Below are 230,686 nucleotides of genomic sequence, written 5' to 3'. Positions count from 1 at the left end.
CCGGCGAAGCCGAACTGCCGGTCACTTTCGGCGGCGTCACCTTCGTGCCCGGCCACTACCTCTACGCCGACGAAGACGGCGTCATCGTCTCCGCCAGCGCGCTGCTGTAAACGCCGACGGGCGGCAGCCCTCCGGCCCCGCCCGCCAACTGGCCGCGCGGCGCCCGACAGCGGGCGCCCCGGCCTGCCCAACAACGCTCAGCCGCCCGCAGCCATCTTGCACTCGGCAGCAAAGCGGTCGGCATGCGCCTTGATGACCACGCCCACGGTCTTGTTGGTGGTCTGGCCCTGCGCATTCTTCGCCACCGCCCGCATGTAGATGTCCTGGACCGGATACTGGTTGGTGTTGAAGCGGAAGCTGCCGCGCACCGACTGGAAGTCCGCCGCTCGCAGCGCCTTGCGGAAGGCCGCCTTGTCCTCGATCTTGCCGCCGACCTTCTTGACCGCGCTGTCGATCAGCATCGCGGTGTCGTAGGCCTGCGCCGCGTACATCGTCGGGATGCGGCCGTAGGTCTTGATGTAGTCGGCGACGAAGCGCTTGTTGGCCGCGTTGTCGAGGTCGGCGGCCCACTGCGAGGCGTTGTAGAGCCCGGTGATCGACTCACCCACCGCCTTGATGGTGTCCTCGTCGGCAGAGAAGCCCGGCGCCAGCAGCGGGATGGTCTTGCTGAGGCCCGCGCCGTCGAACTGCTTGATGAAGTTCACGCCCATGCCGCCCGGCAGGAAGAAGAACACCGCATCCGGCTTTGCGACGCGGATGGTGGCGAGTTCCGCGGCGTAGTCGAGCTGGCCGAGCTTGGTGTAGATCTCCTCGACGATCTCGCCCTTGTAGAGATGCTTGAAGCCTTCCAGCGACTCGCGCCCGCCGGGATAGTTGGGCGCGATCATTGCCACCTTCTTGTAGCCCATGTCGCTGGCGAACTTGCCCATCGCCGCCGGGATGTCCTCGTTCTGCCAGGCGAGCGCGAAGAAGTTCGGGTCGCACTTGTCGGCGGCGTAGTCGCGCGGGCCGGTGTTGGTCGACAGATACACCGTGTCGGCCTGCAGGATACTCGGCAGCACCGGCAGCACCACGTTGGAGAACACCCCGCCGGTCACCAGATCCACCTTGTCGCGCTTCAGAAAGCGCTCCACCGTCTGGCGGCCGGTCTGCGGATTCTGCTGGTCGTCGACCACCTCCATCTTCACCGGCAGGCCGCCGAACTTGTCGCCGGAATGCTTGAGCGCCAGCAGGAAGCCGTCGCGCACCTCGGTGCCGAGCGCCGCGCCCGGGCCGGACAGCGTGGTCATGAAGCCGATCCTGATCTCGTCGGCGGCGTGCGCCGGGGCGCACAGCAGGCCAAGCGCCAGCAGGGCGGCGGCGGTACGGGTGAGCGTGCCTTTCATCGTGAATCTCCGTAAGGGGTTGGGGATGCGAAACGGCGGTTGGAAGCGGGCACGGCCGCGCACCTCGTGGGATGCGCGGTCCGTGCGGGAGGAAGGACCGGATGCACGGGCTCAGACGCCCATGTAGCGGTGCCACAGACTGCGGTCGGCAGCCAGTTCGGACGACGGCCCCGACCACACGACGCGGCCGCGTTCGAGGATCAGGTGGCGATCGGCAAGGCCGACCAGGCGATCGACGTACTTGTCGACCACCAGCGTCGTCTGCCCCTCGGCCTTCAACTGCGCGAGGCAGCGCCAGATCTCGTCGCGGATCACCGGCGCCAGGCCCTCGGTGGCCTCATCGAGGATCAGCAGCCGCGGGTTGGTCGATAGCGCACGGCCGATCGCCAGCATCTGCTGCTCGCCGCCGGAAAGCTGGTTGCCGAGGTTGTCGGCGCGCTCCTTCAGGCGCGGAAACAGCGCGTAGATGCGCTCCAGCGTCCAGCCGTCGCGCTGGTCGTTGCGGTTGTCGGCGAAGGCCACCAGATGCTCGCGCACGCTCAGGTTGGGAAAGCAGTGGCGGCCTTCCGGCACGATCGCCACACCCATGCGCGCGATCGCGTCCGGCCGCATGCCGGCGATCGACTTGCCGAGAAAGCGGATGTCGCCGCGGCTGGGCGCGAGCGTGCCGACGATGCTCTTGATCGTGGTGCTCTTGCCCATGCCGTTGCGGCCGAGCAGGCCGATGACCTCGCCCGGACGGATCTCGAAATCCAGCCCGAACAGCACCTGGCTGGCACCGTAGCCCGCCTGCAGGCCACTACAGGAAAGCAGCGCTTCGTGTTTCATGCCACCGCCTCCGAGCCGAGATAAACCGCCTGCACTTCAGGATGCGACTTGATCTGCTCGGCCGTGCCGCTGGCCAGCACCTTGCCGTACACCAGCACCGAGACACGGTCGGCGAGCCGGAACACCGCATCCATGTCGTGCTCGATCAGCAGGATCGCCATGTCGCGCCGCAGTTGCTGGATCAGCTCGACCATGCGCGCCGACTCGTCCGGCCCCATGCCGGCCATCGGCTCGTCGAGCAACAGCAGCTTGGGGTCGGCCGCCAGCGCCAGTGCCACGTCGAGCTGGCGCTGGGCGCCGTGCGGCAGGCTGCCGGCGATGCGGTCCAGCTCACCGCCGAGGCCGACGCGTGCCGCCAGCGCCGCGGCGCGCTCCGTGAGTTCCGCCTCGCCATCGCGGCGGCCGAGCGGCACAAAGCTGTTGCCGCGGTGCGACTGCACCGCCAGCATCAGGTTGCTGCGCACGCTCGCGCCCTTGAACAGGTTGGTGACCTGGAAGCAGCGCGACAGCCCGGCGCGCACCCGCTTGTGCGGCGGCATGCGGGTGAGGTCGACGCCGTCCAGCACGATGCTGCCGCCATCGGCCGGCAACATGCCGGAAATGAGATTGACCAGCGTGCTCTTGCCGGCGCCGTTGGGGCCGATCAGCGCATGTACCTCGTTGGGCGCAACCTCGATCGAAACCTCGTCGGTGGCGCGCAACCGGCCGAACTGCTTGACCAGACCGCGGGTGGAGAAAAGCGTCATGCCGACCTCCGCAGCAGATGGAAGAAGCCGACGCGGGCGGCGCCGGTGCCTGCAGCACGGCAGCGGCACAGCGCGCCGAGGCCATCCGGCGCAAACAGGATGATCGCGATCAGCAGCGCGCCGAGCGGCCAGTGCCAGTACTCGGTGCTCATGCGCAGCACCTCTTCCAGCGACACCCACACCGCCGCGCCGATCACCCCGCCCCAGCGATGCCCCAGCCCGCCGAGCACCACGATGACGATCAATACCGCCGACTGCGACCAGTGCATCGAGGACGGACTGATGAAGCTGTTCTGCGTCACCATCAGCGCGCCGCCCAGCCCCGCCACCGCCGCGGCGATGACGAAGGCCTGCAGCTTGAGCAGGAACACCGGATAGCCCAGCGCCAGCATGCGCGACTCGTTGTCGCGCACGCCGATCAGCGCCTGGCCGAAACGCGAGCCGATGGCGTGGTGGAAGAACAGGAAGCACAGCGCGCACACCGCCAGCACCACCCAGTACAGCGTGGCGTCATCGTCGGCGTTCAGCCCGAAGCCGAGCAGCGGGCGCGCCATCAGGTTGTAGCCGTCGTCGCCGCCATAGGCGCGCAGCGACACCGCCAGGTAGTACAGCATCTGCGCGAAGGCGAGCGTGATCATGATGAAGTACACCCCGCGGGTGCGCAGTGAAACTGCGCCCACCAGCAGCGCGGCCACCGCCGCCGCCAGCATCGCTCCGCCCCACAGCGCCCAGGCGTTGGTGATGCCCGCCTCGGTCATCGCCACTAGCGCATAGGCACCGACACCGACGAAGCCGGCGTGGCCAAGCGCCACCATGCCGCCGTAGCCCATCAGGAAGTTGAGGCTGGTCGCGATCAGCATCACGATCAGCATGCGCATCACGAAACCGGTGTAGTAATCGAGGCCGAAGTGAGGCGCCAGCGCGGGAAAGACCGCCAGCGCCGCCAGCAGCAGGCCGGGCGCCAGCCAGGCGTTGTTATGGCTGTTCATCTTCACCCCCTCGCCGGGAACAGGCCGCGCGGCTTGAAGCACAGGATCGCCGCCATCAGCACGTACATCGCGATGCCGGCCAGCGCCGGGCCGACGTCCGCGGCCAGCGCTGGCGGCATCACCGCGCGCAGGGCCGGCGGCACGAAGGCGCGGCCGGCGGTATCGACCAGCCCGACCAGCAGCGCCGCGACGAAGGCGCCGCGCACCGAGCCGATGCCGCCGATCACGATCACCACCAGCGCCGGAATCAGGATCGCCTCGCCCATGCCGATCTGCACCGCGGTGAGCGGCCCCATCAGCGCGCCGGCCACCCCGGCAAGTGCCGCGCCGAGCACGAACACCACGGTGAACACCGATTGCACCCGCACGCCCATCAGCTCGGCCATCGGCCGGTCGGAAGCGCCGGCCCGCACCAGCATGCCGAGTCGGGTGTGGTTCACCACCACGTACAGCAGCAGCGCCGCGGCGACGCCGGCCGCGAGGATCAGCAGCCGGTAGGAGGGATAAGGCAGCTCCGCCATCAGCTGCACCGGGCCCGAGAGCGCCGCCGGCGTCGGCGCCATGATGGGCGCGGCGCCCCACAGCCACTTCACCAGGTCGTCGGCCAGCAGGATCACGCCGAAGGTGGCGACCACCTGGTTGAGGTGGTTGCGGCGGTAGAGCCGACGCATCAGCACGGTTTCCATCAGTGCGCCGATCGCCACCGTCACCACTACCGCCGCCAGTACCGCGGCGATGAAGGAGTGGCTGTGCTCATGCACCGTGGCGGCAATGTAGGCGCCGAACATGAACAGCGTGCCGTGGGCAAGGTTCATCGTGTCCATCACGCCGAACACCAGCGTCAGCCCCGCGGCGAGCAGGAACAGCATCAGGCCGTAGCCAATGCCGTTGATCAGCTGTTCGATGACGAAAGTGCTATCCATGGCCGCCTCCCGCGCGGCGCGGCCGCGGCCCGGGGGGCAATGACGTACAGGGCGCAGCGGGCCGGCCAGGCGCGGCCGCCGCGTCGAAGTCGATTGCTTTCAAGACTCGTTCTCCCGCGCACGCCGGGTGCGCCCAAGGGGTGAAGGTGGCCGGATCGAAGCGTCCGGCTTGAGGACGATTCTTCGGGAATTCCACGGCAGGGACTATCCGGAATAGGCAGGCCGCGAAACGGCTTTTGTCCGAATCAGGCAAGCCCGGGAGCGCCGGCAGGCCCGTTTGCGCGGCGCAGCAGAAGCCGGGCGGCGACCGCACCGGGCGCCGCGGACGCAGCGCCGGACGCGGATGCACCACGCCGCCAATGACATCCGCACACCTTCGGCGAGCGCCGGCCGCGGCCCGCGCGCTGCGGCGCCGCGACTGCCAGGGCGGAAACCCGCTGCAAATTGCGGACAAGGCTTGCCAATCGCGGCTATTGCCGCCGCGCCTGGCCGAATAAATTTTGCTCCGCCGGCACACCCCGTCGTCCGCCGGCCGTACCTACCGGAGCCCCCCGATGACCGCGCTTTCCATGCGAGTCGCACAGATCGACGCCCTCACCCCGCTGATCCGCAGGCTGATCCTGCGCACCGCGGACGGCAGCGCCATTCCCGCCTATACCGCCGGCGCCCACGTCGAACTCCACGTCCCCGGCGAGCGTCCGCTGCGCCGTGCCTACTCGCTGGTGACCCCGGCCGACGGCGGCGACCGCGTCGAGATCGCGGTGCAGCTGGAAGCCCAGGGCAGCGGCGGCTCGCGCTGGGTGCACAGCCTGAGCGAAGGCGAGACGATCACCGTGTCGCCGCCGAAAAACCTCTTCCCATTGGAAGAAGCCGCCGAGGAATACCTGCTGCTCGCCGGCGGCATCGGCATCACCCCCATCCTGTGCATGGCACGCACGCTCGCCGCCGCCGGCAAGCGCTACGCCCTGCACTACGCCGCCCGCGACCCCGAGCGCGCCGCCTATTGCGCCGAGGTCGAGGCGCTGGAACACGCCCGTTGCTGGTTCGACGGCGGCGATCCCGCCAGGGGCATGCCGCTGGCCGAGGTCATCGGCGCCCCGGCCGCCGGCCGCCATCTCTATGTGTGCGGCCCCAAGGGCTTCATCGCCGCGGTGCTCGACACCGGCCGCAAGCTCGGCTGGGCGGACGCCAACCTGCACTGCGAACTCTTCACCGGCGCGCTGGATGAAGCCGGCGACCGCCCTTTTACCGTGGAGCTCACCACCAGCGGCATCACGCTGGAAGTGCCGGTGGGCAAGACGGTGATGGACGTGATGGAGGAAGCCGGACTCGACCCGATGTTCGACTGCCGCCGGGGCGAATGCGGCATCTGCACCGCCAAGGTGGTGGCAGGCGAAGCCGACCACCGCGACATCTGCCTGTCGGCGCGCGAGCGCTCGGAAGGCGGTTTCTGTACCTGCGTTTCACGTGCCCGGTCCGAACGGCTGGTGCTCGAACTTTGACAACCCGAGGAGAGCAGCAATGACTCTGTCCAACGAAGCGCTCGCCGCCCTGGTGCGCGCCGACAGCGTGCACAAGCGCGTCTATACCGACCCCGAGATCTTCGCCCTGGAGATGGAACGCATCTACGGCCAGGCCTGGATCTACGTCGGCCACGAAAGCCAGGTGAAGAAGACCGGCGATTACCACACCACCCGCATCGGCGATCAGGACGTCATCATGGTCCGCGCCGCCGACGGCAAGGTGCACGTGGTGTACAACCGCTGCCCGCACAAGGGCGCCAAGGTGGTGGCCGAGGGCGACGGCTGTACCGGCAAGTTCTTCCGCTGCCCCTACCACGCGTGGACCTTCAAGCTGGACGGTTCGCATCTGTCGCTGCCGCTGAAGAACGGCCTGGAAGGCACCTGCTACGACCCCGCCAACCCCGACTTCTCGATGAAGGCGGTGGCCCGCGTCGACAGCTACCGCGGCTTCGTCTTCGCCAGCCAGTCGGCCGAAGGCCCGGACCTCAAGACCTTCCTCGGCGGCGTCGCCTCCTCCATCGACAACCTGTGCGAGCGCTCGCCGGTGGGCGAGGTGGAAGTGGCCGGCGGCACCTTCCGCGTCATGCAGAAATCGAACTGGAAGGTGTTCTACGAGAACCTGCACGACACCATGCACGCCCGCGTCACCCATGAATCCTCCTTCGTCGCCGCGCGCGAGGAAGCGGCGGCGCTGGGCGAGATGCCCTTCGAGCTGCTGATCATGGACGGCAACGGCGAGCCCTACGAGTTCTGGGAAAAGCTGGAGCTGCGCGCCTACCACAACGGCCACGGCTACATGGAAGGCATCTTCGACCCCACCGCCGCCACGCGCGACCCGGTCTCGCGCGACCACTTCGCGGTGCTTTCTGACGCCTACGGCGAAGACAAGGCCCGCCAGATCCTCGGCATGAACCGCCACAACACCATCATCTACGGCAGCGGCTCGCCACACACCGTGTTCCAGCAGTTCCGCGTGATCCGCCCGGTGAGCGTGGACCGCACCATGATCGAGATCCAGACCTTCCGCCTGAAGGGCGCGCCGGACGCGGTGTTCGACCGCGCGCTGACCTACGCCAACCTGATCAACTCGCCGTCCTCCAACGTCATGCCGGACGACGTCGAGGTGTACAAGCGCTGCCAGGAAGGCAACCAGACCCGCGGCGGCGACTGGGTGAGCCTGCACCGCTACCTCGGCACCGACCAGGAAACGCCGGACGGCATGGTGTCCACCAACGGCACCAGCGAACTGCCGATGCGCAACCAGTTCGCCGCCTGGAAGCAGTACATGCTGAACCCCGCCCCCACCCGCCAACGCCAAGCCCAGGAAAAGGAGGCCGACCGTGCAACTGCTTGATCGTACTTTCGACGTCTCCACCGTGCCGGTGTCCGGCGCCAGCCTGTCCGCCGAGGCCGTCCGCCGCGTGGAGCAGTTCCTCTTCCACGAAGCCCGCCTGCTGGACGAACGCCGCTTTGCCGAATGGCTGGCGCTGTGGACCGAGGACGGCCGCTACTGGGTGCCGCGCTTCCACGACCAGGCCAACCCCTTTGAGCAGATCTCACTGTTCTGGGAAGACAAGATGCTGCGCGAAGTGCGCGTCCGCCGCGTCGAGAACGCCCGCAACTGGTCGCAGCAGCCGCTCACCCGCAGCGCCCACCTGGTCGGCAACATCACCATCGAAGGCCTGGACGCTGCCGGCCACCTGATCGTGCGCTCCACGCTGCAACTCACCGAATGGCGCATCGACCAGCGCCAGCTCGCCGGCGCGGTGTTCCACAAGCTGGCGGCCACCGAGGACGGCGGCTGGAAGATCGTGCTGAAGCGGGTGAACCTGGTGAACTGCGACGACGTGTTCGCCAACCTGGAGGTGTTCATCTAGATGCGCGCGTCCGCACGGCCGCCCGAAGGAAAGCGCGCCCCTCCCCTGGGGAGGGTGGAGCAGGGGTTTCGCGGAGCCCCGCTCCGCGCCTGCGTAACGAGCCGGCTGTGCAAAGCCGACGCTCCGGCGCGCCTGGACGGGAGGGCAGAAAAATGACAACGCCGGTTGTCGTCGCCCTGCACTACCAGAACGACCAGCTGCACCCCGAGGGCCGCATCCGTGTGGGCCTCGCCGAGGACGACCCGGCGCGCGCCCGCCTGATCGCCGCCGCCGGGCGGCTGCTGGCGGGCGCCCGCGCACGCGGCTGGCCCATCATCCACGTGCGCATGGCCTTCCGCCCCGACTACGCCGACCTCGCCCGCAACACGCCGATCTTCCGAAAGACGGCGGAGATCGGCGCGGTGCGCGACGGCCACTGGGGTTCCGAATTCTTCGCCGAACTCGCGCCGCTGGACAGCCCGCGCGAGTTCGCCTTCAAGCACAACCGCATCAGCGCCTTCTACGGCACCGAGCTGGAAGCGCTGCTGCGGTTGCTGGACGCAAAGCAGCTGGTGATCGCCGGCATCGCCACCCACTCGGTGGTGGAGAGCACGGTGCGCGACGCCGCCGACCGCGGCTACGACGTCACCGTGGCGGCGGATGCCTGCGCCGCCGCCGGCGCCGCCCACGACAACGCGCTCGCCAGCATGCGGCTGATCGCCGAGGTCGGCGACGTCGACAGCGCCTTCGCCGCCCTCGCCCCCAAAGGACACGCATGAGCACAACCGAAACCCCGCGCCTGGCCGGCAAGGTCGCCATCGTCACCGGCGCCACCCAGGGCCTGGGCGCCGACATCGCCCGCGTGCTCGCCGGCTCGGGCGCCACCGTCTACATCGTCGGCCGCGGCCGTGACGCCGGCGAGGCGGTCGCCGCCGGCATCGGCAGCCCGGCCCGCTACCTGGAAGCCGACATCACCGACGACGACGCCATCGAGCGCTGCATCCGCACCGTGATCGACGACTGCGGCCGTCTGGATTTGCTGGTGAACAACGCCTGCAGCTACAACGACCGCGGCCTGGCTTCATCGCGGGCCGAATGGCTGGCGACGCTGAATGTGAACCTGGTGTCCGGCGCGATCTTCACGCAGAAGGCCGCCGAGGTGATGCGGCCCGGCGGCGTGGTGATCAACCTCGGCAGCACCGGCGGCAAGTTCGGCGCCGACGGTCGCGCGGTCTATCCCGCGTCCAAGGCGGCGATCATCCAGATCACCAAGAACTTCGCGGTCAGCCTGGCGCCGCTCGGCATCCGCGTGGTGTCGGTGTCGCCGGCGTGGACCTGGTCGCCGTCGGTGGAGAGCATGACCGGCGGCGACATCGCCAAGGCCGACGCGGTCGGCGCCCATTTCCATCCGCTGGGCCGCGTGGGCCGCGGCGAGGAGGTCGGGCGGGCGATCGCGTTCGCGGCGAGTGCGGATGCGTCGTGGATCACGGGGATCGACATTCCGGTGGATGGCGGGTTCTCCATCCTCGGGCCGGATCAGGGACGGTCGCCGCGGGAGTGGTTTGCGAGGTTGCAGCCGGAAGGGTGAGCTGGGGCACTAGGCCCGACAATCACCTCGTCGCGGCGGCGGCCGGTTTTGTCCCTCCCCCTTCAAGGGGGGCGGAGCCGGGGTTTCGGCAAGCATGCTTGCCGCCGGTGTAGCGGCGAGGCGAAGCCGAGACTCCCGGTTAGGAGGGGGATGGGGCTGGATTCGCGCGGGCAATACCCATCCCCACCCCAGCCCGGGAGTCTTCGCTTCGCTCCGCCGCTCCGGCGGCGCAGAGCAATGCTCTGCAAAACCCCGCCTACGCCCCCTTGAAGGGGAGGGAGCACATCACCCCAGCCCGGTAGCCGGTGCTGGGAGACACCGTCGTTCGGCCGGCGGCGAGCGATGCTCGCCGAAACCCCGCCCTCACCCCCTTGAAGGGGAGGGAGCAAGAGCCCCTACCCCTTCACCAACGCATTCGCCACATGAAACCCCGACGCCCCCGACAACCCCGGCCCCGGATGCGTCGAGGCACCGATGTGGTACAGCCCCTTCACCGGCGTGGCGTGGTTCTTCACCCCGCGCAGCGGCCGCCAGAACAGATACTGGTCGATCGCGCACTCGCCCGAGTACGGGTCACCACCCACCAGGTTGATGTTGAGCCGCTCCAGGTCTGCCGGCGAGATCACCTTGCGGCCGATGATGCTGGCTTTCAGATTCGGCACATGCGCGGCGATCCGTTCGATCGCGCGGTCGGCGTAGCGCTCACGCACGTCCTCCGTCCAGCTGCCGTCGGCGGGCGCGGCGATTTCGCCAGCGGCGTCGCCGCGCACGGTGCGCGGGCATTCCGGCAGCTGCACCCACATCACCCAGCCGCCGGCCGGCGCGCGTGAGGGATCGACCGCGCAGGGCTGGGCCACGCAGATGGTGCCTTCGGCCGGCAGCAGGCCGCGCTCGGCCTCATTCACCGCGCGGGACACGCCGTCCAGGCCGCTGGTCAGGTGCAGGTAGATCACCTCGCGCAGCTTGGGGTCGGCCCATTGCGGCGGCTCGGACAGCGCCAGGTGGATCTGCATGTTGCCCTTGCCGTAGCGGTACTGCGCGGCCTGGCTGCGCAGCGGTTCCGGACTATGGGCGGCGGGCAGCAGGCGGCCGTAGAGCTGGGTGGGGGTGACGTTGCAGATGACCTGCTTCGCCTCGAACACGCGGCCGTCGCCGGTGCGCACGCCGCGCGCCTTGCCGCCTTCGACCAGGATCTCGGCAACGTCGGCACCGGTTTCGAAGCGGCCCCCGGCGCCTTCGACCACCGCGCGGAAGGCATCCACGGTGCGTGCGTTGCCACCCTTCACCAGCGGCAGGCCGACGGCCTCCAGCGTGAACGCGATCACCTGCGCCATCAGCGCCGACATCGCACTTTCCGGCCCGAGGCCGGTGTGCAGCACCCAGGGCGCCAGCATCGCGCGCACCAGGTCGGACTTGAGCTGGGTCTCCATCCAGGCGCGGCAGCTTTGCATCGCGGGGCCGAAGAAGCCGACGGTGTCGTGCGTGCCCTGCTTCCACAAGCGGCCGAGCATGGTCTTGGCGACGCCGGCGCTCCACAGTTCGTTGCCGAGCAGCGCGAAGATCAGTTGCGCGTTCTGCTCGACGAAGGCCATGCCGGCGCCGTAGGCATCGCCGTCGCCGGGGGCGAGCGCGTTCATCATCGCGATGTTGGCGGCACGGTCGCGGCCAAGGATCAGCGAGCGGCCGTCGGGCAGCAGCACGCCGGTGGGAGTGGCGTTGTTGCCGTAATCCAAGCCGTTGGCGTGCAGCGCGTCCTTCAGTTCGGCGTAGCCGGGCGAGGTGACGAACAGCGGATGGGCGGTGGACATCGTGTCGTGCAGGTAGCCGGGCGCGGTGAGCTGCTCGCTGCGGATGCAGCCGCCAAGCACCGCCTCGCGCTCCAGCACCAGCACCTTCTTGCCGCGCCTGGACATGACGCCGGCGCACACCAGCGAGTTGATGCCGCTGCCGACGATGATTGCGTCGTAGCCGCTCATCGCGTGACTCCCGGCTGGCGCAGCGGGTTGGAGGCTAGGCAGGGCATGGCGTGCGCGGTCATGGCGACGGGCTCCGGAGCAGTAAGGGATGGCCCCAGCGTGCCGCCGCGCCACCACCCGCGCTAGCCGAAACCCGCAGTGCTGCTATCCGCTTTCGGCAGCACGCGGGGCGGTGTTCCAGGCCCGGCTCAGTGGCGCGCCGCGCCGGTGTCGCGCGGCAGTTCGCCGAAGCGTTCGCGGTAGTAGGCGGAGAAGCGGCCGAGGTGGCCGAAGCCGTATTCGAGCGCGACCTCGGTGACGCTGGCGAAGGGGTCGGCCAGCAGGCGTGCGCGCGCCGCATCCAGCCTTACATGCCGCAGCAGCACCATTGGCGCCACGCCACGGTAGCGGTGACACAGGATGTTGAGCGTGCGCGCACTGACGCCGGCCGCCTTGGCAAGGTCGGCGAGCGAAATCGGCGCGAACAGCCGGCTGCGCATGTAGTCCTCCACCGCGTCCAGCTTGCGCTCGGCCAGCCGCGACGATGCCGTCAACTCGATCACCGCCTCGGCCGGCCCCGCGTCGTCGTCCAGGTCGCGCCCGACGGCAGCAGGCTGATGCGCGAGCAGGAACAAGGCCACCGTCTGCTCGAACTGATTGAGCCAGCCGGGGTGCAGGCCGGCTTCGCCCGGCGCGGGCAGCAGGTTCAGCAGTTGCTGCACCAGCGCGCGCCACTGCAGGTTGAACCCGCGCTCGATCACGAAGGCAGGTTCCAGGCCGACGCCGCAATCACTCGCGTCGTCCGGGCAGCGGCTACGTATACAGGTATGGCAGGACACCTGTCGCAGCAGCTCGAACGGCACCTTCAGCAGCAGCTGCTCGCAGCCAGGCTGCCACACCAGACGGATCTGCCGGCGCGGCGCCACCACCGCGGCTTCGCCCTGCGCCACCGTGAGCCGCACCCCGTCGCATTCGATCTCCGCCGCACCACGAAGGGGCATCTGCACCAGCGCGAAGTCCTTGAACGGTTCGGGCCGCACCTCTACCTCGGCACCGTAGCGCAGCGCCAGCAGGCTCATGCGATTGACGTCGGCGCGGAACAGCGCGGTATCGACGCTGCCGCGCCGCCATTCCAGATCGTGCTCCGAAAGCTCCCGGCTGAGCTGGGCATGTGAAGTCACCGCCGAGCGGGACTGGAACACGCAGTTGCGATAGACCTTGGACAGGTCCAGGTTCGCCGAAGGATGCATGTGCGCCTCTCTGTGGCTACGCCCTTTCCGCGCGGCGGTTCTACCGCGAGGCAAAAGGTGCGCTTATTTATTTATAAGTAAAACTTACACTTCTATACCTTCCTTCCGCAATCGATTTAGCGACCCGGAAAGACCACGCCGCCTTTCCAAGCAAGCACCGCACCATCCACCTTTGGACCTATTCCAGGAACGCCGCCGGCCCCTGACCTGTGCGGCGCAACAGCCCGTACCCCACTTTTCGTTTCACAACGCTGATTTGCATTTTGTATCGTGGAACGACTTTTTCAAAACGATGATTTTACGGAAGAAAATTTTTTCTTATATCTTATATAAGACATATTGCTGCTACGCAGGATGGTCCCTATACTGCCCTTCAACCGACGCAGCTTTCTCCCTCGAAGCGATGTCGGCAGTGCAGTCGAAGGTCGCCGGGGCTCACCACCCGGCGACGCAGGTTGAAACCGAATAGCCACTTCTCAAAAGGACGCATCATGACCCTGACCCGCGAACAGCAAATCGCCGCCCTGGAAAAGGATTGGGCCGAAAACCCCCGTTGGAAAGGCATCAAGCGCGGCTACTCCGCCGCCGACGTGGTGCGCCTGCGTGGCTCCCTGCCGATCGAATACACGCTGGCCAAGCGCGGCGCGGAAACCCTGTGGGCCAAGGTCAACGGCGGCGCCAAGAAGGGCTATGTGAACGCCTTCGGCGCGATCACCGCCGGTCAGGCGATGCAGCAGGCCAAGGCCGGCCTCGAGGCCGTGTATCTGTCCGGCTGGCAGGTCGCCGCCGACGGCAACACCTCCGAAACCATGTACCCGGACCAGTCGCTGTACGCCTACGACTCGGTGCCGACCATGGTTCGCCGCATCAACAACACCTTCAAGCGCGCTGACGAAATCCAGTGGTCGCGTGGCATCGAGCCGGGCTCCAAGGAATTCATCGACTACTTCCTGCCCATCGTGGCGGACGCTGAAGCCGGTTTCGGCGGCGTGCTGAACGCCTTCGAACTGATGAAGAACATGATCGCCGCCGGCGCCGCCGGGGTGCACTTCGAAGACCAGCTGGCCGCCGTGAAGAAGTGTGGCCACATGGGCGGCAAGGTGCTGGTGCCGACCCAGGAAGCGATCGAGAAGCTGATCTCGGCCCGTTTCGCCGCCGACGTGATGGGTGTCTCCACCCTGATCCTGGCCCGTACCGACGCGGAAGCCGCCAACCTGATCACCTCCGACCACGACGCCAACGACAAGCCCTTCCTGACCGGCGAGCGCACGCAAGAAGGCTTCTACCGCGTCAAGAACGGTCTGGAACAGGCCATCTCCCGCGGTGTCGCCTACGCCCCGTACGCCGACCTGGTGTGGTGCGAAACCGGCACGCCGGACCTCGGCTTCGCCCGTGAATTCGCGCAGGCCGTGCATGCCGCCTGCCCGGGCAAGCTGCTGTCCTACAACTGCTCGCCGTCCTTCAACTGGAAGAAGAACCTCGACGACGCCACCATCGCCAAGTTCCAGGACGAGCTGTCCGCTCTGGGCTACAAGTACCAGTTCATCACCCTGGCCGGCATCCACGTCAATTGGTACAACACCTTCAAGTTCGCCCACGCCTACGCTCGTGGCGAAGGCATGAAGCACTACGTGGAAATGGTTCAGGAGCCGGAATTCGCCGCTCGCGAACAGGGCTACACCTTCGTGTCGCACCAGCAGGAAGTGGGCGCCGGCTACTTCGACGACGTCACCACCGTGATCCAGGGCGGTTCGTCCTCGGTGAAGGCGCTGACCGGTTCGACCGAAGAAGAGCAGTTCCACTAAGACACGCAGCACAACAATTTGCGGCAATTGGAGCGCCTCCCCGCGCTCCAGTCCTTTCGGCCCTCGCCTTCACTGGCGAGGGCTTTTTTGCGTCCGGCCGCCGGGTCGCAACAGTGCTGCCGCCCACGCAGCCGCATGGTCCGCACGCGCACTGGTCGGACCGGTTTGACCAGCCCACGTCCGCCCCGGATAATCCGTCGATCTCGCGGGAGAGCGAGGCCCTGCGCCCAGCGCGCCGGCCTCCGCCGAAGGCGCAAACTCCCATAATCGCTCAGGCACACCGAACCGCGAGAAACCGTTAGCCGTCTGGAGAGCGATCGGGCGCTGAACCCTCAGCGTCTGCGATCCACCGAAGGGGCAGGCGCCGCAAGGGCGCTGAAACTCTCAGGTAACAGGACAGGGGGAGAGGCATAACAGCGCAACAGGCTGCCGCAGCTGCGGCCGACCTGGCTGCGCCCGGCCTTTTCGAGGAAGCCCTGTCATGTGTTCATCCCTTTGCCGCCCGGTCGGCAGTTCCCGCCCATGTTCCCGCGCCGCCGCGCCCATCCTGCGGGGAGTGGCCTCATGCTGACCACCATCTACCTCATCGCGATCACCGCCGAAGCGATGTCCGGCGCGCTCGCCGCGGGCCGCCGCAGCATGGACATCTTCGGCGTCGCGGTCATCGCCTTCGTCACCGCGCTCGGCGGCGGCACCATCCGCGACATGATTCTCGGCCACTTCCCGATTGGCTGGACGCAACATCCGGAGTACGTCTATCTGGTGATCTCCGCCGGCCTGCTCACCACGCTGGTGGCGCGCTACATGCACCATCTGAAGACCGTGTTCCTGGTGCTCGACGCAATGGGCCTGATCGCCTTCTCGCTGATCGGCTGCGGCGTCGCGCTGGAGATGGGCTACGCCACGCCGGTGGTGATCATGTCCGGCATGATCACCGGCATCTTCGGCGGCATCCTGCGCGACGTGCTGTGCAACCAGGTGCCGGTGGTGTTCCGCCACGAGTTGTACGCCAGCGTGTCGCTCGCGGTGTGCGCGCTCTACCTCGCGCTGCACCACTTCGCCGTGCCCGAGCAGATCAACATCGCCGCGAGCTTCGCCGCCGGCCTCACGCTGCGGCTGCTGGCCATCTGGCGCGGCTGGCGGCTGCCGACGTTTTCGTACCGGGAGCGCTGGGAGTAAGGACCTGCGCCCTCTCCTCCGAGAGGGAGGAGCAAACCCCGTCCGCCTGCTATCCTTGCGCCCGATCCGAACCCGGCTGCACCAGGCACCACATGACGAGCAAGACCTACGACGAATCCTCCTTCCGCGTCCTCAAGGGACTGGAGCCGGTGCGCGAGCGCCCCGGCATGTACACCCGCACCGACTCGCCGGCGCACATCATCCAGGAGGTGATCGACAACGCCGCCGACGAGGCGCTCGGCGGCTTCGCGAAGAAGATCCACGTCACCCTGCACCTCGACGGCTCGGTCACCGTGGCCGACGACGGCCGCGGCATTCCGGTCGGCCTGCATCCCGAGGAAGGGGTGCCGGTGGTGGTGCTCGCCTACACCCGGCTGCACGCCGGCGGCAAGTTCGACAAGCGCGAAGGCAACGGCGCCTACGCCTTCTCCGGCGGCCTGCACGGCGTCGGTGTGGCGGTGACGAATGCGCTCTCCACCCGTGTCGAGGTCGAGGTCAAGCGCGACGGCAAGATCCACCGCATCGACTTCAGCGACGGCGGCGAGAACATCGGTGCGGTGCGCATCGAAGGCGATTGCGGCCGCCAGACCGGCACCCGGGTGCGGGTCTGGCCCGATCCGAAGTACTTCGAGGCGCCGCGCGTGCCGATGAACGAACTCGAACGCCTGCTGCGCAGCAAGGCCGTGCTGCTGTCCGGCGTGTCGGTCCGGCTGGATATCGAGCAGGCGGCCGGTCCGGCGCTGACCAAGACCTGGAGCTACCCGGAAGGCCTCGCCGGCTACCTCAAGGAGCTTGCCGGAGACGTCGAGCCCGTGGCGCCGATCTTCACCGCCGAAAAGTACGCCGGCAAGGACGACGCCAGCTTCGCCCCCGGCGAAGGCGCGGCCTGGGCGCTGGCCTGGTTCGAATCGGCGGTGCCGAGCGAATCCTATGTGAACCTGATTCCCACGGTGAATGGCGGCACCCACGAGTCCGGCCTGCGCGCCGGCGTGTTCGAGGCGGTGAAGTCCTTCATCGAGCACCACACGCTGCTGCCGCGCGGCGTCAAGCTGCAGCAGGAAGACGTCTGCGGCCGCATGAGCTTCCTGCTCTCGGCCCGCCTGCTCGATCCCCAGTTCCAGGGGCAGGTGAAGGAAAAACTCAACTCGCGCGAGGCGGTGAAGCTGGTTTCCACCCAGTTGCGCGACCCGTTCGAAATCTGGCTCAACAACCACGTCGAGGCCGGCAAGGCCATCGCCGAACTGTCGATCAAGCAGGCGCTGGCGCGGCAGAAGAACGCGCAGAAGGTCGAGAAGAAAAAGACCTCCGGCGTCGCGGTGCTGCCCGGCAAGCTGTCCGACTGCGAATCCGAGGACATCGCCGAGAACGAGCTCTTCCTGGTCGAGGGCGACTCCGCCGGCGGCTCCGCCAAGATGGCGCGCAACAAGGAGACCCAGGCCATCCTGCCGCTGCGCGGCAAGGTGCAGAACGCCTGGGAGATCGACCCCGACCGCCTGCTCGCCAACGCCGAGATCCACGACATCGCGGTGGCGCTCGGTGTCGATGCCCACCGCGCCGACAGCAGCCCGGACCTCTCCGGCCTGCGCTACGGCAAGATCGTCATCATGTCCGACGCCGACGTCGACGGCTCGCACATCCAGACCCTGCTGCTCACGCTGTTCTTCCGCCATTTCCCCAAACTCATCGAGAACGGCCACATCTACGTCGCGCAGCCGCCGCTGTACCGGGTGGACGTGCCGGCGCAGGGCAAGAAGCGCCCGGCGCGCCGCCTCTATGCGCTGGACGACGGCGAACTCGCAGCGATCCGCGACCGCCTCGCGCAGGAAGGCTTCAAGCCGGACGCGATCGAGATCGGCCGCTTCAAGGGCCTGGGCGAGATGAACCCCGACCAGCTGCGCGAAACCACCATGGACCCCGCCACCCGCCGCGTGCTGCCGGTGCAGGTGCGCGCGGAAGCCATCGAGCAGACGCTGAAGATGTTCACGCTGCTGATGGGCAAGGGCGAAGCGTCCGGCCGGCGCGCGTGGATGGAAGAAAAGGGCGATACCGTCGAAGCCGACGTCTGACCGGCGCGGTCACGCGCCGCCACAGGGCGGCGCTTGCCGGCGATCGGGCGCTTTCCTATAACGGCAGCAGCCCCTCGCCCTCGGCCGCCTGCCATGACGGACCCCACGCCGCTTTCCCCTCGTAGCCCGCGCGCGGTACTGATCGACCTCGCCGGCGTGCTCTACGTGGGGACCTCCGCCATCCCGGGCTCGGTGGCCGCGCTGCAGCGCCTGCGCGCGGCCGGCCTGCCGCTGCGCTTTCTGACCAACAGCACGCGCATGCCGCGCGAGCCGATCGCCGCCCGGTTGCGCGCGATGGGCTTCACGCTGCAGGCCGATGAAATCCAGACCGCCGCCCACGCCGCCCTCAACCTGGTGCGGCGCCGCGGGCTGCATCCGCGCTACCTGGTTCATCCCGACTTGCGCGACGAAGTCGGCCCCGACGCCGAGCGCCCCGACGCGGTGGTGATGGGCGACATGGGCCCCTTCCTCGATTACGCGCAGCTCAACGCCGCGTTCCGCCTGCTGATGGATGGCCATCCGCTGATCGCGATGGCGCGCAACCGCTACTTCATGGATGCGGACGGCCTGTCGCTGGACATGGGCGCCTTCGTGACCGGGCTGGAGTTCTGCAGCGGCACCCGCGCCGAGATCGTCGGCAAGCCGGCCCCGGGCTTCTTCCACGACGCAGTCGCCGAACTCGGCGTGAAACCGGAGGACACGGTGCTGATCGGCGATGACCTCCATGACGACGTCGGCGCCGCGCGCGCCGCCGGGCTGCGCGCGGTGCTGGTCCGCACCGGCAAGTTCCGGGCGGGTGACGACGCCCACCCGCAGGTGCGCCCCGATCTCGTCGCCGACGACTTCTCCGCCGCGGTGGACCACCTGCTCGCCCACGGCTGAAGCGGAACGCCAACCACGCTGCCCCGGCGGAATGCTCCTTGCTTTACCGGGCGGATCAGCTTTCCGGACTTTGCGCCATGGCCCGCCCCACGCCCAAGGAAAACCTCGTCGATTTCGGCCCGTTGCCGGCCCACGTCAATGCGCTGCTGCAGGAAGGCGTCGGCTGTCATCGCAGCGACCCGCCGCGCGCCCGCGCGCTGTTCCGCCACGCCATCGAGATTTCGCCCGGCGCCCTGCCCGCCTACCGCTGCCTGCTCAAGCTGCAGAACCAGCAGCGCGAGTTCGACGAGGCCCTGTCGGTGGCGATGGAGGGCCTGGCCGAAGCCGCGCATCAGGCGCGCGTCAACCAGGACTGGCGCGATTGGACGCTGGCCGAGGTGGGCGACGACAAGCGCCGCACCGTGCCGCAACGCTTCCTGCTGCTGTTCCTGAAGGCGATGGCCTTCATCGAACTGCGCCGCGGCAACAACGACATCTCGCGCAATCTCGTCGCCAAGCTCAAGGAACTCGACCCCGAGGACGGCTGCGGCCATTCGGTGATCTCCGCGATGCTCGACGACGTGGATGATGACGCCGAGACCGAAACCGACTGAGCTTCGCCGCTGATGCCACCGCTCCCGGCGCGGTGGCAAAGCCGACAAGCCCGGCATGCGCGTCGCATCTCCGACGGCATGCGGCCCTGCGTGCGCTCGCGGAACGGCGCGCGAACGGGGTAAGATCGGCGCCTTCCGCGCGCCCGCCGGCTCCCGCCGCGCCCGCGCGCCAGCCTCTGCAATCCGGTTCCGACTCCCCATGAGCAACGACACTCCCGACCTGTTCGGCGAAAACGCCGCCGCGCCTGCGGCGCCCGAGCCCGCCGCGGCGACCGCGGCGGCCGCAGCCGCCCCGCCCGCCGATACGCCTCCGCCCCCGCCCGCGCCGCCGGTGCTGATGCCCGGCAGCGACGGCGCACTGCCGCTCGACCTCTACGCCGAGCGCGCCTACCTCGCCTACGCGATGAGCGTGGTGAAGTCGCGCGCCCTGCCGCAGGTGGAAGACGGCATGAAGCCGGTGCAGCGCCGCATCCTCTACGCGATGAACGAGATGCGCCTCAACGCCACCGCCAAGCACGTGAAATCCGCGCGCGTGGTCGGCGACGTGATTGGCAAGTACCACCCGCATGGTGATTCCAGCGTGTACGACGCGATGGTGCGGGTGGCGCAGGACTTCTCGCTGCGCTATCCGCTAGTCGACGGCCAGGGCAACTTCGGCTCGCGCGACGGCGACTCCGCCGCAGCGATGCGTTACACCGAATGCCGGCTGACGCCGATCGCCGAACTGCTGCTGTCGGAGATCGACCGCGGCACGGTGGACTTCGTCCCCAACTACGACGGCGCCTTCGAAGAGCCGCAGCTGCTGCCCGCGCGCCTGCCCTTCGTGCTGCTGAACGGCGCCTCCGGCATCGCGGTCGGCATGGCCACCGAGATTCCGCCGCATAACCTGCGCGAAGTCGCCGAAGCGACCTGCCATCTGATCCGCCACCCCGAGGCCGGGCTGGACGACATCCTGCCGCTGCTGCCCGGCCCCGATTTCCCCGGCGGCGGCCAGCTGATCTCCTCGCCCGAGGCGATCCGCGACGCCTACGCAGGCGGCCGCGGCAGCCTGCGCATGCGCGCACGCTGGCGCATCGAGGAACTCGCCCGCGGCCAGTGGCGGGTAATCGTCGAGGAGCTGCCGCACGGCGTTTCCGCCGCGCAGGTGCTGTCCGAGATCGAAACCCTGACCAACCCGCAGCCGCGCGCCGGCAAGAAGGAAGTCAGTCAGGAACAGAAGCAGTTGAAGCAGCTGGTGCTCGGCGTGCTCGACACCGTGCGCGACGAATCCAGCGACAAGGCGCCGGTGCGCATCGTGCTGGAGCCCAAGTCCAGCCGCCAGAGCCGCGACGAGTTCATGGCGGTGCTGCTCGCCCACACCAGCCTCGAGACTTCCGTTTCGGTCAACATGACGATGATCGGCCGCGACGGCCGGCCGCAGCAGAAGAACCTGGTGCAGATCCTGCGCGAGTGGATCGACTTCCGCTACGTCACCGTCGAGCGCCGCACCCGCCATCGCCTGGACGAAGTCGATCGCCGCATCCACATCCTCGAAGGCCGCATGATCGCCTTCCTGCACATCGAGGACGTGATCCGCGTGATCCGCGAATCGGACGAACCCAAGCCGGCGCTGATCGCGGCCTTCGGGCTGTCCGACGTGCAGGCCGAGGACATCCTCGAAATCCGCCTGCGCCAGCTCGCCCGCCTCGAAGGCTTCAAGATCGAGAAGGAACTGAACGAGCTGAAGGAAGAGCGCGAAGGCCTGCAGCACGTGCTGGACAACCGCAGCGCGATGACGCGGCTGATCCTCAAGGAGATCGGCGAGGACACCAAGAAGTACGGCGACGACCGCCGCACGCTGATCGAGACCGTGGCGCCGATCGCCAGCGCCGAGATCAGCGTCGCCGACGAGCCGGTCACCGTGATCCTGTCCAAGAACGGCTGGATCCGCTCGCGCCAGGGCCACGGCCTGGATGCGGCGGCGATCAGCTACAAGGCCGGCGACTTCGCCTTCGCGCTGCTGGAAACGCGCACCACCTGGCCGCTGATCGTGATCGACACCCACGGCCGCGCCTACACCGTCAAGGTGTCCGACCTGCCGGGCGGGCGCGGCGACGGCGTTCCGCTCGCGACGCTGGTGGAATTCCAGGACGGCGGCAAGCCGGCCCAGGTGGTCAGCGACGAACCCGCCACCAACTGGTTCTTCGCCAATTCGGGCGGCTACGGCTTCCTGTGCTCGGTGGCCGACGCCACCAGCCGCCAGCGCGCCGGCAAGGCCTTCATGGCGCTGGAGAAAGGCGAGAAGGTGCTGGCGCCGGCCAAGGTGTTCGGCGAATGGATCGCCGCCGCCTCGGAGAACGGCCGCATCCTGGTCTTCCCGCGTGCCGAGATGAAGACCCAGAGCGGCGGCCGCGGCGTCATCGTGATGGCGCTGGACGAGGGCGAGGCGCTGTCGGCGGTGGCGGTGCCGGCGGACGACGCGGTGCTGACGATCGAGGGCGCCGGCCGCGGCGGCAAGACCACCACGGTGGAACTGAAGCCCGCCCAGCGCGAGGGCCTGCGCCATCGCCGCGCGCGCAAGGGCGCGCCGCTGACGCCGAAGGTGAAGCCGGAACGGATGCGCTGAGCGCGGCCAGAACGGCCGGATCGCCGCTTCAATAACAAAACGGCGCGGAGAACATCCCGCGCCGTTTTTTCTTGCCGCCCTGGCGGCGTTCAGGCCAAGCTCGTTGCCTCGCCTTGGAGTTCAGGCCCGCGCCTTCCAGAACTGCCACCAGCGCCGGCTCGTCATCGCCGCATGCGCTTCCACCATCCACTCCGGCCGCGAACCGTGGGCGATGAAGTAGGCGCCGAACTGCTTGTCGACATCGCAGATATGGCGGATCAGCCAAGTCCGCAGGAAGTGCAGCAGTTCGAAGGTGATCGACGCCTCGCCGCCATCGAGCTTGGCCTGCAGCGCGCGGATCTGGTCGATCAGCGCCTCGTGGTAGCTGCGGTGCGACTCGTAGTCGGGATAGTTCGATTCGCGCATCAGGCGTTCTTCGATGGCGAAATGGGTGCGGGTGTATTCCGCCAGTTCGTCGAGCGTGCGCCGCACCTGCTTGGACGCCTTGTGGCTGCGGATGGCGTCGTGCAACTGGTTGATCAGGGCGACGAGTTCAAGATGTTGCTCGTCGATGTCGGCGACGCCCACGTTGTAGTCGTCGTTCCATTCGAACAGTTCGGCCATGCGCTTCCCCACCATCCGTTGTCTTTGCGATGGCGCGAGTATGTAACCCGCCGCGCAGCGCGATCTTGACCACGGTCAACGGCGTTGTCCGCCCTATGCCGGAAGACCTACTGCGAGGGCGGCGCCTGGTCGGGCAGGATGGAACGGATGGGGTCGTCCGCGCCGATCCGTCCGGGCGCGGCCGGCGCCATTTCGCCCACCCGCGATTCGATCATGATCGTGACCCGGCGGTTGCGCGCCCGTCCCGCGTCGGTGTCGTTGCCGGCCACCGGGCGCTGGTCCGCGTAACCCGCGGCGGTGAGTCGTTCGGCGCGCACGCCGGACTCGATGAAAAGCCGCACCACCGACGACGCACGCACCGCCGACAGCTCCCAGTTGGACGGGAAGCGCAGATTGCTGATCGGAATGTTGTCGGTATGACCTTCGATAGTGATCGGAAACTCCGCTCCCGCCAGCACCTGCGCGACCGCCCGCAGCGCGGACACCGCGGGCGCACCGAGCGTGGCCTCGCCCGGGGCGAACAGGACGCTGGCGTTGATTTCCACCGCGATGCCGAAGGCGCCCTCGGAAATGCTGACCTGCCCGTCCTGCGTCAGCGGCGCCAGCACGCGCCGGATCTCCTCGGCCATATTGCGCATCCGCTGCGCGGTCTGCTGGCGCTTCGCCTCTTCCTCCGGCGAACGCGTGGAGGCGGCGGGCGCCGGGGCGGCCGGCGACATCACGCTGACCGGCGGCAGCACGATCTGCTGTCCGCTTTCGTTGATGTTGATGCTGCGAAAGGCCTGCACCAGGGAATCGGACAACACCCGGTACTTACCCTCATTGATCGACGACAGCGAATACATGACGACGAAGAAGGCGAACAGCAGCGTGATGAAGTCGGCATAGGACACGAGCCAGCGCTCGTGATTCTCGTGCTCGTCTTCAAGTTTGCGGCGGCGTGGCATCGGGGGCTCCGGGGCCGCGTCCCCGCCCGGCGGTCGGACGGGGCGACCGCCTCGCGGGTGCGGGTGGCGGCCAGGCGGCGTGCGGGTTCAGTTGGGGCATTCTACGGAAAAAGCGCGCCATCCTTTAGCGGCGCCGGCGCGCGCCGCTAGGGGTTTTCCCTCTAAAGGCCGCGTCCGCTCTGTCGTTACAGTGCAGACCACGCACCCCGACTGGATTCATCATGGACTTCATCTTCAACAGCGTGCGCAACAAGCTGCTGCTGATCTGCGGTGGCGGCACCGCGCTTGTGCTGCTCGCAGCCGGTGTGGGCCTTTTCCTGCAATACCGCAGCATCGACGACCTCACGAGCGGCCGGCTGGCGGAGCTTCAGCAACTGCGCGCCACCACGCTCGAGAGCAAGGTGGATTACTACGACCAGTTGCTGGCGTGGAAAAACACCCTGCTGCGGATCACCGACGCCGGTGCGCAGGAAGCGCACTGGAAAACCTTCCGCACGCTGGAACAGCAGGTGGAGGGCAAGGTCGCCGCGCTCAAGGGCGTGGACGCCGCGGAAGTACGCCAGCTCGCCGAACAGTTCAGCGCCGAACACCTTGCGCTCGGCGCGCACTACCAGCAGGCCCTGAACGACTACAAGGTCGATTTCAACATCTACGACCTTGAACAGAACGTGCGCGACAGCGACGCCGCTTCCGACGCGTTGCTCGACCGCCTGGTCGAAGCGATGGTGCGCCATATCGACAACCAGACCGACGCGATCCAGCGCAGCTCGCAGCGCGCGATCTCGCTCAGCGTGGCGCTGATGGCGGTGGCCTGCGCGCTCGCGTTCGGCATTTTCCTGTGGCTGCTGCGGCAGCAGGTCACGCGGCCGGCGGAAGAACTGGAAGCCAGCCTGCACCGGCTGGCGCGCGGCGACTTCAGCGCCCCGATCGTCGCCCACACGCGCGACGAGATCGGCCGCATCGCTACCAGCGCCGAATCCATCCGGCGCGACCTCGGCGCGCTCATCCAGCAGGTGGCACGCTCGATCCAGCAGGTGGATGACGCCGCGGGCGGCATGGCGCACGAAACCCGCGGCGTCGCCGACGCCACCGCCGGCACCGCCGATGTGGCGGCCTCGACCGCCGCGACGCTGGACGAGGTCACCGCCTCGATCCAGGCGATCAGCGACAACGCCGGCCGCGTCAGCGCGCTATCGCGTTCGGGCCGCGACGAGGCCCGCGCCGCCGAAGCGCGGCTGGCCGCGCTGGCCGCCTCGGTGGATGAATCGACCAGCGTGATGAACGCAGTCACCGAAACCGCCCGCGCCTTCATCCAGAACGCCGAGAAGATCACCGCGATGACCCAGCAGGTGCGCGAGATCGCCGACCAGACCAACCTGCTCGCGCTGAACGCCGCGATCGAGGCGGCGCGCGCCGGCGAACAGGGCCGCGGCTTCGCAGTGGTGGCGGACGAGGTGCGCAAGCTCGCCGAGAAGTCGGGCCATTCCGCGAGCGCGATCGACGCCATCACCTCCACGCTGGGCGAGCAGGCCCACGCGCTGGAACAGGCCTTGAACCACGGCCTGCAGGCGCTGGAATCCAGCCGCGACAGCATGGCCGGCACCTCCGCCGCGGTCGGCGCGGCGAGCCAGTCGTCCAGCCGCGCGGCCGAAGAGGTCGAACAGATCAGCCAGGCGGTACGCGAGCAAAGCGCAGCGAGCACGCAGATCGCGCAGCAGGTGGAGCGTATCGCTCAGATGGTGGAAGACAGCCACGGCGCCCTCGGTCGCATGGCGGACACCGCGGACCGGCTGCATCGGCTGGCCGACGAGCTGAAAGGGTCGATCGACAGCTTCCGGCTATAGGTGCAAGGCACCGCCCTGCTGCCGCGGGGCGGCCCCCAGGGGGCGAAGGTGGCGCGTCAGACCACGTAGCCCTGCATGCGGCTTTCGATGATGCGGGGGTTGTCGCCATTGGCGATGCCGACGAGGCCGTCGACGAACATTTCGCGCTGCGCCACCAGCGTGCCGATGTGGGCGAGCAGCTTCTTGGCGATCGGCAGGAAGATGAGGTTGGCGGAACCGACGCCGTAGATGGTGGCGACAAAGGCGACCGCGATGCCGGAGCCGAGCTTGGCGGGGTCGGAGAGGTTCTCCATCACATGGATGAGGCCCATCACCGCGCCCAGGATGCCGACCGTCGGCGCGTAGCCGCCGGCGCTTTCCCAGATTCGCGCACACTGGCGCAACTGCGCCTCCCACGCGCCGATTTCGACCTCCAGCACCTCACGCAGGCGGCCCGGCTCCACGCCATCGACCAGCATCTGCAAGCCCTTGCGCATGAAGGGGTCGGGCAGGCGCGGGATCTGCGCTTCGAGCGCGAGCAGACCCTCCTTGCGCGCGACATGGCTCCAGTTTGTGACCTGCTGGATCAACTGCGCGTGGCTCGTCGCCGGGGTGATGAACACCCACTTCGCCATCCGCATGCCCTCCTTGAAGACGCGCAGCGGGCTTTGCAGCATCACCGCGCCGAGGGTGCCGCCGATGACGATCAGGAAGGCGGTCGGCTGCAGCAGCGAGGCGATATGGCCGCCCTCCATCGCCTGGCCGATGAGGATCGCGGCGACACCGAGGGTGAGTCCGACGAGGCTGATGCTGTCCATGCGGGTTCAGTCCGGTTGGTGCCCGGCCGGAGAGACCGGACCGCCGGGCGGCAGGGCGTGGAAGGGCTCAGGCCTCCGGCGGCCGTTTGGGCGGGCGGCCGCGACGGGCACCGCCGCTGACCGGGGCGCGGGCGCCCATGACGCGGGCGCGCAGACGGGCCACCGCCTGGCTGTGGAGCTGGCACACGCGCGACTCCGTGACGCCCAGCACCTCGCCGATCTCGCGCAGGTTCAGTTCTTCTTCGTAGTACAGCGCCATCACCAGCTTCTCGCGCTCTGGCAGGTCGTCGATCGCGCGGATCAGGTTCGCGCGCATGTCGGCGTCCTCCAGCAGCTCGGCCGGGTTCGACTCGTGCGCGCCGAGGTGGCGGTCGAGGAAGTCCTCGCCCTCGCCATCGGTGAAATCCTCGAAATACACCAGCTGGTGACCGCGCGCGTCCTGCAGCATGCGCTGGTACTCAGGCAGCGGCACGCCGAGCGACTCGGCCAGCTCGGTTTCGCTCGGCGGGCGGCCATGCTGCTGTTCGAGCACGTGGATGGCCGATTCGATGCGCCGCATGTCGCGCCGCAGGCTGCGCGGCAGCCAGTCGTTCTCGCGCAGGCCGTCGAGCATGGCGCCGCGCACCCGCTGCACCGCGTAGGTTTCGAACTGGGCGCCCAGCCCTTCCTCGTAGCGGCCGATGGCGTCGAGCAGGCCCATCATGCCGTTCTGGATCAGATCCTCGACCTCCACGCTCGCCGGCAGCTTCGCCATCAACTGGAAAGCGATGCGCTTGACCAGCGGGGCGTAGGCTACAACGAGGTGATCCTTGTCGAGATTGCCCTCTGCGTCGTACATCCAGGTCGCCTGTATCTTCTTGCGCCGGGGCCGCTCGGGCTCGCCGTCGTCGCTATTGCGGGGAGGCCATTTTCCCGCAGCCCCGCCCCCATTTCCAGCCGGATAAGTGTATGGATGCATGTTCTCATGCTCCCGGGCTACGCGGCACCGCGAGCGCGCCGAGGCGGCGCAGGAAAGCCGCTTCCGCCTCGCGCGGCGAGGACTCCGCCACCGGCGCCTGCAGGCCGGCGGCGATGTCGTCGCGCTCGACTTCACCGACGAAGGCCAGCGGCACGCCGACGTGGCGGCGCACCAGCTTTTCCAGGCTGCCGAAGAACGCGCCGGCCTCGGTGCGGCTGCGCGCGCGGCACACGGCAACGTGCAAGGAACCCGCCCCGGCCGCCGCCAGTTGCTTGATCGCCTGGTAGGCCTCGGTCGCACCGCTCGCGCTGACCTCGGCCACCAGCAGGCGCCGCGGCGCGGCGTGGACGAAGGGCGAAGGGTCGGCCGCCGAAGCAGCGTGGATCAGCACGATGCCGGCGTGGCGGTGCAACACCCGCACCGCTTCCACCAGACAGGCTCGGCGCGCGTCGTCGAGCAGCGGCAGCGCCAGCGCGGCTGCCGCCGCGGGCACCCGGCCCATCAATCCAGGCACCGGCTGCAGCAGGTCGGCAAGCGTCATGCGGCCATCCAGCATCTGCAGCAGATCGCCGCCCGGCGGCAGGCCGAGCGCATCTGCCAGCGAATCTTCACCGGTGGCCTCGTCGAGCAGCAACACGCGTTCGGCCTGGCCGGCGATGCGGTGCGCGGCCCGTACCGCGTTGTAGCTGCGCTGACGGCCGGCGGCATACAGCGCCACCACGGTGGGCGGCGCGCGGCGGAACAGCCGGCGCAGCCCGGCCGCCTGGTCTTCGCGGGCGGGAATCATGATCAGGCTCCCGAACCGGCGGCGAGCATCAGGCCGGCTTCGTCGCCATTCATGCGCCACGGCGATTCGGCCGATTGCTCGCGCAGCGCGCGGTGCAGCAGGTAGGCGCGGTTGGGCAGGTGGAGGTCTTCGGGCACGCGCTGGCCGTTGGTGACGTAGAGCAGGTCGAGCTTGCGGCGCACCGCGACGTCGATCGCCGGCGCGAGCGAGGCCGCCTCATCCACCTTGGAGAAGATCACACCGGCGAGGTCAGGCCCGGCGTAGGCGCGCACCACGTCGTCGAGCGTGTCGCCACGGCAGGTGGCGTTGAGCAGCAGCAGGCGGCGCACTTCGCCGGCGCCGGTGAGCATCGCGGCCTGCTCGGCCACCATGCGGTCACGCTGGCTGACGCCCATGGTGTCGATCAGCACCATGTGCTTGTTGCGCAGTTCGGCCAGGGTCTGGCGCAGGTCGGCGGCGTCGCGCACCGAGAACACCGGCACGCCGAGGATGCGGCCGTAGATGCGCAACTGCTCCTGCGCGCCGATGCGGTAACCGTCGGTGGTGATCAGCGCGAGCTTGCTGGCGCCGTGGCGCACCACGCAACGCGCGGCGAGCTTGGCGGTGGTGGTGGTCTTGCCGACGCCGGTGGGGCCGACCAGCGCGAACACGCCGCCGCGGTCGATCAGGTCGTCGTCGGAAGCGCGGGCGCGCAGCGCGCGGTCGAGCTCGGCGCGCACGGCGGCACGCGCGGCTTGCGGGCTGTCGTCCTCGCCCACGGCTTCGGCCAGCTTGCGCGCGCTCGGCGCGGAGAAGCCGGCTTCGAGCAGTTCGCCCACCATCGCGGCGCGGGCCGGCGCCTGGCGGCGGGTTTCGCCCCACGCAAAACCGGCGAGCTGGCGTTCGATCATGCCGCGGATGCCGCTGAGTTCCGCCATCAGGCGGGCGTTGGTTTCCTGCAGTTCGCGCACGCGGCCGTCGTCGCGCACGGCCGCTTCGGGCGCCACCATGGGCGCTGCAGCCGCGGCAGCGGGGGCCGTAGCCGCCGGCTCTTCCACCGCGCGGCGCGGCGCCGGGGCGCTGCGGGGCTGCGGCTTTTCCTCGCGCAGCATGTAGTCCGCGGTTTCGATGCGCGGCGGGTTGAACGGGCGGATGACCTTGTCGCCCGGCTGGCGCACCGCGGGCGCGGCCGCATTGCGCGGAACGGCGCCGGCCGCGAGGGCGGACAGGCTGACGTGGAAATCGTCGTCGTCGAAGCGCGGAGCGGGACGCGCCGGCGCGCGGGGTTCGACCGGCTCGTCGCGACGGGCCGCCGCCTGCGGGTAGCCGGTCGGCGCGGCCGGCGGGTAGGCCGGCTGGCGCGGCGCAGCGGGCGCGGGACGCGCGCTGCGGGCGGCATTGTGCAAGGCACCGACCGCATCGGCCGGAAGCGCCAGGATCTCGACGCCGCCCTCGACCGCCCGATTGGACAGCACGATGGCATCGGCTCCGAGTTCCTCCTTCAACGCACGCAGGGCTTCGCGGGCGGTGGGGGCAAAGTAGCGCTTGACGTTCATGTCGATTCTCCGGACTACCGCGCTATACGCGCAGCTTTGTCAGGATTATCGCCAGCCGGCCCTACCCGCCATGGGGCGAATAAACCGGCTTTCCCCCGCTTATTCCACTCGCCGCATGCGTCGAGCGGCGCTGGGGGCGGGGGTCAGGCGGCGGCGCCGACCATGGCGGTGACGCGGATCGTGCGCGACTCCGGCACCTCGGCGTTGGAGATGACCTTGAGCGTGGGCACCGCGCGACGCAGGAAGCGCGACAGCAGCATGCGCAGCGGCGCCGGCACCAGCAGCACCGGCGGCAGGCCGATGTCTTCCTGGCGCTGGGCGATCTGCGCGGTCTGGCGCAGCAGGGTGTCGGCCAGCCCGGGTTCGATCGCACCGCCCTCGCCGCTCGCGCTCATTGCCTGCATCAGGATGCGTTCCAGGCTGGGCTCCAGCGCCATCACCTGAACCTCGGCAGTACCCGGGAACAGCCCCTGGATGATTGCGCGGCCGAGCGCCTCGCGGACCTTGCTGGTGAGCTCCACCGGGTCCTGGTTGCGCGGCGCGAACTCGGCGAGCACCTCGATGATGGTGCGCATGTCGCGGATGTTGACGCCTTCGTCCAGCAGATTCTGCAGCACCCGCTGCACCGCGGAGATCGGCAGCAGCTTGGGCACCAGGTCGTCGACCAGCTTGGGCGATTCCTTGCCGATGTGGTCGAGCAGCGCCTGGGTTTCCTGGCGGCCGAGCAGTTCCGCCGCGTGGTTGAGGATGAGGTGGTTGAGATGGGTGGCGACCACGGTGCTGGCATCGACCACCGTGTAGCCCAGCCCGTGGGCCTGCTCGCGACTGCCGGCGTCGATCCAGTAGGCCGGAAGCCCGAAGGCCGGATCCTTGGTTTCGCGTCCGCTCATCGGGCCGGACACGCGGCCGGGGTTGATTGCCAGGTACTGGCCCGGATAGGCCTCGCCGCTGCCGATTTCCACGCCTTTCAGCGCGATCCGGTAGGCATTGGGCTTGAGTTCCAGGTTGTCGCGGATATGGACCGGTGCCGACAGGAAGCCGACCTCCTGCGCGAACTTCTTGCGCAGGCCGCGGATACGCTTGAGCAGCTCGCCATCCTGGCCCTTGTCCACCATCGGGATCAGCCGGTAACCCACTTCCAGCCCGAGCACATCGACCGGCGCGACGTCGTTCCAGCTCGCCTCCTGCGCTTCGGCCTGCGGCGCGGCCGCGGCGGCCTGGGCAGCTGCCGCCTGCGTCTGCGCGACGCTCTCGGGCTCCATCAGCTTGCGGTTGCGTGACCAGGCCAGCCATCCCAACCCGGCGGCGAGCAGCAGGAACACGAAGTTCGGCATGCCGGGAATGAGGCCCAGCACGCCGATGATGCCGGCGGTGAGCGCGAGCACCTGCGGGTTGCTGAAGAGCTGGCCGATGACCAACCCGCCGATGTCGCCCTCGTCACCCACGCGCGACACCACCAAGCCCGCCGCCACCGAGATGATCAGCGCCGGGATCTGCGCCACGAGGCCGTCACCGATGGTCAGCAGCGTGTAGGTGTGGGCGGCGTCACCGGCGGCCATGTTGTGCTGGACCACACCGACGAACAGGCCACCGACGATGTTGATGACCAGGATCAGGATGCCGGCCACCGCATCGCCGCGCACGAACTTGGACGCACCGTCCATCGCGCCGTAGAAGTCGGCTTCCTGCGCGATCTCCTTGCGCCGCGCCTTGGCGGTCTTCTCGTCGATCAGGCCGGCATTGAGGTCGGCGTCGATCGCCATCTGCTTGCCCGGCATCGCATCCAGCGTGAAGCGCGCGCTCACTTCCGCGATCCGCCCGGCGCCCTTGGTGATGACGACGAAGTTGATGATGGTGAGGATGACGAACACCACGATGCCGACCGCGGTGTTGCCGCCCACCAGGAAGTGGCCGAAGGCCTCGATGACCTTGCCGGCCGCATCCGGCCCGCTGTGGCCGTGGAGCAGCACGATCCGGGTGGAGGCGACGTTCAGCGACAGCCGCAGCAGCGTGGTCACAAGCAGCACGGTGGGGAATACCGAGAAGTCCAGCGGCTTCTTCGAGTACATCGCCACCAGCATCACCATCACCGATACCGCAATGTTGAAGGTGAAGAAGACGTCGAGCAGGAACACCGGCAGCGGCAACACCATCATCGACAGGATCATGACGATGAGGATCGGAGCCGACAGCTGGCGCAGGTTGCTGACGGAGAAGAGTTCGCGCAGGTTCAGGGCGTTCATGGTTCAGGCGGCACTCAGGCCTCGTCCGGCGAGCCGGGGTCCATGCCCTCGGGCACCGGCAGTTCGGACGGCGTCGTGGGCGGCAGGCCGCCGCTTTCCATCCAGTGGTTGAGCTGATAGACGTAGGCCATCACTTCGGCCACCGCGGTGTACAGCGCGGCGGGGATGGCCTGTTCGAGTTCGCAGTGGGCGTACAGCGCGCGCGCCAGCGGCGGCGCCTCGAGCAGCGGCACGTCGTTTTCGCGGGCGATCTCGCGGATCTTCATCGCCAGCTCGCCCCGCCCCTTGGCGACCACGACCGGCGCGCCCATGCGCTCGGCGTCGTACTTCAGCGCCACCGAGAAGTGGGTCGGGTTGGTGACCACCACGTCCGCCTTGGGCACCGCAGCCATCATGCGTCCGCGTGCCATTTCGCGCTGCATGGCGCGGATGCGGCCCTTGAGCTGGGGGTCGCCGTCCTGTTCCTTGGCCTCGCGCTTGACCTCTTCCTTGGTCATGCGCAGGCGCTTGTGGTACTGCCACAGCTGGAAGGGCACATCCAGCAGCGCCAGCAGGCCGAGGCTGGCGGTGATCAGCAGCGCGGTGAACACCACGGTTTCGGCGAAGTCCGGCATGCCGACTTCGAGCGGCTCGACCATCAGGTCGAACAAGTGGTCCTTGTAGTACCACAGCACCGCCGCCCCCACGCCGCCGACCAGCAGCGCCTTCAGGATGGCTTTCACCATTTCGGCCAGGCCGTGCACCGAGAACATCCGCCCCAGGCCCTGGATCGGGTTCATGCGGCCGAAGTTGGGGCCAAGCGCCTTGGGCGCGAAGACCAGCCCGCCGAGCGCGACCGGCGACGCGACCGCGGCGACGAGCAGCGCCAGGAACAAGGGCATCAGGGTCAGCAGCGCGCCGCCCAGCAGGCTCTGCAGTTCGGCCAGTATCAAGGTGTGGTCGAACGCCATCTCGCGCTCGAAGGCGAAGGAGCGGCGGATCATGCCCAGCAGGCGCTGCGCCATCCATTCGCCCAGCAGCCACAGCGTGACCACGCCGGTCATCGTGACCAGGAAGGTCGACAGCTCGCGCGACTGCGGAACCTGCCCTTCTTCGCGGGCCTGCTCCAGCCGTCGCCCTGATGCTGGTTCTGTTTTCTCGAGATCGCTGTCTTCGGCCAAGGCCTGCTCCGCACCGCGGCCCCGGCGCAAACGCCGGGCGCAACATTACATGGGGCGATTATCGGCGCGCGGCCGCCAGTCCGAGCATTCGAAAAGACGGGACAAAGCGTCCCAATTCAAGGCGATGGCCTGCGCTCAGTAACCCGCCGGCAGGCGTTCCACGCCGCGGATCTGGTCGCCCGCGCGCAGGCCGCGCTCGCGGAACCAGCCCTGGTTCATTTCCAGCGCGAAACGCGCCGGACCGCGCGCGCAGTGGCTGTCCTCGGTCTGGGGCTGCATGTCCTCGATATTGAGGATGCGCCCCTGGCCGTCGAGAAAGGCCACCGACAGCGGCAGCAGCGTGTTCTTCATCCACATGCAGTGGCGCGCATCCTCGGTGAACACGAACACCATGCCTTGCTGCTGCGGCATCTCCTTGCGGTTCATCAGGCCGAGTTGCCGGCTTTGCGGGGTCGCCGCCACCTCGACCGGGATGCGGTACATGCCCGCGGACAACTCGGCAAGCGGCATCTCGGCGCGTGCGTGCGCGGCAGAGGCCGCTCCAAGAGCGAGGGCGAAAACGGCGCGCAGCAGCACGGCTCGGACGGACATGGCGGTAAGGTGACGAAGTGGAAAGTGCCCGATTCTAGCGCCTGCGCAGACCGCCCGGACGGGCCCCCGGCGACCGCGCCTCCGGCGCCGGCGGCAAGCGTGGTTCGACTTCGCGCCACGCCCCCGGCGCCAGCCCGTCGAGCCTCCACGGGCCGATCGCCACGCGCAGCAGGCGCAAGGTGGGAAAGCCGACCTTCGCGGTCATGCGCCGGACCTGGCGATTCTTGCCTTCGCGCAGCACGATCTCGACCCAGGATGTCGGCACCGACTTGCGGTAACGCACCGGCGGATCGCGCGGCCACAGCCAGTCGGGCTCGACAACGCGGCGCGCACTGCAGGGGCGGGTGCGGAAGTCGCCCAGATCCACGCCGGCGCGCAAGGCCGCGAGTGCGGCGTCGTCCGGCTCGCCCTCCACCTGCACCAGATAGGTCTTGGGCAGCTTGTGGCGAGGGTCGGCGATACGGGCCTGCAGCGCACCGTCGTCGGTGAGCAACAACAGGCCTTCGCTGTCGGTATCCAGCCGCCCGGCCGGATAGACCTCGGGGATCGGCACATGGTCCTTCAGCGTGGCGCGACCCGGTTCGCCGCTGAACTGACAGAGGACGCCGTAGGGCTTGTTCAGGAGGATGAGGCGGGACATCGGGATGAGCACGCGGGGGAACGGACGAGGGCCTCGGCCGCAGTGGCGGATGGGGTGGGATTCGAACCCACGGTGCACTCACATGCACGCTGGTTTTCAAGACCAGTGCATTAAACCGCTCTGCCACCCATCCGTTTCATTCTGACCGCCGCAGGGGCTGGCGCTCCGGCCAGGGCCCCCGCTGCGGCGCGGCGCCGCAGCTGCCGTAAGCGGCGGAGTATAGCATCGGCGCCGCGCTCGCCGCCCCGCTCAGGGGCGTTCGAACAGCGCAATCGACTCGACGTGGGAGGTCTGCGGAAACATGTTGGCGATGCCGGCACCGCGCAGCACGTAACCCTTCTCATGGACCAGCACCGCCGCATCGCGCGCGAGCGTCGCCGGATTGCAGGAAACATAGACGATGCGGGCCGGCTGCTGAGCCGGACCAACCGCCTTCACTACCGCGATCGCGCCTTCGCGCGGCGGATCGATCAGCAGCTTGTCGAGCGGGCCGAGCGCGGCCAGGCTGTCCTCGGTCGCGTCGAACAGGTTGGCGGCATGGAACTCGGTGCGCGAATCGAGGCCGTTGCGGCGCGCGTTCTCCAGCGCGCGCGCCACCAGGGCCTCGCTGCCCTCGACGCCGACCACGGTCGCGCCGCGGCGCGCGATCGGCAGGCTGAAGTTGCCGAGGCCGCAGAACAGGTCGGCAATCCGCTCACCGGGCGCCGGCTGCAGCAACTGCATCGCGCGTCGGATCAACAGGCGGTTGATATGGACATTCACTTGGGTGAAGTCGGTGGCGCGGAAGTCGAGGGCGACGTCGAATTCGGGCAGCGTGTAGGTCAGTCCGGGCCCGGACCGCGGGTGCAGCGGCACGATCGAATCCGGCCCCTCCGGCTGCAGCCAGACCTGCACGCCGTGGGTGTCGGCGAAACTGCGCAATTGCGCCTCGTCGGCCTTCTTCAGCGCCAGCAGGTTTCGAAACACCAGCACCGTGGTCGCCTCGCTCACCGCGACCTCGATCTGCGGCAGGCGGTCGGCGATCGACAAGCTTGCCACCAGCACTTTCAGCGCCGGCAGCAAGGCCGACACGTGCGCCGGCAACACCGGGCATACGCCGAGGTCGGCAATGTAGCTGGACCGCCGTTCGTGGAAGCCGATCAACACACCGCCCTTGGCCGGTACCAGCCGAACCCCGAGCCGGGCCCGATAGCGGTAGCCCCAGGCCGGCCCCTGGATGGCCGAATAGATGATCCCGGGCTTGACCTTGCCGATACGCCACAGCGCGTCTTCGAGTACCCGTTGCTTGGTTGCAGCCTGCGCAAGCGTATCCAGATGCTGCATCGAGCAGCCGCCACAGACGCCGAAATGAGGACAGCGGGGCGCGACACGCAGCGCGCTGCGGCGCACGATGCGGGTCGCCTCGGCCTGTTCGTAATTGGGTTTGCTGCGCAGGACGCGGTATTCCACGGTTTCGCCGGGCAGACCGCCCTCGATGAAGACCGCCTTTCCCTCCACACGGGCGATGCCGCGACCTTCGTGATCCAGCGATTCGATGACTGCTGTGGGCATCCGACATCCCGCCGCAAAAGCACGCGAGTTTACCGCTAACCGGCCGCAAGGCGCGCGCCCGCGCACGTGCCGCCCCCTTATAATCCGGCCGATGATCACCACGCTGCTCGGGGGCATGACGCCCCGCCAGTTCCTGCAGGAATACTGGCAAAAGAAACCCCTCCTCGTCCGTCAGGCCGTTCCCGGCTTCACCGGCGTACTCAGCCGCGAGGACATCTTCGATCTCGCCTGTGACCCCGACGTCGAATCCCGCCACATCCGCCTCCACGAGGGCAATTGGGAACTGAACCGGGGGCCTCAGACGCGCTCACGGCTGCGCGGCAAACGCTCGCCCTGGACCGTGCTGGTGCAGGGCATCAACCTGTGGTCGGAAGCCGCCGACGAACTGCTGCACGGCTTCAACTTCATCCCGCAGGCGCGGCTGGACGACCTCATGGTCAGCTATGCGGTCGACGGCGGCGGGGTGGGGCCGCACTTCGACAACTACGACGTGTTCCTGCTGCAGGGGCAGGGCCAGCGGCGCTGGCAGATCGCCGACCAGGACGACCGCAGCCTGGTCGAGGGCGCGCCGCTGCGCATCCTGCGCAACTTCGTCCCTGCCCACGACTGGATTCTCGAGCCCGGGGACATGCTCTACCTGCCGCCGCACTGGGCGCACAACGGCATCGCGGTCGGCGAGTGCACCACCTACTCGATCGGTTTCCGCTCGCCCACCGCGCAGGAACTGGGCGCCGAATTTCTCGGGTGGCTACAGGAGCGGGTCTGCCTCGACGGGCTCTACAGCGACCCGGACCTGACCGAGCAGGACAATTCCGCACTGATCGGCGACGCGATGATTGACCAGGTCCAGCGCATGATCGAAGGCATCCGCTGGTCGCGCGCGGACGTGGCGGCCTTTCTGGGTCACTACCTGACCGAACCGAAGCCCACCGTGTTCTTCGAACCACCCGAAGAGCCGATCCCGCTGAAGGCCTTCCGGCGCGCGCTCGGCGCCGGCGGTCTGCGGCTCGATGCACGCACGCTGCTGCTGCGCAGCCAGGGCAACTTCTTCCTCAACGGCGAAGCGGTGGATTCGGTGCCGGCATGGCAGCAGGCGCTGGACACGCTCGCGCATGCGCGGCGCCTGACCGGTTGCGCGGACTTGCCCGCTGCCCTGCAGGACCTTTTCTATGAATGGTACTGCGACGGTTTCGCCCACCCGATGTAGGGTCGGCCCGTTCGCTGCAGTGCGAGAAATCAGCAGGACAGCGGTCTGCCATACAGACCGAGAGCGCCGCGGACGGGCCCGCTTCCGAGAGCAGCAAACGGACCGGAAGGCAATGTTTGCTTACGGTGCAGCGCACCACAATCGTGCCGACGAACGTGCGTCGTGCTACCATTTGCACCGGATGCATGCTCTGTAGCGGTTCCGCTGCCCGTCATCCGACCCCGCTGTCCTCACCCCAATGAACAAGGAAAACAGAAAATGAAGCATTCTCTTCTCGTCGCCGCCCTCGTCGCTCTGGCCGTGTCCGCTTGCGGCAAGAAGGAAGAAACGGCTCCCGTGACCGCGCCCGCTCCGACTGCGCCTGCCGCGACCGCCCCCGCTGCTCCGACCGAGCAAGCGCCGGCCGCCGAAGCTGCCAAGGAAGCCGCCGACGCTGCGAAGGACGCTGCCGAAGCCGCCAAGGACGCCGCCGCTGCCAGCGTGGAAGCCGCCAAGGAAGGCGCTGCTGCCGCCACCGAAGCCGCGAAGGACGCCGCCAAGTAAGTTCGGCGGACTCCAGCAAAAAAAGCCGGCGCATGCCGGCTTTTTTGTTTTCCGCAGCCCGGAAACGGGCCTCGATGGCCGCGGCGCCCTCAGGCAACGCGGCCTCTCAAACTCAGCGCAGTTCTGCCTGCAGCAGTCCGAGCATCTTCTTCGCGGTATCCGACTTGTCGGTGCCGCCTTCGCGCGTGAGCACGTTGACCAGCGCGGCATCACCCTGCCCCTTGACCTGCAGGCGGTATTCGCTGCCGCCCTGGGGCTTGTCGCTGCTGCGCCAGAACGCGAGCTTCGACATGAAGCCCTCGCCCTCCTTGCCCTTGTTGTCGGCCTCGGGGTCGACATAGCGGACGTAGTACAGGCCCTTCGCGCGGTCGCGGTCCTCCACGGTGAAGCCGATGCGGTCGAGTGCAAGCCCGACGCGTCGCCACGCGCGGTCAAAGGGTTCGTCGATGCGCAGTGCAACGACGCCGTCCGGACTGGCGGAAATCTTCGCCCGCTCGGCCGTGGGCGCAACTGCGAGCGCCGCCTGGGCTCGAGCCTCGTCCGCCCCCAGCCGCACCATCAGACGGCGCAGCATCTCGGCTTCAAGCTCGGGGTTGGCAGGACGCGGTTGCCAGATCGTCGAATCCTTGGCTTCGGTCGGGTAGATTTCCATCATGCCGCGGTGGCTGATGTAGATCTCGACCTGACCGGTTTCCTTGTTGGTTTCCAGCCGGGTGCGGAACTTGTCGCGCTCGGGCGTGGAGAACAGGCCATCGAGCACCTTGCCGAGCGCATTGCGCACGAAGTCCTGCGGGATCTTCGCCCTGTCCTCGGCCCAGTCGGTTTCCATCACACCGATCTCGGGATTGTCGATGTTCAGGATGAAGCCGAGTTCGAGCCAGAACTCCTTGATCTGCGGCCACAACTCGTCGGGCGTGCCGGGCACCACCAGCCAGCGCTGCGAGCCCGCGCGTTCGACGCGCATCTTTTCCTGCGCCGGCAACACTTCGGTCGCTCCGCGCTGGGTCGGCTGGGTGCGCTCGGCGCTGTAGGCGGAGTAAGTGGCGACGCCGCGGGGAGAAACATCGGGTACAGCAAAGCGGTCGTCCCGCGTCGGTGCGACCAGATCGGGGGGAACCTCGAGCTGGGGCACGCGCTGCGAACTCGCGCTCTTGTAATCGATACGTTTGGACTCGAGGAGCGACCCCGAGCAACCGGCCAGCATCAGCGACAACGCAATGACGGAAAGGGACGGGCGCGTAAAGCGGTTCATGAGGTTCCTGGCGTGGGATGGACGGTTCAGGCCTGAATGCCGGCCTGGCGCATGGCCGTGAGAACGCGGTCGTGGAAAGATTCGGCAAGCGGCGTCAGCGGCAGGCGGAGCCCGCCTTCGACCAGCCCCATGCGCTGCACCGCCCACTTCACCGGAATCGGATTCGCCTCACAGAACAGGTGGCGATGCAGGCCCACCAGTCGCGCGTTGATCGTCCGCGCCTTTGCCGCGTCGCCTGCCAGCGCAGCCGCGCACATCTCGTGCATTGCGCGCGGCGCGACGTTGGCGGTTACGGAAATGGTGCCGTGGCCGCCGAGGAGGATGAAGGCCGCGACGGTCATGTCGTCGCCGCTATAGAGGGCAAAGCCCTCGGGCGCGCGCTCGATGAGATCGCAGGCGCGGTCGATGCTGCCGGTGGCGTCCTTGAGGCCGATGATGTTGGGAATCTCGGCCAGGCGCAGCGCGGTGTCGTTCGACAGGTCGGCCACGGTGCGTCCGGGCACGTTGTAGAGGATCAGGGGCAGTTCGACCGCTTCGGCGACCGAGCGGAAGTGCTGGTACAGCCCCTCCTGCGAGGGCCGGTTGTAGTAGGGGACGACCGACAGATGCGCCACCGCCCCCGCCTGCTGGGCATAACGTGCCAGGGCGATGGCCTCGGCGGTGGAGTTGGCGCCGGTACCGGCGATGACGGGGATGCGACCCGCGGCGTGCTCGACCGCGACCCGGATCAGTTCGCAATGCTCATCGACGCTGACGGTGGGCGACTCGCCGGTCGTGCCGACGATCACGATGCCGTCCGTTCCTTCCGCGACGTGCCAGTCGATCAGGCTGCGCAGACGGGGAAAATCAAGGCTGCCATCCTCGTGCATCGGCGTGACGATGGCGACAATCGATCCGGTAATCATGGGGTTGGCCGTTACGATAAAGCGACGATTCTAACCGATCGCCGAAAGTCGGACATGGGCGCTATCGGCAAACCCGGGCGCGCCCCGTTGCGGGGGCGTCGACGGGTTACAGATCGGCCAGCGCCTTGATGTGCGCAACCACCGAACGCGCCAGCGACGAGAGCGAATAGCCGCCTTCGAGCACCGAGATGACGCGCTTGTGGCCGCAGTCCTCCGCCACGCTCTTGATCTGCTGCGTTGCCCACACATAGTCCGACTCGACCAGGCCGAGCGAGCCCATGTCGTCTTCGTAGTGGGCGTCGAACCCGGCCGACACGAAGATGGCCTGGGGGTTGTGGTTGCGCAGCGCCGGCACCCAGATGTCGCTGACGATCTGCCTGAAGGCGTCGCCGCGCGTACCGGCCGGCACCGGCACGTTGCACATGTGCGCGGGCGGATTCTCCACGCCGGAATAGGGGTAGAACGGATGCTGGAAGATGCTGACCATCATCACGCGCGGATCGTCGCGGAAGATGTCCTCGGTGCCATTGCCGTGATGGACGTCGAAATCGACAATGGCCACGCGTTCGAGTCCGTGGGCCTCCAGTGCGTGTCGCGCCGCGATGGCGACATTGTTGAGGAAGCAGAACCCCATGGCCTTCGCCTTCTCGGCGTGATGCCCGGGCGGCCGCACGGCGCAAAACGCGCTCTCGACCTCGCCCTTCAGTACCAGATCAGTCGCCAGCACGCCGGCACCCGCCGAGCGCAACGCGGCCTTCATCGTGTTCGGGCTCATCGCGGTGTCGGGGTCGAGGTGACGGATGCCGTGCTCGGGCACATTCGCCATCAACTCGCCGAGGTACGAAGCGGGATGCACGCGCGTCACCTGCTCTTCGGTGGCGTACGGCGCGTCGTAAAACGAAAGATATAGATCCAGCCCCGCTGCAATCAGTCGGTCGTTGATCGCCGACAGGCGGTCTGGGCACTCCGGATGGAAGGTACCCATATCATGCAGCCAGCACTCGCGATGCGTGATGAATGCCGTTGTCGTCATGCCCCCCTCTCCTTGTCCCGGACGAACTTTCCCGCATAATCCGCTTCCAACCGGGCGGTCTTGACGCCGCCACGACGAAGCGCAGGCGCGGATCTGCGTTGTTTGCCGCCATTATTACCACTTCCCGCCGACTTTCACAGCCTGCTGCCCTGCCCTGCCATGCCCCGCCACTATGTCACCCGCCTGCTGGAGGCCGCCGGCCAGATCATCCTCGGCAAGGAACACGAGCTGCGCCTCGCCCTCGCCTGTCTCGTCGCGCGCGGCCACCTGCTGATCGAGGATCTCCCCGGCGTCGGCAAGACCACCCTGGCTCACGTACTGGCGCGCCTCATCGGTCTGCAGTTTCAACGCATCCAGTTCACCAGTGACCTCCTTCCGGCCGACATCGTGGGCGTGTCGATCTTCGACCGCGAAAGTCACGGCTTCCGCTTTCACCCCGGCCCCATCTTCGCGCAGTTGATCCTGGCCGACGAAATCAACCGGGCAACCCCGAAGACGCAAAGCGCGCTGCTGGAGGCGATGGAAGAGCACCAGGTTACGGCCGACGGCGAAACCCTCGCGCTGCCGGCGCCGTTCTTCGTCATTGCCACCCAGAATCCGGCCCACCAGATCGGGACCTTCCCGCTGCCAGAAGCGCAACTCGACCGCTTCCTGATGCGGATCCGCCTGGGCTATCCCGAACCCGCCGCCGAACGCGCGCTGCTGATGGGCGAGAACCGGCGCGAGCTTCTGGAACGTCAGCAGCCGGTCATCACACCACTGCAGATGGTCGAACTGCAGGAGGCCGCCCGCGCGGTGTCGGTCGCCGACCGCTTGGTGGACTATCTGCACGCGCTGCTGATCGCAACCCGCAACTCGCCCGAATTCGCCAGCGGGCTGAGCCCCCGCGCCGGGCTCGCGTTACTGGCCGCGGCGCGCGCCCACGCCTTCATCGAGGAGCGCGAGCACGTGTTGCCGGAGGACGTACAACGCGTGTTCCCCTTCGTCGCCGGCCACCGCCTGCATCTCGCCGGCGACGGCCGCCCCGCGCCGGCCGCGGCACTGGACGCACTGCTTCGCAGCGTACCGGTGCGTTGATGCCGCGCTTCACGCCCGCGCGCATTCGCGCTCGCGTCGAGCACTGGCTGTTCCGCATCGGCGCGCCGGAACAGGCGCCGATCCGTCTCGGTCAGCGCCGCATCTACGTACTGCCGACTCCAGCCGGGCTGGTGTTCGCCGCGGCACTGGTCACCATGCTGATCGCCTCGATCAACTACGGGCTGAGCCTCGGCTACATGCTGGCCTTCCTGCTCGCCAGCGCGGGCATCACCAGCATCGTGCACGCCTTCCGCAACCTCCTCCACCTCGAAATCGCACCAGCCCGCGCCACCCCGGTATTCTGCGGCGAGGCGGCGGAGTTCCGCCTGCGGATCAACAACGCGCGCGCAGAGCGGCGTCCGGCGCTGCGTCTGCGCGCGCGCGGCGCAAACACGGCCTTCGACGCGGCGGCTGCATCCGCGACGGAAATCGTGCTTGCCTGTCGCACGACACGGCGCGGGCTTCTCGAACTGGGCAGGACGGTGCTGGAAACCACGTGGCCACTGGGGCTGATCCGCGCGTGGAGCGTCTTCGTGCCCGACATCGACTGCATCGTCTATCCGGCACCGGAACACCATCCACCGCCACTACCGGCGGAGGGCGCCGGCAACGAGGGCGGCACGCGTTCTTCCATCCGTGGAGATGACGACTTCGCGGGCTTGCGCCCGACCCAGCCGAGCGACTCGCCGCGCCACATCGCATGGAAATCCCTCGCACGTGGCGGCCCCATGCTGACCAAGCAGTTTTCCGCAAGCACGGGCGGCGCCCATGTGTTCGACTGGGCGGCGCTGCCGCCGGCGCTGGAGGATGAAGCGCGCCTGTCGCGTCTCACCGCCTGGATACTCGCGGCCGACGCGGCGGGCCGACCGTTCTCGCTGCGCCTGCCCGGCGCGGAAATCGACATCGGCCGCGGCCCGGGCCACGTGCACGCGTGCTGCCGGCTACTTGCACTGCACGGTCAGGTGCGCGTCGATCATGGCTAAGCTGCTTCGCGGGCGGCGGTCGACCGTCACCCCGCCCGCTCCTCCGCCACGGCGCGACGTCGGCCTGTGGCTGGTCGTTACCGCAGCGCTTACGCTGGCACCGCACGCCGCCTACCTGCCGCCGTGGATCGCCGCCCTGTGCACCGCCTTGCTGATATGGCGTACGGCGGCCCTGCTACGCCAGCATCGATCCTTGCCCGCGGCCATCCTGCTGCTGATGGCGGTGGGCGCCGGTTTCGCCGTACGGCAGCACTTCGGCCACTTCTTCGGTCAGGAACCCGGCGTCGCCCTGCTGGCGCTGCTGCTGTGCCTGAAGCTGTTCGAACTGCGCACGCTGCGCGACGTTCGCGTCGCGGTGATGCTGTCGTTCTTCCTGCAACTCGGGCTCTTCTTCGACAACGAAACGCTGCCTGTCGCCGCGCTCGCACTCGCCGGCGCCCTTTGTGCGCTGGCGTGCCTTGTTGCTGCCGAGGACGCGCACTCGCACACGCGCGAACGCCTGCGCACTGCTGGCGTGCTGCTGGCCCAGAGCCTGCCGCTGATGGCCGTCCTCTTCCTGCTGTTTCCACGCATCCCCGCGCCGCTGTGGGGACTTCCGGCCGATGCCAACAGCGCAAGCAGCGGTCTTTCGGATGCGATGTCGCCGGGTTCGATCAGCAGCCTGGGTCTGTCGGAGGAGATCGCCTTCCGCGTGGAGTTCCTCGGCGCGGTTCCCGAGCCGCGACTGCGCTATTGGCGCGGGCCGGTGCTGACCGAGTTCGACGGCCGCACCTGGCGCCCGATTGCGCGGCCGACCCGTGATCAGCCCGGGTATCAGCTGACCGGCCCGCGCATCGACTACCGGATGACGCTGGAGCCCCATGGACAACGCTGGCTGCTCGCCCTCGACTTTCCCGGCGCCGATCTTGCGCAGGTCCGCTACACGCCCGAGTTCCAGGCGGTGCTTCGCGCCCCCTTGCGCGATCGCACCCAGTTCGCACTGACCGCCCACCCCGGCGCGCGAGTCGGCCTGCAGGACGGCGGACCGCTACTGGAAGCCGCCCTGCAACTCCCGCCAGGCAACGCCCGCAGCCGCGCCCTGGCCCGCGAACTGGCCGGCGATACGCCCAACGCCGAGCGGACCATCGCACGCACGCTGGACTATCTGCGCGGCGGACACTTCCTGTACACGCTCGAACCTCCGCTGCTGAAGCAGGACTTCATCGACGAGTTCCTGTTCGACACGCGTCAGGGCTATTGCGAGCACTTCTCCGCGGCCTTCGTGTTTCTGCTGCGCGCAGCAGGCGTTCCGGCTCGCGTCGTGGCGGGTTACCAGGGCGGCGAACTAAACCCCTTCGACGGCACCCTCATCGTGAGGCAGTCCGATGCCCACGCCTGGGCAGAGGCGTGGATTGCGGACAAGGGCTGGGTTCGCGTGGACCCGACCGCCGCGGTGGCGCCGAGCCGGATCAGCGGCGAAAGTGCAGCCCGCTCGGCCACTGGCGGTGCACTCCCGCTGATGATGCAGACACGGCTCGATTGGCTGCGCCAGTTGCGACTGCGCTGGGAAGCGGTTTCCCACGGTTGGGACCTGTGGGTTCTTGGCTACAATTCAGAGCGTCAAGCCGACCTTCTTCGACGTCTTGGTCTTTCGCAGACGGACTGGACGGTGCTTGCAGGGGTGGGGAGCCTGGCAGGACTGGCGTTTTTTGCGCTGCTGTTCATCTGGGCGCAATGGCGCAGCAACCCCGCCGACGCGCTGGACCGGGCGTGGGGCCGATTCTGTGGCAAGCTGGCGAAGGCCGGCGTGCCGCGCCACCCTTTCGAAGGTCCGCTGGATTACTGCACGCGCGCGGGCGCGGCAAGGCCGGCAGAGCGCGAGCGCATTGACCGGATTTCCCGGACCTACGCACGCCTGCGCTACGGCCGCGACTGCCCTCCGGACCAACTGCGCGCCCTGCAACACGATATCGACTCTCTCAGGATCAAATGAAGCTTCGCCCCACGCTCTTCGCGGCCTTCGTCGCCCTTGGTGCCGCCGTCGCCCACGCCGCCCCGCCTGTTCGCCCCGAGATACGCAACTTCGCAGCCGAAATGGCGCAACGTCACGGCTTCGATCAGGAGACCGTGGAGCGCACCTTGGCGGAGGCGCGGTATGAGGCACGCGTGATCAATCTGATACAGCCCCCCACCAAACCCGGCACGCGGTCCTGGCAGCGTTACCGGAGCCGGTTTCTGGACCGTACCCGGATTGCGGGTGGCCTCGCCTTCTGGGAGGAAAACAACGCCGCGCTTGAAGCCGCCTCGGCCCGCTTCGGCGTGCCGCCGGAAATCATCGTAGCCGTGATCGGTGTCGAAACCATCTACGGCCGCCAGACCGGCAACTTCCAGACCTTGTCGGCCCTGAGCACGCTCGCGTTCGACTATCCGCCCCGCGCCGATCTCTTCCGTCGCGAACTCGAGCACCTGTTCCTGCTCGCGCGCGAACAGGGCCGCCCCCCTGGCAGCTACACCGGCTCGTACGCAGGCGCCCTCGGCTATCCGCAGTTCCTGCCGAGCAGCGTCCGCGCCTATGCGGTGGATTTCGACGGTGATGGAAGGGTGGATTTCGACACCGCACCGGACGATGCGATTGGCAGCGTGGCCAACTACCTGCACGTCCACGGTTGGATTGCGCAGGCCCCGGTCGCCGAGCGCGCACGCTTCAACGGCGTGGTCGAAGCAGCACCGCTGGTGGCGGCCGGCATCGAGCCGGTCTTGAGCCCCGATACGCTGGCGAACGCGGGCATCACCACGCTGGACGGCTCGTCTGCCGCCGCCCCGGCCACGCTGGTGGATCTGGAGACGCCTGGGGAACCGACGGAGTACTGGCTGGGCTACCGCAACTTCTATGTGATCACCCGCTACAACCGCAGCAGTTTCTATGCGATGTCGGTGTTCGAACTGGCTGAAACCCTGCGCCGGGAGCGCTTGCAGCGCACCGCGCTGCAGCGCGGCTAGAACAGCACGTCGCGCGAAATGCCGCGCCGCTTGAGTATGCGGCGCAGTTGCCCCAGCGCCTCGAGCTGGATCTGGCGGACCCGTTCGCGGGTCAGTTCGAGCCGCGCGGCGAGCTCCTCGAGCGTCATCAACTCGCACTCGCCAATGCCGTAGCGGTGGCGGATCACCAGACGCTGCTTGTCATTGAGCATGTCGATCCAGGCCCGGATCAAGCCTTCGATTTCAGCGTTGTGGATCTGCGACTCGGGCGTCTCGGCATGCTCATCCGCGAGCGACTCGCCGATTGACAGCGTTGGGTCTATGTCGAGCGGTGCATCGAGCGAGGCGGTGTGTTCGCTCAACGCGAGGATGGCGCGAACCTCTTCGATCGGTTTGTCGAGCCGGCGCGCGATCTCATCGAGACTGAAGTCGCCGTTCGAAGCCGCCTCGACCACGCGTTGCGCACGCAACACCTGGTTCAACTCCTTGACCACATGGACAGGCAAGCGGATCGTGCGCGACTGGTTCATGATCGCGCGCTCGATGTTCTGGCGAATCCACCAGGTTGCGTAGGTGGAAAAACGGAATCCGCGCTCCGGGTCGAACTTCTCCAGCGCATGCATCAATCCGAGGTTGCCTTCCTCGACCAGATCAAGCAGCGGGATGCCGCGATTAAGGTAGTGCTTGGCGATGTTGACGACGAGGCGGAGGTTGCGCTCGATCATCGTCTGACGCGCATCGAAATCGCCCGCGCGCACCCGGCGCGCCAGCGCGGCCTCCTCTTCTGCCGACAGCAGCGGGTTGGCGCCGATTTCGTTCAGGTAGATCTGGGTGACGTCGCTGAGAAAGTCGTTCTCGAATACCGGTGCATGCGGCTCCGCAAACACCTCGACCTCCAGCGGGAGATCCGGTTCATGACTTTCGAGTTCGTCAGAGCTAACCGGATCTTCCATACGCCTCCTCTCAGCGTGCAGACAGGAACTTCATCGGATCCACCGGCCGCCCCTGCTTGCGAATCTCGAAATGCAGCTTGGGCCGGTCTGCATCGGTACTGCCCAACTCGGCGATCTTCTGTCCCTGTGAGACCTGATCGTCTTCTTTAACCAGCAGCTTCTGGTTGTGGGCGTAGACCGAGTTGTACTCCTGATTGTGCTTGATGATGACCAGTTTTCCGTAGCCACGCAACCCGCTGCCGGCATACACCACGCGCCCCGCGGCCGAGGCAACCACCGAGTCGCCGGGGTTGCCGGAAATGTCGATACCCTTGTTGGTGGCCTCGTTGAAACCGCTCAACACCTTGCCTTTTGCAGGCCACAGCCACTCGGCGTCGCCCGGCTCCTGCTCGGGCGCCTGCGTTGCGCGCGGCTCGCTGGCGACAGGGGCGGCGGGCTCCCCGGAGCGACGTACGCGGGCCCACAGTTCATCCGAGTAGGGCTGCTTCCCGCCCTTGGGTTCGAGCTTCAGAGCCCCCGCTGTGGCAGGTTGCGGTACGACCGGCACGGCCACCGGCGGTTCCGAGGTGATCGGGATGGGAGTCGCAACAGCGCCGCCGGGGATGGCGTTGGCATCCGGCGGCAAGACCCTGATTTCCTGCCCGACATGAATCTGGTTGGGATTGGTCAGCCCGTTCCAAACGACAAGATCTTTTACATTCTGGCCGTACTGCCGCGCGATCCCGAGCAGGGTTTCTCCCGCGCGGACAACGTGCACGCCTGCCCGGTCTGCGACTGGAGCCGCCGCCGGTGGCGGCGCCACACCATTGCCATCGCGCACCGCAACCGGAGCGCGAGACGCGCAGCCCGCCAGGAACAGCACGCCGAGCGCAAGAAAATAAGGAGCAATCCGCTTTTTGATATTCACTGAGTCGTTCATTCGGTACCTGCAAGCAACGGCACGAAGCGCACCGCCTCGTAACCGCTCTCCCTGAATACGTTGCCTTGGCGTTCGATCAGCAACAGTCGCTGTTCACCACCCCCGACCGGGATGATCAGACGACCGCCCGGGGCAAGTTGTTCCTTGAGGGCATTCGGCACACCGCCCGCCGCCGCCGCGACGATGATGCTTTCAAAGGGCGCCGCCTCCGGCAAACCCAGCGTTCCGTCCGCATGTTTGAGGCGGACGTTGGGCAGGCGCAAGGGCCGGAGATTTGCACGCGCCTTGTCCAGCAGCGGCCGAATACGCTCCACTGCGTAGACTTCGGTAGCAAGCGTGGACAGCACCGCGGCCTGGTAGCCGCACCCCGCCCCGATTTCCAGCACACGCCCGAGTTGCCGCCCGCCGCTGCGCAGCAATTCGATCATTCTCGCCACTACGTAAGGCTGGGAGATGGTTTGCTGGAATCCGATCGGAAGTGCCGTATCGTCGTAAGCGCTGTACGCCAGGCCTTCCTCGACGAACAGGTGTCGCGGCACCTGCATCATCGCCGCCAGGGCCCCCTCGTCCTGAATGCCCTGCGCGCGCAGGCGCTCCACCATTCGGGCGCGCGCCCGCCCCGCATGGGAGGCGTCCTGGCGGCCGCTCATGCCGACAACCACGTATCCACCGCGGCGATCTGACCCGTGTGGGTCAAATCGACCTGCAGCGGCGTAACCGACACGAAGCCGTTGGCCACCGCGTGAAAATCGGTGCCTTCGCCCGCGTCCGCGGCGGCGCCGGCGGCGCCCACCCAATAGACGGTTTCGCCGCGCGGCGTCTGGCTCCGGATCACCGGCTCGGCCTTGTGCCGCTTGCCCAGTCGTGTGACCCGCGTGCCCTTGGGCGCTCCACCGGCGCAATCGGGCACATTGACATTGAGCAGCACCGGGGCGGGAAGCGGCGAGCGCATCAACCGCGCCGCGACGTCGCGGGCAACCTGCGCAGCAACGGAGAAATCGGTTGCCGACCAACTCGCGAGCGACACCGCGATCGACGGAATTCCCAGCAGATACCCCTCGGTGGCAGCCGCGACGGTCCCGGAGTACAGGGTGTCATCGCCCATGTTAGCGCCATGATTGACCCCTGAAACCACCATGTCCGGGAGCTGATCGAGCATTCCCGTCACCGCCAGATGCACGCAATCGGTCGGCGTCCCGTTAACGAAGAAGAACCCGTTGGCGGCACGGCGCAGGGAAAGCGGACGATCCAGCGTCAGCGAATTACTCGCGCCGCTTCGATCGCGTTCAGGCGCAACCACGGTCACGTCACCGAGTTCACCGAGCGCCGCGGCAAGCGCAGCAATGCCGGGGGCGAAATAGCCATCGTCGTTGCTGACCAGGATACGCATACAGAATGTTCGGGAAAGCCGGTTGAGACGAAGCGCCCCGGCCGCCGGAGCGCTGAAGAGGCAAGGATGTTAGCACAGCCGCGCGGCGCCCTGCCCCGTCCGCCCGCCATCGCCACGACCCCAAGCTGTTGTTTCGGAGACAAAAAAAAACAGGACCGGCCGTGGCTGATCCTGTTTTTGACTACTGATTGGTCGGGGCGGCGGGATTCGAACTCGCGACCCCTTGCACCCCATGCAAGTGCGCTACCAGGCTGCGCTACGCCCCGACTAAGCGAACATTATAGCACCGCTTCAAGAAAACGCCAGCAATCTGATTCAGGCCCTCAGGACGGCCAACGCCTCCATCAACCCTGCCCTTACAGCACGCAGTTGCGACTGGCAGCGCTCAAGCTCGGCGGTCTCCTCCTGGTGCAGGATTTCGCCTTCGCACAACCGATTGCGCGCTCCCGAAATCGTGAACCCTTCGCTATACAACAGCTGGCGGATGCGCCGGATCAGGAGGACTTCGTGGTGCTGGTAATAACGCCGGTTGCCCCGGCGCTTGACCGGCTTCAGCTGGGTGAACTCCTGCTCCCAATATCGCAGCACGTGGGGCTTGACCGCACACAACTCGCTGACTTCACCGATGGTGAAGTAGCGCTTGGCCGGGATGGGTGGAAGCTCGGTGTCATCGACGTCAGGGCTGCTTGCTTGCATCGCTCAGCTGCTCCACGGCGGCCTTCAATTTCTGGCTGGCATGGAAAGTCACGACCCGCCGCGCGGTAATCGGGATTTCCTCCCCCGTCTTCGGATTCCGTCCAGGACGCTGCGGTTTGTCGCGCAGCTGGAAGTTGCCGAAACCGGATAGCTTGACGCTGTCGCCCCGCTCGAGCGCGGTGCGGATCTCCTCGAAGAAACCCTCGACCATGTCCTTGGCCTCGCGCTTGTTGAGCCCGACCCGCTCGAACAGCAGGTCGGCCAACTCGGCCTTCGTCAAGGTAACGTTCATTCAACTGCCCCCCGCAGTCGCGCGCCGAACACGAGCTCGGCCTGTTGCACTAGCGCAGCCACGGCGGCATCAACTTCGGCGTCTTCAAGAGTCCGATGAGTATCTTGCATCAACACCCTGAAAGCAAGGCTCTTCTTGTCCGGATCAATGCCTTTACCATGGTACAGATCGAACAGCGAAATCTCGGTTACGAGAGGCCCCGCGGCAGCTTTCAGCACCTCCAGAATCCGTGCAGCCGGCACCTCCGCCGCCACGACCAGCGCCAGGTCGCGCGTTACCGCAGGCATCCGGGAGACACCGCCGAAACTCGGCAAACGGCTTTCGAGCGCCGAATCGAGGTCGACCTCGAAAACCACCGGTGCCGAACCGACGTCGTAGCGCTGCACCCAAACCGGATGCACTTCGCCAAGCCACCCGATCCGCCGCCCGTCGAGCAGCACCGCGGCAGCCCGACCCGGGTGGAGCGCGGGGTGGGACAGCGGCTCGAAGCTCAGCAGACGAGGCGCAAACAGGGCCTCAAGATCGCCCTTCACGTCGTAGAAGTCGACCTGACGCTCGCGCTCTCCCCATTGCTCGGGCACAACGCCGCCCGCCGCCAGCGCGGCGATGCGAACCGGCTGATGAAACCCCGCGACCGGCTCGCCGTCGGCCTTGCGTTCAAAGCAGCGTCCGACTTCGAACACGCGCACGCGCTGTTGCTGGCGCTTCCGATTGGTTGCGAGGTTTGCCACCAGCCCCGGCACCAGACTCGAGCGCATCACGCTCATCTGACTGGCGATCGGGTTGGCGAGACGAATGGGATCTTCGTTGGCGCAGAAATCCCGCTCCCAAGCCTCCTCGACGAACGCGAAATTCACCACTTCCTGGTATCCCCGTGCTGCGAGCAGGTGGCGGACCGTCCAGGGCGAGCGCGCGGACTCGGAGCGCTCGAGCATCATCAACTGCCCCTGCGGAGGCACCGCCGGGATGTTGTCGTAACCGTGCAGCCGCGCCAGCTCTTCGATAAGGTCTTCTTCGATCTCCACGTCGAAGCGGAAGGACGGCGGCGTCACGAGGAGGTCGCTACCACTGGGCACCACGTTGAGATGCACCCGCTCCAGCAGCGCCTGCATCTGTGCGTCATCCAGGGTGACGCCAAGAAGGCGTCGGGCACGCTCCGGCCGCAGCCGCACGGCCGGCCGTTCGGGCAGCGCCGAAGCCACTTCCGCCACCACCGTAGGCCCTGCTTCGCCGCCGCAGATGTCGAGGATCAGGCGTGTCGCGCGCTCGATCGCCCGGGGGCCGAGGGCGAAGTCCACGCCACGCTCGAAGCGGTGGGCGGCATCCGAGGAAAACCCGTAGGAACGCGCGCGCCCGGCGATCGCCGCGGGTGCGAAGAATGCGCTTTCAAGGAAGACGTCGCGGGTGTCGAGCGTGACACCGCACTCCTCTCCACCCATGACCCCCGCCAATGCAAGAACACGATCCTCATCGGCGATGACGAGGCTGTCCGGCGTCAGGGACACGGTCTGACCATTCAGCAACAGGAGCTGCTCGCCAGGCAAAGCAAGCCGGACATGGACGCTTCCGCTGATCCGAGCGTCGTCGAAGGCATGCAGCGGCTGGCCGAGTTCGAGCATGACGTAGTTCGTGATGTCGACCAGCGCACTGATCGGGCGCAATCCACTGCGCTGCAGGCGTTGCTTCATCCAGTCCGGCGTTTGCGCGCGAGCGTCAACGCCACGCAGGACACGACCACAGTAACGGGGGCACGCGGCCGGCACGTCCAACGCGACGGCTCTCCTGGCATCCGTAACCGGCTCGACGGGCTGCACGGCAGGCAACGACAACTCGGCCGCGGTGATCGCCGCCACCTCGCGTGCAACCCCGGCCAGACTCAGGCAATCCGCGCGGTTGGGCGTCAGCTTGATGGTGAATAGCGTGTCGTCGAGCGCCAGATACGCCCGGATATCGCACCCCACGGGGGCATCGGCCGGCAGTTCAAGCAAGCCGCCGTGATCTTCGGAGATGCCCAGCTCGCGAGCCGAGCACAGCATGCCGAACGATTCGACGCCGCGGAGCTTTGCAGCCTTGATGGCGAAATCGCCAGGCAGTTGCGCGCCCACCAGGGCGCAGGGCACCTTCATGCCGGCGGCGGCGTTCGGCGCACCGCACACGATCTGCAGCAGTTCGCCGGTGCCCGCATCCACCTTGCAGACACGCAGCTTGTCCGCGTTGGGATGCTTCTCGGCCTCGATGATCGAGGCCACGACGATGCCTGAAAACGCGGGGGCTACCGGCTGCGCCTCCTCGACCTCCAGACCCGCCATGGTCAGCAGGTGGCCGAGCGCATCGCTATCGAGCGGCGGGTTGACGAAGGTGCGCAACCACTGTTCGGAGAATTGCATGTTCGATTACCTGAATTGGCTCAAGAAGCGCAGATCGCCTTCGAAGAACAGGCGCAGGTCGTTGACGCCGTAGCGCAACATCGTGAGTCGGTCCGGCCCCATGCCGAATGCGAATCCGGTGTAACGCTCGGGATCGACCCCCCCAAAGCGCAACACATTGGGATGCACCATCCCGCAGCCGGCGATCTCCAGCCAGCGCCCCTTGAGCGGACCGCTCATGAACGCGACGTCGATTTCAGCGGACGGCTCGGTGAACGGGAAGAACGACGGACGGAAGCGGACCTGCAGGTCTTCGGTCTCGAAGAACTTGCGCAAGAAGTCGGCAATGACGCCCTTCAGATCGGCGAAGCTGACTTTCTCGCCAACCCACAGGCCTTCGACCTGATGGAACATCGGCGAGTGCGTGGCGTCTGAATCGACCCGGTACACTCGGCCCGGGATGATCACCCGGATCTCCGGCATCGCGGCCGCCTCGGCATGGCGCTTGACGTGCGCAAGCATGGTGCGGATCTGCACCGGGCTGGTGTGGGTACGCAGCAGCACATCGTCACGCCCTTCAAGGTAGAAGGTGTCGTGCATGGACCGGGCGGGGTGGTTTTCCGGCGTGTTGAGCGCGGTGAAATTGTGCCAGTCGGTCTCGATTTCCGGGCCATCGGCAACAATGAAGCCGATCGAACGGAACAGCATCTCGATGCGCTCGAGCGTACGGCTCACCGGGTGCAATCCGCCCCCCTGCGCCCCCCTTCCGGGCAAGGTGACATCAAGCGCCTCTGCCGCAAGTTGGGCAAGCAGCGCCGCTTCTCGCAGGGCATTACGCCGCGCCTCCAGGGCTGCCTCGATCGCGGTCTTGGCGCGATTGATGGCGGCGCCGGCTTCGCGCTTTTCCTCGGGCGGCAACTTGCCCAACCCTTTGAGCTGCTCGGTAAGCGCACCGCTCTTGCCCAGGTAGCGCGCTTTCGCCTGTTCGAGCTGGGCGCTGTCGGACACGCCGGCAAAGTCGGCTTGTGCCTGTTGAACCAGTTGATCCAGGTTATCCATGTGCCACACGTCCGCTATTCAGAAAAAAAAAGGAGGCCAGGCCTCCTTTTTTCGGGCTGCGTCAGCTTACGCAGCAAGTTTGGCCCGGGCTTGTTCAGCGAGCGCTGCAAAAGCAGGCTTGTCGAACACGGCCAGGTCGGCCAGCACCTTGCGGTCCACTTCGACGGCAGCCTTCTTGAGGCCGTTCATGAAGGTGGAGTAGGTCAGGCCCAGTTCGCGGGCAGCAGCATTGATACGGGCGATCCACAGCGCGCGGAACTGGCGCTTGCGCTGACGACGGTCACGGTAGGCGTACTGACCGGCCTTCATCACCGCCTGTTTGGCGATGCGGTATACGTTTTTGCGACGGCCGCGGTAACCCTTGGCCTGATCGAGAACCTTCTTGTGACGTGCGCGGGCGGTTACACCACGTTTAACTCGGGGCATTGCGGTCTCCTATCAAGCGTAAGGCAGCATGGCGCGGATCAGCTTCTCGTCGCTGGCATGGACTTCGGTCATGCCGCGCAGCTGGCGCTTGCTCTTGGTGGTTTTCTTGGTAAGGATGTGGCGCTTGAACGCCTGGGACCGCTTGATCCCACCGCTGGAGCGCACCTTGAAACGCTTCTTGGCGCTGCTCTTCGTCTTCATCTTGGGCATTGCTAAGACTCCGTGTTTATGAATGCCGCCAGGTAGCGCCAGCAACAAGCGCGTTTTACACCTGACACCACTTGTAATCCGCGGCAACTTCATCGTTGCCACGGTTTTGCCCCGCAGACCGCCGGGGCAAATCCGGTTCCGCTCGAGTCAGCGGTTCTTCTTGGGCGCGATCACCATGATCATCTGACGCCCTTCCATCTTGGGCATCTGCTCGACCTGACCCAGTTCCTCCAGATCGGCCTTGATCCGCTCCAACTGGCGCAGGCCGAACTCCTGGTGCGCCATTTCCCGACCACGGAAGCGCAAGGTCACCTTGCACTTGTCGCCCTCTTCAAGGAAGCGCTTGAGGTTGCGCAGCTTGATCTGGTAGTCGTTTTCATCGGTACCGGGGCGGAGCTTGACCTCCTTCACCTGCACCTGCTTCTGCTTCAGCCTGGCTTCGTGGGCCTTCTTCTGCTCCTGATACTTGAACTTGCCGAAGTCCATGATCTTGCACACCGGCGGCTTGGCCATCGGTGCGATCTCGACGAGATCAAGCCCCGCCTCTTCGGCGGCGTTCAGAGCGGCGTTAAGGGAAACGATGCCGAGTTGTTCGCCATCTTCACCGACCAGACGCACTTCCGTTGCGTTGATCTCCCCATTGACGCGCTGCTTCTTGTTATCTTGAGCGATGGTTCAGTTCTCCACGAAAACCAAAATCAGACCGGGCCGGAGCGCGAAGCCAGTTCGCCGTTCCAGCGTTCGATCAACTTATCGAGGGACAGTTGGCCAAGATCCTGGCCACCCCGGACGCGTACCGCCACTACACCCGCAGCCTTTTCTTTTTCGCCGACCACGAGCTGGTAAGGTAGCTTGTGCACGCTATGTTCGCGGATTTTATAGTTAATCTTTTCGTTACGCAAATCAGCCTCCACCCGGAATCCGGCCTCGCGAAGCCGATTGACCACTTCCGTGGCGTAGTCCGCCTGCCCTTCGGAGATGTTCATGACCACGGCGTGAACCGGCGCCAGCCAGAGCGGCATCGCGCCCGCGTAGTGTTCGATCAGGATGCCGATGAAGCGCTCCAGCGAGCCCACGATGGCGCGGTGCAACATCACCGGGAACTTCTTGGTGTTGTCCTCGGCCACATACTCCGCCCCGAGACGTACCGGAAGGTTGAAATCGAGCTGGAGCGTGCCGCACTGCCAGACGCGGTTCAGACAGTCCTTCAGTGAAAACTCGATCTTGGGGCCGTAGAAAGCGCCCTCCCCGGGCTGCAGTTCGTATTCCAGCCCCTGCGCTTTCAGCGCCGCAGCCAGCGCCGCCTCGGCCGCATCCCACTGCTCGTCGGCGCCGACGCGCTTCTCGGGGCGAGTCGAGAGCTTGATCTGGATGTCGCGGAACCCGAAGTCCGCATAGACCTTCTGCAACAGCGCAATGAATGCCGCCGCTTCTTCCTGCACCTGTTCATCGGTGCAGAAGATGTGCGCATCGTCCTGGACGAAGTTGCGCACGCGCATGATGCCGTGCAAGGAACCGGACGGCTCGTTGCGATGACAGGAGCCGAACTCCGCCATCCGCAGCGGCAGGTCGCGATAGCTCTTCAGCCCTTGGTTGAAGATCTGGATGTGGCACGGGCAGTTCATCGGCTTCACGGCGTAGTCGTGCTTCTCGGACTGCGTGGTGAACATCAGGTCGGAATACATGCCCCAATGCCCCGACTTCTCCCACAGCGAGCGGTCTACGATCTGCGGCGTGCGAACCTCCTGGTAGCCATGACGGGAAATCGTCCCGCGCAGGTACTGCTCGACCTGCTGCCACAGCGTCCAGCCCTTCGCGTGCCAGAACACCATACCGGGGGCCTCTTCCTGGATGTGGAACAGATCCAGTTGGCGTCCCAGTTTGCGGTGATCCCGCTTCTCGGCCTCCTCCAGCATATGGAGATAGGACTCGAGGTCCTCTTTTTTCGCCCACGCGGTTCCATACACCCGCTGCAGCATCTCGTTCTTGGCGTCACCGCGCCAATACGCGCCCGCAAGCTTGGTCAACTTGAAGACCTTGAGCCTGCCGGTCGAAGGCACGTGAGGCCCGCGACACAGATCGACGAACTCACCCTGGCGATACAGCGACACGTCTTCGTTCGCGGGGATCGAGGCGATGATCTCGGCCTTGTAGTGCTCCCCGATCGACTTGAAAAACGCCACCGCCTTGTCGCGCGGCCACACCTCCCGCTCCACCGGGAGTTCGCGCTTGACGAGTTCGGCCATGCGCTTTTCGATCGCCTCGAGGTCCTCCGGCGTAAACGGGCGCTTGTACGAAAAGTCGTAGTAGAACCCGTTTTCGATCACCGGCCCGATAGTGACCTGCGCTTCCGGAAACAACTCCTTGACCGCATGCGCCAGCAGGTGCGCAGTGGAATGGCGGATGACATCCACGCCCTCCGCACTCTTGTCGGTGAGGATGGCCAGCTCGCTGTCGCGTTCGATGCAATACGACAGATCGACCGCCTTTCCATCCACCCGACCCGCCAACGCGGCCTTGGCGAGGCCGGAGCCAATGGACGCAGCGACCTCCGCGACCGTGACGGGATGATCGAAGCTGCGGACAGAACCATCTGGAAGCTTGATATTCGGCATGATCTCTGGACCCTCGAAGGAGAACAGTGCAGGCGGGACGCGCACTGCTCGCGTCGATCGCACGAAAAACGTGGACGAAAAAAAAGTGCGGTCTGACCGCACTTTTTCCTCAAGCAGACTGGCGGAAGTGACCTGATTCAGTTTCCGGATTCGGTGCGAGTTCGGAACATTTCAGATCATCTCCAGAAAATCTGGTAGGCGCGATTGGACTCGAACCAACGACCCCCACCATGTCAAGGTGGTGCTCTAACCAACTGAGCTACGCGCCTGCTAAGAGCGCCGAATTATAGGCGCTTTCCTGGCTGTGTCAAACCTTTTTTGGCTTTAAGCCGAATTACGCGGATGCATCCCCATCAGGCGGCACTCCATGCGGCGAGAAAGCGCTTCCAGTGCTCGCCTTCCAGCCGCTCGAGCGTATCCCGCACGACACGAACCTCGGCCTCCCAAGCAGCAAGGTCGAGTTGCCCGCGCATGCGCTGGAAGCGCAAGTAGACGAGGTAGGTATTCACCACGTCGGTTTCGCAATAGTCGCGGATCTCGGCGATCCGCCCTTCCTGCCAGGCCTGCCACACCGCGCCGCCGTCCATGCCCAGTTTGCCCGGATAGCCCATCAGCTTCGCGAGATCGTCCAGCGGGGCATTGGCGCGCGGCTGATACAGCGCGAGGACATCCATCAGGTCGAGGTGGCGCGTGTGGTAACGGCTGATGTAGTTGTTCCACTTGAAGTCGCGCGAGTCGCCAAAGTCCCCGTCGCCCAGGTCCCAATAGCGAGGTGCCGCCACACCGTGCAGCATGCCCCTGTAATGCAGCACGGGAAGATCGAAACCGCCGCCGTTCCAGGACACGAGTTGGGGTGTAAACCGCTCCACGCCGTCAAAGAAACGCTGGATGATCTGCGCCTCGTTGGCCTGGGGCTCGGACAGCGAAAACACCCTGAATTGATCTGCATCCCTCATTGCGCACGAGATCGTTACAACGCGCTGGAGGTGATGGGGCAGAAAGTCCGTTCCGTTCGTCGCCCGCCGCTGCTGGAAAGCAAACTCCGCGACCTCGAAGTCGGACAAGTCCGGGGGCAAATCATTGAGGACGCGGATGCCTGCCACGTCCGGAATCGTCTCGATGTCGAACACCAGTACCGGCACGCGCATTTCCTTTTTCTAGCGGCCAGCTTGCCCGGCCTGCCCGCTCAGGCGGGGAACACCCCGGTGGAGAGATAACGGTCGCCGCGGTCGCAGATCACCGAAACGATCACCGCGTTTTCGACCTGTGCCGCGATACGCAGGGCGACATGCATCGCACCGCCGGACGAAATGCCGGCAAAGAGCCCCTCTTCGCGCGCCAACCGCCGGGTCATCTCCTCCGCATCGGCCTGGCTGACGTACTCCAGGCTGTCCACCGACTCGCGGTGATAGATCGCCGGAAGATAGGCTTCGGGCCATTTGCGGATTCCCGGAATCTGGGATCCCTCCTCCGGCTGGCACCCGACGATCCGGATCGCCGGGTTCATCTCCTTGAGGAATCGGGACGTACCCATGATGGTCCCCGTCGTACCCATGCTGCTGACGAAATGAGTGATGCGTCCCGCCGTCTGCTCCCACAACTCGGGCCCGGTTCCTTCGTAGTGGGCGAGCGGATTGTCGGGGTTGGCGAACTGGTCAAGGATGATGCCCTTGCCTTCGTCGCGCATCTTCTCGGCGACGTCACGCGCCATCTCCATGCCGCCCTCCTTGGGCGTCAGCACGAGTTCGGCCCCGAAAGCGCGCATCGTCTGCCGGCGCTCGACGCTCTGGTTCTCGGGCATCACCAGGATCATCCGGTAGCCGCGCATCGCCGCCGCCATGGCAAGCGCGATGCCGGTATTACCGCTGGTCGCCTCGATGAGCGTGTCGCCAGGCTTGATGTCGCCCCGTGCCTCTGCGCGGACGACCATGGACAACGCCGGCCGGTCCTTCACCGATCCCGCCGGATTGTTACCCTCGAGCTTGGCGAGAATGACGTTGTTATGCCCCGCGGTGATCCGCTTCATGCGCACCAGCGGGGTCTTGCCGACGTAGTCCTCGAGCGTCTTGAATTCCATTTCTCGCATTTCCGCTACTGTGACCGATGGTGCCGCAACCGATGCAAGCGCCGCGCCAGGCACTCGTTCCCGCACTGCTACGGAAGGCCAGGGCTGCCGACTGTCGCAGCCGCTGCAATCCCCAACCAATGTCGCATCCGGAACAAGACGCCGTCAGCGGCGCCCCATCCCGAAATACTCGATCCCCTCGCTGCGCAGGACCGCGGGGTCGTACATGTTGCGGCCGTCGAAGATCACCGGCTGCTTGAGCAGCGCTCGGATACGCTCGAAGTCGGGGCTGCGGAACTCCTTCCACTCCGTCACGATGACCAGCGCGTCCGCCGCTTCGAGCGCATCCATCGGGCGCTCTGCGTAGCTCAGGCGCGCATCGACACCGAAGATGCGCCGCGCCTCGTCCATGGCGACCGGATCGTAGACGCAGACCGAAGCGCCGCGCCCCAGCAACTCACCCAGCACCACGCGGCTGGGGGCTTCGCGCATGTCATCGGTATTGGGCTTGAACGCCAGGCCCCACACCGCAAACCGGCGCCCGGCCAGATTTTCACCAAAACGCGAAACGACTTTGTCGACCAGACGCAACTTCTGGGCATCGTTTACCGCTTCGACCGCATTCAACAGCAAAAGGTCGTGCCCATGCTCCGCGCCGGTACGCACCAGCGCCTTCACGTCCTTGGGGAAGCAGGAACCGCCGTAGCCGCAGCCGGCATACAGGAAGTGCCACCCGATACGGGGGTCCGAGCCAATGCCCTGACGGACCAGTTCAATGTCAGCCCCCAGGGTTTCGGCAAGATTGGCAAGTTCGTTCATGAAGCTGATGCGGGTGGCCAGCATCGCGTTGGCCGCGTACTTGGTGAGTTCCGCGCTGCGCACGTCCATCACCAGCAGCTTTTCGTGGTTGCGCTGGAACGGGCCGTAGAGTTGCCGCATCAGCTCGACCGCGCGCTCGTCATCGGCGCCGACGATGATCCGGTCCGGACGCATGAAGTCCTCTACTGCGGCGCCTTCTTTCAGGAACTCCGGGTTGGACACCACGCTGTACGCGAGCGTGCTGCCACGCACGGCAAGTTCCTCGGCCACCGCCGCCCGCACCTTGTCACCCGTGCCCACCGGAACGGTCGACTTGTCCACAATCACGCGGTAGCCATCCATATGGCGACCGATGTTGCGGGCGGCCGCGAGCACGTACTGCAGGTCGGCCGAGCCATCCTCGTCCGGCGGCGTCCCGACCGCGATGAACTGTATGACGCCGTGCCGCGCGGCGCGCTCGACATCCGTCGTAAAGGACAGGCGCCCCGCCGCAACGTTGCGCCGGACGACGTCGAGCAAGCCCGGCTCGTGAATCGGGATGCCGCCCTCCTCGAGGATGCGGATCTTGTCCGGGTCGACATCCAGGCACAGTACGTCATTGCCCACATCGGCAAGACAAGCGCCGCTCACCAGACCGACATAACCGGTTCCGACTACCGTAACTTTCATGCAACCCCCGATTCAGATTGGATTCCGCCGGCCCGGTCCGTCCGCGCCCGCCCTGCGATATTGAAGCGAGACGATGACAGACTCACCCGTGCCCCTGCCCCGCGAGCGAAGCGTGGGTCACGGCTCCAGGTCGAACTCCTCGGTGCGCCGCGGCGGATAGGTTTCCCAGCCACCGCACGCTGGACAATGCCAATGGAACTGCCGCGCCTTGAACCCGCAGGACTCGCAGCGGTATCGCGCAACCTTTCGCGTGTGTCCGTGAATCAACTGTTTCACCAGTTCTATGTCGCCGCGCTGCTCCGCGGGCGCGGCGAGCAACGCCGCCTCCAGCAGCTTGTCCAGCCCGAGCAGGGTCGGGTTGCGGCGTAATTCTTCTCGCACCAGGTCGTAGGCCGCCTTTGGCCCGAGTTTCTCGATTTCCCACTGGAACAACTCGTCCAGCAGGTCAAGAGAGGCATGGCGGTCCAGCCACGAGCGCAGCAACATATGGCCCTGCTCGACGCGACCAAGGCGTCCATAGGCATCCATCACCCGCTCCGCGGCAAGCGAAAGATAGACCGGGTCCTGGCTTTCGATCCGCTTCCATGCCTCAAGCGCATCCTCGTCGCGTCCCTGCGCGGCGTACAGATCACCTTCGATCAGACTGGCGCGGACGCAACTGCGGTTGATCGCCAAGGCCTCGTCAATGTGGCGGCGCACATCCGGAAAGCGCGAATCCGCGAGCGCGGTGGTGGCGAGTTCGCAATGAAAGCTCGCCACTTCCTTGCGCCACATCGCCTCTTCGTGGTCCGGCAGTGCGCGCGCGATCTCGATCGCCTTCGCCCAGTCCTTTTCCTGCTGGTAGATCTCGAGCAGGTAGCGCAAGGCCACATCGTTGGCGCGCGTGTCTCGCAACTTGAGGAACACGGTCTCGGCGCGATCGAGCAAGCCGGCCTTGAGAAAGTCCTGCCCCAGCTCCCCCAGCGCCTGCAGGCGCTGGTCCTCGTTCAGGTCATCCCGGTCGACCAGCAACTGGTGGAGGCGAATGGCGCGATCGGTTTCTCCGCGGCGGCGAAAAAGGCTCCCGAGCGCGAAGTGCAGTTCGACCGTCTGCGGGTCGATCCGCACCGCCTCGATGAACGCGTCGATCGCCTTGTCAGGCTGCTCGTTCAGCAGGAAATTGAGCCCGGCCAGATAGGAGCGCGGCAAGGCACGGGACTCCTGCACGACCTGACGGATGTCGATCCGCGCGGCAAGCCATCCGAGCGCAAAGAAGAGCGGCAGCGCAAGCAGCCACCAGAACTCGATTTCCATATTGTTCTTAAAGGGTTTCCGGTGCCTGTGCGTCAGTCGCCGGCGGCGACGCGCTGCCCTGGCTGCGCTCCGCGCGTACGAGTTGCCGGCGGAGCCGCGAAATCTCGCGCCGCTGCCGCAACAGGGACGCAAAGGTAGCGGTGATACCCAGCAGCGCTCCCGCCGAGAAGCTCACCAGGATCACGAATACGACCGGGAGTTGCCATTCCCCGCCGAAAAAGAAACGCAGGCTCGCGAGGTGATCGTTCTTGACCGCGAACCCGAACAGCAGGAAGAAAAGCAGGAAACGGAGCAACCACATGACGATGCGCATAGGCCGGCATTATCCCCGAGCAGGTCGCAAAAAAGAAGGCGGCCTCAGCCGCCTTCCTTCCAATGACATCCAAAAGCGATTACCGCGCGGTCACTCGACGATATCGACCCGCTCCCGCAGCTCCTTGCCCGCCTTGAAATGCGGAACGTACTTCTCCGGCACGTGAACCTTCTCTCCCGACTTCGGATTGCGTCCGACGCGGGGCGGCCGGTAGTTGAGCGCGAAGCTTCCAAAACCGCGGATTTCGATGCGATCCCCGCGCGCAAGCGCGTCGGACATCGCATCGAGAATCATCTTGACCGCGTAATCGGCATCCTTTGCGACCAGTTGCGGAAAACGCGCCGCAAGCTGGGCGATCAGCTCCGATTTGGTCATGATCGGCCAGTTACTGCTTTTGTTCGTTCAGCTTGGCCTTCAACAGCGCGCCGAGGTTGGTGGTACCGGACGCAGCAGAGCTTTCGGAAGCCAGCTTCTGCATGGCTTCGGTCTGCTCGGCCTGGTCCTTGGCGCGGATGGACAGGTTGATCGAACGGGTCTTGCGATCCACGTTGATGATCATAAGCTCGAGCTCGTCGCCTTCCTTCAGCATCGTGGTGAGATCGTCCACACGGTGCGGGGCGGCTTCGGAGGCGCGCAGATAGCCTTCGACTTCGTCACCCAGGCCGATCACGGCACCACGGGCATCCACCGACTTCACGGTGCCACGGACGAGGCTGTTCTTCTCGTGGGTGGCGATGAAGTTGGTGAAGGGGTCGCCTTCCAGCTGCTTGATGCCCAGCGAGATGCGCTCGCGCTCGACGTCGATCGCCAGCACGACGGCTTCGACTTCGTCGCCCTTCTTGAACTTGCGCACGGCGTCTTCGCCGGACTCGCTCCAGGACAGGTCGGACAGGTGCACCAGGCCGTCGATGCCGCCATCCAGGCCGATGAACACGCCGAAGTCGGTGATCGACTTGATCTGGCCGCGGACCTTGTCACCCTTCTTGTGGTTGATCGCGAAATCGTCCCACGGGTTGGAGGCGCACTGCTTCATGCCCAGCGAGATGCGGCGACGGTCTTCGTCGATCTCGAGAATCATCACTTCGACTTCGTCGCCCAACTGGACAACCTTGGTCGGGTGGATGTTCTTGTTGGTCCAGTCCATTTCGGACACGTGCACCAAGCCTTCGATGCCCTGCTCGACTTCAACGAACGCGCCGTAGTCGGTGATGTTGGTGACCTTGCCGAACAGGCGGGTACCCTGCGGGTAACGACGCGAGATGCCGACCCACGGATCTTCGCCCAGCTGCTTGAGACCCAGCGAAACGCGGTTCTTCTCCTGGTCGAACTTGAGCACCTTGGCTTCGATTTCGTCGCCGACATTGAGCACTTCGGACGGGTGACGCACACGACGCCAGGCCAGGTCGGTGATGTGCAGCAGGCCGTCGATGCCGCCCAGATCCACGAACGCGCCGTAGTCGGTGATGTTCTTGACCACACCCTTGACGACGGTGCCTTCCTTGAGGTTTTCGAGCAGCTTCTGACGCTCTTCACCCATCGACTCTTCAAGCACGGCGCGGCGCGACACGACCACGTTGTTGCGCTTGCGGTCGAGCTTGATGACCTTGAATTCGTATTCCTTGCCTTCGTACGGCGAGGTGTCCTTGACCGGACGCATGTCGACCAGCGAACCCGGCAGGAAGGCGCGGATGCTGTTGGTCATGACGGTCAGACCACCCTTGACGCGACCGGAGATCACGCCCTTCACCAGGGTACCTTCGTTGAGCGCCTTCTCGAGGTCGTTCCACGCGGCGATGCGCTTGGCCTTGTCGCGCGACAGGCGGGTTTCGCCGTAGCCATCTTCCAGGGCTTCGATCGCCACGTGGATGAAGTCGCCCGGGTTCACTTCGAGTTCGCCGCGGTCGTTGCGGAACTCGTCGATGGGCACGTAGCTCTCGGACTTCAGGCCGGCATTGACGACCACGAAGTTCTGGTCGATGCGGACGACTTCGGCCGTGATGACTTCACCGGCGCGCATTTCCTGCAGCGCAAGGCTTTCTTCGAAAAGAGCGGCGAAACTTTCCTGGGTGGAAACGGGGGTGGCAGTGGACATAAAGAAAAAACCCGGCACCGGCCCGAAGGACGGCGTTAAGTGGAAATTGAAAAAACGCACACGCGGAGCACTTGCTCCGGTATGCGGCTGCAGCCTTCAGCGGTTAATTTGCTCCCCGCAACCCGTGATCCCGAACAAGATCGAGCACGAAAGTCACGGCCTGCTCGACGTCCCTGTCGGTCGTATCAAGCAGCGCGGCGTCAGGCAACTTCTGCAAGGGCGCCACGGTCCGGGCCGCGTCGCGCGCGTCCCGCTCCCGCAGGTCCTGCATAAGGCTTTCCATGTTAGCAGCCAAACCCTTGCCGATCAACTGCTTATAGCGGCGTTCGGCACGGGCCTCCACTGAGGCGGTGAGGAAGATCTTGACGCTCGCGTCGGGAAAGATCACCGAACCGATGTCGCGACCTTCCGCAACCAGCCCGGGGCCCTGGCGATAGTCGCGCTGACGGCCGAGCAAGGCGGCACGCACCGCGGGAAGAACCGCGACTTTGGACGCGCCGGCGGAACACTGCTCGCTGCGGATCGCGTCGGTGACGTCGTCGGTGCCCAGCCAGACGCGTTCGCCTTCGAAACGCGCAGGAAGATCGCCGGCGATGGCGGCCAGCGCCACCTCGTCGTCCAGGTCGATGCCGCTGCGCTCCGCGCTCAGTGCCACGAGCCGGTAGAGCGACCCGCTGTCGAGGTGATGCCAGCCGAGGGCGGCCGCGACACGCGCACCAACCGTCCCCTTGCCCGACGCCGACGGCCCGTCGATCGCCACAACGGGAACCGGCGCGGCCACGGTGGCGAAAGCCTCGAAGTAGGACGGAAAGGTCTTGTTCACGCAGCGCGGATCGTTGATGCGGACGCGGCAGCCGCCGAGGCTGACGAGCGAAAAGCACATCGCCATGCGGTGATCGTCGTAGGTGTCGATTGCGGCCGGACGCAACACCGCAGGCGGCATGACCCGCAGGTAGTCCGCCCCCTCTTCCACCTCCGCTCCAACCTTGCGCAACTCGGTCGCCATCGCAGCGATGCGATCGGTCTCCTTGACCCGCCAGCTCGCGATATTGCGCAGCGTGCACGGGCCGTCGGCGAACAGCGCGGCCACGGCCAGCGTCATCGCCGCATCGGGGATGTGGTTGAGGTCGAGATCGAATGCACGCAAGCGGCCGCCCGCCGGCGCGGCCGCCTCGATCCAGTTGTCGCCCACGGTAATGACCGCGCCGAGCTGAGCCAGCGCGTCGGCGAAGCGGACGTCGCCCTGGATGCTGTCCCGGCCGACCCCTTCGACGCGGACCGGCCCACCGCCGATCGCACCGGCAGCGAGGAAATAGGATGCCGAGGACGCGTCGCCTTCGACGTACAAGACGCCGGGGCTGCGGTAGCGCGCCCCGCCGGGAACGGTGAAACGCTGCCAGTCCTCGCGCACGACATCGACCCCGAAGCGCGCCATCAGGTCGAGCGTGATCGCGATATACGGCTTGGAAATCAGTTCGCCCACCACCTCGATCGTCGTCTCGACCCCGGTCAGCGGCAAGGCCATCAGCAGTGCGGTCAGGAACTGGCTGGAAACATCGCCCCTGACCTTCAGCAAGCCCCCCGGCCGGATCGTGGCCGGACGGATGTGCAGCGGCGGAAAGCCCTCGTTGCCGACGTATTCGATATCGGCCCCGGCCTGGCGCAGCGCATCCACCAGGTCACCGATCGGGCGCTCATGCATCCGGGCCACACCGGACAGGCGATAGTCCCCCCCCGACAGCGCCAGCGCTGCCGTCAAGGGACGGAAGGCGGTGCCGGCATTGCCGAGGAAAAGATCGCCCTTCTTGACCGGAAACGGGCCGCCGACGCCGTGCACACGGTAGTTTTCGGTGCCTTCCTCGCGCGACCAGCGCACGCCGAGCGCCTGCAGCGCTTCCAGCATGCGCTCGACGTCGTCGGAGGCAAGCAGGTCGCGGATGTCGGTTTCGCCCTCGGCGAGCGCGGCGAGCAGCAGGCTGCGGTTCGAGATGCTCTTCGAGCCGGGCAAACGCACCTGCCCGCGCGCGGCGAGCATGGGCGGCAGATCGAGAAATTCCATGGTCATTCCGCGGTAGAAGGGGGCGGGAACTGCGCGGCCCATGCGTCGCGCGCGCGTCGCGCCTCGCCGAACAGCTGTTCCAGCCGGGTGCCGTCGCCCGCCAGCAAGAGCGCGCGCAGGTAGGCAAGTTCGGCCAGGTACTGGTCGAGTTCGGCCAGCAAGGCCTGCCGGTTGGCGAGGCAGATGTCGCGCCACATCTCCGGATGGCTGCCGGCGATGCGGGTGAAGTCGCGAAAGCCGCTGGCAGCGTGGGAGAACAGCAACTCGGCGTTGGCGCGCCCCGCCAGGTCGTGCACCAGACCGAACGCGAGAAGGTGCGGCAGATGACTGACGGCGGCGAAGACGCGGTCGTGATCCTGCGGCGACATCTCGACCACGGTGGCGCCGCAGGCTGTCCAGGCGGCGCGCACGCGCTCGACCGCGTCCGGTCTGTTCTCGGGCAGCGGCGTCACCACTACCTTCTTGCCCCGGTACAGCGTCGGAAAGCCGGCTTCCACGCCGCTCTTTTCCGCGCCCGCGATCGGGTGGGCGGGCACGACGGTGGCGAGATGGGGGTCGAGGCGGCGATAGACCGCTTCGATCACGTCGCGCTTGGTGCTGCCCGCATCGGTCACGATGGTGCCGGGCTGCAGGTGGGGCGCCATGGCTTCCATGATTGCGTCGAGCTGGCCGACCGGCGTGGCGAGCAACACGAAGTCCGCGCCGTCGAGCGCGTCGCGCCAGCCGGAGGCGATTTCGTCGATCACGCCCAGTTCCACGGCGCGCGCAAGGGTGGCCGGATTACGGCCCACACCGACGACGCGTTCCACCGCGCCGGCCTGCTTCAGCGCGAGCGCGAAAGATCCGCCGATGAGGCCGACGCCGCAGACGACGAGCTTGCCGATCAAGGCCATGGACCGCTCCGCCGCTCAGCCCAGCGCGTTGCGCAGCGCGGTGATGAAGCGGGCGTTCTCCTCGGGCAGCCCGATCGAGACCCGCAGCCATTCCGGCATGCCGTAGCCGGCGATCGGACGCACGATCACACCCTGGCGCAGCAGCGCGAGGTTGACCGCCGCGGCGTCGCCCACGCGCACGGTGACGAAGTTGCCGGCGGACGGAATCCACTCCAGCCCCAGGCTGGCGAACGCGTCAGTGAGCTGCTGCTTGCCGCGGCGGTTGATGTCGGCGGTACGTGCGACGAAATCGTCGTCACCCAGCGCGGCCTCGGCCGCCGCCAGCGCCACCGCGGACACGTTGAAGGGCTGGCGCACACGGTTCATCAGATCGGCCACGTCGGGGTGGGCGATGGCATACCCCACCCGCAGCCCGGCCAGGCCGTAGGCCTTGCACAGCGTGCGCGACACCAGGAGGTTGGGGAACCGCGCAAGCCAGGCCAGCGAGTCGTAGCGCTGCTCGGGTTCGAGGAACTCGGTGTAGGCCTCGTCCAGCACCACCAGCACGTCTTCGGGCACCTTGGCGAGGAAGGCCTCGAGTGCGGCACCGCCAACGAAGGTGCCGGTGGGATTGTTCGGATTGGCGATGAACACGATGCGGGTGTCGGGCGCGATGGCCGCGGCCATCGCGTCGAGGTCGTGCCCGTAGGCCTGTGCCGGCACCTGGATGCAGCGCGCGCCGCGGGCATTGGTGGCGAGCGGATAGACCGCGAAGGAGTACTGCGAGAACACGGCCGAAGTACCGGGCGCAAGGAAGGTCTGCGCGGCGATCTCGAGCACGTCGTTGGAACCGTTGCCGATGACGAGCTGCGCCGCATCCACGCCGAACTTGCGTGCCAGCGCCGCCTTCAGCGCAAAGGCGCCGCCGTCCGGATAGCGAAAGGCCTCGCGGATTGCCGCTTCGGCCGCGGCACGCGCCTTCGCGCCCATACCGAGCGGATTCTCGTTGGAGGCGAGCTTGACGATGTCGGCTTCTGGAAGGCCCATCTCGCGGGCGAGTTCGGAGATCGGCTTGCCCGGCTGGTAGGGCTGGATGGAACGGATGTAGGCAGGCGCGCGGCTGGCTACGCTCATGGCAGACTCCTGAAAGTTCAGATCGCGGCGACCGGGTAGGAGCCCAGCACCTTGACGAAGGCGGCGCGCTCGTTCAGCTCGCGCAGCGCGGCGGCCACCGCGGCATCGGTCTGATGCCCCTGGATGTCGACGTAGAACACGTATTCCCACAAGCCACTGCGCGCCGGGCGCGACTCGAGCTTGCTCATGTCGACGCCGTGGCGCGCCAGCGGTTCGAGCAGCGCGTGCATCGCCCCGGGGCGGTTCTGCGCAGAACACACCAGCGACGTCTTGTCGTTGCCGGACGGCCCTGCATCATGGCTGGCGATGACGAGGAAACGCGTCGTGTTGTTGGGGTCGTCCTCGATGTTGGTGGCGAGCTTGTTGAGGCCGTACAGCTCGGCCGCGGCCTCGCCGGCGATTGCGCACGATTCGGGATCTTCCGCCGCCAGCCGCGCCGCCTCGGCGTTGCTCGCCACCGGGATGCGCGGCAGATGGGCCAGGTTGCGGTTGAGCCACTCGTGGCACTGCGCCAGCGACTGCGCGTGCGAATACAGGCGCTTCGCGCCGCCGATGCCCTCGGCGCGCGACAGCAGGTTCTGGTGGATGCGCAGCTTGACCTCGCCGCACACCTTCAGCGGATTGGCCAGCAGCAAATCCAGCGTGCCGCCGACCGCGCCCTCGGTGGAGTTCTCCACCGGCACCACGCCATAGTCCGCATTGCCCGACTCGACCGCGCGGAACACCTCGTCGATCGACGGCGTCGGCAGGAAGTTGGGGGCCGCGCCGAAATGCTTGCGGCTCGCACTTTCCGAGAAGGTGCCAGCGGGGCCGAGATAAGCCACCTTCAGCGGCTGCTCAAGACCCAGGCAGGCCGACATGATTTCACGGAAGATCTTCTGCACCGCGACGTCGGGCAGCGGTCCGCCATTGAGGTCCGCCAGCCGGCGCAGCACCTGGGCCTCGCGTTCCGGCCGGTAGATGTTGCCGTGCTTGATCTCGCCCACGCGCTGCGCACAACGCGCGCGCTCGGCAAGGCGGGCAAGGATTTCCTCGTCCAGACGGTCGATCTGGTTACGCAGGTTCAGGAGTTCGTCGCTCATGGGTACCGGCTCCGCTTATCCGTGGCGAAGCGCGAAGTCGCGCATGTAATCGACCAGCGCCTGCACGCCTTCGAGCGGCATCGCGTTGTAGATCGAGGCGCGCATGCCGCCCACCGACTTGTGACCCTTCAGCTGCACCAGGCCGGCATCCTTGGCGCCCGCCAGGAAGCGGTCGTTGAGCGATTCGTCCTTGAGGAAGAAGGGCACGTTCATGCGCGAGCGGCAGGCCGGATCGATGCGGTTCTCGTAGAACGGACAGTCGTCGAGGAAGCCGTACAACAGTTCCGCCTTGGCGATGTTCTGCGCTTCGATGCCGGCGACGCCGCCCTTGCGCTTGAGCCACTGGAACACGAGGCCAGCGATGTAGATGGCATAGGTAGGCGGGGTGTTGTACATCGAGCCGTTGTCGGCCACGGTGCGGTAGTCGAAGGCCGTGGGGCAGAACGGCGCGGCGCGCCCGAGCAGGTCGTCGCGGACGATGACGATCGTGAGCCCGGCAGGACCGATGTTCTTCTGCGCACCGCCGAACAGCAGGCCGTACTTGGTCACGTCGAACGGGCGCGACAGGATGTGCGAGGACACGTCGGCCACCACCGGCACCTCGGCGCGGCCGATCCGGGCCAGATCGGGCTCGAACGGATACTCGACGCCGCCGATGGTCTCGTTGGTGCAGGTGAAGAGGTAGGACGGGCGCGCCGACAGCTTCCACTCGCTCATCGGCGGCACCGTGGTGTAGCCGCTCGCCTCCGAGGTCGCGGCGATATTGACCTCGCCGTACTTGCGTGCCTCCTTCTGCGACTTCACCGACCACGAGCCGGTGACCACGTAGTCCGCACGCTTCTCCTCGCCCATCAGGTTCATCGGGATGATCGCGTTCTCGGCGATCGCCCCGCCCTGCATGAACAGCACGCGGTAGTTGGCCGGAATCGCCATCAGCTCGCGCAGGTCGGCCTCGGCCTGCTCGGCGATCGACACGAACTCCTTGCTGCGGTGGCTCATTTCCATGACGCCGACGCCGGCGCCGCGCCAGTCGAGCATCTCCTCGGCGGCCTGCTGCAGCACCTCGGCGGGCAGCGCGGCCGGACCGGCCGCGAAATTCCAGACGCGTGTCATTCCTGTTCTCCTTCACCCGCGGCGCCCGGCGCGCCGGCATTCTCGCCGTCCGCGGCGCCCTCTTCGCCACCTTCCACCAGTTCGTCCGCCTCGGCACCGGACTCGGCCACCTTCTCGATCCCGGCCAGGTACGTGCCCTCATCGAGGTTGATCAGCGTCACGCCCTGGGTGGCGCGGCCAAGCTCGCGGATGTCCTGCACCTTGGTGCGGATCAGCACTGCACCGGTGGAGATCAGCATCACCTCGTCGGTCGGATCGACCAGCACCGCGCCGACCAGCTTGCCGTTGCGGTCCGAGGTCTGGATTGCGATCATGCCCTTGGTGCCGCGGCCGTGGCGGGTGTATTCCGCCACCGGGGTGCGCTTGCCATAACCGTTTTCGGTAGCCGTCAGCACCGACTGGGTTTCGCCCTTGGCGACCAGCATCGCGATCACGCGCTGGCCGTCTTCCAGCGTCATGCCGCGCACGCCGCGCGCTTCGCGGCCCATCGGGCGCACGTCGCTCTCGGCAAAGCGCACGGCCTTGCCGGCGTCGGAGAACAGCATCACGTCGCATTCACCGTCGGTGATCGCGACGCCGATCAGGTGGTCGCCGTCATCGAGGTTGACCGCGATGATGCCGGCCTTGCGCGGGTTGGCGAAAGCGGTGAGCGCAGTCTTCTTGACCGTGCCTTCCGAAGTGGCCATGAACACGAAATGCTCTTCATCGAAGGTCTGCACCGGCAGCACCGCGGTGATCTTCTCGCCCTCGATCAACGGGAACAGGTTCACGATCGGCTTGCCGCGCGAGTTGCGGGTGCCTTCGGGCACCTCGTACACCTTCAGCCAGTAGGCGCGGCCGCGGCTGGAGAAGCACAGCACGGTGTCGTGGGTATTGGCGACGAAGAGGTGGTCGATGAAGTCCTCGTCCTTCATCGAGGTGGCCTGCTTGCCGCGGCCGCCGCGGCGCTGGGCGCGGTAGTCGGCGAGCGGCTGGCGCTTGAAGTAACCGGTGTGCGACAGCGTCACCACCATGTCTTCCGGCGTGATCAGGTCCTCGATGTTGATCTCGGCGGTGCTGAGCACGATCTCGGAACGGCGCGGATCGCCGAACTGGTTGCGGATCGCGGTCAGCTCCTCGACGATGATCGCGGTGATGCGCTCGGGGCGGGCCAGGATGTCGAGCAGGTCGGTGATGAGATCCATCACCTCGCGGTACTCGCCGACGATCTTGTCCTGTTCGAGGCCGGTCAGGCGCTGCAGGCGCAGTTCCAGGATGGCCTGGGCCTGGGCGTCGGACAGCTTGTAACCCTGGGCCGAGAAGCCGAACTCGGGGTCCAGCCCTTCCGGGCGGTAGCTGTCGGCGAGCGCGCGCGACAGCATTTCTTCCACCAGCGGCGAGCGCCACGTGCGCTCCATCAGGCCGCGCTTGGCATCCGCCGGCGTCGGCGCGGCCTTGATCAGCGCGATGATCTCGTCCACGTTGGACAGCGCCACCGCCAGGCCTTCGAGGATGTGGCCGCGGTCGCGCGCCTTCTTCAGTTCGAAGATGGTGCGGCGGGTGACGACCTCGCGCCGGTGCTCGAGGAAGCACACCAGCATTTGCTTGAGGTTGAGCAGGCGGGGCTTGCCGTCCACCAGCGCCACCATGTTCATGCCGAAGGTGTCCTGCAGCTGGGTGTGCTTGTACAGGTTGTTGAGCACCACCTCGGGCATCTCGTTGCGCTTCAGTTCGATCACCACGCGCATGCCGGACTTGTCCGACTCGTCGCGGATCTCGCTGATGCCCTCGACCTTCTTTTCGTTGACCAGCTCGGCGATGCGCTCCAGCAGGGTGCGCTTGTTCACCTGGTAGGGCAGCTCGTCGACGATGATGGCTTCGCGGTCGCTGTTCTTGCCGATCGGCTCGATATGGGTGCGGGCGCGCATCACCACCCGGCCGCGGCCGGTGCGATAGCCTTCGTGCACGCCGTGCAGGCCGTAGATCAGACCCGCGGTGGGGAAGTCGGGCGCCTTGACGATTTCGATCAGCGCTTCGAGGTCGGTTTCCGGATCTTCGAGCAGCTTGAGACAGGCATCGACCACTTCACCCAGGTTGTGCGGCGGGATGTTGGTCGCCATGCCGACCGCGATACCGGAGGAACCGTTGATCAGCAGATTGGGGATGCGGGCCGGCAGGATCAGCGGCTCTTTTTCGGAGCCGTCGTAGTTCGGCCCGAAATCCACCGTTTCCTTGTCGATGTCGGCCAGCAGTTCGTGGCCGATGCGCGCCATGCGGATTTCGGTGTAACGCATCGCCGCGGCGTTGTCGCCGTCGACCGAGCCGAAGTTGCCCTGGCCATCGACCAGCATGTAGCGCAGCGAGAAATCCTGCGCCATGCGCACGATGGTGTCGTACACCGCCGAGTCGCCATGCGGGTGGTACTTACCGATGACGTCGCCGACGATACGCGCCGACTTCTTGTAGGCGCGGTTCCAGTCGTTGGAAAGCTCGTGCATCGCGTACAGCACCCGGCGGTGCACCGGCTTCAGGCCGTCGCGCGCATCGGGCAGCGCCCGCCCCACGATCACGCTCATGGCGTAATCCAGGTAGGAGTGGCGCATTTCCTCCTCGAGGCTGATCGGCAGCGTTTCCTTGGCGAACTGTGTCATGCTCGAAGGCGGTCAGACCCGCGTAACCCAAAAGGGAGAGATGTTACCACGCCCCCTTGCGGCATTCCGGTCGGCGGGTCGCTGACAGGCCCGCCGTCAACGCGCGATCAGCCTTCGCCGGCCAACAGCCGCCTTGCATCCTCGCGCCAGTACCCCAGCGCGCTGTAGTAGCCCTCCCACACGCACCCATTGCAGCCACGGCCGCAGCACGTCGTGGGCGGCGCAGGCGGCGGGCGCAGCGAGAGCCCGGCACATTCAAGCCGCCCCCGGATCGCGGCGACCGCGGCCTCGGCATCGGCCAGCGTACGCACGGGCGCCGTGAAGGGATCGGAGGGCTTAACGGAAGGCGGCATGGCGGCAGGCGGCGCAAAAGCCGCGATTATCGCGCCCCGCCGCCCGCGCGCATTTTTTTCGTTGATGCGCTTGAAAACCGCCGGACCGCCCCCAAGTAGCCGCCCATCCCTGAGAAAACAACACGGAGCACACCCGATGCCGGATCCCACCCAGAACCCGAACGTCACGCCGGAACTCGAGCAGCACGCCGCACCGGAAGCCGCCGCCGAGGCCGCTCCGGAAAGCAGCGCCGACGTGATGCCCAGCCTGGAAGAGACCCTGCGCCAGGCCGAACTCAAGGCCGCCGAACACTACGACGCCTGGCTGCGGGCCAAGGCGGAGGGCGAGAACATCCGCCGCCGCGCGCAGGAGGACATTGCCAAGGCGACGAAGTTTGCTGCCGAGAAGTTCGCCAGCGCGATGGTGCCGGTGAAGGACAGCCTCGAAGCCGCGCTCGCGGTCGAGAACCAGACCGTCGAAAAACTGCGCGAAGGCGTGGAACTGACGCTCAAGCAGCTGGTTTCCGCGTTCGAAGGCGCTGGCCTGGCAGAAGAAAACCCGCTCGGCCAGAAGTTCGACCCGAACAAGCATCAGGCGATCAGCGCGATCGAAGCCGAAGGCGAACCCAACACCGTGATCAACGTGCTGCAGAAGGGCTATCTGCTGCACGAACGCGTCGTGCGCCCGGCGCTGGTGGTGGTCTCCAAGGCCAAGGCCCAGTAAGGACAGCGGGCGCGGCAGCGGCTTGAAACCGCCGCGAACCACCCCATATTCGACTCAGACCTCGCCGGCCGCCGCGCCGGCGATCCACGGATTCAGAACATAAAGGACATCATCATGGGCAAGATCATCGGTATCGACCTCGGCACCACCAACAGCTGCGTTTCCGTCATGGAAGGCGGCAAGCCGAAGGTCATCGAAAACTCGGAAGGCGCGCGCACCACCCCGTCGGTGGTCGCTTACGCGGAAGACGGCGAGATCCTGGTCGGCGCGCCGGCCAAGCGCCAGGCGGTCACCAACGCACGCAACACGCTGTTCGCGGTCAAGCGCCTGATCGGCCGCCGCTTCGAAGAAAAGGAAGTGCAGAAGGACATCGACCTGATGCCCTACACCATCGCCAAGGCCGACAACGGTGACGCCTGGGTGGAAGTGCGCGGCAAGAAGATCGCCCCGCCGCAGGTTTCGGCCGAAGTGCTGCGCAAGATGAAGAAGACCGCCGAAGACTACCTCGGCGAAGAAGTGACCGAAGCCGTCATCACCGTGCCGGCCTACTTCAACGACAGCCAGCGCCAGGCCACCAAGGACGCCGGCCGCATCGCCGGGCTGGAAGTGAAGCGCATCATCAACGAGCCGACCGCGGCCGCGCTCGCCTTCGGCATGGACAAGAAGCCGGGCGACTCCAAGATCGCGGTGTATGACCTCGGCGGCGGCACCTTCGACATCTCCATCATCGAGATCGCCGACATCGACGGCGAGCACCAGTTCGAAGTGCTGGCCACCAACGGCGACACCTTCCTCGGCGGCGAGGACTTCGACCAGCGCATCATCGACTACATCGTCACCGAGTTCAAAAAGGAACAGGGCGTCGATCTGAAGAACGACGTGCTCGCGCTGCAGCGCCTGAAGGAAGCGGCCGAAAAGGCGAAGATCGAGCTGTCCTCGGGCTCGCAGACCGAAGTCAACCTGCCCTACATCACCGCCGACGCCACCGGACCGAAGCACCTCGCGATCAAGATCACCCGCGCCAAGTTCGAGTCGCTGGTGGAAGACCTGATCGAGCGTTCGATCGAACCCTGCCGCATCGCGCTGAAGGACGCCGGCGTCAAGGTGTCCGACATCGACGACGTGATCCTGGTCGGCGGCCAGACCCGCATGCCGAAGGTCATCGAAAAGGTGAAGGAGTTCTTCGGCAAGGAACCGCGCCGCGACGTGAACCCGGACGAAGCCGTGGCCGTGGGTGCCTCCATCCAGGGCGGCGTGCTGCAGGGCGAAGTCAAGGACGTGCTGCTGCTCGACGTTACCCCGCTGTCGCTCGGCATCGAAACCCTGGGCGGCGTGATGACCAAGCTGATCCAGAAGAACACCACCATCCCGACCAAGGCGAGCCAGGTGTTCTCCACCGCCGACGACAACCAGTCCGCGGTGACCATCCACGTGCTGCAGGGCGAGCGCGAGATGGCCTCCGGCAACAAGAGCCTGGGCCAGTTCAACCTGTCCGACATCCCGCCGGCGCCGCGCGGCATGCCGCAGATCGAGGTCACCTTCGACATCGACGCCAACGGCATCCTGCACGTATCGGCCAAGGACAAGGCCACCGGCAAGGAAAACAAGATCAAGATCCAGGCGAACTCCGGCCTGTCGGATGAAGAAGTCGAACGCATGGTGCGCGACGCCGCCGCTCACGCCGAGGAAGACAAGAAGGCGCACGAGCTGGTCGACGCCCGCAACCAGTGCGACGCGCTGATCCACTCGACCAAGAAGGCGCTGGCCGAGCACGGCGACAAGATCGGCGCCGACGACAAGGCCAAGATCGAGGCCGCGATGAAGGATGCGGAAGAAGCGATCAAGAGCGGCGACAAGGACAGCATCGAAGCCAAGAGCCAGGCGCTGGCGATGGCGAGCCAGAAACTGGGCGAAGCGATGTACGGCCAGCAGCAGGCCGAAGGCGGTGCGCAGACCGCCGGCGCGGCGGGTGGCAGCAGCAAGGCCGACGACGCCGACGTGGTCGACGCCGAATTCACCGAAGTGAAGGACAAGAAGTAAGCCTTCGCCAGTCGGTCGACCGTAGGGCCGAGCCCACGCCGGAGGCATCTGGCGGCGGCTCGGCCTTCGCATGAATTCAGCCAGAGCGACACACCATGTCCAAAAGGGATTACTACGAGGTGCTCGGCGTCAACCGCGACGCCGGGGACGACGAGATCAAGAAGGCCTATCGCAAGCTGGCCATGAAGTACCACCCGGACCGCAATCCGGACAGCAAGGAAGCCGAGGAAAAGTTCAAGGAAGCGAAGGAAGCCTACGAGGTTCTTTCCGACGCCCAGAAGAAGGCCGCCTACGACCGCTACGGTCACGCCGGGGTTGATCCGTCGATGGGCGGTGGCGGCGGCGGGCAGGGCTTCGAGGGCTTTGCCGACGCCTTCGGCGACATCTTCGGCGACCTGTTCGGCGGCCGCGGCGGTGGCGGCGGGCGCTCCAACGTCTATCGCGGCGCCGACCTGCGCTACAACCTGGAAATCTCGCTGGAAGAAGCCGCGCGCGGCGCGGAGAAGACGATCCGCATTCCCACCGTGGAAGAGTGCGGCACCTGCCACGGCAGCGGCGCCAAGCCCGGCACCCAGCCGAAGACCTGCCCCACCTGCGGCGGCGCCGGCCAGGTGCGCATCCAGCAGGGTTTCTTCTCCATCCAGCAGACCTGCCCCAAGTGTCACGGCACCGGGCGCATCATCCCCGACCCCTGCGGCGACTGCGGCGGCGCGGGCCGGGTGAAGAAGCAGAAGACGCTGGAAGTGAAGATTCCCGCCGGCATCGACGAAGGCATGCGCCTGCGCCACTCCGGCCATGGCGAGCCCGGCGTGAACGGTGGCCCTCCGGGCGACCTCTACGTCGAAATCCACATCCGCCAGCACCCGGTGTTCGAACGCGACCACGACGATCTCCACTGCGAGATGCCGATCAGCTTCGCCACCGCGGCGCTGGGCGGCGAGATCGAGATCCCGACACTGGAAGGCATGGCACGGATCAAGATTCCGGCCGAGACCCAGAGCGGCAAGGTCTTCCGCCTGCGCGGCAAGGGCATCAAGAACGTGCGTTCGCACACGCACGGCGACCTGATGTGCCACGTGGTGGTGGAAACCCCGGTGAACCTCACCGAGCGCCAGAAGGAGTTGCTGCGCGAGTTCGAGGAAGTCTCGAAGGGCGACGCCGAACGGCACAACCCGAAGGCCAAGTCCTGGATGGACAAGGTGCGCGACTTCTTCGCCACCTGAAACCACCCGATCCTCACGCCCGTCGCCGCGCCGATGCCATCCGGCTATCGGGCGGCGGCGCGGTCGGCGACTTCGCTATACTCCGCCGCTGAGGAGCGCAGCCGCTGCCGGCGGCACCGCCAGTGCGGCTGGCAGCAACAACAACGATCGCCGCTCCTCGCCACACGCTAAACCGGAGAGGAGAAAACGATGACATCCCTGCGTCTGCCCGCGCTCTTTCGCCGCGGACTCGCGTCCCTGCTCGCCGTTGCGGCGACATGCGGTGCGCCTGCCGCCTTCGCCCAGCAGGGCGTAGACGCCGACGCCATCACGCTGGGTCACACGGGCGCCCTCAGCGGCCCGCTCGCCGAACTCAACAAGGAATACCTGGCCGGCGCGAACCTGTATTTCAACCAGACCAACGAGCGCGGCGGCATCAACGGACGGCGGATCCGGCTGCTCACGCTCGACGATGCCTACGATCCCAACAAGGCGGCCGAGAACGCGCAGCGGCTGATCGAGCAGCATCAGGTTTTCGCGCTCTTCGCCTGCTTCGGCACCGGCCCCAGCCTCAAGGTCGTGCCGCTGGCCGCGGCCGCCAAAGTCCCGTTCTTCGCCCCCTACACCGGCGCGGAAGCGCTGCGCGAGCCGCTCAACCCCTACGTATTCCACGTCCGCGCGTCGTACCGGCAGGAGGTCGAGAAGGCGGTGGACCACCTCACGAAGCTGGGGGTGAAGTCGATCGGGGTTGTCCACCACGCCGACCCCTTCGGCCAGGCCGGCCTCGACGCAGCGGTCGCATCGCTCGCCAAGCGCAATCTGACGCCGGCAGTGGTCGCGCCGATCGCTTCCAGCGGTGCGGACGCGGCGGACACGGTGAAGAAGGTCGCCGCGGCAAACCCGGCCGCGGTCATCATGATCACCGCCGGCAACAGTTCCGCCGCCCTGCTGCGCGCACTGCAGCAGTCAGGCAGCCAGCCGATGCTCTACGGGCTGTCGGTGATCAGCAGCACCCAGCTCATCCGCGAACTTGGCGAGAAGGCCCACGGCCTGGTGATCGCGCAGGTGATGCCCTCGCCTTTCCGGGTCGACTATCCCTTCGTGCGCGATTACCGCCAGGCGGCCGAGAAAGCGGGCATCGCCTACTCGTACGCGTCGCTGGAGGGCTATCTCGCGGCGCGCAGTTTCGGCGAAGCCGTGCGCCGCGCCGGACGCGATCTCACCCGCGAAAAGCTGATCAGCGCACTGGAGAACATGGGCGACTGGGACGCCGGCGGCATGCGCATGGCGTTCTCGCCGCGCCGCCATGTGGGCATGGATTATGTGGACCTAACGGTGATCAGCCGCGGCAACTTCACCCGCTGACGGCGCACCGCGACTACACCACGCACCATGACAACGGCCCCGTCCAGCGGGGCCGTTGTCGTTTTCAGGCGCGGCGCCAGGTGGTGCCTCCCGCGCCGTCCTCAAGAACGATGCCCGCGGCCAGCAGTTCGGCGCGAATCCGGTCGGCCTCGGCGAAATCCTTGGCCTTCTTGGCCGCCGCGCGCGCCGCTATCCGGGCCTCGATGTCTTCCGGCCCCAGCCCGCTCGCAGCGGGCGTGCTGCCCTGCAGGAAAGCGACCGGGTCGCGCTCCAGCAGCCCGAGCACCGCGCCGAGCGCCTTCAGCTGCGCGGCCAGCAGCGGGTCGCGGCCGCGGTTGACCTCGTTCGCCAGTTCGAACAACACCGCCAACGCCTCCGCGGTATTGAAATCGTCGTCCATCGCCGCCCTGAAGCGCAGGGCATGGCTTTCGGTCCAGTCCACCGCCGCGGGGGCGGCCTCGACCGAGCGCAGCGCGGTATACAAGCGCGTCAACGCTTGGCGGGCGTCGTCCAGGTGAGCATCGGAGTAATTGAGCGGACTGCGGTAGTGGGCGCGCAGGATGAAGAAACGGACCACTTCCGCATCGTAGGTTTCGAGCACGTCGCGGATGGTGAAGAAGTTGCCGAGCGACTTCGACATCTTCTCGTCGTCCACGCGGACGAAGCCGTTGTGCATCCAGTAATTGACGAAGGCGTGGCCGTGCGCGCCTTCCGACTGCGCGATCTCGTTCTCGTGGTGCGGGAACTGCAGGTCCTGGCCGCCGCCGTGGATGTCGAAATGCTCGCCGAGCAGGTCCGAACTCATCGCCGAGCACTCGATGTGCCAGCCGGGACGGCCGCTGCCCCACGGGGACGCCCACTTGGCCTCGTCCGGCTCTTCCGCCTTGGCGTGCTTCCACAGCACGAAGTCGAGCGGGTCCTTTTTCTCGCCGGCCACCTCGACGCGCTCGCCGGCGCGCAACTCGTCCAGCGACTTGCCCGACAGCTTGCCGTAGCCCTCGAACTTGCGCACCGCGTAGCACACGTCGTGGTTGGCGGCGACGTAGGCAAGACCCTTGGCGTGCAGGCGCTCGATCAGGCTCTGCATGCTGGCCACATAGTCGGTCGCGCGCGGTTCATGATCCGGGCGCAGCACGCCCAGCGCATCCGCGTCTTCGTGCATCGCCGCGATGAAACGGTCGGTCAGCGCGCGGATCGACTCGCCATTCTCCTGCGCACGGCGGATGATCTTGTCGTCGATATCGGTGATGTTGCGCACATAGGTGACATCGAAACCACTCGCGCGCAGCCAGCGTGCCACCATGTCGAACACCACCATCACCCGCGCGTGGCCAAGGTGGCAGTAGTCGTACACCGTCATTCCGCACACATACATGCGGACCTTGCCGGGTTCGATCGGACGGAAGACTTCCTTGCTGCGGGACAGGGTGTTGTGGATCGAGAGCATGCGCTTTACCAAAAAAATCGCACAAAAAAAGCGGGTGCCTGGTGGCCCCGCCTTGCCGACGCCTAACTCGGCGGCCGTACGACGTCGGATTGTAGGAGTAGAGGGCAGTTGGTAGAATCGGGCGCTGGTCCGCGCTTCTATCCCCCTGAAAAACCTTAGCAGTATAGCACATGAAGATTCGCCTCTCCGCCGCCCTGGGCGCGCTGGCGCTGCTGCAGTTCCTCGGCGCCTCCCCCGTCTGTGCGGCTGAAGGCCCGCGGGACGTACACGCCTTGCTCCAGCAGGGCAAGGCCGCAGAAGCCTTGGTGCTTGCCACCCGGTTGGTGGAAGCACAACCCCGCGATGCCGAAGCGAGTTTCGCCCGAGGCGTCGCGCTCGCCGAACTGGGGCGGCAAGACGAGGCGATCTCGGTCTTCCTCAAGCTCACGCAGGACTTCCCGTCGCAGCCCGAGCCGTACAACAACCTCGCGGTCCTGTATGCGCAGCAGAAGCAGTACGACAAGGCGCGCGCCACGCTGGAATCGGCGCTGCGCACCCACCCCAGCTACGCCGTTGCGCACCAGAACCTCGGCGACTTGTATGCGCGCCTCGCAAGCCAGGCCTACGAAAAGGCCCTGCAGGCCGACAGCCCCCGCAGCACCGAGACGCCTACGCGGCTCGCGCTGATCACCGAACTCAAGAGCGACGCAGCCAGAACCGCTGCCGGCCCGCGCGCCAGCACCGCCGCCGCGGTGCCGCCGGCCGCACCCAAGGGACCGGCGCTCGCGGCGGCCTCGGGCTCGCCGACGATTGCCGCAGCACCGCCGACAACCGCGGTCGCGCCACCGCCGGCCGCCGCACCCGCAAAACCGGTGGCGCCGTCCGCCCCGGGCAGCGCGGCGCCGGCTGTCGCCGCCACGCCAAACTCGCCCGCAATCCCGCAGACAACCGCCGGCGCGCCGCCGCAACCGGCGGCCGCGCCCCGCGCAGCCTCCGTGCCAGTGCCGCCGGCGGCCGAAGCGCCCGCCGGCACCGCGTCCCAGCCCGGCGCCGACACGGCCGTGGCGGAACGCAAGCCGGCCGCAGCGCCCGAAAAGGCCGCGCAGGACGCGGTGCTGCGCAGCGTGCAGGGCTGGGCTCAGGCCTGGTCGCGCAAGGACGTAAAGTCCTATCTTGCGGCCTACGACAAGGACTTCGAGGTGCCCGACGGCCGCGCCCGCGCCGTATGGGAGCGCGAACGCCAGCAGCGGGTAGGCAAGGCAGGCGCGATCACGGTCGAGGTGGACAACCCGCGCATCAGCGTCAATGGCGACCGCGCCACCGTCCGCTTCCAGCAGCATTACCGCTCCAGCGGGTTCAATGGTTCGACCAACAAGACGCTGGAACTGGTCCGCCGCGGCGATCAGTGGAAGATCCGTCGCGAAACGGTGGGAGGCTGAGGATGAGCCCGCTTCACCGCCTGTGCGCCGCGCTGCTCGCGCTCGGCCTGCTTGTTCCGGGGGGCGCGGCCACGTCGGCAGGGCTCGAGCGCAAGATCAGCGACAGCGGGCCGGACGCCGCGCTGCAGGACGTTTTCCGGGAGATCGAGGCCAACCGCCTCGATGCCGCGCTCGACCGCACCGAGGCCTTGCTTGCGGTATATCCCAATTTCCGCCTCGCTCACCTCGTCAAAGGCGACCTGTTGCTGGCGCGCGCGCGCCCGCTGAAGACCTTCGGCAACATCGAAGCCGCCGGCAGCGAGGTCGAGGGACTGCGCGAAGAGGCCATCCTGCGGCTGCGGGCCTATCGCGAACGCCCGCCCACCGAGGTGGTACCACGCTACCTGATGCAGATGGGGCCGGATCAGCGCTACGCCGTGGTCGTCGACACCCGTCGCGCCCGCCTTTACGTCTATCGCAACGACAACGGCAAGCCGCGCTTCGTCGCGGACTACTACGCCAGCCACGGCAAGGCCGGCGCCGAGAAGATGCGCGAAGGCGACAACCGCACGCCGCTCGGCGTGTACCACGTCACCTCGTTCATCGAGCCCAAGCGCCTGCCCGACTTCTACGGCAGCGGCGCCTTTCCGCTCAACTACCCCAACGACTGGGACAAGCGCCTCGGCCGTACCGGCCACGGCATCTGGCTGCACGGCACCCCCAGCGACACCTATTCGCGCCCGCCCAAGGCCTCCGAAGGCTGCGTGGTGCTGACCAACCAGGATTTCACCAGCCTTTCCAGCTATGTCGAACCGGGCTCCACCCCGGTGATCATCAGCAACGAGGTCGAGTGGCTGAGCCTGGACGACTGGCAGAGCAGCCGGCGCAGCCTCAACGACGCCATCGAGCGCTGGCGGCGCGACTGGGAGAGCCTGGACGTCGATCGGCTGCTGTCCAACTACTCGCGGGAGTTCCGCAGCGACCGTTACGACCGCGACGGCTGGGCCAGGCAGAAGCGGCGCGCGGCGCAGGGCCGCGAGTGGATCAAGGTCGGCGTGGACAAGGTCAGCATGTTCCGCAACCCCGGCAAGGAAGAACTCGTCGTCGTCACCTTCGAACAGACCTACCGCAGCAACGGTCTCAACGACGTGCACCGCAAGCGTCAGTACTGGGTGCGCGAAGGCGGCGAGTGGAAGATCGTCTACGAAGGCGCCGCCTGAGCCGCCTCCCCCGCCCCACCCTTTTTCCCCTCCGCGGAGATTCCATGAAACGCCTCATCGCCTTCCTTGCCCTGTCCACCTGGCTCGGGCTCGCCGCCGCCGCCAACCCGCAGGTGCTGTTCACCACCAACCAGGGCGAACTCGTCGTCGAGTTGTACCCTGAGAAGGCACCGAAGACGGTCGCCAACTTCCTGCAGTACGTGAAGGACAAGCACTACGACGGCACGATCTTCCACCGCGTCATCAACGGCTTCATGATCCAGGGCGGTGGCATGGACGCGGCGATGAAGGAAAAATCCACCCGCGCCCCGATCGAGAACGAAGCGAAAAACGGCCTGCGCAACGAACCCGGCACGCTGGCGATGGCCCGCACCGGCGACCCGCACTCCGCCACCGCGCAGTTCTTCATCAACGTGGCCCCCAACAGCTTCCTCGACTACCCTTCCCGTGACGGCTGGGGTTACGCGGTGTTCGGCAAGGTGGTGCGCGGCCTCGACGTCGTCGACACCATCGCCCGCGTGCCGACGCGCAATGTCGGCTTCCACCAGAATGTCCCGGCCGAGCCGGTCGTCATCCAGTCGGCGCGCGTGATCGAAGCGCAGCCGGCCGGCCCCGCAGCCCGATAAGCACAAGGAGCACACCATGGCAGTGAACCTGCACACCAACTACGGCGTCATCACCCTCGAACTCGACGCCGAGAAGGCGCCGGTGACCGTCGAGAACTTCCTGACCTACGTGAAGGACGGCCACTACGACAACACCGTCTTCCACCGCGTCATCGACGGTTTCATGATCCAGGGCGGCGGCTTCGAGCCCGGCATGAAGCAGAAGCCGACCCGCGAGCCGATCAAGAACGAAGCCGACAACGGCCTCAAGAACGAACGCGGCACCATCGCCATGGCGCGCACCCAGGCGCCCCACTCCGCCTCTGCGCAGTTCTTCATCAATGTCGCCGACAACGACTTCCTCAACTTCCGTTCGCAGGACCTGCAGGGCTGGGGCTACTGCGTGTTCGGCCGCGTTACCGCCGGACTGGACGTGGTCGATGCGATCCGCAAGGTCAAGACGGGCTCGAGCGGCTTCCATCAGGATGTGCCGAAGGAAGACGTGATCATCGAGCGGGCCGAAGTTGTCTGATCCCCGTACGCAAGCGGCCGCCACCGGCGGCCGTGCCGGCGACGAGCCGGAAGCCGCGTCCGTCGCGCTTCCGGCTTTCTTCATTTCGGACCTCCACCTGAGCGAGGATCAGCCGGACACGGTTGCCGCCTTCGTGGACTTTCTCGCCGGGCCCGCGCGCGACGCGGGCAGCCTCTTCATCCTTGGCGACCTGTTCGAATACTGGGCGGGCGATGACGACCTCGAAGCGCCTTTCAACCAGCGCATCGCGTCCGCATTGCGGGCCCTGGCCGCGAGCGGCACCGCCGTATATTTCATGGTCGGCAACCGCGACCTGCTCGCAGGACACGGACTGGCCGCAGCCACGGGCATGCAGTTGCTGGCGGATCCGGCGCTCGTGCGGCTCGGGCAGCACGAAACAGCGCCCCGCGTCCTGCTCAGCCACGGCGACGCCCTGTGCACCGACGACACCGCCTACCAGGCCTATCGGCGGCAGGTACGCGACCCCGCCTGGCAGGCCGGCTTCCTCTCGCAGCCACTCGCAGCCCGCAAGGCCTTCATCGCCAGCCTGCGTCAGCAGAGCGAACGCGCGAAGCAGGACAAGGCGATGACGATCATGGACGTCAATCCCGACGCCGTCGCCGCGCTGCTGCGCGAGTACGGCTACCCCGAACTGATCCATGGCCACACCCATCGACCGGGCCAGCACACCCACCTCGTCGATGGCCGGCAGTGCGGACGCCACGTGCTGGCGGACTGGCACGGCCGCGCGCGCTGGCTCGCCTACGACGGCACCCGTTTCACCAGCCTGTGACTCCCGCCGCCTGACCAGCGGCGCGCCCCGAACAAAAAAAGCGCCGGACCGGCCGGCGCTGTGTGCGGGGCGACGAATCTCCGCGTACCTAGGTCACCAGACCCCGTGCGAGGTCGGCCTTGAGGTCCTCGATCGACTCCAGCCCCACCGCCACCCGCAACAGACCATCGCCAATTCCCGCCGCCTTGCGCGCTTCGGCAGACACGCGGCCGTGGGTGGTGGTAGCAGGATGGGTGATGGTGGTCTTGGTGTCGCCCAGATTGGCGGTGATGGAGATCATGCGCGTCGCATCCACCACACGCCAGGCGGCGTCGCGTCCGCCCTCCACGTCGAAGGCGAGGATGGCGCCGCCGGTTTTCTGCTGGCGCATAGCCAGTTCGTGCTGAGGATGCGAAGGCAGGCCCGGGTAGTAAACACGGGCGACGCCAGGCTGTTGCTCCAGCCAGCGCGCGAGTTCGAGCGCAGTGGCCGACTGCGCCTCCATGCGCACGCGCAGCGTCTCCAGGCCCTTCAGGATCACCCAGGCGTTGAACGGCGACAGCGTCGGCCCCGCGGTACGCAGGAACTTGAACACCTCGTCGGTCACCGCACGGGCACCCGCCACCGCGCCGCCCAGCACCCGGCCCTGGCCGTCGAGATACTTGGTCGCCGAATGCACGACGACATCCGCGCCGAGCGCGAGCGGCCGCTGCAGCGCGGGGGTACAGAAGCAGTTGTCCACCGCCAGCAGCGCACCCGCTTCGTGCGCCACCGCAGCCACTGCCGCGATGTCGACCACCTCGGTGAGCGGGTTGGACGGCGTTTCGATGAAGAACAACCGCGTGCGCGGACGGACCGCAGCGCGGTATGCGGCGATGTCGGTCGCCGGCACGAACGTGGTCTCGATTCCGAACTTGCTCATGATGCCGCCCAGCAGTTGCTGGGTTGCCCCGAACAGGCCGTTGGAGGCGACGATGTGATCGCCCGCCTGCAAGGTCGCCATCACCAGCGACAGGATCGCCGACATGCCGGACGCGGTCGCCACGCAGGCTTCCGCCCCTTCCAGCGCTGCCAGCCGGGTCTGCATCGCGGTGACGGTGGGGTTGGAGAAGCGGGCGTAGACATTGCCCTCTTCTTCGCCGGAAAAACGGGCCGCCGCCTGCGCCGCGCTCTTGAACACGAAGCTCGAGGTCAGGTACAGCGCCTCGCTGTGCTCGTTGAACTGGCTACGCTCTATGCCTGCCCGCACCGCCAGCGTATCGAAGTCGAATTCGTCCATCACCGCGTCAGTGGTCCGGATGGGTGATGAGATTGAGATCGAGTTGCCCTTCCTCGCCATCGTCACGCCCGGCGGGTTTCTCCTCGCCGCGCTGGTTCTCGACGCCGTTGAGGTACTCGGGCGTGATGTCGCCGGTGATGTAGCAGCCGTCGAAACAGGAGGTCTCGAAGAAGGTGATCGCGGGATTGAGCGCGCGCACCGAGGCCTTGAGGTCGTCGAGGTCCTGGTAGATCAGACCGTCGGCTCCGATCTCGCGGCAGATTTCGTCTTCGCTGCGGTCGGAGGCAATCAGTTCGCTGCGCGTCGGCATGTCGATGCCATAGACGTTGGCGTGGCGCACCGGCGGCGCAGCGGAGGCCATGTAGACCTTGGTGGCGCCGGCTTCGCGCGCCATGTTGATGATTTCCCGGCTGGTCGTGCCGCGCACGATGGAGTCGTCCACCAGCAGCACGCTCTTGCCCTTGAACTCCTGGTGGATCGTGTTCAGCTTCTGGCGCACCGACTTACGGCGCTTGGCCTGGCCCGGCATGATGAAGGTGCGGCCGATGTAGCGGTTCTTCACGAAGCCTTCGCGGTACGGCAGGCCCAGTCGATGCGCCATCTCCATGGCCGACGGGCGGCTGGAATCGGGGATCGGAATCACCACGTCGATCTGTGCGTGCGGCATCGTCCGCTTCATCTTCTCGGCGAGAAACTCGCCCATCTTGACGCGCGATTCGTACACCGAAATGCCGTCGATGATGGAGTCGGGGCGGGCGAGATAGACGAACTCGAACATGCACGGCGCTTCGACGGTCTTTTCCGCGCACTGGCGGCTGCGGAAATTGCCTTGGGTGTCGATCAGCACCGCCTCGCCCGGCGCCACGTCGCGCAGCAGCGTGAAGCCGAGCACGTCGAGTGCCACCGATTCCGACGCCACCAGCCACTCGGTGCCCTCGGCGACATCGTTGCGACCGATCACCAGCGGGCGGATGCCGTAGGGGTCGCGGAAGGCGAGCAGGCCGTAGCCGGCGATCATCACCACCGCCGCATAGGCGCCGCGACAGCGGCGGTGCACTCCGGCCACGGCGCGGAACACGGCGTCCTCATCGAGCTTGAGGCCGTTACAGGCGGCCTGCAGCTCGTGCGCGAGCACGTTCAGCAGCACTTCGGAGTCGGAATTGGTGTTGATGTGGCGCAAGTCGGCGAGGAACATCTCGCGCTTGAGTTCTTCGGAATTCGTCAGGTTGCCGTTGTGCGCGAGCAGCAGCCCGAACGGCGAATTCACGTAGAACGGCTGGGCCTCCGCCGCGTTATAGGCCGACCCTGCGGTGGGGTAGCGCACGTGCGCAATACCCCAGTTGCCTTCGAGGTTGCGCATGTTGCGGGTGCGGAACACGTCGCGCACCAGACCGGACCCCTTGTGCATGTGAAAACGACCGCCCTCCGCCGTGGCGATGCCTGCGGCATCCTGTCCGCGGTGCTGCAGCACCTGGAGCCCGTCGTAAAGCAACTGATTGACCGGGGAGGTCGCAACCACCCCAAGAATTCCGCACATGGAAGCCCTGCCTATCTGAATCGGATTCGTGCGGCCACCGCTTCCGGCAGCCACGGTTTGGCGGCTATCACCGCCGTTTCGAGCGGTGGCGAGAACGTCGCGTTAGCCCACCACGGCTCACGCGCAATCCCCACCAGCCCGCCCAGCAACACCACTGCCAACGCGATCAGCACCCCGCGCGCCAACCCGAAGAGGGCGCCGAAGAACCGGTCCGTGGCCCGCAATCCCGCTGCGCGCAACAGTTCGCGCAACAGAAAGCGGACGAGTGCCGCGATCAGCAGGATCGCGACGAAGATCAGTACGAAACCTGCAGCCTGCCGCCACAGCGGTTCGTCCAGCAGGCCCTGGAACAGTTCCGCCGCCACCGTGGCATAGCGCCATGCGGCTAGCAGGGCGATCCCCCAAGTCACCAGCGCCAGGATTTCGCTGACGAGGCCGCGCCACAAGCCGACCAACGCCGAAACGGCGAGGATCGCCAGGAAGGCGTAGTCGAAAACCGTCATGCGTATCCGGTCAACGCGGCGTCAGCACCACGTTGCGCCCCTGCGCCTTGAGCCGCGCGGCAACCTTCTCTGCTTCGTCACGGCTGGCAAAGGGGCCGACCCGGACACGCGTCATCGCGCCGGCCTTTTCAGTGTAGGCAGAAAACCCTGCCTGCTTGAGTTCGCTACTGATCGATCCCGCCTTGGCCGGATCGCCGAACGCGCCGATCTGAAGGACGTAGCCTTCCTTGGCGGCGGGCGCGGGCGTTGCCGGTGCGGCGGCGGAGGCAGGCGGTTTGCCGTCGAGCAAGGCGCGCACCCGGGCTTCCTCGTCGCCGGCATTTCTGGGCGAGGCGGGGCTGGCGGCACGCGGCGCCTCTGCTGCGCCGGGAGCGGGACGGGACGGCGCTTCGGCAACGCCGGGCTGCGGCGGCTCTTCCACCGGGGCCGGCGGAAGCGCCGCGTCGGGCGTACGCGCCTCTGAATCGGGACGACCGGACGCGGATGGGCTGTCTCGGTCGGGAATGGTGACCTGGATGTCCGGGCTGGACGGGGCGGGTTCCTGCTCCATCATCATCGGCAGCACGATGGCGGCCGTAAGCGCCAGCGCCGCCGCACCCACCAGGCGCCGGCGCGCACGCTTCTTGATTTCAAGGTTGTCTGCGTCGCTCACCCGGAAACCCCTCAGTGTCGCTCGGCGCGGATCGCTGCCAATACACTCGCCACGGTCAGGAAGGAACCAAAGGCGACGATTCTATCACCCTCGGCAGCGCTTTTCCGCGCTGCGGAAAATGCGACTTGCGGATCGGAAAAGCAGCGTACATCCCCCGCCACTCCCGCGGCATGCAAGCGCGCGGCGAGCGTTTCGGCGTCAAGGCCGCGCGCGCCCGGCAGGCTGGCGAGCAACCAGTGGTCGACCCGATGCCGCATCCGTTCGACCACACCTTCCACGTCCTTGTCCGCCAGCATGCCGAGTACCGCCCAGGTTTCGGGGTAGAACCCCATGCCGCCGAGGTTCTCGGCGAGCACGCCGGCGGCCTGCGGATTGTGGGCCACGTCCAGCACCACCGCGGGCTTGCCCGGCAACACCTGGAAGCGTCCGGGCACCTCGACCAGCATCAAGCCCTGGCGGATCGCCTGCATCGACACCGGAATGCGGTCGCGCAGCGTATCCAGCGCGGTAAACACCGCGGCCGCGTTGAGCAACTGGTTGGCGCCGCGCAGCGCGGGATAGGCCAGGCCGCCCCGCTTGACCAGCGCACCGCGGGTGGCGGGGGCCGGATAACGCCAGTAGCCCCACTGCTGCTGGTCACCGCCGAAGCCGAAATCGCGCCCGCTGATCCACAGTTGCGCGCCAATCGCCTCGGCGTGCTCGCGCAGCGAAGCGGGCGGTTGGGGATCACCGCAGACCGCGGGACGGCCGCTGCGGAAGATGCCCGCCTTCTCGTAGCCGATGGCCTCGCGCGTGTCCCCGAGATAATCCATGTGGTCCATCGCCACACTGGTGACGATCGCACAGTCGGGCTCGAACACGTTCACCGCGTCCAGACGGCCGCCCAATCCCACCTCGAGGATCACGACGTCCGGCGCGGCCGCGCGGAACACCTCCCACGCCGCCAGCGTGCCGTGCTCGAAATACGTCAGCGGAACGTCGCCACGGGCGCGCTCCACCGCTTCGAAGCCCGCGACCAGGCGCGCGTCGTCCACGTCCTGGCCATCGACCCGCACGCGCTCGTTGTAGCGCAGCAGATGGGGCGAGGTGTAGCAGCCGACACGGTAACCCTCGGCGCGCAGGATCGCCTCGAGCATCGCGCAGGTCGAGCCCTTGCCATTGGTACCACCGACCGTGATCACCACGGTCTCCGGACCGGGGCCCAGCGCATCGCGCACCGTGCGCACGCGCTCCAGCCCCAGCTGGATGGCCTGGGCGTGACGGCGCTCGAGCAGTTCCAGCCAGCCGTCCAGGGTGTGCGGCAAAGACATGTCGCTCAGGGCTGCCTCAGTTGCCGACCGCCGGCTGGCGGGTCATCAGCGTCAGCAGCGCCGCAAGCCGCTCGCGCAGTTCGCGACGGTCCACGATCATGTCGATCGCGCCCTTTTCGAGCAGGAATTCGGAACGCTGGAAGCCTTCAGGCAGCTTCTCCCGCACCGTCTGCTCGATGACCCGCGGACCTGCAAAACCGATCAGCGCGCCGGGCTCGGCGATCACGACGTCCCCCATGAAGGCGAAGCTGGCCGAAACACCGCCCATCGTCGGGTCGGTCAGCAGCGTGATGAAGGGCAACTTGCGCTGTGCGAGCTGGGTGATGGCCGCAGTGGTCTTGGCCATCTGCATCAGCGAGAACAGGCCTTCCTGCATCCGCGCGCCGCCGGTGGCGGTAATGCAGATGAAGGGCAGCCGCTGCTCCAGCGCGGCACGCGCGCCGCGCACGAAGCGCTCGCCGACAACCGACCCCATGGAGCCACCGAGGAATTCGAACTCGAAGCAGGCCACCACCACCGGCACCGTCAGGATGGCGCCCTGCATGACGACCATCGCATCGGCCTCGCCGGTGTCGGCGACGGCGGTGGACAGGCGCTCGGGATAGCGGCGCGAATCCTTGAACTTGAGCGGGTCGACCGGCACCACTTCGCTGCCGAGTTCGAACCGGCCCTCGGGGTCCAGCAGCAGGTCGAGGCGCGCACGGGCACGCAAGCGCTGGTGGTGGCCGCACTTGGGGCACACGCTCTGATTGCTTTCCAGGTCGGAGCGGTACAGCACCGCTTCGCACGACGGGCACTTGCTCCACAGCCCTTCCGGGATGGACTTGCTGCGCGCGGCGGCGTCGCTGCGCTTGATCTTGGGCGGAAGCAGTTTCTGCAGCCAGCTCATTGCTTGACTCCGGGCAGGGTATCGAGGGCTTCGCGGATGCCCTTCACGAAGTGGGTGACATTGCTGCAGGCCTGCTCGCGCGGGCTGCGTTCGATCTCTTCGATGATGCGGCTGCCGATCACCACCGCATCGGCCACGGCGCCGATCCGTCGCGCGCTTTCGGCGTCACGGATGCCGAACCCCACGCCCACCGGCATGCCCACCGCAGCGCGGATCTGCGGAATACGGCGCGCGACCTCGTCCAGATCCAGCGTGCCAGCGCCGGTCACGCCCTTCAGCGAGACGTAGTAGATGTAGCCGCTGCCCGCCCGGGCGACGTCCGCAAAGCGCTGTTCCGACGACGTCGGCGCGAGCAGGAAGATCGGGTCGAGCCCGGCCGCCTTGCTGGCCGCGGCGAACTCGACGCACTCTTCGGGCGGGTAATCCACCACGAGCGCGCCGTCCACGCCGGCTTCGCGGGCTGCGGCGACAAAGGCCTGCTGGCCCATCGCCTCGATCGGATTGGCGTAGCCCATCAGTACCACCGGGGTGTCGGCATCCCCGCTGCGGAACTCGCGCACGGCCTGCAGCACCTTGCGCAAGGTCATGCCCTGCGCCAATGCGCGCTCGGAAGCACGCTGGATGGTCGGGCCGTCAGCCATGGGGTCGGAGAACGGGACCCCCAACTCGATGATGTCCGCCCCGCCCGCAACGAGCGCATGCATCAGCGGCACCGTCAGCGTGGGGTCGGGATCGCCCGCGGTGATGAACGGGATCAGCGCCTTGCGGCCCTGGGCCTGAAGGCGCTGGAAAGTGGTCTGGATTTTCGACATGTCGGATTCGGCAGCGGCGGGCCGGGACGGCCCGCTACGGGTTCAGAACTGGATGCCGGAGCGTTCGGCGACGGTGTGCATGTCCTTGTCGCCACGCCCGGAGAGATTGACCAGCAGGACGTGATCCTTCGGCAGGGTGGGGGCGATCTTGGCGGCGTACGCCAGCGCATGCGAGGACTCCAGCGCCGGGATGATCCCCTCGAACCGGCACAGGTCGTGGAAGGCCTGCAGCGCCTCGCTGTCGGTCACGGCAACGTACTCGGCGCGCCCGTCATCCTTCAACCACGCATGTTCGGGGCCGACGCCGGGGTAGTCGAGACCGGCCGAGATCGAGTGCGTTTCGATGATCTGGCCGTCCTCGTCCTGCATCAGGTAGGTGCGGTTGCCGTGCAGCACGCCCACCGGCGCGTTCGCCGTCAGCGGAGCGGCGTGACGGCCGGTCTGCAGGCCCTCGCCTGCCGCCTCGACGCCGACCAGCTTGACGCCGGGCACATCGAGGTAGGGGTAGAAGATACCCATCGCGTTCGAACCGCCGCCCACGCAGGCGATGACCTGATCGGGCTGACGGCCGACCAGTTCCGGCATCTGCACCTTGCACTCGTCGCCGATCACCGCCTGGAAGTCGCGCACCATCATCGGGTAGGGGTGCGGCCCCGCCACGGTGCCGATGATGTAGAAGGTATCGGCAACGTTCGTCACCCAGTCGCGCATGGCTTCGTTGAGCGCGTCCTTCAGGGTCTTGGAGCCGGACTCGACCGGCACCACGGTGGCGCCGAGCAGTTTCATGCGATAGACGTTGGCGGCTTGGCGCTTGACGTCCTCGGCACCCATATAGACCACGCACTCCATGCCGTAGCGGGCAGCGACGGTGGCGGTGGCGACGCCGTGCTGGCCGGCGCCGGTTTCGGCAATCACCCGCGGCTTGCCCATGCGGCGGGCGAGCAGCGCCTGGCCGATGCAGTTGTTAACCTTGTGCGCGCCGGTGTGATTGAGGTCTTCGCGCTTCAAATAGACCTGCGCACCGCCGAGGATGCCCGACCAGCGCTTGGCGTGGTAGATCGGACTGGGCCGGCCGACGTAGTGCTTGAGTTCGTACTGGAACTCCGCGATGAACTCGGGATCCTGGCTGTAGCGGGCATAGGCCTCGCGCAGCTCGTCGAGTGCCGGCATCAGCGTTTCGGCGACGAAGACGCCGCCGTGCCGGCCGAAATGGCCGCGGGCGTCGGGATAGTGGTAAGGCGTGTCAGCCATCTGCATGTCGAACTCCGGCAACGAATGCGGCGATCCTGGCCGCATCCTTGATCCCCTTGGCCACCTCGACGCCGCTCGACACGTCGACCGCCCAAGGGCGGACGCGGCGCACCGCCTCTTCCACGTTGGACGGATTCAGGCCGCCGGAAAGAATCAGGGGCCGCCCGAGCCGGGGAGGAATCAGGGACCAATCGAATGTTTTCCCGCCGCCGCCGTAGCCGTCGACGAAGGCGTCGAGCAGGATGCCGCGGGCGCGGGCATGGGAAGCGCAGAATTCTACCAGATCGGTCCCCGCGCGGACCCGCGCAGCCTTGATCCACGGCCGACCATGGGAAGCGCACTCCGCCTCCGTCTCGTCGCCGTGAAACTGCAACAGTTGCAGCGGCACTTCGGCACACGCGGCGGCGACGAACTCGCGCGTCGGGTTGACGAACAGTCCGACTGCGGTCACGAAGGGTGGGAGCAGCGCTGCAAGCTCGGCCGCACGGCCGAAATCGACCGCACGTGGGCTGGGCGGATAGAAGACGAAGCCGATCGCGTCCGCGCCCGCATCGACGGCCGCGCGCACGTCATCCGGCCGGGTCAGGCCACAAATCTTGATACGGGTACGGGACATTCAGACGAGGGGAATCCGGGGCAGCGCGATGATACGCCCATCGTCAGGCAGCGGCCAGTTGCCCGGATAGCTGACGCCGCACAGATAAAGGCCGTCGGGTGCAAAGGTCGGCGCAGCGCGCGAACGGTCCCGCCCCGCCAGCACTTCGGCCAGCCACCCCGGCGGATATCGCCCCTTGCCCACATACACCAGCGCCCCCACCAGATTGCGGATCATGTGATGCAGGAAGCCGTCGGCGCGGAAATCGAAGATCAGGTAGTCCCCGCTACGCTGCACCCGGACCTCCCGCATGTCGCGCACCGGCGTCTTGGCCTGGCACTCCGCGGCGCGAAAAGCGGAAAAGTCCTGCACGCCGACGAGGCAACGGGCCGCCTCCGCCATCGCCCCCTCGTCCAGCGGCAGGTGAAACCAGCCGACTCTGCCGGCCAGCAGCGCCGGCCGGGTCGGCGCATTGAACAGCACGTAGCGGTAGCGACGCTCGTAGGCCAGGAAGCGGGCATGGAAAGCGTCATCGACTTCGACTGCCCAACGCACCGCGACACCGGCCGGCAGATGGGTGTTCACGCCGCGGATCCACGCTGACAGCGGACGCACCGCGGCGGTGTCGAAATGAGCCACCTGGGCGGTGGCATGCACACCGGTGTCCGTCCGCCCCGCGCAATGCAACTTCACCGCTTCGCCGGCGATCCGCGACAGCGCCGCTTCGAGCGCATCCTGCACCGTCCGCCCATGGCGCTGGCTTTGCCAGCCTTCGAAGCGATCGCCCGCGTATTCCACGCCCAGCGCCAGTCTCACCACACTACCCCGCTCACCCAAAGCCCCAATCCGAGCACCACCGTCAGCAGCACCGCGACATCACGCGCGCGCCACTGCTCGCGCTGCAACAGCATGCGCTCCTCCGCCGCTGAATCCTCCTCCGCCGCTGAATCCTCCTCCACCAGCCACGCATGCCACGACTTGCCACTGCCACGCGGCGTCGTTTCGACATAACGCAGCACGAGCAGCAGCCGTACCGCCACCCGCTCGGGCGGCACGCCGATCCAGCGCAGCGGTCCGCACAGCACATGCAAGCCCCCCACCAGGCGCGCGGCGGGCAACACCTCGAGCAACACGGCGACCGCAGCCACCACGGCAAGCAGGCGGCCGGCGTGAATCAGCGCCAACGCCACCCCTTCGCGCGTCGGCGACAACAGCGGCCAATCGGCCACCAGAGCCTCTCCCGGCGTGAAGCCGGCGAACAGCACAACGATGGCAAGCAGTAGAAACCGGACCCGCCGCATCAACCGGAGCGCGCGCGGCCGCGCAATGACGGCGGCCACGCCGATACTGGCGGCGACCGCGACGAGGAGCGCCGGCGCCGGTAGCGCCTGGATGACGACCACCGCGACTAGCCAGAGGAGGAGAACAAGGGCGGCATGCATGGCCGAAAAAGCGCAAGCCGCCGGCGCGCATATACGCGACGGCGGCTTGGTGGCGGTCAGGATCAGGCCAGACGGGCGATCAGTTCGCGGGCTGCCGCCTGCTGCGTCGGCGTTCCCTCGCGCACCACCTCGTCGAGAAGTTCGCGCGCGCCATCCTTATCGCCCATTTCCTCGTAGGCGCGGGCCAGTTCAAGCTTGGTTTCCACTTCCTGGTCGATTCCGCCGTCCACCGTGGCCGCGGTGCCGTCCAGCGCCGGCAGTTCATCCACGGACGGCGGCGCGTCGAAGCCAAGGTCAGCGTCGGCCGGCGGCTCAAGGTTGAGGTCGATACTGGTGAGGTCCAGCCCTGCAGCGGGCGCAGCGGGGGCTGCGGTCGCGGCGGGGGTATCCAGATCGAAATCGAAATCGAGCAGGTTGCTGTCGAAGCTCGTGGCCTCGAGATCGGTGGTCGCCGCGGCGTCGCCACCGAACTCAAGCGCGTCGGCCTGCACCACCGTCGCATTCAGATCGGGACTGTCGGCCTGCGGCGCGGGTGCGCTCAACTCCGGCAGATCGAAGGTCAGACCGGCGTCGTCGGCAGCGGCGAAGTCGAGGTCCTGACCGATGACAGTGACCGTGCCGGTTTCAGCGGCGTTGCCGGGCGCCGCGGAATCGACTTCCTCCCCCTGGCCCAGCGGTGCGGTGTCGCCGCCGAGGTCGAGATTGAGCATCAGGTCCGAGGTCGCAGCAAGGTCCGGGGCCGCGGCAGCGGCGGGCGCCGCCGCCGGCGTCGGCGCGTCGAGTTCGAGATCGAAGTCGAGCGCGTCCAGGTTGACATCCATCGACACCGGCTGTTCGTCCGCAGCCGGCTCTTCAACCGGGGCTTCAGACGCATCGGCGCCGATCTGCCCCACGCCTTCGGTCCAGGTGGCCGTCAGCTCCTGCGGGTTGCTCACGCCGGACATGGAAGTGGTGAAGTCGAGGTTGGCGAGCGCAGGCGCTTCCGGCGCATCCTGCTCGGCGGCCTCGAGCGCGACTGCCGCCGCCGCGGCGCCCGCGACACCGGCGGCTGCAAGCGGGGCCGCGGGCATCTCGGTGGACGGGGCCTCGGTACGCTCCGGCTCAACAGTCTTGCTGCTGTACAGCGGGTTGTCCGGGTCGAGCTTGCGCCCCATCAGCGCGGTCTTCTCCCAGTCGAGACCCTTGCCGCCAGTGCGGGCATAGAGTTCGGAGGCGATGCTCTCGAACTGCTTCGCGCTCTTGCGCTTGGAATAGATCTCGAGCAGCTTAAGCGGGATCGCCAGACGCTCAGGATCGGCCTTCAGCGCGTCGAGCAGAATCTCTTCCGCCTGCGCGTCGCGACCGTAGGCCATATAGACATCGGCTTCGGCCACCGGATCGACCCCTTCATCTGCGTCGATGGCGGAGAGGCCCGACTGGCTGAAGTCGGTGTGAATCACGCTGCTGTTACTGGTATCCACGCTCTGGCCGCCGGTGGCGCCGAACACACCGCTGCTTTCGGGCGGGAACTCACTGATCAGCGCCGCACTGTCGGTCTCGTTCTTCTTCGCAGAACGGCCACGCATCCGCAGCCCCGCGTAGGCCAGCAACAGGGCGAGAATGCCGCCGCCAGCGGCGAGAATCGTCGGGTTGCCGAGCATCGACTCGAGGAAGCCGGGCTCGGGTTCGGGTTCCGGCGGCGGAACCACCTTCTTCGGCTTGGGCTTGGGCGCCTCCGCCGGCTTGGACTCTGCCGGCGGCGTCGCAGGCGTGACGGCTGCTGCCGGCGCTTCGGCGCCCGGCGCCGGTGCGCTTGCGGCAGGCGGGGTGTCGGCTGGAGCCGGAGCCGCGGGCGCCGGCGTCATCGCAGGTGCCGGGGCACCGCCGGCGGCGGCCTGCGCCTGTGCGAGCGATTCGCTCTTCAGCTGCAGCAGCTTCTGCAGTTCGCGGATGTTCTGTTCCAGCTGCGCCAGGCGGGCGTTGGCTTCGTCCAGCGCCTTTTCACGGGATACGAGTTCCTCTTCCAGCGACTGCAGCCGGTTCGCCACTTCAGTGCCGGCCGCCGTCTCGCCGCTCTGCGTGCGGGACACCTTGAGCTTGTCGCCGGACGGCGTGGAAGCGGGGGCATCGACCCGAGGCACGATGCGACCGCCGGCCGCCTGCTCGACCTGCCCCTCGGCCGGACGCTCCACCGCCGACGAGGCCAACCGCCTGCGATAGGCGTCGAAATCCGCCGACTGCGCGAGAACCTCGCGCCGCGCCTCTTGCGGGTCCAGCCCCTGCACCGTGCTCGCGGGCGGAACCGTCAGGATCGCGCCGGCCTTGAGGCGGTTGATGTTGTTGCCCTCGAAGGCGGCCGGGTTCGCGCGGAACAGCGCCACCAGCATCTGATCGAGCGAGGCGTCCGCCGGACGCGTGTTGTCCGCGATTCGACGCAGGGTGTCGCCCCGCTGTACCCGGTAGCTGCCGGCGTCAGCGCTTGCCGTCCCGGCCGCTGCGGGTACCGCGGGCGCCCGCGGCGCCACTTCGGCCCGCGGCGAGCGCGGCACCGGGGCTGCGGCCGGGGTATCGACACGCGCGCCCAGCGCACGGGGAGCGCCGAGATCCACCGGGTCGAGCAGGAAGGTGTATTCGCGGCTCAAGCGGCCGCCTTCCCAGTCCAGCTCAAGCAACAGGTCGACGAAAGGGTCGCTGACGGGGCGATCGGTGCTCAGCTTGACGACGGACCGCGAACCACGGTTCTCGACCGCGACCCGCAGCGTGGGGATGACGGGAGAATAAGGCACGTTGGCCTGGCGGAAGCTCTCCGGCGAGCCGATGCGGGCGCGCAGTGACTGCAGTTCCTGCGGGCTGGCATTGATCTGGATTTCGGCTCGGAGAGGTTGCCCAAGCCCGCTCAACACATTGATCTGGCCGAGACCGGCAGCCTGGCTACCGAACGGGAACGAGGCGATCGCGACCGCGATCAGGGATGCCTTGAGCGACTTTTTCATAGGTGTCTTCAAACCGCGTTCTCCCTGTACCGGACGGCAAGGGACTTAGCATCATGAACTTGGATTAGCAATCTAGCATTATCCTTAAGTTCACGCAGCAATTGTTTCTTCCACAAGGAGTTTCTCCCCGGGGAGCAAACAACGGCGGGCGTTCGTCGAAAAAAAGGCCGGGCGGCAGACGCCGCCCAGCCCTTTTGTTCGATACGCCCAAAGGCTTAGGCATCGAGCAGGATGCGCAACATGCGGCGCAGGGGCTCGGCCGCGCCCCACAGCAACTGGTCACCCACCGTGAAGGCGCCAAGGTAGTCAGGCCCCATCGCCAGCTTGTGCAGGCGGCCGACCGGCACCGTCAAGGTACCCGTCACCGCCGCCGGGGTCAGTTCGCGTTCGCTGATCTCGCGCTCGTTGGGCACGACCTTCACCCAGTCGTTGGCGGTGGCGATGATCTCGGTGACCTCGTCGAGCGGCACGTCCTTCTTCAGCTTGATGGTCAGGCCCTGCGAGTGGCAGCGCATCGCGCCGATGCGCACGCACAGGCCGTCGATCGGGATGCTGCCCTGGCTGCGGAACGCCGGCTTGCCGAGGATCTTGTTGCACTCGGCGCCGCCCTTCCACTCTTCCTTGGACTGGCCGCCGTCGACGGGCACGTCGATCCACGGGATCAGGCTGCCGGCGAGCGGGGTGTTGCGGAAGTTCTTCTTCGGGAACGAATCCGAACGGATGGTCTCGGCGACCTTGCGGTCGATGTCGAGAATGGCCGAAGCCGGGTCGGCCAGCAGGTCGGCCACCGAAGCGTGGATGGTGCCCATCTGCGCGATCAGCTCGCGCATGTTCTGCGCACCGGCGCCGGAGGCAGCCTGGTAGGTCATCGCCGACACCCACTCGACCAGGTCGTGCTTGAAGAGACCGCCAAGGCCCATCAGCATCAGCGACACCGTACAGTTGCCGCCGATCCAGTTCTTGCCGCCCTTGGCGAGCGCATCCTTGATCACGTGCATGTTGACCGGATCGAGGATGATGACAGCGTCATCCGCCATGCGCAGCGCCGAGGCCGCGTCGATCCAGTGGCCGTCCCAGCCGGACGCACGCAGCTTGGGGAAGACTTCCTTGGTGTAGTCGCCGCCCTGGCAGGTGATGATGATGTCGCAGGCCTTCAGCGCGTCGATGCTGGTCGCATCCTGCAGCGGCAGCGCCGCTTCCTTACCGCCGAACACCGGGGCCTTGCCGCCGGCCGCCGAGGTGGAGAAATACACCGGCTCGATATGGGCGAAATCGCCCTCGTCCACCATGCGCTGCATCAGCACGGAACCGACCATGCCGCGCCAGCCAACCAGACCTACTCGCTTCATCACATCACCTCGAATCAACAAACCTTACATGCCGCCCGGCAACGCTCGCTCAGAGCGCCGCCAGCACCGCGTCGCCCATTTCCCTGGTGCCGACCTTCTTCGTACCTGCCTCGTAGATGTCGCCGGTGCGGAAACCCTGCGCCAGCACCTTCTTGACCGCGCGCTCGATGCGCACCGCGGCTTCTTCCTGATTGAACGTATAACGCAGCATCATCGCCGCCGACAGGATGGTGGCCAGCGGGTTGGCCACGCCCTTGCCGGCGATGTCCGGCGCCGAGCCGTGCGAAGGCTCGTACAGCCCCTTGTTGTTGGCGTCGAGCGAGGCCGACGGAAGCATCCCGATCGAGCCGGTGAGCATCGAGGCCTCGTCCGACAGGATGTCGCCGAACATGTTGCCGGTGACCATCACGTCGAACTGCTTGGGATTGCGCACCAGCTGCATCGCAGCGTTGTCGACCAGCATGTGCGACAGCTCCACATCCGGGAAGTCCTTCGCCATTTCATCGGCGATATCGCGCCAGAGTTGAGTGGTTTCGAGCACGTTCATCTTGTCGACCGAGCACAGCTTCTTGCCGCGCTTCTGCGCCGCTTCGAACGCCACCTTGAGGATGCGGCGGATTTCGTACTCGGCGTAGATCATCGTGTTCCAGCCCACGCGCTGCTGGGCGCCATTGACCTCGCGGGTTTCGATGCCGCGCGGCTGGCCGAAGTAGATGTCGCCGGTGAGTTCGCGGACGATCAGGATGTCGAGCCCCGACACCACCTCCGGCTTCAGCGTGGAGGCGTTGGCCAGTTCCGGATACAGGATGGCCGGACGCAGGTTGGCGAAGAGGCTGAGATCCTTGCGGATGCCGAGCAGGCCGCGCTCGGGGCGCTGTTCGCGCGGCAGCGTGTCCCACTTCGGGCCGCCGACCGCGCCGAGCAGCACGGCGTCGGCGGCGCGCGCAAGCTTCTGCGTCGCCTCCGGGTAGGGCGTGCCGGTGGCGTCCACCGCGCTGCCGCCGAGCAGCGCTTCTTCCAGTTCGATCTTCAGATCGAGCGCCCGGAGCACGCGCACGGCTTCTGCCGTGATTTCGGGACCGATGCCGTCGCCCGGCAACACGCAAATCTTCATCCAGTGATTCTCCACACAAACCCGGGCCGCAGCGGCTCAGGCGAAGTAATAGGGGTGCTCGGCGCGGCGCTTCGCTTCGAAGTCGCGGATCTTGTCCGCATGGCGCAGGGTCAGGCCGATGTCGTCCCAACCGTTCAACAGGCATTCCTTGCGGAAGGGATCGACATCGAAGGCGATCGCCTTGCCGTCCGGGCGGGTGATCGTCTGCGCCGCAAGGTCCACCTTCAGGCGGTAGCCTTCGGTGGCCTCGCACTGCTGGAACAGCACGTCGAGTTCGGCGGCATCCAGCTTGATCGGCAGCAGGCCGTTCTTGAAGCTGTTGTTGAAGAAGATGTCGGCGAAGCTCGGCGCGATGATCACGCGGAAGCCGTAGTCTTCCAGCGCCCACGGCGCGTGCTCGCGCGAGCTGCCGCAGCCGAAGTTGTCGCGTGCGAGCAGTACCTGCGCCCCCTGATAGCGCGCCTGGTTGAGCACGAAGTCCGGGTTCTTCGGGCGGTTGCTGCAGTCCTGGCCGGGCTGGCCGACGTCAAGGTAACGCCATTCGTCGAACAGGTTGGGGCCGAAGCCGCTGCGCTTGATCGACTTCAGGAACTGCTTGGGAATGATCGCATCGGTATCGACGTTGGCACGGTCAAGCGGCGCCACGATCGCATCGAGAACGGTAAACGGTTTCATGGTTCTGCCTGTCGTGTCAGTTCAGGGTGCGCACGTCGGTGAAATGTCCGGTGACGGCCGCGGCCGCAGCCATCGCCGGGCTCACCAGGTGGGTGCGCCCGCCAGCGCCCTGACGGCCTTCGAAATTGCGGTTGGAGGTGGACGCGCAACGCTCGCCCGGCTCGAGGCGGTCGGCGTTCATCGCCAGACACATCGAACAACCCGGCTCGCGCCATTCGAAACCCGCCTCGATGAACACCTTGTCCAGACCCTCGGCTTCCGCCTGGTGCTTGACCAGACCGGACCCCGGCACCACCAGCACGCGGCGCACAGAAGCGGCCTTGCTGCGTCCCTTGACCACCGCGGCGGCCTCGCGCAGGTCCTCGATGCGCGAGTTGGTGCACGAACCGATGAAGACCTGGTCGACCGCGATCTCGCTGATCGGCGTATTCGGCGCCAGCCCCATGTACTTGAGCGCGCGCTCGACGCCTTCGCGCTTGACCGGATCGGCGATCGCGGCCGGATCCGGCACCCGCCCGTCCACCGTGGTCACCATCTCGGGCGAGGTGCCCCAGGTGACCTGCGGCAGGATCGAGGTGGCATCCAGTTCCACCACGGTGTCGAAGGTGGCGCCGTCGTCGGACTTCAACGTGCGCCAGTACGCCACCGCGGCATCCCACTGCGGCCCCTTGGGCGCGAAAGGCTTGTCCTTGAGGTAGTCGATGGTGGTTTCGTCCACCGCCACCAGACCGGCGCGCGCGCCGGCCTCGATCGCCATGTTGCAGACCGTCATGCGGCCTTCCATGGACAGCGAGCGGATCGCACTGCCGCCGAACTCGATGGCGTAGCCGGTACCGCCGGCGGTGCCGATCCGGCCGATGATGGCGAGCACGACGTCCTTGGCGGTTACGCCGCGGCCGAGCGTGCCTTCGACCTTGATCAGCATGGTCTTGGACTTCTTCTGCAGCAGGCACTGGGTCGCCATCACGTGCTCGACCTCGGAGGTGCCGATGCCGTGCGCCAGACAGGCGAAGGCGCCGTGCGTCGAAGTGTGCGAGTCGCCACAGACCACGGTCATGCCCGGCAGCGTGGTGCCGTTTTCCGGTCCGATCACATGGATGATGCCCTGCCGCTGGTCCTTGAACGGGAAATAAGCCAGCGAGCCCACTTCACGGATGTTGGCGTCCAGGGTTTCGACCTGCTGGCGCGACACCGGGTCCTGGATACCCATCTCCCAGTGGTCAGTGGGGGTGTTGTGGTCGGCGGTGGCGACGATGGACGAGATGCGCCACGGCTTGCGGCCGGCCAGCTTCAGCCCTTCGAAGGCCTGCGGGCTGGTGACTTCGTGGACGAGGTGGCGATCGATGTAGATCAGCGCCGTGCCGTCGGCCTCCTGGTGAACGACATGACTCGACCAGAGCTTTTCGTACAGCGTTTGGGCTTCCATCCAGTGCGCTTCCGGGGAAAGAAAAGGTTCCGATTATTTCACAAAGGCTGCGCCGCTGAACAGCCGCCGGACGGCCTTGCAGGCCGTCCGTCGCCTAGCGTCCGGCGCGGGATCGCTCGTACAGCGGCATTACCCTTTGGGCATAATTCGCGAGATCCTGCTGACGGCTATCGTGGGACGGGTGGGTGGACAGCCACTGCGGCGGCGCGCCGTTCGACTGCGCCGCCATCTTGTTCCACAGCGTGACCGCGGCGCGCGGGTCGTAGCCGCCACGGGCCGCAAGCTCGACGCCGATGCGATCCGCCTCGGTTTCGTGCAGGCGCGAGTTCGGCAGTTCGAACGTCACCTTTGCCACCGTCCCCATCAGGTCCTGTCCGGTCTGCCCCACGCCCAGCAGCGCGCCGGCCACCGAAATCCCCAGCCCGGTGGCCATCGCCTTCGACACCCTTTCGCGCGCGTGCTCACGCAGCGCATGCGCGATCTCATGCCCCATCACCGCGGCGATCTCGTCATCGCTCAGGTTGAGGCGCTCTATCAAGCCGGAATAGAACGCGATCTTGCCGCCGGCCATACACCAGGCGTTGAGTTCGTCGGAGCTGAGGACGTTGACCTCCCACCGCCACGCCGGCGCGTCGCTGCGGAACGCGGCGGTGGCCGGCGTCAGGCGCGCGGCGATACGGCGCACGCGCTGGACCTGCTCCGGATTGCGATTGAGCGCGTTCTTGCGGCGCGCTTCGGCCAATACCTCCTGGTACTGCTGGTTCGAAGCCTGCTCGATTTCCTGTGCCGATATCAGCATCGACTGGCTGCGGTCGACGCCGACCGCGCCGCCCCCGGTCGTCTGCACCGTCTGGCAGGCGACCGCCATGGTGACCGCCAGCGCGGCCGGCAAAACCCTTTGCGTCAAGAACTTCATGCTTGCTCCTCCGCCTATGCGCGGGCGCCCGCCACCTCGTCGCCGAGGCCCGGGCGCCAACCCAGTTTCAACCATAGCAGCCCGGCCAGCGCAAACACCGAGCCGAGCGTGAAGGTCCAGGCCGGTCCTATCGTTTCCCAGCCGAGGCCGCTCACCAAGCCGCCCAGCATGCCGCCGGCGCCGAATGAAAGGCTGCCATACAAGGCCTGCCCGCGCGCCTGCAGGCGCCCGGAGAACCAGCGGTTGATGGCGGCAATCGCGGCCGCATGGTAAGCACCGAAGGTCACGCCGTGAAGCACCTGGGCGGCCGCCACCACCGCCACGCTGGCCGCGCCCCAGCCGGTCAGCACAAAGCGCACGACAGCGCAGCAGAACGCAAACAGCAGGATGGCGCGCAGCGGAACCCGCCGCATCAACCGCGGCATGAACATGAACACGATGATCTCCGACACCACGCCGAGCGCCCACAAGGCGCCCACCGCCGCCTTGCCGTAGCCGTGATCGACCAGCAGGATGGAAAAGAACACGTAGAACGCACCGTGGGCCGCCGACATCAGGAAGCAGGCACCGAGCAGCGCCTTGACTTCACTTCGCCCGAGAACCTCGCGCAGGCTCGCCCCGGCGCCCCGGGTGGCGGCCCGCGCCGCTTCGGGCAGCAACAGCGAACAGACGAGAATGGCGCCGAGCACCGCCGTTGTCCCCCATAGCACCGCGCGGATCGGCAGCAGGTCGAGCAAGGCGCCCAGACCGACCACCGCGGCGATGAAGCCGACCGATCCCCACGCTCGGATGCTGCCGTACCGATGCGCGGCGGTGGCCAGGTGAGCAAAGGTGAGGCTTTCCACCAGCGGCAGCGCCGCAGCCCAGAAGAAGGACATCAGCGCCATGCCGGCAAAGATGCCGCTGAATGACTCGGTGAAGAAGAACACCGCAAAGCCGGCCACGCTCATCAGCGCGGACAGGCGGACGATGGGCAGGCGCACCCCGAGGTGTTCGGCGAGCCAGCCCCACAGGTTGGGCGCCAGCACCCGCATCACCTGCATCAGCGACATCAGCACGGCGATGTCGGTCGCGGAAAAATCGAGCGCCTTGAGGTAGAGCGTGAAGTAGGGCGAAAACGCCCCGACAAAGGCGAAATAGCTGAAGTAGTACGCGGACAGCCGCCAGTAAGGAAGGCCCGCCCCGCTGCCGCCTGCCGTCGTCACTCCGGGCGTGGCGACGGCACCGCCTGCACGCCCTTGGGCGCCAGCGCGGCAATCTGCGGCGTGGCGGTACGGACGTCGCCGCACTGGGCGCGGTGACGCAAGGCGTGGTCCATCAGCACCAGCGCCAGCATGGCCTCGGCAACCGGCGTGGCGCGGATGCCGACGCAGGGGTCGTGGCGGCCATGAGTATTGACGATGACCGGATTGCCCTCGCGGTCGATCGAGCGGCGGTCGAGCCGGATGCTGGAGGTGGGCTTGATCGCCATGCTCACCAGCACGTCCTGGCCGGAGGAAATGCCGCCCAGCACGCCACCGGCGTTATTGGACAGGAAACCTTCCGGCGTGAGTTCGTCGCCATGCTCGGTGCCAAGCTGCGCAACGGACGCGAAGCCGGCGCCGATCTCCACGCCCTTGACCGCGTTGATGCTCATCATCGCGTAGGCAATGTCGGCATCCAGGCGGTCGTACACCGGCTCGCCCCAGCCCACGGGCACGCCGCTGGCGACGACGTTGATGCGTGCGCCAACCGAGTCGCCCGATTTGCGCAATTCGTCCATGTAGCTTTCGAGCTGCGGCACGATCTCCGCATTGGGGGCGAAGAAGGGGTTGTCGCCCACCGCGTCCCACGACACGAAGGGAATGGGCAGCGGGCCGAGCTGCGCCATGTAGCCGCGGATGACGATGCCGTAGCGCTCGCTCAACCACTTGCGCGCCACCGCGCCCGCGGCCACGCGAACGGCGGTCTCGCGCGCCGACGACCGGCCGCCGCCGCGATAGTCGCGAATGCCGTACTTCTGCCAGTAGGGGTAGTCGGCGTGCCCCGGGCGGAAGGTCTCGGCGATGTTGCCGTAGTCCTTGGAACGCTGGTCCTGGTTGCGGATCAGCAGGGCGATCGGGGTTCCGGTGGTCACGCCTTCGAACACGCCCGACAGGATCTCGACCTCGTCGGGCTCCCGGCGCTGGGTGACGTGACGCGAAGTGCCGGGCTTGCGGCGATCGAGTTCGCCCTGGATATCGGCAGCCGTCAGGCTCAGCCCCGGCGGACAGCCGTCGATCACGCAACCGATCGCGGGGCCGTGGGATTCGCCGAAGGAGGTGACGCAGAACAGCGTGCCGAGGGTGTTGCCGGACATGGGGAAACTCGCCGAAAGACAGCCGGAAAGCGGCCGGTTGCGGGCCGCGGAGGCGGCCGGGACAGGCGACGGAGTTTAGCACACGCGCCCCGCCGCCCTCCCCGCCTGTCTTAGTGGAAGAAGTCCTCCAGCCGCTCGAAGACTTCGTGCTCTGCGCCGTGCCGGCGCACGGCAAGGACGTCCTCGAGCTTCTCGAGCTGGCGCAGCATCTGCTCGAGGCGCTGATCCTCGAACACCAGCAGCCAGATCCGGCTCTTCTTGCCGTCCGACACAGGCATGCACAGGATGCCCTCGACGTTGAATGCCCGTCGCGCGAAGAGATTGCAGATGTGGCTCATCACGCCGGGGTGGTTGCGCACTTCCAGTTCGAGCACAACCTTGGCAAAGCCCGCTTGGGGCAGCGGGTCGGCAACCTGTTCGATCATCATCAGCCTCCGATCATTTCGGTGTTGGCGGCGCCCGGCGGCACCATGGGGTAGACAAACTGCTCGCGGTCGATCGAGGCATGGATCAGGCACGGCCCCGGCGCCTGCAGGGCTTCGGCCAGCGTCGCGCGGGGGTTGTCGCTCGCGTCGAGATCGACCGCGGCGATGCCATAGCCCTCGGCAATGCGGCAGAAGTCCGGACCACCGCGATACTTGGACGCGAAGGTGCGCTTGCCGTAGAACAGGTTCTGTTGCTGGTACACCAGGCCGAGCGAATTGTTGTTCATCAGCACGATCTTGACGTTGAGCCCCAGCTCGGCCAGCGTGGCCAGTTCCTGGATGTTCATCTGCAGGCTGCCATCACCGGAAAAACACACCACGGTGCGTTCGGGCGCGGCCAGCGCCGCACCGATCGCGGTCGGCATGCCGAAACCCATCGTGCCCAGCCCGCCGGACGTGAGCCACTGGCGCGCGCGCCGGAACGGATAGGCCTGCGCCACCCACATCTGATGCTGGCCGACATCGGTGGCGATCACCGCCTCGTCGTCGAGGGCCGCCGCCACGGCATGGATCAGGCCGTAATGGCTGCGCGGATCGTCGAGGTCCGGCATCTGCATCGGGAACCGGGACTTCAGGCTTTCGACGTGGGACAGCCAGCGCTTGCGCAGTTGCACCTTCACCTTCGGCAACAGCGCATCGAGCACCGCCGCGACGTCGCCGTGGATCGCCACGTGTGCGGTCTTGATCTTGTGCAGCTCGGACGGATCGACGTCGATATGAACGATGCGGGCGCCGGGACAGAACTGCGCCGCCCGGCCGATCGCGCGGTCGTCGAAGCGCGCGCCGACACAGACCAGCAGGTCGGCCTCTTCGAGCACGTAGTTGGTATAGCGGGCACCGTGCATGCCGAGCATGCCGATGGACAGCGGGTGGTCCACCGCTATCGCCCCAAGCGCCATCAGCGTCATCGTGGTCGGCAGGCCCGCCTGCTCGGCCAGCGTGACCGCCTGCGCCGAAGCGCCGGAGTGGATGACGCCACCGCCGAGGTAGAGCACCGGACGTTCGGCTTCGTTGATCATCGCGGCGGCACGGTCGATCGCCGCGGCGTCGAGCGCCGGCACCGCGTCGCGGCCCGCCGGCGGCGGAAACTCGGCGAACTCGATGCGCTGGTTCTGCACGTCCTTGGGCACGTCGACCAGCACGGGTCCCGGGCGCCCGGACATCGCGATGCGAAACGCCTCGGGAATCACCTTCAGCAGTTCTTCGGCCGAACGCACCAGGAAGTTGTGCTTGGTGATCGGCACCGTCATGCCGTAGATATCGACTTCCTGGAAAGCATCGGTGCCGATCATCGGCAGCGGCACCTGACCGGTGATCGCCACCATCGGGATCGAATCGAGTTGGGCGTCCGCGATGGCGGTGACAAGGTTCGTGGCGCCAGGACCGCTGGAGGCAAAGCACACGCCCGGCACGCCGGACACCCGCGCCATACCCTGGGCCATGAAGCCCGCGCCTTGTTCGTGGCGAGCCAGCACGTGTTCGATCAGGTCGCTTTGCGAGAGCGCGTCATAGAGCGGCAGGATCGCGCCGCCGGGAATCCCGGCAATGGTGCGCACGCCCTGGCGCTCGAGCAGGCGCACGATCAGTTCTGCGCCGGTCATCTGGTTCATCGTCATCTCCTTCGATCAGGTTCGGAGCTAGATGCCGGCGGCCAGAAAAACAAAAACCCCCGCCGGCATTTCGCGCCGGCGGGGGTTGGGGAATGCTGTGGTTTGCCTGTGCCCTTATCCGCTACGACGCGCGACCGCCTACGCCTACTACTACGCGTACGGACAGGGCTACGACAGGAAGGGAAGCGGAACGGAACATGGCTTGAAATTCAGAAACAGGCCGCAAGTTTAAGCGCCGTGCGGCGGCGAGCACAAGCCCTGTTGTGCGAAATCAGGGCTGCCGGGCCGCCGCCTCGTCCTCGTCGCGCAGCGCGCGGCGCAATATCTTGCCCACGTTGGTCTTCGGCAGCGACTCGCGGAACACCACGCGGTGCGGCACCTTGTAAGCCGTGAGGTTTTCGCGGCAGTAGGCAATCAAGTCGGCCTCGGTCAGCGAGGCATCCTTCCGCACCACGAAGACTTTCACAGCCTCACCGCTGCGTGCGTCCGGTACGCCGACCGCCGCCACCTCCAGCACCCCCGGATGACTGGCGACCACATCCTCCACCTCGTTCGGATACACGTTGAAGCCGGAGACCAGGATCATGTCCTTCTTGCGGTCGACGATACGAAGATAACCCGCCTCGTCCATCACCGCGATATCGCCGGTACGCAGGAAGCCATCCGGCGTAAACGCGCGGGCACTGTCCTCCGGCCGGTTCCAGTAGCCACGCGTCACCTGTGGGCCGCGTACGCACAATTCGCCGCGCTGCCCCGGCGGCTGCTCGACGCCGTCGTCGTCGCGAATGCTGACCTCGGTCGACGGCACCGGCAGGCCGATGGAATGGTTGAAGGCCTTCAGGTCGAGTGGGTTGATTGCCACTGCGGGCGAGGTTTCGGTCAGCCCGTAGGCCTCGATCAGCGGAACGCCGGTCACCGCACGCCACTTCTCCGCCACCGCCTGCTGCACCGCCATGCCTCCGCCGAGCGTGATGTGGAGCGCCGAAAAGTCCAACCGGGCGAAATCCGGATTGTTGAGCAATGCGTTGAAGAGCGTATTGACCCCGGTGATGGCAGTGAACCGGTGCTTCCCCAACTCTTTCACGAAGCCCCGGATGTCACGCGGATTGGTGATCAGGACATTGGTCGCACCGATCTTGAAAAACGTGAGGCAGTTCGCCGTGAGCGAGAAGATGTGATAGAGCGGCAGCGCGGTAATGATGACCTCCACCCCCTCCCGCACCTGGGGCCGGATCCACGCATGCGCCTGCTGCAGGTTGGCGATGATGTTGCCGTGAGTGAGGATGGCGCCCTTGGCCGTCCCGGTGGTGCCGCCGGTGTACTGCAGGTAGGCGATGTCGTCGTGGCCGACGTCCGCCGGGCGGAAAGTGTGCTTGGCGCCAGCGGCCAATGCCTCCCGGAAGCGCACCGCGCCCGGCAGTTTCCAGGGCGGCACGAGCTTGCGCACCCGACGCAGGACGAAGTCGACCACGGCACCTTTCGGAAAGCCGAGCAGATCTCCCACGCTGGTCACCACCACATGCCGGATCGGCAGGTGCTGCACCACCATTTCAAGCGTGTGGGCGAAGTTTTCCAGCAGGATCACTGCTTCGGCCGCGGCGTCCCGCAGCTGATGTTCGAGTTCGCGCGCGGTGTAAAGCGGATTGACGTTGACGACGGTATAGCCCGCGCGTAGCGCCGCAAACATCGCCACCGGATATTGCAGGACGTTCGGCATCATCAACGCCACCCGCGCCCCGCGCGCCAGCTTGAGTTCTCCCTGCAGGTAGGCGGCGAACCGGCTCACGAGCACGTCGAGTTCGTCGTAAGCGAGCGACCGCCCCATGCAGATATACGCCGGCCGCGAGCCATACCGACGCACGCCCTGTTCGAAGAGATCACCGATCGAAGCGAACTCTCCGACATCGACTTCTGCGGGTACGCCAGCGGGGTAGCTCTTCAGCCAGATCTTGTCCACGCTCATCTCCGCGACAAGGGATGGGGCCGGCCGGAACGGACCGGGCGATCACGCACCAGCACAAACGCACCGAATCGTGGTGCACCAGCCCTGGCGGACCACAGGCCCCTCGCCCGGCGAACGGGGGGCCCGGAAAGGACCGGACTCAGGCCTCGCCTTCTTCCGCCGGCCAGTTGCGAATGTAGTTCTTCAGCATGCGGTTTTCGAAGCTCTGCTCCTCGAGCACCGCCTTCGCCACGTCGTGAAAACTCACGACGCCGAGCAGCGTGTTGCCATCCATCACCGGAAGATAGCGCTGATGGCGATCGACCATGAGCCGGCGCAATTCGTCCATCTCCATCGTCGGCGCCGCGGTAAGCGGCCCCTTCAGCATGGCGGTTTCCACCGGCAGGCTTTCCCAGCCGCCGCCGCCCTTATGCACGGCCTGGAGAACCTCACGGAATGTGAGCAGCCCGGCCATCTGCCCCTGCGCAAACACCACCAGCGAGCCCACGTCCTGCTCGGTCATGATGGTCACGGCCTCGGCCAGGCTTCGGTTGGGTGCGATCGTGTACAGCACCTTCCCCTTGATCGCGAGAATTTCGCTTACCAGCATGATGTTCTCCCTACCCGCAATTGCTTATCGTTGTTCCAGCCGCACGACGCCCGTTCAGGCGTAATCGACACTCAGCGCTTCAGTTCGCCGGTTTTTCCCTTGACCTTGGCCCACTGCTCAGCATCCGGCAGAGGCTCCTTGCGCTCCACGATCGGCTTCCAGGTACGGGCAAGCTCAGCATTCAGGGCAATGAACTGCTGCTGATCCGCAGGCACGTCGTCTTCCGCGTAGATCGCTTCGACCGGGCACTCGGCTACGCACAGCGTGCAGTCGATGCACTCCTCCGGATCGATGACGAGAAAGTTCTCCCCCTCGCGGAAGCAGTCGACCGGACACACGTCGACGCAGTCGGTGTACTTGCAGCGAATACAGGATTCGGTCACCACGTAGGCCATTTTGCTCACTCACTTTCTTGGATTCGCCCACCCGGCCGCGCGGAAAGGAACCCGCGGTCGCGCGCGATGGGCTTGCAATAGTAGTCAGGCGTGTGGCTTTTTGCCACGTCAGGACAACTCCCTATCCGCCGCGCCGCACTTTTTCTTGACGGAGGCCGCGCCTTGACATAACTTCGCGAAAACTTCCCGGGGTGGCTTCGTCGCACCCTGGTCCTTCGGGCCCCGCAGGGCCTCACCGCTCCCGCGACCCAACGCCCCCCGACACACAATACCGTCACCCCTGATGTGAGGAATCATGAGCGAGCATATCCATTATGTGACCGATGGCAGCTTTGAGGCCGAGGTACTGCAGTCCCAGACGCCCGTCCTGGTCGACTACTGGGCTGAATGGTGCGGCCCGTGCAAGATGATTGCGCCGATCCTTGACGAAGTTGCCAAAGACTACGCCGGCAAGCTCAAGGTCGCCAAGCTCAACATCGACGAAAACCAGGAAACGCCGGCCAAGTACGGCATCCGTGGCATTCCGACCCTGATGATCTTCAAGGGCGGCAACATCGAGGCGACCAAGGTTGGCGCCCTGTCCAAATCTCAACTGACTGCTTTCATTGACAGCAACATCTAAGCCGGAGGCGACTCCGGCCCGTTCTCGCGGTGCTTCGCGGACCCGCCGCAGGGGTGCCCGCAACCGCGACGGTAATTCTCCCCAAGGCAACACCTCCGAACTCGACCTGCTCGATGCCGAGCTGGCGATGGAAGAGGGTTCTGCTTCGTCCGCCGAATCCACGGCTGCTGCGGCCTTGCATCTGTCGGAGCTGAAAGCTCTGCATGTGAGCCAGCTGCTGGAAATGGCGGTTGCCAACGAAATCGAGGGTGCGAACCGGCTCCGCAAGCAGGAACTCGTCTTCGCGCTGCTGAAGAATCGTGCGCGCAAGGGCGAGCCGATCTACGGCGACGGCGCGCTTGAAGTCCTGCCAGACGGCTTCGGCTTCCTGCGCTCGCCCGACACCTCGTACCTGGCGGGTACGGACGACATCTACGTGTCGCCCTCGCAGATCCGGCGTTTCAATCTGCACACCGGCGACACCATCGAGGGCGAGATCCGCACCCCGAAGGATGGCGAACGCTACTTTGCGCTGGTCAAGCTCGACAAGATCAACGGGCGACCGCCGGAAGAGTGCAAGCACAAGATCCTGTTCGAGAACCTCACGCCGCTGCATCCGCAGGAGTGCCTGAAGCTCGAACGCGAGATCCGCGGCGAAGAGAATGTCACCAGCCGCATCATCGACATGATCGCGCCGATCGGCAAAGGCCAGCGCGGCCTGCTCGTCGCCCCGCCGAAGAGCGGCAAGACGGTGATGCTGCAGCACATCGCCCACGCGATCACGGCCAACCATCCGGACGTGGAGTTGATCGTGCTGCTGATCGACGAGCGCCCGGAAGAAGTGACGGAGATGCAGCGGTCGGTGAAGGGCGAGGTTGTGGCCTCCACCTTCGACGAACCCGCGTCGCGCCATGTGCAAGTCGCCGAAATGGTGATCGAGAAGGCCAAGCGCCTGACCGAGCACAAGAAGGACGTGGTTATCCTGCTGGACTCCCTTACCCGGCTTGCCCGCGCCTACAACACCGTGGTGCCCGCTTCCGGCAAGGTGTTGACCGGCGGTGTCGACGCCAATGCGCTGCAGAAACCCAAGCGTTTCTTCGGTGCGGCGCGCAACATCGAGGAAGGTGGCTCGCTGACCATCATCGCCACCGCGCTGATCGACACCGGCAGCCGCATGGACGACGTGATCTACGAGGAGTTCAAGGGCACCGGCAACATGGAGCTCCACCTCGACCGACGCATGGCGGAGAAGCGCGTCTATCCGGCAATCAACGTGAATCGCTCCGGCACCCGGCGCGAAGAACTGCTAATGAAGCCGGACGTGCTGCAGAAGATCTGGATACTGCGCAAGCTGCTGTATGGCATGGACGACATCGACGCGATGGAATTCCTGCTCGACAAGGTCAAGGCCACCAAGGGCAACGCCGAATTCTTCGATGCAATGAGGCGCGGATAGTCCCGACAGCACAAAACAAAAGCCACCCCAGGGTGGCTTTTGTATTTTCTGTAGCGCCTAATTTAGGCGAGGCGCCTCAGGCGTAGTCGAAGAAGCCCTTACCCACTTTCCGACCGAGGCGGCCCGCTTCAACCATTTCAACCAGCAAGGGCGCCGGCCGGTACTTGGGATCCTTGAATCCTTCGAACAGCACCTGCATCACCGCCAGTTCGACGTCGAGACCGATCAGGTCGCACAATGCCAGCGGACCAATGGGATGGTTGCAACCCAGCTTCATCGCCTCGTCGATCTCCGCGGCGGTGGCCAGCCCCTCGCCGAGGGCGAAAATCGCCTCGTTGATCATCGGGCACAGCAGTCGGTTGACCACAAAGCCCGGGCTGTTGCGCACTTGCACGGGCGTCTTGCCGACCGCCTTGGCTGCGGCTTCGACCGCGGCGTAGGTAGCATCCGAGGTCTGCAAGCCCCGGATCAGTTCAACCAGCGCCATCATCGGAACCGGGTTGAAGAAGTGCATGCCGACAAACTGCTCGGGGCGCTTCATCGCGGCGGCCAACTTGGTGATGGAGATCGAAGACGTATTGCTGGCGACGATTGCGTCGGCCTTCACGACCGAATCGAGCTGGGCGAAGATTTTCAGCTTCAGATCGAGATTCTCGGTGGCGGCCTCGATCACCAGATCAACATCCGCCATTGCGCCCAGATCGGTCGACGTCTTGACTCGGCCAAGTGCCGCAGCCTTCTCGTCGCCGGTCATTTTCTCCTTCTTGATCAAACGATCGAAACTGCCCGAGATCGTCTGCACACCCCGCTGCAGCGCAGCGTCGGCAATATCGGTCATGACCACGTCGAAGCCCGCGACCGCGAAAGCCTGGACGATACCGTTGCCCATCGTGCCGGCACCCACTACACCTACTTTCTTGATGCTCATTGTGCTGTCTTCTCCTTTCTTGATCGACGCAGCGGACGAACCAATCCATACCGATGCGTATGGAAAGAAATGTAGCTTATCACTACGCTTTTAGCCATACATATGGTCGACTCCCCGTCTTGGCGGGGTTCTGCTGACGGCAGAAGGGGAAGATGGTTGCGCCAGGAGGCGCAGAAAAAAATATGGGAGCCCGAAGGCTCCCATATCTATTGATTGGCGGAGTGGACGGGACTCGAACCCGCGACCCCCGGCGTGACAGGCCGGTATTCTAACCGACTGAACTACCACTCCGCGCTGACCTGCAATCGACTTCCGTCGATTTTGTGCGCATTACATCAATGCGCACTTTATTGGCGTCCCCACGGGGATTCGAACCCCGGTTATCGCCGTGAAAGGGCGGTGTCCTAGGCCTCTAGACGATGGGGACCTGAACCTTTGGTGGAGGTAAGCGGGATCGAACCGCTGACCTCTTGCATGCCATGCAAGCGCTCTCCCAGCTGAGCTATACCCCCACAACAAGCCGGCGATTATAGCTTTCGGTTAAGCTCACCGCAAGCACTTCGCTACTTCCTAGCTGCAGTTTCACCTGCAGAAAAACTGGCGGAGTGGACGGGACTCGAACCCGCGACCCCCGGCGTGACAGGCCGGTATTCTAACCGACTGAACTACCACTCCGCGCTGACCTGCTGCCAACCTTGCGCTGGCGTCGCGCGCTGACGTTGTCAGCACGCCTTGTTTGGCGTCCCCACGGGGATTCGAACCCCGGTTATCGCCGTGAAAGGGCGGTGTCCTAGGCCTCTAGACGATGGGGACTGAGGTACTACCACTTCGACTGGTGGAGGTAAGCGGGATCGAACCGCTGACCTCTTGCATGCCATGCAAGCGCTCTCCCAGCTGAGCTATACCCCCGTCGAAAGAGCGCGCATTATAGGGTGACATTACGTCGCTGTAAAGACGGCAACGCGAGAATTTTCGGTTTCGCTGCCGCAGCGGAATCAAAGCACCTTTCCGGGATTCATCAGGCGCGACGGATCGAAGGCATTCTTTATTGCCTCCATCATGTCCATCTCGACCGTACTCTTGTAACGGCGGATCTCCGCTCTCTTGAGCTGTCCCAGGCCGTGCTCGGCGGAAATCGAACCGCCCAAGGCATCGACCAGATCATGGACGATCCGATTGACGTCCTCGGTGCGGGCGATGAACGAGGCGTTGTCGTCGGTTTCACTACGTGAAAGGTTGTAGTGCAGATTGCCGTCACCGATGTGACCGAATGCCACGATGCGCACCCCGGGCCACTGCGATTTGAGGCTGACATCCGCCCGCTCAAGAAACTCGGCGATCCGGCTCACCGGCACCGACACGTCGTGCTTGATGCTCACGCCTTCGATGCGCTGCGCTTCCGAGATGTTTTCACGCAGCGCCCACAGCGTCTGGGCCTGCCCAAGGCTGGACGCGACGACCGCATCGAGGACCAGCCCGGCCTCCATCTCGGCCCCTAATGCGCCGGCGAGGGTCTCGGCCAGCCCCTCTCCCTCGAGGCTGTCGCTCAGTTCGATCAGAACAGCCCACTGGGTGGGCGCACTGAAGGGATCACGAGCCCCGGGGATGTGCTTCAGCACGAGATCGAGTGCCGGCCGCCCCACGAGTTCGAAAGCGCTGATTCGGTCACCGCAGTGATGGCGCAGGCGTCCAAGCAGACGGACCGCTGCAGCAGGGTCGGACACGGCAGCCCAGGCCGTCGCAAACCCGCGGGGCGCGGGAAACAACTTCAGCACTGCGGCGGTGATCACACCCAAGGTTCCCTCGGCGCCAATGAAAAGGTGCTTGAGGTCATAGCCCGTGTTGTCCTTGCGCAAGCCTCGCATCCCGTCCCAGATCCGCCCGTCCGGCAGCACCACCTCGAGCCCCAGCGTCAGTTCGCGCGTATTTCCGTAGCGCAGCACCTGCACCCCGCCGGCGTTGGTGGACAAGTTTCCGCCAATGGTGCAACTGCCCTCCGACGCCAGCGACAAGGGGAACAGCCGCTCCGCTGCCGCCGCGGCCTCCTGGAGCGCAGCAAGGGTGCAGCCAGCTTCGACCGCCACGGTGTTGTTGTCCGGATCGAGGGAGCGGATGCGGTTCATCCTGGTCAGGCTGAGCACGACCGCCACTCCCGCCTCCGAAGGCGTTGCCCCGCCACACAAACCGGTGTTGCCGCCCTGAGGAACGACGGGCACCGCGGCCGCATGGCACGCCGCCAGAACGGCGCTCACTTCAGCCGTTGCAGCCGGCCTGACCACCGCGCGCGCATGGCCGCGGTAGCGGCCGCGCCAGTCGGTCAGATAAGGCGCCATGTCGTCGGCGGTGGTAAGGACATTCGCCTCGCCGACGATACCGATCAGTTCCTCTACGATCCTGTCCATTCGCGCTCCTGACGCCTACGCCGTTAAGCCGACCCCGCCCTCCCGAGCGCATAGTCAAGCAAGGGGCGAACCCGGGCCACTGCGGCCTCCCCCTCCGCAATCGCTTCCGCCGCGCGGTGATAGTCGAGCAGCCCCAACTGGCCGACCCGCGGCGAAACCAGCACATCCGCCGGCTCTCCCGCGAGCCGGCTGCGGGCAATCCGCACCTGCATGACGTTGATGCTGGAACTGAGCACCGTGATGAGCGAGGGCAGATTGGCCTCGACTGCCGAATTGGGTCCGGCGGCCGCCCCGAAACGAAAGCGCGCCAGAAGGCGGTCGCTCCAGCCGCTCTCGGTTTCCTCGATGGGAGCCGGCTCTACCGCGGCGTGCTTCCACGCCCGCCCGACCATGTCGGACCCCAGATCCACCGCAATGACGAGATCCGCCCCCATCGCCCTGCACAGAGAAACCGGCACCGGATTGACCAAGCCGCCGTCGACCAGCACCTTGCCCCGATAGAGGACCGGCGTCATCAACCCCGGCAGCGCGATCGAGGCCCGCACGGCGGCGGAAACGCTACCCTCGTGCAGCCAGATCTCGCGGCCGCTTCCAAGCTCGGTTGCTACGCAGGCAAACCGGGTGGGCAGCTCCGAAAAGTCGCGGTCGACGAAATTGCGCTGGAAGAACTGGATCAGCCGCTCGCCCTTGATCAGCCCGCCGCGCAGACTGACGTCGAGCAAGGACACCACATCCTGCCACTTCAGCGACTGGGCCCAGTCGGTGATCTTGCCGAGGTCGCCGGAGGCCGCGGCCGCACCGACGAACGCACCGATCGAACAACCGCATACGACATCCGGCACGATTCCGTCCGCCGCGAGGGCGCGCAGCACCCCGAGATGGGCCCAACCGCGGGCTGCACCGCTCCCCAGCGCCAGACCAATGACGGGGCGCTCGGATGGGTTCAGACTGGGCAGACCGTCCAGACGCCCTCCTTCACGCGAAACTAGGCCACCCGCTCCGCGTAGAGATCATGGATATCGCAATCGGTGATGCGGACACGGGCGAAGTCTCCCGGCGCCAGTCCCTCGCCGTCCGGGATCACGACGAGACCGTCGATTTCAGGCGCATCTCCGGGCGAACGCGCAAGCGCCCCCTCCTCGTCGACATCATCCACCAGTACCGTCATCTCACGGCCGATCTTGGCCTCGAGGCGCAGCGTCGAGATGTCTTCCTGGAAATCCATCAGGCGCGCGCGGCGCTCTTCACGGACCTCGTCGGGGACGGCATCCGGCAAGTCGTTGGCCGCGGCGCCTTCCACCGGCGAGTAGGCAAACGCACCCACCCGGTCGAGCTGCGCCGCCTCCAGAAACTGCAGGAGTTGCTCGAAGTCCTCCTCCGTCTCCCCCGGAAAGCCGGTGATGAAGGTCGAGCGGATCGTAAGATCCGGGCAGATCTCCCGCCACTTGCGGACGCGCTCCAGCACGTTTTCTGCATTGGCGGGGCGCTTCATCGCCTTGAGGATGCGCGGGCTCGCATGCTGGAAGGGCACGTCGAGATAGGGCAGTATCTTTCCTTCCGCCATCAGCGGAATCAGGTCATCGACACTGGGATACGGGTAGACGTAGTGCATCCGGATCCAGATGCCCAGTTCGCCCAGGGCGTTGGCAAGATCGTAAAGCCTCGTCTTCACGGGCTTTCCGCCCCAGAAGCCGGTGCGGTACTTGACGTCGACGCCGTAGGCCGAGGTGTCCTGGGAAATGACCAGCAACTCCTTCACGCCAGCATCGGCGAGCGCCTCGGCCTCCCGCATGACATCGTGAATGGGCCGGCTTACCAGATCGCCGCGCATCGAGGGGATGATGCAGAAGGTGCACCGATGGTTGCAGCCCTCGGAAATCTTCAGGTACGCGTAATGCTGCGGCGTGAGCCGGATCCCCTGCGGTGGCACCAGGTCGGAAAACGGGTCGTGCGGCTTGGGAAGGTGGCGATGGACAGCCTGCATCACCTCTTCCGTGGCATGCGGCCCGGTCACCGCAAGAACCTGGGGATGAGCCGCAAGGATGACGTCGTCCTTTGCGCCAAGACAACCGGTGACGATCACCCGACCGTTCTCCGCCAGGGCCTCACCGATCGCATCCAGCGACTCCTCGACGGCCGCGTCGATGAAGCCGCAGGTATTCACCACGACCAGATCCGCGGCGTCATAGCTGCCGGAGATTTCGTACCCTTCGGCCCGCAGGCGCGTGAGGATGTGTTCCGAATCCGAAGTCGCCTTCGGGCACCCGAGGGATACGAAGCCGACGCGCGGCACGTCCTGGGTCTTGATATTGCTCATCTTGCTCGTGCCTGTCGCGCGGCCGCCCCGGATACCGGAGCCTTGAACGGCTGCCTTTGAGTTACTTGTCGGTACTGCCCTTGCCGGCAGCGGTGGCGTCTTCCGCCTTACCGGTCCGCTCGGTCTTGTCGCCGGCGTCGTCCTTCGCCGTTCCCTTCGCATAGGTGGGGAACTGGAAGCCGGTGAACATGTTGCGGGTCTGGCTCTCGACCTGCTCCTGCATCTGCTGGAACATCCGCTTCGATTGCTCGACGTAGGTGCCCATCATGCTTTGCAGCGCCGGCCCCTGGAAGTTCAGGAACTGGGCCCACAGGTCCTGTCCGACCGGGCTGTTGTCGCCGTAGATCGAACGTGCCTGCTCCTGCAGCTTGCCCTGCATGTCGGTAAAGGCCTTGATGTTGTTCTCAAGGTACTTGCCCATCATGCCCTGCATCGCATTGCCGTAGAACCGGATCATGTGCGCAAGCAGGTCGCTCGTGAACATCGGCGCCCCACCGGCCTCTTCTTCGAGGATGATCTGCAGCAGGATGCTGCGGGTCAGGTCTTCGTTGGTCTTCGCATCGACGACCTGGAATTCCTCATGGCCCAGCACGAGTTCCTTGACGTCGGCAAGCGTGATGTAGGAACTGGTGCGGGTGTCGTACAGGCGGCGGTTCGGGTACTTCTTGATCAGGCGCGGCTGTTCAGCCATGGTGTTCATCTCCTCGGTGGCGGTGGTCCGCTCTATGTGCGCGAAATTATACCGCGCAGCGAAATAAAAACCCCGCCACGGGACGGGGTTCGAGCATGCGCAACGACTCAGCCGTGCGCATCAGCACATATGCAGGCCACCATTGATGTTGATGGTGGAACCGGTGATGTAGCCGGCGAGTTCGGACGCGAGGTAGGAACACAGGCCGCCGATTTCTTCCGGCTTGCCGAGGCGCTTCATCGGGACCGAATCGGTGATCGCCTGGCGAATGTCGTCGCGGATCGCCATCACCATGTCAGTGCCGATGTAACCCGGGGCGATCGCATTGACGGTGACGCCCTTGGTGGCGAGTTCCTGCGCAAGCGCCTTGGTGAAGCCGAGCACACCCGCCTTGGCGGTGGAGTAGTTGGCCTGGCCGGCCTGGCCCTTCACGCCATTGACCGAGGAAATGTTGATGATCCGTCCCCAGCCACGCTCGGCCATTTTCGGCGAGATGTGGTGGGTAACGTTGAACAGGCTGTTGAGATTGGTGTTGATAACCGCATCCCACTGGCCCTTCTCCATCTTCGGGAAGAACTTGTCGCGGGTAATGCCGGCGTTGTTCACCAGGACGTCGACCGGCCCGACTTCAGCCTCGATCTTTTCGACCATGGCCTTGCAGGACTCGTAGTCGGACACGTCGCCTTCCGCGGCGACGAAGTCGAAGCCAAGTTCCTTCTGCTTCGCCAGCCACTCGTCCTTCTGGGGAAAGCCGGGCAGACAGTTGGCCACTACCTTGATGCCATCCTTGGCGAGCGACTGACAAATTGCAGTGCCCAGGCCGCCCATGGCGCCGGTAACGAGTGCGACTTTCTGGCTCATCGTCGAATCCTTGTACAACGGTTAAGGGAATCACCGCGGCGCCCGCGACGGGCTATGCGGAACGTACGATCGCCGCCGCAGCGCGGCAACGACTACCGCGCGCATTATAAACAGGTTCGAGTGGGGTTGTTGCAGCGCAAAAGGCGGCGCCCTGCCCCCGCACGGGCGGCGGGGGGGGCGCCGCCGGCACATCAGAACATGTGCTGGCCGCCGTTGATGGAGATGTTGGCGCCGGTTACGAAAGCCGCCTCGTCGGACGACAGATACGCCACCAGCCCGGCGATTTCCTCGGGCTTGCCGAGGCGGGATACCGGGATCTGCGGCAGGATCTTGGACTCCAGGATCTCCTGGGGAATCGCCATCACCATCTTGGTACCGATGTAACCCGGCGAGATGGTATTGACGGTGACGCCACTGCGCGCGACTTCCAGTGCCAGCGCCTTGGTGAAGCCGTGCATACCCGCCTTCGCGGCGGAGTAGTTCGTCTGCCCGAACGCTCCCTTCTGGCCATTGACGGACGACACGTTGATCACCCGCCCCCACTTGCGCTCGACCATGCCGTCCATGACCTGCTTGGTCATGTTGAACACCGAATCCAGGTTGGTGCTGATCACCGCGTCCCAGTCGGCCTTGGTCATCTTCTTGAACGTCATGTCACGGGTAATACCCGCGTTGTTCACCAACACGTCGATCGGACCGACCTCTTCGGTGACCTGCGCGATGCAGGCCTTGCACGAATCGAAATCGGACACGTCGCAGGGGTAGCCCCTGAAGCCGTAGCCCATGTTGTTCATGGCCTGAAGCCATTCGGCAGCCTTGCTGTTACCGGGCGAGTAGGTGGTCACCACACGGTAGCCGAGTGCTGCGAGCTTGATGCAGATCGCTTCACCCAGTCCGCCCATCCCGCCAGTAACCAGTGCGACTCGAGACATGGTTTATCTCCTCTATCTTGTGTTGTCTCGGGGGGGTAGCAAGCTCGACTGACGGCGCCCTCCCCGTCGTCGTCAGTCGACCAGATCCCGGTTTTCCGCCTGGAAGCGCGCTAGGCCTTGTCCTTCACATAACGCCCAGGAGCGGGCTCGATAGGCGCGTACTTTGCATTGCCCAACCGACCGCGAGCGGCCACGGTCTTCCCCCGATGCGCGGTCAACCACTGCGCCCAGTGCAGCCACCACGACCCTTTGTTCTCGACCGCCTGCTCCAGCCACTCCTCGGGGTCCGCACTCTTCGCGTCGCTGGTCCAGTAGCTGCGGCGATTCTTCGAGGCCGGGTTGATAGCCCCGGCGATATGACCGCTGGCGCCCAGCACGAAGGTCGTTTCTCCCCCAAGCAGGTGGCGACCGAGATAGGAACTCGCCCACGGAACGATGTGGTCCTCGCGCGCGGCCATCACATAGGCAGGCGCATCCACCTTGCCGAGGTCGACCTTGTGGCCAAGCATCTTGAGCTTGCCCGGCACGCGCAGGTTGTTCTCCAGATACATGTTGCGCAGGTACCAGGTCAGGAACGGCCCCGGCAGGTTGGTGGAGTCCGAATTCCAGTACAGCAGGTCGAAGGCCTGCGGCTTCTGCCCCTTCAGATAGTTGCCGACCACGTATTGCCAGACGAGATCGTTGGCGCGCAGCGACGAAAACACGTTGGCCAGTTCCTGTCCCCGCAGGATGCCGCCCTTGCCAATCGCGGCCTCGCGCGCCGCCACGCTCGCCTCGTCCACCAGGCAACCCAGTTCGCCCGCATCGGCGAAATCGAGCAGCGTGGTCATCAGGGTCAGGCTCTGCACCGGGTCCTCCCCGCGCGCGCGGGCGACGGCGAGTGCCGAGGTCAGAATGGTGCCGCCGACGCAGAAGCCCAGCACGTTCGGCTTTTTGACGCGCGTGACCGCGCGCACGACGTCGAGCGCGGCGAACACGCCCTTGTCGAGATAGTCATCCCAGGTGAAGTTGCCCTCGTCCGGCCGGACGTTCTTCCACGACACCAGGAACACCGTGTGCCCTTGCTCGACGAGGAAGCGCACCAGCGAATTCTCCGGCTGGAGATCGAGGATGTAGAACTTGTTGATGCAGGGCGGCACGATCAGCAGCGGAACCTGGGCCACCTTGTCGGTCAGCGGCGCGTACTGGATCAGCTGGATGAGTTCGTTCTGATAGATCACCGCACCCGGCGACACCGCCAGGTTGCGGCCGACCTCGAACGCCTCGTCGTCGGTCATCGAGATCCGGCCCTTCTCGAGGTCGGCAATCAGGTTCCTGACCCCGGTCGTGATGCTTTCGCCGCGCGTTTCGAGTGCGGTACGGATGAACTCGGGATTGGTCGCAGCAAAGTTGGTCGGCGCGAGCGCATCGATGTACTGCCGGGTCAGGAACTGGATGCGGGATTTCGCGCGGCCATCGGCAATCGGCAAGGCATCCGCAACCTCCTTCAGGAAACCCGCGTTCAACATGTAGGCCTGGCGGACATAGTCGAACACCGGGCTGTCGGCCCATTCCGGGGCGTTGAAGCGCTTGTCTGCCTCGACCGCCTTCACGACGGGGGCAACCGGCTGCTGCGGTTTGCGCCCGAGCATCGACGACCACAGGGCGAGGTGCTTCTCGGCGAAATCGTGCTGGAGACGGGAGAAGGTTTCGGTTTCGGGCAGTGGCAGCGGCGGCACGCCTCCCCCGCCGGAATCCGCCACGGCCGAGTGCTGTTTGGCGATATTGTCGAAAAATGTCTGGGCCATGGCCTGGCCCGCCAGGAGCATCGCCTGCATGGCCGCAGCCGCCTGCCCTTCGTTCGAATTGGACATCTGCCCCTCCTAAGCCGAGGCCGCCAGCAGCCCCGATAGTTTCCGTCGTCGCCTCGTCCGCGCAGCCCGCGGAAGTACAATCGAGGCATGTACCTGATCGCCATCGCGTGGCTCTACGTAGCCCTGCTCGCCGCGGTATCCGACGATACCGTAGTCGGCGGCGTGCTCACCTTCATTTTCTTCGGACTTGCGCCGCTGGCACTGTTCTTGTGGTTGTTCGGTACGCCCGCCCGGAGGCGCCACAAGGCGGCACGTTCGGCGACGGACGACAGCCTCAACGATAGAGCCGATTCCGGGCGCGATCAATAGCGTTCATGCTGGAGTGATAAGCCGGCGCGAGGTGCCGCTTACGCATGGTCTTCGCGCCAGATCAAGGATGCAAAGCGCCCCGTCGCGCCGTCGCGCCGATAGGAATAGAAGCGCGCAGCGTCGGAATACGTACAGGTGTCGCCGCCGTGGACGTGCATGACGCCCATGGCGGCAAGGCGACGGCGTGCGAGCTGGAAAAGATCGGCCAGCCACTTTCCCGACGTTCCCGCCGGATGGAAGGCGCTGGCCGCGCCCGCATCCGCACTGACGAAAGCGGCCCGCACCTCGTCACCGACCTCGAACGCAGCCGGGCCGATGGCCGGCCCGAGCCAGGCCAGGATGTGAGCCGGCGGCACCGCCATCCGCGCCACCGTCGCTTCGAGCACTCCGGCGGCAAGCCCCCGCCACCCGGCGTGCGCCGCGGCCACCACGGTTCCCGCGTCGTCGCTGAACAACACCGGCAGGCAATCTGCGGTCATCACCGCGCAGACAACGCCGGGTCGCCGCGCGACCGCCGCATCGGCAACCGGCACGCCGTGCGCGCAATCCGCGTCCGCGACATCGACGCCGTGCACCTGGTCAAGCCAGCACGGCGCGGCGGGTAGCGCGGTCTGCAACAGCGCCCGGTTCGCGGCCACGTCCGCCGGCCGATCGCCCACGTGGGTGCCCAGATTGAAGCCGTCATAGGGTGCAGCGCTGTGCCCGCCCCGACGTGTGGTCAGCAAGGCGCGCACTCCGGGCGGCAAGGGCCACGCCGGAACGATGACGGTTGACGCCAGAGACAGGGGAAACGTGGTCATGCGTCTGCCCGCCCGCCGACCTTCTCGAGCAAGGCGGCGAAGTCGGCCGGAAGCGGCGCGGACCACACCATGTCCTCCCCCGACGCAGGGTGCAGCAAGCCCAGCCGGAATGCGTGCAAGGCCTGTCGCGAAAACCCGTCCACCCGGGGATCCGTCACGCGACGGGGGCCATACACTGGATCGCCGACGAGCGGGTGGCCGAGGTGCGCCATGTGTACCCGGATCTGGTGCGTGCGCCCGGTCTGCAACCGGCACTCAACCAGGGTCAGTCCGTGCAAGCGCTGCCGCACGGCATACCGTGTCAGCGCCGGCCGGCCCCCGGGCACCACTGCCATGCGCGTGCGCTGCACCGGGTGGCGATCGATGTCGGCATCGATTTCGCCATCACTGGCGATGTCGCCATAGACCAGCGCGTAGTAGTGGCGCGCCACCGTGCGCTGCTGGAGCTGGCGCACCAGATCGGTCTGCGCCTCCAGCGTCTTTGCCACCACCATCAAACCGGTGGTGTCCTTGTCCAGCCGATGAACGATGCCCGCCCGGGGCAAGCCCGCGAGCGCCGGGGCGTGGTGCAACAGGGCATTGAGCAGCGTACCGCTCCAGTTGCCGCTGCCCGGGTGGACCACGAGCCCCGCCGGCTTGTCGATGACGAGGATCGAGGCGTCCTCGTACACGACATCGAGCGGAATCGCCTCCGGCTCGAACGCCAGTTGCTCGGGCAAGGGTGGCAGCCCTGCCACGACCAGTTCCTCGCCGCCATGCACCTTGTGCTTGGCCTGGCGCTCCATACCGTCCAGCCGGATCAGCCCATCCTTCAGCCAGGCCTGCAGGCGGCTGCGCGAATGCTCGGGGAAAAGCCGCGCCAATACCTGGTCGAGGCGGGCGCCGGCCAGTTCGACGGGAACCCGGCGGGGCGCTGGCAGGGAAGCCCGGGCGTCGGGGTCGCCTGGGCTATAATCCTCGGGTTCATTCAAGTGAGTGTTATCGATGGCTAGGTTCACCTTGGGAAGTGTAGCGGGAAAATTCGCCCTGATCGGCGCGTTGCTGCTTGGCGCCTGCAGTTCCCTCCCGGACGAAATCGACGAAACCTCAGGCTGGAATGCGCAGAAGCTGTATGCCGAAGCCAAGGCCTCGATGACCGAAGGCGGCTACGATCGCGCGATCAAGCTGTTCGAAAAACTGGAAGCGCGCTACCCCTACGGGCGCTTTGCGCAGCAGGCCCAGATCGAGGTCGCCTACGCGCACTACAAGTCGGGTGAGCCGGGCCTGGCGCTGGCCGCGGCAGACCGCTTCATCAAGCTGCACCCCAATCACCCCAACGTCGACTACGTCTATTACCTGAAGGGGCTGGTGAACTTCAACGAGGATCTGGGCCTGCTGGCCGGGATTTCCAACCAGGACCTGTCGGAACGCGATCCGAAGGGCGCACGCGAAGCCTTCGACACCTTCCGCGAGTTGGTCACGCGCTTTCCCGAGAGCAAGTACGCAGAAGACTCGCGTCAGCGCATGCAGTACCTGGTGAACTCGCTGGCAGCGCACGATGTGCACGTCGCCCGCTACTACTACCGCCGCGGCGCCTTCATCGCGGCCGCGAATCGCGCCCAGACCGCGGTGGCAACCTATCCGGGAACGCCCGCGACCGAGGAGGCGCTGTACCTGATGGTGAAGAGCTACGAAGCGCTCGGTTTGAAAGACCTGCAGGGCGACGCCGAGCGCGTGCTGCAGAAGAACTTTCCCAACAGCGTCTATTACTCGGGCGGCCCGCCGGACCGCCGGCCGTGGTGGCAGCTCTGGTAAGCCCAGCACCGCAGAAGAAGCGCCGCATTCGCGGCGCTTTCTTTTTTCAGGCGCGCTCCAGCAGCACGCGCCGATCGACCTTGCGGATGTCGGTGTGGCCGCAGAAGGCCATGGTCAGGTCCAGCTCCTTGCGGATCAGCTCCAGGCTCTTGGCCACGCCGGCCTCGCCCATGGCCCCGAGGCCGTAGAGGAAGGCACGGCCGATCAGGGTGCCACGCGCGCCCATCGCCACGGCCTTGAACACATCCTGTCCGCTGCGGATTCCGCCGTCCATCCACACTTCGATCGACTTTCCCACGGCGTCGACGATGCCGGGGAGGGCGTGGATCGACGATGGTGCGCCGTCGAGCTGGCGCCCGCCGTGGTTGGACACCACCAGTGCATCTGCGCCGCTGTCGGCGGCCAGGCGCGCGTCCTCGGCATCCATGATTCCCTTCAGGATCAGCTTGCCGCCCCAGCGCTTCTTGATCCATTCGACGTCCGCCCAGCTCAGCCCCGGATCGAACTGCTCCGCCGTCCAGCTCGCCAGTGAGGACATGTCGCCCACGCCGCGGGCATGGCCGACGATGTTGCCGAAGCTGCGCCGCGGCGTCCTCAGCATGCCGAGGCACCAGCGCGGCTTCGTCGCCAGATTGATCAGATTGGCCAGGGTGGGCTTCGGCGGCGCCGAAAGGCCGTTCTTCAGATCCTTGTGGCGCTGACCGAGGATCTGCAGGTCCAGGGTCAGCATCAGCGCCGAACACCTCGCCGCTTTGGCGCGATCGATCAGGCGTTCGACGAAGTCGCGGTCGCGCATCACATAGACCTGGAACCAGAACGGGGCCGTGGTATGGGCCGCGACGTCCTCGATCGAGCAGATGCTCATCGTCGACAAGGTGAAGGGCACACCGAACTTCTCCGCCGCGCGCGCGGCGAGGATCTCGCCGTCGGCATGCTGCATCCCGGTCAGTCCGGTCGGCGCGATCGCGACCGGCATCGCGACCTCCTGGCCGGCCATCGTGGTACGCAGCGTGCGCCCATCCATGTTCACCGCCACCCGTTGACGCAGCTTGATCGACTGGAAGTCCGCCTCGTTGGCGCGGTAGGTGCTCTCGGTCCACGAGCCGGAATCCGCGTAGTCGTAGAACATGCGCGGCACGCGCTTGAGCGCCAGACGGCGCAGATCGTCGATGCAGGTGATGGGTGCAGCGGGCATGGATGGACGTCCTCGGAGTTGGCGTTGGCAATGGCCGCCATCATCGCCACCGGCGCCGCGCCGATGTCGGAATATTGTTCAGGGCGCGCCAGAAACAAGTTCAGCCGCTTCCCGCTCCACCGCGGCGCACACGGCCCGCAGCCAGTTTTCGAACGCGGCGCGCACGTCCCGCGCCGTCTCGCTGAGCGAGGCCGGCTGCGGGGCAAGGAAGTAGTGCGTCCGGCTGGGCGGCGCCACGTCGAACAGCGCCACCAGCGCGCCGCTGCGCAGCCACTGCCGTGCAAGACTCGGACGTCCGAGCGCGACCCCCTGCCCGCACACCGCGGCTTCAAGCAGCAGCCCAAGGTCGACCAGCCGCGCACCACGCGCCGGTTCCGGCCAGTCGAGGCCCGCCGCCGCGAACCACTGTGTCCACGGCTCGAGCGGGGTGCGCAGCAGGCGCAGGCGCTGCAGATCGGCCGGCCGCGTCAGCGGGCCGGTCTGTGCAAGCAGCGCAGGAGCGGCCATCGGCAGCAAAACGTCCCGGATCAGTACGTCGCCGCCGTGATGCTGAGGGCCGCCGTGCCGGATCTCCACATCGACGTCAGCCGAGGCGGCGTCCAGGTAAGGCACGCTGAGAACGATCTCAAGCTCCACATCGGGATGCTCGGCAACGAAACCGTCCAGTGCCGGAACCAGAATCTGGCGCGCGAAGGTGGGCGGGGCGCACACCCTCAGCCGCGTCATCCGCTGCACTGCGCGGCGGTGCAGCGGCATCGCCGCCAGCAGACCAAGCGCGGCGCGCACCTGCTCGAGGTATTCCCGCCCGGCAGGGGTCGGTACCAGCGTCTTTCCGCTGCGGCTGAAAAGCAGCGCGCCGACCAATTCCTCCACCGCGGCAACGCGCTTGCTGACGGCGCTCGCCGTGACGCTCAGTTCGTCCGCAGCGCGCTCGAAGGTGCCAAGCCGCGCCGCGGCCTCGAATGCACGCAGACCTTCGATCGACGGAAAACGTACATCGGGGCGGACAGGCATCGGCAGCGACGGGCGTTGATGAATGCGTCGAAGGCTATCCGGGCGCAGGAAAAAAACAAAGGGGTCAAGAACGTATTCTTGACCCCTCGTTTAGCGGGAATTCTGGTCGGGGAAAGAGGATTCGAACCTCCGGCCCCTGCGTCCCGAACGCAGTGCTCTACCAGGCTGAGCTATTCCCCGACTGGATTTGCTGCCGATTGAAATCAGTGATTTCTCTCAACTGCAAAGTCCGATAATTGTAGCAGCGATTCCTTGAAATTGGAAGGGGGCAATCCTTGCAATGCTGCAATTGCGCGATCGGCCTCTTCGCGCGCGTGGCGGCGCGTCACCTCGAGCGCCCCCGTCTGCTGGATCGCTGCGAGCACCGCGGCGAAATCGTCGCGGCCGCCGTTCTCGATTGCGCCGCGCACCAGGGCTGCCTGCTCCGCGCTGCCGTGCTGCATGACGTGGATCAGCGGCAAGGTCGGCTTGCCCTCGGCCAGATCATCACCCAGGTGCTTGCCGGTGTCGGCTTCATCAGCCGAGTAATCCAGCACATCGTCGATGAGCTGGAAGGCGGTGCCGAGGTGCATGCCGAAGGCGGCCATGCTCTCCTCGAGCGCCGGATCGGCGCCACCGAGGACGGCCCCAAGGCGCGAGGCCGCTTCGAACAGCTTGGCCGTCTTGTAGCGGATCACGCGGAGGTAGTCCTCCACCTCGACGTCGGCGTTATGGCAGTTCAACAGCTGCAGCACTTCGCCTTCTGCAATGATGTTCGTCGCGTCGGCAAGGATCTGCATCACCCGCATGCTGTCGACCTCGACCATCATCTGGAAGGCGCGGGTATACAGGAAGTCGCCCACGAGAACCGAAGCGGCATTGCCGAACAGCGCATTGGCCGTCTTGTTGCCGCGCCTCAGTTCCGATTCGTCGACCACGTCGTCGTGCAGCAGCGTCGAGGTGTGGATGAATTCGACCACCGCGGCGAGACGATGATGCTGTGTGCCCTGGTAGCCGACCGCGCCGGCGCTGAACAGCACCAGCGCGGGGCGCAGGCGCTTTCCGCCGCTGTTGATGATGTACTCCGCCACCTGACGGATCAGCACCACGTCGGAATAGAGGGCCTTGCGGATGAGCGCATCGACCGCCTGCATGTCGGCTGCGATCGGCGCGAATAGCTGCTGGACGGACAAGACGGCGGTGCTCGTGGAAAAACCGGGATGGTAGGGGTGCCCGACAACGCGCGTCAACACGGCCTCCGGGCGGAAGCCCTACTCCGAAAGTAAGATTGTGAACGTGCCGGCGCAGGCCCGCCCGGTGTGTCGGCAGGGCATACGGGGAAGTGCCGCGGCGTGAAGTGCGAGCGTCATTGGACGAAAGGTGGGGCCAGGAAACGCTCGGGATGGTCGGTCACCACGGTGTCGACGCCGAGCGCCAGCCACTGTGCGGCGCGCGCCGGGCTGTTTTCGGTGTAGATCGCCATGTGCAGTCCGGCAGCGCGGATGGCGGTCACGTCGCCCGGGTCCAGGCCCTCACACGAAACGTGCAACGCCACCGCCCCCAGGGCGGCGCAGCGGTCGCGCCAGTCGGCCGGAACGCGCTCCACCAGCAGCGCACGCAGAAAACCCGGCGCTGCGTCAGCGGCCGCAACAAGTGCGCGCTCCGAGAAAGAGGACAGCACCAGGTGCGGCGCAAATGTCGCCCAGTTTGCAGTCAGCGCACGCCCCACCACCGCACCGGTTTCGGCTTCACAGCCGGTGGAAGGCTTGAGTTCCAGATTGACGGCGAGCCCCAGCGCCGCGCAGCGCGCCAGCGCGGCGTCGAGCCGCGGCACCGGCTCTCCGGCGAATCGGGCGCAGAACCGGCTGCCGGCGTCGAGGCAGGCAAGCGCACCGTATGTGGTCTCGCCCACCGGACCGCTGCCATCGGTCGTGCGCTCCAGCGTTTCGTCGTGGATCAGCACCGGTATGCCGTCGGCGCTCAGCATCACGTCGAACTCGACGCCGCGGCAGCCGAGGGCAGCTGCGGCGTTGAGGCCCGCGAGCGTGTTTTCCGGGGCAAGGCGGCCGCCGCAGCGGTGCGCGAGTACGCGCGGCAGCGGCCAGCCGATCGTCATCGCGTCAGATGCCGGAGGCGCGCGCCACGGCGGTGTCGAGCGCTTCCTTGGCCGGCTTGCGATCGGCCCACACCGCGGCGAGTTCCTCGTCGAGGATGCGACGCACCTTCTCACGCTGCATGACCGGCTGAGCCGAGGACGCGGCGGTCGCGGGCTTGTTGGTCAGCTGGGCGACGGCAACCCGGACGTTCTCCAGGTCCGGCCCGAGCAGATCGCTTTGCGCGGCCAGCAGGCCGGCGCGATTGAGCGGCAGGTAGCCGGTCTCGCGCTGCCAGGCGACCTGGTTTTCCGGTTGCAGCCAGAAGCTCACGAAGCGCGCCGCGACCTTGTACTCGGCGGGCTTCTTCCCCGCAGCGGCCCACAGCGCGGGACCGTCTGCAATCGTGTTCTGCGGTGCGCCCGGGAAGTCGTCGTAGTAGGGCAGGCGCATCACACCGACGTCGGCTCCAGCCTTGCGGAAATCCGTCCAGCTGGCCGACGGTGCCGCGATCACGGCGCATTCACCGGCGGCGAAGCGGCGCTCGGCATCGGCGCGATCGAAGATCTGCAGATAGCGGGCGCGATACCAGCTGGCCATCATCGCGACGTGCTTGACCTGGAACATGCCGTTGAACGACGGCGCCTGGGCCTTGCCGCGCTCCGCGGCGACCGGCTCGTTGTGCCAGGCGCTGAGGTTCTCGACCATCACGCGCGCGGGCTCGGCAACCGTATAGGGGCACTGGTGCCCGCTACCGGCCAGACGGCCCAGCGTCTGCTGCAGGTCGAACCAGGTGGACATCGTGGCGCTGTCGGGATTGAGGCCGGCGCGGCGGAAGGCCTCGCGGTTCACGAACAGCACCGGCGTCGTCAGCCCGATCGGCAACGCCAGCACCTGCCCCTTCGCATCCACGGGGGTGCGGGTCATCATCGCGGGCGGGCGCAAGGTCTGCAGCGGCACGCCGGCTTCCTTCATCAGCGCATGCACCGGCTTGTAGCGCGGTTTGCCGGCTAGGAAACTCTCCTCGTCATCGCCTTCCAGGATCAACAGATCCGGAGCGTCGCCGCTGCGCCAGTCGCGCTCCACCAGAACAACCTGGGCATCGTTGTTCTGCGCATTGAAACGTGCCACCAGGCCTTTAAGCGCCTCGGCGCGATCGGCCGGCAGGTGGTGGAAGAGTTCGATCGCGACCGGCCCTGCCGGCGCCGCGGGGGCCTTGGCCGCCTTTGCCGGGGCTGGCTTGGAGGACGCGGCCATGGCCGGCAGCGCGGCGGCCAGCGCCAGCGGGAGAGTGAGCAATCCGATCTTGAGGGTTCGCAGGTTCATGGATGTTCGTTCGTGAAACAAAAGGAAGGTGGCGTCGACCGACACCGCCGGGAGCGCCTGCGATTATATTTCCGCTACCGTCAAAGCGACGTTAAAGCGTGTGAGCAAGCTTACGGAAGACGCCCATTTTCCGGATCAAGCTTTGGCGCCTGCTGTCGTTATAGAAGTCAAACCTGCCAACCGTCTGCCTCCATGCGCGCCATCCGTCGTTTCCCACTCCTGCCGGCCATCCTGTTTGCGCTTCCGCTCCTGACGGCGTGCGAGCAGGTCGGCGAGTTGCTCGAACTTCCGAATCCGAAGAAGGAAGCCGCGCAGGCCGATGCCGAAGGCCGCGCGATCGGCAGCGCCTGCCGCCACGCCGGACGGTCGCTGGAAGACTGCTACGTCCTCAACCCCGGCGCGCAAAAAGCCGCGGTGTTTGCCGGCTGGCGCGACATGAACGACTACATGATGGAGCACAAGCTCGACGTCGTTCCGTCGCAGCTGCCCCAGGTGCCACCGCAGCCCAAGGCGGCTCCCGCCCAAGCGGCGGAAGCGCCCGCCGCGGCGCGGGCCGCCCAGCACTGAAGGCGCGTCAGGGCGCCGGATTGGTGTAGCGCAGGTGGATGGCGTCGATCGCAGACACCAGCTCCGCATCCAGCGGCACATCCCACGCTGACAGGTTTTCCTTCAGTTGCGCCATCGTCGTCGCACCGATGATGGTGCTCGCCACGCACGGCCGTCGATAGGTGAAGGCGAGCGCGAGCTGCGCGGGCGTCAGCCCGCGCTCGGCGGCAAGTTCCGCGTAGGCGCGAGCGGCCGGCACCACATTGGGTTTGCCGTAGCGCTGGCCGAACTGCTCGAACAAGCTCAGCCTGCCCGGCGCCTGCGGATCGGCGAGGTACTTGCCGGTCAGGTGCCCGAACGCCAGCGGCGAGTACGCCAGCAGACCCACCGACTCGCGGTGGCAGACTTCGGCCAGGCCGTACTCGAACACACGATTGAGGAGGCTGTAAGCGTTCTGCGTCGACACCACCCGCGGCAAGCCGTGCAGCGCGGCCAGGCGCACGAACTCCATCACGCCCCACGGATGCTCGTTGGACAGGCCGACGTAGCGCACCTTGCCCTCGTCCACCAGTTCGGCCAGCGCCTCGAGCTGGGCGCGAATCGATGTGCACTCGCGCTCCTTGTCCGGCTCGTACTGCCACTGGCCGAACATCGGCTGATTGCGTTCCGGCCAGTGCAGTTGATAAAGATCGATATAGTCGGTGCACAGGCGGCGCAGGCTGCCCTCGACCGCCTCGCGGATGTTGACGCGGTCGAGCGCGAGCGGGCCTCCGCGGATCCAGCCCAGGCTGCGCGCCGGCCCCGCCACCTTGGTCGCCAGCACGATGCGCTCGCGCGCCTGGCGCGCCAGCCAGCTGCCGACGAAACGCTCGGTGGTGCCGCTGGTTTCCGCCCGCGCGGGCACGGGGTACATCTCGGCCGTGTCGATGAAATTGATGCCTTGGGCAAGGGCGAAGTCGAGCTGCTCGTGCGCCTCGGCCTCGCTGTTCTGCTGGCCGAAGGTCATGGTGCCGAGGCAGATCGCAGAGACACGCGGGCCGTTGCGGCCCAGTACGCGGTATTCCATGGAACGCTGCAGCATCGGGGACGGATCTCCTGTTGCCATAAAACCGACTGGCGACACTCGCCTGCCGTGGCGCGGCACCTTATGATGCGCCGCTTCGCAGCATGATACTGCAGCACGCCCAAGGCCCCGCCCGATGTCCTCCCACGCCCCCGCCTCCAGCTTTTCCGTGTCCGGCCTGCTCGCCTACTGCCGCGCCGGCTTCGAAAAGGAACTCGCTGCGGAGATCGACGACCTCGCCGCCGACGCCGGCCTGATCGGCTATGTGCGCACCGAGCCGGGCAGCGGCTACGCCGCGTTCGAGACCTTCGAACCGGTGCCGGTGATCAAGCTCGGCGAATTCGCCGACTGGCGCAAGCCGGTGTTCGCCCGCCAGCTGCTGCCCTGGTTCGACCGCATCGACGACCTGCCCGAACGCGACCGGGCGCGCCCCCTGGTGGATATGGTCAAGGGCTCCGGCCAGCGTTTTTCCGGCGTTGTGCTCGAAACCCCGGACACCGACGAGGCCAAGCAACGCTCCGGCTTCTGCCGCCGCTTCACCGAACCGCTCACGCGCGAACTCGAAAAGGTGGGCGCGCTGCGGCTCGGCAAGCCGGGCTTCCCGGTGCTGCACGTGATGTTTCCCACCGCCACCAGCGCCTGGCTCGCCGCCGGCCTCAAGGACCGCTGCGCGCCGTGGCCGATGGGCATTCCGCGCCTGCGCATGCCCTCCAACGCACCCAGCCGGTCCACGCTGAAGCTCGCCGAGGCCATCATGACCCTGCTCAGCGACGAGGAACGCGATTCCCTGTTGCGCGCCGGCATGCGCGCGGTCGACCTCGGCGCCGCGCCCGGCGGCTGGACCTGGCAGCTCGCCCAGCGCGGCATCCGCGTCACCGCGATCGACAACGGCCCGCTGCGCGACACCGTGATGGCCACCGAGATGGTCGAACACCTCAAGGCCGACGGCTTCACCTGGCGGCCGCAACGGCCGGTGGACTGGATGGTGTGCGACATGGTCGAGCAACCCAGCCGCATCGCCTCGCTGATGGCCGAATGGATCGCCACCGGGCGCTGCCGCCACACCATCTTCAATCTCAAGCTGCCGATGAAGCGGCGCCTCGAAGCGGTCGAACAGTGCCGCGAACTCATCCGCAAGCGGCTGGCCAGCGTCGGCCCCTTCGACCTGCGGATCAAGCAGCTCTACCACGACCGCGAGGAAGTCACCGCCTATCTCACCCTGAAGAAGTGAGCCCCGCGCCGGGGAAAGCCGTCGGAAGCACTTGTCACGAAACGATTTTCGGTGCACGTGTATAATCGCCGCTTTCCATGCACCCGGCCTGCCGGCTGGCGCGAGCGCTTCCGGGGCGGTTCCGCTCCCGGTCCATGTTCCTCCCGCCGCCCGGAGCGGCACCATCCACCGCAAGGCCGCCAACCAGAAAGGCGCCCATGAGTTTTGCCGACCTCGGCCTCATCCCCGAACTGCAACGCGCAGTAGCCGACGCCGGCTACACCGAGCCGACGCCGATCCAGCGCCAGGCCATCCCCATCGTCATCGCCGGCAACGACGTCATGGGCGGCGCCCAGACCGGCACCGGCAAGACCGCCGGCTTCACGCTTCCGCTGCTGCATCGCCTGGCACGCCACGCCAACACCAGCACCTCGCCGGCACGCCACCAGACGCGCGCGCTCATCCTCGCGCCGACGCGCGAACTGGCGATGCAGGTGTACGAATCAGTTAAGACGTACAGCAAACACCTGCCGCTGCGCGCCACCTGCATCTATGGCGGGGTGGATATGAACCCGCAGATCCAGGAACTGCGCCGCGGCATCGAAATCGTCATCGCCACCCCCGGCCGACTGCTGGACCACGTGCAGCAGAAGACGATCAACCTCACCCAGGTCGAGATGCTGGTGCTGGACGAGGCCGACCGCATGCTCGACATGGGCTTCATCCCCGACATCAAGCGCATCCTCGCGCTGCTGCCGGCCAGCCGCCAGAGCCTGCTGTTCTCCGCCACCTTCTCGGACGAGATCAAGAAGCTCGCCGACCAGATGCTGAAGAACCCGCAGCTGATCGAAGTCGCGCGGCGCAACATGGTGTCGGAGACGATCACCCACCGCGTGCACCCGGTGTCGTCGGGCATGAAGCGCAACCTGCTCGCCCATCTGCTGCGCCACCAGCCCGACACGCAGGCGCTGGTCTTCGTCGACACCAAGCTGGTATGCGGCCGGCTGGCCCACTTCCTCGAACGCCACAGCATCTCGGCCGACTCGATCCACGGTGACAAGAGCCAGCAGCAGCGCACCGAAACGCTGGAAGCTTTCAAGGCGGGCAAGCTGCGCGTGCTGGTCGCCACCGACGTCGCCGCACGCGGCATCGACATCGACGAGCTGCCCTACGTCATCAACTACGAGCTGCCGCACACCGCGGAAGACTACGTGCACCGCATCGGCCGCACCGGCCGCGCCGGCCACCAGGGCAACGCGGTGTCGCTGGTATGCACCGAAGAAAAGCACCTGCTGGCCGACATCCAGAAGCTGATCAAGCTGGAGATTCCGCAGGAAGTGGTGCCCGGCTTCGAGCCCGACCCCGATTTCTTCGAAGCCGGCAGCCGCGCCCACAGGGGCCGCCGCCCGGTCGAGGATTTCGACGAACGCCCCCGGCGCGAGCCGCGCGGCGGCCGCGAAGAACGCCCGCCGCGCGAAGAGCGCGCCCCGCGCGAGGATCGCGGCGCCCGCAACGTCGTGGCCAAGCGCCCGCCGCGGTCCACGATCGCCCCGGACGGTTTCGATTTCAGCAAACCCTACGTCGCCAAGCCCGTGGCGCTGGCCGAAGGCGCCGCCCCCGACGCCAGCCCCGCCGAAGCCGGCACGCCGCGTCGCGGCCAACGGCCGATCGCCTTCCTGCTGGGCGGTCTCGGGCGGAAATAGGGCCGCCTCCCCCGGCTATTCCGGGGCTGGCGCGGCAGCGCTTCAAGTATTCTGGTGACCCGCCGATAAGTGCGGGGAACACCGGAAAATCCTGGACATGCTGCCGCCGATGAACCCTTCAGGCCGCCCGCGGGGCGACGACCACTCCGACGAAGCACCCAAGGAACCCTTCCGCCCCGACCTCTCGGAAGGGGCCGAGACCGGCGTCTACCTTGCCCTGCTCGAACTGCTCGACGAGGGCCTGATCATCACCGGCGACGAGACGGTGCTCGACGCCAACAGCGCGGCCTGCGCCCTCTTGCAGCGCGACTACCGCGAGCTTGCCGGTCAACCGCTCGCCAATCTGTTTCCCTCCGAACGCGCCTTCATCGAAGCCCGTGCGCGCCTCTTCATCCAGGGGCAGATGCGCGGAACGCTGACGGTCGCGCTGCCGGCGGGCGGTACCGCAGCGCTTCGTTTCATCGCTGCGCCGCGGCTGCGCCCGGGCATCCATGCGCTGATTCTGAGCCCGCTGCCCTCTGCCACCGCCGCCGCCCAACCCGCACCCACACCTGCCGATACCGTGTGGCCGCGGCTGGCCGCAGCCCTCAGCCAGGGGGTGCTCGTGCTGGACGACGGCGACCGCATCACCGCAGCCAACGCCGCGGCGCTGCATCTTCTTGGCCGGACGCGAGACGACGTGCTGAGCCGCCCGCTCGCCGACCATCTGGACGTCAGCTGGCCCGCGCCCGGTCAGCCGGCGCTTGCCCATGTCACCTTGCCGCACGCCAGCGCGCCGCTGCCCGCCCGCGTGCTCGCCGGCCCGCGCGCGGGCTGGCGGCTGCTCGTATTGCCGCCGCGGACAGAAGACACCGCGACGGAAGGCCTGCATCTGCCGGTGGACGTCTTCGACGCGGCCAGCCAGGCGATCCTGGTCACCGACGACCAGAACCGTATCGTTGCGGTGAACCGCGCATTCACCGAGATCACCGGCTACAGCCGCGACGAGGTGATCGGCCAGAACCCGCGCCTGCTCAGCTCCGGCCGTCAGGAGCCCGCCTTCTACGCCGAGATGTGGCAGACCCTCGAAGCCAGTGGTCAATGGCAGGGCGAAATCTGGAACCGGCGCCAGAACGGCGAGATCTTTCCCGAGTGGCTCACGATCACGGCGGTCCGCGACGCCCAGGGCGCCGCACGTCATTACCTGGCGATGTTCACCGACCTCACCGCGCGCCGCCAGGCGGAGGCGCGCGCCGAGTACATCGCCCACCATGACATCCTCACCGGACTTCCCAACCGCCGGCTGTTCGAAGCCCGCTTCAAGGAGGCCGCCGAGCAGGCCCGCCGGCGACGCTGCAGCGTAGGCGTGTTGCGGATCGACATCGACCAGTTCAAGGCGGTTAACCGCGAGCATGGCGACAATACAGGAGACGCCTTTCTGCAACAGATCGCGCGCCGCCTGCAGGCCAGCTTGCCACGCGGCGCAGTCGTTGCCCGCGAGCGCAGCGACACCTTCCTCGCCCTGCTGCCCGAACTCGATCTGGCCAGCGCCGCGAGCCGCGCCGCCGACGACATCCTTGCGGCGCTCGGCCCCGCCTTCCGCACCGAAAGTTGCGAGGTCGCGATCAGCGCCAGCATCGGCATCGCACTGTTTCCAGGCGATGGCGCCGACCTCGACACCTTGCTGCGTCACGCCGGCATCGCGCTGCGCCAGGCCCGCCAGTTGGGCGGCAACAGCCATCAGCGCTACCAGGCTGGCCAGGGCGGCGGCATCGAGCAAGCGGAGTTCGGCGCCGAATTGCACGGCGCGCTCACGCGCCGCCAACTCGAAGTCTATTTCCAGCCGCTGGTCGATGCGCGCAGCGGCCGCGTGCGCGCAGGCGAAGCGCTACTGCGCTGGCGCCACCCCGAACTCGGCCTCATTCCGTACCGCCACTTCGTCGCGACCGCCCGCCACAACGGGCTCGTCGCCGCCTTTGGCGACTGGGCGCTCGTCACCGCGTGCAACGCCGCGGCGCGCTGGCCCCAAGGCGCGCAGGGCGTGCCTGCGGTGACGGTCAACGTTGCGCTCGAACAGGTTCTGCGCGGGGATTTCGCCACCACGGTGGACAAGGCGCTGGCGGCCAGCGGCCTGGCGGCGACGCGGCTGGAACTCGATCTCGACGAGGCCATCCTCGCCAGCGACGACGAGGTCACGCTCGCCACCCTGCGAACGCTGGCCAAGCGCGGCATCCGCTTCGCGATCGACGATTTCGGCCGTGGCCTGTCGTCCATTCCGCGCCTGCGCCGCTTCCCGGTGCAGGCACTCAAGCTCGATCCGGCACTGGTCGCGGGCGTTGGCAAGGACGAGGACGCCGAAGCGGTGGTCGAAGCGATCGCGCGCCTGGCGGCCTCGCTCGGGATAGAGGTGTTGGCACGCGGGGTGGCAGACCCGGCACAGCAGGCCTTCCTCTCCGCGCTCGACTGTCACTTCCAGCAGGGCCCGCTATTCGGCGCCCCGCTGCCGGCGCCGGCGTTCGCAGCCCTGCTCGAAACGGCGGCGGGCGTTCAGTAGTCCATCAGGCTGCGGCAGGTTTCCTCGCGCCCGGTCATCGCGCTGAAGCGCTTCAGCCGGTCACGCACGAAGTCGTCGGGAACGCGCCGGTCGGCGCAGTAGTCGCGCAGCGTCATCGCGTAGGCGACGTTCTGCATGTCGGTCACGGTCTTGGCGATCGCGGGGAAGATGTAGTTGCTGGTGTCGCGCCAGTCATCCGCCGGTTTGGGCGCGTTGGCGGCGGGCGCTGGTACCGCAGGCGCAGCCGCGCCGGCCGGCGTCGTCGGCGCTTGGGGCGCAACGGCCTGCGCCCAGGCGAGCGACGCGGGGAGCATCAGGATCAGAATGGAACGCAGCGGAGACATCGGCCGGCAGGGCGACACGCGGGAAGACACGGTGGTCAGGATGCCACGGTCTACGGCGCGCGTCGCCTCCGACTTTAGAGCGCGCGGCACCGCCGGGTGCCGCGCCCGCCACGCTCAGGCTTCGAGCGCCTTCACGTGGGTGATGACCTCGGCGATGGCCTGCTGCGCACTGCCGTACAGCATGCGGCAGTTGTCCTTGTAGAACAGCGCGTTCTCGATGCCCGAGTAGCCTGCGCCCTTGCCGCGCTTCACCACGATCACGTTCTGCGCCATGTCCGCATTCAGGATCGGCATGCCGTAGATCGGGCTCGACTTGTCGGTGCGCGCCACCGGATTCACCACGTCGTTGGCACCGATGACCAGCGCCACCTCGGCCTGCGCGAAGTCGGCGTTGATCTCCTCCAGGTCGAAGATCTTGTCGTAGGGCACGCCCGCTTCGGCCAGCAGCACGTTCATGTGGCCCGGCATGCGGCCCGCGACCGGGTGGATCGCGAACACCACCTCGACACCGCCTTCCTCCAGCAGCTGCGCCATCTCCCACACCTTGTGCTGGGCACCGGCCACCGCCATGCCGTAGCCCGGCACGATGATGACCTTGCTGGCGTAGCGCATCACCGAGGCCGCATCGAGGCTGGAGAACTCCTTCATCGTGCCTTCGATGCCCTCGCCGCCGCCGCTGGCCGCGCCGCTGATCGGCGTGAACAGCACATTGGAGATCGGCCGGTTCATGGCTTTCGCCATCAACTGGGTGAGCAGCGTGCCCGAGGCGCCGACCACGATGCCGGCCACGATCAGCGCCGGGTTGCCGAGCACATAGCCTTCAAAGCCGACCGCCAGACCGGTGAAGGCGTTCAGGAGCGAAATCACCACCGGCATGTCGGCGCCGCCGATCGGGCTAGTGAGGATCGCGCCGAGGATGAGCGCGAGCACGAAGAACACGATCACCAGCACCGGATCGATGCTCGGCGCGGCGATGATCGCGATGCCCAGGCCCACGGTGACGAGCGCGAGCACCACATTGACCGCGTTCTGCGCCGGCAGCCGCCAGGCCTTCTTCATGATGCCCTGCAGCTTGGCAAACGCGATGCACGAACCCGAGAAGGCGACCGAGCCGATCAGCGCGCCGAGCACTGCGAGCGTGGTCACCACCGGGCCATGCACTTCGCCGCGGGCGAATTCCAGCGCCGCGATCGCCGCCGCGGCGCCGCCGCCCATGCCGTTGTAGATGGCGACCATCTGCGGCATGTCGGTCATCTTGACCGTCTTGCCGCTCCACCAGGCCACCGCGGCGCCACTGACGATGGCGACGATCATCCAGCCGAAGTTGTGCAGCCCGGGGGTGGCGAAGGTGACCAGGGTCGCGAACACCATGGCGATGCCGCCCCAGACGATGCCGCGCCGCGCCGTCACCGGCGAACTCATCGCCTTCAGCGCGAGGATGAAGACAACAGCGACCGCGAAGTAGGACGCGTCGATGAACCATTTGGCCGTCATTGCGCGCCCTCCTTCTTGCTGCTGCCACTCTTGTTGAACATCGCGAGCATGCGCTCGGTCACCACGTAGCCGCCGGCGGCGTTGGCCGCGCCGAGGAACACGGCGACGAAGCCGATCGCCAGCTGCAGCGGGCTCTCGGGGTCGGCGTGGCCGAGCACGACCATCGCCCCGACCAGCACCACGCCGTGCACGAAGTTCGAGCCCGACATCAGTGGGGTGTGCAGGATCACCGGCACCCGCGAGATGACCTCGTAGCCGGTGAAGGCGGCGAGCATGAAGATGTAGATTGCGGTAAAGCCATCCATGGCAGCGTCTCCGTTACAGGCCGAGGGCGGCTTTGACACCGGCGTGGCGCAGCTCGCCGGCGTGGGTGAGGCAGGTGCCCGCCAGCACTTCGTCGTCCCAGTCGAGCGTGAGCGCGCCGTCCTTGATGAAGGGGCCGATGAAGTTGAAGAGGTTCTTGGCGAGCATCTCGGTCGCGTGCACCGGCATGCGGCTGGCGATGTGGGTAGGGCCGATCACCAGCACGTCGTTGATCCAGGTCTTTTCCCCGGCGACGGTGCCTTCGACGTTGCCACCGGTCTCGGCGGCCATATCGACGACGACCGCGCCCGGCTTCATGCGCGCGATCATGTCGGCGGTGATGATCTTCGGCGCCTTCTTGCCGGGGATCGCCGCGGTGGTGATCAGCGCATCGCACTGCGCGACGGCCTTGGCCAGCCGCTCGGCCTGCTTCGCCTTTTCCTCGTCGGTGAGTTCGCGGGCGTAGCCGCCCGACCCCGCCGCCGACACGCCGGTATCGACGAACTTGGCCCCGAGCGACTCGATCTGCTCACGGGTTTCGGGGCGCACGTCATAGGCTTCCACCATGGCGCCGATGCGGCGCGCGGTGGCGATGGCCTGCAGCCCGGCGACGCCGGCGCCGATCACCAGCACCTTGGCCGGGCGGATGGTGCCGGCGGCGTAGGTGAGCATGGGGAAGAACTTCGGCGAATGGTCGGCGGCGATCAGCGCGCACTCGTAGCCGGCGACGGCCGCTTGGCTGGAGAGCACGTCCATGCTCTGCGCGCGCGAGATGCGCGGCAGCAGTTCCATCGCGAACGCGGTGATCTGCTTGTCTTGCAGCAGCTTGATGCGCCCGGGGTCAGACCACGGCTGCAGCAGGCCGATCAGCAGCGCGCCCGGCTTCATCGTAGCCAGATGCTCGGCCGACGGCGGCTGCACGCACAGCACGATGTCCGACTGCGCGAACACCTCGGCGGCGGCGCCCAAGGTCACGTCGCCAAAGGTTTCGTCGCGGTAGTGCGCGGGCACGCCCGCGCCGGACTCGATCACGACCCGGGCACCCAGGCCCAGATACTTCTTCACCACATCCGGCACCACGGGCAGCCGGCGTTCGCCGGGTATCCGTTCGGCCGGCACTCCGATCGTCAATGGCATGACTCCTCCCTGGAGGTCTTATTCAAAATAAGAAGCGCGCCAGTCGGATCGGATCGTTAGGTATTGCTGTTCCCGACTCCGACGATGCGGCGCGCATTGCGCCGGATATTACCGGGAACGCGGTTGCGTACAACCATGAGACGGATGGGGGATTTCCCTGATTCCGCGCCGGCCGGGCTCAGCCGATGAACGCGGGGCGGGGGCTGGACTTGGGATCGGAGAGCTTGATCAGCGCGAGCGAAATGTTGTCGCCATAACCGCCGGCGCGGCTGCGCGCAAGGTCGATCAGCAGTTGCGCGGCTTCGCGCGGGCGGTGGTTGTCCACCACCAGGCCGAGTTCGTCGTCGGAAAAATAGGACCACAGCCCGTCGGAACACAGCAGGAAGCTGTCGCCTGCCATCAGCGTGTCCGTCTCCCCGTACTCGACACGCGGTTCGCGCTCGCTGCCCAGGCAGGACAGCAGCACGTTGCGTTGCGGGTGATTGAGCGCGCCGGCTTCGTCGAGCCGGCCCTTGCGCAGCATCTCGCCCACCAGCGAGTGATCCTGTGTGCGAAAGCAGGGTTCGCGTCCGCGGAAGTGGTACAGGCGCGAATCGCCGCAGTGAGCCCACGCCGCCTTGCCCGGCTGCATCAGGAAGACCACCGCGGTGCTGTGCGGATCCTGCTCGCTGGTGAAGCGGGTCAGCTTGATGACGACATGCGCCTCATCGACGATGCTCTGGAGCAAGTGGCGGCCGGTTTCATGCGCGGGCTGAAAAGCCTCGAAGTTCTGCTTGGCCTTGATCGTGACCTGCTCGGCCGCCATTGCCCCGCCGGAATGGCCGCCCATGCCGTCGGCGAGCACGGCCAGCAGGGTCCCGGTTTCGGTGGGATGGGCAAACAGGGCGACGCGGTCCTGCTGCTCCTTCCTGTCCCCGGTGTGGCGGGCGACGCAGGTTTCGGCAATCAGCGGCATGGAGGGCTAGATCATTGGTTATGAGTCGCATCATAACAATGACCCCACCCTCCCGCCCCGCCGCCGGTCACGGAAAAGCCGCCGCCGGATGCCGTTTGTGACCTGCATCACAGCACCACGACTGCTCAGATTGGGAAGCCGTTGAGCCGCGCGTCGATCGCCTCGATCCAGTGCCGGACGGGGGTCGCCGTGCCCGCCTGCAAGTGGGTGATGCAGCCGATATTGGCCGAAAGGATGAGTGGCGCACCGCCTTCGCCGAGCGCCGCGAGCTTGTTTTCCCGCAGTTGCTGGGCGATTTCGGGCTGCAGCAGCGAGTACGTTCCGGCGGAACCGCAACACAGGTGGGCGTCGCGCACCGGGGTCAGGCGAAAGCCGGCAGCACCCAGCAATTGCTCCACCGCACCGCGGATCTTCAGGCCGTGCTGCAGCGTGCATGGGGCGTGCCAGGCAACCGCCGTTTCCCCGCCCGTCTTGCTGCGCAGCAGCGCCTTCAGCGACGCCTCCTGGGCGCTTACCACCTCGGCGACGTCGCGCGTCAGCGCGGCGATGCGCGCGGCTTTGGCGGCATAGGCGGCGTCGTGCTGCAGCAGGTGCCCGTAGTCTTTCACCTGCACACCGCAGCCCGATGCGGTCATCACCAGGCCTTCCACCTCGCCGCCCTCGATCGCCGGCCACCAGGCGTCGATATTGCGCCGGGCTTCGGTGCGCGCGCCATCGTGATCGTGGAGATGGAAACGGACCGCGCCGCAGCATCCGGCGGAGGGCGCCTCCAGCAGCGAGATGCCGAGGCTGTCCAGCACCCGCGCGGTCGCGGCGTTGATCGACGGCGCCATTGCGGGTTGCGCGCACCCTGCCAGCGCGTACATGCGGCGCGCATGACGCGGCCGCGGCCACGGCCCCGGCGCACGCACCATGGGCACCTTGTCGCGCAGCGTCGCCGGCAGCATCGCACGCACGCTGCGGCCCGCCTTCAGCGCGGCGCCGAAGACGGCCGCACGCGGCACCAGTTCGCGCAGCACCCAGCGCGCGGCGCGATCCGCCCCGCGGCGCGGGACCCGCTGCTCGACCAGATGACGGCCGATGTCCGCCAGCCGGCTGTAGTGCACCCCGGACGGACAGGTGGTTTCACAGGCCCGGCAGGTGAGGCAGCGATCGAGGTGCAGGCGGGTCTTCTCGGTCACCGGCTGGCCTTCGAGCAACTGCTTGATCAGGTAGATCCGCCCGCGCGGACCGTCCAGTTCGTCGCCGAGCAACTGGTAGGTCGGACAGGTGGCGGTGCAGAAGCCGCAATGCACGCATTTGCGCAGGATATCGTCAGCCTCGCGGCCTTCAGGCGTATCGCGGATGAAATCGGCAAGCTGGGTCTGCATGCGTCAAAGTCCTTGGTAGAGGCGCCCGCGGTTGAAGATGCCCGCGGGATCGAATGCGGCCTTCAGGCGGCGATGAATGCGCAGCAGCGGCTCCGGCAGGGGATGAAAGACCTCCCCACTGCGGTTGCCGCCGGCGAAGAGCGCCGCAGTGCCGCCGAGTTGCGCGACGCGCTCGCGCACGGCTGTCGCGGGCAGGTCGGTATGCAGCCAGCGCAGCGCGCCGCCCCATTCGATCAACTGCTCGCCCGCCAGCCGCAGCGGCGCCGCCGAACTCGGCAGCGACAGGCGCCATAGCGGCCTCGCGGCAAACCATGGCGCGGTGTGCTCGCGGATGCTGGTCCAGAATGCCGCCGCGAGCGCCTCGTCGAGCCGTTCGCCGCCCAGCCGCGCCTGGGCGGCAGCGACCGCTGCGCTCGCGCCCGACAGGCGCACCGTCAGCACGCCGTCGTGCCAGGTGGAGGCCGACAGCGGCAGCGGTTGTCCGCCCCAGTCGTTGAGGCGCTGGATCGCGCTCGCCTCGTCGCATTCAAAACGCAGCGTGGCCTCGGCGGCGGGACGCGGCAACACCTTCAGCGACACTTCCAGCAGGACGCCCAGCGTACCGAGGCTGCCCGCCAGCAAACGAGACACGTCGTAGCCGGCCACGTTCTTCATCACCTGGCCGCCAAACGACAGCGCGTCGCCGCGCCCGTCGAGCAGCCGGGCGCCGAGCACGAAGTCGCGCACCGCACCGGCGCTCGCACGCCGCGGGCCGGACAGGCCGGCGGCCACACAGCCACCCACGGTGGCCGCCGGCCCGAACGCCGGCGGCTCGAAGGCGAGGAACTGGTCGTGACGGGCGAGCAGGGCTTCGAGTTCGGCGAGCGGCGTGCCGCCGCGGACCGTGACCACCAGCTCGGTGGGTTCGTAGCTGACGACGCCGTGGTTATCCCTCAGGTCGAGCACCTCGCCCTCGCCAGACCGGCCATAGAAGGCCTTCGTGCCGCCACCGCGCAACTGCAGCGGCGTATCCGCCGCGGCCGCCGCGCGGATGCGATCGGCCCAGGCTGAAACGATGTCCGTCATTGCTCTTTCGCCTCACGTTGTTGTTTGCCTTGCGGCCGGCGCCCATTGCGCCCACCGACCGCGCGCAGCGCCAGCCACGCCCCGACGAGCGACAGCACCGGCACTGCGACGAACAGGAATTGCACCCAGGCCTTGTCGCCCATGGCTTCAGAACCGCGGCAGTTCGGGATGCGGCAGGGCGCCCCCGCTGACGCGCATGCGGCCGTATTCCGCGCAGCGGTGCAGCGTGGGAATCGCCTTGCCCGGGTTGAGCAGGCCGAGCGGATCGAACGCGGCCTTGAGGCGGAAGAACTGCAGCCGCTCGCCTTCACCGAACTGGCTGCACATCTGGTTGATCTTCTCGACGCCCACGCCGTGCTCGCCGGTCACCGTGCCGCCCAGGGCCACCGACAACTCGAGGATGTCGGTGCCGAACGCCTCCGCGCGCTCGAGTTCGCCCGGCTGGTTGGCGTCGAACAGGATCAGCGGATGCAGGTTACCGTCCCCGGCGTGGAAGACGTTGATGCAGGCAAGACCGTACTTCTGCTCCATGCCCTGGATCGCCTCCAGCATTTCGCCCAAGCGCTTGCGCGGGATGGTGCCGTCCATGCAGTAGTAGTCGGGCGAGAGCCGCCCCGCGGCAGGAAAGGCGGCTTTGCGTCCGGCCCAGAAACGCAGGCGCTCGGCCTCATCCTGCGAGACGCGGATCTCCGTCGCGCCGCTGGCCTCGAGCACCGCGCGCACGGCGACGATTTCCTCCGCCACCTCTTCGGGCGTGCCATCGGATTCACACAGCAGGATGGCGCGTGCATCGAGCGGATAACCGGCATGGACGAACTGCTCCACCGCGGCGGTCGCCGGCTGATCCATCATCTCCAGCCCGGCGGGAATGATGCCCGCGGCGATGATGGCCGCCACCGCCTCCCCCGCCTTGACCACGTCGTCGAAGGCCGCCAGCACGCACTGCGCCAACTGCGGCTTGGGCGTCAGCCGCACCGTCACCTCGGTGACGACCGCGAGCATGCCCTCCGAGCCGGTGACCAGGGCCAGCAGGTCGTAGCCCGCCGTATCGAGCGCATGGCTGCCGAACTCCACCACCTCCCCCTCGATCGTCACCCCTCGCACCCGCAGCAGGTTATGCACGGTCAGGCCGTACTTCAGGCAATGCACGCCGCCGGAGTTTTCCGCCACGTTGCCGCCGATGGTGCAGGCGATCTGCGACGACGGATCGGGCGCGTAGTACAGCCCGTAAGGCGCCGCCGCCTCCGAGATCGCGAGGTTGCGCACACCCGGCTGCACCACCGCGGTACGGGCATGCGGATCGAGATGGAGGATGCGGTTGAAGCGCGCGAGCGACAGCAGCACGCCGTGACGATGCGGCAGCGCGCCGCCGGACAAGCCGGTGCCGGCGCCGCGCGCGACCACCGGCACGCCGAGTTCGGCGCACACCGTCAGCACCGCCACCACTTCGTCCTCCGTGGCCGGCAGCACCACCGCCAGCGGCAGCGCGCGGTAGGCCGACAAGCCGTCGCACTCGTAAGGCCGCAAATCCTCGGCTTCAAACATCAAGGCGCCTGCCGGCAACACCCGCGCCAAGGCCTCGACCACGCGCGCCTTGTCGAGCGCGGAAAAGTCGCGCTCCACGATCCCCGCCTCCTCCGGCACCACGTCCACTCCACCGCTCTCTGTCACGTCCACCTCCTGTCGTCGTTCATGGCAGCCGCCGGTCTGCGCCCCGTCGGCCCGGTGTCGCCCCGCGGATCAGGGAAATGCCGCGGCGAGGCCGGTCAGCCCCAGTCTGCGCGCCGCCGCAACCAGATGCGCGCGTGCCGCGGCCCGCGCCGCTTCGGCATCCCCCGCCTCGATCGCGCTGAAGATGCGGCGGTGCTCGGCCTGCGCCTCGGCGGCGCGGCCCGATCGTAGCCCGCCGGCGTCCCAGGTCGGTGCGCGGGTTTCGGAGAACTGGCGGCCGACAAAGGCGAGAAAGCGTTCGAGCTGGGTGTTGCCGGTGGCTGCCGCGATCGCCACATGAAACGCATCGTCGGCCTGGGCGCCGTCGGGCGCGCCGTCCAGCGCGCGATCCATGCGGCTCAATGCCGCCGCCAGGCGCGAAAGGTCCGCGGCGCTGCGGCGGCGGGCGGCGAGTTCGGCCGCGCCTGCCTCGACCACGCAGCGTATCTCGAAGATTTCCTCCACCTCGGCAAGCGACGCCTTTCCGCCGCGGACAAGGCGAAAGCTGCCCTGGCCGGGGCTGGCAGCGACAAAGGCGCCGAGGCCTTGCCGGGTTTCCACGCTGCCCTCCGCCTTCAGGCGGGACACGGCCTCGCGCACCACCGCACGGCTGACGCCCAGGCGCTCGCACAAGACCTTTTCGGTCGGCAGTCGCGCGCCGGGTGCCATGCCCTCGTCCCGGATCAAGGACTCGAGCTGGCGCGCAACGGTATCACTGAGGCGCTGTGGGCGGGGTAGGAGCGCGGACATGGGTCATCTACTTGTCGGACAAGTAAGCTGCATCCTAGCTGCTCACCGGCGGGCTGTCACCCCTTGCCGTCCGGCCCGGCGGCCCCGGCAGGAAATGGGAGCGCAAAAGAAAACGGGGCTCCGCAGAGCCCCGCTTGTTAGCCGTGCGCCCGCCGTCAGGCCAAGGCGCCCGCGGTGCCGTCGACACGTAGTGCCGCCGCACGATAGTGCGTCTGGGCCTCGTCGCTGCGCTCCAGGCGATCGAGCAGGCGCGCGAGCGCGAGATGGGTTTCGACCGTTGGGGCAAGGTTCAGCGAGGCTTCGAGGTAGCTCTGCGCCTTGCCCCAGAGCTGCGCGGCAAGGCACAGGCGCCCGAGCGCGAACAGCAGGCCGGCATCGCGCGGATGCTTCTTCAGCCACGCCTCGCCGCGCGCAAGGCAGGCCACGGCATCGCCCTCGCCGTCGCCGCAGTGGGCGTACAGACGGGCCAGGCCACTGTCCCATTCCTCGTCCAGCAGGCGCTCAAGCGTGCGCCGCGCGAGGGCACCGCGCCCGGCGGCGGACAGCATGGGCACCGCGCGCTCCACAAAGCGGCGGTCGCGCAATTCGTCGGCGGGAATGCCGTTCCAGTAATCAGCGAGCGCGGCGGCATCGCCTCCGAGTTCTTTCAGGCGCTCGGCGTGCGCACGGCGCAGCAGGGGCGCGGCCTGCTCGTCGGACAGCGCCTTGTGCTTGTAGAGCTGGCGCGTCAGCCGCAGGACCTCGTCCCACTGCTGCAGCGCGGACGCCACCCGCAGCGACAGGCGCAGCGCGGCGATATGGCGATGCCCCGACAGGCGCAGCATCTCGAGCCGTTCCGCCGCCTCTTCGAAGCGCCGGCCCTCCACCGCGAGTTCGGCTTCGGTCATCAGGCGCGCGGCGCGGGCATCCTCGCCCTGGTCCGCAGCGTGGCCGATCCAGATCCGGTAGCGGGTGTCGTCGCGCATGGCATGCGCCGCGCGCGCCGCCACCAGCGCCGCCATCGCAGGGCTTTCGCCCGAGGCGAAGGCGCCGGAAGCGTGCTTGACCGCTTGCGCGAAACGCCCTTCGAACAGGGCACGCAGGGCCTCGCGCAGCGCGCGGCCCGCCTTTTCGCGCCGGCGCCGCTCGCGCCACGAGCTGACCCGCGCGGGCAGTTCGAGCGTACGGCCAACGAGCCGCAATACGAGATAGCCGGCCGCAAAACCGAGCAGGAGGAGGACTACCAGCAGGTTCAGCGACAGCTGGACCCGCCACGGCGGCAGGACCACCAGCACGTAGCCGTCATTGAGGCGGGCAAGCATCGCCAACCCCACCGCGGTGGCAAAGATGCCGATCAGCCAGAACAGGGCGCGCATGGGGCCGGTTCCTCAGCGCTGCGGGGCCGGCGCGCGACCACCATTGGCCGGCCTGGCCGGTTCTGCCGCAACAGCGGGCGTGCGGGGTTCGCCGGCACGGGTCTGCAGCACCCGCAGCGCGGCGAAGCTCTCGGTCAGGGCCGGGCGTTCGTCGCCGACCGACATCGCCTCGAGCGCCTTGAGTTCGCCGATCGCTTCGCCGACACGTTCGTCGCGCGTATCGAAGAAGCGCTCCATCCAGCTGCGCGCCTGGGCGAGGTCGGCGGCATAGGTGCGGCCGTCGCGCGCGAGCAAGGCCAGCCGCGCCGTGAGCAGGCGGATCTTGAGGTTTTCGCGCAGGAAAGTGCTCTGCGCCGGGGCCAGCAGCACCGGTTCGGACTGATCCAGCCGCTCGACACGGACCAGCGAACGCAGTTCGCGCCACACGTCGCGCCCCAGCTCGGTGATGAAGGCCAGCGCCACATTGAGGCGCCCGGGTTCAACCGCTGCCGCCTGTTCCGCGCCGTGCTCGGCATTGGCGGGCGGCTGGCTTTCGAAGGCGAGCGGCAGCGCATCGCCGCGTTCCAGCAGACGCTCGAGGCGCAGTGCGATACCGCCGACATCCACCTCGGGCTGCAGCTTGAGCTGCTCGATATCCTTGGCGAGCGCACGCCGCAGCACTGCCAGCTGGCCCTTGTCCTGCAACGCCAGCCGCGCCTCCGCGCCCTGCAGCGCGATCAGTGCAGCCTCGATGTTGCCGGCGAGCTGAAGCTGCTGGGCCGCCACATTGACCGCCTGTTCCACTTCCGCCACCACGCGATCTTCGCGCGAGCGGGAAAACTCCTGATAGAGCGCCTCCAGGGCCGCCGCCTGCCCTTCGGTCGCCTCGATCTGCGCCGCAAGCGCGCCGACCCGGCCCTGCAGCGCGGCCATCGCCTCCTGCTGCTGGCGCGCAAGCGCGCGGGCCTCGGCTGCCACGGTGTCGCCCGCGTTGAGGCGGCTCGCCAGCTCCTGGCGCAGTTCGCCGACCCGCGCCCGGGTCTCCCACGCCTGCCAGCCGGCCAGCCCGGCGCCGCCAAGCGCGAGCACGGCAAGGAGCAGCGCCCAGCCGCTGGCGCCCGATGAGCGGGACGGGGCGGCCGGACGCGGGTCCGACGGGGGAGGTTCTACGGAGGCGGCCGGCTGCGCGGCGGCCGGGGACGAGGTGAGCGCGGGAGTTTCTTCGTTCATGCCGAGAGTTTAACCAAAGTGGCGGACCAGCGTCTCCAGCAGGCCGTCATCGCCGGGCGGGGTTTCCTCGACGCGATCGAAGCCGGCGGCACGGGCGTGCGCCACGATGCGCGGATGGGGCGCGAACACGGTGACGCGCCGCAGCACGCCGAAGCCCTTCTCGCCCACCATCTCCACCAGGTTGCGCACCCCTTCGCTGCTGGTCAGCACGAGCGCGTCCAGCCGCCCCGTGCCGGCAGCCTGGATCAGCGGCGCGGCGTCCGCCGCCGGGCGATAGCGCCGGTAGCAGGACACCTGCTCGACCACGGCGCCGCGCGCGCGCAGCGCATCGGCGAGGAGTTCCCGGCCGCCGTCGCCGCGGAAGATGACGACGCGGCGGCCGTTGATCGCCGTCGCCGAAAACGCGGGCAGCGCGAGCACGGCTTCCGAGTCGAAACCTTCGGAAGGGGCGATCACCGCGCTGAACCCGGCTTCGCGCAGCGCACGTTCGCTGCCCTTGCCCACAGTGGACACCGCAAGCCGCTCGGGCCAGTGGCGGCGCGCGTTCACAGCCGCCAGCGCATGCTCCACCGCGTTGGGACTGACGAAGAAAGCGAGGTCGAAATGGTCGAGCCGGGCGATGGCCTCGTCGAGTGCGGCGGGATCTTCAACCGCGCCGATCGCGAGCACCGGAAACGGCAGCACCTGGCCGCCCGCGCGCCGGATGGCCTCGCACAGCGACAGCGCCTGGGCTTCCGGCCGCGTCACCGCAACCAGGCGACCCGCCAGCGGCAGTTTCGGGTCCGTCTGCCCGTGGGGCCGCGTCATGGCGGACGCGGCCGCTCAGCCGAGTTCGGCGAGGATGCGCTCCGCGCCTTGGGCGCGAAGATCGTCGGCCAGCTCGCGACCCAGCGCTTCCGCCGCGGCGGGATCGCCCTCGCGCTCCGCACGCACGATCTCGCTGCCGTCAGGGCGGGCCACGAAGCCGCGCAACCACAGGCGGGCGCCGCGCAGCTCCGCATAAGCGCCGAGCGGCACCTCGCAACTGCCCGCAAGCGCACGCGCCACGGCGCGCTCGGCGCGCACGCACGCCGAGGTGGCGGGATCGTTCAGGGGCGCAAGCCAGGCGGCCACCTCCGGCCGGCTGGAGAGGCATTCGATACCGAGCGCCCCCTGCCCCGCCGCGGGCAGCGACACCTCGGCCGGCAGCGTCGCACGGATGCGGTCGGCCAGCCCAAGACGCGTCAGGCCGGCGGCCGCGAGGATGATCGCGTCGTACTGCCCTTCGTCGAGCTTGCGCAGGCGGGTGTCGAGGTTGCCGCGCAGGCTGGTGACGGCCAGGAACGGATACTGCGCATGCAGCTGCGATTCGCGCCGCAGCGAGGAGGTGCCGACCACGGTGCCCGGCGGCATGTCGGCCAGACTGGCGTAGCGGTTGGAGACGAAGGCGTCGAGCGGAACCTCACGCGCCGAAATGCAGGGCAGCGCGAACGCCTCGCTCATCTCCATCGGCACGTCCTTCATCGAATGCACGGCGATGTCCGCGCGGCCGTCCAGCAGCGCGGTTTCGAGTTCCTTGACGAACAGCCCCTTGCCGCCGACCTTGGCCAGCGGGCGGTCGAGGATCTGGTCGCCGCGCGTGGTCATGCCGAGCAGCTCGACCGCGCATGCGGGATAGAGCGCCTCCAGCCGGGCCTTGACGTGCTCGGCCTGCCACAGCGCGAGGCGGCTTTCGCGGGTTGCGATCACGATGCGCTCGGGCGCGGCGGGCGAGGACGAGGTGGTGGAGGTCACGGTAACAGACTCGGAGAATGGGCTAGCAGAGGAAGGCGGCAGACAGACCGTGCGAGCCGTGGCCGGGAAGCCGACGCGGCCAGCGCGGATTTCGCACTGCACCATCAGGGTTGCCACCAATGGTGCGGAAGTCGGGGGCGATTCTAGCATGGCCCGCTTGCCCACCTTCCCGCGGGCGGCCGGATTCCGCCCCGGATGCGGTACAGTCCGGACGACTGCGGGTGCTGTGGCCGCCCCCAGACAACGAGACCCTCCCCTCCCGATCGTCGAGACCTTTGCCGGTCTTTTTTATTGCCCGGAACGCCATGACTCCAGACAAGGACGCACCCCTGCGCGAAGACATCCGCCTGCTCGGCCGCCTGCTCGGCGATACCGTGCGCGACCAGCAGGGCGCCGCCAGCTTCGACCTGATCGAGCGCATCCGCCAGACCTCGGTGCGCTTTCGCCGCGACGAAGACCTCGCCGCCCGGCGCGAACTCGAGGACACCCTGGACGCGCTGTCGCGCGAGCAGACGATCCAGGTGGTGCGCGCGTTCAGCTACTTCTCGCACCTCGCCAACATCGCCGAGGACCAGCACCACATCCGCCGCTCGCGCGCGCACCTGCTGGCCGGCTCCGCCCCGCGTGAGGGCAGCCTGGCCCATGCCGTCGGGCATGCGCTCGACGAACAGCGGCTCGACCCCACCGACCTTGCCGCGTTCTTCGACACCGCGCTGATCTCGCCGGTGCTGACCGCGCACCCCACCGAGGTGCAGCGCAAGAGCATCCTCAACTGCCAGACCGTGATCGCCCGTCTGCTCGACGAGCGCGACCGCATGCAGCTCACCCCGGACGAAGCCGAAGCCAACCTGGATGCGCTGCGCCGGGCGGTGCTGACGCTGTGGCAGACGCGCATGCTGCGTCCGGCCAAGCTGTCGGTGATCGACGAGGTGAATAACGGCTTGTCCTACTTCGAGACGACCTTCCTGCGCGAGCTGCCGAGGCTGTACGCCGCACTGGAAGACCGCCTCGCCGGCGCCCAGCCGGCGCTGGCCAACCACGAGCTGCCCGCCTTCCTGCAGGTGGGCAGCTGGATCGGCGGCGACCGCGACGGCAACCCCTACGTCACCGCCGACGTGCTCGAAGAGGCGCTGGCGATGCAGGCGCGCGTCGCGCTCGACTACTACCTCGACGAGCTGCACACGCTCGGCTCGCAACTGTCGCTTTCACAGGGCCTGGTGGGCGCCTCCGACGCGCTGCTGGCGCTGGCCGACCGCTCGCCCGACCAATCGCCCCACCGCAGCGATGAACCCTACCGGCGCGCGATCGCGGGCATCTATGCACGCCTCTCCGCCACCTACCGCAACCTGCTCGGCCATCCGCCGGCACGCCACGCGGTGGCCGAAGCCGAGCCCTACGCTGATGTCGCCGCGCTCGCCGACGACCTCGATACGCTCCACCGCTCGCTGGTCGCCAACGGCACCGCGGCGCTCGCACGCGGGCGCCTGCGCCACCTGCGCCGCGCGGTACGGGTGTTCGGCTTTCACCTCGCGCCGATCGACCTGCGCCAGAACTCCGACGTGCATGAGCGCGTCGTCGCCGAGCTGCTGGAAGTCGCGCGCCCCGGCGCCGCCTATCTCGCCCAGGACGAGGCCGGCCGCTGCGCCCTGCTGCTGGACGAACTGGCGACGGCGCGGCCGCTCGCCTCGCCGCACGTGCGCTACAGCGACGACAGCGAGGGCGAGCTGGCGATCTTCCGCGCCGCGCGTCGCGCCCACCTGCGCTACGGGCGCGGTGCGATCCACAACTGCATCATCTCCAAGACCGACGACCTGTCCGACCTGCTCGAACTCGCGGTGCTGCTGAAGGAAGCCGGGCTGCTGCGCCCGCTGGAGAAGGCGCTGGATGTGAACATCGTGCCGCTGTTCGAGACCATCGGCGACCTCGAGAACGCCGCCGGCGTCATGGACCGCCTGTTCTCCATCCCGGTCTATCGCGAACTGCTCGCCGCACGCGACCAGACCCAGGAGGTGATGCTCGGCTATTCCGACAGCAACAAGGACGGCGGCTTCCTTACCTCGGGCTGGGCGCTGTACAAGGCAGAGGGTGAACTGGTCGAGGTGTTCGGACGCCACGGCGTGCGCCTGCGCCTCTTCCACGGCCGCGGCGGCTCGGTGGGCCGCGGCGGCGGGCCGAGCTACCAGGCCATCCTCGCCCAGCCGGACGGCGCGGTGCAGGGCCAGATCCGGCTCACGGAACAGGGCGAGGTGATCGCGGCCAAGTACGGCAACCCGGAGGTGGGCCGCCGCAACCTCGAAGTACTGGTCGCCGCCACGCTGGAAACCAGCCTGCGCCGCGATGGCGGCGACGCCACGCCACGCACCTTCCTCGACACGATGCAGGCGCTGTCGGACGCCGCCTTCACCTGTTATCGCGGGCTGGTGTACGAAACGCCGGGCTTCGAGCAGTACTTCTGGGAGTCGACGGTGATCTCCGAGATCGCCGGCCTGAACATCGGTTCGCGCCCGGCTTCGCGAAAGAAAGGCACCCGTATCGACGACCTGCGCGCAATCCCGTGGGTGTTCTCGTGGTCGCAGTGCCGGCTGATGCTGCCGGGCTGGTTCGGCTTCGGCAGCGCGGTAAAGCAGTGGCTGGCGGCCCATCCCAAGGACGGCCTGGGGCTGCTGCAGCGGATGTACCGCGAGTGGTCGTTCTTCGCGACGCTGCTGTCCAACATGGACATGGTGCTGTCCAAGACCGACCTCGCGATCGCCTCACGCTACGCGGAACTGGTGAAGGACCCGGTGCTGCGGGACAGTATCTTCGAGCGCATCCGCAGCGAATGGAAGGACACCGTGGATGCGTTGCTGGCGATCACCGAGCAGGTGGAACTGCTGGACGCCAACCCGCTGCTCAAGCGCTCGATCCGCAACCGCTTTCCCTACCTGGACCCGCTCAACCACGTCCAGGTGGAGCTGCTGCGGCGCCACCGCGAAGGCAACGGCGAGGATGCCCGCATCCGCAACGGCATCCACATCTCCATCAACGGCATCGCCGCCGGCCTGCGCAACAGCGGCTGAGGCCCCCGCGCCGGTAGTGGCGAGACGCGCTACAGGCCGAGCGCCTGCTTGACCGCCGGCCACTGCCGGCGGCTCACCGGCAGGCGCTCGGGAACGCCGGTGAGCAGGATTTCCCAATGCGCCTCGCCGTCCTGCTCGCCCGCGCGCTCCACCCCCGCAACAGCGGCGCGCGCCACGAGGCAATTGCGGTGGATGCGCAGGAAGCGTTCGCCGAATTCGTGCTCGATCTGCGTCAGCGCCTCGTCGAGCACGAACTCGCGCTCTATCGTGCGGGCCGTGACGTACTTCAGCTCGGCCTTCAGGTAGCGCACGTCGACCACCGGCAGCAGCAGGATGCGGCCGCGCTCATTGACGCTGAAATGGCGGCGTTCGCCGGGCGCCAGTGCCGCCAGGGCCTGGTCGGTGGGTACGCGGCGCTGGCGCACCTTGGCGAGCGCGGCCGCCAGGCGCTCAGCCCGTACCGGCTTGAGCAGGTAATCAACCGCGGCCAGTTCGAAAGCCTGCACGGCGTACTGGTCGTACGCGGTGGTGAAGATCACCGCGGGCGGCTCGGTCATGCGCCCCAGATGGCGCGCCAGTTCCACGCCGTCCATCACCGGCATGCGGATGTCGCACAACACCACGTCGGCGCCGCCCGCCTGCTCGATCAGACGCAGTGCCTCGACGCCGTTGGCCGCCATGCCGACGACCACGTTCGGGCAGGTTGCGCCGATATCGCCCAGAAGATCGCGCAGGCGCGTGCGCGCCGGTGTTTCGTCATCGACGATGAGAACCCGCAAGGTATCGTTCATGTAGCACCATGACGGTAAGGCAGACGGATCCGCACCCGATAGCGCACGTCGTCGCTGTCGATGTCCAGCCCCGCCTCCAGATCGAAAAACAGCATCAGCCGCTCGCGGATGTTGGCCAACGCCATGCGGTTGCCGGCGGTGTGGCGCTCCACCTCGATGACCGGATTCTCCACCTCGAGATGGAGTTCGTCGCCGCGCCGCAATACCCGCACCACCACTTCACCGGCGCCCTCGGCCGGTTCGATGCCGTGATACACCGCATTTTCCAGCAGGGGCTGCAGCAGCAGCGGCGGCACCCGCACCTGCATCAGGCGCTCGCGCGCCACCTCGGGATCGATCTCCCAGCGCACCTGCAGGCGGTCGCCCAGGCGCAGGCTTTCGAGGTCTGCATAGCGCTCGCACAGATCGAGTTCGTCGCCGAGCGGCACCAGTTCGCGATTGTCCTGCATCAGCGCGCGGAACAGGTCCGCCAGTTCCTCCAGTGCACGCTCCGCGCGGCGCGGATCGGCCCTCATCACGCCAAGCACCCCGTTCAGGCTGTTGAACAGGAAATGCGGCCGGATGCGCGCCGTAAGCGCGAGCAGGCGCGCCTCGGTCAGCGCCGGCGAATAGCGGCGATTGCGGTAATCAAAGTAGAACACCACCCCCGCGCCCGCCGCCACGCCCCAGAACAACCAGCGCAAGAGGTTGTCCCCCGGCCCTGCCAGCAACGGAAACGCAGCCGCGACGACCGCCAGCACCAGCCCGAAAACAAGCCCCAGTGCGTGCGATGACGGCAGGGCCGCCAGCCGGGCGTGGACCGCGTACAGCACCAGCACGATCACGAACAGCGGCAGTTCCACCCGTGCCGCCGTCAGCATCGTTTCGGCGACGAAGGCATCGACGCCGTCCACCCGCACCAGCGCGGTCAGCAGCGCCAGCAGGTTCACCACCAGCAGCACGCGCAGGACGACGCCCAGGTTGCGGAAGTCCGGCAGCGCCGGCACGGCGAGAGGGTTGGGCTTTTGTTTTATACTTTTCATGGTTTACGCAGGCGCCAAGGCGACCTGCCGCCTCATACAGACGCGGCCCCGGCACAGGCGGGCCGGTTTTTCCTCAGCAACGGACATTATGACAGACACCACCCCGTCGGCCGACCTCGGCGCCTCTTCCCAGCAACCCGCCAAGGCCTGGTCCGGCCGCTTCTCGGAACCGGTTTCCGATCTGGTCAAGCGCTACACCGCGTCGGTGTTCTTCGACAACCGCATGGCCGAACAGGACATCCGCGGCTCGCTCGCGCACGCCAAGATGCTCGCCCGCCAGGGCATCATCGGCGCGCAGGACCTCGCCGACATCGAGCGCGGCATGGCGCAGATCAAGGGCGAGATCGAACGCGGCGAGTTCAACTGGAACCTCGACGACGAGGACGTCCACCTCAACATCGAGAAGCGCCTCACCGCGCTGGTCGGCGACGCCGGCAAGCGCCTGCACACCGGCCGCAGCCGCAACGACCAGGTCGCCACCGACATCCGCCTGTGGCTGCGCGACGCGATCGACCAGATCCTCGCGCTGATCGGGGACTTCCAGAAGAACCTGCTCGACGTCGCCGAAGCCAACGCGGCCACGCCGATGCCCGGCTTCACCCACCTGCAGGTCGCCCAGCCGGTCACCTTCGGCCACCACCTGATGGCCTATTTCGAGATGACCCGGCGCGACGCCGAGCGCTTCGCCGACTGCCGCAAGCGGGTCAACCGCCTGCCGCTGGGCAGCGCCGCGCTGGCCGGCACCAGCTACCCGATCGACCGCGAGTTCGTCGCCCGCGAACTCGGCTTCGACGAGGTCTGCTACAACTCGCTCGACGCCGTCAGCGACCGCGACTTCGCGATCGAATTCTGCGCCGCGTCCTCGCTGCTGATGACGCACCTGTCGCGCTTCTCCGAGGAACTCATCCTGTGGATGAGCCCGCGCTTCGGCTTCATCGACCTCGCCGACCGCTTCTGCACCGGCAGCTCGATCATGCCGCAGAAGAAGAACCCGGACGTGCCGGAACTCGTGCGTGGCAAGACCGGCCGGGTGAACGGCAGCCTGATCGCACTGCTGACCCTGATGAAAGGCCAGCCCCTGGCCTACAACAAGGACAACCAGGAAGACAAGGAGCCGCTGTTCGACACCGCCGACACGGTGATCGACACCCTGCGCATCTATGCCGACATGATCACCGGCATCCGCGTCAAGGCCGGCAACATGCGCGGCGCGCTCACCCAGGGCTACGCCACCGCCACCGACCTCGCCGACTACCTAGTCAAGAAGGGCCTGCCCTTCCGCGACGCCCACGAAGCAGTCGCACTGGCCGTGCGCGCCGCCGAAGTGCGCGGCTGCGACCTGCCGCAGTTCTCGCTCGACGAGCTGCGGGCGGCGATGGCGCATGTGCCCGGCGCAGCCGACAAGCTCGCTGACGACATCTTCGGCGTGCTGACCGTGGAAGGCTCGCTCGACTCGCGCAATCACATCGGCGGAACCGCGCCGGCCCAGGTCCGGGCAGCGGTCGCGCAGGCCCGCACCCGCCTCGGCTGAGCAACGATGAGCGGCGGACGAATCGGCAAGTACGAGATTCGCCGCCTGCTCGGCGAAGGGGCCACCAGCGCCGTCCATCTTGCCTGGGACCCCTTCAACCAGCGCGAGGTCGCCCTCAAGCAGCTTTACCCCGAGGTGCTGCGCGATCGCGAGCACGGCCGCCTCTACCGCCATCTGCTGATGAACGAGGCCGCGCTCGCCGGCAAACTCACGCATCCGCACATCGTCCAGATCTTCGATGCCGTGATCGGCGACGACGAGGCCTACGTCGTCATGGAGTACGTGCCGGGCGGTACGCTGGAGGCGCTGGCGCGGGTCGAGACGCGGCCCGGCTTCGAGCGCCTGATCGAAATCGTGTTCAAGTGCACCCGCGCGCTCGACTACGCGTTCCACCGCGGCATCACCCATCGCGACATCAAGCCCGCCAACATCCTGCTCGCCGACCCCGCCGGCCAGGACATCCGCATTTCCGACTTCGGCGCGGCGCTGCGGACGGCGACCGACACCACGCAGATTTCGGGCATCGGCTCGCCGGCCTACATGTCGCCCCAGCAGGTGCGCGAGATGCCGCTCGACCACCGCACCGACATCTACTCGCTCGGGGTCGTCATGTACCAGTTGCTGACGAGCCGGCTTCCGTTCGAGTCCGAGAACAACTACAGCCTGCTCTACCGCATTGCCCACGAAACGCCGCCGGCGCCATCGGAACTGCGCCCCGACGTGCCGCCCGCGCTGGATGCCATCGTCCGGCGCGCGATGGAAAAGGACCTCGAACGCCGCTACCAGACCTGGGCCGAGTTCTCGCACGACCTCGCGCTCGCATTCCGCAACCGCAGCGTTGCGGTGGCCGACAACGTCATTCCGGACGCTGCCAAGTTCCAGACCCTGCGCGCCATGCCCTTCTTCCGTGAGTTCTCCGACCCGGAACTGTGGGAAGTCATCGCACTCGCCCAGTGGAGCCATGCGCAACCGGGCACGGTGCTGCTGAAGGACGGCGAGGCCGGCGACTTCTTCTGCTTCCTGGCCCAGGGAGAAGCACGCGTGAAGAAACGCGGCCGGCTGCTCAACGTGCTGACCGCGGGCGACTGCTTCGGCGAAGTGGCCATCTTCTCGGCCGGCGGCGGCGTTCGCTCCGCCTCGGTGGAAGCGGCCAGCGTGGTCGAAGTGATCACGGTGCGGGCGGCGGCGCTCAAGCGCGCCTCCGACACCTGCCGGATGCACTTCTACAAGGCCTTCCTGGGCGTGCTCGCCACCCGTCTTTCCCTGGCAAGCGCCCGGATTGCGAACCTTTAGGCTCACTTCGGGGTAAAGTGTCAGCCGTTTTTACAGTCGCGGAAGGGGTTTTTCCGGAAGCAGAAAACCCCTTTTAAAAACAAAGCGATAAATTGTTCTCAACGTAGGCCCGAATCCTGCTTGATAATGGCAACGCAATCGAATTAATCTCTTCGCACGAGCGAAGTCGGGACGCCGCTATGACACCCAACGAACTTGATTCGCAGCCGAATATCGACCCCCGCGCCGCCGAGGGCCTGAGCATTCGCCAGGGAAATCCCACTCGGCGCCGCCTTATTTCCGGTGCAGCTGGCGGCTTGGGCGTGCTGCTCGCCGTCCAGGCCAAGACCGCGCTGGGCCAACAGGTGTGCCAAAGCCCCTCGGCGATGATGAGCGGCAACACCAGCCCCCGCCCCGAAACACCCCCGTGCTCGGGCGGGCGTTCTCCCGGTTTCTGGAAGCAGCCCCAGCACTTCAGCAGCTGGGCCGTGGCCGGCGCCACCCCGCCCACCTTCAAGCCCGGCGTTGTGGTGCAGACGTGCGTCAGCGGCATGCAGGGCCTGTCGCTCAAAGACCTCAAGACGCCGGGCACCCTGGCCAGCACCGCGCTGGGCGGCTCCGTTCCCGGCGATCCCGGCATCTGGGCGGTACTCGCCTTCCCCAATTCGTTCGTCGACGGCATGCTGGTCCGCCACCTGTGCGCGGCGTGGCTGAACGCGGGCTACTTCCCCGATTACGCGATTTCGCGGACGCAGATCCAGGCCATGTGGGCGCAATTGTCGACCAACGGCAACTACTGCCCGGGCAACGTTACCTGCACGGACCCGATGACCAAGGACGACGTCAAGGCCTACATCGAAGGGCTGTACGACTTCAACGCCGACCTCACCGAACCGGACCTGTGCAAGAAGAAGTGACGCAGGCCCCAACGCGCTGAGACGCGCGGATGGAAAGCGGAATCACAACGGCTGCGCCAGCCACCCTGTCGTGGCTGGACGGCCGGCGGCTGACCTTCTCTCCGGTGTGGGACGAGGATGAGCTGTCGGTCGTGTTCGATGCGGCGTCTGGCGATTTCTGGGTTGTGGCATGTGAAGCCCGCCGCCTGATCGAACACCTGGGTGTCTCACCGCTGATGGACGCCGACGCTATCGAGATGCTGCGATCCGGCGACCTTCCCGCGCCCGACATTGCTCGGGCAATTCTGGACAATCTGGTAGAGGTCGGCATACTGCAACGCAATGCCACCTGAATTCCTCTGCCATTGATCGACCTCGCCTTCCGCCTGCCGCCGTTCAACGTTCGCGTCCGTTCGGACTTTTCGAGCGTCGCGGACCATGTAGCGGATCTCTATCCCGCACTTCAGCGCCTCGACAGCGCCAGTTTTGTGGATTTCGACATCCGCATCCTGCGCGGAAAAGGGCATCGGCGCTGGCTTGGGCAGCAGGCCCGCTTTCTGCTCGATGCCCAGGAACCCTTTCTCCCGCTGCCCGGTAGCCAGGCCCCTGCGCTGCTCGAGTGGGGGCTCAACTGGAGTATTGCTGCGCGGCCGCTGGGCTATCTCGTCCTGCATGCCGCTGTCCTCGCGCGCGGCACCGACGCGGTGGTGATGCCTGGCTTTCCGGGCGCAGGAAAGAGCACGCTGTGCGCCTCCCTGGCCTTTCTGGGCGGTTGGCGGCTGCTGTCGGACGAACTCGCCATCCTCGATCCGGGTACGTTGGCGCTTCATCCTAATCCGCGGCCTATCAGCGTCAAGAACGAGTCCATCGACATTGTCGGACGTTTCCCGGGCGCTGCGGTCGGTCCTGTCTATCACGACACGCGCAAGGGTCGGCTCTCTCACCTCGCCCCACCGCGGGAATCCGCCCTCGCCGCGGAAGAGACCGCGCGCTGCCGCTGGATCGTGTTTCCGAGCTTCCAGCGCGATGACGAACACGGCTGGCACGAGGAAATCTCACGCGCCGAAGCCTTTGCGCTGATTTCGGAGCAATCGTTCAACAAGGAACGCATGGGGGAGCAGGGCTTCCACGCCTTGTGCGGCATGCTCGACGGCGCACGCTGCTTCCAGATCGGCTATGGCTCAACCGCTGCAGGCCTGGAACTGATCGACCGACTATGCCGCTGATCGCCACTGCCGCCGGGTCCTGCGGCCTGCTGCTCGATGTTCTCGCACAGCCGTCGCACGCGACTTCGCTGACGCCCCCGCAATGGACGGCGCTGCTTGCCGCGGCCCGAGCCGCCAACCTGCTTGGCACGCTTGCGGCACGGCTCACCGATGCGGGCATCGACCTCCCGCCAGCACCTGCGCGCCATCTATGGGGGGCGCTGCACCTCAGCTTGCGCCAGGCCGACTCGGTCCGCTGGGAGACGCACTGCATCGCAAGAGCGCTCGCGCCGCTCGGCACCCCCGTCGTGCTGTTGAAAGGCGCAGCCTACGTGCTGACCGCCCAACCGCCGGCGCGCGGCCGTCTGTTCGGCGACATCGACATCCTGGTGCCGCGCGATGCGGTGGGCCGGGCCGAGCTGCGGCTGATGGTGCATGGCTGGACGACAGGCAAGTCCGACCCCTACGATCAGCGCTACTACCGGGAATGGATGCATGAGATTCCGCCACTCATGCATGTTCGTCGCGGCACCATGCTGGACGTCCACCACACGATCCTGCCGCTAACGTCGAGGCATCGCCCGGACCCCGCCAAGTTGATCGCACGCGCGGTGGACACCCAGGTACCGGGCATCAAGGCCCTGTCGCCGCTGGATCTCGTCCTGCACAGCATCACGCATCTGGTGCACGAGGGAGAACTGCACAACGGCCTGCGTGATCTCGTCGACATCGATGCCCTGCTTAGGGCGCAATGCGGCTCCGCCGACGACTGGCGCGTGCTCGCCGAACGTGCTGCGGAACTGGATCTGGAGGAAAGCGTGGGCTTGGGGCTGCACCTCGCTGCGCGTCATCTCTCCACCCCGGTCCCGTCGGAGTGGATCGAACGCCTGCTGCGGAACCGCCGCTCGCGCCGGATGTTGGACTGGGCCTACGACCGCGCGCTCGCGCCGGCCGTGGAAAGCGAGGAGGCCCGGTGGGCCGGACTGGCCCGCAGCCTGATCTACATACGGGCGCACTGGTTGAGAATGCCGCCCCTGCTGCTCGCGCGCCACCTGGGCCGCAAGGCGTGGATGGGGTGGCGCGCCAGAACGGCGCCTGCCACCCCCTGACGACGCGGCGTGCACCGCGCCGCGGTCGGATCAGGCGGTAACGCCTGCGTCCTTCAGCAGTTGCTGGATTTCACCGCTCTGGTACATCTCACGCATGATGTCGGCGCCGCCCACAAACTCGCCCTTCACATAGAGCTGGGGGATGGTGGGCCAGTTGGAGAACTCCTTGATGCCCTGGCGAACGGCGTCGTCGGCGAGCACATTCACCGAGAAGAAGTCCTTCACGCCGCTGGCCTTCAGGATTTGCACCGCGGTGGCGGAGAAGCCACAGGCCGGGGCCTGCGGAACACCCTTCATGTACAGGGCAACCGGGTGGGTGGTGACCTGCTCGCGGATGACGTCCTTGATGTCCATGCTTATGACTCTCGAAAAAGTTGAGTAAAACAGTCGGAAAAGTCTAGCGCCTGCCCGGGGCAAGCGTCAATACGCGACAGGCGCGGTCAGTCACGCCCCAACCAACGCCCGCCGGTAACCCGCTCGATCCCTGCCAGATCCTTCCAGGAGGAAATGGCGGCGAAGCCGGCATCTGCAAGCAAACCGCGTACCGACATGGCCTGATCGTAGCCGTGCTCCAGGAAAAGCCAGCCGCCGGCCTCAAGATGCGCGGGGGCACCGGCCGCAATCTCGCTCAGATCATCCAGCCCGGCCGTGCCGGCAGCCAGCGCGGAACGCGGTTCGAATCTCAGATCGCCCTCTTCCAGATGAGCGTCGTCCGCCGCGATGTAGGGGGGGTTTGCGACAATTAGCTGAAAGCGCTCTTCCCCCAGCGCGTCGAACCAGTCGCTCTGCACGAAGGAAACGCTGGCGCCCAGCCGGGCCGCGTTTGCCATCGCCACCCATAAAGCCTCGCGAGAACGGTCCAGCGCGGTCACGTCCGCGGCATCCAGTTCGAGCGCCAGCGTGATGGCGAGGGCGCCACTGCCGGTGCCAAGGTCCAGGACCCGTACGCGCTGCTGCGCGGAAAAATGCGCCACCGCAAGCTCGACCAGCAGCTCGGTATCGGGGCGGGGGATCAGGACAGCGGGCGTCACGGCAAAACTGCGCCCGTAGAACTCGCGTTCGCCGATGAGGTAGGCGACCGGCTCGCCTTCCACCCGCCGCTCCACCAGGCGGGAGAAGTTCTCCCATTCCTCCGCACTCAAGCGTTGCTCCGGCCATGCGACGAGGCGGGACGCGGGGCATGCCAGCGCGTATCGCAGCAGAACGCGCGCATCGACCTGCTCGATCCGTTCGCGCGCCCAGCTCAAAGCGCCTGCGATATCCGGCGGCAGGCTCACAGCCCCTCCTCGGCGAGTGCCGCGAGCTGCTCGGCCTGATGCTCCAGCACGAGGGCCGCGAGCAGTTCGTCGAGTTCGCCCTGCATGACCGCGTCGAGCTTGTACAAGGTGAGGTTGATGCGGTGGTCGGTGACCCGCCCCTGGGGAAAGTTGTAGGTGCGGATACGCTCGGAACGGTCGCCACTGCCGATCAGGCTGCGCCGGGTGGCCGCCTCCGCACTCTGACGCGCGCGCAGCTGCGCATCGTTCAGTCGCGCAGCCAGCACCGCCATGGCCTGCGCCTTGTTGCGGTGCTGGGAGCGGTCGTCCTGGCACTCCACGACCAGACCGGTGGGGAGATGGGTGATGCGGACCGCGGAATCGGTCTTGTTGATGTGCTGTCCGCCCGCGCCCGAGGCCCGGAAAGTGTCGATGCGAAGGTCGGCGGGGTTGATTTCCACCGCTGCAAGCTCGTCCGCCTCGGGCATCACCGCCACGGTGCACGCCGAGGTGTGGATGCGTCCCTGCGTCTCGGTAACCGGAATACGCTGCACCCGATGCCCGCCGGATTCGAACTTGAGGCGCGAATAGGCGCCGGCGCCGACGATGCGGGCGATGACCTCCTTGTATCCGCCGAGGTCGGACGGATTGGACGACACGATCTCCACCCGCCAGCGCTGGCGTTCGGCGTAGCGCGAATACATGCGCAGCAGGTCGCCGGCGAACAACGCCGCCTCATCCCCGCCGGTACCGGCGCGAATTTCCAGGAAAAGGTTGCGCTCGTCGTTCGGGTCGCGGGGCAGCAAGGCGCGCTGCAGGTCGCCGTCGAGCGCGGCGATGCGGGCCTCGCCCGCTTCGAGTTCGCTGCGACCCAGTTCCTGCATCTCGGGGTCGTCGAGCAGTTCACGCGCCGTCGCGCAGTCCTGCTCCGCTTGTCGATACGCCCCGTACAGCGCGACGACGGGCTCAAGTTCGGCGCGCTCCCGCGACAAGTCGCGGAAGGCGTTCATGTCGCGCGTGGCGTCTTCGGACGAAAGCTCGCGATCCAGCTCCGCGAGGCGGCCGGCCAGATGCTCGAGTTTGTCCCGGATACTCTGTTTCATGAGAACAAGGTGCGCTGCAGGCGCGCACCGCCTTAGTCGTGGCGCGAAAGATTGAACAGTTGCTGCACCACCCGGCTGGCCTCGGCCTGCCCTTCCCCTTCGGCCTGGGTCAGGAAGCGGGTAGGACCGTGCATCAATTTGTTGGTGAGCCCGTGCGACAGCGCGTCGAGCACCGCCTGCGGGTCTTCGCCCTTCGCAAGCTGGCGAAGCGCGCGCTCGATCTCGCCCCGGCGCAGCGTTTCGGCGTGCTCGCGCAACGCGCGGATGGTCGGCACCGCGTCACGCGCGTGCAGCCAGTGCAGAAAGCCGTCGACGCGCTGGTCGATGATGCCCTCTGCCTCCACCACCGCCTGCTGGCGCGATTCGATACCCGCATCGACCACCTGCGCGAGGTCATCGACGGTGTAGAGAAACACGTCGTCCAGCTGCCCCACCTCGGGTTCGACGTCTCGCGGAACGGCAAGATCGACCATCACGATCGGCCGGTGGCGGCGGACCTTCACCGCCCGCTCGACCATACCCAGGCCCACGATGGGCAAGGGCGAGGCCGTACAGGAGACCACCACGTCAAAACGCGGCAGCGCATCGGCGATGGCGTCGAGCCGCATGGTTTGCGCACCGAGCCGCGCCGCCAGCGCCTCCGCGCGCGCTTCGGTGCGGTTCGCAACCGTCATCGAGCGCGGCCCCGCGCCGGCGAAGTGGGCCGCACACAATTCGATCATTTCGCCCGCGCCGATGAACAGCACGTGCTGATCCGAAACCCGCTCGAAAATACGTCCGGTAAGATGCACCGCGGCCGCCGCCATCGAGACGATGTTGGCGCCGATCGCGGTGGTGGAGCGCACCTCCTTCGCCACCGCGAACGTGTTCTGGAACAGCTTGTGCAGCAGCGTGCCGAGCGTGCCCGCCTCTTCGGCGCGCCGGGCAGCCTCTTTCACCTGCCCGAGTATCTGCGGTTCGCCCAGCACCATGGAGTCGAGCCCGCTCGCTACCCGGAACACATGGCGAACCGCGTCCCGCTGCGGATACGAATACAGGTAGGGCGACACCTGGGCGAGCGGCAGCTGATGAAATCCCGCCAGCCAGTCGGCCGCGCGCTGCGGTTGTTCGGCGGCGAAGTACAGCTCGGTGCGATTACAGGTGGAGAGGATGGCCGCTTCGCTCACGGTGCGCGAATCGGTGAGCGCCTGCAGGGCCTGATCAAGCCGGTCGGGCTGAAACGCCACCCGTTCGCGAATCGCGAGCGGGGCCGTATGGTGGTTCAGGCCGAGGGCGTAGAGTTGCATGCGAGGGGCGGGCTGGCGGGTTGGGCGCATTATAGCACCGCGGCCACCCCCCAAAAAAATCCGCCAAATCAGGGATTTCGGGATGCCGGGCGAGCCAAAAACAAAACAGGCCGACGCAAGGTCGGCCTGTTTCGAGTATCTGGTGGCCAGTCGCGGAATCGAACCACGGACACGCGGATTTTCAAGGCATAAATAGCCTTTATCCGCTGCGCAGCTACACGCAACAGGTCGTAAAATCAAGCACTTGGTCGCACTGGACCTCAGTCAAGCGCAGACGTTTTCCGTTGGCTCAGGCAGAAAAACAGCAGAAACCAGCGGTGGCGGGAGTATGCCACGACGCCCGAGCCCAATGCAAACCAAGAACGGCATAGAGCGCGCTAATGAGCACTCCCGGTTTGACATGGCCGTCTTTCCACCACGTGAGATACGTCGCTCGCGCTCGCCGCATGAAAAAGAGCCTCCAGGGAGGCTCTCGATCGATCATGCTCTTTCAGGCTGCTAGAAGCCGTCGCGCCGGCGGGCGTGCCAGGCGTGATTCGCTACCACGGGCTGTGACGGCGAGTCCGTCGCCTTCACCATCGGCGCACCTCAGACAAATCGATGATGTCCGAGCGCAAGGGTACGTCCGGAGACCGGACATCGCGCGACCATACCTTCACCTCCCGCATGCCCTTTTCCTTCTGTCGGGCACGGTAGGCCCGCTGGCGCTCCGCAGCCGATGCGTGCTTGGCCGGCCTACCCCGCCGCGCGGGAGAGGCCTCGTCTGAACGGCAGGGAGTTGGACTAGCGGTTTTCGTTGAGTCGTTCATTTTCGTTACTCCATTAGGGGGTGGAGTGAACGTATAGGCGGTGGGCCAGACGATGACGCCCATGCCGTCTAAAGACCAGCACCCAAGGCGCCCGTTGCCACCTACTCGCCGCTTGGCCGCAGGAGTAGCCGGTTTAGGGGGTCATCCCGCTGGGTTTCGTCACACCTTGACGCCTTAAAAGTCAGACCGTGATGAAATTCGACGCGCGTACTTTCGTCAGTCCGTGACGAAATACACCCAAGAACATTACATTCGCATAATCAAAAACTGGGATTTTCGTCACGCCGTCGTATCAGCCGAGACGTCGCGCGTCACCCGTGACGATAAGCAACCCCCAAAACTCCAAGACGTCGACTGCCGGACGTCAGCTCCGTCGCCCCCCCAAGACCGGGGCCGGTCACCGCACATTAAGCCTCCGCGAGCTTCGCCCCCGCGTCACTGCGGCCCCTCCTGTGCGTGAGGTCGTCACTTGAAGACTCACTCGCCCTGTCCTTACACCGTGGGTCAAGTCCAATGGCGCACTTGGCAGCGTTCATCCTCCAGTTTGTTCGCCTATACACCTGCGTCATCACTTACAGGTACGCATCATGGCTCACGCATGCACTTCAAACGACAGCACCGGCATTACTCCCACGCCATCACGCGACGCACAGCAACTCGCCAAGTTGCTCGACAAGGCCACCCTCTGCGAGCGCCTGAACATCTCGCCCAGGACGATCGAAAACATGGTGAAGGACGGCTCCTTCCCGCCCCCAGTGCGGGTCGGGAAGTACGTCTACTGGAGCGAGGCCGCCATTCACGCTTGGCAGCGCCGGCTTTTTGCAGCGCAAGAAGCCTGGACGGGGCATTGATCTCCTGCCGTTGAGCCTCGTGACCGCCATCCCTACCGGCAGCCTGAACTGATCGGACAACCGACGGTTGTCATGCCTCTTGCAAGAGCAAGAGGCTCGGCTCGTCGCCAAGCCTCAAGGAATGACCGTAGTCTGCTCGGAACCCATTTCCGCTGTGCCGCCTGCCCATCGCCCACTCCAACGCGGTGATGATAGCCTCGGATGCGTAGCCCCCCATCGGACCACTCAGCCCTCAGCCTCACTTTCTCTTTGCCGCCGGGCTCCTGACCTGCTCCCGACTTTTCGGCCCAGCTGAAACTTGAGAGGATGGCTTCCAGGAAGAAGAGGAAGTCATGCGCAAGAGCCGTTTTACAGAAGAACAGATGGTCACGATCCTGCGGGAGGCGGATCGCTCGCCGGTCGCGGAGGTTTCGAAGAAGCATGGCGTGAGCGAACAGACGATCTACACGTGGCGCAAGCGCTTCGGTGCGATGAGCGCAGATGAGGTCAAGCGGCTGCGCCAGCTGGAGGCTGAGAACGCCCGGCTCAAGAAGATGCTGGCTGAGCGCGACCTGGAGATCGACGTGATGAAGGAGATCGCGGCAAAAAATTGGTGAGCACCTGCGCCGGGCGTGCGCCCTGATGCGTGTGTCGCGCTCGGCGCTGGGCTATGTGTCGCGACTAGACGAGCGCGATCGCCCGTTGATCGGCGAGATGCGGCGATTGGCAGCCCAGTATCCGCGCTACGGCTACCGGCGCATTTGCATCTTCCCGCGCCGTGCCGGCTACCGACTGAGCATCGGTCGTACCTGGCGGCTGTGGAACAAGGCAGGTCTGCAGGTGCCGCGCAAACGCCCGCGTCACCGGGTGGCCAGTGCGCGTGATCAGGTACAGCGCGCATCGGAGGCGAACGGAATCTGGGCTTACGACTTCGTGTTCGACACCTGCGCCAACGGCCAGCAACTCAAGTGTCTGACGGTCATCGACGAGCACACCTGAGAGGCGCTGGCGATCGATGTCGCCGGCAGCATCCGCTCCGAGCGCGTCAGCAAAGCTCAGCCGCAAAGGGGGCGCTCAAATCCATCGACGGCTGCGGGAGGACGCTCCGGCGCTGTGATCGAGATAACGGCAACAGACGGTAGCCATGGCAGCTGTTCAGCATCTCCCCGCGGTAGCGCGAACGCTTGCCTTGGGCCTGAAGAGGGCTTGTACAAGCGATCGATCACATCCTTAAGTCGCCTTTTCACTCTGTCTTAGCGCCGACGGGGCGATGCCTTCAGCCTTCGGGCACCGCTGCTCAACTCCACGTAGCGCCACCCTGAAAAGCGTCGGAACGATACAACGCCAAGCATTATTGAAGAATCTGACAGCCTATGAAATTCGGACCGACTTCGGATTTTACTCAACCGACACAAAAATCCCACTGCCCATAGTCGACATCGATTTCGAAACTGCCCCCGTTCCATACCGCACACGCTGAAACGACCCTATTCCTATCGCCTTGGGTCCGGACCGCTACGGCCCAATCCTCAATGACATCTTCGATAAATACATGATCGCCAGCAGATATCCCTTTGGGCAACACGTAGGCGGCGAGGGGGAAAGGCCTGTCAGACCGGACAAAGAACCAATCACGGACAACCCCCCAGGTAGCCTCAGGGCCATCCTCAATCTCATCAGGCCAATTCATCCGATAGTCACATGACCACCAAAGACGACCCGTCTCCTTATGCCTCAGAACTCGATAGTGATTATCCCCGTCGACCAACGCGGCGCCAACGTTCATGAACATCAATTCGTGACCACATGCTATGGCCATTTGCATAGCAGAAAGGCTTCGAACAGAAGAAACGACGGGTAGCCCTAAGGAGTTTTCGGCCCGAAAACCTATCCTTTCTAGGAATACGACGTTTCGTGCTTTGCTCGTCGCGAAGATACAGAGTGTTTTATCCTCCTCAACTGCGACTCGCACCTCCTCGTCGGACCACGTATCGATACACCGTATGGTTTTCCGGCATGACTCGCAAAACCGGTCTCGGTTTAGAGGGTCAAGTGTTTTCAGTTGCTCGGGTCGTAGAGCAAGCGGACAGTCGACCGTTTTAATGAACTTCCCATCGCTCCCATACAACGCACCGGATGCCGCGTCGAAGATCATGACCTAAGAACCTTAAATCCGAAATTACCGAAAAAAACCAGACGAAGATTTCGCTCAAGGCACTAGTGCCTTCAAGAGAGCATCCCGTCCGTCCTGATAGAACTCAATGTCCAACTTCGTCGCCATGTCGTCTGACAGGTCGAACAACTGCCGCCGGCAGCTCACCGGCATGAGCAGGGACTTGGCACCCTTCTCGACGGCCATCTCGGAAATGGTCACCGCGTTGTGAATCGGTTCGATGGTTCCCCCGATGGTCACCTCACCGACCACAATCAACCCTCCACGGACCGACTTCCTCAGCAAGGCACTGGACAAAGCAATCAGACAGGCAACGCCGGTCTTTGCCCCACTCTTGGCTGCATCGAATCCTCGAAGCTGCACCGAGAACTCATGCGAACGCGGGTCACGGTCGCCCACCAACTGCGTTGCCCTGGTATAGAGGTTCTGCTCCGCACATCGCACGGATTCCTGAAACGCCGACGGCACAGGCTTGTTCAGCACGCGTACGCCGCTTCCAGGCCCTTCGGTTACCTCGAGCCGGAAGAGGCCCGGGTGCTCGTCCTCACCACCGGGGCTGAGCGTCCATATCTGGCCCGACTCCAGCGGTTCATCACCGATACCCTCCTGGCTGCGCAGCTCCGGAGTCGTCACGAACTTCTCCACCCCTTCCGCGCCCACGGTGTAGCTGAAGTGAGTGTTGCGGAATTCGGCCGCGCCGATGCGCTTTTGCTGCTCCTTTACCCGTCGACGTACTTCCAACGCCAGCCGCACCGCCCACTCAAGATCCTCATCGGGAACCGCTTCTTCCGTATCCGGATGCAGCAGCTTCAGTAAGCCGCTCACGGTTTTGTTGACCGCGTTGATGTCCCGGCCGGACAAGGCACCACCAAGGAACACCCTGCCCTGCATCGTCGACACCCGGCTCTGGTTGCGCAGTTGGGTAAAGCACTCGGACAAGAAATCGCTCACCAAGCCAAAGTGCTGGGTGAACAGCGCCGGATTCATCTTCGGCACGTCCCAACCGGGCAGGAAGCCGTGAATCCGGTCCATGAAGGCGGTGTCATCACGCATCTCGGGTGGCAGTGGGCCGAGCAGGTGGCCAATGCGCTGTTGATGCTCAACATCCACATCGAAGTTGCCTACCAGCACGATGGAGCCATCGGCTCGGATGCTCTCCCTGCCGCGCGAGAATTCGCCGGACTCCATGTAGCCTTTCATGATGTTCACGCCGTCCTTCTGGTCGAAAGACACGCCTGACACCTCATCGAAGCAGACCACGTCGTACTGGCAGACCAGGCCGCGCTGGCCGTTGGAGTTATTCACGAACATCCGGGCCACGGTCGCCTTACCACCGGAAATCAGGTGCGCGTAGGGCGACACCTGCTGGAATAGGTGCGACTTGCCGGTGCCACGCGGTCCGAGCTCCACCAGGTTGTAGTTCCGCTCGACGAAAGGAACCATGCGCAGCAGCAGCGCATCCTTCGCACGGTCGTTCAGCCCGTCGGGTTCGAAGCCAACGCTACGCAGCAGGAAGTCCCGCCACTCGGTCGTCGTTAGCTGCTTGCGCCCGTCGGCGAGAGTGGCCAGCACATCCCGCTTGGAGAGCTGAATCGCACGCAGGGCGTCGATGCCGAACGGCCGCCCGCCCTTCTCCTGGGCAATCGCTGCGTCGTAGCCGACTGTGATTTCGGCGTAGAAACCGCCGGTCAGCATCCGCTCGTGCTCCTTGATGAGCTCGGGCGAGATGCGCACGTCGTTCAGCCTCAGGCTGGGCAAGGACGCCACATAGGAGTCACTCTTGGCATCCAGGCGCGCAGTGATGATGTCGATGATTTTCACCGAGCCGGTCTCACGCGCCCGCGCCTTGAAGAGCTCTTCCTCCCCGGCCTTCACGGTACGCGACTGGAGCTGTCGCTGGACGATTTCCAGGCCCTCCTGAATCTCGGCCTCATCTGTCGTCGCGCAGTACCGGCCCAGCAGGAACTCGACCACATAGGTCGGCACCGGGAACTGGCGGCTAAAGGTTCGCACCAGGTCCTTGCGGACGATAAAGCCGTCGAAGGCAGAAGCCGCCTTGCGGTCGAGGTCATCGAGATTCATCGTGTTCTTCTTGCTCTGTACTTGTTCGTCTAGCGGGTGACTTACTCGCCGACAGTCGTATTCATCTTGGCCAGCAGCTTACCCTGGATGTCGAGCACCACCAGGACCGCCACGGCCCCCTCATTTGAGTCGTCCGCCACCGCCAGCGAAGCCTTCCCCTCAACCAGGTCCTTGACCGCCGCAGCGATGGACGAGTCCTCCGCTGCGGCCTTTGTTCGGATGTCTACCTTCAATCCGGGTAACGGCGGTGACACCTCGACGTTGCAGCGCAGTCCGCGCCAGGCGAGCTTAGAGATGGAAACGTCGGTCGCCGGCGCACCACCCTCCAGTTCGAGCGTCAGCTCGGGCACCAGGCATTCCTGCAAGCTCAGTCCGCCATGGGCGTACTCGGCGCCGGCTACAAAGCTCGCAATGCCCGGCGCGAAGGCAATCTGCACCTGCGGGCACCAATCCCAGCCAAAGGTCAGCGGCGTCGCCGTCGCACTGTCCTTCAACACCGCGCAGCGCCCCCAGCGGGTCTCAGCCTGCGATTTGGCCAGCTCCGCCTTCGGAATACCGCCGGGCACCAACAACCAGCCGTGGTCGGTCACGATGCGAAAACGCCTCCAGCCCGCATCGGCCAGGGCCTGCAGGCGTTCAACAAGCTCGGCCAGCTGGCCGTCGATATCGCGGGCCAGGCGCAGGCCATGCTCATGCCCGAAGTGGTCCAGGTCACCACACTCCACCCAGGCCTTGCCTGTTGGGTCGCCGACCTCGCTACCACACAGGGGCTCGTACCCCTCGTCTGCCAGCAGCTTGCGGAAGTTGTAGGTGTTCAGCGGCTTCATGGTCGCGGCCACGTTGGGCTCGAAATCCGCATCGTCCGCCTTACCTGCAATCAGATTCGCAACCGGGGACACCCAGGCCTTGCCCGATGCGGTGACCGAGGGCAGCGAAGTCCAGCCCGAGTTCAGCGTAACCTGCCCCAGAGCCCCCAAACGACTCGCCAGCATCTGTGCGACGTCGAAGCGCAAACCGTCAACAAACACCACGCAGGTGCCTGCGGGGTCACTCACTTTCGAGACGCCGTCCGGATTGACCCCACCGGACTCGGCCACTGCCTTCTGGAATGCGACACTCGACGCTTCCAACCAAGGCAGATATACCCCGCGCAGTGCGGCCGTTACAGCATCTTGGTCCACCTTGGTATGCGCTTGAGCCAGAGCCCGCAGCGCTTCAGCATCGACCCGCCAAGCCTCTTCTCGGTAGCGCTCCACCAGCACCTCCAGCGAATTTCCGAACGCAGCCGCCTGGGTGTGTTGCGCTACGAACGCGAGATGCCCGAGCGCTCGAGCGAGCGGCGCCTTCCCCATCTGAGCCCAAAGCCATGAACGGCGCTCGCCGTGCTGCTTCTCGGCATCCAGAATCGCAGCGCGCGCCTGAACCGCCGTCATCGCACTCAATGCATTGAGCCGGTAGCGCAGGTCAGACTCACCTTCGTCGTTCGCCTTGGGGTAGGCCGAGGTGTCGACGAACAGGTCGCCCATGCTGTACTGAACTCTCGAGAGCAGCTCGACGACCGCTGGGAAGCTCGAATAGGCGTCCTTGTACAACTCCCAGACCGCACCCCACGAGCCGGCCCTGGCTGCCAGCTTCTCTGCCGCGGTCAGCTCGCCATCCTTGGCTGGGTCGAAGCCGAAGTCCTTGCGGCAACGGCTGACGAACACCTCCCAGCGTCCCCCCTGCCAGGCACACTCGGTGGCCTTGGCGTCGTTCATCCACACAAGGATGTCCCGCGTAGGATTCGGTGCCAACAAGCTGTCCAACCAGGCCGCATCAATCAAGCGACCTCGCAGTTCCTCGACCGCCTTGCCCATAAGCTCGCCGGACGACAAGGCACGTAACAAAGCCTTCTGTGTCGCTTGGTCTTGAGCGACGTCCAATCCCAAACCACCGTTCTTCGACGTCAGGAATGCGTTGAGCGTCCAGTCCTTGGCATTGACCTGGGTCCAGAACACGCCGCGATACTGCAACTCCGCGAGAGGTTGGAGGTGGCGTGGGCAGGACTCAATAGCACGGAGGTCGGCACGGGAGACGCCCGGCAGGTACACCACCGGAACGCCATCCAGCGCCACACCATCGAGCTTTCCGGCCAAAGCACATTTCAGCCAGATGGCCGGCCCCCTTCTTTCATCCGACTGGAAATCTCCTAAGGTCACGACACTCAACCCAAGTTGCCGAAGGCTAGGGATAACTGCGGACCATTGTCGCTCGGCGTCAGTCCACAACACGGCGGCCGGCGGGGACATGAGCGAGCGATTGACCTTCGAAGCCGAACAAAGCGCATCGAAAAGCAGGTTCAGGAGTCTCATACTCTCAGCTCAGGAAAGCGTCTTTCCGGCCACTCCCACAGAGCAGTCAGAGTAGTGCAAGAAACCACAATTCTCGGCCATCCCACTTGACGGCCTCGCCCTTGTAATTTGCTTCTTGGATGAATGCTTTCCGACGTAATGGCTGCCCGCGGCCCTATCCAATATGAGGCGATGAATCAGGCGGAGGTGGCTTGTTGTTCGAGTCAGGACACCTACTGAAGCACTTACCCCGGGACACCCCTCGACCGGCACATGCAGCATCACGACGCCAAAACTACAGGGATAAAGCAACAATTCCAGCATCCCCGCCCAAGGGGCACTAGCAACCCCGCCTGGCCTCAGTAAGTGAAGCTCAGACACCCCGGTATTTGAGTATCGATTTCTGACGCTCTGTTCCTGTCCTTCTTCAGCAAAATCGAAGACATAAAGCGCATCTGCGCCCCCACCCTTTAGCGACTTCTTAATCTGCTCAACGGTACGCTTGAAATCCTCACCACGCCCCCAAAAATTATACTCGGGAGCCATCCATGCGACTGAGCTTAAATGCTTCTGCGTACCTTTAACTCCAGCACGCGCGTGGCGCAGAGCTGAATTAATAACATTCTCATTCCTTTCAAGATACAACCCACCAAATAGCGGCTGCAGGCCTTGTGGTGCAGCCAAGCCACTCCCAATATCTTTAGCGTACCTCACAAAGTCGAAGTAACTACCAGCGAGATACTGCCTGAGGAAATCAAGCCTAAAGAGGTCAATAAACTCCTCAAATTCACTCCCACTGCTTCCAACACCATATTTTTCAAATTCGTCGACAACTCGCTCTTGAAAAGCCAGCAGAAGCTCAGGTTTAGCACCGCGTTCGAACTCGGTAGGGAGTGCTATTGCCAAGTGTCCAGCCTCATCGAGAGCCAAGCTCAAGGTCAGAGGGACGAATCCGGTTCTCCTCGCTTCAACACTCTCGATGGAGTGAACTCCGTAAGAGCGCTCTCTTACCTCTCCACGCCCCCGCGCTGCTTCTCGCTCGATTTCCACAAAGCTTTCTCTGTACGCCTTTCTTGCGCGCGACAAGCTATTTCCCACAATTTCCTCGGGCGGGTTTAACTTAATCCAGTTATCCGATGCGAAAGCGAAATCAGCACGTCCGAGTGAAGTAAATTCAAGCAAATCAAAAGGAACGACATCGTTGCGCTTTTTCAATTTTGCAACCCATGGGTAATCGTCAGGTGAAGCCTCGAATCGAGCAACCATCTGCTCACTAAGCGACAGCGTATCGTCAATAAGTCGGATATATCCTTGCCGGTCCAGAGACTCGATGACCGCCAGTGCTTCAGCCTCCGAAAAACCGAAATATGCACGAAACCCGGAAAAAGAGACCCTTCCGCAAGTGTGCAGCAACCGCAGTACAAACTCGGTCACAGCAGGAAGGCGCTCTTCGGTCGATATGAACGCAGCAATCTTGAAGGACTGCGCCGGCAGGGCAAACGTAACCCTATTGAACTCAAACAAATGCCCGCTCATCCGTAAAACTCCTGCGCACGAACCATCGCTGCACGTTTCTCCTGTGCCATAGCCTCCACCTTGCGGAGAACCTTCCCAAGGGGAAGCTCCTGGTTTCGCCCTCGCCACATCGAGCTCGCACCAACGACTATCAATCGCTCCATAGCACGCGACATCGCAACGTTGATACGGTTAGGGCTTTGCAGGAAGCCAGGTCGCTGATGAGGATTGTTCCTGACTGTGGTCAGTATGACAATTTTATTTTCCTTTCCTTGATAGCTATCGACGGTATCGACTTTAATTAGCTTCTTCAGGTCCGGAGAAATCCACCGTGCCTCATTCTTCTTACGATTTAGAAGCTCACGTTGTTTAGAGTACATGCAGATGATGCCAATGATGGGTTCGCCGGCATGAAGCCCGTTACGCAACTCCGAAACCAACTCTTTGGTTTGCATCATGGACTTCAGGACCTGCATCACCACCTCAACTTCCGCCTCGTTCCAGTACGCCATCCCGTCAGGCGAACATTGTTCAAGAGCAACCTTCCCGAGCAAGCTTGTATCAATCCACGAAACCTCATACTGAAGTTGGCGAGGCAGCAATCTCGCCTCCAGCGTTGTCGGGCCACGTCCTGTTGCTAACAGCCCTCCGTAGAAGACCTCTGAGACAAGCTCCCCAATCGATGGCGCCATCCGATACTGAAGTCGCAGTGACGCCCCAACGTTCTGCCCGTAATTGGAGTCAAACACTCGCTCAAAGTCACTTACAAACGCCACTTGCTCACGCTCGAGACCCAGCTTCCTCTTGACCACATCGCGCACCTCCTGCGTGAAAGTCGGGGGAAGTTGCTTATGGTCACCCACTAAAAGAATGCGCCGTCCCGTCTGTAGCGCAACAGCCAACTCACTCGGTGCTGCTCGCCCAGCCTCATCGATAATGACCCAGTCGTACATGTTCTGTACTACGCCCGCTGCACGGCGGCCAATGCCGACCAAGGTTCCAGCAACCACGGTGCGAGACTTGGCCAGGAACTCGACGAAGTTAGCAGAGGGCTCCCCAAGGGTTTTCAGCCAGTCGTCCGAGAGTTTCAGTAATGCACGCAGCTGACTCAACGCAAGCGGTGACTGGACATCGTGGACCTTCGCAAGCACATCAAACAAATGGTCGAGGACAGCCGCAAATGGCAATTCTGGAGCGTCATATTGATAATCACGAGCGCAGATTTCTCTGAAGGTTTGGATGAGACTTCGGAGGCGCACCGCCGGCTTGGACGGGTCATCCTCCTCCTCTCTACCGTCCTCGCCCTTTCCCTGGTCACTTGCAAGACTCAGTTCAAGCACCGCAATCTGGTCAGCTAAGCGCCCAAGACTCACGTGCAACTTCACAGCGGCCGCTGCAAAATCCTCTGGAAGACCCACCTCAGTTGCCAAGCGGACTACACGCTCCTTGTACTCGGCTTTGAAGCGCTCTCGATATACCTGTTCAATCGCCGAGGAATGCAGGTGGCGAATCGGGTCCGAAACCACTGACTCGTGACCAAGCCGCACCGCGTCAAATGCAATGCCCTTCCCATCGAACAGCTCAAGGGCTTTCTCAAGCGCATTGTTAACCGCCTCGTGGGCTTGGCTAACGACTAGTACCCTGCGCGCGCCCTCACGTGTGACCAAGTGGTGCAGCAGCGATGCGATGAACCAAGTCTTGCCCGTACCTGGCGGCCCTTGGAGAAGACTTATCGGACCATACTGCAGCGCCTTCTGAAAAGCCTCTCGTTGGCTGTCGTTAAGCGGCTTTGGACCCTGTGCATAGCCCGCCAAAACCGACTCAGAAAGCGACCCGTAATTGACTGGACTAGGTTGCTTCCCAGCTGTATCAAAATAGTCGATAAGGTCCGGGATGACGGATTTACCCTCCAATATCCGTTCAACGGCCGCAGCGCGCCGATTAAGCGACGCGCTCTCCATGTTGCTACGCAACCTGAACGCATCCCCTTGCCTCGGTGGCTTACCTACCCACCTCTCAATGGCCAACTCAACCTTTTCGCCCAGCTGGGTGTCACGTAGCTCGAGGTCACCGCAACGACGCCACGTCCCGTCCGGCATCTGACGCTCAACCCATGTTCTATCGTCATCGTCTGGGTCGAAACCGCCCCCCTCCAGGACACATGGCACGAGCATCTGATGCTCTCGCTGAGGGTTTCGGCCGATGTCACCTGTCACTATCGCCAGAGGCAACGACTCTTCCTCCGCCTCTAGGAGGCATCGCCACAACTCCCTCGCATCAACAAGAGAGTTGGAACTTTCGTCGCCGACCTCGCGCCTATCACGCGCCGTATCACCAAGCGCTACTTCCTCATGGCGATGAGTTCCTTCCTCCTCCATCGAATCAGCAGCGGCCTCACCGATTTCTTCCAAGAAGGTCTCATGCCATAGCGATAGAGACGGAGCTAATTCAGACGCTTCATTCTGGGCACCATCGCACAAAATCACCCGTAGAGGCAGCCGACCAAAGCACTTTTCCTGAGCTCGAATGAACTGAGTTAAGTCAACCCGCTTAACGCGAAGCCACGTCACCGATTTTTCGGTTGTCGACCAAGCCAAAGTAAGTTGTGCGCTGGCCCCGACCAAGTGCATCAGGTAAAGGTCGTCTGACTTATGTGACTTCTCCATTGAGAGATAGAAGTTCCCATTATCAGAAACCATCTCACCGGGCTCGATACCGCTCTGCCGTATGTTTCTTACCGTAATACGGAAAGGCTCAAACTCCCCAACGTCCGTTTCTTGTCCTTTGCCATCAAGCGCGCTTTGAAGTGGCTCCAGAGCGGAAGCACTGCGGTCCTGTATGAGGCGCTCAACCTCCTCTCGAACACGCTCGAGTCCTAACTGTTCAACTCCTGCTGCAGCGTCAAACAGCAACTCCTTAATAACAAGCGCCAGGCTATAACGGTCTCGAGCCATCGGCGACATCGTCTTGTAGTCGCCAGGCAGATATGCCGTGCTGTAGGCATCAGCACCACCACGTCTAAAATCAAGAACATCGACATACACTGGAGCTCCGGCCTGCTCGACGACGATATTATCTGGCTTGATGTCTCCATGAGACCAATCAAAGTCATGCATACGAGCTAGCGTATTCACCAACCCCTTGGCTATGATGAGCCGAGCTTCAACACTTTGAGGCTCAGCCATCCACTCTCTAAGGGTCTGCCCCTCAACCCATTGCTGGACAACTAACAGGCTTCTTCGACTCAATCCATAGTCATGGATACGCGGCAGACCAACCAAATTTGCCGCTTTCAAGTTACGAGCGCGCTCAAGGAATGAAAGAAGCCGAATTGCCACATCAGGCTTTTTTAGGTCTGGCTCTACCCCATGCCACTCCTTGACCAGCACCGGTTGCCCTTCATAGGCGCTCCTATAGGACAGCAAGTCATCATCATCGGTGAGCGGGTCAGACTCTTCTGGGTAGTCACGAACTCGAGTCTTTGCGCGATGCGACTCGAACGCATTTAGGTCAATGACCTGTTCATTCTCATTACTAGACGCAAGGTTTGTCGCCTCGAGCATTTCCCTGGCGTTAGCGAAACGCTCGCGGGGTTCGATACTTAACGCTTTCGCTAGAACTGAATCATAGACCCCTTCGTACTGGTCATCGGCGCGTTTCGCCCAAGCAAAAACCCCGTTGGCCTTAGGCGGCCTCTCACCGAACAAAATCAGATGTGCAAGCACCCCCAGCATGTATACGTCACGCTGATAGGGCGAGCACTCCTGAGATAGCCCTACATCCTCGGGCAAATTCGACCGCTCAACCTTCACTCTGTCTCGGAATTCAGCGACGGTGGCCATTGCCGGGTAATACGCCGCAGGAAGACCCGAGATAATGACTTTGGCAGGCCGGTCGACCCATAGGCAATGCGCCCCAACATCACGGTGGGCGACATTGAGGTCATGCAGGTCTGAAAAACGCTGCAACATCGCCTTTACCAGAACCACTCGCTCCGCCCCTGACATCTTTGGCAACGCAGCATTTACAAACTCGCTAAGACGCGTAACTTTCGGTGGAAGCGCATACAACTCCGCGAAGTCTTGCGTTACATCGCTCTCAGACTTCCTGGCAACCGGCCGGAGAAGACTCAGCGACAACTCGCCATTTCTTGGCTCAACATACTCATAGATTCGCTGCTCACGCAGCCCAATAAATCCGCGCTCGCCCTCGCCGATAAGCTCTGCCCCAAGGGCGCCAAAGTCCCACTGACGAAGCAGCGCAAGCTTGTCAGGGTCCTGTTTCTCCTTCGCACGAAATTCTGCATACAGATTGGTAGGATGCTGCCAAAGTGGCTGTGCCTCGGGCTTGTATCCGTGCAACACAAAGCCTTGGGGGCGTCCTCTCGGACCCTCAAAAAACAAGTCGTAGGCTGGCTTGAACGCAAGTGGGTTAAAGCGCTCTTTCCCTCGAATGTACTTGCGGTAAATGCTCTCGTGCGTCCAGGTTAGCAGCTGGCTCAGACGCAGCACGGAGGCCGCCTCATTGTCATCGATGTCCAGCTCTTCAATCGCATCACCCATGACAACGAACGAATAGATGAATGGAGTTTTTCCGGGCCCCACTTTCTTCTGTAATGCGCTCGCAAGTCGTTTGCCTTTAAGGTTCACAAGCGGCACTGGAGACCGACCCTTAGGCTCACCATCAACGTACCAATTACCCGCTCTTGACTCGAGACGCTTACCACGCCAGTTCTTTAGCTCAACCACGATAATGTTGGTGTGGGTAACCAGGACGAGGTCAAAATCGTCATCACCGGCGCCAGGTCCACCTCGGTTTAGCTTGAATGAGGCATAGCCAACCCACGTCTTGGTGAACGGTGCGTTGTCAAAGGCTTGCTGAATGCTCTTATGTGCCTCAATTTCAGAAGCTGGTACGCCCGCTTTCTCGATGAGCCGAATTTCCATCCTACCTTTCCTTTTTTCTTCTCTTATTTCTCAGTCGAAAACGGCGCGTACGGTGATGCCGCAGCCGGCTAGCCCGCTCGTTCGACTGCCGTGGTGGCAGCCACATAAACCCGACGCCTAGCGTCATCAACTGGAGTCTTCGCCGACTGCCATAGGACGTCTGCGCGTTCCACGCCGCCTAGGTCGCAGTAGCCCGTGCCGCCCGCTTCTGCGCCAGCGTCAGATGATGGTCATTGATGCGGTCGCCATTGAACTTGTGGAACCACGGCGCACTTTCCACGTCCTTGCCGCGGTCCTTGTCCCAGGCGATGTTGAGCTTGGGCTTCTTGTTGTGGCGCAGTACGCCGGCCGTCATCCATGGGCGGATGTTGAGGCGCACGCCGTCGTTGAGGTCGGGGTTCCAGCCGATGGGCTGTTCGGCGAGCGGCTTCCAGCGCACGAAGATGTCGTAGGGCGCTTCGCCTTCGAGGATGGCTTCGAGCTTTTTCTTCAGCGCCTGCGCGGCGGCGAGGCGTTGCGGGGCACCGTCGAGGCCGCTGGCCACGCCCGCTTCCTGGATGCGAAGCCAGTCGCCCAGGTAGGTGTGGATGAGGCGTTCCAGGTTGCGGGCGTCGAGCTTGTGATAATTGACCAGCGCGCCGAAGCCGTCCTTGAGGCCGTCCCACACATGCCAGATGAAGGGGCGGTGTTGGAAGCGCTTGGCGTGCTGTTCAAAAAACTTCTCGCGCAGCCACACTTCCAGACTCTTGCCGGCGCAGTCGGCATCAAGCAGCAGGCGGTCGAGGGTGGAGGCTTTCCAGCTGCCGGGGGTGACGGTTTCCCAGGCGTCGATGAGCAGTGCCAGCAGGCGTTCATGGGCGGGCTTTTCACCGCGCACGGCGGGCAGGCAGACGATGCCGTCATCGTCGGCGTGGGCGGCGAGCTTGTCGGTGTGCGCAATCCACTGGCGGGCTTCATCGGCGAGTTCCATGTCCGCGTCGGTCTCGGCCGGCCAGCGGTAGCCGAGCAGGCGGGCGACAGCGACTTGCAGCGGGTCGGTAGCGGGCTGCGGGTGGCCATGAAATGTCCATTCGCTAGCTTGGTGATTCGGAACTGTCGCAACGTCCCACCATCTGCCTTCTTGAGCCACTGCTTGCCATTTGGACTTGTCGAAACCAACCTTTATCATGGATGCGATTGCCACATCCTTCTTTTCATCAATCTTCTTTAGTTCGCGCAGGTATTCGTCAGAGCGGCAAAAAGCGAGAAGCGCTGATGAGAGAGCACCATTAAACGGCGATATTACAGCGCAATTGGCGTCAAATAAGCGTCCCAGATAGGGGCGAGCTTGAATAACACCCATCTTGGAAACCAAAACACCCGGCCGCCGCCACGCACCTTTGCCACGAAGCCGAAAGCCACTTAGTTTGTCGAGATGAAATTCTTCCCAATCTCGGCAAATGAAGCTCGCTCCATTGTCCGAATCAAATTCAGGGGCGGACTGCATAAAATGCCATCCACTTGAGTCTCGCGTCACCACCTCCCAGAAGCCAAAGCGGACGTAGGCTGTATCGCCGGGAGAAATGCCTGGATTGATTGAGCCAAGCGACTCGATAGTTGGATGGTCGCTATTCGGGCTTTCGAGTAGGACGCGACTATCCGCATTTCCCAGCTGTGCTCGCTGAGTCAGACCAATTAGTTGCCCCTCGGCCAGAACTCTGGCCTTCAATGCGGGCGTTTCCGAGCTGCTCGCCTCAATGGCCAAAAATTCTTGCTCCTGGAGCTGCCGCTCTTCGCGTATTGATAAAAGAGCGACCTTTACAACTTCGCCAGAAATGGTCTCAAAGGCCTTGGGACCAAGCTTGGCCAGCATGAGCCAAGTGTGTTCAAGCAGCAGCTTCCTTCGATGGTCTTCATACTTTGCAAGGAATAACCAGTTTACTGGTAGGACGCATTGAACTACTCCAAACTTTGCACACGTTAGCTCGAGACATCTTTCAAGAAATACATTTGCCAAGTCTTGTACCGCGTCCGCATAGTGCATGTCGCAGAACGCCTTAATGTCCGCCGACTGGTTGATACGTGCTAGGTACGGCACGTTGGTCACCACCAGGTGGTAACGCGCATCCAGCAGCCGCGCCGCATCGAGCAGGCCGCGGGCGGTCAGGGCGTGGTCCCAGGCTTCGTCCTGCACCTCGTTGCCCTCGCCCCACAGCGTGGCCGGGCGCTCGGTGGACAGCGCCCGCTCCAGCAGCGCGCGCAGGGTGGCGAAGCTGGGGGTGGCGAGGTCGCTCTTCAGGCTGCGCGCCGGGTCGAGCAGGCTGCCCAGCAGCGGCGCCTGCGAGAAGCTGTCGTGCAGCAGGCGCAGCTCCTGGCGCAGGTAGGCGGCGTTGGGCACTTCGTCGGGGACCAGCGCCATCCAGTCCGCCGCCCGTGCGGCCACCTTCAGCCCGCAGCAGGCGATGTTGGGCGCGGGCATGTCCGCGCGCACGCCCAGCGGCTGGCCGGTTTCGTCCGGGAAGCGCCAGGCGGCGAGCGCCAGCGCGAACACCGCAATTTCCACGCAGCGCGGGTCCAGCTCCAGGCCATGCAGGTTGTCGCGCAGCACCGCATCCACCGCCTCGCGGGCGGAGAGGTGTTCCGCCACGATGCGCATCGGCACCAGCATCAGGAAAGCCGCCACCAAAAAATGCCCCGAGCCGCAGCAGGGGTCGAGCAGCTTGAAGTCGGCTAGGGTATCGGGCCAGCCCTCGAAGCGACCCGCCGCCGGCGTGCCATCCTCCAGCCTGCGCAGATAGGTGAGCGGCACCGGGCACGGCGTGGCCGGGTGGCGGGTGAGCCACCAGGCGCCGAGCGAGTTGTGGAGCAGGAAGTCCACCATGTAGGGCTCGGTGAACAGCTGGGTGACGGCGGGCAGCTCGTCCGCGCCAATCTTCACTTCGGAGGCGTTGACCTCGTCCTTGCGCCGCGCCTGCCAGAACTGATACACCCAGCCCAGGCTGTCGCTGGCCTGGAAGACCTCGGGCGGTAGCGCGGCGAGCAGGCGTTCCAGCTCGCGCTGATGCTCGGGCGCGAACACCAGCTCGAACACCGGATGCTGCGGCTTGAAGACCTGCGGCAGCATGCGCGCGGCGAGCTTGCCAGCCAGTTCCCACTCGCTGCGCGCGCCCATCGCCATCTCGGGGTGGTGGTCGACCATCTCGCGGCAGTCCTGCAGCGACACTGCCGCACCCGGCTCCCACAACAGCAGGCCGTTTTCGGCGAGGAAGCGGGCGAACAACATGCGGTGCCAGTGCTCGTAGGCCACCTCCCACACCAGCCGGCGCAGTTCCTGGGTGTCGTCGCCGTGCTTGGCATCGCCCAGGCTGCGGCCGTGGGCGCGCAGGCGGCGGCGCAAGGCGCGCTGGGCGTCGTTCAGGTAGTCCGGCAGCCTGCCTTCGCCCACCGCGAGCTGCTGCAGGGCGGCACGGGCGGCGGTCTCGGCGATGTCGCGGGCGGATTTGACGGTGTTTTCGAGCTGGGTGCGGAGGGGTTTTGCGAGAGCTGACATGGCTATCCAAGAAAAGCGACCGCAAAGGCCTTGCGGTGAAACTGCTGACACAGGTCCCAAAAATCACGGAAATGGTTATGCGTTATCACCTCAAGGAGACCGGACGAAGCCCCCTCCCGCGTAATGACATGGACCAGCTTCTCACCACTGATGACATCAACCTCCACCGGGTCGGAATGAAAAGTAGCGAGCCCCGGTTTGCTTGAGTTCAAGGGAGCGCTCCCAGGCGAAACCTTGACGTAATGGTTTCCGTCTTGTCGGAGACTACCTTTGGCAGTGGTTGGAGCACCCAACCAAGGAATGTCCGCGACATCGCACAGCCACGTATTGGCCAATACATTCGTGTGCGCAGACAGTTCGGCAGGAGTCCCAATCACGGGGAATGCATAGAAGATGCAGCCCTTCGGTATCGTTCCTCCGCCTTGCACGGTGAGCTTGCGAAGATTCTCTAGCTGTTCGTGAGGAGCTTTGAACTGGCGCTCACCCGATTTGAGCAGATGCGTAGAAGCCTTCATCTGTACGATGAAAAGCCCCTTGCCAACCCGGGTTGCGATGTCAAAGCCCTGCTCTGCCTCTTGCTTCTGAGTAAGGCCGAACCACAGGAGCCTCCCTCCACATTCATGATTCAGCTGGCTTGCGAAATTAATCTCCAGAGTCTTCTCGGAAAGCTTCGCCTTGCCCCACGGCATGACTGTCATAGCGCGATAGGCCCCTGCTCAATCTTCTCAAGTAGAAGTCTCTCAACCTCAAATAGCCAAGCTCTCACCTCATTCGCATCGTTCAACGTTCGCTGTGGCAGCTTCACCTGGACGACATTCGGCTTGAGGAGCTTGGCGGCATCCATCCGCACCGCAGCGAAGCGGGTGGTCAGGGCCTGAGTGCGCTCTATCCAGCGCTGCAGGTCGCACTCATCCAGCGCATCCGAGAGCTTCTCTGCGGTGGAGAGGTCAAGACTGGCGGGCGAATCGATGTGGTGAGCGCGTATCAGCTCGGCGTGCTTCTCGCCGTCGAGCTTTTGCCAGTTACTGTCGGCTTCAAGCTGCGCCATCTGTGCCTCAAACTCATCGCTGTAGCCGTCGAGCTTGGCGGTAAGGGCCTTACGCAGGGTTTCGGTGGTGCGCTCCAGTACCGGTCGGACCGGGTCTGGCTCGGCCAGCAGGCTGCGCTGCGCGGAGATGGCTGCGACCTCGGCCTTCAGCTCGGCATAGGGGCTGAGCGACTTGGCGTGGTCCAGGAGGGCAGTGAGCTGGTTCCAGAGCTGCTGGCGCTTCTGAATGAGCTGAGCGGTTTGCTCCCACTGTTTTGCCAAGGTAGTGAGTTCATCGGCCTTGGAAACGAACTCCAGCAAAAGACCATTGCCACTCGCCTGTTCGAGAGCGGTGATGGCTGCAGGGCTGGGCGGTTCGGGCTGCGGTGCGAGGCCGCCGGCTGCCGCGGCCAGGGACTTGAGCTTGGTAATGAAAGCGGGCGCCTTGGCCAGTTCCTCGCCCGGTTGGCAGCCGATGCCCAGATTCTGGAACAGCGTGCGAATCTTGATTTTCTGGATGGGGGTGATGTTGACGGATTCCGGCTCAAAAAAGGCCTGGGTGAGCTTGCTGCGCTCCAGCGATTTGGCGTCGACCGCCTTGTGCGCGAGGTCGCGTGCCTTGAGTTCGCCGGTGGCGAGCAGGATGTAGAGCGCGCCGTCGATTGTGTCGCGCGGCCAGCCGTACGGGGGCGATTCGAAATTCTCGCGGATGTCGGCGCCTTTCTTACCCGCTCCCAGGAAGCCGAGAATCTTCTGGCACACCGGGTGGGACTTGGGCTCCTGCAGATGGTTGATGGCGCGCATGGCTTCGGCGTTGCCCTTGCGGGCCTCGTCCAGCACCTTGTCCCAACCCTTCTGGTCAGCGATGTCGAACTCGCGATACAGACGGATGACTGAGGACTTAACTGCAGCATTGAGGCGCTCGGCCAGGTCGTTACCTTGGGTGACCTCCTGACCGCCGGCCTGAAACACGCGAACGCCCGCAAACAAGGTGTTGAGCAGGGTCTCGATTTCCTTCTCGGCATTGCGCTGACGGCTTTCCATCGACCGCTGCGCGTTACGGCCTTCCTCGGTGTTGGGCGTGCCCTTGCGGCTGAGCGTGGCCTTGGCGGCTTCCAGGGTAACGATGGCGTTGGCAAGGTCGGTCTTGCTCTGCGCTGGCATGTAGGCGAAGAGCGTCGGGTTCTCCGCGCTTTTCATGCGCGCTTCGGCGATGACGGATTTCTGGTCGGTCTGCCACTCATCCTGAATCCAGAGGTAAAGCGCCTTGTCGTGGTCTTTCGGCAAGGCTTCGTCGAAGCAGGCCGAGAGCGTGCGCACCTCGGGCGCCGAGCCCTGGACCGCGCGCACCTTGCTCAACACGGCACGGAAGCGCGCCTTGAAGAACTCCGCACGCTTGACCTCAACGTTCTGTGGCGAAGCCTTGAGCTGGGACTCCTGGGAGCGAAACTCATCGTACCAGGCGCTCGATTCGCGGGTCTGCAGGTGGTACTCGGCGCCATTGGGGCCATCGAGCGCCATTACCAGGTGGTCTTTCTCCTGAAGCTCATCGAGCAGAGCAGGAATGGTTCGGCGCAGCTCTGTCGAACCACCCTTCAGGTCGGTGACCAGCAAATCGGCCAGCACGTCCTCAGTCGGCTTTAGGCCGATGGTGAGCGCCTTCTCCGCGGGGAGCTTGTTGATGAGATAGATGAGCTTGAGCAGCCGAGCCTTGAGCTGGGACGAGGCGTCACCGGCAGCGAACTTCTGCACGCCCTCGAAGATTTCCCGGGACAACTGGGCGGTGGAGACCAGGTTGGCGGCAATCTGGTCGTACAGGAAATCGCCCGAGACCACGTGACCTAGAGGCCGCTCAGCAGTTTCCAGGGCGGCTTCATGCACCACGCGGAGCTGGCTGCGAAGCTGGGCGACGGTGCCGGTGGCGTCGATGGTGCGCAGGATGTTTTCCCAGAAACGGCGACGCACAGGCAGGATGGGGTAGTCGGCGGTGATGACCGCTTCGTCGTCGGTGACGTGTTCGAGCTTGGTGCCGCGCAGGTGTCGGGAGATTTCACCCAGGTTGTCGCGCCAAACGCGGTCAATTTCGGGCTGGGCGGTCGACTTCTTGGCGAGGATGATTTTGCGGGTGACGTTCTCGACGTCCCAGTCGCCCAGCGTGACCTGCACCGGGAAGCGGCCCATCAGGCGCTGCAGGTTGGGCATTCCGGAAAGGGCCGATTGGCCGGTGCCGACGAACAACAACTGGCCGTTGAAGTGCTTGGAAAGCGACTCGGTCACCTCCTGCACCTTGTAGGCCTTCTCGGCGTCGGAACCGATGTACTGTTGTACCTCGTCAAGTACAACCAGCGTTAGCGGGAACTTGCCACCTTCCGACAGAGCGCCCTGGATGGCAGCGACCATCTCGTCGTTGGTAACGTCCGTGACCTGTGGGAACTGGGCCTTGATGAGCTGTCGCAGCGCCGATTCGCTCTCGGCCATCTTCGGGCTGGCCTGCAGCAGGGCTTTCGACAGGTGATTGGAGACGTAGAGGTGCGGGAGCTCCTGCGTGAAGCTGCGGCCCGCCGCCTCCAGGTTGGACTGCACCGCATCGAGCAGCCCCTCGTGCTTGAGCCACATCACGAAGCGTGCCTGTGCGAACTGCTCGGGCAAGCCCTTCGACTTAAAGATGATGCCCAGCAGCGCCAGGCGCACGTTGTCCCCTGCCCCGGCACCGAGCTTGCCGGCTGCCGCATGCAGCCCGCCGTTGCGCTTGCCTTCGGTACTCAGCTCCTTGAGCTGGTCTGCGACCGCGTCGGGAAGGTGCGCCAGGCCACGCGCCGAGGCGCCGCCAGGCAGCTGCAGGTCGGTCCACAGCGCACGCAGCATCTTCGCCAGGTGAGACTTACCCGAGCCGTAGAAGCCGGAAATCCACACCCCAGGCTGTTCGGACTTGGTGCCCAGGTTGCGCAGGAAGGTCGAGAGGATGGTCTCGATGCCCTTCGCGTACTGTCCATCGCACACGAAGGTTTCGAGCTCGTAACGCAGCACCTCGAGGGCGGCGGCAGAGTGGTCTTCGGAGACTTCGGCGACACCATTGTTGGCCAGCCGGTTTTGCTCGGGGGATTTGACGTAGATGTCACGGTTCAGCACAGCGTGTTCCCTTGTTCTTGTTTTGACTACAGCTTCGTGTTGCTCAGGCTTCCTTGGCCAGCAGCGGGACAGCGAGGTAATTCCAGCCGTCGCGCGCGTCGAGCAGCCGGTAGGCGTGGTTCTCCGGGTGGTACTCGCCGGGGAAGAACACGACCAGTCGCCCACTCACCGCGTCCTTGATGCCTTCGACGACCGATGAGACGCGCGCCAGTCCGAAGAGGCTGCCGACGCCCATCAGGGCCACCACCGTGTTCGGCGTCGCCTCGGCGGCCATGGTCGCTTTGATGCGCTCGACGAGGCCATGGACGAACTCAGTGATTTCACCGGCCTGATAGCCAGTGAGGTCCTCGGGACACTCGAAGTAGGCGTCACGGTACTCCTGAGCCGCCATCCACTCAGGGAAGGCGTTGGTGACATCCAGAAGCAGCCATTCGTGACCGGCCTCGAGCGTGGCCAGACGGAATTCGTCGATGTGCGCGCGCAGCCGCAGTTCATCGGTCTTGTCATACACCGCGAAGATGACGCGCTGAATGGCCGCCAGGCCACCTGCCCACGGCACAGAAATGTGCTCCCGATAAGCACCAACCAGTTTCGCAACCTTGCTACTCATGTAGCCACTGCTCCTCTTCGGCAGTCAGGAAACCCGGGAAGCGGACTTCCTTCACCCCGCCAGCGTTCAGGAAAACGATTTGCCCACGATGCGAGGCTGAGTTTGCCAGGGTCTCTAGCTCACTAGGCGAGCTACACAACAGCGTCATCCAGCGCGAAGAAAACAGCCGCTGCCCGGTCAAACCTTCAAGATGCCCCAAGAATAATGCATAGGTGATGTTGGTCGGCGTGACTTTTGGCGCTGTGCGGACCTTCCGCACCCGCCCCGTCATGAAGCCCGCCTGCGTCCAGCTCCCGTTGATGTTCTGGGCGATGGACTTGAGCGAGGCGGCGCTGAAGCGGTCGGGCTCTTTTGCAGCGATGAACTCCTCCACGTCCTCGCGGAGCACACTTTCGCCTTCCGCCTTGGCGAGAACGAAGGATTCAGAGAGTCGAAGCACCGGGTCGCGTACCAGCGCGAGCATCAGCGCGAGCAATGGCCGCGCACCTTCATCGAGCGCCCAAAGCCTTCGAAAGACTCGGAACACAGGGATGGCTGGGTCCAAGCCATACAACTCGGTGAGATGGCCAAACGTGAGAGCACGCGACTTCTGTGTAGGCTTGCCGAGGATGTTGAGGCTCACCACCTCTTCTCGATAGCCGTCACGCGTCGTGTCGGGCGTGGTGTGCTCAAAAAGCACGGTCAGCTCGTCGAACATCATGGTGCGCGCGGCATGCGTACCGCCGCGGCCAAGCCGATAGCCCAGCTTAGTGAGGGATTCGTTTGAGGTCACGGTAATCAGGCCGGCGGAACCTTGCAGTGGTAATCAGCAGGGCGCGCCTCAAATGGCTTGGACTCTAGCCGAGCGCGCTCAGGGTGTAAATGTACGGCCACTGCTAGCTCACCATATGAGCTATCACTCTGCTAGGCTGGCATGCACTTATGCGAATCGGAAGAAACGCCGACGCAGAAAGCTCGACTAGGAGAGCCGCAAAATGGTGTCACCCACCCCCCCAAAGCTGACAGACCCCATTTATGAGCTGGGCTTCCATGAGCCCTTCCGGCAGGCCGGCAACCGACCCTTCATCAAACTGTTGAACTGGTTCACGGGCTTCGGGAAGACCTACAACGCAGCGCGATTCGCCGCAGAGCTGAAGCGCAAGCACCACGTCATTCCGGTCTTTATCGCTCCACTGCACTCCTTGGTATCCGGCTTCGTGGAAGACCTCAACAGGCACGCCAAGGGGGAACGCGAGTATGCCGACGATGTAGAGGCGACCCTCCGCGCATGCAACGCGGACCTGCCTGTGTATCGCCTATACTCGGTCGATTACCACGTCAACGACCGAACTTTCTTCGCCGCCACCTTGAATCTACTGGCGTGGTTATCTGCACACCCCCATGTGGAGAAATTGCTCGATGGCTCAGACGGGACAGGAGACCCGAAAAAGAGTTACGCCGCTCGGGCAGCGGAGCTTCGGTCAAAGTGCATCACCTGCAGAGATTCGCAGTTCTGGCGTCTGAGCCCCTCCGACGATGCCTACGGAGACGCCCGAGATGCATATCTGAAGGCCGCACGTCGGACGAGAAGCATCGCCGACAGCCTCACCCGTCAGCTCATTCGCCTGGACATCGATAGCCGCGAACGCAACAACGCCAAGGAGCGCTACCTCTCGCCCCAACCGGTGGCCGAGATGGTGTTGCGGCTGCACCCACTGCAAGCCTTTCTTGACGCGCCCGGCGTCATCGTCTGCACGGCATCGAAGGCCCAGGTCGAGCATACCGTCTTCGCCATCGATGAAGCGCGTGGTCGGCGCGTTTGGCGTCGGTTCGAGAACCTTCCATTGTTCCTCAAGGAACTCAATCGGGACCAGAGCAAGCTTGGGCAGTTGGTTTCAGGAGGCACGGAGACGCCACGCGTAGTGACCTTTGTCGACGAAGAAGAGGATGCATATTGGTATTTGTTCGACCAGCGCAAGTCGGTCGTGAACTCCGAGGGGAGAAACGACCTGAACATCGTCGTCACTGAGTTCTTCACATTCTTCGACCTGAAGTGGCCGCTCGCCTTTGAGCACTCGAGGCCGCGTGGAGAAGCAATGGCAGCGAAGGTTCTCGAACACCTTGAGGATTTCGCAGATGTCGCCGAGGCCGTAGAGCGGGAGTTTCAGTGCGAAAAACAACGCACGCGGGCAAGTTTCGTCGTCGACGCCCGCCGAGTATCCATCTTCCGCAGCGTGTTGCAGCAACAGCGTCCCGCGACCGCCCAGCGCTTCGACGACGGCGAACTACTCCTCGTGCTGCAGCAGCTACTGGACAAGAACGATGTTCACAACGGATTCAGGCGCTTCCGGCAAAAGGCCAAAGTCCTCGCCAAGCTGCTCACCTATGTGACGGAGCAAACGCCCGAAGGCATGAGCGCCTACGAGCGGTTTCGCTTCATTTGCAGCCTTGCTTGCGACAAGAAGTACTTCACGATGAACCGCTCCACCTACGGCGAAGTACTGGAGCAGCCCTGCCAGACCTTCTTCAACGACACCAGCTCGGTGATGGACACGGAGTTTCTTCGGCGCGTCGAGCTCCTGCCCGACACGGCATATCAGACGGTGCGTCTGCACCATCATGATGCCCGGGCGCCAAGTACTGCCTACAGCCTGTTCAACTATCTGGAGTTGATACTTTTCATCGCACGGGTTCTGGTGGCGCCAGACGGAGAGGAGGCCATCGACTTCACTGCTGAGGACGTAGAGCGCTACCCCAACCTTTCTCGCTTCCGGAACGACGTTCGCCGGCTCTTCAAGGCATCGATTGCCGGGGGCGGGTTACACGCGGAAACGCAGGCCGGCGATGTCATCAGCGAGCAATTCTTCTATAGCGACATCAAGAACGTCGTCACCCTAGAGGAGAGCCGCCATCAAGCAGACGAATACAACCTCACGGCTGATGTATGTTTGACACTGACCATCACGTCGCTCAAAGCCTCTCCCGAGGAGGACATCGTAAATGCGCTGGGGCGCAATAGCGGCGTATTCCTGATGAGCGCAACGGGGGGGCTGTCGAGCATCTCAAGCGGCGCATTCAATGTCGCGCAGCTACGGCGGGCCCTGGAAGCGAAGGGTGGGGTATTCAGTGAGATGACAGCCCACGAGCTGGAAATCGTCGCGCGGGAAGCCCAAGAGCGTTTGGAAAGACGCGACCGACACGTTGTGATTCTTGACGATACGAAGCCGGAGCAGCGCTTCAACGTTTCTAAGGGATTCAAGGGCCTCTTGCAGACCTTTCACGAAGCGCGCCCCGAGCGAGGCGAGCCGGGCTATGCCCCGCTCAATCGGCACAAGGAGAATGAGATAGCCGGCTTGGTCGCCAGCCTGGACAGATTGCTCTCAACTGACGTGCGTTCCGGACTAGTGCTCTGCCAAACCTTTCAGCATGCGCAGAAGTGTCTGGTGCGGCTGGCGAACAGGTCGTCCGGATTCATCGAGCAGCTCGATGATACCGGCAACCATTTTGTCATCCACCCGAAGGCGCTGCCCAGCTACAAGCAGTTTGGCGAGACGGAGAGCATCACCCTCATCCTTTACAAGGCGTCGCGCTTTCGCCGAATCGACAGGGACAAAACCGGGGCTATCGAAGAAGCCGACGATGTCGGACAGTTCAACGACGAACTGACTGCGGCGCTGGATATATCGACGAAGAAGGTTCTTCTTTGGTCCGCATATGCCTCAGCCTCCCGCGGCATCAACTTCATCACGCGTCAGGACGGCGAAGAACGAGACTTCGAACTGTTCTGCTTACTCAACGACCCTTACTACACTCGACACACGCGACCCGGTACGCGTGGGTTTTCGATGGAGATGTTCCAAAGCTTTGCGCAGGTACTCCGGGACGAAAACGACGATTGGACGAGAATGACCCGCAAGGATTTGCTCTACGAGTATGCGCGGACCCGCTGGCAGCGCCTGCGCAAGGAGCATTTAGTCGACATCACGCGAACGGTGTTCCAGGCGCTCGGCCGGGGTGAGCGCAGACCGCACCAATCCATGCGCGTGCAGGCGATATTCCTGAGCTCGGAAGCCGCTCGGATGGTGCACCTTGGGCTTCGCCATGCCTCAGCGCTACGCGAGAGGGCTTCTCCCGCCCAACGTGCCGTACTGGCTGCGCTGGAACGGCATAACGCCGAGACCCTACTGTTCGAGAACGAACAAGCACGCGCAGGCCACGTGAAGGAGAGTCTGAAACTGGCATTGCGCTTCCGCGATTTCACGAGTGCACAGCCCAAGCGGTTTCGAACTGACGAAGCAGTTCGAACTGCATGGTCCGCCCTATTTCACCGAGACATGTTCACTGCGCCGGCCAAGTACCTCGACCGCCTGCCATCCGCCGGCGTCCCCGCTGCCTACATCGATGGATGTTATCTCCAGACTCCCCATACAGCAGAGCTTTACAGACGTGAGGCTGCGATGGCAGGCATCTTCGAAACCATCATCACCGACGCGGCAGACGGGGCTGACGTGTATGACTGGGTCTCGATGGTCGCTCCCGAAGGGCTGATTTCAGCCTTATCGAACGGTGCGCAGAAACTCCTGAACCGTCGGAACGGCTTCGAAATCGATACCGGCGCGGGCAAGCGGAAGCTGGTCCCGCAACCATGGTTCGTCACGGAAATCATGAAGGGCTACCTTGCGGAGCTGGAGTTCGAAGCCTTCGTCGATGAGCAGTTCGGCATCAGGCCAGACGCAGCAGAACCTGACTCGAACCACCTCCGCTTCGTGCAACTGGATGGTCACCCGCTTAGGGCTGAGCTGTATCAACTCTTCGACTACTACATCGAAACCCGCGACAACGTCGTGGTGGCGGTCGATATGAAGAACTGGGCTCGCTCGACCGACAGCATGAAGCGCGATGAACTCCTGGCCGAAGCCGAGAAGAAGCATGCCCGGCTGACGCAGCTCCTCCCCGACAAAACGGTACATGCGCTCTACGTAAACTTATACGGCGCGCTGAAGTACTCGGTGAAGCGACCTGAACGCGGCAGCATTCGTTTCATGTCTCTGTATGTCCCTAACATATCTGGCATGCACGGATGGATGCAGAACCATAACCTCGCAAGCGCATTGCTCGGCCACTGAGGACTTCTCCCAGTATGACAATCCATCGCTTTGACGAATCCGCCGCCGTCGCGCGCCTCAACTCGATTCAGTTCTGCTGTCCGATTGAAGAGGTGGCGACACGCCTGGCTCATTGGGCAGAGCAGGAGCGAGACGCTCTACTTGCCCCCCATACCGTTAATGTGGCCGAGATAGCGCGAAAGCTCACTGGCGGGAAGTCTTCGGTAATCGCTTACCGCGAACGTGCGAAGCTGGTCAGGGCTCACATTGCTGAAATGCTCGAGTTGGACACAGGCTCCGCACATAAGCTGACATTTCAGATAGCGGGGCGCGACGCTTGGTATCTTGGCCCACGTCAAAACCGAAGTACGTCCGACATTCTGACGGCCGTCCGCGCCGCACCCGAGAAGTACATCGAGCTGATGCTGCAACGGGAACTGCTGGAAGAGGCGGCATTCGACGCGGAGCATGTCTTCGTGAAAGGAGGCTTCGGGCCCGCAGCCTACCTAGGCTCGCTTAGCGCAGCGAACAGGCGCACCCTTCATCTGGCCGAGGCCAGCTTCCAAATAAACAAGAAGTTTGGATTCCTGCTGTGCAACGTTGTTTCGAAGGTCTTCCTGCGCAAGACGGGGGGCGGCATCAGTCCTGCTTCGTCGGCGACATTGCCATTTGACGCGGGAGAAGGCTTCCTGATGGCAGCGACTCGGCTCTCCCCTAGTGACTTCACCGAACTGGACGCGCGCGAGCATCCGATGGTGGGAATCAGTCTGGATGTCACGAAAGTGAGGCGGTCTCGTCTCTATTACTTGAACCTCGTCACCGAATTCGCTGCGCGGCTGTTCGAGAAAGCGGGCGTGCCAGTCGAGCACAGAAAATTCATCGCCAGCCATTACGTTGAAGACGCATACATTCCCCTGCAGCCACTCGCGAACCTGTGTAGGCCACTCATTCTTGTCAATGCAACAGCGCAGGAGCTGACGGCGGAGGCATTAAAACCGCTTGAAAGGTTGGAAGAGTTCCTGCCGGCGTATCACACGACAGGAAACAGGAAAGCCCACTTTTCAGCGTCGACCGTGGAAACCGCTGCGCAGCCCCCAAACGCCTTGCAGCCCGGCAGGAACTACCTGTTCCTAAACGATGCACGAGACCCGCAACTCGGCAGCGTTCGCTTGGCAAGTCTCGATGCTCACAGCGATTGGAAACCGAGCACGCCAGTCGAAGCCTACAACGCACTTGAGGAAGGCAGAGCGCTTGCCGACCCCTACACCACGGCAAAATTCCATGGCCTCTTAAATTGCGACACCGTATCAACGGTGTCACAAGGCCTGGACTACGGGCCTCAAGCGCTCGCGAGCCTGCGACCAGACGACACGTCACCTCCACAACGGCAGTTGAAGGAGGCCCTGAAGCGCTGCCTCGTCGAGTTGTCTCTCAAGGAGTGCCTTGTTGGCGCAAAGGCACTGCCCACGCCAGCCATGCCGGACGCGCTCCTTCCCTGCGACTTGGTCGTCATCGCGACGCGGCAGATTCGGATTACGGGGAAGCGAGAGCCCAAACAATTGGTTGCGGTGCTGGACATTACACTTGGCTTCGAGGGCATCGCCGTAAGAAAAGTCCGGCGCTCACCTTGGTCGCGCGACAAAGAAGCGGCTATCGATTTCGTCAGCGAGTTCGACTTCTTGCAAGAGAATGGTAAGGACTACATACGAGATAGGCAGTTCTGGGTCATCGATACGCAGACCCAGCACCGGATGACGGTCTGGTCAGGCGACTTTGTTCCGAAGCTCATTCTCAACGATGACTACCCTTCCATCGAATTGGCCCTGGCTTCACAGGACGAACATCTTGAGGCTCGCCGCACTCGGGGCAGCAAGGCACGCTATCTATCGAAGGGCCGCGAGTTCAATCTACTCCCCTATTACATGTCGATGCACAAACGTGGTCGTTCGGTCCGTGGAGAGCGCACCGGCAGACGGCTCGCCATAGAGGATTGCGGCCCGTTCGTCCGAGCATTTGTGCCGCCCGAGGGTGGTATCAATGGGTCAGGCGACGCGCTCTCCTGCGTGCGGGACATCGTGCTTTTCACCGGTGATGGCGACCCCGTCACTACCGGACTGCTCGAATACCGGCTCATCCAGACCTATCTCCACACGCTGACGAACGGGATTCTTGTCGGTGGCGACAACTCCAAGATGAGCGTTCTTGAGAAGCTGGCCAGGCTTGCACTCGAGAACTAAGAATGGCTTCAGACTGGCTCACACTCTGAGCCATCCCCTCTGGATAATGACCTCCATCATGTCCGCTGGAGGCCCGCCATGACTGGAACGACCCTGACCCATCACGCTGCTCGCCGTTTGCAGCAACGGGGTATCCCGGAAGACGTTTTACCGCTCCTGGTGCAGTTCGGAGCTCATGAGTACGACAAGCGCGGAGCGAAGCTCGTCTATCTGACGCACAAAAGCCGCGAGCGCATCAGGCGCAGGGTTGGCGCTGAGCATTACAGCCGCCTTGAGCCCGTCCTCGACATTTATGCCGTCGTCGACACCGAGGGCACGGTAGTGACCGTGGGTCACCGCACGCATCGTATCAATCGCAACTGAGGGGCTACGCAATGTTGGGAGCAGTGATTGGTGACATCGTGGGCTCGGTCTACGAGTGGAACAACGTCAAGACGAAGGCGTTCGGCCCCCTCTTTCACGAGAACGCCTTCTATACGGACGACACAATCTGCACGATTGCCGTAGCCGATGCACTCGTGAATGACCGTCACCCCGGCGCCGCGCTCATGGACTGGGGGCGTCGGTACTTCGATAACGGCGGCTGGGGCGGCATGTTTTCGCGCTGGCTTGCTCGCGGCGAAGTGGAGCCCTACAACAGCTACGGCAACGGCGCGGCGATGCGGGTATCCCCTGCGGGGCTGCTTGCCAACTCCGTCGATGAGGCATTGGAGCTGGCCAAGGCTGTCACTGAGGTCACGCACAATCATCCAGAGGGCATCAAGGGCGGACAGGCGACTGCGCTTGCCATCTTCCTCGCTCGCCAGCGTGTCACCCCGGCGAACATCAAAGTCGCCATCAACGAGCGGTTCGGTTATGACCTTGAGCGCACACCCGACGACATACGGCCGACGTACCGCTTTAACGAGACCTGTCAGGAAACGGTTCCGCAGGCACTTGTCTGCGCCCTCACCGCAACCGACTTCGAGGACGCCATCCGCAACGCCATCTCGATTGACGGGGACAGCGACACGGTTGCCGCCATCACCGGCGGCGTAGCCGAAGCCCTCTTCGGTGTTCCCGAGGACCTTGCCGCCATCGGCTGGTCATATCTGCCGCAGGACATGCGTTTAACGCTCACCGTGTTGTACCAAAAGGCGGGTATTCTCCTGTAGCACTCTCGCACAGGAGACCTGATGGACCGGACCGAGCGCTTTTACCACATCGACCGCTTGCTCAACGAACGTCGAGTTGTTCCGGTCCAGGTCTTTCTCGAGGAGCTCGAGGTATCTCTCGCGACCTTCAAGCGCGACCTCGAGTACCTGCGCGAACGGTTCAATGCCCCCATCGTCTGGGACCGCGACGCAGGCGGCTACCGATTCGATGCCCCCTCCTCCGGGCCTCGGTACGAGTTGCCGGGGCTCTGGTTCAACTCGTCGGAGGTGATTGCACTCCTGACGATGCAGCAACTCCTCCGCAACCTCGAGCCAGGACTGCTCGCCGAGCATGTCGAGCCCCTGCTTGCGCGCCTGCAAACCATCCTGGGCGAGGGCAATGTGACCGTTGGCGACATCGAAAAGCGCATCCGCTTTCATCGCCAAGCTGCGCGCGTCCACGACGGCAAGCATTTCACCCTCGTTGCCACAGCGGTCCTTCAACGCAAGCGCCTGGTCATCGACCACTACGTCAAATCGCGTGACGAGACCATCACCCGCGAGGTCTCGCCCCAACGGCTGACCTTCTATCGGGAAGCCTGGTACCTGGATGCCTGGTGCCATCTGCGCAATGAACTACGCAGCTTTGCCTTGGATGCAATGAAGAAGGTGACGCTTTCCAAGGAGCCGGCCAAGGAGGTGAGCGACAAGGAAATTGCACGCGTTCTCGATGGCGGCTACGGAATCTTCTCGGGCAAGGACATCCAGTGGGCCGAGCTCGAGTTCACCGCCGAGCAAGCGCGCTGGGTGAGCCGGGAGACTTGGCACCAGAGGCAACAAGGGCACTTTGAGCCGGATGGCTCCTACCGTTTGAAGGTCCCGTTCAGCAACCCGACTGAGCTCACGATGGACATCCTTAGGCATGTCCCTGCCGTAAAGGTCATCTTGCCCGTAGAACTACGCGAACAGATTCGCACCTTGCTGAAACACGGCGTCGAATCCATTTGATAACGGCTCATTGAATTGGCCAGGGATTCCTAGACACCCTTTCTCCTCACGACGAGGCTTAACAGAGGTATTTAGGGAAACGAAGAAGCCACCGTCGCGCTTCACCGACGAGTTCAAGATCGAAGGTGTCAAGCAGGTGACCGAGCGAGGGCATCCGGTTGCCGAAGCGACGGTAGGGCTCAGTGGAAGCACGCGAATCCTCCACTAATGGATAAACGTTATTCCGTTCCCACCGAATAGCGTGCCGAGAGCGACAGCCAGGCAGACGAGATCCGGCAACAGAAGGTGGAGTTGCGACGGGTGACCGAGGAGCGCGACAGCAAAAAAATGCGGTCGCGTACTTTGCCAAGCAATCCGCGTAAAGTGGGTTTTCATCGCTGCCCATGCAGCACGGCACCGGTGCGTCGCTTGCACTCGACGCTGGCAGTGCGTCCGAGCGGCTCGACGCCTGAAAGCAGCGACTCGCCTACGGGCGCTCGGCGGACGGCGAGCGCCCGTGGACCCTATCGCGCAACACTGCGAGGCCAGTAAGCGGGTCTATGGCTACTGCAAGATCCACAACGACTGCATGACCTGGGCGAATATTGGGGCAAGCACGGCGTTGCGCGGTTGGTGCGTCTGGCCGATCTGCACTCACGGGTGGATTCAATTTGAAATTTCTCATTCAACATGAAGCAGTGGATTAACCTGGCCATTGAGGCCATGAGCCACGCGAGGTTAATCCCGTTTGATGGAGCCACCGATGCGCGGAGATAAAGGACTTCCGCGCGCGATCCCCCGACCCGCAAGACGAGGTGTTGTTATCCTCGCCACGGCATCATTACCCGATGGCACTTCAGCCAACCTGCAAGGCAATAGCTGAAGGAACGAACTTCCAGCACCGTGATAATCCTTTCGAGCACCCAACTGTCGACGCTGACGAGCAGCCGTTCAATAATCATCCGATGGCAAACTTGCAAGCAAGCCCTGGTCGTCGTCACATGAGCTGATCCGATACGTTAAGCCAGGATCAGCTTAGTTCGCGGCAACTCACCTCATCCAGCGATGATTGAATACGACTGGCACCCAGGTTCCCCTGCGGGTCACAGCCCACTCGCCGTTCGGCCGCAACCAACCGAGTGATGATGGCTAGACGTATCCACCTAGAATGGTGCCGTCGAGAGAACATTCGAAGCATCGACGCAACCCAAAGGAGCGCCGGTGGCTAAGCAACGTAGATCCCGTCAATTCACTATTGGCAATCAACCGCGGCAAAAGGAAGCAAACCTGCGGCAGGTTCTGCTGACTTCAACGTCGAGAAGCGGACGTCTGACGCCGTCCTTCAAGAACCGCTGACCAGGGCGGCCGGTGGGACGACTCACTGCAAGCCGGCGTCAGCCGGCCTGGGTGCAAACCTCCCCTTCATGGTTCCGCGCCAGCACAGCACCCCGTGTGCCCCCTCCTCACCAAGAAGACCACCCCCCTCGCACAACACAAGTAAGGACAACCTTGCCTGAGCGAAGGAGGGGAAGAACGCCACGCCCCAAAGACAGCTACCTGAGGATAAAGAGGCTAGAAAAGGTTAGAGGCGCGCATGCACATAGAAAAACGCCCTCCACCGCAGGTCGATATGCCGATACGACCGCCTCTGCGAACTGTGGAGTTCAGGTTTCTCTGCTGCGGAGTTCAGGCACAAAGGCTGTGGTGTTCAGCAAAATTGCCTGTCGCGTTCAGGTCGACCAGCTAGCGAGCCGGGACACTGCTCGCCCCCTCTTAGCGGATGGTCTCCCATCGAACTGGGGCCCGCGCCACGGCAGGCGGACCGTTTGCGCCTATACAGTCCCCCCGTAATCGAGCTTCCCTGAAATGACCACTTCCTTCTGCCTTGCACTTGGCACGACTCAGCTCAGCACATGTATCCCTAGCCAACTCGATCAGCAGTTCTACAGCCCTTGCGTCCAACGTGGGATAACTGCTTCCGACATGCCTCGCATGCGGATGGAGAGTTTCGTTCAAATGTCCTCGGAGCGGCCGCATGGTCAAGCGTAAGACCCAAGCCGACCGTATCACTGAGCTCCAGGCTCTGGCCGACAGCACTGCGGAGGCGGCTCTCTCTGCCGAACCGGCCTATCAGACAACGGTACTCAACGCGGCGGAGACGATAAGCCGCATCGCCAGCAGCATGAGTCGCAAAAACATTGCGCCGGCCCCCGCGGTTCTGACTCTTCCGGACAATGCAACCGCCCAGGAGCTGCGCAGTGCCCGCATGAGGCAGGCGGCCCGCCGCGGCCAGGATGTGTATTTGCCGAACTGGTCGAGCACGGCACGGGTGCTGCCCGACGTCTTCCTGCGCACCGCTCTCTTCTCCTCGAGCTCGTCGGTTCAGAAGCAGAACGACCAAGTACTTGCCGGCGACCGGACCATAGTGGTGTCCAACGACGAGATTGCCTCCTTCAGCGGCATCAGCTTCTTCTTCAGCGGATACCGCCTGTGTCAGTACGACCGCCAGGTCTATGCCACCTGTCTGGACTACTACCGCGAGCAGCCGCTGGCAACGGACGACTGCCCCAGGCACATCCGGACTAGCTTCCACGCGTTTGCCAGCAGAATGGGAGGCACGCACAACGCGAAGACCTACCGGAGCATCCGGGCCAGCCTGCTGCGGCTAAGTTTCGCCCAGATTCGCCTGCGCTCCGATTGTCTCAATATCGAGGTCCCCAAGCTGCTGTCGGTGGGCTTTGAGGACGACCACCCGGCCGAGGAGATGAAGGGCGCCAACGTCGTGCTGCTGTGCGTGCCCGAACCGGTAGCCGAACTTTTTGGGGTGTCGTCCTGGACGGCAATCGACCGTCAGGCGGTCGACTACGATGGCTTGCGTGGCTGGCTGGCCAACTTCTACGCGACGCACAAGAAGGCTAAGTGGCTTCCCATAGAGACGCTCTACCGGCTGTCCGGCTACGAGTCCAGGATGAACAACTTCCGGGATAGCGTGGTGAAGGCGCTCGACAAGCTCAAGGAGCCTGACACCCCGGAGTGCAGCCGGGTGGTCAAGTACCACTTCAGCAAAGACAAGACCCGCCTCTATGTCATCCGGGAGGCATGGCCGACCAACGACGCCACTGAGGAGTAAGCAGGCGAACGGCACCCAGGACGAACCCCCAGCCGATGGGCTCGTCAGTCTGCGATACCAAGAATCAGCTGATGAGCACGGCTCCATGCAGAGCCCCCATCTTCGAGCCCCCACGGCACTCGGCAATAGCGGCGGAGACTGGCCTGCCCGCACAGCCAGTCCCGCCACAAACTTTCCTGGCTCGTAGCAAGCTCATCGTCCCCATCGCGCGCTATACGACCTTACAACTCTGGCTCGCGATAACGCTACCAAGCCCTCCAGCCTTTCACGCAGGAGGAAAAAAAATGAAAGGAAACTACTATGGATTCAGCAACTTGGAAAACTCGCGTTATTCCGTCGTTACTGGCGATAACGTCATCGAGGTCACACAGTTCAGCAGCGTTTTTGCGGGCTCCAACCCACCGGAGCTCCTTGTGGCACTTCCTTACCTCGACCTCATCAACAAACTGAAGCAAAGCTTCTCCATCGACGACAGCCCGACCGCCTCGGCAGTCCAGCAATACCGCAATTACCTGAGCACTTTGAACGGTTACCTGGCGTTCTGCGGAAAAACCATCGAGTCGAACATCGGCACGGAGTTGGCCGGGAACTTTGAGGCCAAAACCCGAGAGTATCTCGACGGCATCACCGTAGCGCATCGGACACGTCGCGATCGGAGGCTGCACCTCCAGAGGCTTCAGAAGCTTTACCAAGCCTCGCTTAACGCTCGCAACACTCCGGCCGGCAAGCCGGAAAGCCTTGAGGCCACGCTTCGGCTACGTATCTCCGAAACGGGTGTCGCCCCCAAGACGCTAGCCAAGCAAGCGGGGGTCGATCCAACCACGCTGTGGAGGTGGCTCAGAGGCGCCACGCCGCGCGCCGATACGCTGCCCGCGTTGCGACGGCTTGAGGTCAGGCTCGGCCTTACTCGCGACGCCCTTGTGAATCTTGTCGAAAAACATGCGAACGGGTCAGCGACGGCTGTAACGATACCCAGTCATCGCCTCCGAATGGCAGAGCGACCGAAGCATAGCCTGCCGCTGCCGGAATCCGCCCTAGGCGCACCTTTCCTACAGGAATGGCGCGCACTCTTCGACTACAAGGTCAGCGATTTCCCAATCCTCGAGCGTCAATCGCGCGGCCATTGGCGCCTCATCCCAAGGACCGTTTCTTTGACCTTAAGTCGCTTGGCACAACGCGGGGCAATGGTTTGTCCCAGCGCTAGCATGTTCGTTGAAAGAGTGCGCTCTTTTCTCGGAGTATTGGCCAACTTGCCCCCGGAGAACGGAGGCATCGCGTGGAATGAACCCCCGCCCCAAACCCTGGCCTGGTGCGCCCACCCTCAGGCGCTCGAGTGCTACCTGCAGTGGATGACAAGTCAGTCAAACGGCATTCGACATAACGGGCAGAAAGTCTTTGCCCGCGCAGTCTCCAGCCTGCTCCGCCCTCAGACCGGGTTCTTGTGGCAGCAGGCCGCCGTCTACCGGATACGATTACCAGAGGGATTTCGGCCCGCAAGCGACGATGCCTGGCGGGAAATGTGTGCAAAGAGCCATAAACTCCTGCGCGACTACATCCGCAGTTCAACCGGTGTCAGTCGCAACCCCGAAGAGCCCATCGCGGACCTGCTGAACTTGCCCAATCCACTCAAGCCGATTCGGGACGCGATTGTTCGCATCGATAAGGATGCCGCCAATGCTCCTCCTGGAAGCATCAGCGAAGCCCGACATAAGCGGAACGCACTTGTCCTCGCACTTCTGCTATCCAACCCGATGCGGGCACGAACACTCACCTCGCTCACCTGGTTGCCAAATGGTCACGGCACAGTTCGCGGAAACCCAACAGAAGGTTGGCGTATCCAACTGCAACCGGTGCACCTGAAGACCGGCAACAGCAAGCAGTCCCGGGGATATTCGGTCAAAGTTGCGGACTGGGTCAAACCCATGATGGACGAGTACATTGAGGAGTACCGGGAGACCTTGCTGGCAGGTAAGGCCAGTACTTACCTGCTGGTCGGTGACGAGGACGGCGGAATCTGGGAGGGACTGAGCCGAACAGTGCGGCATCTGACGCGACGCTACATTCCTGGCTCGCCTGGCTTCGGTCCGCATGCCATGCGCCACCTCGTCGCCACGGACTGGCTTCGCAAACACCCCGGAGACTTCCTCACGGTGGCCGAACTCCTGAACGACAACTTGACGACCGTGCTGGAGAACTACGCACATCTACGCCGAGACGACTCGTTCTCACGTTACTAGGCTTATCTCGACACACTGAAATGAGCCTGTCCAGTCCTGCGCCTGAACGCGGCAGCTGCGTAGCCCGCGTTATGAGGTGACCCTACGTTCTCGGTGGCGGTGAGCGCGCGCAGCCGAGACTCACAACTCGTCACGTAATGCAGCCTGGAGAACACGACTGAGTCCTCCAGGCTGCATTCCACACGAATCCGACATCCCGCGCGCTAGAATTGAACAATTTTCAGACAAAATTCTGTCAAATAATACAAATTACAGACACATCCTCAGGCCTTGAACGTGGCAATCAAGCAGAAAACCGACATCTCGCTGCCAGAGATCCTGCTCACCGGTGAAGGCAACCCCACCGCAGACCGTCAGGTTCTTCGGCTTCTCGCCGAGGGGCAACTGCTGAAGCTGTACCAAGGGGTCTACACCAGCAATCTGACAAGCCCCCCGGAAACGATCGTACTGCGCCACTGGGCGAAGATTGCGAGCCACCTTTTGCCCGGCGGCGTCCTCAGCTATCGGAGCGGGCATGACGCGAAGCCGGTTGAGGGGCGCCTTTACGTGACGCGTGGCAATCGACCGCGAACCCTGGAGCTGCCCGGCCTCGCCATCAAGATCATTCCGGGACAAGGCGCGGTGGAAGGCGATACACCCTACAAGCGCCTGTTCCTCGCCAGCCAACCTCGCTGGTTGCTGGAGAACTTGGCGGCGGGCCGTGGTGTGAGCGAGCGCGTGCTTCCCCAGGACGTGCTCGAGGCGGAGCTCGACAAGATGCTCTCGATCCGCGGGGAGGATCGGTTCAATCAACTCCGGGATGCCTGTCGCACGCTGGCTGACACCCTGGGCCGAAAAAAAGAGTTCAAGCGACTGGACGCCATCATGGGCGCCCTGTTGGAAGCCGACGAGAACAAGAAACGATATGGCAAGCAGGGGCTGACACGTGCCGCCGGCCGCTCCCATGACCCGGACCGCCTCGCCCTGTTCGACACGCTATTCAGCCGGCTGCGCTCGGAGGCCTTGCCGGAAGTGGCCGCCACGGCGGAAGCTGGCGTCGCGCGCGAGAACTTCGCGTTCTTCGAAGCCTACTTCTCGAACTACATCGAAGGCACCACGTTTCTGGTCAGCGAAGCCGAAGAGATCGTATTCGAAGGCCGGCTGATCCCGAACCGGCTGGAAGACGCCCACGACCTTCTGGGGACCTTCCAGAGCGCAATGCATGGGCCATGGCGCGATCAGCCCGCGAACACGGCGGACGACTTCCTGCACTGGCTCAAGAGTGTCAATGCGCTGGTCATGCAGTCCCGACCGGACAAGCACCCAGGAGAGTGGAAAAGCCATAACAACCAGGCCGGCGCGACGCCATTCGTGGCCCCCGAACGCGTGCAGGGCACGCTGCGGGAGGGGTTCGATCGGATTCAGGCGTTGGAGGACCCGCTCGCCCGCGCGCTGATGACCATGTTCGTCGTCTCCGAGGTTCATCCCTTCCTGGACGGGAATGGGAGAACGGCGCGCTTGGCCATGAACTGTGTCCTGAGCGCTGCGGGCCGGTCCCGCATCATCGTGCCGACGGTTTTCCGCGAGGATTACCTGCTGCCGCTGAAGCGCCTGTCGGGCCATGCCGACGCCACGCCTTACCTCCGCACGATGGTCCGCCTCCATGACTGGACGGCAGCGTTCGACTACACCCAACCACGACACCTGCTCTACGAAGCGTTTCAGCGGAGTAATGCCTTCGAGACGGACTTTCGAAACTTCCGGTTGGTGTTTCCAGAGCCCCATGCAAGAACTGCATGAATCGACGGTCGAGCGCCTTCATGGCCGCTGGGCAGACTGACGGGTTCGCTTTTGCAGCCCAACACGGAAGAAGCCCAGGAAGGCATAGGCTCTCCCGGGCTTCTCCTTCTTCCTGCACTAGAGCCTTGCGTCAGCGCTCCATTGGGCAGCGTCCATCCGCCACCTTGTACACCGCACTGCGATCCCACTTGCCGCCCGCGATGACCACAACCAGTTGCGGGCCCCGCATCTCATAGACCAGTCGGTGCCCACCCCGGCGGAGCGCTATTTCATAGCGGTCCGGATGCCCCCCGAGCTTGGCAGCCGGCCCGGGCAGCTTTTTCAGACGCTCGGCCAGCAGCGTCTTGAACTGCGCCCGGACGCTGCCGTCGAGTGTTCTCCACTCGGCCAGGGCCTCATCGATGAAGCCAAGCTCATAGTTCATCGAGCGTCCCCCGGGTAACGCGCTGGCTGGCACGCGTATCGGCAAGGAGATTGAGCTCCAGGTCCTTCAAGCGGTCCATCAGCGCTACGTAGGCCTTTGCAGGAACACAATAGAACACAGGCGCGCTGCGATTCAGAATTGCAACGGGCATGCCCTCCCCCGCTGCAACCGTACCCATGGGGTTGCGCTTCAGTTCGGAGACGGTCGCAGTGGTTTCCGCCAGAATCAGGTGTGCCATCTCGGCCTCCAGGACGCGTTCAAAGGGGAGTGCTTACTCAGCATCACTGCGTCGCCGGGCACAGGCACAAAGCCGTATCCGATGAGCGCATCACGCACCGGCCCGTACAGCTCATCGACGATCAGTGCTTCGCCACAGAGCAAACCACACAGCTTGAGGTAGGCCCGGAACCAGCCGTACCGGCGATAGCGCGGCGGGACGTAGACGTCCGTAATCACCAACACGTCCTTGAAGGTACCAACGCCTGGCACCGACAACTCGGGCTCGTACTCGAGCGACACCCGAAATCCGTGATGGCGCAGATGCACCGCACGGGATGCGGGCGCTTCCGAAGCACCCAGGATGAACTCGACCGTCTTCAACTCGACCGAAGGCACATGCGCAGCGCCTGCCATCATGCGGCCCTCCTGCGGAAGTCGACCGGGATGATGGTGCCCGAGCGAGCGCCAGCCGCCGGCCTGGGTGCCGAAGTGATCTCAGCCACACGGGCACCTCCCAAGCCCTCGGCGCCGACAGGCGCTTCCGGCTCCAGACCGCGAGTCCCTTTGGGTGTTTCAAGCGAGGCGTGTGCTCGCGCCTCGAGCGCCGCGTCCATCGCTGCCGTCACACCCATTTCGTAGCCGGCCGCCGTGTGCGCCACGGGCAATGGCTCCTTGTGCATCATCGTCGCGACCTGCGTCGCCTGGATGTTCACGTACCGCATCGCCATCTGGGCCGTCTTGTGACCCGTGATGACCATCAGCACCGGCAGATTGCCCTCGAACTCAAGCGCAAAGCGGGTCGCCGAGGTGTGCCGCAAGTCATGCAGCCCGACGTCCGTCAAACCCGCCTTTCTGCAGGACACCGCCCATGCTTTCTTGACCGCCTCGTAGGTCGTCGGAAACACCTTGTCGTCGGGCAGCGGAGGCGTGGACGCATACTTCTTCAGTTGCGACAGGACGTGCAGGGCACCCGGCCCCAGAGGCACCTTACGACCGCCGGCTTTCGCATCCTGCAGCGTGAGCACACGCTGCCGCCAGTCGATGTCGCCCCAGCGCAGGTGCACCAGCGGTTCGCACGAGCGCATGGCGGTCTCGAGCATCAGACAGGCGAGCGGTGCCGCGTAAGGGTTGGGATAGGCCGCCAGGTGCACGGAGACCTTCTGCCACTCTTCGTTTGTGACGACCCGGTCGCGCCCCGCCTCGACCGCGGGCATATCAAGTTCGGCACCGGCAGGATTCCCCCCCAGGCGTCGCCATTTCCACACGGCGCTGGCGTGCTTGAACAACCGGCGCAGCTCTGAACGCTCGAGGTGAATGGTCGCCGACTTCTTCCCCTCTGCACGTAACGCGTTGATGAGAGCCTGGACGTGATGCGTCGTCACATCGGCCATCATCGTGCCGGCCAGGTGTTTGCGGGCCCGATCGCTCTGCGCGCTCTCCTTGCCCAGGCGATGCCGGTGCGCGGTGAGCGATGCCGGGATGACCCGTACGGGCTCTTCGACGAAGGTGACGTCCCAATAGACACGCTTGCCCTCTTTCACAAGCGTCACCGGGGCGAGCTCGATGACGGGCAGCCTGAGCGCCCGCAGGTAGCGATTGATGCGCCGAACGTCCTGACTGGCACCCTTGAGGTACGGCAGGCGCTCCCTCGCATAATCCGAGAACGCCACACCCACACTGGTGCGATGCGCACCGCGTCCGGACTGTGCGGGCGCAGCGCAGCGCTCGGCCTTGAGCGCATCCATCGCACGCGCAGCCTCGGTCTTGCTCTTGAAACCGGATCGGTAGAGGGCTTCGCCCCGGATCCGTATCCGGAAGGCCCAGCCGACGCCTTCCTGGAAAGGCTTAGCCATGGCGTCCACCTTTCGAGGCAAGTGCCTCGGAAGGGGTCATGAAAAGGGCTATGAACAGATACATGAGCAACTCCACGAAAGTTGGAGTTGCGTATAGGTGCACACGGTGGGGATGAACCGTCGACATGCGCTGCAAGTGCGCACTGGAGCGCATGCAAACGCCATCGGCCACCGGCCCGTTTGACAGAAAAACGTCAGAACAAGGCACAAAAAGCACTTAGCCCAGCTTTATGGGCTGGGCTAAGTGCTTGATAATTCTTGGTGGCCAGTCGCGGAATCGAACCACGGACACGCGGATTTTCAATCCGCTGCTCTACCAACTGAGCTAACTGGCCAAAGAAGCGCGTATTATAGTGAGCTATCGCCAGACGTCAAGCATGATTTCATTCCCGGCCTCGAAAGGACGGCGGCGAAGGCTTTCCGCCTCATGCGGGAACACTCCCAAGGCAGAACACGATGCACATCCTGGTGGCGGACGACGACGACCGCTTCACGCGCCCGCTTGCGGCCTTCCTGCGCACGCGGGGCGATCAGGTCACCGTTGCGGCCGACGGCACCGCGGCGGACGGCCTCCTGCAACACAGCCCGTTCGACTTTGCCCTAGTGGAAGTCAACCTCGCAGGCGTGAACGGATACGAGCTGGTGCGGCGTTTGCGAAGCCGGCGGCAGACAACCCCCGTGATCTTCATCAGTGCCCGCCAGGCGCTAGAGGACCGCATCCACGGTCTCGACCTTGGCGCCGACGATTATGTGGTCAAGCCGGCGGAGATTTCCGAGATCACCGCGCGGATGCGCGCGGTGCTGCGCCGCGGGCCCTACCGGATCGGTGACGAGATGCGCTTCGGGCCGATCATGCTGGACGCCGACGGCCGGCTCGCCTCCCTCAACGGACAGGCACTGCCGCTCACCGGACGGGAATGGGAGATTCTCGAAGCACTGGTCGCGGCGGACGGGCGTACGGTCGCGAAGGACCGCCTGCAGGCGGACAGCGGCGGCAATGCCGCCGAGGTGTACATCTCCCGCCTCCGCCCCAGACTGGAACCCGCGGGGGTACTGATCCGTACCGTGCGCGGCTTCGGCTACCGGCTGGAACTCCAGGCTGTCGCCGGCGAGGACGCGCCCGGCTGAGTCGCTGCCGACCAGCTTCACGCGACCGGGAAGCAAAAAAGGAAAAAGCGGAGATCACCGGATCTCCGCTTTTTCTTTCCACATGGGCCCGGCGCTAACCGGGCCCTGCCTGCTTAGTGGGCCGAAGCCGCAGCCGCACCGATACCGGTTTCGGAACGCACCGACTGGGCAAGGTAGCCTGCACGGTCTTCCTTGGCGCGGGCGCTGTTGTCCAGGATGGAGAACAGCCAGATGCCGAGGAAGCCCGCCGCCATCGAGAACAGGGCCGGCGAGGTGTAGGGGAACAGCGCCGAACCCTTCGGGTTACCCAGCGTGGCTTCCCACACCGAGGGCGACACGACGGTCAGCCCGACGGCAGTGATCAGGCCGAGGAAGCCGCCCCAGCATGCGCCGCGGGTGGTGCAATCCTTCCACAGCACCGACATGAACAGCACCGGGAAGTTGGCCGAAGCCGCGATCGCGAAGGCCAGCGACACCATGAAGGCGATGTTCTGCTTCTCGAAGGCGATGCCCAGCACAACCGCGATGACGCCGAGGCAGATCGTGGTGATGCGCGAGACACGCAGTTCGGCAGCCGAATCCGCGTTGCCGTTCTTGAACACCGTGGCGTAGAGGTCATGCGACACCGCCGAGGCACCGGACAGCGTCAGGCCCGCCACCACCGCGAGGATGGTCGCGAACGCCACCGCCGAGATGAAGCCGAGGAAGATGTTGCCGCCGACCGCGTTGGCGAGGTGGATCGCCGCCATGTTGCCACCGCCGAGCAGGCCGCCCTTGGCATCGAGGAACTGCGGGTTGGTGGACACCAGCACGATCGCGCCGAAGCCGATGATGAAGGTCAGGATGTAGAAGTAGCCGATCCAGGTGGTGGCCCAGAACACCGACTTGCGGGCTTCCTTGGCGTCCGGCACGGTGAAGAAGCGCATCAGGATGTGCGGCAGGCCAGCGGTACCGAACATCAGCGCCATGCCGAAGGAGATCGCCGAGATCGGGTCCTTGATGAACGAGCCGGGACCCATGATCGCCTGGCCGAGGGTTGCAGCCTCTTCCGGCGTCTTGCCGGCAGCCGTGGCCACGCCAGCCTTCACTTCAACTGCGGCGGCAAACAGCTTTTCGGGCGAGAAGCCGTAGTTCAGCAGCACCATGAAGGCCATGAAGCTCGCACCGCCGAGCAGCAGGCAGGCCTTGATGATCTGCACCCAGGTGGTCGCGGTCATGCCGCCGAACAGCACGTAGACCATCATCAGCGCGCCGACGATGACCACAGCCATCCAGTACTCCAGGCCGAACAGCAGCTTGATGAGCTGGCCGGCACCGACCATCTGCGCGATCAGGTAGAAGGCCACCACGACCAGCGTGCCGGAGGCAGCGAAGGCGCGGATCGGGGTCTGCTTGAAGCGGTAGGCGGCCACGTCGGCGAAGGTGAACTTGCCGAGGTTGCGCAGGCGTTCCGCCATCAGGAAGGTGATGACCGGCCAGCCGACCAGGAAGCCGATCGAGTAGATCAGGCCGTCGTAGCCGTTCATCATCACCGCGGCGGAAATACCGAGGAAGGACGCCGCCGACATGTAGTCGCCAGCGATGGCGAGGCCGTTCTGGAAGCCGGTGATGCCGCCGCCCGCGGTGTAGAAATCAGCCGCGGATTTGGTCTTGGCAGCTGCCCACTTGGTGATGAACAGGGTCGCCACGACGAACACCGCGAACATGATGATCGCGGTCCAGTTGGTGGCCTGCTTCTCGGCCTGGCCGAGATCGGCGCCTGCCGCGAACGCCGCGACAGACAGGGTGGCGAGCGCGAGGCCGCCGGAAATACGGGCGAAACGACCGATCATTTGCCGCTCTCCTTCACGATGTCCTGGGTCAGCGCATCGAACTCGGCGTTCGCGCGGCGGACGTAGATGCCGGTGATCACGATGGTGAACACGATGACGCCGAAGCCTACGGGGATGCCCAAGGTCATCACGCCTTCGCCGATGCGCTGGTGAAACAGCTCCTTGTCGAAGGCGATGATGGCCGTGTAGCCGTAGTAGACGATCATCATGATCGCGGTGAGCAGCCAGCCGAAGCTGGAACGGGCGCTGGTGAGGCGCTGGTACTTCGGATTTGCGACGATTTTTGCTACCAGGTCGTCTTGCATGTCTCCCTCCTTTAACGCTATTGGTCGGGCCGAGCTTGCGCCCGGACCAGGCCAAGTTAGCGGCGGAGACTTACGACGTGCTTACGCCTAGCAACAAAAGTTGTTGTACAACAATACCTTACAGAATTCTTAAAATCCACCTGATGGATTAATAGATTTTATTTATTATTCCACCTTATCCAAGCGGAAAGAAGTCGCCGTGTATAGATGGTGGGGCGGGATGGTGAGTGCGGGGAAAGACCACCTGGGCCAAGGTTCCCTGCCCCGCGGGATTGGGGCTGAGGGTGACGGCGGCCCGATGCAGTTCCGCGATTTCGCGCACGATCGGGAGTCCCAGCCCGGAGCCGTCAGCACCGCTGCCGAGCACCCGGTAGAAACGCTCGAAGACGCGCTCCCGGTCGGCCTCGGGGATTCCCACGCCCGTGTCCTCCACCTCCAGGATGGGGGCGCCAGCCACCCGGGTCCGCGCAGTCACGCTGCCCCCGGCCGGGGTGTATTTGATCGCGTTGTCGACCAGGTTCTTGACCAGTTCGCGCAGCAGCACACTGTTGCCTTCCACCTGTAGCACCTGGCCACTGCTCTCCACGCCGAGATCGATTCCCTTCGCCAGCGCACGCGGAAACAGCTCCTGCGCCACTTCCCGGACAACGGCTTCGAGATCGACCGGCTCCACCGTATACAGCTTCTCGAAGCTCGCCTCGGCCCGCGCAAGCGACAGCAGCTGGTTGATGAGGTGGCTCGCGCGGTCGGCGCTGTCCGCGATGTGGGTGAGCGAGGCGCGCAGTTGTTCGGGATCGTTCTCGAGCAGCGCGAGGTCGGTCTGCATCTTCAGCCCGGTCAGCGGGGTGCGCATCTGGTGGGCCGCATCGGCGATGAAACGCTGTTGCGCCTGCAGGTTCTCCTCCAGCCGCGCCATCATGTCGTTGAACGCAACGATCAGCGGCCGCACCTCTTCCGGCACGCTCGCCGGAACGATGGGCGAGAGGTCGGTAGGACGCCGGCGCCGGATCAGGCTCTGCAGGCGATTGAGCGGCGCGATGCCGCGCGTCAGCCCGACCCAGACCAGCACGACGGCCAGCGGAATGATCGCGAACTGCGGCAGCAGCACGCCGGTGACGACGCGCGAGGCAAGGTCAGAGCGTTTGTTGCGTGTCTCCGCCACCTGCACCAGCACCAGCGGGCTGGCCGGCTCGGGCCAGGCCTTGAGGAACTGATAGGCGACCCGCGCCTCCTCGCCGTGGATCACCTCGTCGCGGAACAGCACCTCCTCCGCCAGCAGCCGCGGAGGTGGCGGCACCCAGGGTATTTCGCGGTCGCCGGTCAGGGTCTCGCCCGACTGGTTCGCCACCTGGTAATACACCGCGTCGTCCTGGTCGGCGCGGAAAAACGCGCGCGGCGGGCCTGGAAACTGCACAGAGATCTCGCCCCCCTCGACCACCACCAGCCGCGCCAGCGAGCGCACGCTGTCCGCCAGCGCGCGATCGTAGGGCTGGTTGGCAATGTTGTCGGCCACGTTATGGGTGACGATGATGGAGATCGGCCACAGAAACAGCAGCGGCGCGAGCATCCAGTCGAGGATCTCGCCGAACAGCGAGTTCGGCTGGCCGGGAACGCGACGGCCGGCGCTGTTCCGGTCAGACTTTTTGCGTCGGGGCCGCATCGGGGTTTTCCAGGCAATACCCCAGCCCGCGCACGGTCACGATGCGCACCCCGCTTGCCTCCAGCTTCTTGCGCAGGCGATGAACGTAGACCTCGATGGCGTTGCTCGATACCTCTTCGCCCCAGCCGCACAGGTGATCCACGAGTTGGTCCTTGCTGACCAGGCGCCCGACACGCAGGATGAAGACCTCGAGCAGGCCGATCTCACGCGCCGACAACTCCACCACCTGACCGCAGATCTTTACCACGCGGTCGGCCTGGTCGTAGCTCAGGTTCCCCACTTCGATGCAGCGCGGCTGCCCGGTGCCGCGCCGCGTCAGTGCCCGCACCCGCGCCTCGAGTTCCGGCAGCGCAAAGGGCTTGGTCAGGTAATCGTCGGCCCCCGCATCGAGCCCGCGGACACGGTCCTCGACGCCATCCTGCGCAGTGAGGATCAGCACCGGCAGCGCGGACTTGCGCGCCCGCAGCCGTTTCAGCACTTCGATGCCGGGCAGGCGCGGCAGGCCGAGGTCGAGGATCAGCAGATCGAAAGGCTGCGACGCCACCGCGGTGTCGGCTTCGGCGCCATTGCCCACGTGATCCACCGCGTACCCCCCGCGCTTGAGCGCCCGCACGATGCCGTCGGCAATGACGGGGTCGTCTTCCGCCAGAAGAATGCGCATAGAGCTTTGGATGTAAGTTGCGTGTAAGCGGATCCGCCTAAGGTGCGTTCCGCTGTTCTCCTTTTACTCGGTCTTCGGGAACGCCGCGCCGTCCGGTTTGCGACGTTCCAGGGAGTCGATCGTCCTGCGACGACTCCCTGCCGCCTTTTTTCCCTCGCAACGATTATCCCACGTCAGGCCGCATGCGCCCATGCCCGCCTGTGCCGCGCCGTAAACGACAACGGCCCCGCCGAAGCGGGGCCGTCGAACTGCGGGTGGCGGCAACCGCCGCCACCGGACTGGGCATTACATACCCATGTCCATGCCGCCCATGCCACCCATGCCGCCCATGCCCGGCATGCCGCCGGCGGGCTTGTCTTCAGCCAGCTCGCCGACCATGCAGTCGGTGGTGAGCATCAGGCTGGCGACGGAAGCAGCGTTCTGCAGCGCGGTGCGGGTCACCTTGGTCGGATCCAGCACGCCCATCTCGACCATGTCGCCGTACTCGCCGGTAGCGGCGTTGTAGCCGAAGTTGCCGGAGCCTTCGACAACCTTGTTCACCACCACGGAAGCCTCGTCGCCGGCGTTGGCAACGATTTCACGCAGCGGCTGCTCCATCGCGCGCAGCACGATCTTGATGCCGGCGTCCTGGTCGTGGTTGTCGCCCTTCAGACCGGCCAGGCTGGCGCGGGCACGCAGCAGCGCAACACCGCCGCCGGGGACGATGCCTTCTTCCACCGCAGCGCGGGTGGCGTGCAGGGCGTCTTCCACGCGGGCCTTCTTTTCCTTCATTTCGACTTCGGTGGCGGCACCGACCTTGATCACCGCAACGCCGCCGGCCAGCTTGGCCACGCGCTCTTGCAGCTTTTCACGGTCGTAGTCGGAGGTCGCTTCCTCGATCTGCACGCGGATCTGCTTGACGCGGGCTTCGATGCGCGAGGCTTCGCCGGCGCCGTCGATGATGATGGTGTTTTCCTTGCCGATCTCGATGCGCTTGGCCTGGCCGAGGTCCTGCAGGGTAGCCTTTTCGAGGGTCAGGCCGACTTCTTCGGCGATCACCTGGCCACCGGTCAGGATGGCGATGTCTTCGAGCATGGCCTTGCGACGGTCGCCGAAGCCCGGGGCCTTGACGGCGCAGGTCTTGAGGATGCCGCGGATGTTGTTCACCACCAGGGTGGCGAGCGCTTCGCCGTCGACGTCTTCAGCGATGATCAGCAGCGGACGGCCGGCCTTGGCGACTTGTTCCAGCACCGGCAGCAGGTCGCGGATGTTGGAGATCTTCTTGTCGAACAGCAGGACGAACGGGTTTTCCAGGATGGCAACCTGCTTGTCCGGGTTGTTGATGAAGTAGGGCGACAGGTAGCCGCGGTCGAACTGCATGCCTTCGACGACGTCCAGCTCGTTGTTCAGCGACTTGCCGTCTTCGACGGTGATGACGCCTTCCTTGCCGACCTTCTCCATCGCCTGGGCGATGATGCCGCCGATGTCGGCGTCGGAGTTGGCGGAGATCGAACCGACCTGGGCGATTTCCTTGTTGGTCGAGCAGGGCTTCGACAGCTTCTTCAGTTCTTCGATGGTGGCGACGACAGCCTTGTCGATGCCGCGCTTCAGGTCCATCGGGTTCATGCCGGCGGCGACGAACTTCATGCCTTCGCGGACGATGGACTGGGCCAGCACGGTGGCGGTGGTGGTGCCGTCACCGGCGATGTCGGAGGTCTTGGAAGCGACTTCCTTGACCATCTGCGCGCCCATGTTCTCGAACTTGTCCTTCAGTTCGATTTCCTTGGCGACGGACACGCCGTCCTTGGTCACGGTGGGGGCGCCGAACGAGCGCTCGAGCACCACGTTGCGGCCCTTCGGGCCCAGGGTCACCTTGACGGCGTTGGCCAGCACATTGACGCCGGCAACCATGCGTTCGCGGGCGGAATCGCCAAACTTGACTTCTTTAGCAGCCATTCTTCAACTCCTTGAATTCGGGGATGGGAATCAGAACCGGCGGGAGGCTCAGGCCTCGACCACACCCATGATGTCTTCTTCGCGCATGACGAGCAGCTCTTCGCCCTCGACCTTCACGGACTGGCCGGCGTACTTGCCGAACAGCACCTTGTCGCCGACCTGAACGGCCATCGGGCGGACCTTGCCGTCGTCCAGGATCTTGCCGTTACCGACCGCCAGGACTTCGCCCTGGTCGGGCTTTTCGCCCGCGGAGTCGGGGATCACGATGCCGCTGGCGGTCTTGCGTTCGGCTTCCAGACGCTTGACGATCACGCGATCATGCAAGGGACGAATCTTCATGGATCTCACTCCTTCTTTTCGATTCAACTGACAACACGGGCAGCGCCCGCAGAATGAAATTCGCTGGTGGCCGCGGCATCGCCGCGACTGTTAGCACTCGCTGCCAACGAGTGCTAATAATAGGGACGGCGGATGGCGATTTCAAGTACGGGAATATCGATATCTGCGCGCGCCCTGCCGACGGCAGCAGGGCGCACGCTGCGGCGGCCGCTCAGCCCAGCAGCAGCGCGTCGTCGTCCAGCTTTTCGCCGCGCACGCGCTCGAACATTGCCAGCAGATCGGTGACATCCAGGCCTTCACGCTCCTTGCCGGAGACATCGAGCACCACGCGCCCCTGATGCAGCATCACGGTGCGTTCGCCCACGTCGAGCGCCTGGCGCATGCTGTGGGTTACCATCATCGTCGTGAGCTTGTGTTCGGCGACGATGCGGGCCGTGAGCTGAAGCACGAAATCGGCGGTACGCGGATCGAGCGCCGCGGTGTGCTCATCCAGCAGCAGGATGCGCGACGGCCGCAGCGCGGCCATCAGCAGGCTCACCGCCTGGCGCTGACCACCGGACAGCAGCCCGATGCGATCCGACAGGCGGTTCTCGAGACCCAGCCCCAGCGTGGCCAGGTGCGCCCGGTAGGCCTCGCGCCGCGCGCCCTTCACCGCGCGCCCGAATCCGCGCCCGCTGCCGCGCAGATCGGCCAGCGCCATGTTCTCCTCGATGCTGAGGTCTTCACAGGTGCCCGCCATCGGGTCCTGGAACACCCGCGCGACGCGGCTCGCGCGCGCCCACACCGGCTGTCGGGTGACGTCCTTGCCGTCGATTTCGATGACGCCGCGATCCACCGCCATGTCGCCGGACACGGCGTTGAGGAAGGTCGATTTGCCGGCTCCGTTGGAGCCGATCACGGTGACGAACTGGCCGCTCGGAATCTCGAGCGACAAGCCACGCAGCGCACGCGTTTCGATCGGCGTGCCGGCGTTGAAGGTCATGTGAAGATCCTGTGCGCGCAGCATCTCAGCTCCCCTTGCGGCCGGGCAGGCGGCGCTTGGCCATCGGCAACACCAGCGCCACGGTTACCAGCGCCGCGGTCACCAGGTTGAGGTCCTGCGCCTGCAGGCCGATGAAGTCGCTGTTGAGCGCCAGCGCGATGAAGAAGCGGTAGACGATGGCGCCGGCGATCACCGCCAGCGTGGCGAGAACCAGCTTGCGCGAAGGCAGGATGCTTTCGCCGACGATCACCGCGGCCAGCCCGATCACGATCGTGCCGACCCCCATCGAGATGTCCGCCCCGCCCTGGGTCTGCGCGAACAGCGCACCGGCAAGCCCGACCAGCGCATTCGACAAGGCCATGCCGCCCAGCAGCATGCGCCCGGTATTCGCCCCCTGGGCGCGCGCCATGCGCGGATTGGAGCCGGTGGCGCGCATCGCCAGTCCGAGTTCGGTGGTAAAGAACCAGTCGAGCCCGAGCTTGGCCACCACCACCACGCCCACCAGCAACAGCGGCCGGAACACATAGTCGGCAAGCGACTCCGGCTGCAGCAGCGCAAACACGGTCGGCTCGGTGATCAAAGGCACGTTGGGCCGCCCCATCACCCGCAGATTGATCGAGTACAGCGCGATCATCACCAGGATGCTGGCCAGCAGGTCCATGATCTTCAGGCGCACGTTCAGCCAGCCCGTCAGCAGACCCGCGAGGGCCCCGGCGAGCGCCGCGGCCGCAGTGGCAACGAAGGGATCGTGGCCGGACGCGATCAGCGTGGCGGCCACCGCGCCGCCGAGTGGAAAGCTGCCGTCTACGGTGAGGTCCGGAAAACGCAGCAGGCGGAAAGAGATGAAAACGCCCAGCGCGACCAGGCTGAAAATCAGCCCGATCTCGAACGCGCCGAGCAGGGTATAGAGCGACATCTTGGAATACCGGGAGGGATGATCCGCGCCTCCCGCGCGCCGGTGCGGCGCAGCGGAAGCGCGAACGGGAAGGTCTTATTCGATGATTCTGGCGGCCGACTTCAGCAACTCGTCCGACAACTGCACGCCCTGCTTCTTCGCCGCGGCGGGATTGACGAACAGTTCGAGCTTGGAACTGGTCTCGGACGCCATGGCGCCCGGCTGTTCGCCTTTGAGGATGCGCACGACCATGCGCCCGGTCTGCTCGCCGAGGTCACGGTAGTTGATCCCCACCGCCGCGATCGCGCCACGCTTGACGCTGTCGGTGTCAGCGGCAACCAGCGGAATCTTGGCGTCGTTGCCGACCTTGACGAGCGACTCGTAGGCCGAAACCACGTTGTTATCGGTGTTGGTGTAGATCACGTCGACCTTGCCGGTGAGGCTGCGCGCCGCAGAGCCGACGTCGACCGAGCGCGGCGCGGCGGCCTCTACCAGGCTCATGCCGTGCTTGGGCAGCAGCTCCCGCAGCGCCTTCACCACCACGACCGAGTTGGCCTCGCCCGGGTTGTAGACCATGCCGACGCGCTTGGCCGCGGGCACCACGCGACGGATCAGCTCGACCTGCTTGTCCAGCGCCAGCATGTCCGACACGCCGGTGACATTGCTGCCCGAGGGCCCCATGCCCGGCACGAGCTGCGCGGCCACCGGATCGGTGACGCCCGAATAGACCACCGGCACCTGCTTGGTCGCTGCCACCACCGCCTGCGCCGACGGGGTCGCGATCGCGACGATGACGTCCGGCTGGTCACCAACGAACTTGCGCGCGATCTGGGCCGCCGTGCCGGTGTTGCCCTGGGCGCTCTGATACTGCCACCTGAGATTCTTGCCGTCCTCGTAGCCGGCCTTGGCGAGCGCGTCCTTGACCCCATCGCGCACCGCATCGAGGGCCGGATGCTCCACGATGGCGGTCACGGCGACCGACTTCTGCTGGGCGGCGACCAGGGTGGCGAACGGCAGGCACAAGGCCAGCGCGGCAAGCATGCGGGCGGCGGGCTTGATCAGCGACATGGGACGCTCTCCTCGTTGGAATGATGGCGGCCGCAAACGGGTGGAGCTACGGCCGAGGGCGCGAGTGTAACCCGAGCCGCCTGTCGCTCAGAACGCGATGGCGACACCGAAATGCAGACGGAGACGCCGCTCCTCCTGCGACCATGCGAGATCGGCCGCAAGCGGCCCCGCGGGGCTGCGCCAGCGCGCCCCCACCCCGTAGCCGACCTTGGGGTCGAAGCCGCGCCGATCATCGGCCGCATCGCCCGCATCGACGAAAAAGGCGCTCCCCCACTGCGGCCTGAACCAATGCACGTACTCGGCGCTGGCCACGCCCAGATAGCGGCCGCCGACCACCGCGTCGCCCTCCCGCACGCCCAGGCTCTGGTAGGCGTAACCGCGCACCGTCTGCGCGCCGCCAGTACGGAACAGGAAGTCCTGCGGGATACCCTGGCGCGAGGGCGCGAGGGTGACGCCTCCTTCGAGGCGCAGGATGAGGTTGTCGGTGTCGCCGACCGGCTGGTAGCGCACGAAGCGGCTGTAGAGCCGGACGAAATCCTGCTCGGCGAGCGCGATGCTGCTGCCGCCCCCGACCTGGAACTCCAGCACGAAACCGCGGCGCGGGTCGAGCAGGTTGTCGACCGCGCGGCGCGTCCAGGTCCAGTTGGCGGTAAGGGTGTCGTGCTCGGTCGCCTTCGCGCCGTCGGGCCGCAGCTCCTCGTGCTGGTAGCGCAGTGCGATACGCGTTTCGATATCACCCCGCACCGTGCTCCGGGCCACGCCAACCGCCTGGGTGGACAGGCGCAGGCCCTCGAGGTCGCTGCGTTCCATCAGCGCGCCCACGCTGTCGCGATGACGCACGTCGCGCGGCGGCAGAAAGACGTCCGCATAGGCGGACTGGCGCCGCTGCTCCAGCCGCAGCCCGGACACCAGCTCCCACGCGCGGCCAAAAAGGTTGGCGTCGCGAAAGCTGCCTTCGACGCGGTAGCCGGTGTTGCTGGAAAAGCCCACACCGAACCCCACCCGCCGCGGCAGCGCCTCGCTGACCTGCACCCGCACCGGCACCGCGGCGGCGCGCGCAGGATCTGCCTCGACGTCCACCACCACCGAGGCGAAATACGGCGCGTTCTGCAAGGACGTCTGGAAGACCAGCAGCAGGTCGCGGTCGTAGAAATCGCCCGCCTGCAAGGTGCTGTAGCGCGCGACCAGGTCGGCCGGAAGATGCTCCAGGCCGCGCACGTCGAGTTCGCCCAGACGAAAGGCGGGGCCGCTATCGACAGTGACGGCGAGCCCCACCGCGGCGTTCTCCGGATCGACTTCGGCACGGCTCGCGGTGATGCGCGCCGCCGCGTAGCGGCGCCGGCTCACCTCATCGATCAGGCTGCGCTTGGCGTCGTCCCAGTCCGCCTGCCGGAACGGCTCGCCCACCTGCAGGCTCCACGCCCTGCGCAACTCCTCGACACGTCCGGCCATCGCCGGGTCGTCGCCGAGTTCGCCTTCGAAGCCAAGTTCGACCGCAGCCACGGTGGTTCGCGGGCCGGGATCGACGCTCAAGCGCCAGCGTTCCCCGCGGTCCACCGTGATCTCGGGGGAAAAATAGCCTTCGGTGGCCAGCAGGTCGGCCACTTCCTTGCGCGTGCGGCGTACCAGCGCCCGACGATCGGCCGGGTCCTCGGGCCGCAGCGCGTCATCGCGCAGTGCCCGCACATGCTGTTCGAGCAGCGGACGCAGGCGGTCGGGAACGTCGAGTTCGATCTCCAGCGGCGACTGCGCGCCCGCCACACCCGCAGCACACAGCAGCACGACCGCTGTGGCGAGGCGCAGGCTGCAGCGCACCGCTGGCCCCGTCAGGACTCGCAGTGATAGGCGGTCACACGCTCGACCTCGTTGCGCGAACCGAGGATCACCGGCACACGCTGGTGAAGCTTGGTCGGCATCAGGTCCAGGATGCGCTCGCGCCCGGTGGTGGCCGCGCCGCCGGCTTGTTCCACCAGCATTGCCATCGGATTGGCCTCGTACATCAGGCGCAGCTTGCCGCCCTGCGCGCGGCACTTCTCATCGAGCGGATACATGAAGATGCCGCCACGGGTGAGGATGCGGTGCACGTCGGCCACCATCGACGCAACCCAGCGCATGTTGAAGTCCTTGCCGCGCGGGCCGGTCTTGCCCGCCTGGAGTTCGCCCACGTAGCGCTGCACCGGCTCCTCCCAGAAGCGGGCGTTGGAGGCGTTGATCGCGAACTCGTGGGTGTCGTCGGGAATGGTCATGAAGGGCTGGGTGTAGATGAAGCTGCCCATCTCGCGGTCCAGCGTAAATGCATGCACGCCGTGGCCCACGGTGAGCACCAGCTGGGTCGACGGTCCATACACCGCATAGCCCGCAGCGACCTGCTCGCGGCCCGGCTGCATGAAGCTCTGCTCGGTCGGCTCGGCCTCGCCTTCGGGAAAACGCAGCACCGAGAAGATGGTGCCGACCGAAATGTTGACGTCGATATTGGACGAACCGTCGAGCGGATCGAACAGCAGCAGATAGCCGCCCTTCGGATAGTCGAACGGGATCTGGTGCACCGTCTCGACCTCTTCGGACGCCATCGCCGCCAGGTGCCCGCCCCACTCATTGGCCTGTAGCAGGATTTCGTTGGCAATGACGTCGAGCTTCTTCTGCGCTTCGCCCTGCACGTTGTCGGTGCCCGCCTCGCCCAGCACGCCGGCCAGCGCGCCCTTCGAGACATTGACGCTGATCGCCTTCACCGCGCGTGCGACGACCTCGATCAGCAGACGCAGATCGGCCGAGACGCGCCCTGCACGCTGCTGCTCGATGAGGAATTGGGTAAGTGTCACACGACGCATCGATGGCTCCCTTGCCGATGAATGATCAGAAACCGCCGGATTATCCCGCTTCCGCGTGAGATACGCACGGTCCGCCTCGCCCCAGGGTGGGCACGGGGCGTTATGATGACTGCCTTCCGCGGAACTCGCGCCTCTGTCTTTGCTCGTAGTGGAGCACTCCGACTAGACGACCCCCCTATGCATGTGATGGTTCTCGGCGCCGGCGTCACCGGCGTCACCACCGCCTGGTATCTGCGCCAGGCGGGCTTCGAGGTCAGCATCGTCGACCGTCAGCCAGCCCCCGGCATGGAAACCAGCTTCGCCAACGGCGGACAGATTTCGGTCAGCCATCCGGAGCCGTGGGCCAATCCCTCCGCACCCTTGACGGTACTGCGCTGGCTGGGGCGCGAGGACGCGCCGCTGCGGTTTCGTCCTCACGCCCAGGCCGCGCAATGGCGATGGGCGCTGTCCTTCCTGCACGAATGCCTGCCCTGGCGCAGCCGCCGCAACACTGCGGCCATTGCCGCGCTGGCGATGGACAGTGCCCGGCGCCTGCGCGAGCTTCGCGAGACGGCCGCCCTGCACTATGACCAGCGGCAGCGCGGCATACTCCATTTGTTCTACAACCGCAGCAGCTTCGCCTCCGTGGCGGCGAGGGTGCGCGAACTGCAGCATTTCGGGATGGATGTGCGCGCATGCTCGGCGGCCGAATGCGTAGCAATCGAGCCGGCGCTCGGTCACGTCGCATCCACGCTGCGCGGCGGGCTCTACGCGCCGGACGACGAATCGGGCGACGCACATCTGTTCACCCAGGCGCTGGCGGAGCGCCTGCGCGAAGACGGCGTGCGCTTCCACCTCAATACGCGGATCGAACGCCTCTCGCAGACGGGCGGGCGGATCGACGGGGTGGAGGTGCGCGACGAGGCCGGCCGCACCGGCATCCTGCTCGCTGATCATTACGTGCTGTGCCTTGGCAGCTACGGCACGGCACTGATGGCGCGGCTGGGCGTGCGCCTGCCGATCTACCCGGTCAAGGGCTATTCGCTGACCGCAGCGGTGATCGCGCCGGAGCGGGCGCCGGAAGTGAGCCTCACCGACGAATCCCGCCGCATCGTGTGCTCCCGCCTGGGTGACCGCCTGCGGGTCGCGGGCACCGCGGAACTGGACGGCTTCAATACTGCGCTGCGTCCGGAGCGGGGGCGGATGCTGGCCGACTGGCTGAACAGCCGCTTCCCGGGTGCGATCGACCCGGCGGCGGCGACGCTATGGGCCGGCCTGCGCCCCGCCACGCCCGGCAACGTACCGCTGATCGGCAAGAGCCCGTTCGAGCGCCTCTGGTACAACACCGGCCACGGCACGCTCGGGTGGACGCTGGCCTGCGGTTCGGGCGCCGCCACTGCCGACCTCATCGCCGGCCGGCGGCCGACGCCGCGTTTTCCGTTCCGCTGAGTCTCGCTCGGCGGGAATCAGGCCACCGCGCTGGGAGCGGGCGCCGAGGAGCACGCACACGGGCCGCTGGCAGCATCGCCGCACCCCTCTTGGCGCCCTTCGATAAAAGCCTCGCGCTCGACATCGAAGCCGATGGTCTGCAGGTGGAAAGCCAGCGCCGCATCCATGCCATTGACGTGATTTTCGAACCACGGCGGCAGTTCCTCGACGAGGCGACGGCCAAGGAAAGCGTCGCCGCGCGCCGCGCGCTCGCGGACATCGCGCATCACGGTCAGTACGCGATCGTGCTCGGCACGGTGGCAACCGGGAAAGTTCACCTGCTCCATCCAGCGGTTTTCCTGGTCGAAATGCGCCTCGGTGTGAACGATGAAGGCGTCGAGGCGGTTGATGAAATCCTCCGCCTCCGAAGCCGCCAGCAGGTTGTACAACTCGACGAATTCGCGATGGGTGGTGTCCATCCGGCCCAGCCCGAGTGCAAGTTGCTCACCCCATTCCATCTGTTGCATTCCGTTTCTCCAATGTGCCGCCGTCCGCCGGCTGGCTCGTTTTATACGGCCCGCGCCTCGCGGGCGCACTGATGCGTATCAAGAAGCAGCGCCGTCCGCGCCGCCACTGCAACGGCAGCGTCACCTTCGCCGCCTAGTCTGTGCCGCTCGAAAAGCGAGGGCGGCGATGAACATCCTGATGGTTTCCGACGTGTACTTTCCCCGCGTGAACGGCGTCAGCACATCGATCGAGACGTTTCGCCGCAGCCTCCACCAACAGGGCGTGCGCTCGACGCTGATCGCCCCGGCCTACCCGGGCGGCGGCGCGGACGACGACGGGGTTCTCCGCATTCCATCGCGCTTCGTTCCGCTCGACCCCGAAGACCGCATGATGCGGAGCGGCCACATCGCGGCGCGCGCCGATGAACTCGCGGGCGAGGGCTTCGACCTGATACACATCCACACCCCCTTCGTCGCCCATTACGCCGGCCTCGCGCTGGCGCGAAAGCTCCGCCTGCCCTGCGTGGCCACCTACCACACCTTCTTCGAGGAATACCTGTTCCACTACGTCCCGACACTGCCACGCAGCTGGTTGCGCGCGCTCGCGCGCCGGTTCTCGCGCACGCAGTGCAATGCGCTCCACGCCGTCATCGTTCCCTCGCGGGCAATGGCGGCGGCACTGCTGGACTACGGCGTCGAACGCCCGCTTGAAATCCTTCCCACCGGCATCCCCCCCGACCAGTTCCAGGGCGGCGACGGACGCTTCTTCCGCAGCCGCTACGAGATTCCGGCCGACGCCAGACTGCTGCTGTTCGTCGGCCGCGTGGCCCACGAAAAGAACATCGGCTTCCTGATCGAGATGATCGACCACCTGCGGCACACCGAACCACGCGCGCTGCTGCTGATCACCGGCGAAGGTCCGGCGCTGGCGACGCTGCGGAACGCGGTCGCGCAGCGCGGGCTCGAGCGCCACGTCCGCTTTCTCGGCTACCTCGACCGCCACAGCGAACTGCATGACTGCTACCGGGCGGCCGATCTGTTCGTGTTCGCCTCCCGCACCGAAACGCAGGGTCTGGTACTGCTGGAGGCGATGGCGCTCGGCACGCCGGTCGTGGCGCTGGCGCAGATGGGAACCTGCGACATCCTCGAAGGGGAGACCGGTTGCCGTATCGGCCCGGACGACCCTGCAGCCTTTGCCGCCCTGGTCGCGAGCCTGTTATCGCGGCCCGAGTTGCTCGAACGTCTCGCCGGCGAAGCCCGACAGCGCGCGCGCCACTGGCATGCGGACGACATCGCCGCGCGCCTGGTCCGGCTGTACGCACGCTGGATCGACGCCAGTGGCAGTCCGCGCCGCGTGCCCGCGCTGACAGCGGGCAGCGCGGGCCGCCGCCGGCTTACTTCACGATCTTGAGATGGTTGCCGCGCGGCGGCGGACGGGAACCGCCGTCCGTGCTGCTTTCCACCGGCACGGGTGCCGGCGTCGAAGCGGCCGGCGCATCGCCCGCCACATCGGCCTCCGCGGCACCTTCCACCTCGAATGCCATCCCGTGGCCGTTCTCGCGGGCGTAGATCGCAACCACGTTGCCGACCGGAATGACCAGCGAATGGACCACGCCATTGAACCGCGCCTGGAAGGTGATCAGGTCGTTGTCCATGTGGAGCTGATGGGTCGCGTCCTGGCCCACGTTGAGCACGATCTGGCCGTCGCGCGCATACCCCGGCGGCACGCGGGTTTCTTCATCGACGACCGCGGCGATGTAAGGGGTGTATCCCTGGTCGGTACACCATTCGTAGATCGCGCGGATCAGATAGGGCTTGGTGGATATGTTGCTCATGACTCAATCTTGCTTGGCGGCCGGCGCCCGCCGCTGCGGGCGCCCCGAACGCCTTAACGGCGCATGACCTTTTCGGAGGGCGTCAGCGCGTCGATGAAGCCCTGACGGCTGAAAATACGCTCCGCGTACTTCATTAGTGGTGCCGCGGTCTTCGGGAGTTCGATCCCGTAATGCTCCAGCCGCCACAGCAGCGGCGCGATCGCCACGTCGAGCATCGAGAACTCCTCGCCGAGCATGAACTTCTGCTTGGTGAAGATCGGCGCCAGTTGCACGAGGTGGTCGCGCACATGGGCACGGGTCTTGTCGACACCTTTCTGGTTCGCCTCAAGCGCCTCGATGTGCGAAAACAGCTCATGCTCGAAGGTATGCAGCAGCTGGCGCGCGCGCGCGCGCATGATCGGGTCGGGCGGCATCAGCTGCGGATGCGGGAAGCGCTCGTCGATGTACTCGTTGATGATGTTCGACTCGTACAGCACGAGATCGCGGTCCACCAGCACCGGCACCCGGTTGTACGGGTTGATGACGGCGATGTCTTCGGGCTTGTTGTAGAGATCGACGTCGATCACCTCGAAGTCCATGCCCTTTTCGAAGAGCACGATCCGGCAGCGGTGACTGAAGGGATCGGTCGTGCCGGAATACAGATTCATCATGTGTTGCGACTCCGAATACAAAAAGCAAAAGCGCACCACGCGGCGGGCGCGTGGTGCGACAGGCGCAAAGAGCGCGGACTAGGCGGTGAGGCGGCGTCCGCTCAGACTCAATGAATGTCCTTCCAGAAACTCTTCTTCAGAGCGTAGGACAGCACAAAAAGGCCAGCCAGGAAAATGAGCACCACGGTGCCGATCGAGCGGCGCTTCTCGGCAACGGGTTCGCCCATCCACACCAGGAAGGAGACCAGGTCGGCGACGGTCTTGTCGTAGTCCTCGACCGACAGCAGGCCCGGCTTGGCCAGTTGCAGTTCGACATGCTTGGCGCCGTGCTCGTCGGTGGTCACCTTGGCGACCTGCTCGCCCTGCAGCTGCCACAGCGCATGCGGCATGCCGACGTTGGCGAAGATCACGTTGTTCCAGCCGGTGGGACGGGCCGGATCGCGGTAGAACTGGCGCAGGTAGGTGTAGAGCCAGTCGGCCCCGCTCCCGAACTCGGACGCGCGCGAACGCGCGATCACCGTGAGATCCGGAGGCGCGGCGCCGAACCAGGCCTTCGCTTCGTCGCGCTGCATCGCGATCTTCATCAGGTCGCCGGTCTTTTCACCGGTGAACAGCAGGTTGTCGCGGATCAGCTGCTCGCTGAGGCCGATCTCCTGCAGGCGGTTGTAGCGCAGGTAGGACGCACCGTGACAGTTCAGGCAGTAGTTGACGAAGATCTTGGCGCCATGCTGCAGGGCGGCCGGATCCTTGCTGACCGGCGCCTTGTCCAGGTGCAGGACGTCACCGGCGGCCATCGCCAGGGCCGGCGCGAAAGCCGCGACCGCGGCCACGCGCTTGATGAAACTCATGACACGCGATTTCATTTGAAGGTCACCCTTTCCGGTTCGGACTTGCACTTGTCGAGCTTGCTGTACCACGGCATCGCGAGGAAGAACGCGAAGTACAGCACCGAGCAGATCTGCGACACCAGGGTGCGGCCCGGGGTGGGCGGCAGCACGCCGAGGTAGCCGAGGATGAAGAAGCAGATCACGAAGACCACCAGCGCGGCCTTGAAGATCGGACCCTTGTAGCGCACCGACTTCACCGGGCTGCGGTCCAGCCACGGCAGGAAGGCGATGATCACCACCGACGCGCCCATCGCCACCACGCCCCAGAACTTCGCATCGAGGCCGAACAGCGGGTAGGTCACCGCGCGCAGGATCGAGTAGAACGGGGTGAAGTACCACACCGGCGCGATATGCGGCGGGGTCTTCAGCGGGTCGGCCGGGATGAAGTTGTTGAACTCCAGGAAGTAGCCGCCACCTTCGGGCGCGAAGAACACCACCGCGCTGAAGAAGAACAGGAAGGCGACCACGCCGACGATGTCCTTCACCGTGTAGTACGGATGGAAGGGGATGCCGTCGAGCGGGATGCCGTTGGCGTCCTTCTTCTTCTTGATTTCCACACCGTCCGGGTTGTTGGAGCCGACTTCGTGCAGCGCCACGATGTGGGCGGCGACGAGGCCGATCAGCACCAGCGGCACGGCGATGACGTGGAAGGAGAAGAAGCGGTTCAGGGTGGCGTCGGAGACGACGAAGTCACCGCGGATGACCAGCGACAGGTCCGGCCCGATCAGCGGGATCGCCGAGAACAGGTTCACGATCACCTGGGCGCCCCAGAACGACATCTGACCCCACGGCAGCAGGTAGCCCATGAAGGCCTCCGCCATCAACGCCAGGAAGATCAGCGTGCCGAAGATCCAGATGAGTTCGCGCGGCTTGCGGTAGGAACCGTAGAGCAGGCCGCGGAACATGTGCAGGTACACCACGATGAAGAACGCGGATGCGCCGGTGGAGTGCAGGTAGCGGATCAGCCAGCCGCCCGGCACGTCGCGCATGATGTACTCGACGCTGGCGAACGCGACCGGCACACCGGCGGCATTCAGGGATGCGTCCGGCTTGTAGTGCATCACCAGGAAGATGCCGGTGACGATCTGGATCACCAGCACCAGCAGCGCCAGCGAGCCGAAGAAGTACCAGAAGTTGAAGTTCTTCGGCGCGTAGTATTCGGTCAGATGACCCTTGATCGACGAAGTGAGCGGGAAGCGCTCGTCGACCCAGTTCAGCAAGGCTTGGGATTTGGTCGTCATCGCTTAGGCCTTTCCGTCTTCACCGACGAGGATGGTGGTGTCCGCGACGTACTTGTGCGGAGGAATCTCGAGGTTGTCCGGCGCCGGCATGCTCTTGTAGACGCGACCGGCGAGGTCGAACTGCGAGCCATGACAGGGGCACAGGAAGCCGCCGGGCCAGTCCGCACCGACGCCGCTTTCGGCGCCGACCTTGAACTTGTCGGACGGCGAGCAGCCAAGGTGGGTGCAGATGCCGACCGCGATCAGGTACTCGGGCTTGATCGAGCGATGCTTGTTCTTGGCGTACTCGGGCTGCTGCAGCTTGTCGGACTGCGGATCGCTGACCTTGTCGTCCGTCTTGTCCAGCGACGCCAGCATTTCGGGGGTGCGACGCAGGATCCACACGGGCTTGCCGCGCCATTCCACCGTCATCATCTCGCCCGGGGCGAGTTTGCCCACATCGACCTCGACCGGCGCCCCTGCTGCCTTGGCGCGCTCGGACGGCGTCAGACTGGCAACGAACGGCACCGCCGTGGCCACCGCCGCGACGCCGCCTGCGGCGGACGTCGCCAGCAACAGCGTGCGGCGGCCGTTGTCCATCTTTTGTTCAACGCTCATGACCCTCTTCCCTGAAAGGAAAACCAAAGACCGGATACAAAAAACCTTCGGATTATATCGGAGTCGCTGCAGCAGAGAAAGCGCGAAGTCGGAAAATCCAGTCGGCACAAGGCTTTCAAAGCGATCACCCTGCTTCGATCAGGGGCTAGGAAAGCGCCGCCTGCCGCACTGCAGCACGCGTTCAGAACGCGCGCCGCTCGACCAGCGCCTGGGCAATCGTGCCGGTGTCGGTGTGTTCGAGTTCGCCACCGACGGGCACGCCGCGTGAGATGCGGCTGACCTTGACCCCGCGCGCGCCGAGCAGCGTGGCCACGGTGTGCGCCGTCGCCTCGCCCTCGTTGGTGAAGTTGGTCGCGAGGATGACTTCCTTGACCTCACCGTCGGTCGCACGCGCGATCAGGCGTTCGAGCCCGAGTTCGCGCGGTCCCACGCCGTCGAGTGGCGACAAACGCCCCATCAGCACGTAGTACAGGCCGTTGTAGGACTGGGTCTGCTCGATCATGGCCAGATCGGCGGGCATCTCGACGACACAGAGCGTCGCGGGGTCGCGCCGCGGATTGGCGCAGCGCTGGCAGACCGCCTCTTCGGAGAAGTTGTTGCAGCGCTGGCAATGGCGCAGCACTTCGAGCGCATGGCCGAGCGCCCCCGCCAGCCGCGCCGCGCCGCGCTGGTCGCGCTGCAGCAGGTGGTAGGCCATGCGCTGCGCGGACTTCGGCCCGACGCCAGGCAGGCAGCGCAGCGCGGCGATGAGTTCGTCGAGACTGGAAGGAGGAGAGGACATCGGTACGCGTCGGGCCGCCTCAAGCGCCTCTCCGCCCCCTCGCGGGGCGGCGAACGCATTCGGCGTGGAGACTGTTGATCTCAGAACGGAAGCTTGAACCCCGGCGGCAGGTTGAGGCCGGCCGTGAAGCCCGCCATCTTTTCCTGCGTGGTGGTCTCGACCTTGCGGACCGCGTCGTTGAGCGCCGCCGCGACGAGGTCTTCCAGCATTTCCTTGTCGTCCATCACCGCGTCGTCGATGCTGACGCGCCGCACGTCGTACTTGCAGGTCATCACCACCTTGACGACGCCTGCGCCGGCCTGACCCTCGACCTCGACGCTGGCGAGCTGGTCCTGCATCTTCTTCATGTTGTCCTGCATCTGCTGGGCCTGCTTCATCAGGCCGGCAATACCGCCTTTCATCATGATCATGTTCTCCGCTGGGAAGGAAGGGATGGGTTAGCCGTGGGGGCAGGCCTAGAGCGGCCGTACCGTGTCTTCGAGCAGCGTGGCATCGAAGCGCTCGATCAATTCACGCACGAAGGGGTCGCATTCGAGCGCCGCGACCGCTTCGGCGTGGCGCTGCCGACGCTCGATTTCGTCGCGTTGGGCGGGCGTCTCACCCTCGATGGTACCGATGACGATCCGGACCCGGAGCGTGCGCCCCAACGCGGCGCCGAGTTGTTCCTGCAACCGCTCGGGCGCGCTGCGGTTGATATCGAGCAGATGGCGATGGGTGGCCGACAGGCGCAGCTCGAGCTGCTCGCCATCCAGCCCCACCCACTCGCAGTGCTGCGCCAGCTCCCGCAGCATGCCGGTCAGCCCGAGGGCACGTACCAAGGACCGCCAGTCGCCCGCCGCCAGCGCCTGCGGGGCTGCCAGCACGGCGTCCCCGGGTGCTTCGTCCGCGGCGGG

General features: G+C 65.5%; 196 protein-coding genes, 11 tRNA genes, 1 pseudogene and 1 riboswitch (2 of these 209 cut by a window edge). Of the genes and pseudogenes, 56 read left to right on the top strand and 152 right to left on the bottom strand.

The features are described from left to right. Window positions 1-110: the 3' end of a ribonuclease E activity regulator RraA gene (gene rraA, locus dqs_RS06110; protein WP_011764864.1), read on the top strand. It extends 376 nt beyond the left edge of the window; only the last 110 of its 486 coding nucleotides appear in the window; its start codon lies beyond the left edge, outside the window; it ends in the stop codon at window positions 108-110. Window positions 111-197: 87 nt separating this feature from the next. On the opposite strand, the gene dqs_RS06105 is transcribed toward rraA, so the two are convergent. The 5 genes from dqs_RS06105 to dqs_RS06085 all read right to left on the bottom strand — a co-directional run bounded on the left by dqs_RS06105 (window position 198) and on the right by dqs_RS06085 (window position 4,871). After that, a complete protein-coding gene (locus dqs_RS06105; RefSeq protein WP_011764863.1) occupies window positions 198-1,385 on the bottom strand; it encodes an ABC transporter substrate-binding protein in 1,188 nt (395 codons plus the stop codon). Between the two features lie 111 nt (window positions 1,386-1,496). Continuing rightward, window positions 1,497-2,213, bottom strand: coding sequence for an ABC transporter ATP-binding protein (locus tag dqs_RS06100; protein ID WP_011764862.1), 717 nt, complete (start codon window positions 2,211-2,213; stop codon window positions 1,497-1,499). Beyond that, complete coding sequence (locus dqs_RS06095) at window positions 2,210-2,959, bottom strand: ABC transporter ATP-binding protein (RefSeq protein ID WP_065339941.1); 750 nt, start codon at window positions 2,957-2,959, stop codon at window positions 2,210-2,212. Before dqs_RS06095 ends, dqs_RS06100 begins: the two co-directional genes overlap by 4 nt. Continuing rightward, window positions 2,956-3,948: a branched-chain amino acid ABC transporter permease gene (locus dqs_RS06090; protein WP_065339940.1), complete on the bottom strand. Its 993-nt coding sequence runs from the start codon at window positions 3,946-3,948 to the stop codon at window positions 2,956-2,958. The genes dqs_RS06095 and dqs_RS06090 overlap by 4 nt, the downstream gene beginning before the upstream one ends. 2 nt (window positions 3,949-3,950) lie before the next feature. Then, window positions 3,951-4,871, bottom strand: coding sequence for a branched-chain amino acid ABC transporter permease (locus tag dqs_RS06085; protein ID WP_011764859.1), 921 nt, complete (start codon window positions 4,869-4,871; stop codon window positions 3,951-3,953). A gap of 554 nt (window positions 4,872-5,425) precedes the next feature. Here dqs_RS06085 and dqs_RS06080 point away from each other — a divergent pair. From dqs_RS06080 to dqs_RS06060, 5 genes are all read left to right on the top strand, one after another. After that, window positions 5,426-6,373, top strand: a complete 948-nt coding sequence (locus dqs_RS06080) for a PDR/VanB family oxidoreductase (protein WP_065339939.1) — start codon at window positions 5,426-5,428, stop codon at window positions 6,371-6,373. Between the two features lie 19 nt (window positions 6,374-6,392). Further along, entirely contained in the window at window positions 6,393-7,748 is a 1,356-nt protein-coding gene (locus dqs_RS06075; RefSeq protein WP_065339938.1) for an aromatic ring-hydroxylating dioxygenase subunit alpha, read from the top strand. Then, a complete protein-coding gene (locus dqs_RS06070; protein ID WP_011764856.1) occupies window positions 7,735-8,271 on the top strand; it encodes an aromatic-ring-hydroxylating dioxygenase subunit beta in 537 nt (178 codons plus the stop codon). Before dqs_RS06075 ends, dqs_RS06070 begins: the two co-directional genes overlap by 14 nt. Before the next feature lie 152 nt (window positions 8,272-8,423). Then, the gene (locus dqs_RS06065) at window positions 8,424-9,029 is read left to right on the top strand and encodes a cysteine hydrolase family protein (protein WP_065339937.1); all 606 of its coding nucleotides are present in this window, start codon (window positions 8,424-8,426) and stop codon (window positions 9,027-9,029) included. After that, window positions 9,026-9,838, top strand: a complete 813-nt coding sequence (locus tag dqs_RS06060; RefSeq protein ID WP_065339936.1) for an SDR family oxidoreductase — start codon at window positions 9,026-9,028, stop codon at window positions 9,836-9,838. Before dqs_RS06065 ends, dqs_RS06060 begins: the two co-directional genes overlap by 4 nt. Before the next feature lie 395 nt (window positions 9,839-10,233). Here dqs_RS06060 and dqs_RS06055 read toward each other — a convergent pair whose 3' ends face one another. Both dqs_RS06055 and dqs_RS06050 read right to left on the bottom strand, forming a co-directional pair. Continuing rightward, window positions 10,234-11,814 carry a phytoene desaturase family protein gene (locus dqs_RS06055; protein ID WP_011764853.1) on the bottom strand — a complete coding sequence of 527 codons (1,581 nt, stop codon included), beginning with the start codon at window positions 11,812-11,814 and terminating at the stop codon, window positions 10,234-10,236. Between the two features lie 188 nt (window positions 11,815-12,002). Beyond that, a complete protein-coding gene (locus dqs_RS06050; RefSeq protein WP_011764852.1) occupies window positions 12,003-13,043 on the bottom strand; it encodes an AraC family transcriptional regulator in 1,041 nt (346 codons plus the stop codon). Between the two features lie 491 nt (window positions 13,044-13,534). On the opposite strand from dqs_RS06050, the gene aceA reads away from it, so the two are divergent. The 6 genes from aceA to parC all read left to right on the top strand — a co-directional run bounded on the left by aceA (window position 13,535) and on the right by parC (window position 22,173). After that, window positions 13,535-14,848: an isocitrate lyase gene (aceA, locus tag dqs_RS06045; RefSeq protein WP_011764851.1), complete on the top strand. Its 1,314-nt coding sequence runs from the start codon at window positions 13,535-13,537 to the stop codon at window positions 14,846-14,848. A 196-nt stretch (window positions 14,849-15,044) separates the two neighbouring features. Beyond that, a riboswitch (glycine riboswitch) is annotated at window positions 15,045-15,146 on the top strand. 266 nt (window positions 15,147-15,412) lie between these two features. Continuing rightward, on the top strand, window positions 15,413-16,027 hold the full coding sequence (locus dqs_RS06040) for a trimeric intracellular cation channel family protein (RefSeq protein ID WP_011764850.1): 615 nt from the start codon (window positions 15,413-15,415) through the stop codon (window positions 16,025-16,027). A 92-nt stretch (window positions 16,028-16,119) separates the two neighbouring features. Further along, window positions 16,120-18,093, top strand: coding sequence for a DNA topoisomerase IV subunit B (locus tag dqs_RS06035; protein WP_011764849.1), 1,974 nt, complete (start codon window positions 16,120-16,122; stop codon window positions 18,091-18,093). A gap of 93 nt (window positions 18,094-18,186) precedes the next feature. Then, window positions 18,187-18,975, top strand: a complete 789-nt coding sequence (locus tag dqs_RS06030) for a TIGR01458 family HAD-type hydrolase (protein WP_065339935.1) — start codon at window positions 18,187-18,189, stop codon at window positions 18,973-18,975. Window positions 18,976-19,052: 77 nt separating this feature from the next. Next, the gene (locus dqs_RS06025) at window positions 19,053-19,568 is read left to right on the top strand and encodes a tetratricopeptide repeat protein (protein ID WP_065339934.1); all 516 of its coding nucleotides are present in this window, start codon (window positions 19,053-19,055) and stop codon (window positions 19,566-19,568) included. A gap of 199 nt (window positions 19,569-19,767) precedes the next feature. Beyond that, window positions 19,768-22,173 carry a DNA topoisomerase IV subunit A gene (gene parC / locus dqs_RS06020; protein ID WP_065339933.1) on the top strand — a complete coding sequence of 802 codons (2,406 nt, stop codon included), beginning with the start codon at window positions 19,768-19,770 and terminating at the stop codon, window positions 22,171-22,173. Between the two features lie 120 nt (window positions 22,174-22,293). Here the strand turns inward: parC and dqs_RS06015 are convergent, their stop codons facing one another. Both dqs_RS06015 and motD read right to left on the bottom strand, forming a co-directional pair. Next, window positions 22,294-22,776, bottom strand: coding sequence for a bacteriohemerythrin (locus dqs_RS06015; RefSeq protein ID WP_011764845.1), 483 nt, complete (start codon window positions 22,774-22,776; stop codon window positions 22,294-22,296). Between the two features lie 107 nt (window positions 22,777-22,883). Further along, window positions 22,884-23,723, bottom strand: a complete 840-nt coding sequence (motD, locus tag dqs_RS06010) for a flagellar motor protein MotD (RefSeq protein WP_011764844.1) — start codon at window positions 23,721-23,723, stop codon at window positions 22,884-22,886. 221 nt (window positions 23,724-23,944) lie between these two features. On the opposite strand from motD, the gene dqs_RS06005 reads away from it, so the two are divergent. Beyond that, a complete protein-coding gene (locus tag dqs_RS06005; RefSeq protein ID WP_050976101.1) occupies window positions 23,945-25,567 on the top strand; it encodes a methyl-accepting chemotaxis protein in 1,623 nt (540 codons plus the stop codon). 56 nt (window positions 25,568-25,623) lie between these two features. Here dqs_RS06005 and dqs_RS06000 read toward each other — a convergent pair whose 3' ends face one another. From dqs_RS06000 to rlmD, 10 genes are all read right to left on the bottom strand, one after another. Next, window positions 25,624-26,364 carry a flagellar motor protein gene (locus dqs_RS06000; protein WP_011764842.1) on the bottom strand — a complete coding sequence of 247 codons (741 nt, stop codon included), beginning with the start codon at window positions 26,362-26,364 and terminating at the stop codon, window positions 25,624-25,626. Window positions 26,365-26,431: 67 nt separating this feature from the next. Beyond that, window positions 26,432-27,202 carry an RNA polymerase sigma factor FliA gene (locus dqs_RS05995; RefSeq protein WP_011764841.1) on the bottom strand — a complete coding sequence of 257 codons (771 nt, stop codon included), beginning with the start codon at window positions 27,200-27,202 and terminating at the stop codon, window positions 26,432-26,434. 124 nt (window positions 27,203-27,326) lie between these two features. Beyond that, window positions 27,327-28,109, bottom strand: a complete 783-nt coding sequence (locus dqs_RS05990; RefSeq protein WP_011764840.1) for a MinD/ParA family ATP-binding protein — start codon at window positions 28,107-28,109, stop codon at window positions 27,327-27,329. A gap of 2 nt (window positions 28,110-28,111) precedes the next feature. After that, window positions 28,112-29,644 carry a flagellar biosynthesis protein FlhF gene (gene flhF / locus dqs_RS05985; protein ID WP_011764839.1) on the bottom strand — a complete coding sequence of 511 codons (1,533 nt, stop codon included), beginning with the start codon at window positions 29,642-29,644 and terminating at the stop codon, window positions 28,112-28,114. 143 nt (window positions 29,645-29,787) lie between these two features. Beyond that, window positions 29,788-31,887 carry a flagellar biosynthesis protein FlhA gene (gene flhA, locus dqs_RS05980; RefSeq protein ID WP_065339932.1) on the bottom strand — a complete coding sequence of 700 codons (2,100 nt, stop codon included), beginning with the start codon at window positions 31,885-31,887 and terminating at the stop codon, window positions 29,788-29,790. Window positions 31,888-31,901: 14 nt separating this feature from the next. After that, window positions 31,902-33,047, bottom strand: coding sequence for a flagellar biosynthesis protein FlhB (flhB, locus tag dqs_RS05975; RefSeq protein WP_065339931.1), 1,146 nt, complete (start codon window positions 33,045-33,047; stop codon window positions 31,902-31,904). Window positions 33,048-33,182: 135 nt separating this feature from the next. Further along, a complete protein-coding gene (locus tag dqs_RS05970) occupies window positions 33,183-33,638 on the bottom strand; it encodes a DUF192 domain-containing protein (protein ID WP_011764836.1) in 456 nt (151 codons plus the stop codon). Window positions 33,639-33,672: 34 nt separating this feature from the next. After that, complete coding sequence (locus tag dqs_RS05965; protein ID WP_065339930.1) at window positions 33,673-34,278, bottom strand: pseudouridine synthase; 606 nt, start codon at window positions 34,276-34,278, stop codon at window positions 33,673-33,675. Window positions 34,279-34,321: 43 nt separating this feature from the next. Then, window positions 34,322-34,411: transfer RNA gene (locus dqs_RS05960), tRNA-Ser, on the bottom strand. Window positions 34,412-34,527: 116 nt separating this feature from the next. After that, window positions 34,528-35,829, bottom strand: a complete 1,302-nt coding sequence (rlmD, locus tag dqs_RS05955) for a 23S rRNA (uracil(1939)-C(5))-methyltransferase RlmD (RefSeq protein WP_065339929.1) — start codon at window positions 35,827-35,829, stop codon at window positions 34,528-34,530. A gap of 91 nt (window positions 35,830-35,920) precedes the next feature. On the opposite strand from rlmD, the gene dqs_RS05950 reads away from it, so the two are divergent. Together dqs_RS05950 and dqs_RS05945 are read left to right on the top strand one after the other, a co-directional pair. Continuing rightward, window positions 35,921-37,036 carry a cupin domain-containing protein gene (locus dqs_RS05950; RefSeq protein WP_065339928.1) on the top strand — a complete coding sequence of 372 codons (1,116 nt, stop codon included), beginning with the start codon at window positions 35,921-35,923 and terminating at the stop codon, window positions 37,034-37,036. A 258-nt stretch (window positions 37,037-37,294) separates the two neighbouring features. Next, window positions 37,295-37,579, top strand: coding sequence for a hypothetical protein (locus dqs_RS05945; RefSeq protein WP_011764832.1), 285 nt, complete (start codon window positions 37,295-37,297; stop codon window positions 37,577-37,579). A 112-nt stretch (window positions 37,580-37,691) separates the two neighbouring features. Here the strand turns inward: dqs_RS05945 and bamC are convergent, their stop codons facing one another. The 3 genes from bamC to dqs_RS05930 all read right to left on the bottom strand — a co-directional run bounded on the left by bamC (window position 37,692) and on the right by dqs_RS05930 (window position 40,769). Continuing rightward, window positions 37,692-38,831: an outer membrane protein assembly factor BamC gene (gene bamC, locus dqs_RS05940; RefSeq protein WP_011764831.1), complete on the bottom strand. Its 1,140-nt coding sequence runs from the start codon at window positions 38,829-38,831 to the stop codon at window positions 37,692-37,694. A 26-nt stretch (window positions 38,832-38,857) separates the two neighbouring features. After that, window positions 38,858-39,736 (bottom strand): 4-hydroxy-tetrahydrodipicolinate synthase, encoded by an 879-nt coding sequence (gene dapA / locus dqs_RS05935; protein ID WP_011764830.1) that lies wholly within the window; start codon window positions 39,734-39,736, stop codon window positions 38,858-38,860. Window positions 39,737-39,842: 106 nt separating this feature from the next. After that, on the bottom strand, window positions 39,843-40,769 hold the full coding sequence (locus dqs_RS05930) for a histone deacetylase family protein (protein WP_011764829.1): 927 nt from the start codon (window positions 40,767-40,769) through the stop codon (window positions 39,843-39,845). Between the two features lie 159 nt (window positions 40,770-40,928). Here dqs_RS05930 and dqs_RS05925 point away from each other — a divergent pair, with 159 nt between their 5' ends. The 4 genes from dqs_RS05925 to mltB are packed head-to-tail and all read left to right on the top strand — an operon-like array spanning window position 40,929 to window position 45,808. Beyond that, window positions 40,929-41,846, top strand: coding sequence for an AAA family ATPase (locus dqs_RS05925; protein WP_011764828.1), 918 nt, complete (start codon window positions 40,929-40,931; stop codon window positions 41,844-41,846). Then, a complete protein-coding gene (locus tag dqs_RS05920) occupies window positions 41,846-42,829 on the top strand; it encodes a DUF58 domain-containing protein (RefSeq protein WP_065339927.1) in 984 nt (327 codons plus the stop codon). Before dqs_RS05925 ends, dqs_RS05920 begins: the two co-directional genes overlap by 1 nt. Then, window positions 42,822-44,801, top strand: coding sequence for a transglutaminase TgpA family protein (locus tag dqs_RS05915; protein WP_084018258.1), 1,980 nt, complete (start codon window positions 42,822-42,824; stop codon window positions 44,799-44,801). Before dqs_RS05920 ends, dqs_RS05915 begins: the two co-directional genes overlap by 8 nt. Continuing rightward, window positions 44,798-45,808: a lytic murein transglycosylase B gene (mltB, locus tag dqs_RS05910; RefSeq protein ID WP_065339926.1), complete on the top strand. Its 1,011-nt coding sequence runs from the start codon at window positions 44,798-44,800 to the stop codon at window positions 45,806-45,808. Before dqs_RS05915 ends, mltB begins: the two co-directional genes overlap by 4 nt. Here the strand turns inward: mltB and rpoS are convergent. The 28 genes from rpoS to dqs_RS20440 all read right to left on the bottom strand — a co-directional run bounded on the left by rpoS (window position 45,805) and on the right by dqs_RS20440 (window position 73,207). Beyond that, a complete protein-coding gene (gene rpoS, locus dqs_RS05905) occupies window positions 45,805-46,740 on the bottom strand; it encodes an RNA polymerase sigma factor RpoS (protein WP_011764824.1) in 936 nt (311 codons plus the stop codon). The genes mltB and rpoS overlap by 4 nt on opposite strands. A gap of 10 nt (window positions 46,741-46,750) precedes the next feature. Next, complete coding sequence (locus dqs_RS05900) at window positions 46,751-47,659, bottom strand: peptidoglycan DD-metalloendopeptidase family protein (protein ID WP_065339925.1); 909 nt, start codon at window positions 47,657-47,659, stop codon at window positions 46,751-46,753. Next, complete coding sequence (locus dqs_RS05895) at window positions 47,656-48,309, bottom strand: protein-L-isoaspartate(D-aspartate) O-methyltransferase (protein ID WP_083831910.1); 654 nt, start codon at window positions 48,307-48,309, stop codon at window positions 47,656-47,658. Before dqs_RS05895 ends, dqs_RS05900 begins: the two co-directional genes overlap by 4 nt. Next, complete coding sequence (gene surE, locus dqs_RS05890) at window positions 48,306-49,049, bottom strand: 5'/3'-nucleotidase SurE (protein ID WP_011764821.1); 744 nt, start codon at window positions 49,047-49,049, stop codon at window positions 48,306-48,308. Before surE ends, dqs_RS05895 begins: the two co-directional genes overlap by 4 nt. Before the next feature lie 189 nt (window positions 49,050-49,238). After that, window positions 49,239-49,315 (bottom strand) — tRNA-Pro (locus tag dqs_RS05885). A gap of 49 nt (window positions 49,316-49,364) precedes the next feature. Further along, window positions 49,365-49,745 carry a MerR family transcriptional regulator gene (locus dqs_RS05880; RefSeq protein ID WP_011764820.1) on the bottom strand — a complete coding sequence of 127 codons (381 nt, stop codon included), beginning with the start codon at window positions 49,743-49,745 and terminating at the stop codon, window positions 49,365-49,367. Next, window positions 49,726-50,037, bottom strand: a complete 312-nt coding sequence (locus dqs_RS05875; RefSeq protein ID WP_011764819.1) for an integration host factor subunit alpha — start codon at window positions 50,035-50,037, stop codon at window positions 49,726-49,728. The genes dqs_RS05880 and dqs_RS05875 overlap by 20 nt, the downstream gene beginning before the upstream one ends. Further along, window positions 50,034-52,424, bottom strand: coding sequence for a phenylalanine--tRNA ligase subunit beta (gene pheT / locus dqs_RS05870; protein WP_065339924.1), 2,391 nt, complete (start codon window positions 52,422-52,424; stop codon window positions 50,034-50,036). Before pheT ends, dqs_RS05875 begins: the two co-directional genes overlap by 4 nt. A gap of 6 nt (window positions 52,425-52,430) precedes the next feature. Further along, window positions 52,431-53,462: a phenylalanine--tRNA ligase subunit alpha gene (gene pheS, locus dqs_RS05865; protein ID WP_011764817.1), complete on the bottom strand. Its 1,032-nt coding sequence runs from the start codon at window positions 53,460-53,462 to the stop codon at window positions 52,431-52,433. A gap of 66 nt (window positions 53,463-53,528) precedes the next feature. Beyond that, window positions 53,529-53,888 (bottom strand): 50S ribosomal protein L20, encoded by a 360-nt coding sequence (rplT, locus tag dqs_RS05860; RefSeq protein WP_011764816.1) that lies wholly within the window; start codon window positions 53,886-53,888, stop codon window positions 53,529-53,531. Window positions 53,889-53,900: 12 nt separating this feature from the next. Further along, a complete protein-coding gene (gene rpmI, locus dqs_RS05855; protein ID WP_011764815.1) occupies window positions 53,901-54,098 on the bottom strand; it encodes a 50S ribosomal protein L35 in 198 nt (65 codons plus the stop codon). 147 nt (window positions 54,099-54,245) lie between these two features. Beyond that, on the bottom strand, window positions 54,246-54,770 hold the full coding sequence (gene infC / locus dqs_RS05850) for a translation initiation factor IF-3 (protein WP_083831909.1): 525 nt from the start codon (window positions 54,768-54,770) through the stop codon (window positions 54,246-54,248). Between the two features lie 26 nt (window positions 54,771-54,796). Next, on the bottom strand, window positions 54,797-56,713 hold the full coding sequence (thrS, locus tag dqs_RS05845; RefSeq protein ID WP_011764813.1) for a threonine--tRNA ligase: 1,917 nt from the start codon (window positions 56,711-56,713) through the stop codon (window positions 54,797-54,799). Between the two features lie 192 nt (window positions 56,714-56,905). Continuing rightward, window positions 56,906-56,982, bottom strand: a tRNA-Val gene (locus dqs_RS05840). 84 nt (window positions 56,983-57,066) lie between these two features. Next, entirely contained in the window at window positions 57,067-57,861 is a 795-nt protein-coding gene (locus dqs_RS05835; RefSeq protein ID WP_011764812.1) for a 3'-5' exonuclease, read from the bottom strand. A gap of 38 nt (window positions 57,862-57,899) precedes the next feature. Continuing rightward, a complete protein-coding gene (gene cysM, locus dqs_RS05830; RefSeq protein WP_011764811.1) occupies window positions 57,900-58,790 on the bottom strand; it encodes a cysteine synthase CysM in 891 nt (296 codons plus the stop codon). Between the two features lie 153 nt (window positions 58,791-58,943). After that, window positions 58,944-60,266: a UDP-glucose dehydrogenase family protein gene (locus dqs_RS05825; protein WP_065339923.1), complete on the bottom strand. Its 1,323-nt coding sequence runs from the start codon at window positions 60,264-60,266 to the stop codon at window positions 58,944-58,946. A gap of 117 nt (window positions 60,267-60,383) precedes the next feature. After that, a complete protein-coding gene (lapB, locus tag dqs_RS05820) occupies window positions 60,384-61,559 on the bottom strand; it encodes a lipopolysaccharide assembly protein LapB (protein ID WP_011764809.1) in 1,176 nt (391 codons plus the stop codon). A 7-nt stretch (window positions 61,560-61,566) separates the two neighbouring features. Continuing rightward, entirely contained in the window at window positions 61,567-61,872 is a 306-nt protein-coding gene (locus tag dqs_RS05815; RefSeq protein ID WP_011764808.1) for a LapA family protein, read from the bottom strand. Between the two features lie 90 nt (window positions 61,873-61,962). Next, window positions 61,963-62,247, bottom strand: coding sequence for an integration host factor subunit beta (locus tag dqs_RS05810; protein WP_011764807.1), 285 nt, complete (start codon window positions 62,245-62,247; stop codon window positions 61,963-61,965). A 10-nt stretch (window positions 62,248-62,257) separates the two neighbouring features. Further along, window positions 62,258-63,964 (bottom strand): 30S ribosomal protein S1, encoded by a 1,707-nt coding sequence (rpsA, locus tag dqs_RS05805; RefSeq protein ID WP_011764806.1) that lies wholly within the window; start codon window positions 63,962-63,964, stop codon window positions 62,258-62,260. Between the two features lie 103 nt (window positions 63,965-64,067). Further along, a complete protein-coding gene (locus dqs_RS05800) occupies window positions 64,068-66,023 on the bottom strand; it encodes a bifunctional 3-phosphoshikimate 1-carboxyvinyltransferase/cytidylate kinase (protein ID WP_065339922.1) in 1,956 nt (651 codons plus the stop codon). 2 nt (window positions 66,024-66,025) lie between these two features. Continuing rightward, window positions 66,026-66,916, bottom strand: coding sequence for a prephenate dehydrogenase (locus tag dqs_RS05795; RefSeq protein WP_065339921.1), 891 nt, complete (start codon window positions 66,914-66,916; stop codon window positions 66,026-66,028). A gap of 15 nt (window positions 66,917-66,931) precedes the next feature. After that, the gene (hisC, locus tag dqs_RS05790) at window positions 66,932-68,029 is read right to left on the bottom strand and encodes a histidinol-phosphate transaminase (protein ID WP_011764803.1); all 1,098 of its coding nucleotides are present in this window, start codon (window positions 68,027-68,029) and stop codon (window positions 66,932-66,934) included. Between the two features lie 17 nt (window positions 68,030-68,046). Next, entirely contained in the window at window positions 68,047-69,111 is a 1,065-nt protein-coding gene (pheA, locus tag dqs_RS05785) for a prephenate dehydratase (RefSeq protein ID WP_065339920.1), read from the bottom strand. Between the two features lie 15 nt (window positions 69,112-69,126). After that, on the bottom strand, window positions 69,127-70,224 hold the full coding sequence (gene serC, locus dqs_RS05780; RefSeq protein WP_011764801.1) for a 3-phosphoserine/phosphohydroxythreonine transaminase: 1,098 nt from the start codon (window positions 70,222-70,224) through the stop codon (window positions 69,127-69,129). Next, the gene (gene gyrA / locus dqs_RS05775; protein ID WP_065339919.1) at window positions 70,221-72,854 is read right to left on the bottom strand and encodes a DNA gyrase subunit A; all 2,634 of its coding nucleotides are present in this window, start codon (window positions 72,852-72,854) and stop codon (window positions 70,221-70,223) included. Before gyrA ends, serC begins: the two co-directional genes overlap by 4 nt. A gap of 107 nt (window positions 72,855-72,961) precedes the next feature. Then, on the bottom strand, window positions 72,962-73,207 hold the full coding sequence (locus tag dqs_RS20440; protein ID WP_084018255.1) for an oxidoreductase-like domain-containing protein: 246 nt from the start codon (window positions 73,205-73,207) through the stop codon (window positions 72,962-72,964). Window positions 73,208-73,343: 136 nt separating this feature from the next. Here dqs_RS20440 and grpE point away from each other — a divergent pair, with 136 nt between their 5' ends. From grpE to dqs_RS05755, 4 genes are all read left to right on the top strand, one after another. Next, window positions 73,344-73,910: a nucleotide exchange factor GrpE gene (gene grpE / locus dqs_RS05770; RefSeq protein ID WP_011764798.1), complete on the top strand. Its 567-nt coding sequence runs from the start codon at window positions 73,344-73,346 to the stop codon at window positions 73,908-73,910. Between the two features lie 114 nt (window positions 73,911-74,024). Further along, entirely contained in the window at window positions 74,025-75,950 is a 1,926-nt protein-coding gene (gene dnaK, locus dqs_RS05765) for a molecular chaperone DnaK (RefSeq protein WP_065339918.1), read from the top strand. A gap of 95 nt (window positions 75,951-76,045) precedes the next feature. Beyond that, window positions 76,046-77,173 carry a molecular chaperone DnaJ gene (dnaJ, locus tag dqs_RS05760; RefSeq protein WP_065339917.1) on the top strand — a complete coding sequence of 376 codons (1,128 nt, stop codon included), beginning with the start codon at window positions 76,046-76,048 and terminating at the stop codon, window positions 77,171-77,173. A gap of 189 nt (window positions 77,174-77,362) precedes the next feature. Further along, window positions 77,363-78,517: an ABC transporter substrate-binding protein gene (locus tag dqs_RS05755; RefSeq protein ID WP_011764795.1), complete on the top strand. Its 1,155-nt coding sequence runs from the start codon at window positions 77,363-77,365 to the stop codon at window positions 78,515-78,517. Window positions 78,518-78,581: 64 nt separating this feature from the next. Here the strand turns inward: dqs_RS05755 and cysS are convergent, their stop codons facing one another. Then, complete coding sequence (gene cysS / locus dqs_RS05750) at window positions 78,582-79,964, bottom strand: cysteine--tRNA ligase (protein WP_011764794.1); 1,383 nt, start codon at window positions 79,962-79,964, stop codon at window positions 78,582-78,584. A 170-nt stretch (window positions 79,965-80,134) separates the two neighbouring features. Here cysS and dqs_RS05745 point away from each other — a divergent pair, with 170 nt between their 5' ends. From dqs_RS05745 to dqs_RS05725, 5 genes are read left to right on the top strand one after another with little or no spacing between them, the layout of a single operon-like run. After that, a complete protein-coding gene (locus tag dqs_RS05745; RefSeq protein WP_065339916.1) occupies window positions 80,135-81,382 on the top strand; it encodes a nuclear transport factor 2 family protein in 1,248 nt (415 codons plus the stop codon). Between the two features lie 2 nt (window positions 81,383-81,384). Beyond that, window positions 81,385-82,581, top strand: a complete 1,197-nt coding sequence (locus tag dqs_RS05740) for a L,D-transpeptidase family protein (protein ID WP_011764792.1) — start codon at window positions 81,385-81,387, stop codon at window positions 82,579-82,581. A gap of 44 nt (window positions 82,582-82,625) precedes the next feature. Beyond that, the gene (locus dqs_RS05735; RefSeq protein ID WP_011764791.1) at window positions 82,626-83,207 is read left to right on the top strand and encodes a peptidylprolyl isomerase; all 582 of its coding nucleotides are present in this window, start codon (window positions 82,626-82,628) and stop codon (window positions 83,205-83,207) included. Between the two features lie 16 nt (window positions 83,208-83,223). After that, window positions 83,224-83,718, top strand: a complete 495-nt coding sequence (locus dqs_RS05730; RefSeq protein ID WP_011764790.1) for a peptidylprolyl isomerase — start codon at window positions 83,224-83,226, stop codon at window positions 83,716-83,718. Continuing rightward, window positions 83,711-84,511: a UDP-2,3-diacylglucosamine diphosphatase gene (locus tag dqs_RS05725; protein ID WP_011764789.1), complete on the top strand. Its 801-nt coding sequence runs from the start codon at window positions 83,711-83,713 to the stop codon at window positions 84,509-84,511. Before dqs_RS05730 ends, dqs_RS05725 begins: the two co-directional genes overlap by 8 nt. An 88-nt stretch (window positions 84,512-84,599) precedes the next feature. Here dqs_RS05725 and dqs_RS05720 read toward each other — a convergent pair whose 3' ends face one another. The 24 genes from dqs_RS05720 to fdxA all read right to left on the bottom strand — a co-directional run bounded on the left by dqs_RS05720 (window position 84,600) and on the right by fdxA (window position 110,592). Beyond that, complete coding sequence (locus tag dqs_RS05720; RefSeq protein WP_065339915.1) at window positions 84,600-85,769, bottom strand: O-succinylhomoserine sulfhydrylase; 1,170 nt, start codon at window positions 85,767-85,769, stop codon at window positions 84,600-84,602. Between the two features lie 7 nt (window positions 85,770-85,776). Continuing rightward, window positions 85,777-87,306, bottom strand: coding sequence for an amidophosphoribosyltransferase (gene purF, locus dqs_RS05715; protein WP_011764787.1), 1,530 nt, complete (start codon window positions 87,304-87,306; stop codon window positions 85,777-85,779). A gap of 11 nt (window positions 87,307-87,317) precedes the next feature. After that, window positions 87,318-87,809 (bottom strand): CvpA family protein, encoded by a 492-nt coding sequence (locus dqs_RS05710; RefSeq protein WP_065339914.1) that lies wholly within the window; start codon window positions 87,807-87,809, stop codon window positions 87,318-87,320. 10 nt (window positions 87,810-87,819) lie between these two features. Beyond that, window positions 87,820-88,461, bottom strand: coding sequence for an SPOR domain-containing protein (locus dqs_RS05705; RefSeq protein ID WP_011764785.1), 642 nt, complete (start codon window positions 88,459-88,461; stop codon window positions 87,820-87,822). An 11-nt stretch (window positions 88,462-88,472) separates the two neighbouring features. Next, window positions 88,473-89,771, bottom strand: coding sequence for a bifunctional tetrahydrofolate synthase/dihydrofolate synthase (gene folC, locus dqs_RS05700; protein ID WP_065339913.1), 1,299 nt, complete (start codon window positions 89,769-89,771; stop codon window positions 88,473-88,475). Window positions 89,772-89,787: 16 nt separating this feature from the next. Continuing rightward, window positions 89,788-90,660: an acetyl-CoA carboxylase, carboxyltransferase subunit beta gene (accD, locus tag dqs_RS05695; protein WP_011764783.1), complete on the bottom strand. Its 873-nt coding sequence runs from the start codon at window positions 90,658-90,660 to the stop codon at window positions 89,788-89,790. Further along, window positions 90,657-91,472, bottom strand: a complete 816-nt coding sequence (gene trpA, locus dqs_RS05690) for a tryptophan synthase subunit alpha (protein ID WP_011764782.1) — start codon at window positions 91,470-91,472, stop codon at window positions 90,657-90,659. Before trpA ends, accD begins: the two co-directional genes overlap by 4 nt. A gap of 42 nt (window positions 91,473-91,514) precedes the next feature. Continuing rightward, window positions 91,515-92,729 carry a tryptophan synthase subunit beta gene (trpB, locus tag dqs_RS05685; protein ID WP_041642362.1) on the bottom strand — a complete coding sequence of 405 codons (1,215 nt, stop codon included), beginning with the start codon at window positions 92,727-92,729 and terminating at the stop codon, window positions 91,515-91,517. Then, window positions 92,716-93,339 (bottom strand): phosphoribosylanthranilate isomerase, encoded by a 624-nt coding sequence (locus dqs_RS05680; protein ID WP_011764780.1) that lies wholly within the window; start codon window positions 93,337-93,339, stop codon window positions 92,716-92,718. Before dqs_RS05680 ends, trpB begins: the two co-directional genes overlap by 14 nt. Further along, complete coding sequence (gene truA, locus dqs_RS05675; protein ID WP_065339912.1) at window positions 93,340-94,137, bottom strand: tRNA pseudouridine(38-40) synthase TruA; 798 nt, start codon at window positions 94,135-94,137, stop codon at window positions 93,340-93,342. After that, the gene (locus dqs_RS05670) at window positions 94,131-94,721 is read right to left on the bottom strand and encodes a CbiQ family ECF transporter T component (RefSeq protein ID WP_236778737.1); all 591 of its coding nucleotides are present in this window, start codon (window positions 94,719-94,721) and stop codon (window positions 94,131-94,133) included. The genes truA and dqs_RS05670 overlap by 7 nt, the downstream gene beginning before the upstream one ends. A gap of 101 nt (window positions 94,722-94,822) precedes the next feature. Beyond that, window positions 94,823-97,732, bottom strand: coding sequence for a motility hub landmark protein FimV (locus dqs_RS05665; protein WP_065339910.1), 2,910 nt, complete (start codon window positions 97,730-97,732; stop codon window positions 94,823-94,825). A 215-nt stretch (window positions 97,733-97,947) separates the two neighbouring features. Further along, on the bottom strand, window positions 97,948-99,081 hold the full coding sequence (asd, locus tag dqs_RS05660; protein WP_041642359.1) for an aspartate-semialdehyde dehydrogenase: 1,134 nt from the start codon (window positions 99,079-99,081) through the stop codon (window positions 97,948-97,950). Between the two features lie 49 nt (window positions 99,082-99,130). Beyond that, window positions 99,131-100,195 carry a 3-isopropylmalate dehydrogenase gene (leuB, locus tag dqs_RS05655; RefSeq protein WP_011764775.1) on the bottom strand — a complete coding sequence of 355 codons (1,065 nt, stop codon included), beginning with the start codon at window positions 100,193-100,195 and terminating at the stop codon, window positions 99,131-99,133. A gap of 36 nt (window positions 100,196-100,231) precedes the next feature. Then, window positions 100,232-100,870: a 3-isopropylmalate dehydratase small subunit gene (gene leuD / locus dqs_RS05650; protein ID WP_011764774.1), complete on the bottom strand. Its 639-nt coding sequence runs from the start codon at window positions 100,868-100,870 to the stop codon at window positions 100,232-100,234. A 16-nt stretch (window positions 100,871-100,886) separates the two neighbouring features. Next, a complete protein-coding gene (leuC, locus tag dqs_RS05645; RefSeq protein WP_065339909.1) occupies window positions 100,887-102,296 on the bottom strand; it encodes a 3-isopropylmalate dehydratase large subunit in 1,410 nt (469 codons plus the stop codon). A 94-nt stretch (window positions 102,297-102,390) separates the two neighbouring features. Beyond that, window positions 102,391-103,212 (bottom strand): M48 family metallopeptidase, encoded by an 822-nt coding sequence (locus tag dqs_RS05640; protein ID WP_011764772.1) that lies wholly within the window; start codon window positions 103,210-103,212, stop codon window positions 102,391-102,393. A 14-nt stretch (window positions 103,213-103,226) separates the two neighbouring features. Further along, window positions 103,227-104,417 carry an MFS transporter gene (locus tag dqs_RS05635; RefSeq protein WP_065339908.1) on the bottom strand — a complete coding sequence of 397 codons (1,191 nt, stop codon included), beginning with the start codon at window positions 104,415-104,417 and terminating at the stop codon, window positions 103,227-103,229. Next, window positions 104,414-105,550 (bottom strand): chorismate synthase, encoded by a 1,137-nt coding sequence (aroC, locus tag dqs_RS05630; protein WP_065339907.1) that lies wholly within the window; start codon window positions 105,548-105,550, stop codon window positions 104,414-104,416. Before aroC ends, dqs_RS05635 begins: the two co-directional genes overlap by 4 nt. A gap of 110 nt (window positions 105,551-105,660) precedes the next feature. Beyond that, complete coding sequence (gene ilvN / locus dqs_RS05625) at window positions 105,661-105,978, bottom strand: acetolactate synthase small subunit (RefSeq protein WP_041642356.1); 318 nt, start codon at window positions 105,976-105,978, stop codon at window positions 105,661-105,663. Then, window positions 105,978-107,645, bottom strand: coding sequence for an acetolactate synthase large subunit (ilvB, locus tag dqs_RS05620; RefSeq protein ID WP_065339906.1), 1,668 nt, complete (start codon window positions 107,643-107,645; stop codon window positions 105,978-105,980). The genes ilvN and ilvB overlap by 1 nt, the downstream gene beginning before the upstream one ends. 271 nt (window positions 107,646-107,916) lie before the next feature. Beyond that, the gene (locus dqs_RS05615; protein WP_065339905.1) at window positions 107,917-109,602 is read right to left on the bottom strand and encodes a long-chain-fatty-acid--CoA ligase; all 1,686 of its coding nucleotides are present in this window, start codon (window positions 109,600-109,602) and stop codon (window positions 107,917-107,919) included. Between the two features lie 145 nt (window positions 109,603-109,747). After that, window positions 109,748-110,197, bottom strand: a complete 450-nt coding sequence (locus dqs_RS05610; RefSeq protein ID WP_011764766.1) for a CBS domain-containing protein — start codon at window positions 110,195-110,197, stop codon at window positions 109,748-109,750. Between the two features lie 71 nt (window positions 110,198-110,268). After that, window positions 110,269-110,592 carry a ferredoxin FdxA gene (fdxA, locus tag dqs_RS05605; protein ID WP_011764765.1) on the bottom strand — a complete coding sequence of 108 codons (324 nt, stop codon included), beginning with the start codon at window positions 110,590-110,592 and terminating at the stop codon, window positions 110,269-110,271. Between the two features lie 295 nt (window positions 110,593-110,887). On the opposite strand from fdxA, the gene trxA reads away from it, so the two are divergent. Next, window positions 110,888-111,214: a thioredoxin TrxA gene (gene trxA, locus dqs_RS05600; RefSeq protein WP_011764764.1), complete on the top strand. Its 327-nt coding sequence runs from the start codon at window positions 110,888-110,890 to the stop codon at window positions 111,212-111,214. Between the two features lie 175 nt (window positions 111,215-111,389). Continuing rightward, window positions 111,390-112,649: a transcription termination factor Rho gene (gene rho / locus dqs_RS05595; RefSeq protein WP_041643347.1), complete on the top strand. Its 1,260-nt coding sequence runs from the start codon at window positions 111,390-111,392 to the stop codon at window positions 112,647-112,649. A gap of 76 nt (window positions 112,650-112,725) precedes the next feature. On the opposite strand, the gene dqs_RS05590 is transcribed toward rho, so the two are convergent. From dqs_RS05590 to dqs_RS05525, 14 genes are all read right to left on the bottom strand, one after another. Then, complete coding sequence (locus dqs_RS05590) at window positions 112,726-113,577, bottom strand: 3-hydroxybutyryl-CoA dehydrogenase (protein WP_065339904.1); 852 nt, start codon at window positions 113,575-113,577, stop codon at window positions 112,726-112,728. A gap of 214 nt (window positions 113,578-113,791) precedes the next feature. Next, window positions 113,792-113,868 (bottom strand) — tRNA-Asp (locus dqs_RS05585). A 60-nt stretch (window positions 113,869-113,928) separates the two neighbouring features. Next, window positions 113,929-114,004 (bottom strand) — tRNA-Glu (locus dqs_RS05580). Between the two features lie 9 nt (window positions 114,005-114,013). Next, window positions 114,014-114,089 (bottom strand) — tRNA-Ala (locus dqs_RS05575). 86 nt (window positions 114,090-114,175) lie between these two features. Further along, a tRNA-Asp gene (locus dqs_RS05570) sits at window positions 114,176-114,252 on the bottom strand. 62 nt (window positions 114,253-114,314) lie between these two features. Beyond that, window positions 114,315-114,390 (bottom strand) — tRNA-Glu (locus dqs_RS05565). A 20-nt stretch (window positions 114,391-114,410) separates the two neighbouring features. Continuing rightward, a tRNA-Ala gene (locus tag dqs_RS05560) sits at window positions 114,411-114,486 on the bottom strand. Window positions 114,487-114,572: 86 nt separating this feature from the next. Beyond that, the gene (locus dqs_RS05555) at window positions 114,573-115,979 is read right to left on the bottom strand and encodes an FAD-binding oxidoreductase (protein WP_065339903.1); all 1,407 of its coding nucleotides are present in this window, start codon (window positions 115,977-115,979) and stop codon (window positions 114,573-114,575) included. 23 nt (window positions 115,980-116,002) lie between these two features. After that, on the bottom strand, window positions 116,003-116,944 hold the full coding sequence (gene rssA, locus dqs_RS05550; protein ID WP_050976099.1) for a patatin-like phospholipase RssA: 942 nt from the start codon (window positions 116,942-116,944) through the stop codon (window positions 116,003-116,005). Window positions 116,945-116,964: 20 nt separating this feature from the next. Then, window positions 116,965-118,296 carry a 30S ribosomal protein S12 methylthiotransferase RimO gene (gene rimO, locus dqs_RS05545; RefSeq protein ID WP_065339902.1) on the bottom strand — a complete coding sequence of 444 codons (1,332 nt, stop codon included), beginning with the start codon at window positions 118,294-118,296 and terminating at the stop codon, window positions 116,965-116,967. A 61-nt stretch (window positions 118,297-118,357) separates the two neighbouring features. After that, window positions 118,358-118,987 carry a polyhydroxyalkanoate synthesis repressor PhaR gene (gene phaR / locus dqs_RS05540; RefSeq protein ID WP_011764758.1) on the bottom strand — a complete coding sequence of 210 codons (630 nt, stop codon included), beginning with the start codon at window positions 118,985-118,987 and terminating at the stop codon, window positions 118,358-118,360. A 120-nt stretch (window positions 118,988-119,107) separates the two neighbouring features. Next, window positions 119,108-119,848 (bottom strand): beta-ketoacyl-ACP reductase, encoded by a 741-nt coding sequence (phbB, locus tag dqs_RS05535; RefSeq protein ID WP_011764757.1) that lies wholly within the window; start codon window positions 119,846-119,848, stop codon window positions 119,108-119,110. A gap of 191 nt (window positions 119,849-120,039) precedes the next feature. After that, window positions 120,040-120,780, bottom strand: coding sequence for a beta-ketoacyl-ACP reductase (phbB, locus tag dqs_RS05530; protein WP_011764756.1), 741 nt, complete (start codon window positions 120,778-120,780; stop codon window positions 120,040-120,042). A gap of 110 nt (window positions 120,781-120,890) precedes the next feature. Beyond that, window positions 120,891-122,633, bottom strand: a complete 1,743-nt coding sequence (locus dqs_RS05525) for a PHA/PHB synthase family protein (protein WP_065339901.1) — start codon at window positions 122,631-122,633, stop codon at window positions 120,891-120,893. 87 nt (window positions 122,634-122,720) lie between these two features. Here dqs_RS05525 and dqs_RS05520 point away from each other — a divergent pair, with 87 nt between their 5' ends. Next, window positions 122,721-122,942 carry a hypothetical protein gene (locus tag dqs_RS05520; protein WP_065339900.1) on the top strand — a complete coding sequence of 74 codons (222 nt, stop codon included), beginning with the start codon at window positions 122,721-122,723 and terminating at the stop codon, window positions 122,940-122,942. 38 nt (window positions 122,943-122,980) lie between these two features. Here dqs_RS05520 and pgeF read toward each other — a convergent pair whose 3' ends face one another. Continuing rightward, window positions 122,981-123,742 (bottom strand): peptidoglycan editing factor PgeF, encoded by a 762-nt coding sequence (gene pgeF, locus dqs_RS05515; RefSeq protein ID WP_157108150.1) that lies wholly within the window; start codon window positions 123,740-123,742, stop codon window positions 122,981-122,983. Next, the gene (gene rluD / locus dqs_RS05510) at window positions 123,739-124,713 is read right to left on the bottom strand and encodes a 23S rRNA pseudouridine(1911/1915/1917) synthase RluD (protein ID WP_236778736.1); all 975 of its coding nucleotides are present in this window, start codon (window positions 124,711-124,713) and stop codon (window positions 123,739-123,741) included. Before rluD ends, pgeF begins: the two co-directional genes overlap by 4 nt. Window positions 124,714-124,726: 13 nt before the next feature. On the opposite strand from rluD, the gene dqs_RS05505 reads away from it, so the two are divergent. Continuing rightward, window positions 124,727-125,536 (top strand): outer membrane protein assembly factor BamD, encoded by an 810-nt coding sequence (locus dqs_RS05505; protein ID WP_011764751.1) that lies wholly within the window; start codon window positions 124,727-124,729, stop codon window positions 125,534-125,536. 46 nt (window positions 125,537-125,582) lie between these two features. On the opposite strand, the gene dqs_RS05500 is transcribed toward dqs_RS05505, so the two are convergent. The 6 genes from dqs_RS05500 to dqs_RS05475 all read right to left on the bottom strand — a co-directional run bounded on the left by dqs_RS05500 (window position 125,583) and on the right by dqs_RS05475 (window position 131,143). Then, window positions 125,583-126,731, bottom strand: a complete 1,149-nt coding sequence (locus tag dqs_RS05500) for an alpha-hydroxy acid oxidase (protein WP_011764750.1) — start codon at window positions 126,729-126,731, stop codon at window positions 125,583-125,585. A 78-nt stretch (window positions 126,732-126,809) separates the two neighbouring features. Then, on the bottom strand, window positions 126,810-127,745 hold the full coding sequence (locus dqs_RS05495) for a LysR substrate-binding domain-containing protein (RefSeq protein WP_065339898.1): 936 nt from the start codon (window positions 127,743-127,745) through the stop codon (window positions 126,810-126,812). 103 nt (window positions 127,746-127,848) lie between these two features. After that, window positions 127,849-127,925, bottom strand: a tRNA-Pro gene (locus dqs_RS05490). Window positions 127,926-127,948: 23 nt separating this feature from the next. Further along, window positions 127,949-128,917: an octaprenyl diphosphate synthase gene (ispB, locus tag dqs_RS05485; RefSeq protein WP_065341651.1), complete on the bottom strand. Its 969-nt coding sequence runs from the start codon at window positions 128,915-128,917 to the stop codon at window positions 127,949-127,951. A 173-nt stretch (window positions 128,918-129,090) separates the two neighbouring features. Continuing rightward, a complete protein-coding gene (ugpQ, locus tag dqs_RS05480) occupies window positions 129,091-129,840 on the bottom strand; it encodes a glycerophosphodiester phosphodiesterase (RefSeq protein WP_065339897.1) in 750 nt (249 codons plus the stop codon). 4 nt (window positions 129,841-129,844) lie between these two features. Then, window positions 129,845-131,143, bottom strand: coding sequence for an extracellular solute-binding protein (locus dqs_RS05475; protein WP_011764746.1), 1,299 nt, complete (start codon window positions 131,141-131,143; stop codon window positions 129,845-129,847). Window positions 131,144-131,335: 192 nt separating this feature from the next. Here dqs_RS05475 and dqs_RS05470 point away from each other — a divergent pair, with 192 nt between their 5' ends. Next, on the top strand, window positions 131,336-131,710 hold the full coding sequence (locus tag dqs_RS05470) for a hypothetical protein (RefSeq protein ID WP_011764745.1): 375 nt from the start codon (window positions 131,336-131,338) through the stop codon (window positions 131,708-131,710). Between the two features lie 7 nt (window positions 131,711-131,717). On the opposite strand, the gene dqs_RS05465 is transcribed toward dqs_RS05470, so the two are convergent. Continuing rightward, window positions 131,718-132,770 carry an NADP(H)-dependent aldo-keto reductase gene (locus tag dqs_RS05465; RefSeq protein WP_248887639.1) on the bottom strand — a complete coding sequence of 351 codons (1,053 nt, stop codon included), beginning with the start codon at window positions 132,768-132,770 and terminating at the stop codon, window positions 131,718-131,720. 118 nt (window positions 132,771-132,888) lie between these two features. On the opposite strand from dqs_RS05465, the gene rlmM reads away from it, so the two are divergent. The 3 genes from rlmM (at window position 132,889) to dqs_RS20955 (ending at window position 138,198) form a co-directional block, all read left to right on the top strand. After that, on the top strand, window positions 132,889-133,983 hold the full coding sequence (gene rlmM / locus dqs_RS05460) for a 23S rRNA (cytidine(2498)-2'-O)-methyltransferase RlmM (protein ID WP_065339896.1): 1,095 nt from the start codon (window positions 132,889-132,891) through the stop codon (window positions 133,981-133,983). A gap of 197 nt (window positions 133,984-134,180) precedes the next feature. Continuing rightward, a complete protein-coding gene (locus dqs_RS05455) occupies window positions 134,181-135,665 on the top strand; it encodes a DEAD/DEAH box helicase (RefSeq protein ID WP_065339895.1) in 1,485 nt (494 codons plus the stop codon). Window positions 135,666-135,774: 109 nt separating this feature from the next. Further along, window positions 135,775-138,198, top strand: coding sequence for a sensor domain-containing protein (locus tag dqs_RS20955; RefSeq protein ID WP_157108149.1), 2,424 nt, complete (start codon window positions 135,775-135,777; stop codon window positions 138,196-138,198). Here the strand turns inward: dqs_RS20955 and dqs_RS05445 are convergent. The 14 genes from dqs_RS05445 to hemC all read right to left on the bottom strand — a co-directional run bounded on the left by dqs_RS05445 (window position 138,192) and on the right by hemC (window position 151,663). Continuing rightward, window positions 138,192-138,542 carry a hypothetical protein gene (locus tag dqs_RS05445; protein ID WP_065339893.1) on the bottom strand — a complete coding sequence of 117 codons (351 nt, stop codon included), beginning with the start codon at window positions 138,540-138,542 and terminating at the stop codon, window positions 138,192-138,194. The two genes, dqs_RS20955 and dqs_RS05445, sit on opposite strands and share 7 nt — an antisense overlap. A gap of 114 nt (window positions 138,543-138,656) precedes the next feature. Further along, window positions 138,657-140,036 carry an NAD(P)(+) transhydrogenase (Re/Si-specific) subunit beta gene (locus dqs_RS05440; RefSeq protein ID WP_011764739.1) on the bottom strand — a complete coding sequence of 460 codons (1,380 nt, stop codon included), beginning with the start codon at window positions 140,034-140,036 and terminating at the stop codon, window positions 138,657-138,659. Next, window positions 140,033-140,341 (bottom strand): NAD(P) transhydrogenase subunit alpha part 2, encoded by a 309-nt coding sequence (locus dqs_RS05435; protein WP_011764738.1) that lies wholly within the window; start codon window positions 140,339-140,341, stop codon window positions 140,033-140,035. Before dqs_RS05435 ends, dqs_RS05440 begins: the two co-directional genes overlap by 4 nt. Window positions 140,342-140,354: 13 nt before the next feature. Next, complete coding sequence (locus dqs_RS05430; RefSeq protein WP_065339892.1) at window positions 140,355-141,476, bottom strand: NAD(P) transhydrogenase subunit alpha; 1,122 nt, start codon at window positions 141,474-141,476, stop codon at window positions 140,355-140,357. Between the two features lie 178 nt (window positions 141,477-141,654). Next, the gene (locus tag dqs_RS05425; RefSeq protein ID WP_011764736.1) at window positions 141,655-142,431 is read right to left on the bottom strand and encodes a PP2C family protein-serine/threonine phosphatase; all 777 of its coding nucleotides are present in this window, start codon (window positions 142,429-142,431) and stop codon (window positions 141,655-141,657) included. A 125-nt stretch (window positions 142,432-142,556) separates the two neighbouring features. Beyond that, on the bottom strand, window positions 142,557-143,801 hold the full coding sequence (gene glcF, locus dqs_RS05420; protein ID WP_065339891.1) for a glycolate oxidase subunit GlcF: 1,245 nt from the start codon (window positions 143,799-143,801) through the stop codon (window positions 142,557-142,559). 3 nt (window positions 143,802-143,804) lie between these two features. Then, entirely contained in the window at window positions 143,805-144,866 is a 1,062-nt protein-coding gene (glcE, locus tag dqs_RS05415) for a glycolate oxidase subunit GlcE (protein WP_065339890.1), read from the bottom strand. Continuing rightward, entirely contained in the window at window positions 144,863-145,009 is a 147-nt protein-coding gene (locus dqs_RS20670; RefSeq protein WP_011764733.1) for a hypothetical protein, read from the bottom strand. Before dqs_RS20670 ends, glcE begins: the two co-directional genes overlap by 4 nt. Before the next feature lie 4 nt (window positions 145,010-145,013). After that, window positions 145,014-146,537 (bottom strand): FAD-linked oxidase C-terminal domain-containing protein, encoded by a 1,524-nt coding sequence (locus dqs_RS05410; RefSeq protein ID WP_236778735.1) that lies wholly within the window; start codon window positions 146,535-146,537, stop codon window positions 145,014-145,016. Window positions 146,538-146,606: 69 nt separating this feature from the next. Then, window positions 146,607-147,326: a FadR/GntR family transcriptional regulator gene (locus tag dqs_RS05405; protein ID WP_011764731.1), complete on the bottom strand. Its 720-nt coding sequence runs from the start codon at window positions 147,324-147,326 to the stop codon at window positions 146,607-146,609. Window positions 147,327-147,481: 155 nt separating this feature from the next. Then, window positions 147,482-148,681, bottom strand: a complete 1,200-nt coding sequence (locus tag dqs_RS05400; protein ID WP_065339889.1) for a heme biosynthesis HemY N-terminal domain-containing protein — start codon at window positions 148,679-148,681, stop codon at window positions 147,482-147,484. Window positions 148,682-148,693: 12 nt separating this feature from the next. Further along, window positions 148,694-149,890 (bottom strand): uroporphyrinogen-III C-methyltransferase, encoded by a 1,197-nt coding sequence (locus tag dqs_RS05395; protein ID WP_065339888.1) that lies wholly within the window; start codon window positions 149,888-149,890, stop codon window positions 148,694-148,696. A 9-nt stretch (window positions 149,891-149,899) separates the two neighbouring features. Beyond that, window positions 149,900-150,697: a uroporphyrinogen-III synthase gene (locus dqs_RS05390; RefSeq protein WP_179948014.1), complete on the bottom strand. Its 798-nt coding sequence runs from the start codon at window positions 150,695-150,697 to the stop codon at window positions 149,900-149,902. 15 nt (window positions 150,698-150,712) lie between these two features. Continuing rightward, the gene (gene hemC / locus dqs_RS05385; RefSeq protein WP_065339887.1) at window positions 150,713-151,663 is read right to left on the bottom strand and encodes a hydroxymethylbilane synthase; all 951 of its coding nucleotides are present in this window, start codon (window positions 151,661-151,663) and stop codon (window positions 150,713-150,715) included. A 305-nt stretch (window positions 151,664-151,968) separates the two neighbouring features. Between hemC and ppc the strand changes: the two genes are divergently transcribed. Next, window positions 151,969-154,722 (top strand): phosphoenolpyruvate carboxylase, encoded by a 2,754-nt coding sequence (gene ppc / locus dqs_RS05380; RefSeq protein ID WP_011764726.1) that lies wholly within the window; start codon window positions 151,969-151,971, stop codon window positions 154,720-154,722. 29 nt (window positions 154,723-154,751) lie between these two features. Here ppc and dqs_RS05375 read toward each other — a convergent pair whose 3' ends face one another. After that, a complete protein-coding gene (locus dqs_RS05375) occupies window positions 154,752-155,513 on the bottom strand; it encodes a LytR/AlgR family response regulator transcription factor (protein ID WP_011764725.1) in 762 nt (253 codons plus the stop codon). Beyond that, window positions 155,510-156,535 carry a sensor histidine kinase gene (locus tag dqs_RS05370; protein ID WP_065339886.1) on the bottom strand — a complete coding sequence of 342 codons (1,026 nt, stop codon included), beginning with the start codon at window positions 156,533-156,535 and terminating at the stop codon, window positions 155,510-155,512. The genes dqs_RS05375 and dqs_RS05370 overlap by 4 nt, the downstream gene beginning before the upstream one ends. Window positions 156,536-156,623: 88 nt before the next feature. On the opposite strand from dqs_RS05370, the gene argH reads away from it, so the two are divergent. The 6 genes from argH to dqs_RS05340 all read left to right on the top strand — a co-directional run bounded on the left by argH (window position 156,624) and on the right by dqs_RS05340 (window position 162,548). After that, window positions 156,624-158,066 carry an argininosuccinate lyase gene (gene argH / locus dqs_RS05365; RefSeq protein WP_065339885.1) on the top strand — a complete coding sequence of 481 codons (1,443 nt, stop codon included), beginning with the start codon at window positions 156,624-156,626 and terminating at the stop codon, window positions 158,064-158,066. Between the two features lie 6 nt (window positions 158,067-158,072). Further along, window positions 158,073-159,359: a serine/threonine protein kinase gene (locus dqs_RS05360; protein ID WP_011764722.1), complete on the top strand. Its 1,287-nt coding sequence runs from the start codon at window positions 158,073-158,075 to the stop codon at window positions 159,357-159,359. A 179-nt stretch (window positions 159,360-159,538) separates the two neighbouring features. Then, window positions 159,539-160,255: a hypothetical protein gene (locus dqs_RS05355; RefSeq protein ID WP_011764721.1), complete on the top strand. Its 717-nt coding sequence runs from the start codon at window positions 159,539-159,541 to the stop codon at window positions 160,253-160,255. Window positions 160,256-160,284: 29 nt separating this feature from the next. After that, window positions 160,285-160,587, top strand: coding sequence for an HPr-rel-A system PqqD family peptide chaperone (locus dqs_RS05350; protein WP_065339883.1), 303 nt, complete (start codon window positions 160,285-160,287; stop codon window positions 160,585-160,587). 12 nt (window positions 160,588-160,599) lie between these two features. Further along, entirely contained in the window at window positions 160,600-161,460 is an 861-nt protein-coding gene (locus dqs_RS05345; protein WP_065339882.1) for an HprK-related kinase A, read from the top strand. Then, window positions 161,451-162,548 (top strand): nucleotidyltransferase domain-containing protein, encoded by a 1,098-nt coding sequence (locus dqs_RS05340; protein ID WP_065339881.1) that lies wholly within the window; start codon window positions 161,451-161,453, stop codon window positions 162,546-162,548. The genes dqs_RS05345 and dqs_RS05340 overlap by 10 nt, the downstream gene beginning before the upstream one ends. Window positions 162,549-162,578: 30 nt before the next feature. On the opposite strand, the gene grxD is transcribed toward dqs_RS05340, so the two are convergent. The 4 genes from grxD to hemA form a co-directional block, all read right to left on the bottom strand. Then, window positions 162,579-162,902: a Grx4 family monothiol glutaredoxin gene (grxD, locus tag dqs_RS05335; protein WP_011764717.1), complete on the bottom strand. Its 324-nt coding sequence runs from the start codon at window positions 162,900-162,902 to the stop codon at window positions 162,579-162,581. A gap of 86 nt (window positions 162,903-162,988) precedes the next feature. After that, complete coding sequence (prmC, locus tag dqs_RS05330) at window positions 162,989-163,825, bottom strand: peptide chain release factor N(5)-glutamine methyltransferase (protein ID WP_065339880.1); 837 nt, start codon at window positions 163,823-163,825, stop codon at window positions 162,989-162,991. Next, window positions 163,822-164,907 carry a peptide chain release factor 1 gene (gene prfA / locus dqs_RS05325; RefSeq protein ID WP_011764715.1) on the bottom strand — a complete coding sequence of 362 codons (1,086 nt, stop codon included), beginning with the start codon at window positions 164,905-164,907 and terminating at the stop codon, window positions 163,822-163,824. Before prfA ends, prmC begins: the two co-directional genes overlap by 4 nt. A gap of 32 nt (window positions 164,908-164,939) precedes the next feature. Next, window positions 164,940-166,193, bottom strand: a complete 1,254-nt coding sequence (hemA, locus tag dqs_RS05320) for a glutamyl-tRNA reductase (protein WP_011764714.1) — start codon at window positions 166,191-166,193, stop codon at window positions 164,940-164,942. A 1,396-nt stretch (window positions 166,194-167,589) separates the two neighbouring features. On the opposite strand from hemA, the gene dqs_RS05315 reads away from it, so the two are divergent. Both dqs_RS05315 and dqs_RS20435 read left to right on the top strand, forming a co-directional pair. Beyond that, window positions 167,590-167,853: a helix-turn-helix transcriptional regulator gene (locus dqs_RS05315; protein WP_157108148.1), complete on the top strand. Its 264-nt coding sequence runs from the start codon at window positions 167,590-167,592 to the stop codon at window positions 167,851-167,853. Window positions 167,854-168,185: 332 nt separating this feature from the next. Further along, a pseudogene (locus tag dqs_RS20435) lies at window positions 168,186-168,828 on the top strand (transposase); the annotation flags it as partial. Window positions 168,829-170,041: 1,213 nt separating this feature from the next. Here dqs_RS20435 and brxL read toward each other — a convergent pair. The 9 genes from brxL to dqs_RS05265 all read right to left on the bottom strand — a co-directional run bounded on the left by brxL (window position 170,042) and on the right by dqs_RS05265 (window position 189,945). Beyond that, window positions 170,042-172,087 (bottom strand): protease Lon-related BREX system protein BrxL, encoded by a 2,046-nt coding sequence (gene brxL / locus dqs_RS05300; RefSeq protein ID WP_065339877.1) that lies wholly within the window; start codon window positions 172,085-172,087, stop codon window positions 170,042-170,044. Between the two features lie 41 nt (window positions 172,088-172,128). Then, window positions 172,129-174,438 carry a BREX-1 system phosphatase PglZ type B gene (gene pglZ, locus dqs_RS05295; RefSeq protein WP_065339876.1) on the bottom strand — a complete coding sequence of 770 codons (2,310 nt, stop codon included), beginning with the start codon at window positions 174,436-174,438 and terminating at the stop codon, window positions 172,129-172,131. A 9-nt stretch (window positions 174,439-174,447) separates the two neighbouring features. Then, entirely contained in the window at window positions 174,448-175,953 is a 1,506-nt protein-coding gene (locus dqs_RS20665) for a hypothetical protein (RefSeq protein ID WP_157108147.1), read from the bottom strand. Continuing rightward, window positions 175,950-180,878 carry an AAA domain-containing protein gene (locus dqs_RS20430; protein WP_084018249.1) on the bottom strand — a complete coding sequence of 1,643 codons (4,929 nt, stop codon included), beginning with the start codon at window positions 180,876-180,878 and terminating at the stop codon, window positions 175,950-175,952. The genes dqs_RS20665 and dqs_RS20430 overlap by 4 nt, the downstream gene beginning before the upstream one ends. A 178-nt stretch (window positions 180,879-181,056) precedes the next feature. Further along, a complete protein-coding gene (locus dqs_RS05285; protein WP_065339874.1) occupies window positions 181,057-184,407 on the bottom strand; it encodes a DNA methyltransferase in 3,351 nt (1,116 codons plus the stop codon). A 2-nt stretch (window positions 184,408-184,409) separates the two neighbouring features. Continuing rightward, entirely contained in the window at window positions 184,410-185,105 is a 696-nt protein-coding gene (locus dqs_RS05280) for a hypothetical protein (protein ID WP_065339873.1), read from the bottom strand. Further along, window positions 185,102-188,563: a BREX system P-loop protein BrxC gene (gene brxC / locus dqs_RS05275; protein WP_065339872.1), complete on the bottom strand. Its 3,462-nt coding sequence runs from the start codon at window positions 188,561-188,563 to the stop codon at window positions 185,102-185,104. Before brxC ends, dqs_RS05280 begins: the two co-directional genes overlap by 4 nt. Window positions 188,564-188,606: 43 nt before the next feature. Beyond that, entirely contained in the window at window positions 188,607-189,173 is a 567-nt protein-coding gene (locus tag dqs_RS05270; protein ID WP_065339871.1) for a BREX protein BrxB domain-containing protein, read from the bottom strand. Then, window positions 189,166-189,945 carry a hypothetical protein gene (locus dqs_RS05265; RefSeq protein ID WP_065339870.1) on the bottom strand — a complete coding sequence of 260 codons (780 nt, stop codon included), beginning with the start codon at window positions 189,943-189,945 and terminating at the stop codon, window positions 189,166-189,168. Before dqs_RS05265 ends, dqs_RS05270 begins: the two co-directional genes overlap by 8 nt. Before the next feature lie 202 nt (window positions 189,946-190,147). Between dqs_RS05265 and dqs_RS21015 the strand changes: the two genes are divergently transcribed. The 8 genes from dqs_RS21015 (at window position 190,148) to dqs_RS05225 (ending at window position 205,760) form a co-directional block, all read left to right on the top strand. Beyond that, window positions 190,148-194,278: a hypothetical protein gene (locus tag dqs_RS21015; protein ID WP_221405620.1), complete on the top strand. Its 4,131-nt coding sequence runs from the start codon at window positions 190,148-190,150 to the stop codon at window positions 194,276-194,278. 14 nt (window positions 194,279-194,292) lie between these two features. Beyond that, window positions 194,293-196,494, top strand: a complete 2,202-nt coding sequence (locus dqs_RS05255) for a hypothetical protein (protein WP_065339869.1) — start codon at window positions 194,293-194,295, stop codon at window positions 196,492-196,494. Window positions 196,495-196,572: 78 nt separating this feature from the next. Beyond that, window positions 196,573-196,857: a hypothetical protein gene (locus tag dqs_RS05250; RefSeq protein WP_002923872.1), complete on the top strand. Its 285-nt coding sequence runs from the start codon at window positions 196,573-196,575 to the stop codon at window positions 196,855-196,857. 11 nt (window positions 196,858-196,868) lie between these two features. Beyond that, window positions 196,869-197,648: an ADP-ribosylglycohydrolase family protein gene (locus tag dqs_RS05245; protein WP_065339868.1), complete on the top strand. Its 780-nt coding sequence runs from the start codon at window positions 196,869-196,871 to the stop codon at window positions 197,646-197,648. Window positions 197,649-197,669: 21 nt separating this feature from the next. Then, window positions 197,670-198,635 (top strand): helix-turn-helix transcriptional regulator, encoded by a 966-nt coding sequence (locus tag dqs_RS05240; protein ID WP_065339867.1) that lies wholly within the window; start codon window positions 197,670-197,672, stop codon window positions 198,633-198,635. A gap of 2,014 nt (window positions 198,636-200,649) precedes the next feature. Continuing rightward, the gene (locus dqs_RS05235) at window positions 200,650-201,744 is read left to right on the top strand and encodes a hypothetical protein (protein WP_065339866.1); all 1,095 of its coding nucleotides are present in this window, start codon (window positions 200,650-200,652) and stop codon (window positions 201,742-201,744) included. Between the two features lie 284 nt (window positions 201,745-202,028). Beyond that, window positions 202,029-203,981: a site-specific integrase gene (locus dqs_RS20660; protein ID WP_157108146.1), complete on the top strand. Its 1,953-nt coding sequence runs from the start codon at window positions 202,029-202,031 to the stop codon at window positions 203,979-203,981. Window positions 203,982-204,257: 276 nt separating this feature from the next. Beyond that, entirely contained in the window at window positions 204,258-205,760 is a 1,503-nt protein-coding gene (locus tag dqs_RS05225) for a Fic family protein (protein WP_065339864.1), read from the top strand. 130 nt (window positions 205,761-205,890) lie between these two features. On the opposite strand, the gene dqs_RS05220 is transcribed toward dqs_RS05225, so the two are convergent. The 5 genes from dqs_RS05220 to dqs_RS05200 form a co-directional block, all read right to left on the bottom strand. Continuing rightward, window positions 205,891-206,184 (bottom strand): type II toxin-antitoxin system RelE family toxin, encoded by a 294-nt coding sequence (locus dqs_RS05220; protein WP_065339863.1) that lies wholly within the window; start codon window positions 206,182-206,184, stop codon window positions 205,891-205,893. Further along, window positions 206,174-206,422, bottom strand: coding sequence for a type II toxin-antitoxin system Phd/YefM family antitoxin (locus dqs_RS05215; RefSeq protein ID WP_065339862.1), 249 nt, complete (start codon window positions 206,420-206,422; stop codon window positions 206,174-206,176). Before dqs_RS05215 ends, dqs_RS05220 begins: the two co-directional genes overlap by 11 nt. Beyond that, on the bottom strand, window positions 206,410-206,820 hold the full coding sequence (locus dqs_RS05210) for a hypothetical protein (protein WP_065339861.1): 411 nt from the start codon (window positions 206,818-206,820) through the stop codon (window positions 206,410-206,412). Before dqs_RS05210 ends, dqs_RS05215 begins: the two co-directional genes overlap by 13 nt. After that, window positions 206,817-208,256, bottom strand: a complete 1,440-nt coding sequence (locus dqs_RS05205) for a tyrosine-type recombinase/integrase (protein ID WP_065339860.1) — start codon at window positions 208,254-208,256, stop codon at window positions 206,817-206,819. Before dqs_RS05205 ends, dqs_RS05210 begins: the two co-directional genes overlap by 4 nt. Before the next feature lie 259 nt (window positions 208,257-208,515). After that, a tRNA-Phe gene (locus dqs_RS05200) sits at window positions 208,516-208,591 on the bottom strand. A gap of 121 nt (window positions 208,592-208,712) precedes the next feature. Here dqs_RS05200 and dqs_RS05195 point away from each other — a divergent pair. Beyond that, window positions 208,713-209,384 (top strand): response regulator transcription factor, encoded by a 672-nt coding sequence (locus tag dqs_RS05195; RefSeq protein WP_065339859.1) that lies wholly within the window; start codon window positions 208,713-208,715, stop codon window positions 209,382-209,384. 113 nt (window positions 209,385-209,497) lie between these two features. Here the strand turns inward: dqs_RS05195 and dqs_RS05190 are convergent, their stop codons facing one another. From dqs_RS05190 to dqs_RS05140, 11 genes are all read right to left on the bottom strand, one after another. Further along, complete coding sequence (locus tag dqs_RS05190) at window positions 209,498-211,216, bottom strand: cation acetate symporter (RefSeq protein ID WP_065339858.1); 1,719 nt, start codon at window positions 211,214-211,216, stop codon at window positions 209,498-209,500. After that, the gene (locus tag dqs_RS05185) at window positions 211,213-211,521 is read right to left on the bottom strand and encodes a DUF485 domain-containing protein (RefSeq protein ID WP_065339857.1); all 309 of its coding nucleotides are present in this window, start codon (window positions 211,519-211,521) and stop codon (window positions 211,213-211,215) included. Before dqs_RS05185 ends, dqs_RS05190 begins: the two co-directional genes overlap by 4 nt. A gap of 175 nt (window positions 211,522-211,696) precedes the next feature. Beyond that, window positions 211,697-213,181: a sensor histidine kinase gene (locus dqs_RS05180; protein WP_065339856.1), complete on the bottom strand. Its 1,485-nt coding sequence runs from the start codon at window positions 213,179-213,181 to the stop codon at window positions 211,697-211,699. Beyond that, window positions 213,156-213,842, bottom strand: a complete 687-nt coding sequence (locus dqs_RS05175; RefSeq protein ID WP_011764709.1) for a response regulator transcription factor — start codon at window positions 213,840-213,842, stop codon at window positions 213,156-213,158. Before dqs_RS05175 ends, dqs_RS05180 begins: the two co-directional genes overlap by 26 nt. A gap of 285 nt (window positions 213,843-214,127) precedes the next feature. Then, window positions 214,128-215,777 (bottom strand): chaperonin GroEL, encoded by a 1,650-nt coding sequence (gene groL / locus dqs_RS05170; RefSeq protein WP_011764708.1) that lies wholly within the window; start codon window positions 215,775-215,777, stop codon window positions 214,128-214,130. 48 nt (window positions 215,778-215,825) lie between these two features. After that, window positions 215,826-216,116 (bottom strand): co-chaperone GroES, encoded by a 291-nt coding sequence (gene groES / locus dqs_RS05165; protein ID WP_011764707.1) that lies wholly within the window; start codon window positions 216,114-216,116, stop codon window positions 215,826-215,828. A 211-nt stretch (window positions 216,117-216,327) separates the two neighbouring features. After that, on the bottom strand, window positions 216,328-217,122 hold the full coding sequence (locus dqs_RS05160) for an ABC transporter ATP-binding protein (RefSeq protein ID WP_065339855.1): 795 nt from the start codon (window positions 217,120-217,122) through the stop codon (window positions 216,328-216,330). Between the two features lies 1 nt (window position 217,123). Continuing rightward, the gene (locus dqs_RS05155) at window positions 217,124-218,014 is read right to left on the bottom strand and encodes an ABC transporter permease (protein WP_065339854.1); all 891 of its coding nucleotides are present in this window, start codon (window positions 218,012-218,014) and stop codon (window positions 217,124-217,126) included. Between the two features lie 75 nt (window positions 218,015-218,089). Further along, window positions 218,090-219,061 (bottom strand): ABC transporter substrate-binding protein, encoded by a 972-nt coding sequence (locus dqs_RS05150; protein ID WP_065339853.1) that lies wholly within the window; start codon window positions 219,059-219,061, stop codon window positions 218,090-218,092. 87 nt (window positions 219,062-219,148) lie between these two features. Next, entirely contained in the window at window positions 219,149-220,876 is a 1,728-nt protein-coding gene (locus dqs_RS05145; RefSeq protein WP_065339852.1) for an autotransporter assembly complex protein TamA, read from the bottom strand. A gap of 11 nt (window positions 220,877-220,887) precedes the next feature. Continuing rightward, window positions 220,888-221,889 carry a class 1 fructose-bisphosphatase gene (locus tag dqs_RS05140; RefSeq protein ID WP_065339851.1) on the bottom strand — a complete coding sequence of 334 codons (1,002 nt, stop codon included), beginning with the start codon at window positions 221,887-221,889 and terminating at the stop codon, window positions 220,888-220,890. 177 nt (window positions 221,890-222,066) lie between these two features. Between dqs_RS05140 and dqs_RS05135 the strand changes: the two genes are divergently transcribed. Next, the gene (locus tag dqs_RS05135) at window positions 222,067-223,317 is read left to right on the top strand and encodes a D-amino acid dehydrogenase (protein WP_011764701.1); all 1,251 of its coding nucleotides are present in this window, start codon (window positions 222,067-222,069) and stop codon (window positions 223,315-223,317) included. Window positions 223,318-223,334: 17 nt separating this feature from the next. Here the strand turns inward: dqs_RS05135 and dqs_RS05130 are convergent, their stop codons facing one another. Next, on the bottom strand, window positions 223,335-223,823 hold the full coding sequence (locus dqs_RS05130; RefSeq protein WP_065339850.1) for a bacteriohemerythrin: 489 nt from the start codon (window positions 223,821-223,823) through the stop codon (window positions 223,335-223,337). Between the two features lie 166 nt (window positions 223,824-223,989). Here dqs_RS05130 and dqs_RS05125 point away from each other — a divergent pair, with 166 nt between their 5' ends. Then, on the top strand, window positions 223,990-225,213 hold the full coding sequence (locus dqs_RS05125) for a glycosyltransferase (protein ID WP_065339849.1): 1,224 nt from the start codon (window positions 223,990-223,992) through the stop codon (window positions 225,211-225,213). Here dqs_RS05125 and dqs_RS05120 read toward each other — a convergent pair. The 8 genes from dqs_RS05120 to dnaX form a co-directional block, all read right to left on the bottom strand. Further along, window positions 225,197-225,637, bottom strand: a complete 441-nt coding sequence (locus dqs_RS05120) for a ClpXP protease specificity-enhancing factor (protein WP_011764698.1) — start codon at window positions 225,635-225,637, stop codon at window positions 225,197-225,199. The two genes, dqs_RS05125 and dqs_RS05120, sit on opposite strands and share 17 nt — an antisense overlap. A 53-nt stretch (window positions 225,638-225,690) precedes the next feature. Beyond that, window positions 225,691-226,287, bottom strand: coding sequence for a glutathione S-transferase N-terminal domain-containing protein (locus tag dqs_RS05115; protein WP_011764697.1), 597 nt, complete (start codon window positions 226,285-226,287; stop codon window positions 225,691-225,693). Window positions 226,288-226,394: 107 nt separating this feature from the next. Next, window positions 226,395-227,150, bottom strand: coding sequence for a cytochrome c1 (locus dqs_RS05110; RefSeq protein WP_011764696.1), 756 nt, complete (start codon window positions 227,148-227,150; stop codon window positions 226,395-226,397). Then, window positions 227,147-228,415 (bottom strand): cytochrome b, encoded by a 1,269-nt coding sequence (locus dqs_RS05105; RefSeq protein WP_011764695.1) that lies wholly within the window; start codon window positions 228,413-228,415, stop codon window positions 227,147-227,149. Before dqs_RS05105 ends, dqs_RS05110 begins: the two co-directional genes overlap by 4 nt. 3 nt (window positions 228,416-228,418) lie before the next feature. Beyond that, on the bottom strand, window positions 228,419-229,012 hold the full coding sequence (gene petA / locus dqs_RS05100) for a ubiquinol-cytochrome c reductase iron-sulfur subunit (protein WP_011764694.1): 594 nt from the start codon (window positions 229,010-229,012) through the stop codon (window positions 228,419-228,421). Window positions 229,013-229,193: 181 nt separating this feature from the next. Beyond that, complete coding sequence (gene recR, locus dqs_RS05095; RefSeq protein ID WP_011764693.1) at window positions 229,194-229,793, bottom strand: recombination mediator RecR; 600 nt, start codon at window positions 229,791-229,793, stop codon at window positions 229,194-229,196. Window positions 229,794-229,873: 80 nt separating this feature from the next. Next, window positions 229,874-230,197: a YbaB/EbfC family nucleoid-associated protein gene (locus dqs_RS05090; RefSeq protein WP_041643330.1), complete on the bottom strand. Its 324-nt coding sequence runs from the start codon at window positions 230,195-230,197 to the stop codon at window positions 229,874-229,876. 51 nt (window positions 230,198-230,248) lie between these two features. Then, window positions 230,249-230,686, bottom strand: partial view of a DNA polymerase III subunit gamma/tau gene (dnaX, locus tag dqs_RS05085; RefSeq protein ID WP_065339848.1) — the 3' end only. Its footprint extends 1,551 nt past the window's final position; 438 of the gene's 1,989 nt are visible here — the last part of the coding sequence; the start codon falls outside the window, past its right edge — the gene reads right to left on this strand; the stop codon is at window positions 230,249-230,251.

Source organism: Azoarcus olearius (assembly GCF_001682385.1).
GTDB classification, from domain to species: domain Bacteria; phylum Pseudomonadota; class Gammaproteobacteria; order Burkholderiales; family Rhodocyclaceae; genus Azoarcus; species Azoarcus olearius.
This window is presented reverse-complemented; position numbering and strand designations above follow the sequence as displayed.

Coding starts and splice junctions, on each gene's coding strand:
- dqs_RS06105 (WP_011764863.1), bottom strand. CDS start 1,385: ATGAAAGGCACGCTCACCCGTACCGCCGCCGCCCTGCTGGCGCTTGGC.
- dqs_RS06100 (WP_011764862.1), bottom strand. CDS start 2,213: ATGAAACACGAAGCGCTGCTTTCCTGTAGTGGCCTGCAGGCGGGCTAC.
- dqs_RS06095 (WP_065339941.1), bottom strand. CDS start 2,959: ATGACGCTTTTCTCCACCCGCGGTCTGGTCAAGCAGTTCGGCCGGTTG.
- dqs_RS06090 (WP_065339940.1), bottom strand. CDS start 3,948: ATGAACAGCCATAACAACGCCTGGCTGGCGCCCGGCCTGCTGCTGGCG.
- dqs_RS06085 (WP_011764859.1), bottom strand. CDS start 4,871: ATGGATAGCACTTTCGTCATCGAACAGCTGATCAACGGCATTGGCTAC.
- dqs_RS06080 (WP_065339939.1), top strand. CDS start 5,426: ATGACCGCGCTTTCCATGCGAGTCGCACAGATCGACGCCCTCACCCCG.
- dqs_RS06075 (WP_065339938.1), top strand. CDS start 6,393: ATGACTCTGTCCAACGAAGCGCTCGCCGCCCTGGTGCGCGCCGACAGC.
- dqs_RS06065 (WP_065339937.1), top strand. CDS start 8,424: ATGACAACGCCGGTTGTCGTCGCCCTGCACTACCAGAACGACCAGCTG.
- dqs_RS06060 (WP_065339936.1), top strand. CDS start 9,026: ATGAGCACAACCGAAACCCCGCGCCTGGCCGGCAAGGTCGCCATCGTC.
- dqs_RS06055 (WP_011764853.1), bottom strand. CDS start 11,814: ATGAGCGGCTACGACGCAATCATCGTCGGCAGCGGCATCAACTCGCTG.
- dqs_RS06050 (WP_011764852.1), bottom strand. CDS start 13,043: ATGCATCCTTCGGCGAACCTGGACCTGTCCAAGGTCTATCGCAACTGC.
- aceA (WP_011764851.1), top strand. CDS start 13,535: ATGACCCTGACCCGCGAACAGCAAATCGCCGCCCTGGAAAAGGATTGG.
- dqs_RS06040 (WP_011764850.1), top strand. CDS start 15,413: ATGCTGACCACCATCTACCTCATCGCGATCACCGCCGAAGCGATGTCC.
- dqs_RS06035 (WP_011764849.1), top strand. CDS start 16,120: ATGACGAGCAAGACCTACGACGAATCCTCCTTCCGCGTCCTCAAGGGA.
- dqs_RS06030 (WP_065339935.1), top strand. CDS start 18,187: ATGACGGACCCCACGCCGCTTTCCCCTCGTAGCCCGCGCGCGGTACTG.
- dqs_RS06025 (WP_065339934.1), top strand. CDS start 19,053: ATGGCCCGCCCCACGCCCAAGGAAAACCTCGTCGATTTCGGCCCGTTG.
- parC (WP_065339933.1), top strand. CDS start 19,768: ATGAGCAACGACACTCCCGACCTGTTCGGCGAAAACGCCGCCGCGCCT.
- dqs_RS06015 (WP_011764845.1), bottom strand. CDS start 22,776: ATGGCCGAACTGTTCGAATGGAACGACGACTACAACGTGGGCGTCGCC.
- motD (WP_011764844.1), bottom strand. CDS start 23,723: ATGCCACGCCGCCGCAAACTTGAAGACGAGCACGAGAATCACGAGCGC.
- dqs_RS06005 (WP_050976101.1), top strand. CDS start 23,945: ATGGACTTCATCTTCAACAGCGTGCGCAACAAGCTGCTGCTGATCTGC.
- dqs_RS06000 (WP_011764842.1), bottom strand. CDS start 26,364: ATGGACAGCATCAGCCTCGTCGGACTCACCCTCGGTGTCGCCGCGATC.
- dqs_RS05995 (WP_011764841.1), bottom strand. CDS start 27,202: ATGTACGACGCAGAGGGCAATCTCGACAAGGATCACCTCGTTGTAGCC.
- dqs_RS05990 (WP_011764840.1), bottom strand. CDS start 28,109: ATGATTCCCGCCCGCGAAGACCAGGCGGCCGGGCTGCGCCGGCTGTTC.
- flhF (WP_011764839.1), bottom strand. CDS start 29,644: ATGAACGTCAAGCGCTACTTTGCCCCCACCGCCCGCGAAGCCCTGCGT.
- flhA (WP_065339932.1), bottom strand. CDS start 31,887: ATGAACGCCCTGAACCTGCGCGAACTCTTCTCCGTCAGCAACCTGCGC.
- dqs_RS05970 (WP_011764836.1), bottom strand. CDS start 33,638: ATGTCCGTCCGAGCCGTGCTGCTGCGCGCCGTTTTCGCCCTCGCTCTT.
- dqs_RS05965 (WP_065339930.1), bottom strand. CDS start 34,278: ATGTCCCGCCTCATCCTCCTGAACAAGCCCTACGGCGTCCTCTGTCAG.
- rlmD (WP_065339929.1), bottom strand. CDS start 35,829: ATGCCCACAGCAGTCATCGAATCGCTGGATCACGAAGGTCGCGGCATC.
- dqs_RS05950 (WP_065339928.1), top strand. CDS start 35,921: ATGATCACCACGCTGCTCGGGGGCATGACGCCCCGCCAGTTCCTGCAG.
- dqs_RS05945 (WP_011764832.1), top strand. CDS start 37,295: ATGAAGCATTCTCTTCTCGTCGCCGCCCTCGTCGCTCTGGCCGTGTCC.
- bamC (WP_011764831.1), bottom strand. CDS start 38,831: ATGAACCGCTTTACGCGCCCGTCCCTTTCCGTCATTGCGTTGTCGCTG.
- dapA (WP_011764830.1), bottom strand. CDS start 39,736: ATGATTACCGGATCGATTGTCGCCATCGTCACGCCGATGCACGAGGAT.
- dqs_RS05930 (WP_011764829.1), bottom strand. CDS start 40,769: ATGACGACAACGGCATTCATCACGCATCGCGAGTGCTGGCTGCATGAT.
- dqs_RS05925 (WP_011764828.1), top strand. CDS start 40,929: ATGCCCCGCCACTATGTCACCCGCCTGCTGGAGGCCGCCGGCCAGATC.
- dqs_RS05920 (WP_065339927.1), top strand. CDS start 41,846: ATGCCGCGCTTCACGCCCGCGCGCATTCGCGCTCGCGTCGAGCACTGG.
- dqs_RS05915 (WP_084018258.1), top strand. CDS start 42,822: ATGGCTAAGCTGCTTCGCGGGCGGCGGTCGACCGTCACCCCGCCCGCT.
- mltB (WP_065339926.1), top strand. CDS start 44,798: ATGAAGCTTCGCCCCACGCTCTTCGCGGCCTTCGTCGCCCTTGGTGCC.
- rpoS (WP_011764824.1), bottom strand. CDS start 46,740: ATGGAAGATCCGGTTAGCTCTGACGAACTCGAAAGTCATGAACCGGAT.
- dqs_RS05900 (WP_065339925.1), bottom strand. CDS start 47,659: ATGAACGACTCAGTGAATATCAAAAAGCGGATTGCTCCTTATTTTCTT.
- dqs_RS05895 (WP_083831910.1), bottom strand. CDS start 48,309: ATGAGCGGCCGCCAGGACGCCTCCCATGCGGGGCGGGCGCGCGCCCGA.
- surE (WP_011764821.1), bottom strand. CDS start 49,049: ATGCGTATCCTGGTCAGCAACGACGATGGCTATTTCGCCCCCGGCATT.
- dqs_RS05880 (WP_011764820.1), bottom strand. CDS start 49,745: ATGCAAGCAAGCAGCCCTGACGTCGATGACACCGAGCTTCCACCCATC.
- dqs_RS05875 (WP_011764819.1), bottom strand. CDS start 50,037: ATGAACGTTACCTTGACGAAGGCCGAGTTGGCCGACCTGCTGTTCGAG.
- pheT (WP_065339924.1), bottom strand. CDS start 52,424: ATGCAATTCTCCGAACAGTGGTTGCGCACCTTCGTCAACCCGCCGCTC.
- pheS (WP_011764817.1), bottom strand. CDS start 53,462: ATGGATAACCTGGATCAACTGGTTCAACAGGCACAAGCCGACTTTGCC.
- rplT (WP_011764816.1), bottom strand. CDS start 53,888: ATGCCCCGAGTTAAACGTGGTGTAACCGCCCGCGCACGTCACAAGAAG.
- rpmI (WP_011764815.1), bottom strand. CDS start 54,098: ATGCCCAAGATGAAGACGAAGAGCAGCGCCAAGAAGCGTTTCAAGGTG.
- thrS (WP_011764813.1), bottom strand. CDS start 56,713: ATGCCGAATATCAAGCTTCCAGATGGTTCTGTCCGCAGCTTCGATCAT.
- dqs_RS05835 (WP_011764812.1), bottom strand. CDS start 57,861: ATGCGCGTGCCGGTACTGGTGTTCGACATCGAGACGATTCCGGACGTG.
- cysM (WP_011764811.1), bottom strand. CDS start 58,790: ATGGAATTCAAGACGCTCGAGGACTACGTCGGCAAGACCCCGCTGGTG.
- dqs_RS05825 (WP_065339923.1), bottom strand. CDS start 60,266: ATGAAAGTTACGGTAGTCGGAACCGGTTATGTCGGTCTGGTGAGCGGC.
- lapB (WP_011764809.1), bottom strand. CDS start 61,559: ATGGAAATCGAGTTCTGGTGGCTGCTTGCGCTGCCGCTCTTCTTTGCG.
- dqs_RS05815 (WP_011764808.1), bottom strand. CDS start 61,872: ATGCGCATCGTCATGTGGTTGCTCCGTTTCCTGCTTTTCTTCCTGCTG.
- dqs_RS05810 (WP_011764807.1), bottom strand. CDS start 62,247: ATGACCAAATCGGAGCTGATCGCCCAGCTTGCGGCGCGTTTTCCGCAA.
- rpsA (WP_011764806.1), bottom strand. CDS start 63,964: ATGTCCACTGCCACCCCCGTTTCCACCCAGGAAAGTTTCGCCGCTCTT.
- dqs_RS05800 (WP_065339922.1), bottom strand. CDS start 66,023: ATGGAATTTCTCGATCTGCCGCCCATGCTCGCCGCGCGCGGGCAGGTG.
- dqs_RS05795 (WP_065339921.1), bottom strand. CDS start 66,916: ATGGCCTTGATCGGCAAGCTCGTCGTCTGCGGCGTCGGCCTCATCGGC.
- hisC (WP_011764803.1), bottom strand. CDS start 68,029: ATGAGCGTAGCCAGCCGCGCGCCTGCCTACATCCGTTCCATCCAGCCC.
- pheA (WP_065339920.1), bottom strand. CDS start 69,111: ATGAGCGACGAACTCCTGAACCTGCGTAACCAGATCGACCGTCTGGAC.
- serC (WP_011764801.1), bottom strand. CDS start 70,224: ATGACACGCGTCTGGAATTTCGCGGCCGGTCCGGCCGCGCTGCCCGCC.
- gyrA (WP_065339919.1), bottom strand. CDS start 72,854: ATGACACAGTTCGCCAAGGAAACGCTGCCGATCAGCCTCGAGGAGGAA.
- dqs_RS20440 (WP_084018255.1), bottom strand. CDS start 73,207: ATGCCGCCTTCCGTTAAGCCCTCCGATCCCTTCACGGCGCCCGTGCGT.
- grpE (WP_011764798.1), top strand. CDS start 73,344: ATGCCGGATCCCACCCAGAACCCGAACGTCACGCCGGAACTCGAGCAG.
- dnaK (WP_065339918.1), top strand. CDS start 74,025: ATGGGCAAGATCATCGGTATCGACCTCGGCACCACCAACAGCTGCGTT.
- dnaJ (WP_065339917.1), top strand. CDS start 76,046: ATGTCCAAAAGGGATTACTACGAGGTGCTCGGCGTCAACCGCGACGCC.
- dqs_RS05755 (WP_011764795.1), top strand. CDS start 77,363: ATGACATCCCTGCGTCTGCCCGCGCTCTTTCGCCGCGGACTCGCGTCC.
- cysS (WP_011764794.1), bottom strand. CDS start 79,964: ATGCTCTCGATCCACAACACCCTGTCCCGCAGCAAGGAAGTCTTCCGT.
- dqs_RS05745 (WP_065339916.1), top strand. CDS start 80,135: ATGAAGATTCGCCTCTCCGCCGCCCTGGGCGCGCTGGCGCTGCTGCAG.
- dqs_RS05740 (WP_011764792.1), top strand. CDS start 81,385: ATGAGCCCGCTTCACCGCCTGTGCGCCGCGCTGCTCGCGCTCGGCCTG.
- dqs_RS05735 (WP_011764791.1), top strand. CDS start 82,626: ATGAAACGCCTCATCGCCTTCCTTGCCCTGTCCACCTGGCTCGGGCTC.
- dqs_RS05730 (WP_011764790.1), top strand. CDS start 83,224: ATGGCAGTGAACCTGCACACCAACTACGGCGTCATCACCCTCGAACTC.
- dqs_RS05720 (WP_065339915.1), bottom strand. CDS start 85,769: ATGGACGAATTCGACTTCGATACGCTGGCGGTGCGGGCAGGCATAGAG.
- purF (WP_011764787.1), bottom strand. CDS start 87,306: ATGTGCGGAATTCTTGGGGTGGTTGCGACCTCCCCGGTCAATCAGTTG.
- dqs_RS05710 (WP_065339914.1), bottom strand. CDS start 87,809: ATGACGGTTTTCGACTACGCCTTCCTGGCGATCCTCGCCGTTTCGGCG.
- folC (WP_065339913.1), bottom strand. CDS start 89,771: ATGTCTTTGCCGCACACCCTGGACGGCTGGCTGGAACTGCTCGAGCGC.
- accD (WP_011764783.1), bottom strand. CDS start 90,660: ATGAGCTGGCTGCAGAAACTGCTTCCGCCCAAGATCAAGCGCAGCGAC.
- trpA (WP_011764782.1), bottom strand. CDS start 91,472: ATGTCGAAAATCCAGACCACTTTCCAGCGCCTTCAGGCCCAGGGCCGC.
- trpB (WP_041642362.1), bottom strand. CDS start 92,729: ATGCAGATGGCTGACACGCCTTACCACTATCCCGACGCCCGCGGCCAT.
- dqs_RS05680 (WP_011764780.1), bottom strand. CDS start 93,339: ATGTCCCGTACCCGTATCAAGATTTGTGGCCTGACCCGGCCGGATGAC.
- dqs_RS05665 (WP_065339910.1), bottom strand. CDS start 97,732: ATGAAAAAGTCGCTCAAGGCATCCCTGATCGCGGTCGCGATCGCCTCG.
- asd (WP_041642359.1), bottom strand. CDS start 99,081: ATGAAGCGAGTAGGTCTGGTTGGCTGGCGCGGCATGGTCGGTTCCGTG.
- leuB (WP_011764775.1), bottom strand. CDS start 100,195: ATGAAGATTTGCGTGTTGCCGGGCGACGGCATCGGTCCCGAAATCACG.
- leuD (WP_011764774.1), bottom strand. CDS start 100,870: ATGAAACCGTTTACCGTTCTCGATGCGATCGTGGCGCCGCTTGACCGT.
- leuC (WP_065339909.1), bottom strand. CDS start 102,296: ATGGAAGCCCAAACGCTGTACGAAAAGCTCTGGTCGAGTCATGTCGTT.
- dqs_RS05640 (WP_011764772.1), bottom strand. CDS start 103,212: ATGAAGTTCTTGACGCAAAGGGTTTTGCCGGCCGCGCTGGCGGTCACC.
- aroC (WP_065339907.1), bottom strand. CDS start 105,550: ATGTCCGGCAACACCCTCGGCACGCTGTTCTGCGTCACCTCCTTCGGC.
- ilvN (WP_041642356.1), bottom strand. CDS start 105,978: ATGATGATCGAACAGGTTGCCGACCCGCTGCCCCAAGCGGGCTTTGCC.
- ilvB (WP_065339906.1), bottom strand. CDS start 107,645: ATGAACCAGATGACCGGCGCAGAACTGATCGTGCGCCTGCTCGAGCGC.
- dqs_RS05610 (WP_011764766.1), bottom strand. CDS start 110,197: ATGCTGGTAAGCGAAATTCTCGCGATCAAGGGGAAGGTGCTGTACACG.
- fdxA (WP_011764765.1), bottom strand. CDS start 110,592: ATGGCCTACGTGGTGACCGAATCCTGTATTCGCTGCAAGTACACCGAC.
- trxA (WP_011764764.1), top strand. CDS start 110,888: ATGAGCGAGCATATCCATTATGTGACCGATGGCAGCTTTGAGGCCGAG.
- dqs_RS05590 (WP_065339904.1), bottom strand. CDS start 113,577: ATGAGCATCAAGAAAGTAGGTGTAGTGGGTGCCGGCACGATGGGCAAC.
- dqs_RS05555 (WP_065339903.1), bottom strand. CDS start 115,979: ATGGACAGGATCGTAGAGGAACTGATCGGTATCGTCGGCGAGGCGAAT.
- rimO (WP_065339902.1), bottom strand. CDS start 118,296: ATGAGCAATATCAAGACCCAGGACGTGCCGCGCGTCGGCTTCGTATCC.
- phaR (WP_011764758.1), bottom strand. CDS start 118,987: ATGGCTGAACAGCCGCGCCTGATCAAGAAGTACCCGAACCGCCGCCTG.
- phbB (WP_011764757.1), bottom strand. CDS start 119,848: ATGAGCCAGAAAGTCGCACTCGTTACCGGCGCCATGGGCGGCCTGGGC.
- phbB (WP_011764756.1), bottom strand. CDS start 120,780: ATGTCTCGAGTCGCACTGGTTACTGGCGGGATGGGCGGACTGGGTGAA.
- dqs_RS05525 (WP_065339901.1), bottom strand. CDS start 122,633: ATGTCCAATTCGAACGAAGGGCAGGCGGCTGCGGCCATGCAGGCGATG.
- dqs_RS05520 (WP_065339900.1), top strand. CDS start 122,721: ATGTACCTGATCGCCATCGCGTGGCTCTACGTAGCCCTGCTCGCCGCG.
- pgeF (WP_157108150.1), bottom strand. CDS start 123,742: ATGACCACGTTTCCCCTGTCTCTGGCGTCAACCGTCATCGTTCCGGCG.
- dqs_RS05505 (WP_011764751.1), top strand. CDS start 124,727: ATGGCTAGGTTCACCTTGGGAAGTGTAGCGGGAAAATTCGCCCTGATC.
- dqs_RS05500 (WP_011764750.1), bottom strand. CDS start 126,731: ATGCCCGCTGCACCCATCACCTGCATCGACGATCTGCGCCGTCTGGCG.
- dqs_RS05495 (WP_065339898.1), bottom strand. CDS start 127,745: ATGCCTGTCCGCCCCGATGTACGTTTTCCGTCGATCGAAGGTCTGCGT.
- ugpQ (WP_065339897.1), bottom strand. CDS start 129,840: ATGACGATCGGCTGGCCGCTGCCGCGCGTACTCGCGCACCGCTGCGGC.
- dqs_RS05475 (WP_011764746.1), bottom strand. CDS start 131,143: ATGAACCTGCGAACCCTCAAGATCGGATTGCTCACTCTCCCGCTGGCG.
- dqs_RS05470 (WP_011764745.1), top strand. CDS start 131,336: ATGCGCGCCATCCGTCGTTTCCCACTCCTGCCGGCCATCCTGTTTGCG.
- dqs_RS05465 (WP_248887639.1), bottom strand. CDS start 132,770: ATGCTGCAGCGTTCCATGGAATACCGCGTACTGGGCCGCAACGGCCCG.
- rlmM (WP_065339896.1), top strand. CDS start 132,889: ATGTCCTCCCACGCCCCCGCCTCCAGCTTTTCCGTGTCCGGCCTGCTC.
- dqs_RS05455 (WP_065339895.1), top strand. CDS start 134,181: ATGAGTTTTGCCGACCTCGGCCTCATCCCCGAACTGCAACGCGCAGTA.
- dqs_RS20955 (WP_157108149.1), top strand. CDS start 135,775: ATGAACCCTTCAGGCCGCCCGCGGGGCGACGACCACTCCGACGAAGCA.
- dqs_RS05445 (WP_065339893.1), bottom strand. CDS start 138,542: ATGTCTCCGCTGCGTTCCATTCTGATCCTGATGCTCCCCGCGTCGCTC.
- dqs_RS05440 (WP_011764739.1), bottom strand. CDS start 140,036: ATGACGGCCAAATGGTTCATCGACGCGTCCTACTTCGCGGTCGCTGTT.
- dqs_RS05435 (WP_011764738.1), bottom strand. CDS start 140,341: ATGGATGGCTTTACCGCAATCTACATCTTCATGCTCGCCGCCTTCACC.
- dqs_RS05430 (WP_065339892.1), bottom strand. CDS start 141,476: ATGCCATTGACGATCGGAGTGCCGGCCGAACGGATACCCGGCGAACGC.
- dqs_RS05425 (WP_011764736.1), bottom strand. CDS start 142,431: ATGCCGCTGATTGCCGAAACCTGCGTCGCCCGCCACACCGGGGACAGG.
- glcF (WP_065339891.1), bottom strand. CDS start 143,801: ATGCAGACCCAGCTTGCCGATTTCATCCGCGATACGCCTGAAGGCCGC.
- glcE (WP_065339890.1), bottom strand. CDS start 144,866: ATGACGGACATCGTTTCAGCCTGGGCCGATCGCATCCGCGCGGCGGCC.
- dqs_RS20670 (WP_011764733.1), bottom strand. CDS start 145,009: ATGGGCGACAAGGCCTGGGTGCAATTCCTGTTCGTCGCAGTGCCGGTG.
- dqs_RS05405 (WP_011764731.1), bottom strand. CDS start 147,326: ATGTCCGCGCTCCTACCCCGCCCACAGCGCCTCAGTGATACCGTTGCG.
- dqs_RS05400 (WP_065339889.1), bottom strand. CDS start 148,681: ATGCGCGCCCTGTTCTGGCTGATCGGCATCTTTGCCACCGCGGTGGGG.
- dqs_RS05395 (WP_065339888.1), bottom strand. CDS start 149,890: ATGAACGAAGAAACTCCCGCGCTCACCTCGTCCCCGGCCGCCGCGCAG.
- dqs_RS05390 (WP_179948014.1), bottom strand. CDS start 150,697: ATGACGCGGCCCCACGGGCAGACGGACCCGAAACTGCCGCTGGCGGGT.
- ppc (WP_011764726.1), top strand. CDS start 151,969: ATGACTCCAGACAAGGACGCACCCCTGCGCGAAGACATCCGCCTGCTC.
- dqs_RS05375 (WP_011764725.1), bottom strand. CDS start 155,513: ATGAACGATACCTTGCGGGTTCTCATCGTCGATGACGAAACACCGGCG.
- dqs_RS05370 (WP_065339886.1), bottom strand. CDS start 156,535: ATGAAAAGTATAAAACAAAAGCCCAACCCTCTCGCCGTGCCGGCGCTG.
- argH (WP_065339885.1), top strand. CDS start 156,624: ATGACAGACACCACCCCGTCGGCCGACCTCGGCGCCTCTTCCCAGCAA.
- dqs_RS05360 (WP_011764722.1), top strand. CDS start 158,073: ATGAGCGGCGGACGAATCGGCAAGTACGAGATTCGCCGCCTGCTCGGC.
- dqs_RS05355 (WP_011764721.1), top strand. CDS start 159,539: ATGACACCCAACGAACTTGATTCGCAGCCGAATATCGACCCCCGCGCC.
- dqs_RS05350 (WP_065339883.1), top strand. CDS start 160,285: ATGGAAAGCGGAATCACAACGGCTGCGCCAGCCACCCTGTCGTGGCTG.
- dqs_RS05340 (WP_065339881.1), top strand. CDS start 161,451: ATGCCGCTGATCGCCACTGCCGCCGGGTCCTGCGGCCTGCTGCTCGAT.
- grxD (WP_011764717.1), bottom strand. CDS start 162,902: ATGGACATCAAGGACGTCATCCGCGAGCAGGTCACCACCCACCCGGTT.
- prfA (WP_011764715.1), bottom strand. CDS start 164,907: ATGAAACAGAGTATCCGGGACAAACTCGAGCATCTGGCCGGCCGCCTC.
- hemA (WP_011764714.1), bottom strand. CDS start 166,193: ATGCAACTCTACGCCCTCGGCCTGAACCACCATACGGCCCCGCTCGCG.
- dqs_RS05315 (WP_157108148.1), top strand. CDS start 167,590: ATGGCTCACGCATGCACTTCAAACGACAGCACCGGCATTACTCCCACG.
- brxL (WP_065339877.1), bottom strand. CDS start 172,087: ATGAATCTCGATGACCTCGACCGCAAGGCGGCTTCTGCCTTCGACGGC.
- pglZ (WP_065339876.1), bottom strand. CDS start 174,438: ATGAGACTCCTGAACCTGCTTTTCGATGCGCTTTGTTCGGCTTCGAAG.
- dqs_RS20665 (WP_157108147.1), bottom strand. CDS start 175,953: ATGAGCGGGCATTTGTTTGAGTTCAATAGGGTTACGTTTGCCCTGCCG.
- dqs_RS20430 (WP_084018249.1), bottom strand. CDS start 180,878: ATGGAAATTCGGCTCATCGAGAAAGCGGGCGTACCAGCTTCTGAAATT.
- dqs_RS05285 (WP_065339874.1), bottom strand. CDS start 184,407: ATGTCAGCTCTCGCAAAACCCCTCCGCACCCAGCTCGAAAACACCGTC.
- dqs_RS05280 (WP_065339873.1), bottom strand. CDS start 185,105: ATGACAGTCATGCCGTGGGGCAAGGCGAAGCTTTCCGAGAAGACTCTG.
- dqs_RS05270 (WP_065339871.1), bottom strand. CDS start 189,173: ATGAGTAGCAAGGTTGCGAAACTGGTTGGTGCTTATCGGGAGCACATT.
- dqs_RS21015 (WP_221405620.1), top strand. CDS start 190,148: ATGGTGTCACCCACCCCCCCAAAGCTGACAGACCCCATTTATGAGCTG.
- dqs_RS05255 (WP_065339869.1), top strand. CDS start 194,293: ATGACAATCCATCGCTTTGACGAATCCGCCGCCGTCGCGCGCCTCAAC.
- dqs_RS05250 (WP_002923872.1), top strand. CDS start 196,573: ATGACTGGAACGACCCTGACCCATCACGCTGCTCGCCGTTTGCAGCAA.
- dqs_RS05245 (WP_065339868.1), top strand. CDS start 196,869: ATGTTGGGAGCAGTGATTGGTGACATCGTGGGCTCGGTCTACGAGTGG.
- dqs_RS05240 (WP_065339867.1), top strand. CDS start 197,670: ATGGACCGGACCGAGCGCTTTTACCACATCGACCGCTTGCTCAACGAA.
- dqs_RS05235 (WP_065339866.1), top strand. CDS start 200,650: ATGGTCAAGCGTAAGACCCAAGCCGACCGTATCACTGAGCTCCAGGCT.
- dqs_RS20660 (WP_157108146.1), top strand. CDS start 202,029: ATGAAAGGAAACTACTATGGATTCAGCAACTTGGAAAACTCGCGTTAT.
- dqs_RS05220 (WP_065339863.1), bottom strand. CDS start 206,184: ATGAACTATGAGCTTGGCTTCATCGATGAGGCCCTGGCCGAGTGGAGA.
- dqs_RS05215 (WP_065339862.1), bottom strand. CDS start 206,422: ATGGCACACCTGATTCTGGCGGAAACCACTGCGACCGTCTCCGAACTG.
- dqs_RS05210 (WP_065339861.1), bottom strand. CDS start 206,820: ATGATGGCAGGCGCTGCGCATGTGCCTTCGGTCGAGTTGAAGACGGTC.
- dqs_RS05205 (WP_065339860.1), bottom strand. CDS start 208,256: ATGGCTAAGCCTTTCCAGGAAGGCGTCGGCTGGGCCTTCCGGATACGG.
- dqs_RS05195 (WP_065339859.1), top strand. CDS start 208,713: ATGCACATCCTGGTGGCGGACGACGACGACCGCTTCACGCGCCCGCTT.
- dqs_RS05190 (WP_065339858.1), bottom strand. CDS start 211,216: ATGATCGGTCGTTTCGCCCGTATTTCCGGCGGCCTCGCGCTCGCCACC.
- dqs_RS05185 (WP_065339857.1), bottom strand. CDS start 211,521: ATGCAAGACGACCTGGTAGCAAAAATCGTCGCAAATCCGAAGTACCAG.
- dqs_RS05180 (WP_065339856.1), bottom strand. CDS start 213,181: ATGCGGCCCCGACGCAAAAAGTCTGACCGGAACAGCGCCGGCCGTCGC.
- dqs_RS05175 (WP_011764709.1), bottom strand. CDS start 213,842: ATGCGCATTCTTCTGGCGGAAGACGACCCCGTCATTGCCGACGGCATC.
- groL (WP_011764708.1), bottom strand. CDS start 215,777: ATGGCTGCTAAAGAAGTCAAGTTTGGCGATTCCGCCCGCGAACGCATG.
- groES (WP_011764707.1), bottom strand. CDS start 216,116: ATGAAGATTCGTCCCTTGCATGATCGCGTGATCGTCAAGCGTCTGGAA.
- dqs_RS05160 (WP_065339855.1), bottom strand. CDS start 217,122: ATGCTGCGCGCACAGGATCTTCACATGACCTTCAACGCCGGCACGCCG.
- dqs_RS05155 (WP_065339854.1), bottom strand. CDS start 218,014: ATGTCGCTCTATACCCTGCTCGGCGCGTTCGAGATCGGGCTGATTTTC.
- dqs_RS05150 (WP_065339853.1), bottom strand. CDS start 219,061: ATGTCGCTGATCAAGCCCGCCGCCCGCATGCTTGCCGCGCTGGCCTTG.
- dqs_RS05140 (WP_065339851.1), bottom strand. CDS start 221,889: ATGCGTCGTGTGACACTTACCCAATTCCTCATCGAGCAGCAGCGTGCA.
- dqs_RS05135 (WP_011764701.1), top strand. CDS start 222,067: ATGCATGTGATGGTTCTCGGCGCCGGCGTCACCGGCGTCACCACCGCC.
- dqs_RS05130 (WP_065339850.1), bottom strand. CDS start 223,823: ATGCAACAGATGGAATGGGGTGAGCAACTTGCACTCGGGCTGGGCCGG.
- dqs_RS05125 (WP_065339849.1), top strand. CDS start 223,990: ATGAACATCCTGATGGTTTCCGACGTGTACTTTCCCCGCGTGAACGGC.
- dqs_RS05120 (WP_011764698.1), bottom strand. CDS start 225,637: ATGAGCAACATATCCACCAAGCCCTATCTGATCCGCGCGATCTACGAA.
- dqs_RS05115 (WP_011764697.1), bottom strand. CDS start 226,287: ATGATGAATCTGTATTCCGGCACGACCGATCCCTTCAGTCACCGCTGC.
- dqs_RS05110 (WP_011764696.1), bottom strand. CDS start 227,150: ATGAAATCGCGTGTCATGAGTTTCATCAAGCGCGTGGCCGCGGTCGCG.
- dqs_RS05105 (WP_011764695.1), bottom strand. CDS start 228,415: ATGACGACCAAATCCCAAGCCTTGCTGAACTGGGTCGACGAGCGCTTC.
- petA (WP_011764694.1), bottom strand. CDS start 229,012: ATGAGCGTTGAACAAAAGATGGACAACGGCCGCCGCACGCTGTTGCTG.
- recR (WP_011764693.1), bottom strand. CDS start 229,793: ATGTCCTCTCCTCCTTCCAGTCTCGACGAACTCATCGCCGCGCTGCGC.
- dqs_RS05090 (WP_041643330.1), bottom strand. CDS start 230,197: ATGATGAAAGGCGGTATTGCCGGCCTGATGAAGCAGGCCCAGCAGATG.